Source organism: Pseudarthrobacter sulfonivorans (genome assembly GCF_031454915.1).
Classification (GTDB): Bacteria; Actinomycetota; Actinomycetes; order Actinomycetales; family Micrococcaceae; genus Arthrobacter; species Arthrobacter sulfonivorans_C.
The window spans coordinates 621,939-852,624 of the sequence record NZ_JAVDRS010000002.1; the positions used below are offsets into that span (position 1 = coordinate 621,939).

Consider the following 230,686-nt stretch of genomic DNA (forward strand, 5'->3'; position numbering starts at 1 on the left):
GGGGGCACCCTGGGTTCGGTTGAGGAACTATGGTTTCCAGCATGGCAGTGAGTGCCTGTTGCCCCTTGTCCTGCAGCGATCAGTTGTTGTGCTTGAGCGCAGGGCGTGCTTTCAGAACGGATGCTGATCAGGGCTGATCCATGAGCAGGGACACGGCCTCGCGTTCAGACCGGCGCCCGGACTGCACGGAGACCCGGGACAAGTCTTTGCCTCACCCCGGGTTGGCCCCCCAAAAAAGGAACTGCCGGCCCGGGCCGCATGCCCAGGCCGGCAGTTACCGGTTTTTGTAGTCCGCGCTACGCGAACGTTGCCTCCGCCTACGGGACGCTGGGCGCTTTCTCGGAAGTGCCGGCCCCCAAGGGAACGCCCCTCGTCTCCTTCACGAGGCTGGTCCCAATGAACGAGATGACGCAGAGAGCCATGATGTAAATTCCGATCGAGCCCGACCATCCCGTTTCCTTGAACAGTGCCTCGGCGAACAGGGGTGCGAAAGCTCCGCCGAGGATGGAGCCCAGGGCATAGCCGATGCCGATGCCCGAGTAGCGCACACTCGCTGGGAACATTTCGGCGTACATGGCGGACATGGGCCCGTAGGAGAGGCCCAGCCCGATGGTCAGGACGAAAATCCCGACTCCGTACGCCCAGATATTCCGGGTGTCGATGAGGAGGAACATGGGAATCATCCAGGCGAAAATGAGGATATAGCCAATTTGGAACGTCCGGACGCGGCCGATCCTGTCGGACAGGGCCCCACCGAAGAGTGTGAAGATAAGCCATCCGAAGGAGGCCAGGAGGGTGGCCAGCAACACCGGGGAAGCGTCCATTTTGAGCGTCTTCTGGGCATAGGACGACAGGAACGCAATCACGAGATATCCGGCAGCGTTGTTGCCGATGAAGATGACGGCCGCCAGAAGAACCTGCTTTTTGTTGGTCCGGAGCAGCTGCGTCAGCGGGGTGGCTGATTCCTGTTTGCGCTCCACCATTTCCTTGAACACGGGGCTCTCGGCGACAGCTGCCCGGATGAAGTAGCCCACCACGATCAGGGCTACTGAGAGCAGGAATGGAACCCGCCAGCCCCATTCGAGGAACTGCTCCGGAGACATCGAGAGCCGGAGCAGGAAGAGCACCAGCGTTGCGATGATCATGCCCACCGGCACGCCGATCTGGGGGTAGGCTCCCCAAAATCCCCGCTTATCGCGCGGGGCGTGCTCCACTGCCATCAGGGCCGCGCCTCCCCATTCCCCGCCCGCGGAAAAGCCCTGGAGGATGCGCAGGACCATCAGCAGGATCGGTGCCCAGACGCCGATCTGGGCGTAGGTGGGGAGCAGCCCGATCAGGGCGGTGGATGCCCCCATCATCACCAGGGTGAAAACCAGCATGGCCTTACGGCCCACCCGGTCACCCAGGCGTCCAGCGATCACTGCGCCCAACGGCCGGAAGAAGAAACTCACACCGATGGTGGCCCAGGAGACCAGCTGAGCGAGCCCCGGACTGTCCGTATCCAGCGGCTTAAAGTAGAGGCTGGCGAAAACGACGCCGGCAGCTTGGGCGAAGATGAAGAAGTCATACCATTCGATGGTGGTGCCCACCATGGTGCCGGCAACAACTCGGCGGTCCGCCTTGCTCATCTGCTGGCGACGTGGAGGCGCAGAGGTGGTCTGGGATGTTGACATTAAAACTCCATTGTTTTAGTTGCCGACCAGGGCTGGTGGCGTGATGACTGACTGCGGGGCGGCTGCTGCGCCGGACAGGGCATCGGCGGGCTTGCGGTTTGGCAGCAGGGGCGCAAAGAACTCCCCCAGCTCGGCGGTTGCCGTCAGCGGGAGGACGTTGGCCACGTACTGGTCCGGGCGCACCACAACGACGACGCCGCCGCGGTCCACGCCGCGCAGGTCGAAAATGTCCGCGGCAGGGTCAGTAGCGTAAACCTTCTCGTAATCGGTGAGCTTGAAGGGGCCAACCTGCGGCTTGAAAACTCCGGGGACAGCGCCGAAATCGATGCTTGGGTGGTCCTGCTGGTAGATCACCTTGACGTCGAACCACGCGTCAGGATCAGCGCCCGACGGCATTGCGGCCAGCGGTGATTCCGGCGAGTTCGCGAGCCACCCGGCGAAGTGTTCCGTGGGCGACGCCGTCGCCTGCTTCCCTCCTGACGGAAGTGCCGCGTCCGCGAAGACGTAGATGCGCCAGCGGCCATCGGCCGTGGCATGGTGGCCAAGCTGTACGGGGTTGGTGTCCCCGACCCGGACCACGGGCGCCGACTTGAACCTCTTGCCCACCGGGAATCCGGTAGCCAGTTCCTGATGATCCGCGTCAGCAACAAGCACCGACGGCGCGTACTGGGTCATGAATCCGGCGGGGAACTCGGCTGTGCTGACGTAGAAGTCTTCGAGCTCCGAGGGGTCCTCGAACTCCTCAGGCCTCTTGGCCATCAGGGTGGACCACTCCTTGTCGAAGTCAATCAGGTTCTTGGCCACCACCTGCCGCTCTGCCGAGTAGGTGGACAGCAGACTTTCCGGGCTGCGGCCTTCGAGCACGTGTCCGAGCTTCCAGGCCAGGTTGAAGCCGTCCTGCATGGAGACGTTCATGCCTTGGCCCGCCTTGGCGCTGTGCGTATGGCATGCGTCGCCGGTGATGAACACGCGCGGCGTTCGTGTGCCGCGCTGCTCGGGCAGGACATCGTCAAACCGGTCGGTTAGCCGGTGGCCCACCTCGTAGACGCTGTGCCACGCGATGTTGCGGACGTCGAGTGTGTACGGGTGGAGGATCTCGTTCGCCTTGCGGATGATTTCCTCGATGGAGGTGTTGCGCACCGCGCCGTTGTCGTTCGGGTCCACCTCGCCGAGGTCCACGTACATACGGAAGAGGTGGCCACCTTCGCGTGGAATCAGCAGGATGCTGCCGCCAGTACCGGACTGGATGGCGCATTTGGTGCGGATGTCGGGGAAGTCGGTAACGGCGAGGGCATCCATGACACCCCAGGCGTGGTTTGCCTGGTCGCCGGCGAGGGTACAGCCAATGGATTCCCGCACCTTACTGCGCGCACCGTCGGCGCCAACAACGTATTTGGCGCGGACAACACGCTCCTGCCCTTCGTTGGGGCCGGAGGTGTGGAGAAGGGTCACGGTGACGGGGTGCTCCCCCTCGTCCGCGACGTTGAGGGATCGGAATTCGAAGCCATAGTCGGGCGACATGCGGGTGGGTGAGTTGGCCATGAACTCGGCGAAGTAGTCCAGCACGCGGGCCTGATTGACGATGAGGTGCGGGAACTCGCTGATGCCCGCCGGGTCATCCGGCGTACGGGCGGTCCGGATGATGCGCGACGGATCCGCGACGTCCGGCTTCCAGAACGCCATCTCGGTGATCGCGTAGGCCTCGGCGATGATCCGTTCGGCGAAGCCAAAGGCCTGGAAGGTCTCCACGCTCCGTGCCTGGATGCCGTCCGCCTGGCCGATTGCGAGCCTTCCCCCGCGGCGTTCGACGATCCGCGTGGTGATGTTCGGGAACTGGGAGAGCTGTGCGGCGGCAAGCATGCCGGCAGGTCCGGTACCCACGATGAGCACGTCCACCTCGTCGGGAAGCTCTGCGGGCCGGTTGATGCCAACGCCGGCGGCGGGCTGTACCCGCGGGTCTCCGGATACGTATCCGTGGTGGTGGAACTGCACGGGCTTTCCTCACTTCACTGTGGGTATCGATCACTCGGAATGGTGTTCTATATGCGAATACAGGGTTCTTTATTAGAACGCTTGGGGTTGGTCCAAGACTGTACGGCAATGTGATCCGAACAACAAGAGATGCAAAATGGCGTCGAAAGTGGGGGCTTGACGAAGCCGTCCGGCTGGGCCATAGTGATCGTATACGATTTCGTACTTGATGAGGAGACAGCTTTGGAGCAGGTCAACGAGGACACCCTGGCGGCGGCACGCAAGGTCATCGCGGTGCACATCAACTACCCCAGCCGCGCTGCGCAGCGGGGGCGCACCCCCGCGCAGCCTTCCTACTTCCTGAAGCCGTCGTCCTCGCTGGCTCTTGGCTCCGCAGACGCACCCTCCACAGTGGAGCGCCCCGCAGGTTGCGAACTGCTGGGATACGAGGGCGAGATCGCCTTGGTCATCGGCAAGCCCGCCCGCCGGGTGGGGCTCGAGGATGCCTGGAGCCACGTTGAGTGGATCACGGCGAGCAACGATCTCGGCGTGTACGACCTGCGTTATGCGGATAAAGGCTCCAACCTGCGGTCCAAGGGCGGCGACGGTTTCACCCCGATCGGCCCGGGCCTGATCGCCGCGGACGCCGTGGACCCCGCCGCCCTGCGCATCCGCACCTGGCACAACGGCGACCTGGTTCAGGATGACACCACCGAAGATCTGCTATTTCCGTTTGCCCGGCTCGTCGCGGACCTGTCCCAGTTGCTCACCCTCGAAGAGGGCGACATCATCCTCACCGGCACCCCGGCCGGCGCCTCCGTGGCCAAGCCGGGCGACGTGGTCGAGGTTGAGGTCAGCGCTGGTGGGCTGACCACCGGCCGCCTGGCCACCCGGGTGGAGGAAGGCACGACGGCGTTCGCCGAGTTTGGTGCCGTGCCCCAGGCTGACGATGTGCAGCGGGAGGAGGCGTACGGTTCGCGGGAAGCAGCGGGTTTGGCTCCCGTGGCGGGCGCCGCCGTCGGGCATGTTTTGACGGCGGCGCTGAAGGCGAAGCTTGAGAGCGTCTGCACCGCCACCCTGTCCTCCCAGCTGCGCAAGCGCGGCCTGAACAACGTCAGCATCGACGGCCTGACCTCCACCCGGCCGGAAAGGCGGATCGTGGGCCTGGCCCGGACGCTGCGCTACGTCCCCAACCGCGAGGACCTGTTCAAGACCCACGGCGGCGGGTTCAACGCCCAGAAGAAGGCCATCGATTCGGTCAACGAGGGCGAGATCCTGGTGATGGAGGCCCGCGGCGAGAAGGGCACGGGCACCATCGGCGACATCCTGGCGCTGCGCGCCCAGGTGCGTGGTGCCGCAGCCATCATTACCGACGGCGGGGTCCGTGACTTCTCCGCAGTGGCCGCGATGGAGATGCCCACCTACTATGCCAATCCGCACCCGGCCGTGCTGGGCCGCCGGCACATCCCGTGGGACACGGACATCACCATCGCCTGCGGCGGCACCACCGTGCAGCCGGGCGACATCATCGTGGCCGACGCCGACGGCATCCTGGTTATCCCGCCGGCTTTGGCCGACGAGTTGGCCGATGACTCGATCGCGCAGGAACGCGAGGAAGTCTTTATCGCCGAGATGGTGGAACAGGGTCACAGCGTGGATGGCCTTTACCCGCTGAACGCCACGTGGCGGGCAAAGTACGAACAATGGGAAGCGGGCAAATCCGATGACTGAGGCATTGATGGCCACGGGCAGCAAATCGGAGCAGGCCTACGGCGCTGTGAAGGCGCGGATCGTCGAAGGGACCTACACCCCCGGCTACCGCCTGGTCCTGGCGGTCATCGCCAAGGACCTTGGGTTCAGCGTGGTGCCCGTCCGGGAAGCGATCCGCCGGCTCGAGGCCGAGGGTCTGGTGAAGTTCGAACGCAACGTCGGCGCGACGGTGGCCGGCATCGATCCGACCGAATACCTGTACACGATGCAGACCCTGAGCATCGTGGAGGGCGCCGCCACCGCGTTGTCCGCGCCGCTGATCGGCGGGGCGGACATCGCCCGGGCCCGGGCGGTGAACGAGGAAATGCGCGAATGCCTGCAGCACTTCGACCCTGTTCGCTTCACCGAGCTGAACCAGGACTTCCACAGCGTCCTGTTTGAACATTGCCCCAACCCGCACATCCTGGACCTGGTGCACCGGGGCTGGAACCGGCTCGCCTCGCTGCGGTCTTCAACTTTCCGGTTCGTCCCGGGCCGCGCCCACGAATCCGTGGACGAACACGAAGCGCTGCTTCAGCTCATCGAATCCGGTTCCGGCGCCGACGAGATCGAAAAGGCCGCCCGCCTGCACCGCTCCGCCACCCTGGACGCCTACCTAGCCCAGGCTCAGCCCCTCCCATAAAGCAACGCGGGGTCACTAAACGCCCGATAAACGGCCCCGATTCGGCGAGAAGTGACCCCGCGTTGCACTAACACGAAGGAAACAACAATGACGTTCACTGCAGAACAGACCAAGAACCAGTACGTGCCGCAGGACCTGCCCAAGCACATCCAGCACTACATCAACGGCCAGTTCGTTGATTCCGTGGGCGGCAAGACGTTCGATGTCCTGGATCCGGTGTCCAACACCAATTACGCCACCGCCGCCGCCGGCCAGAAAGAGGACATTGACCTTGCCGTCGCCGCCGCCCGCGAAGCCTTCACCAACGGCCCGTGGCCGAAGATGAAACCCCGCGAACGTGCCCGGATCCTGAACAAAATCGCCGACGCCGTCGAGGCCCAGGAAGCCCGGCTCGCCGAGCTGGAAACGTTCGACACCGGCCTGCCGATCACCCAGGCGAAGGGTCAGGCCCTGCGTGCGGCGGAGAACTTCCGCTTCTTCGCAGACCTGATCGTGGCACAGTTCGATGACGCCATGAAGGTCCCCGGCTCGCAGATCAACTACGTGAACCGCAAGCCGATCGGCGTCGCCGGGCTCATCACCCCGTGGAACACGCCGTTTATGCTCGAGTCCTGGAAGCTCGCCCCGGCCCTGGCCACCGGCAACACCGTGGTCCTCAAGCCGGCGGAATTCACTCCGCTCTCCGCCTCCCTGTGGGCCCAGATCTTCAAGGACGCAGGCCTGCCGGATGGCGTCTTCAACCTCGTCAACGGCCTGGGCGAGGAAGCGGGCGACGCCCTGGTCAAGCACCCGGACGTGCCGCTGATCTCCTTCACCGGCGAGACCACCACCGGCCAGACGATCTTCCGGAACGCCGCAGCCAACCTCAAGGGCCTCTCGATGGAGCTCGGCGGCAAGTCACCGTGCGTGGTGTTTGCCGACGCCGACCTGGATGCAGCGATCGATTCAGCCCTGTTCGGGGTCTTCTCCCTCAACGGTGAACGCTGCACCGCCGGCTCCCGCATCCTCGTCGAACGTGCCATCTACGACGAATTCTGCGAAAAGTACGCCGCCCGGGCGAAGAACATCGTGGTGGGCGATCCCCACGATCCCAAGACGCAGGTGGGCGCCCTTGTCCATCCGGAGCACTACGAAAAGGTCGCCTCATACGTGGAAATCGGCAAATCCGAAGGCCGGCTGCTCGCCGGCGGCGGCCGCCCCGAGCACCTCCCGGAGGGCAACTACATCGCACCCACGGTGTTTGCCGACGTCGCCCCCGACGCACGGATCTTCCAGGAGGAAATCTTCGGCCCCGTCGTCGCCATCACCCCGTTCGAGAACGATGCCGAGGCGCTGGCCCTCGCCAACAACACCAAGTACGGCCTGGCAGCCTACATCTGGACCCAGGACTTGACCCGCGCCCACAACTTCTCCCAGAACGTCGAGGCCGGCATGGTGTGGCTCAACAGCCACAACGTCCGCGACCTCCGCACCCCGTTCGGCGGCGTCAAAGCATCCGGCCTCGGCCACGAAGGCGGCTACCGTTCCATCGATTTCTACACCGACCAGCAGGCAGTCCACATCACCCTCGGCACTGTCCACACCCCGAAATTCGGCGCCTGAGCGATCCTGCCCAGGTCCCAACCATCCCCTTTCAAAGAAGAGAGAACACCATGACGAACTTCGTTCCCACCCCCACCGTCCCCGCCCCGGACATCGTCCGCTGCGCCTACATGGAGATCGTGGTCACCGACCTCGCCAAGTCCCGCGCGTTCTACGTGGACCTCCTGGGCCTGCACGTCACCGAGGAAGACGAGAACAACATCTACCTGCGCTCCCTCGAGGAGTTCATCCACCACAACCTGGTGCTCCGCAAGGGACCCATCGCCGCCGTCGCCGCATTCGCTTACCGGGTGAAGTCTCCTGCCGAAGTGGATGCCGCCGAGGCGTACTACAAGGAACTGGGCTGCCGCACCGAACGCCGTAAAGAGGGCTTCACCAAGGGCATCGGCGACTCCGTCCGCGTTGAGGACCCGCTGGGCTTCCCCTACGAGTTCTTCTACGACGTGGAGCACGTCGAACGCCTCACCCAGCGTTACGACCTCTACTCCGCCGGCGAACTGGTGCGCCTGGACCACTTCAACCAAGTCACCCCGGATGTCCCCCGCGGCCGCAAATACCTCGAGGACCTCGGCTTCCGCGTCTCCGAGGACATCCAGGATTCCGACGGCGTCACCTACGCCGCGTGGATGCACCGCAAGCAGACCGTCCACGACACCGCCCTGACCGGCGGCAACGGCCCGCGCATGCACCACGTTGCATTCGCCACCCACGAAAAGCACAACATCATCCAGATCTGCGACAAGATGGGCGCCCTGCGCATCAGCGACCGGATCGAACGGGGCCCCGGCCGGCACGGCGTCTCCAACGCCTTCTACCTCTACATCCTCGACCCGGACGGCCACCGCATCGAGATCTACACCCAGGACTACTACACCGGCGATCCGGACAACCCCACCATCACCTGGGATGTCCACGACAACCAGCGCCGCGACTGGTGGGGCAACCCCGTCGTCCCGTCCTGGTACACCGAGGCTTCCCTGGTCCTGGACCTCGACGGCAACCCGCAGCCGGTCATCATCCGCGAGGAAAAGAGCGAAATGGCCGTGACCGTGGGCGCCGACGGCTTCTCCTACACCCGCAAGGACGGCTCCCCCGACGGGGACCGGACAGGCTTCAAGCTGGGAGCGCAGCTCTAGCATGCTTGACCCGACGACGATTGAGACGATCGCGGACGAACTGGTGGAGGCCGGCCGCAACCGCAAGCCCGTCCCCCGGCTGACGGCCCGTTACCCGGACATGACCGTGGAGGACTCCTACGCCGTCCAGCAGCTGTGGCGCCGCAGGAACGAGGAAGCCGGGCGGACTTTGGTGGGGCGCAAGATCGGTCTCACGTCCCGGGCGATGCAGGCCGCCACCGGCATCACAGAACCTGACTACGGCGCGATCTTCGATGACATGGTGCTGGAGACTGGCTGCTCGGTGGAATGGGACAAGTACACCCATCCGCGGGTGGAGGTGGAGCTGGCGTTTGTCCTCAAGGACGCGCTCAAAGGCCCCGGCTGCACCATCTTCGATGTCCTGAACGCCACCGACTACGTGGTTCCGGCCCTTGAGATCCTGGACTCCAGGATCGAAATGGAGGGCCGGACCATCGTGGACACCATCGCGGACAACGCCGCAATGGGCGCCATGGTGATCGGCGGCAACCCGGTCAAGCCCGGCGCCGTGGACCTCCGCTGGGTCTCCGCGATCCTCTACAAAAACCAGACAGTCGAGGAGACCGGTGTGGCCGCGGGCGTCCTGGACCACCCCGCCAACGGCGTCCACTGGCTGGCCAACAAGATCGCAGCCCACGGCGACGGGATGAAGGCAGGGGACATCATCCTCGCTGGCTCCTTCACCCGGCCGATGTGGGTCTACAAGGGTGACACCGTGCACGCAGACTACGGACCCCTGGGGAGCATCACATGCCGCTTCGAGTAGAACCGGACGCCACCTTTCGCGACGCCCTCATCGCGGCAGACCGGCCTTTGGCCGGGATGTGGGTGTGCTCCGGCAGCCCGCTGATCGCGGAGCTGTGCGCGGGAGCGGGGCTGGACTGGCTGCTGATCGACGCCGAGCACAGCCCCAACGGGCTCGAATCGATCCTCGCCCAGCTGCAGGCCGTCAACGGCTATCCGGTTCACACCCTCGTCCGGCCGCCGGTGAACGACACCGTGGTGATCAAGCAGTACCTGGACCTGGGCGTGCAGAACCTGCTGGTTCCAATGGTCAATTCCGTGGCGGAGGCGGAAGCCGCCGTGGCCGCCACCCGGTATCCGCCCCAGGGCGTGCGCGGCGTGGGCTCTGCCCTGGCCCGCGCCGCCCGCTGGAACCGGGTCCCGGATTACCTCGCCCGGGCGTCGGAAACCATCAGCGTTACCGTCCAGATCGAATCGACCACTGCAGTGGAGGCCGTGGAAGACATCCTGAAGGTGGACGGCGTGGACGCCATCTTCCTGGGTCCCTCGGACCTCGCCGCTTCCATGGGCCTGCTGGGCCAGCAGGAACACGCGGAGGTTCGCGCCGCCGTCGAGCACTGCCTTAAAGCTGCCACAGCGGCCGGGAAACCGGCCGGCGTGAACGCCTTCGACCCCGGCACCGCCCGCCACTACCTGGACGGCGGCGCCGACTTCATCCTGGTGGGAGCCGACGTCGCCCTGCTGGCCCGCGGCTCAGAAGCCCTCGCCGCGCGGTATATCCCCCAGGGCGCGGTGGTTGAGCCTGCCGAAACCCCAGCCAGCTACTGACCACCTTCCTAAGGACTTTTGATGACACTTTCTGCGATCTCCCCTGCCATTTTGCCGGAGCGTGAAGCCACCCTGCTCGCCTCCGTTCCGACCGGTTTGCTGATTGGCGGGCAGTGGCGGGACGCGTCCGACGGCGGCACGTTCGACGTCCATGACCCCGCCACCGGGGAGGTGCTCGCGACCCTCGCCTCCGCCACCAGCGAGGATGCCGTGGCCGCGCTGGACGCCGCAGATAACGTGCAGGCGTCCTGGGCCCGGACCCCGCCGCGGGTGCGGGCCGAGATCCTGCGCCGGGCCTTTGACCTGGTCACCGAACGCGCCGAGGACTTCGCGCTGCTAATGACCCTGGAAATGGGCAAACCCCTGCCCGAAGCCCGCGGCGAGGTCACCTACGGGGCCGAGTTCCTGCGCTGGTTCTCCGAAGAAACCGTCCGCGACTACGGCCGCTACCTCGCCACCCCCGAGGGCAAAAACAAGATCCTCGTCCAGCACAAACCCGTCGGCCCCTGCCTGCTCATCACCCCCTGGAACTTCCCGTTGGCGATGGCCACCCGCAAGGTCGCCCCCGCCGTCGCCGCCGGCTGCACCATGGTCCTCAAACCCGCCAAACTCACCCCGCTCACCGCCCAGTACTTCGCCCAGACCATGCTCGACGCCGGCCTGCCCGCCGGCGTCCTGAACGTGGTCTCCTCCGCTTCGGCGTCCGGAATCTCCGGCCCGCTGCTCGCCGATCCGCGCCTGCGGAAGGTCTCCTTCACCGGTTCCACCCCGGTGGGCAAACGCCTCATGGCCGACGCCGCCCAGAACGTCCTGCGGACCTCCATGGAACTGGGCGGGAACGCCCCCTTCATCGTGTTCGAAGACGCCGACCTCGATGCCGCCGTCGAAGGGGCCATGGCCGCCAAAATGCGGAACATGGGCGAGGCCTGCACCGCCGCCAACCGGTTCCTCGTCCACGAATCCGTCGCCGCAGAGTTCACCGCGAAGTTCGCCGCCGCCATGGGCGCCCTCACCACCGGCCGCGGCACCGACCCCACCACCCAGGTCGGACCCCTGATCGACGCCGGAGCCCGCGACGACGTCCACGCCCTCGTGACCGCCGCGGTCGACGCCGGCGCCACCGCCATCACCGGCGGCACACCCGTGGACGGCCCCGGCTACTTCTACCCGCCCACCGTCCTCGGCGGCGTCCCCAACGACGCCGAGATCCTCCGCCAGGAAATCTTCGGCCCCGTCGCCCCCGTCACCACCTTCACCACCGAGGAGGACGCCATCCGGCTTGCCAACGCCACCGAATACGGCCTCGCCTCCTACCTCTACAGCCGCGACTTCAACCGCCTCCTGCGCGTAGCCGAACAGATCGAATTCGGCATGGTCGGCTTCAACGCCGGCGTCATCTCCAACGCCGCCGCACCCTTCGGCGGCGTCAAACAATCCGGCCTCGGCCGCGAAGGCGGCACCGAAGGCATCGCCGAATACACCACCACCCAATACATCGGCATCAACGACCCCTACGCCCGCTGACAACACCCACTTCACACGTCAGGGCCCTTGCCGTTCTCCGTACGACAAGGGTCCTGCACGAATAGACAAGATAGCCGTCAGGCAATAACCCAGACTTGGGAGTACCCCGTCTGGTCCCCCTGGCCGCACGCACCGTCTACTCGAAGTGGAGTACTCCATGGAATCTTATGATGCGCTTCTCGCGTCAATTTCTGACACGTCCGGCCCCACCCGGACCATTTTTGATCCGGCAACGGGCGAAACGGTCGGCGAAGCCCCTATCCACGATCTGGCATACCTGGAGCAGGCAGTCGATGCTGCCCAGTCGGCCCAATCGGCCTGGGCTGCGCTCGGCCACGAGGGACGGTCAGCTGCGCTCCTGAAGGCAGCCGCCGCCGTCGAACGCTCCGCTGAGGAACTCGCCCAGCTGCTTTCCCGCGAACAGGGCAAGCCTCTCAACGGCCCCAACGCCCGCTTCGAAGTCGGCGCCTGTGCTGCCTGGCTGCGCGCCGCCGCAACGATCCCCCTGGAACCGGAAACCATTGTTGATGACGGCGAGACCCGCGCCGAACTGCACTACAAGCCCATCGGCGTAGTGGGTGCCATCGGGCCGTGGAACTGGCCCATGATGATCACCATCTGGCAGATCGCCCCCGCCCTGCGGATGGGCAACGCCGCGGTGGTCAAACCCTCAGGAAACACCCCGCTGAGTGTCCTCGCCCTGATCAAAGTCATCAACGAAGAACTGCCCGAAGGCATTCTCTCCGCCGTATCCTGCGGCCGCGAGGTGGGCGCCCGCCTGACCAACCACCCTGCCATCGGCAAGATCATGTTCACCGGCTCCACCGCCGCCGGCAAAGCCATCATTAAGTCCTCCGCGGACACGGTCAAGCGGCTCACCCTGGAACTGGGCGGCAACGACGCCGGCATTGTCCTGCCCGACGCCGATCCCAAGGCCATCGCCCAGGACCTCTTCTGGGGCGCCTTCATCAACACCGGCCAGACCTGCGCGGCCCTCAAACGCCTCTACGTCCACGAAGACATCTACGATGCCGTCTGCGACGAACTCACCAAAGTCGCCGCCGCAATGCCCATGGGCAACGGGCTCGACGAACACAACGTCCTCGGCCCGCTGCAGAATCAGGCCCAGTACGACGTCGTGGCCAACCTCGTGGAGGCGGCCCGCGATGGCGGGGCCCGAATCCTGCTCGGCGGAAACCCCGACACCAACCAGCCCGGCTACTTCTACCCCACCACCTTGGTGGCTGACATCGACAACGACAACCCCCTCGTGGCCGAGGAACAGTTCGGACCAGCCCTGCCGATCATCAAGTACAGCACCGTGGACGAGGCCGTGGAAAAGGCCAACGGACTCGACGTCGGGCTCGGCGCGTCCGTCTGGTCCTCCAACCTCCCCGCCGCACGCGAGGTCGCCGCACGCATCCAGGCCGGCACAGTGTGGATCAACAAGCACGGCGTGGTGGACCCGCGCATCCCATTCGGCGGTGCCAAGCAGTCCGGATACGGCCTTGAGTTCGGCGTCGAAGGCCTCAAAGCCCTGGGTGTACCCCAGGTCATCAACGGCTGAGGCCTTCCACGAATTGGGGGCACTGCGCGCTGCGGCGGGCAGTGCCCCCTTACCTTGACGAAGAATTTGTTGACGGCCCATGTGATGCAGGCTACAGTTATGGAAGTTATACGAATAACCCACCACTCACACTGGCCCAAGGAGGTGCCCATGGCTGGATCACGGCCAAAATCGGGACCAACAATGCATGACGTCGCCGCTGCCGCAGGCGTCTCGCAGGCCACTGTATCCCTGGTGTTGAATTCGGCCTCAGGGTCACGCTTCTCTGAGGAAACGCGCAAGCGCGTGCGGGACGCCGTGAACCGGCTGGGTTACCGCACCAACGCCCATGCCAAAGTCCTCCGCGAGGGTGTGGCCGGCATGATCGGGTTCATCGGCGATTCCGTCGCCACCACTCCTTTTGCAGGCGCCATCATTGAAGGCGCCCAGCAGCGGGCCTGGGAAGACGGGCTCCTCCTGCTCTCAATAAACACCGGTGGCGACAGGGAGCTTGAGGCCGCGTCTTTGGACGCCATGCTCTCTTACAAGGTTGCCGGCGTGGTCTACGCCGCCATGTATCACCGGCGGCTGGAAGTGCCAGAGGCCCTGGCTGGCGTCAGGTCCGTCGTGCTGAATTCGCAGGACCGGGCCGGCAGGGTCCCGAGCGTCGCCCCGGACGAGGTCAAAGGAGGGTACACGGCCACCTCCCGGCTGCTCGAGGCGGGCCACACCAAGGTGGGAATGATCAACATCGAAACCCTTGAGAGTGACCTTCCAGCCGCCGTCGGCCGCTACGAGGGCTACTGCGCGGCACTTGAAGAGGCGGGGCTGGACGTTGACCCGTCACTGGTTCGCTTCGGCTCGGGCGGTGAGGAAGATGGCTACAAGTACACGATGGAGCTTCTGACCTCCAGCAACCCGCCCACCGCAATTTTCTGCGCCAATGACCGCGGCGCCTGGGGCGCCTACCAGGCGGTCTCGGACCTGCGCCTCGCAATCCCCGGCGACGTCTCGATCGTGGGGTTCGATAATCAGGCGACCCTGGCGCCATTTCTTCGCCCGGGACTGACCACTTTTGAATTGCCGTTCGTCGCCATGGGCCGGCGCGCGGTTGACCTGATCCTCCAGGATGCGGAACCCGACGGCCGGGTCGAGCTGATGGACTGCCCTCTCGTTGAACGGAATTCAGTAACTCATCCTAAGGAGATGCCATGAGCCGCACCATCCCGGCCAAACGCGGGCGTCCTGCCGCGGCGCCGTTGCCGCAGCGCAAAAATTCTCTTTCGCTCCGCCTGAAGAGGATTTCCCGTGCCTGGCAGTTATACGTATTACTAGCTCCAGCAATCGTCTACATTCTGGTTTTCAAGTACTGGCCCATGTACGGCGTCCAGATCGCTTTCAAAAACTACAACCCGGTGGACGGGTTTACGGACAGCCCCTGGGTGGGCCTGACCCACTTCATCAGGTTTGTGAGCTCTTACCAGTTCGGCCAGGTCGTGGGGAACACTTTATGGATCGCCGTCCTCGGCCTGCTGATAGCCTTCCCGATCCCTATCATTTTGGCGTTGCTGGTCAACCAGCTCCAGAGCGAGCGGTTCAAGAAGTTCACCCAGACGGTGCTTTATTCGCCGGCGTTCATCTCCACGGTGGTGGTGGTGGGCATCATGTTCGTAGTTCTTTCCCCCAGGTCGGGGCTGGTGAACAACGCCATTCAACTCGGCGGCGGTGAGCCGATCTTCTTTATGGGTTCGGCGGAGTGGTTCCGCCCGATTTACGTGATCTCGGATGTCTGGCAGAACGCCGGCTTCTCGATGATCGTGTATCTGGCAGCCCTGGCGGCCATCGATCCGGCTCTGCATGATGCGGCCAAGGTTGATGGCGCCTCCAAGCTGCAGCGAATCCGGCATATCGACCTGCCGGGCATCATGCCGGTGGTAACCATCCTTTTCATCCTGGCCATCGGCAACCTGCTCAACGTCGGCTTCGAGAAGGCACTGCTGATGCAGACGCCCCTGAATATCTCGACCTCGGAGATCATCCAGACCTACGTCTACCATGCGGGTCTGCAGCAGGCGCAGTTCAGCTACTCGGCCGCCATTGGCCTGTTCAACTCCCTCCTCAACCTGGCGCTGCTGCTGTTCTTCAACACCGTGGCGCGCCGGGCCAACCAAGCGACCCTGTGGTGATGCCGAAATGTCTCTGACAACCAACCCCCGCCCAACCGAGAACCGAAGCCGGCCCGTCCGCCAGGTCCGCCCCAAGCCGTCGCTGCGCGACAAATACGGTGATCGTGCCTTCAGCATCGCCGCCACAGCAGTCCTGCTGCTGTCCATCCTGGCGGTGGTGTACCCGCTGTACTTCATTGTCATCGCCTCCATCAGCGACCCGAATGCCGTGTACGAAGGAAAAGTCTGGCTCCTCCCCTCGGGGGTCACCACCGAAGGCTATGAACGGATCTTCGCCGACAGCCGCATCTGGAACGGCCTGGGCAACACCGTCATCTATACCGTGCTCGGCACCGCCGTCAGCGTCAGCACCATCCTGTGCGGCGCCTACGCACTGTCCCGCAAGGACATGCCCGGCAGGAAGATCCTGATGCTCCTGTTCGTCATCACCATGTTCTTCGACGGCGGACTCATCACCAAGTACCTGGTGGTCCGCGACCTGGGCATGCTGGACACCGTCTGGGCCGTGGTCCTGCCGGGAGCGGTGGGCGTATGGAACCTGATCATCGCCAGATCGTTCTTCGAGCACACCATTCCGAACGAGCTACGCGAAGCCGCCCAGATGGACGGAGCCACCGACTTTAAGTTTTTCTTCAAAATGGTGCTCCCATTGTCCAAACCGCTGATCATGCTCATGATCATGATCCACGTCGTGGCCCAGTGGAACTCCTTCTTTGACGCGCTGATCTTCCTCAACGACGACTCCAAGTACCCGCTGCAGCTCGTTCTGCGCAACATCCTCATCCAGTCAGACGTCTCATCCACGGGCACCACCGGCGGAGACATCGAATCCTATGCCGCGGCGCAACGCATAGCAGAGCTCACCAAGTACGCCATGATCGTCGTCTCCAGCCTGCCACTCATGATTGCCCTGCCATTTATGCAGAAGCACTTCACCAAGGGCGCCATGCTCGGCGCCGTCAAATAGCTCCTCCCCCGTATCGACCGCCCGGCAACCGCTGTCGGACGGCAGCATCCCAACTCAGAATAGGAAACGACCATGGCATTCAGCCGTAAATTCACCGCCCTCGGCGCCGTGTTGGCCGGAACATTGATGTTCACCGCCTGCTCCGGCGGCTCCGGCGCCACGGAGATCAACGACGCGTCCGCGGACTTCGGTTTCCAGGAAACAGGCTTCCCCATTGTCAGCAAGCAACTGGACCTGACCTTCTCCGGCACCAAAGCCGCCCTGGCACCGGACTACAACACCATGACCGTGGTGAAGGAATGGGAAAAAGCCACCAATGTCCACATCAACTGGGAGAACCTGCCCGAGACGGTCTTCCAGGAGAAGAAGAACCTGATCCTGGCCAGCGGTGATCTTCCGGATGCCTTCTTCAACACAGGCCTGACCGACGCCGAGATCGCCACCTACTCCGCCAGCGGCACGCTCATCCCGCTCGAGGGGCTCATCGAGAAGAATGCACCCAACCTCGCCAAGCTGCTCTCTGACCGGCCCGACATCAAGGCCGCCATCACCTCCTCGGACGGGCACATCTACTCCCTGCCGTCCATCGAAGAACTCGGCCTGGTCCAGTTCCCGAACGAACTTGCCATCAACACGTCCTGGCTGAAAAAACTCAACATCCCGATGCCAAAGACCGTCAAGGAATTCCACGACGCACTGCTGGCCTTCAAGACCCAGGACGCCTCCGGGACCGGCAAGACCATCCCGCTGAGCTTCATGCCCGGTTCCTGGTGCGGAGACATCGTTGACCTGATCGCCGCCCTCGGCGGAGTGCCGGACAACATGGACCACCGCATCGTCCAGGACGACAAAGTCATCTTCACCCCAACCCAGGACGGCTACAAAAAGGCCATCCAGACCCTGCACGAGTGGTACCAGGAAGGCCTGATCGACCCCGAATCCTTCTCCCAGGATGACAAGGCCTACTTGGCCAAGGGCAAGGCCGCCAAGGAAAACCTCGGCTCGTTCGTGTGGTGGGAAGTCCCCGAAATGGTCGGCGCTGACCGCGCCAACAACTACGCGCTGGTCCCCGTCCTGGAAGGAGTGGACGGCAAGCGGATCGCCAGCCAGTCCAACAACCAGGAAATCGCCCGCGGAGCCTTCGCCATCACCCGGGCCAACAAGTACCCGGCAGCGACCATGCGCTGGGCCGACAACCTCTACGACCCCATCCAGTCCGCCCAGGCTAACTGGGGACCCATCGGCGAAACCCTGCAGAAGGACGCCAGCGGCCTGCTGACCCAGATCCCCGCCCCGGCCGGAACCAGCGAAGGCGAACGCCGCCAGAAGGTCGCCCCGGGCGGCCCGAAGGCAAACACCGCCGAGAACTTCACCACGGTCGTCGCTCCCGAACCCCGCGCCGCCGAACGCCAGAAAACCGTCAACGAACACTACAAGCCCTTCGCCGGCAATGACGGCTACCCCCCGGTCGCCCTCTCCAACGAAGAACTGCAGCAGATCAGCACCATCCAGACCGACACCAGCTCACTGGTGAAGCAGAACATGGCCAAGTGGATCGTCTCCGGGGGCATCGAACAGGAATGGGACGGCTACCTCTCCCAGCTCAAGAACGTCGGCGTCGACAAAATGATCGAGGTCTACCAGCAGGCCTACGACCGCTACAAGAAGAACTCCTAGCTTCCGAAGCACGGGTGGGCCGGTGCTTCCGCATCGGCCCACCAGATCCACTTGCTGGTTTTCGGCCAAACCTGCAAAAGTCCAGACCTGCAACGAAATGAGAATGACCTTCATGACTGCCGCGACCGCCACGACAGCCGACACTTTCCGCCCGGCACTGCATTACTCAGCCCGGAACACCTGGCTCAATGACCCCAACGGCCTGATCCATCATGAAGGCGTTTACCACCTCTTCTACCAGAGCAACCCGCTGGGCAACGTGTGGGGGAACATGTCCTGGGGACACGCCACGTCCACAGACCTGCTCACCTGGATCGAACACCCCGTTGCCATTGCCTGCGACGACAACGAAGACATCTTCTCGGGCAGCATCGTCTTTGACCGTCACAACACCAGCGGGTTCGGCGCCGGGTCCGTTGCCCCGCTCGTCGCCATCTACACCAGCGCCTTCAAACCCGGCTCTGCGCATGAGGGCATCCAGGCACAGTCGCTGGCCTACAGCCTCGACGGGGGCTACACCTGGACCAAACACGCTGCCAACCCCGTACTGAACCGCGGATCGGCCGAGTTCCGCGACCCCAAAGTCATAAGGTACGACGGCGACGCCGGCAGCTACTGGGTCATGGTCGCCGTGGAAGCCGCCGACTTCCAGGTAGTGCTCTACAAGTCCGAAGACCTGAAGAACTGGGACCTGCTCAGCAGCTTCGGCCCGGCAAACGCCACCGGCGGTGTCTGGGAATGCCCCGATCTGTTCCCCCTGCCCGTCGACGGCGACCCCGATAACCTCAAGTGGGTCCTCACCGTCAACCTCAACCCCGGCGGCCCCAACAACGGCTCGGCCGGGCAGTACTTCGTGGGTGACTTCGACGGGAAAACCTTTACCTCTGCCACTACCGTCACCCAAGGGCTGCAGGATCCTGCGCGATTGGCCGAGTACCAGTGGCTGGACTGGGGCCGGGACTACTACGCCGCTGTCTCCTTCAGCGACGCCCCCGACAACCGCCGCCTCATGATCGCCTGGATGAACAACTGGGAATACGCCAACCAGATCCCCACCTCACCCTGGCGCAGCCCCATGTCCCTCGCCCGCGAAATTTCACTCCACACCAGCGACGGCAACCTCCGTCTGATGCAGCAGCCCGCAGGCGACTGGGCGGCCCAGGCTGACCCAGCCAAGTCCTTCAGCCTTCCCGAGACGACCATATCCAGCGCCACCCAGCTCCTGGACGGGGCAGCCGGCACGGTCCAGCGCATCGACGTCACGTTCACGCCGGGAAGCGCCGAGGAATTCGGCCTCATTCTGCGCGGAGACGGACTGCATGGAACCCGCGTAAGCATCCGGCCCGCCGAAGGCTCCCTCATTGTGGACCGCCGCGAGTCCGGACAGACCGACTTCCACGAATCTTTTTCATCCATCGACACCGCCCCCATCCAGGCAATGGAAGGCTCCTACCAACTCACCGTCTACGTGGACAGCTGCTCCGTCGAAGTCTTCGCCCAGGGCGGGCAGGCCACCATGACCCAACTGATCTTTCCGGCAGACACCAGCACGAACTTCGCCGTCTACGCCACAGGCGGCACAGCAACCGTTAACCACCTTCACATCGCACAGTTCGCATAGCGCTTCGGCCCAGCCAGGAAAGGCAGACATGCACCGAGTCGGTAACGCAGGCCCAGCGCTGCAGGTGATGGACGTCGTCGTTATGGGGGAATCCCTCATCGACATCGTCACTACACCCGACGGCATCACAGAACACCCCGGCGGGTCGCCAGCCAACGTCGCCTACGGCCTTGCCCGGCTGGGAGTCAGAACCGGGCTGCTTACCGCCATCGGCAACGACCGCCGCGGCGCGGCGATCGATAAGCACCTTGCCGGCGCCGGGGTGACGCTCCTGCCTGGCTCGCGCTCACTGGACAGGACCTCGACGGCGGCCGCAACCATCGCCGCGGATGGCTCCGCCAGCTACGCCTTCGACATCATGTGCGATCTGAAACCGCTTGAACCCGCCTACGCTCCGCCCAAGGTGCTTCACACCGGTTCGATTGCCAGCTTTCTCGCGCCCAGCGCCGCAACGGTCCAGACAGTTCTCCAGCAGATCCGCGATGAATGCACCATCACCTACGACCCCAACATCAGGCCGGCACTTCTCGGCAGCCATGCCGACGCAAGGTCCACTTTCGAAGAACTTGTGCAGCTTGCCGACGTCGTCAAACTCAGTGACGAAGACGCCCAATGGCTCTACCCACGGAAGACGCTGGAGGACACTGCCACGCACATCCTGGGGTTGGGAGCCGAGCTCGCCGTCATCACCAAAGGCTCATCCGGTTCACTGCTGGCAACAGCCGGCGCACGCCTCAGCATCCCGGCTGTGGATTCCCGTGTCGTGGATACCATCGGCGCCGGTGACTCGTACATGTCGGCACTGATCTTGCGACTCCTTGCCCGCGGAACCGACGGCTTTGCACCCTCGGTCCTGGAGCAGCTGGGACGCACAGCTGCGATGGCGTCGGCAATCACGGTGCGCCGGGCCGGGGCCAATCCTCCCACCCGGGACGAACTCCTCTCACACCTTTGAAGGCAACGGCTTCGGTGAAGCCGTGAAAGCGACGGACCTCGCCATAGCCCAGCTCAGCGCGCCGAGCCGGCCCGCTGTTCCTGCGCCCAGCTCCACGCCCGCCGCGCCCAATCCAGGGGCTTGCCCTCAATCAGCAGCTTCCGCGTGTGGATGTCCAGGACCAGCAGGTAGAACGTGAACAGCAGCGCCGTCACGAATGCCAGCGAGGATGCATTGATCGGCAGCTCCACGAAGGACCAGACCGAGAGCTGGTCCTGCGCGCCAAACACCACAAAGAACGTCACGCCCACGTAGAGGCACCGGATCTGCCAGTCATTCCGGATGCCCGTCACAGCCAGGAACGGCAGGAACCAGAGGATGTACCAGGGCTGGATGATGGGCGAAAGCATCACCACGGCGGTAAACGCCAGTGCCAGCCGGCGCACCGCCCGTGAGTAGTCGCCGCGGAACATCAGCAGCAGGACCAGCCCGACGGCCGCCCACTTCATGCCGGTGCGCAGCAGGTCCGCGAACGTGCCGCCGGGCAGGCCCAGCACATTGCCGAGGAACTCGACCTGCTGCCCCAGGAACCCTGACGGCGAATAGCCGGTGTACCCCGGCGTCGGGTCCATAATCGCCCAGACCCAGCCCAGGCCAAGGTTGTAGGGGATGCCGCTGAGCGCCAGCACACCAAAGCTGATCCCCGCCGTCGCGCCCCAGATCAGGAACTTCCGCGTCCACGACGCGGCCGGCCCGGCCCACATGACCCCGATGAACGGGAGCAGCAGGACGGTGATCGGCTTGATTCCGATCGATGCGGTGACCAGTAATATGCCCGTGAGGTAATGCTTCGTCGCGGCGAAGTAGACACCGGCGACGGCGAGGCCCACCATGAGTGCGTCGTTGTGGGCGCTGGCCACGAAGCTGATCAGGAACAGCGGGTTGGCCACCGCGATCCAGAGTGCCCGCGCACCGTTGATGCCGTGCAGTTCGGCCAGCTTGGGTATGTAGATGACGCAGAGGACCACCCCGACGCCGGCGAGGAGCCGGAAGAGCAGGACCGAAACGTCAGGCTGGGCCCCGGTCAGGCCCACCACCCCGCGTGCGAGCCACAGGAAGTAGGGCCCGTAGGGTGTCCTGTTCTCAGCCCAGGCCGGGTCCGCGCCGAGGGCAAACCAGTTGTTGAGCGTCGAGATGCCCACGTCGTACGGGTTTTGGCCCTCCATGACCAGCCGGCCCTGCCCGGTGTAGGCATAGACGTCGCGGGAGAAGATAGGGACGGCCAGCAAGAGGGGGAAGGACCACGCGGAGATGGCGATCACCACCGACCGCAGGGATTGTTCACCCCAGTCCCCCAGCCGTTGGCCGAGCCGCAGCCAGGAGCGCATCAACAGCATCGCCCCCACCGTGAGGAGCACGGTGGACAGCGTGACGCCCCAGCCTTCGGTCCGCAGCGCGATGACCACCGGCTGGCGGATCATGGGCGAGCCGTTGGCGATCCAGCCGGTGCCGATGGAACCCACAAACATCATCAACGCGCCGAGGAACCCCTGCCAGGTGGCGATATAGGCCCGGCGCTTGACTGGTGCGGTGGTTGCGGGCGCAGCAGATTCCGGGTTCCCGGTCCCGGCCGGCGTCTTTTTAGACGGGCCCGGAAAAGTCTCCGAGGTGCTGAGGTGCGAACCGCCTGCCGTCATGTTTTGTGTGGTCCCCTACTTACGTTACGGCGCTGGCTGAACCAGCTATAGGCCGGTCTACAACCACGCCATTTTAGCAGTTGGGATGCGGCGTGCCCCAGACTGGTAGCGGCGGACGCGCCCCCTCCTTTCCCGATGAAGCGCCGCGCGGCCCGCCATTGCAGAAGTCAAAAACCGCCAAAAGCGCACTTCACCAGCACGATTGGACCCAGCAATGGCCGTACGAAGCGTCAAGGACGCCCCGACCAACACGCCTCAACAGCTTCAGTCGGTCCGCGCAACATTACGTTCCCCGCGCCGCCTTAAGACCGAGGCCCTGGCCGGTCTGGTGGTGGCGCTGGCCCTGATCCCGGAGGCGATCGCCTTCTCGGTGATCGCGGGCGTGGATCCAAGGATCGGCCTGTTTGCGTCCTTCATCATGGCTGTCACCATCTCGTTCGTTGGCGGCAGGCCGGCCATGATTTCTGCTGCCACCGGCGCCGTGGCCCTGGTCATCGCGCCGCTGATGCGCAGCCACGGCCTCGACCACCTCATCGCGGCCGTGATCCTGGCGGGCGTCTTCCAGATCCTGCTCGCCGTACTGGGTGTCACCAGGCTGATGCGGTTCATCCCGCGCTCGGTGATGGTGGGCTTTGTGAACGCGCTGGCCATCCTGGTGTTTATGGCCCAGGTGCCCGAACTGATCGGCGTCCCGTGGCTGGTTTATCCGCTCGTGGCGGTGGGCCTGGTCATCGTGGTGGGACTGCCCAGAATTACGACGGCGGTGCCCTCACCTTTGGTGGCCATCGTGGTGCTCACCCTGTTCGCCGTCCTCGCCGGGGTGGACGTCCCCACCGTCCAGGACAAGGGCCAGCTGCCGGAGAGCCTGCCGTCCCTGTTTATCCCCAACGTTCCCCTCACGTGGGAGACGTTCCAGGTCCTTGCCCCGTTCTCGCTTTCGATGGCGCTGGTGGGGCTGCTGGAATCGCTGATGACCGCAAAGCTGGTGGACGACATTACGGACACCCGCTCCAACAAGACCCGCGAGTCCTGGGGCCAGGGCGTGGCGAACATCGTCACCGGCTTCTTCGGCGGCATGGGCGGCTGCGCCGTGATCGGCCAGACCATGATCAACGTCAAGGGCTCCGGCGCGCGGAGCCGGGTGTCCACCTTCCTGGCCGGCGTCTTCCTGCTGGTCCTCGTGGTGACGCTCGGCGACGTTGTCGGCATGATCCCGATGGCCGCCCTCGTGGCCGTGATGATCTTCGTTTCGGCCATCACGTTTGACTGGCACTCCATCGCCCCGCGGACCCTGCGCCGGCTGCCCAAGTCCGAGACCGCCGTCATGCTGATCACCGTGGCGGTCGTCTCAGCCACGCACAACCTGGCCATCGGCGTGGGTGCGGGCGTCCTGGCTGCCATGGCCCTGTTCGCCCGGCGGGTGGCGCACTTCGCCACGGTGGAGAGGACCGTCGTCGAACTTAACGGCGAAAACGTGGCCACGTACACGGTGGACGGCGAGCTGTTTTTCGCTTCCTCCAACGACCTCTACACCCAGTTCGAGTACGCCTTGGACGCCGAGGCGGACCTAGCCCGGGTGATCGTGGATCTGCACGCCTCGCACCTGTGGGACGCGTCCACCATCGCGGTGCTGGACGCGGTCACGGAAAAGTACCGCCGGCACGGCCTGGAAGTTGAGCTGATCGGACTGAACCAGGCGAGCATCCAGATGCGGGAGCGGCTGGCGGGGAAGCTGAACTGACGCAGGCCGCTCAGGCACGCACCTGCAGGTAGTTCTCCACGAGATGGTCGGCGATGGCCATGCAGGATGTGGCCGCCGGCGACGGCGCGTTCCGCAGCAACGTCACCGGGCCCACCTGCTCCACAGCAAAGTCGTCCAGCAGCGCACCGTCCCGGCCCCACGCCTGCGCCCGCACGCCTGACGCCGTCTTGGCCGTCAGGTCGGACATCTCCAGCGCGGGAATGAAGCGCCGCGCCTTGCGGAAGTAGATCGACTTGACCAGCGATCCGCTGATCTCGTCCACCCCCATCCGCCAGTGCTTTTTCGCCAACGGGCCGGCTCCGGGCCAGCGCAACGATTCCCACGTGTCCTTCGCCGAAACCGACAACCACCCGTAGCCTTCGCGCGCAAGCGCCGGGACAGCGTTCGGGCCCACATGGACGTCGTCGTAGACGCCCCGGGTGAAGTGCACTCCGAGGAAGGGGAAACGGGGGTCAGGCACGGGGTAGATCATGCCGTTCACCAGGTCGGTCCGCGAGGGCTTCAGCGACCAGTACTCCCCCCTGAAGGGCAGGATTTTCGGTGACGGATCGGCACCCACGAGGCGCGCAACGACGTCGGACTGCAAACCGGCGCAGGCGATCAGCCGGTCGAAGACGTGCTCGGAAACGGCTGTCCGGACACGCACCTTGCCGCCGTCCACCACTATCCCCACTACTTCCTGCCCCAGCAGAACGGCACCCCCGGCTGTCCGCACGTCCTGCGCCATCGCCTCGGTAATCGCCGAAAAATCCACGACGGCGGTATGCGGCGAGTGGACGGCCGCCACCCCCGCAGCGTGGGGCTCAATGTCCCGCAGCCGGGCAGCGTCATCAATGCGGTCCAGATCGGGTACACCGTTTGCCCTGGCCCGTTTTTCGATGTCGGCCAACGCCGGAAGTTCCGAGTCATCCACGGCCACTACCAGTTTGCCGACTTCGCGGAACGGCAGATTCTTCTCCTGGCAATATTCCCGGAGCGCGTCGCGTCCCGATACGCACAGCTTTGCCTTCAGTGATCCGGCCGCGTAGTAGAGGCCGGCGTGCACCACACCCGAGTTGTGGCCGGTCTGATGCGCGGCCAGCCGCCGCTCCTTCTCGAAGACCGTGACCTCCCCGAGTCCACGCGTCAGGAGGGACCGCGCCAGGGCGATGCCCACAATGCCCCCACCGATGATGCCGATGCGTTCACCCACGTCGTTGTGTCCTTCTCCTCGCGCCTTGACCCGAGTATAGAAGCTCAGCGCCTCAGCTGCGGCGGTCGCTGTGGACGGTGCGGTTCCGGCCCAGGGACTTGGCGGTGTACAGGGCCCCGTCCGCGGCGGCGATGAGGTCTTCGAGGTCTGTTGTATCGGCGTCGTACAGAGCCACGCCGTAACTGACGGTGGGCATCAGGAGTCCGTTGGCCGTGGGGACCTGCGCGAGGCGCCGGCTGATTTCCTCCGCTATGTGTTCAGCCCGCGCGGAGGAGGCGCCCGGAATCAGGAGGACAAACTCTTCCCCGCCGTACCGGCCCACGAGGTCCGTTGACCGGACGGTGTCCTGGCACGCCCCGGCGAAAGCCTGCAGGGCAACGTCGCCGGCGGCATGGCCGTGGGTGTCGTTGACTGCCTTGAAATTGTCCAGGTCGGCAAGGATCAGGGCACCCACTCCCTGGGTGACGGCCCTGTCGCCCAACAGTTCCCCGGCCATGTCCAGGAATGCCTTGCGGTTGAGCAGCCCTGTCAGGTCGTCACGGGTGGCCACCATGCGCAGGGCCCGGGTCTGCTGTTCGCTGCTGAGCGCGGCCATGCTGAAGGACACCACCACCAGCAGCACCATGGTCACCAAGGTGGTCCCCGCGGAACCAAAGTACGTGGCGAAGGTACGCCCGTCCGGGCCCTCCAGCAGAAAGTACACCAGCCGGCCGAAGTAGAACACGGCCATTATTGCTGCGGCGGCAGCCATCGGCGCCCGCACGCGCGAATAGCCAGGTTCCAGCTGCCAGAGTTCGCGGGATGCCAGCCCCATCGTCAGGCACATAGCGGCGAGGAACACCGCACCGCCCGCCCAGACGTTGGTGCCTGGGTGCTCGACGGCGGTGGCAACCAGGGTGACCAACGGCAGGCCAGTGAACAGCCAACGACCGGGGCGAAGATCACGGAGTGAGCGGGCACCGGCCCACACGGCTACGCCGCCGTGGACCAGCAGGACGTTGCCCAGAATGTTGGCCCACCACTGGTGAGCGGTTCCGTTGAGCAGGAAGGCGGCGGATCCGCCGAGGAAAAACACCAGTGCCAGGCACCACCAGCCGCTGTACGGCGAGCGCGTGTAACGGTAGGCCGAAAAGTAGAACAGCAGGCCGAGCACCAGGGCCATCACAGCGAAGGCGACCCGGAGGGTTGCTGTATCAAGGACCATTTCCGAAGTTCCCCCAACGTCGATGTGATGCACCCTTAGTATCGCACCGCCGTCGGCTTGGCGAGGGGCAGCGAACGGGGCCCCAAAGGGCCGTGTCCCGTGACTAACGCCACTCGAAAATAGTATTTACACAAATAGTTTCTAAGGATAAAGTTGAATCTTGAAGCGTTACGGGGAAATTACCCGCGCTAAGCCACATCAGAGGAGTAGTCCATGACTAAGATCGCCATCGTCACCGGCAGCACCCGTCCCGGCCGCAACAACGCCGGCGTAGCCGAGTGGGTTCTCGCCCAGGCACAGTTGCGCACCGACGCTGAGTTCGAGATCATCGACATCGCCGACTACAACCTGCCGATGCTGGATGAGGCCTACCCGGCCGCCTACCAGAACTACCAGAACGCCCACACCATCGACTGGGCCGCCAAGATCGCCGAGTTCGACGGCTACGTCTTCATCACCCCCGAGTACAACCACTCCGTGGCCCCGGCCCTGGCCAACGCCCTGTCCTACCTGAACGCAGAGTTCGCAAACAAGGCAGCCGGCATTGTCTCCTACGGCTCCGCCTTCGGCGTGCGCGCCGTTGAGCACCTGCGTGGCATTCTGTCTGAACTGCAGATCGCCCACGTCCAGAAGACCGGCATGTTCTCCCTGTTCACCGACTTCGAGAACTTCTCCGTCTTCAAGCCCACCGAGTTGCAGGCCCAGACGCTCGCACCGGTGCTCGACCAGCTTGTTCCGTGGACCAAGGCCCTCGAAGCCGTCCGCGCCGAGGCGTCCGTCGCAGCCTAACTCCCCAACGACACCAAAGCCGGTGCTTTCGGCGGGCCATGTGCCCGCAGAAAGCACCGGTTTCGGGTTTAAGGGAAGGGCCTAAGAACCGTCCCGACATTGAACAATCTCACGAGAAAGACTGCTACTTGGAGCGTATTATTGCCGTGGAAAGGGATTTCATGCCAGCCACGCAGAAGAACACCCCGACCACCGGGGACCTGGATGTGATCTCGCAGTGGGGTCTGGTGATCGAGGGCTTCCACAACACCAACAAGAAGGTGCACGCAGAAGTCTCCTCGGCCTTCTCGCTTGAACCGGCTGAGGCGGAGACACTTTTGCGGCTGGTCCGCACTCCCGGCGCGCGGATGCCGATGGCGAAACTGGCCCGGGAAGTTGCGTTCAGCAACGGCGGGTTCACCAAGATCGCCGACAGGCTGGCAAAACGGTCGCTGGTCCAGCGCAGCCCCTGCGCCGAGGACCGCCGGGTTGTCTACCTTGAACTCAGCACCCAGGGCACGGAAACCGCCAATGAGTTGGCCTGCTTCGTCGCCCGGCTGGTCCATTCCAACTTCGTGGACATTCTCGGCGGGGACCGGGCCCGGATAGTCGCAGAGGCCATGGCCGAACTGCGGGACGCCAACAACGCCTGATATCTCGGGTGAGCGGGCGGCGCGAGCGGACCGTGCACCCACAGAGCGCTATTGCCCCGGCGTGCGGATGATCCGGCGCTGCGCGGCCACGGCGATGGCGGTGGTGCGGTTGTCGACGCCGAGCTTGCCGAAGATGTGCACCAGATGGGTCTTGACGGTGGCTTCGGAAATAAAGAGCTGCCGTGCGATGGCCCTGTTCGTCAGCCCGGTCGCCAGCAGTTCCAGCAGTTGCACCTCGCGCGGGGTCAGGGCTGTTTCCGGGCGGCTGATCCGCGACATCAGCAGCGCCGCGACCTTGGGCGCCAGCGCCGTCTGGCCAGCCGCCGCGGACAGCACGGCTTGGCGGATCTGTTCCGGCGGTGCGTCCTTGAGCATGTAGCCGCTGGCTCCTGCCTCCACCGCGGCCAGGATGTCCGCTTCGGTGTCGTATGTGGTGAGGATCAGGACCGGCGGCGCCGAATCCAGCTGCCGGATCGCCGCCGTGGCAGTGACCCCGTCCATCCCGTCACCCATCTGCAGGTCCATCAGCACCACATCCACGCGCTCCCCCAGCGTCCGGAGCCGTGTGAGTTCGCGGAGTGCGGCGTCCCCGTCGGCAGCCTCGGCAGCCACGCTGAAGTCCTCAAATTCGGTGAGCATGGCGCGCAGGCCGGCGCGGACCACGGGGTGGTCGTCCACCAGCAGAATGCGCAAGGTCCCCATCAGCGCCGCTCCCCCGCCGGGCCGGGCGTTTCCGCAGACGGCGCCTCCCAGGCGAGCGTCTGCCCGGCGGACGTACCGCCGGCGAGCGCTTCTCCAGTGAGTGGCAGCCGGACCGCGACGACGGTCCCCTCCCCCGGTGCCGATTCCACCTCCAGTGAGCCGTTCAGTTCGGCGACCCGGGCGGCCAGCGAGCGCAGGCCGAAGCCGCTCCCGTCCGCCCGGCCAGCCACCCCGGGGCCCTGCGCTTTGGGCTCAAAGCCCGTGCCGTCGTCGTACACGTCCAGGGTGACTTCGTCCCCGAGGAACGCCAAAGTGACGACGGCGGTGTTTGCCTTCGCATGGAGCCGAACGTTGGCGAGGCTGGCCTGGGCGGCGCGGAGCAGCGTGACGCTGTACTGCGGCGGCAGCTCCGCGGCGTCACCCACCAGTTCGAACCGGCAGCGGAGCCCCTCGCCGCGTGCGGCGGCCAGGGTTTCGGTCTCGGCACAGAGCCGCTGCAGGCTTTCCGGCAGCGAGGACTCCTGGAGCCGGGGCGCGGTGAGGCCGTGGACAAAGCTCCGGGCCTCGGACAGGTTTTCCGACGCCGTCTGCTGGACCAGTGCGAACCGTTCGGCCGCAATGGCAAGGTCCCCGCTGGCCAGGGACTTCTCGGCAGCCCGGGCCACCAGGACAATGCTGGACAAGCCCTGAGCCAGGGTGTCGTGGATTTCACGGGCCAGGCGTTCGCGCTCCGCCGCGACGCCGGCTTCGTGCTGGGTCTTGGCCAGCTCGGCCCGGGTCCGCCTGAGCTCGTCGACGGCCAGGCGCTGCGCCTCCCCTTCCAGGTAAAGCGCGCGGTAGCCCAGCGCGGTGACCACAGCGAACCCGGCACCCAGGACCGGTCCCAGAACCATCGGCGCAGTGGGTGACGGCAGCCCGCTGGCCACCCACTGGGACGCCACGACTGCCGCCGTCATGACGGCGATGGTGAGCAGCGCGGCTCGGCGGGCCTGCACCTGCAGGTGCAGGAAGAACAGCGGGAAGGCCACCCAGGAAAATTCGGCACTGCCGGCGAGGAGGATGCCCCACAGCGCCGTGACCACGCCCAGCCACAGAATGGCGTACGGGTGTGGATTGAACGTTGAGCGGCCGGCGTCGTACCGCTTCTCCAGCAGCGTGCCGGCGAGGTAGGCCGCGGCGAGGGCGACGGCGAGCGCGGACCAGACGTTGCGGAGCGTGCCCTCCGGGTTTCCTCCGGGGCCGGCCACGAAATGCATCCGCAGGATGGCAACAAGCAGCAGCACCGCGAACCCCACATGCAGCGTCACCCGCAGGAACCGCAGGATGGTGGCCCCGGACGGGATGGTCTGTGGGTCCGCGGCAGGCATTCCCCCAGCTTAGGCGCCTCAGTCCACGGGCGGATCAATCAAAAGGTTGACCGCCGCTTCCACATTTTGACCCGTCGGGATCAATCACGTGCCCGATGCGGGCCGCTGCGGTGCGCAGGAGAGTGGATTCAGAAGGAATCCACCCCCCCATTTGAAGGAAGTGCAACGTGTTTCTCGCTATTCGTGACATCCGGTTCGCCAAAGGCCGGTTCGCCCTGATGGGCGGTGTGGTGGCTTTGGTGACGCTGCTGCTGGTGCTGCTGTCCGGGCTCACCGCGGGCCTGGGCGACCAGTCCACCTCGGCTATCGGGAAGCTGGGTGCTGCGCCTGATGGCGGGTCCGGGAGCGGCTCCCGGCCGGTGGACAGCATTGTGTTCGGCGCTCCCGGCACCAACCAGCCCACCGCGTCCTTCACCGAGAGCGAGGTGACCTTTGCGCAGGCAGAAGTGTGGGCCCAGGCGCCTGGGGTCGCTTCTGCCGAGCCGCTCGGCATCAGCCAGTCCCGCCTGCAGGCGGGCGACGGCGGCACCACCAACGTGGCGGTGTTCGGCGTTGCGGCGGACGGTGAGCTGGCACCGTCGCCGGTGCGGACGGGGACGGTGGTGATCGGTTCGACCGTTGCATCGGACCTGTCGCTCGACGTCGGGGATACGGCCACGGTGGGTGGTACTGACCTGACCGTCACCGCGGTCGTGGATGACCAGTGGTACTCCCACACCGGAGTGGTGTGGACGGCGCTGCCGTCCTGGGCTGAGGTGGTCCACCTGTCGCCGGCGGCCGAGGGCAGCCAGGCCGGGACCGTCGTCGCGGTCACTTACCAGGACGGGGCGGTGGTGGATGAGGATGCCGCAAATGCGGCCGCGCGCACGGTCAGCGCGAGCCGGACGGGTTCGTTCCAGGCGCTGGGGTCCTTCAAGAGCGAGAACGGTTCGCTGATGCTGATGCAGGCGTTCCTGTACGGGATCTCGGCGCTGGTGATCGTGGCGTTCCTGACCGTGTGGACCGTCCAGCGCACCCGGGACATCGCCGTCCTCAAGGCAATGGGTGCGTCCGGCAGTTATGTGCTGCGGGACGCCATTACCCAGGCCGCGCTTGTGTTGCTGGCCGGCGCGGGGCTCGGCGGGACAGTCGGCGTCCTGGGCGGATTCGCGGCAGCACAGGCCGCACCGTTCCTCGTCACTCCCGCCACCACACTGCTGCCCGTGCTGGGGATCGTTGCCCTCGGCCTGGCCAGCGCCGCGCTGGCCGTCCGGCGGGTCACCACAGTGGACCCGCTGATCGCCCTCGGCGGCAACTGAAAACCCCTCCTCTTACCGAAAGGTCCGTCCTTATGTCTGCCTCCTCATTGTCTGTGCCGCACCTCGCCACTTCGTCGGCCGGAGCCGCGCTCCCCATTGCGCTCACTAACGTCACCCTCGAATACCCGGACGGAGGCGGAACCATTAAGGCCCTGGACAGTGTCAGCCTGGACGTGGCGGCCGGCCGGATGATCTCGCTCGTGGGGACGTCGGGCTCGGGCAAGTCCAGTCTCCTCGCGGTGGCCGCCACCCTGGTCCGCCCTACTAATGGGCAGGTGGCGATCGATGGGATCACGACGGCGGATCTGAAGGACGCGGACCTGACCGCGCTGCGCCGGGAGAAGGTGGGCATCATCTTCCAGCAGCCGAACCTCCTGGCGTCGCTCACCGCCGTCGAGCAGCTGATGATCGGCCACCACCTGCGCGGCAAGCCGCTAAGGGCCGCGCGTGGCAGGGCTCATGAGCTGCTGGGCCTCGTGGGGCTGGGCGCATCGGCGGACAAGCGGCCGCACCAGCTCTCGGGCGGGCAGCGGCAGCGGGTGAACATTGCGCGGGCGCTGATGGGTGACCCCAGGGTGCTGCTGGTGGATGAGCCGACGGCGGCGCTGGACCATGAGCGCAGCGCGTCGATCGTCGGGCTGCTGCGCCGGGTCACGGACGAGTTCCAGGTGGCCACCGTGATGGTCACACACGACACCGAATTCGTTCCGCTGACGGACGCTGTGGCCGTAATGCGCGACGGCGGCCTGTCCAACCCGGAGTTGCCGGGCGGGGCCATTCACCCAGCGACCTACTCAAAGGGGTTGTTTTAACCATCCCGAAATAGCGTTTCCCCTACCCGCAAATGAAAGGACGATGGATGCTAGGCCCACCCCTGAAGGAGCAGTGAAGGTATGAGGGAGTTTTTTTGGACATCCGGTCAGGATCTCATCGGGCCAGAACAGCAAGGCGGCACCTGAGCAAGGAGCCGTCACATCCCTGCAGCACCTGGAGCATCCCGGGAGCTGAAACTCAAACAGACCCGACGCTTTTGGAAAGGCAGTCCGATGCTACAAACCTCAGATTCCAGTCTTGACACGTGGATGGTCAGGGAGGCTCTCGCGGAGGCCATGATTCCGGTGATCGGCCGGCTGTACCGCGAGAACAACGTGGTGGCCAGCATTCATGGCCGGAGCCTGGTCAACAAGTCCACCATGAACATCCTCAAGGCACACCGTTTCGCGCGCCGGGTTGATAAGGACGAATTGCTCCTGGAGGAGACTGCCCCGCTGCTGAACATGTTGGCGCAGCTTGAGCTCGGCCCGGCCACTATCGACATCGCCCTCCTGAACCAAAAATTCAAGGAAAAGGGGAACGGTGCCGCCCTTGAGGAATTCCTTCGGAAGGAACTTGCCGGGCTCGTGGGCAGGCGCGGCGCTGACGACCGCGCCAGCACCGACGTCGTGCTCTACGGCTTTGGCCGGATCGGCCGGCTCCTGGCCCGCCTGCTGATCGAAAAGGCCGGCGGCGGCCAAGGCCTTCGCCTGCGCGCCATCGTGGTGCGCAAAGGTTCGGACAACGACCTCACCAAGCGCGCCAGCCTCCTGCGCCGCGACTCGGTCCACGGCCCCTTCCAGGGCACCATCCGGGTCAACGAGGCTGCCAACACCATCACCGCCAACGGCGTCCAGATCCAGGTCATCTACTCGGACAACCCCGCCACGATCGACTACACCGCCTACGGCATCAAGGATGCCCTGCTGGTGGACAACACGGGACGCTGGCGCGACGCCGAGGGCCTGTCGCAGCACCTGCAGAGCAAGGGCATTGGCCGTGTACTGCTGACCGCGCCGGGCAAGGGCGACCTGAAGAACATCGTGCATGGCATCAACCACGGCACCATCGAGGACACGGACCGGATCGTGTCCGCGGCGTCCTGCACCACCAACGCCATCACGCCGGTCCTGAAAGCCATTAATTACAAGTTCGGCGTGGTTCACGGCCACGTGGAGACGGTCCACTCCTTCACCAACGACCAGAACCTGATTGACAACTTCCACAACGGCGACCGCCGCGGCCGCTCCGCCGCACTGAACATGGTGATCACCGAAACCGGCGCCGCCCAGGCAGTAGCCAAGGCCCTGCCCGAACTGCTCGGAAAGCTTTCCGGCAGCTCCATCCGCGTTCCCACGCCGGACGTTTCGCTGGCCATCCTGAACCTGAGCCTGGAAAACGGCACCACCAAGGACGAGATCAACAACTACCTCCGTGAGATGTCGCTGCACTCGGACCTGCGCAGGCAGATCGATTACATCGATTCACCCGAAGTGGTTTCCACGGACTTCGTCGGATCCCGCCGCGCGGGCATCGTCGACGGACTCGCAACCATCTCCAACGGCAAGAACCTGGTCCTCTACGTCTGGTACGACAACGAGTTCGGCTACAGCTGCCAGGTTGTCCGTGTCATGGAGGAGATGGCCGGCGTGAACCGGCCTGCCTTCCCCGCCACGAATGTCGTTGAGGAGGCCATGTCGGTACTTGCCGCCGTGGGATAGATCAACCGCTGCTCAAGAGAGCCGCGGCCATCACCACCAGCCCGCCGGAGATGTTACGGGCGGGTGGAAGAAGAAAGGAAGATCCAGATGAGCATTACTTTCCAGCCCAGCGAACTTTTCGAAGAGGACCTGGAGAAGTCCTGGCTTGGCCCGCCCTTTGCCGACGTGCTGAGCGACGACATTGCAGTGCGGATGTCCGTTCCCTTCACCAGCGATGACTCGCGCATCGTCTCCGGCGTCTGGGAAGCCGCACCAGGCCTCTCCCGTTGGGAGTTCCTGGAGCGCGGCGAGGTGATCAACGTCCTTGAAGGCCGGATGGTGGTCACGGAGGACGGCCGTGATCCCATCACGCTGGAGGCCGGGACCGCTGCCGTCTTCCCCATTGGGTGGCGTGGGACGTGGGAGATCCAGGAGCGGATCCGAAAGTTCTTTGTCATCTTCGCGGCCTGACCGCGGGAAATCTGCCAATTCAGACCCGGGGGCCCTCCCCCGGGTCTGAACCATTCTTATGATTTGAGCCGAAACATGAAAATTGGAATTCTCACCAGCGGCGGCGACTGCCCGGGATTAAACGCCGTTATCCGCGGCGCCGTGTTGAAGGGCATTGCCGTCCACGGTCACGAATTCGTGGGTTTCCTGGACGGCTGGCGCGGTGTGGTTGAGGGCGACATCATCGATATTCCACGCATGCTGGTCCGTGGTATCGCCAAGCAGGGCGGCACCATCCTGGGCACCTCCCGCACCAACCCCTTCGAAAACGGCGGCGGCCCCGAGGTCATCAAGGCCCATATGGACCGCCTCGGCATCGACGCGATCATCGCGATCGGCGGTGAGGGTACCTTGGCTGCGGCCAAGCGCCTGACGGATGCCGGCCTCAAGATCGTGGGCGTCCCCAAGACCGTGGACAACGACCTCGACGCCACCGACTACACCTTCGGCTTTGATACCGCCGTGCAGATCGCCACCGAAGCGATCGACCGGCTGCGGACCACCGGGGAATCGCACCACCGGTGCATGATCGTTGAGGTGATGGGCCGCCACGTGGGCTGGATCGCCCTGCACGCCGGCATGGCTGCCGGCGCCCACGCCATCCTCATTCCGGAGCAGCGTGTCAGCATCGAGCAGATTACCCAGTGGGTGAAGGAAGCCCACGCGCGTGGGCGCGCACCGCTGGTAGTGGTAGCCGAAGGGTTTGTTCCGGAGCACATGGAATCCCCCCATTCCGAGCGCGGGCTGGATACCTTTGGCCGTCCCCGGCTCGGTGGGATCGCGGACCAGCTGACCCCGGAACTGGAAGCCCGGACCGGCCTCGAAACCCGGGCCACCATCCTGGGCCACATCCAGCGCGGCGGCGTTCCGTCCGCGTTCGACCGCGTCCTGGCAACGCGCCTGGGAATGGCGGCAATCGACTCCGTGGTGGAAGGCTATTGGGGCACCATGGTTGCCCTGAAGGGCACGGAGATCGGACAGGTGGGCTTCGAGCAAGCCCTGGGCAAGTTGAAGACAGTTCCACAGAACCGCTACGACGAGGCAGCTGTCCTGTTCGGCTGAGGTGCCCGCCCCAATCCGCCCTTGCGGCACCCAGTGCACCCATTCGCCAACACCTTCGCCACAGACAGGCGGGACACAAATGAGCGGCTCCCGAAACTGATATCAGGAGCCGCCCATTCATCTCTCTTGGCAACCAGGCCGATGCGTCAGAACGTCTTCCCTGCGGAGCCGAGCTGCTTGGTTGCCTCGGCAACGCGGGCGGACAGGCCGGCCTCGGCGGAGGCGCCCCAGACGCGCGGATCGTAGAGCTTCTTGTTGCCCACCTCGCCGTCGACCTTCAGCACGCCGGAGTAGTTCTTGAACATGTGGTCCACCACCGGACGGGTGTAGGCATACTGGGTGTCGGTGTCGATGTTCATCTTGATCACACCGTAGGAGACGGCGTCGGCGATCTCCTGGTCCGAGGAGCCGGAGCCGCCGTGGAACACGAGGTCGAACGGGCTGTCCTTGCCGAGCCTGGCTCCCACCTGTGCCTGGATGTCCTTGAGGATCTCCGGGCGCAGCTTCACGCCACCGGGCTTGTACACCCCGTGCACGTTCCCGAAGGTCAGGGCCGTGATGTAACGGCCGTTCTCACCGGCGCCGAGGGCCTCGATGGTGGCCAGGGCATCCTCCACCGTGGTGTACAGCTTGTCGTTGATGGCGTTCTCCACGCCGTCTTCCTCGCCGCCGACAATGCCGATTTCAACTTCGAGGATCATCTTCGCGGCAGCGGTGCGCTCCAGCAGTTCGCGTGCGGTGCTCAGGTTCTCGTTCAGCGGCTCGTGCGAACCGTCCCACATGTGCGAGTTGAAAATCGGGTTGCGGCCAGCCTTGACCTCGGCCTCCGACGCCGCCAGCAGCGGCAGGACAAAGCCGTCCAGCTTGTCCTTGGGGCAGTGGTCCGTATGGAGGGCGATGTTCACGCCGTAGTTCTTCGCCACTTCGCGGGCAAACGCGGCGAAGCCGAGCGAACCGGCCACCATGTCCTTGGTGGCAGCGCCGGACCAGTACGCGGCACCGCCGGTGGATACCTGGACAATGCCATCGGACTCCGCCTCGGCGAAGCCGCGCAGCGCGGCGTTCAGCGTCTGCGAGGAGGTGACGTTGACGGCCGGGAATGCATAGCCGCCGGCCTTGGCACGGTCAATCATCTCGGAGTAAATCTCTGGGGTTGCAGTGGGCATGCTGACTCCTATGCTGTTGGATTTTGGTCTTAAAAAGAAAGCGGCCGCGTCATAGCCCCGCCGCATGGGACGGGGCTATGACGCAGCCGGGCTTTTACTCGGCCACCTCGCCGGTGGTTTCGTAAGTGGCGATCTTGCCGATGCGGCGCTCGTGGCGCTCGGCCTTGCTGAATGGTTCTGCCAGGAACGCCTCGATCAGTTCGGTGGCCTCCTGAACGGTGTGCTGCCGCCCGCCCACTGCCACCACGTTGGCGTTGTTGTGTTCGCGGGCCAGCTTGGCCGTGTCCAGGTTCCATGCCAAGGCCGCACGGACGCCCTTGACCTTGTTCGCGGCGATCTGCTCGCCGTTGCCGGACCCGCCCAGCACTATCCCGAGGGCGTCCACGCCAGCGGCCTGGTCGGCAACAACGGCAGATGCTGCGTTAATACAGAACGACGGGTAGTCGTCCTCGGCGTCATAGGCGGCCGGCCCGTGGTCTATCATCTCGTAGCCGCTGGCAGACAGCGCAGTAATGAGGTAGGAGCTTAGCTCCATCCCGGCGTGGTCGGTTGCGATGTGAACGCGCATGTGTGGCCCTTCAGACTGGTTGGTGTGCGGTGTTGTTGCGGTGAAGAGGCCGGCCGAAGGCGAGCTGCCCGTTCGTGCGCAGTGACTCGATGGCATCCGCCGGAGAGGGCTTGCCGTACACAGCGGACCCGGCCACAAAGACGTTGGCACCGGCCTCCGCGGCACGGGTGATGGTTTCCTCCGTGATGCCGCCGTCCACCTGGATGGCCACGTTCACCCCCGACCCCTCAACCGCAGCCCGGGCGCGGCGGATCTTCGGCAGCATAACGTCCAGGAACGCTTGGCCGCCAAAGCCCGGCTCCACAGTCATGATCAACAGCATGTCCAGTTCGGGGAGCATGTCCAGGTACGGTTCCACCGGGGTGGCCGGGCGAAGTGCCATGCCCGCCTTGGCCCCGCGGGCACGGAGTTCCCGGGCGAGTTTAATGGGGGCATCTGATGCCTCCACGTGGAAGGTCACTGAGCTCAGGCCGGCGTCGGCGTACAGCGGAGCCCAGCGGTCCACGTTGGCAATCATCAGGTGGGCGTCCAACGGGACCGGGCTGACCTTCTGCAGCCGTTCCACAACAGGCAGCCCGATGGTCAGATTTGGCACAAAGTGGTTGTCCATGACATCCACGTGCACGGCATCGGCATTGCTGATGCGGGCGAGCTCGGCCTCGAGATTGACGAAGTCGGCCGAGAGGATGCTGGGGTTGATGCAGCAGTTCAGAGGTGATGCGGACATGATGTCTGCCTTTCGGTAGCGGTCAGAACTCGGGTCAGGATGCCTTCCGTGCTGTGGCGAGGGCGCCTTCGACGTCGGCCAGCAGTTCCTTCCAGCTGGCCACGAACTTGTCCAGGCCCTCGGATTCGAGGAGGGCAACCACCTCGTTGTAGGAGATGCCCAGGGCGTCCAGTGCGTACAGCACGGCCTTGGACTCGGCATAGGTGCCGGTGATGGTGTCCCCGGTGACCACGCCGTGGTCGAACGTCGCGTCCAGCGTCTTCTCCGGCATGGTGTTGACGACGTCGGCAGCAGCCAGTCCGGTCACGTACAGGGTGTCGGGGTAGGCCGGGTCCTTGACACCGGTGGAGGCCCACAGTGGACGCTGCGGGCGGGCGCCGGCTTCGGCCAGGACCTCCCAGCGATCGGTCGAGAAGAGCTGTTCGTAGACCTGGTAGGCCAGGCGGGCGTTGGCCACACCGGCCTTGCCCTTCAGGGCCTTGGCGTCGGTGGTGCCGAGGGCATCCAGGCGCTTGTCGATTTCGGAGTCCACGCGGGAGACGAAGAACGAGGCCACCGAGTGGATCCTGGACAGGTCGTGGCCGTTTTCCTTGGCCTGCTCCAGGCCGGACTGGAAAGCATTGATGACGGCCCGGTAGCGCTCGAGCGAGAAGATCAGGGTCACGTTGACGCTGATGCCCTCGGCGAGGGTAGCGGTGATCGCTTCCAGGCCTTCAAGGGTCGCCGGGATCTTGATGAGGACGTTGTCCTTGTCCACCTTCTTGTAGAGGTTCTTGGCCTCAACAATGGTGCCTTCGGTGTCCCAGGCCAGGCGGGGATCGACCTCGATGGAGACACGGCCGTCCACGCCGTTGGTGGCGGCGGCAATCGGCGCGAACAGGTCGCAGGCGTCGGCGACGTCGGTGGTGGTGATTTCGAAGATGGTCTCCTCGACGCCGGCGCCCTGCGCGGCAAGTTCGGCGATCTTTGCGTCGTAGTCCGAGCCGGAGGTGATCGCGGCCTGGAAGATGGACGGGTTGGTGGTCACACCAACCACATTCTTCTCGTCGATGAGCTTCTGCAGGCTGCCGCTGGAGAGACGCTCACGCGAGAGGTCATCGAGCCAGATGGACACGCCGGCGTCGGAGAGCTGGGCGGTGGGGGTTGCGTTGGTCATGGCTTCTGCTTCTTCCTTCAAAAATTGTGGACTGGTGACAGTTCGCGGCCGCGCCGCGGGACGTCCCCCATGAGGCCGTCCCGCGGCGCCGGCCGCAGTACAGGTAAAAAGGTCAGCTGCGGGCAGCGGCCAGGGAGTCCTTGGCGGCGGCGGCGACTGCCTCCGCGGTGATGCCGAACTCCTGGAACAGGCGCTTGTAGTCTGCCGAAGCACCGTAGTGCTCGAGCGAGATGGAGCGGCCAGCGTCGCCAACGAATTCCTTCCAGCCCAGTGCCAGGCCGGCCTCGACGGAGACGCGGGCCTTGACGGCGGCGGGAAGCACGGACTCGCGGTAGGCGGCGTCCTGCTTGTTGAACCACTCAACACACGGCATCGAGACGACGCGGGCAGCGATGCCTTCAGCCTGGAGAGCTTCGCGGGCCTGGACGGCCAGCTGGACCTCGGAGCCGGTAGCGATCAGCAGCACATCGGCCGGAACGGTTGCGCCGTCCCTGGATGCTTCGGCCAGCACGTAGCCGCCCTTGGCCACACCCGCCGGGGAAGCAAAGGTGTCACCCTGTGCTGCACCATTACCGCGGGCGAAGGTGGGGACGTTCTGACGGGTCAGGACGATGCCGGCCGGGTTGTCGTGGTTCTCCAGCATGGTCTTCCACGCTATGCCCACCTCGTTCGCGTCGCCGGGGCGGACCACGTCCAGGCCCACGATGGCCCGGAGGGTGGAGAGCTGCTCCACCGGCTGGTGGGTGGGGCCGTCCTCGCCCAGGCCAATGGAGTCGTGGGACCACACGTAGATGGACGGGACACCCATCAGGGCGGAGAGGCGGATGGCCGGGCGCTGGTAGTCGCTGAAGATCAGGAACGTACCGGAGAACGCGCGGGTCCGGCCGTGCAGCGAGATGCCGTTCACGATCGAGGCCGCGGCGTGCTCACGGATGCCGAAGTGCAGGACGCGGCCGTAGGGATTACCCTTCCACGCATCGGTGGAGCGGGAGACCGGGATGAACGACGCCGATCCTTCGATGGTGGTGTTGTTGGATTCGGCGAGGTCAGCCGAACCGCCCCACAGCTCTGGCATGACCGGGCCCAGCGCGTTGAGCACCTTGCCCGACGCTGCACGGGTGGAGACATCCTTGCCGGCTTCGAACACCGGCAGGGCCGCGTCGATTCCGGCGGGTAGCTTCTTGGCTTCGATCCGCTCCAGCAGGGCAGCGCCCTCCGGGTTGGCCTGCTGCCATGCCTCGAACGAGGAATCCCATTCGCTGCGGGCCGCGGCACCGCGGTCAACCACGGCACGGGCGTGGGCCAGGACGTCCTGGTCCACCTCGAAGGACTTCTCCGGGTCGAAGCCGAGCACAGACTTCAGGCCAGCCACCTCGTCGGCGCCGAGGGCTGAGCCGTGGATCTTGCCGGTGTTCTGCTTCTTCGGTGCCGGGTACCCGATGATGGTGCGCAGCGAAATGATGGACGGCTTGGACGTCTCTGCCTTCGCGGCGAGCAGGGCCGAGTAGAGCTCCTGGACGTCTTCGACGTATTCGCCCGTCTCGGTCCAGTCCACGCGCTGGGTGTGCCAGCCGTAGGCCTCGTAGCGCTTGAGGACATCCTCGGTGAAGGAGATGTCGGTGTCGTCCTCGATGGAGATGTGGTTCTCGTCGTAGACCACCACGAGGTTGCCCAGTTCCTGGTGCCCGGCCAGCGAGGAAGCCTCGGAGGTCACGCCTTCCTGGATATCGCCGTCGGAGGCAATGACCCAGATGGTGTGGTCAAACGGGGACGTGCCCTCGGCAGCATCGGCGTCGAACAGGCCGCGCATCCGGCGCTGGGAGTAAGCAAAGCCCACCGAGGAGGCCAGGCCCTGGCCCAGCGGACCGGTGGTGATCTCCACACCGGCGGTGTGCTTGTACTCGGGGTGGCCCGGGGTCAGCGAATCCCAGGTGCGGAGCGCCTTGAGGTCGTCCAGTTCCAGGCCGTAGCCGGAGAGGAACAGCTGGATGTAAAGCGTCAGCGAGGAGTGGCCCGGTGACAGGATGAACCGGTCACGTCCCAGCCAGTCCGGGTCACGGGGATCGTGGCGCATCAGCTTCTGGAAAAGAAGGTACGCGGCCGGGGCCAGGCTCATGGCCGTGCCGGGGTGGCCGTTGCCAACCTTTTCCACAGCGTCCGCAGCCAGAACACGGGCGGTGTCCACTGCGCGGTCGTCTGCGGGCGTCCAGTTGAGTGTTGCTGCAGTGCCTGCGCCGGGGAGCGTCACATTTGTTGTCGGGTTCACGGTTTGTCCTTTTGGATCTGGTCGGCCTGGAGCGGCCGGACGGATGCTTTCTGGTTGATATCCATGATTGCGAACCAAATGGGCAGGGGTAACACTGTTTTCTGACGGTTCTTACTACCCTTTTGGGTTGGACGGTCGCTTCCGCACGGGTAGGCTGTCCGGATGAGCAACGTCGCCCATCAGCCCGTGAAGGAATCCACCATGCCTCTTCCAGACCTGCCGTGGCCGCTGTTACAGAGCGTGGCAGCCTTGGCCGATGCCCCCCTCGCCCAGATAGCAGAACGCCTGCGTGATGCCACGCTGCCCTACATGGGAAGCAGCGCCTTGGTGATCTTCACGGAAGACTGCACAGGCCGGCCGCAGAAGAAGGCCGGCGATGAGGACATCATTTCCCGGGTCTCCATCACCGAGCTGGACACGCTTCGCGCTACCCTTTCGGATGAGACACCCTGGTTCGGGGAAGCCGAAGTCGCCGGCCGGCCCCGCCCCGTGCTCGCCCTGAAGCATGCCTCCAGCAACGCCCTCCTCATCCTCACCGATCCCCCTGCCGATCCGGGGCGCAGCGCCGGGCTGGAACTGGTGACCTATCTGTGGCGCCTTACTGCGCGGCGGATCCGGGAGAAAGTGGCCGATGCGCCGCCGTCGTACCTGCTCGAATCGCGGGCGGCATCCGCTGAACGCCTCCGCGTGACGGCGGAACTGACCGATCTGCACTCCACCACCTTGGAGACTCTCCTGGCAGCCCTGCGGTCATCCTCCTTGGAGGATGCAGCAGCCCGCACCACCGTCACCGACCTCACCGCCAAGGCTTTGATCGGGCTCCGGACACACAGCGACCGCACAACAGACCTGGTGAAGGAGCCCGTCGCCAAGGCCTTCGAACGCCTGCGGGAGGACCTGCGGCCGCTCACACGCTACAGCGGCATCGAGATCGAATTCATCGAACCGCCGCTCAACGGAAGGGCCCTGCCAGGCGAAGTAGCCCACGCGGCCCGGGCGATCGTCCGCGGACTTGTGCTGGCCATGACGGAACAACCGGATGTCAGCAGGGTGCGGACGCAGTGGGACTGCGACGGCGAAAACCTGCTGATCAACGTCCGCGACGACGGCCGGGGTGCACTCAAAGCCGACGCGCCGAGCATCGCCCGCCTGGATCGCCGGGTCCAGGCGCTCACCGGAACACTGCGGATCGATGTTATGCCGGGCTGGGGTGCGGACGTTTTTGTTACCCTCCCCCTGGACCTGCAGAAGACGAGCCCGGCTGGCGATGTCGCCGGCTGGGATCTCGCCGCCCGGGAGCTCGAGGTGCTGGAGCACCTTGTTGCCGGGCACCGCAACAGGACCATCGCCTCAACACTGGGCATCAGCGAGAACACGGTCAAGTTCCACGTGCGAAACCTGTTCAGGAAGCTTGAGGTCGGGTCACGCACCGAGGCCATCGCACTGGCACACAGCCACGGACTCCGGTGACCGAGCAGGCCAGCGCCGACCGCCCAACGGTGGTTGAGCCTGTCGAAACCAAGGTCAACCAGCGACCGGGTTTCGACAGGCTCAACCACCGGGTATGCCCTAAGCAGTGGCAGCCGCAAGCGAAGCGGATTCTTCGGCTGATCCCGGCTCCGCCGGGTGCGGCACAAACCGGACGAACATTGCCTTGAAGCCGGGGGTGTTGGATTCCCTGGCGACATTTTCCTTGTGGACCAGGGCGTTGGCTTCGGGGAAGTACGCGGCTGCGCAGCCCTTCGCCGTCGGGTAGGCAACGAGGCGGAACTTGTCCGCCTGCCGGTCGTGGCCGCGGAAGGTGCTGACCACGTCCACGAGGTCCCGGTCCTTGAAGCCAAGCTCTGCCAGGTCTTCAGGGTGCACCAGAATCACGCGCCGGCCGCCCGAGATGCCGCGGTACCGGTCGTCCAGGCCGTAGAAGGTGGTGTTGTACTGGTCATGGCTGCGGATGGTCTGCAGCACCAGGTGCCCATCCGGCGGGGTCAGGTATTCCAGCGGGCTGACCGTGAAGCGGCCGCGGCCGATGTCCGTCTTGAAGGACCGGGTGTCGCGCGGCGGGTTGGGCAGCACGAAGCCGTTTTTGGTCCGGACCCTGGTGTTGAAGTCCTCGAAGCCGGGCAGGACACGGGAGATGTGGTCTCGGACCACGTCGTAGTCCTCGGCCATGGCTTTCCAGTCCACGGAGTGGTCCGGCCCGAACGTCGCCTCGGCCATCCGCGCGACGATGACCGGTTCGGCGAGCAGGTGCTCGGACACCGGCGCCAGCCTGCCCTGGGTGGAGTGGACCACGGACATGGAGTCCTCCACGGACAGGAACTGCGCGCCCTTGGGGTGTTTGTCGTCCTTGTCCGTCCGGCCCAGCGTGGGCAGGATCAGCGAGGTGCGCCCGTGCACAATGTGGGACCGGTTGGGCTTGGTGGAGATGTGCACCGTCAGGCCGATCCGCTGCATGCCCGCTTCCAGGGTTTCGGTGTCGGAACAGGCCAGTGAGAAGTTGCCGCCCATGGACACGAAGACGTCCACTTCGTTGCGTTCGAACGCCTCCATCGCTTCCACGGCGTCATACCCGTGGTGCCGGGGCGAGGTGATCGCGAACTCGGTGTCCAGCGCCTCCAGCAGCCATTCCTTGGGTTTTTCCCAGATGCCCATGGTCCTGTCGCCCTGGACGTTGGAGTGTCCGCGGACCGGGCAGGCCCCGGCACCTGGCTTGCCGAAGTTGCCCTGCAGCAGCAGGACGTTGACCATTTCCTTGATGGTGTCCACCGAGTGCGGCTGCTGCGTGACGCCGAGGGCCCAGCAGAAGATGGTGGCCTTGGACCTGATGAGCATCCCGGCCACGGTCTCGATCTGTTCGCGGGACAGACCGGTGGCCTTCTCGGTTTCCTCCCAGTCCAGCTCCCGGCGGGCGTCGCTGTAGGCATCGAACCCGTCGGTCTGCGCGTCGACAAAGGAACGGTCGACGACGGTGCCCGGGTTGCGTTCTTCTTCCGCCAGGAGCAGGTGGCCCAGTGCCTGGAACAGTGCCAGGTCACCGCCTACCTTGATCTGGAGGTACTCATCGGCCAGCGGCGTTCCGCCGCCCACCACGCCCGAGACGGTTTGCGGATCCTTGAAGTTGAACAGTCCGGCCTCCGGCAGCGGGTTGACGGCCACCACCTTGCCGCCCTTGTCCTTACATTCCTTCAGGGCGGAGAGCATCCGGGGGTGGTTGGTGCCGGGGTTCTGGCCCACCACGAAGATGAGCTCGGAGTCGTGGATGTCCTCCAGGGACACGGTGCCCTTGCCGATGCCGATGGTCGGGTTCAGCGCCGAGCCGGAGGACTCGTGGCACATGTTGGAACAGTCCGGCAGGTTGTTGGTGCCCAGGGCGCGGGCGAACAGCTGGTACATAAACGCCGTCTCGTTCGCGGTCCGCCCGGAGGTGTAGAAGACGCAGCGGTCCGGAGTGGAGGCGCGGACGTGTTCCCCAATGAGTCCGAATGCCTCGGCCCAGGAGATCGGGGAATAGTGGGACTCCCCCTCACGGATCACTACCGGTTCGCTCAACCGGCCCTGGTTGCCCAGCCAATACTCCGTCTTCCCGGAGAGATCGGCAATGGAGTGCTTGGCCCAGAACTCGGCCCCGACGGTGCGGAGGGTGTTCTCCTCGGCCACCGCCTTGGCCCCGTTCTCACAGAACTCGGCCGCTTTGCGCTTCGTGGCCGATTCCGGCCAGGCGCAGCCGGGGCAGTCGAAGCCACCCTGCTGGTTCAGCCGCAGCAGGGACTGCGCCGTCCGGGTCACCCCCGCCTGGGCCACGGCGCGTTCGAGGGCCACCATCACGGCCTTGACTCCGGCCGCTTCCGTTTTGGGCTTGTGGACTTCGAGGTTGTCCTCGTTGATGTCCGCGACGGGGGCGGGCTGCTTGCCGAACTTCATTGTTCCAACTTCCTTTGCGGCTCACGCCGTTCCTGTTCAAAACACCCTTTGAGGCGCGCCAGCTGTGCTGGCGCGCCTCAAAGGGTTCCTGCTGTTCAAGACCCTTCTTTATTGGGAAACCTTAGCCAGAGTTTCCCGTTCGGCACCAATGGTGGTGTTGTCGCCGTGGCCGGTGCGGACCACAGTCTCCGGCGGGAGGGTGAGAAGCCGTGCCCTGATGGACGTCAGGATGGTGGGATAGTCGCTGTAGGAGCGTCCAGTCGCTCCCGGTCCACCGTTAAAGAGGGTGTCGCCCGTGAAGACCGTTCCCTCGCTTTCGAGGTAGAAGCAGGTGGAGCCCGGGGAATGGCCCGGGGTGTGGATGGCCAACAGCGCGGTGCCGCCCACCTCGAACACGTCGCCGTCACCGTGGTACCGGTCCGGGTCCGAATCCGGGTATACCTGCTTCCAGAGAACCAGGTCGTCCGGGTTCAGGACGATCGGGGCGCCCACAGCGGCCGCGACTTCCCGCGCCGCGCCAATGTGGTCGTTGTGCGCGTGGGTCAGCAGGATGGCCAAGACTTTCCTGCCGCGGACCTGGTTGATGATCGCTGCCGCGTCGTGTGGGGAATCGATGATCACGCACTCATCGTCGTTGCCCACGATCCAGACGTTGTTGTCCACGTCCCAGGTGCCGCCGTCGAGCGAGAACGTGCCTGAGGTGACCAGGTTGTCAATGGTGACTGTCATGAGAGCTCCTTCTGGGACTGTATTTCGACGACCGATCGGAGGACCTTGCCGTCATGCATCTTGGCGAAGGCTTCCTCCACCTCGTCAATGGTGATGCGCTCGGTGACGAAGGCGTCCAGGTCCAGGTTGCCCTGCTTGTAGTGCGCCACGAGCATGGGGAAATCACGGGAGGGCAGGCAGTCGCCGTACCAGGAGGACTTCAGCGACCCGCCCCGGCCAAAGACGTCCAGCAGGGGCAGCTCAAGCAACATGCCCGGCGTCGGGACACCCACCAGCACCACGCGGCCGGCGAGGTCGCGGGCGTAGAACGCCTGTTTATAGGTTTCGGGCCGTCCGACGGCGTCAATCACTACGTCCGCTCCGTTGCCGTCCGTGAGGGCCCGGATGGCCTCGATGGGGTCTTCCTTGCTGGAATCCACGCCGTGCGTTGCGCCCAGGGACTTGGCGAGGTCCACCTTGTTCGCGTCGATGTCCACCGCAATGATGGTGGCGGCGCCCGCCAGCTTGGCCCCGGCGATCGCGGCGATGCCCACGCCGCCGCAGCCGATCACTGCCACCGATTCGCCGCGCTTGACCTCGCCGGTGTTGATGGCGGCACCAATGCCGGCCATCACGCCGCAGCCAAGCAGCCCGACGGCGGCAGCATCGGCGTCGTCATCAACCTTGGTGCACTGCCCGGCCGCCACCAGGGTCTTCTCCGCAAAGGCGCCGATGCCCAGCGCGGGCGAGAGTTCCGTACCGTCCTCGAGGGTCATCTTCTGCGTCGCGTTATGGGTGTTAAAGCAGTACTGCGGCTGGCCCTTGGCGCAGGCGCGGCACTCCCCACAGACGGCACGCCAGTTCAGGATCACCCGGTCGCCCGGCGCTACCTGCGTGACGCCCGGACCCACGGCGCTGACCACACCCGTGGCCTCATGGCCCAGCAGGTAGGGGAACTCGTCTCCGATCCCGCCCTGCTTGTAGTGCAGGTCCGTGTGGCAGACCCCGCAGGTGAGAATGTCCACCAGAGCCTCCCCCGGTCCCGGATCCGGGACCAGAATAGTCTCCAGCGAAACCGGGGCATTCTTCTCCCTGGCGATGACGGCCTGTACTTTGTGGACCATTATTCTTGTGTTCCTTTCCTGGATCCGGCCGGATCCGGTGAATCGGCACGAAGTGCCAATCTAACTGACGCGTTGGGGTTCCTGGTCCTCGGTTGCCCGGTCCCGTTATACGGCGATCAGTGACTGACGGTCCTGGTTACGTCCGGGCTCCCCGCTGCACGTGAAGGTCATGGTGGTTTCCTGCTGCATCGTGGAGGTATTAAGGCTGGTGATTGTTTCGCCGAAGACTTCGTCGGGGTCGAGGCGGCGGAGTTCTTCGGCGAGGCAGTCTTTGAGGCTGCGGCGTGGGAGGGAGATGCGTTGGGCTGGCTGGCCGGGTTGGGTGAGTTCGGCGATGGAGAGTCCGGGCCGGAAGAGCTGGACGTCGCCGCCGGGCCGGGTGAGCCGGACCCGGCGGATGCCGGTCCCGGCGGGGTCCGCGACGATGGTCACGGGGGCGTCCAGGGCCAGGGTCAGCCAAGCCGCAAGCAGGATGGTCGAGGGTGAGTCGGAGGCGCCTTCGACGGCGACGGCGGTGACGGGGGAGCCGTCTACCTGGTCCAGGACGGCCGCGAGCTGGATCCGCCAGTTCGTCAGCCGGGTCCAGGCGAGGTCGGTGTCGCCGGCCTTGTAGGTTTTGCGGATGTTCTCCAGGGCCCGCTGGGGGTCCGGTTCGTTCGCGGAGTCGGTGATCCGGCGGTGCGCGATCCTGCCGACGGAGGTTTCGCAGGCGTTTTCCGGTGCCCCGTGCGGCCACCAGGCCACGATCGGGGCGTCCGGGAGCAGCAGGGCCGCGACCAGGGACTCGGACTCGTGGGCGAGTTCGCCGTAGCCGCGCAGCACGATGACTTCGGAGGCGCCGGCGTCCCCGCCGACCCGGATCTGCGCGTCGAGCCGGTCCGGGGCCTGGGCGCCGGCGTCGGCGAGGACGATGATCCGGCAGGGGTGTTCCCGGCTGGCCTCGTTCGCGGCCTCGATCGCTTCCTCCTCGAGCCCGGACCGGGTCACGACCACCAGGGTCAGGACCCGGCCCAGGGCGATCACGCCGCCCTGCTCGCGCAGGGACATGATCTTCTTGGAGATCTTCGAGGTGGTGGTGTCCGGCAAGTCAACAATCATGGCCTTCTCCAGGTTCGTCCGTCACGGGCCAGCAGCTCATCAGCTGACGCCGGGCCCCAGGACCCCGGGGCGTAGGGTTCGGGCTGCCCGTCCAGGGACGCCCAGTAGTCTTCGAACGGGTCCAGGATCTTCCAGGACAGTTCCACTTCCTCATGCCTCGGGAACAGCGGCGGCTCCCCCAGGAGCACGTCCAGGATCAGCCGCTCATACGCCTCCGGGGAGGACTCGGTGAAGGAATGCCCGTACCCGAAGTCCATGGTCACGTCCCGGACTTCCATCTGCGTGCCCGGGACCTTGGACCCGAACCGGATCGTCGCCCCCTCATCGGGCTGGACCCGGATCACCACCGCGTTCTGGCCAAAGTCATCCTCGCCATGGTCACGGAACAACAGGTTCGGGGCGCGTTTGAACACCACCGCGATCTCCGTCACCCGCCGGCCCAGGCGCTTACCGGCCCGCAGGTAAAACGGCACCCCGGCCCAGCGGCGGGTATGGATATCCACCCGGATCGCGGCGAACGTTTCGGTCTTCGAATCCGCCGGGATCCCGTCCTCGTCCAGGTAGCCCTGGACCTGTTCCCCGCCCTGCCAGCCGCCGGCGAACTGCCCCCGGGCCGAATGCGTCGACAAATCCTCCGGGAGCTTCACCGCGGCCAGGACCTTTTCCTTCTCCGCCCGCAAATCGTCCGCGTTGAAGGAGATCGGCTCCTCCATCGCCGTCAACGCCAGCAACTGCAACAGGTGGTTCTGGATCACATCCCGCGCCGCGCCCACACCGTCGTAATACCCGGCCCGGCCGCCGGTGCCGATGTCCTCGGCCATCGTGATCTGCACATGGTCCACGTAATTCGCGTTCCACAACGGCTCAAACAACTGGTTCGCGAACCGCAGCGCCAGGATGTTCTGCACCGTCTCCTTCCCCAGGTAATGATCGATCCGGAACACCGCATCCGGCGGGAACACCGACTCGACAATGTCGTTGAGCTGCCGGGCCGAGTCCAGGTCATGACCGAACGGCTTCTCGATCACCACCCGCCGCCACTTATCCCCCTCAGCCTGCGCCAGGCCATGCTTGGACAGCTGCCGGCAGACCTGCTCGAACGCCTTCGGCGGGATCGAAAGATAAAACGCGTGGTTCCCCCGCGTGCCGCGGACCTCATCAAGCTCATCGATGACCCCGCCGAGCCGCTCGAACGCGTCATCGTCATCGAACTCGCCCCGGACAAAACGGATACCCTCCGCGAGCTGGTTCCACACCGCCTCATCAAACGGGGTCCGCGCAGAGGCCTGCACCGACGCCTTCACCTCCGCGGCGAAATCCGCGTCCGACCACGCACGGCGGCCGAACCCCACCAACGCGAAACTCGGCGGCAACAACCCCCGGTTCGCCAGGTCATACACCGCCGGCATCAGCTTCTTCCGGGCAAGATCCCCCGTGACACCAAAGAGCACCAACGACGACGGCCCGGCAATCCGGTTCAGACGGCGGTCCCGCGGATCCCTGAGCGGATTGACTCCAGACTTGTGCCCGGGCCTCGCATTTGAATCAACGTAGGTAAGTGACATGGTGGCTTCTAACTTTCGACGGGTAGTGCGGCCGCAGACCGGCGGCTAGGAAAGGATCTGCTCGCGGGTCTCCCCGTAGGGAACGGTGTCACTGAGGGCGAGGGTGTACCGGCTGGGATTATGGCGGGTGACCAGAATGCCGGAATAGCAGTGGGGCCTGGCTACCTGCCGGAGCGCGGCCTCGGCATCGTCGAGCAACTCGTAGAGACGGCTTGGCTCGGTAACAACTACTTCTAAATTGTGTGTGGCCTGACTACGCATGATGAACAGTTCCTTCCCATGGGTCTAAGTGCGCCCATGTGCCAACCCCACATCATTGGGGTGCTGTGTTCTTGGAATCGGATTCAGCACTGAACCGTACTGCCCGCGGTGACGTATCTCCGCGGGCAGTACAGGAAAGACATTCCGGGCTGCAGGCCCCAATCGCAGGGTCCTGCAGCCCGGAGGTGGCGTCCCGCGGCTGTTGGGAGTGCAGGACGCCTCCGTCAACCGGCTGGTTAGTTGATGGCGGCGCGGAGCTGCTTGGCTGCCAGTGCCGGGTCGGCTGCACCGTAGATGGCGCCGCCGGCGACGGCGACATCGGCGCCGGCCTTCTGGACGTCTCCGATGGTGGCGAGCTTCACGCCGCCTGCCACGGAGAAGGGAACGCGGGCTTCTGCGCCGGCGCGGAGCAGACCGTTCAGGTCGAAGCCGGGCTTTGCCTGCTCGTCCAGGCCGGCGTGCATCTCAACGAACTTCGCACCCAGGGCGCGGACTTCCTTGGCACGGGTTACCTTGTCCTCGATGCCGATGAGGTCAACGACAACACCCTTGTTGTGGGCCTTGGCGGCCTTGACGGCACCGGCGATGGTGGAGTCATCGGCAGCACCGAGCACGGTGACCAGGTCAGCGCCGGCCTTGAACGCGATGTCGGCTTCGAGCTCGCCGGCATCCATGGTCTTGAGGTCAGCGAAGACAACCTTGTCCGGGTGGGCGTTCTTGATCGCCGTGATGACTGAGAGGCCTTCGGCCTTGATCAGCGGGGTGCCCAGCTCGATGATGTCAACGAATTCGGCAACCTGGCCGGCGAGTTCGAGAGCGGCTTCGGTGGTCAGCAGGTCGATAGCAACTTGGAGCTTCATGATGATGTTTCCTTCTGTTGGGAAATGCGGTTGGTGTTGAAACTTGCAGGTACTGCGGTTGGTGAAATCTGTGTCTCGATTACTCGAGGTTTGCGTGCCTAAGCCAGAGCTCCTCGGCAGGTACATCCGTGTTGTCCCACAGCGACTGGAAGAGGGCTTCCGTGGCGAGGAACAGGACCTGCTCAAAGAGGGACCCTGAGTACTGGCGGGAAACGCTGGAGCCGTGGTCGGTCTTCTGGGCGGCGGGGATGATGACCAGCGCGTCGGCGAGGCCGGCAAGCGGTGAACTCGCGTTGGTGGTGAACGCGGCAATCCGTGCTCCCGCCTTGGCGGCTGTTTCGGCCGACTTGACTACTCCCGAGGTGGTTCCCGATCCGGAGGCCACCAGAAGCAGGTCGCCGGAAGCGATTGCGGGGGTGGTGGTGTCACCGGCGATGTGGACATTCAGGCCCAGGTGCATCAGCCTCATGGCGGCCATGCGAAGGACCAGGCCGCTCCGGCCCGCTCCGGCGACGAACACGCGGCCAGGGTGGCTGAGGTGGCGGGCCAGGTCGGCGATCTGCTGTTCGTCGATCTTGGCTGCCGTGTCCGAGATCTCGTCCCTGACAAGAGAGAGATTCCGGACAATGTCATCTGTGCTGCTGTACCCGGTACGAACTGCACTTGCTGTCGTAGTCACGATGTTTTCCCCTTCTGTTCGGTCGTTGGCCTGTTGCAGCCGAACGACGCTTTCTGGTTGATATCCATACTCCCGAAGGGAACGGGCAGGGGTAACACTGTTTTCTGACGGTTCTAACTACACTTAAGGATTGGTGCTCCCAGAGAGGTCGGGTGGGAAGTCCCGGAAAGCCGCAGTTTTGAAGGATTTATTGCATAGAATCTGGGAAACGAGTTAAGTCCTCCCGATGTTGTCCGGACTCCTTGTCATCGAACCACCCCATATCTCATTCCCCGGAGCGCAGACTTTTGGCCTCGCCGTCCTCATTCCAGTCCCAGATCTACCGGTCCCTGCCGGAAATCGAGAGGGCCGACGCGATTGTGGACAGAATTACCAAGGCCATCGGCCTGGGACTGCTCAAAGTAGGTGAACGCCTGCCGCCCGAAGCGGCGCTCTCGGAAATGTTTGGCGTTGGCGGGGCCACGCTCCGCGAAGCATTGGGGGAACTGCGTGAGAGCGGCGTTGTCGAGACCCGCAGGGGCCGCAGCGGTGGAACTTTTGTTGTCAGCCAGCCGCGTACGCAGACCGATGCGATACGCGATTGGTTCCTCTCGACGTCGATCTCCGAAATCCGTGACATCGGTGACGAACATTCCGCCATCGCCGCCACCACCGTCCGCCTCGCATGTGAGCGTGCCGAAGCACATGACTGCGAACGTCTGCAGGAACTTGCCCGGGCATTGGTCCTGGCCGATACCCCTGAACTGCGCGCACCTGCGGATAGCCGCTTCCACATCGAAATGGCCATCGCCGCACAGTCACCACGGCTTGCCAATGCCGAGATCCGGCTTCAGGAAGAAACAGTGCAGCAGCTTTGGACTCCCCTCACCGTGGCATTTGACCCTGAGCAGGCAACCGCTGAACACTTGGAACTGGTCCGGGCAGTTGCCCAGGACCAGCCGGAGAAAGCCCAGAACCTTGTCCTTGAGCACATCCGGCGGAACATTTTCCACCTCATCGACAAGAAGCTCACCCTCGGCTACGCCCAATCAACCCAGGATGGTCAATGATGCCCGCCGCTGAAGTCGCACACGCTGCCGCTACCCTTTCTTCCTGGCTGAGCGGCGTCTGCGCGGAGGTGAATCAACTCGCCAGCGACATATCCTCGCTCCTGGAGGGAAATCTGGCCGGCAAGCCCGGCATCGACGTGGCTGCACTGGCAGGGTTGGACGAATATCCCCGCGACTTCCTGACACGGAATACCTTTGCGGCCGGAGCCGGAACGTTCTTTGCGGTGGACACCCTCGCGCCGGGGCTTCCGGCGTTGGACTGGTGGGCCCGCAAGGAATACGGCACCGTCGGGAGGCTCGACCTGGACGTGACTCCCGGCAGCAGCCGCTACTACGACTATGAAAAGCTGCCGTTTTTCTCCACCGCCGCGTCCACAGGTGAACAGAGCCTCTGGGGGCCGTATGTGGACTTCCTTGGCTTCGAGGAATACATCCTGACATTTGCGGCTCCGCTGTCTGTCCAGGGACGGTTCACCGGTGTAGCTGCCTGCGACATCAGGATCAAGGACCTGGAACCCCTCATCATGCCGACCCTGCGCGCTATCTCGGCCGACGCCGCCCTCGTCAACGCCAGCAACCGCGTCATTCTCGGCAACTCCGGTTTATACCTTGTCGGTGAGCGGATAAAGTCCGACTACCCCAATCAGCATCGGACCGCCCTGGACGTCCCTCACCTCGGGCTTTCCTTGATTTATATCGCCTAGCGTCGGGACCTGCGCTGCCAACGGAGCAGACCGGCAAGACGCTGGCCAGACTTATTGTGTACAAAAGCTATCGCAATAGAGGTTTTAAGCTGTAACCTCTGGGAGTGATCTGCTTCACATCGCGTTAGTGCAGAACAGTCATGAGTCCTTCGGCATAGCCCGTTGGGTCCACTCCTGAGCACCGCAGCCTCCTCGTCCTGCACGCCGGCGCGCGCCGTCCGGAAATTTCACGCGGCAGCATGTCGCCGCGGCACTACATGCCTGACTGGACAGAGCTGATCATTCACCGCCAACGGGGGATCCAAAACCGAGTTCCATAACGAAGAAGTCAGAGACGACTTCAGTAGTTTTAGGGAGATTCAATGAGTGAAAATCGTTTAGAGGGCACCGATCACCTGGAAAGGTCGATCGACTGGAAGCAGGGTTTGGCAATTGCGCTGGGCGTTCCCTTGCTGATTCTGCCCTCCTTGGGCTACCTGCCGATGTACGTGTCTGCCGCTGCAATCCTCATCTGGGGAATATCGGTCCTGCAGGGTTTTATGCAGAGCACCGCCTATGCCGAGATGGCCACCACCTTCCCCAAAGCATCCGGCCTGCCGGGCTTTGCACAGCACGTCTTCCGGACGGAGAACTACAAGGGCAAGTACGACAAGGGCAAGCTGATCGGCGGCTTCTCCGCCTGGAGCTACTGGTTTGCCTGGAACCCTGTACTGGCCATCTTTTCCATCCTGGTGGGCGGTTACCTGCATGGGCTGTTTCCCGTGCTGGCCGAGACCTTCACCGAGTACCAGCTGGCGCTAATCTCCGGCTTGGTGATTTTCACCGGGTTGTTCGTCGTGAACTGGTTCGGCCTCAAGGATGGCGCCAAGCTGGGTTACGTCCTGGCTGCGTTCTCTCTTATACCCCTGGTTGTCCTGACCGTAGCGCCCTTCGCCACCGGGAAGGTCGAGCTCTCAAATATCACCGGCAGCTGGATGCCGGCCGATTGGGCCTGGGACATGCACCACATCCTGATCCTCTTTGGCATCTTTGCGATCGCCCAGTGGAGTGCATGCGCCTGGGAAACGGCAGCCATCTACGGTCCCGAGTATAAAAACCCGTCGAGAGACGTTCCCAAAGCACTCTATGCCTGCGGCATTATCTGTTTCTTCTCGTTTGTTTTGGTGCAATCTGCAGTGATCGGCGTGCTGGGAGTTGAGGGCGTACTGGCCGAGCCCTTGTCGCCGCTGATTCCAGTGGCCCAGGCTGTCTTCGGCCAAGCAGGCACCATGGTCACCATCATCATGCTGATCGCCGCCATGATCCTCATCATCCAGACGGCCTACCTGGGCTCCTCCCGCGCCATGCACTCCATGTCGAGTGAAGGCAACCTGCCCAGGGTGTTCGGCAAAACAAACCGCCAGGGTACACCGTTTGTTGCCATGCTGGTCATCGGCGCCTTCAACCTCGTGCTGATTTCCATGGGAACGCCGGCGGCAATCCTTGCGGCGTCCGCGATCGGCTACACCTGCGCCAACGGCATCAGCCTGTTTGCCTATGTCAGGGCCAAAAATCACCCTTCCTTCAAAAACCTGGAACGGCCCTTCAAAGCGCCCAAGGGCTGGAAAAAGGTTGCCCTGATCTTCGGCCTCTTCAACCTGCCCCTGTGCCTGGTGGGCGTGGTGTACCTGAACAGCCTGGAGGTCGGCTGGACTTCAACCTGGGTGGGCTTCCTCGTACTGTCGCTTTACATACCCATCTGGTTGTATACCCAGCGCGAATCCCGCCGATTAAACGGCAAGGCAGCTACCGCTCCCTCCTCGGACGAGGACGCCGGAGATCTTGAAAGGGTTCCAGGTCCCTGACAAGGACAACACCCGGGCTTTCCAACGCATATTTCACGGCGGATGCCGGGCCTTTCCAGGGCCCGGCATCCGCCGCGAGTGCGCTCGGGGGACCCCTGCCCCTCAACCGCGCCAAGAAGAAATAAAACAGAATTTTGGCCTTAACTTTTAAAAAGTCTGGACTAGATGAATTAAGTCCCGTAGGTTTGCTTGTGGGGTAGGAAGCGTGACTCACATCACATTTCACGCAGGTCCGCCAGGCCGGTCCTCCGGAAGACGTCCCTTCCCGATCCCATCTTTCACACCACCAGTCATAGGAGACAGCACCATGGAAACTGCACTCGTAGGATCACTGACCAAGGCCGGATCCATCCACAAGGTCGAAAACGGCTTCATCGGCCTGCCGTCGATGAACGAGCCGGGCACGATCTCCGCGATCGGCGACTCGCTGCACAACCCGGAGGGCTCGGTCATGTGCGCCGGCTTCTTCGAGCTGAAGGCGTCCGAGCCGCTGGTCTACACCTACACCTACGACGAGATGAAGGTTGTCATCAAGGGCGAATTCATCCTCACGGACCAGAGCACCGGCGAAGTCACACACGCGAAGGAACGCGACGTGCTGTTCTTCCCCAAGGGCACCACAGTGAAGTTCGAAACCCCCGAGTACGGCCTGGGGTTCTTCGCCGGCGACCGCACCTTCAACCCGTAAGGACCGACCATGCGTTCCGCGTCCACGCCGCCAGCAGCCGGCAACGGCCTGGAACCTGGTTTCCGCGGTGTCATCTGTGTATCTTTCGGATCCACAGGTGACACCGCAGTTCCAGACACCGATGGCCAGCCCCGCTACGATCTCCATTTCGAAGCAGCAACAGCCGACACCCTCTTGGAACTCAAGTCCGTCTTCACCAGTTCCCGTGTTGGCGTCCGCCTTGTCCTTGCAGGACCCCCGGCAGATATCCGGGCAGCCGCCGCAGTCGCCGCGGACTGCGGACTTCTGGGCGAGGAAGTAACGCTCCTGTCCCAGGAAACCGGACCCCGGTTTGTTTATTGTCCGCATTGCCTCTCCACCACCGCTGACCGGACAGGCGGCACCGAGGTGACGTGTCACGGGTGCTCCACCGTCCTGGCCGTCACTGATCACTTTTCCCGACGAAGAGGCGCATACCTGGGCTACTCAGCCCATGCCGAGGAGGCAGCATGACCGCCATAGCGCTCCAGCCCCAGGTCCACCCGGCGGTGGAGGGAGGCCTCCACCTGGAGGTGACAGACATCAGCCGCCAGACGGAATCGATTGTCAGCATTACCTTCACTGCTCCGGAGGGTGGACGGTTGCCCTCCTATGTCCCGGGGAGCCACCTGGTGGTCCAATATGGGAGCGGCGTCAATGCATACTCACTGACAGGTTCAGGCAACGCACCGTCCGACTACACCATCTCTGTCCTGAGGGTCGATGAAGGCGCCGGCGGCTCGGTAGCCATGCACCGGCTCTCCGTCGGCGACCGTGTGAACGTTTCGCGCCCCCGGAGCGCGTTTGCTCCCGCATCAACCGCGTCGCATCATCTGCTGGTTGCTGCAGGAATCGGGATCACGCCGATTCTTTCGCATGCCAGGGCCGCGGTGGAGCGGGGCAACACAGCATCAATGATCTACGTGCACCGGCCGGACGCCGGGGCCCACGTGAAAGAAGCACGGGAACTGCTGGGGCCGGGGTTGACCGCTCTGGTGGAGTGCACCAGCCGGGGCAGTTTCCAAAGCGTTCTGGCCGAAGCGCTCATAACGCAGCCCCTCGGCACCCACCTCTACGTGTGCGGTCCCGTTGTCTTCATGGATGCGGTCCTGGAAGAGGCCCGGAGCCAGGGCTGGTCAGCCGCCCGGCTTCACTCAGAAGCCTTTGGCGCAACCGAACTGGACGCAGGTGAACCCTTTACGGTGCATCTGGCACGCAGCGGCGTTCGTTTGGAAGTTCCGGCCGGCGTTTCGCTGCTGGAGACACTCGAAACAGCAGGGAAGACCATCCCCAACATGTGCCGCAAAGGCATCTGCGGGGAATGCGTCCTGCCGGTACTTCGTGGCGCACCGCAGCACCGCGACCTATACCTGTCCGACCAGGAAAAAGCCGAGAACACCACAATGATGTGCTGTGTTTCGCGCAGCAACGACCCAGAATTGGAGTTGGACCTTTGAGTAGCACGATCATCGAAACCGATCCGGACGCAGCCCTCCTCCCCGAACGGATCAGGCGCTTCCCTTTTCCTTTTGCCAACGACACGTACCGGTACAGCGCTAACGTCGAACCGGCCACCAAGACCGCACCGACAGAAGCCGGCTCCTGGGGAGCCCACCTGGTGGACATCGACGAACACTACCTGGACGAACTGTCCGAGCGCGCCAAGGTGCTGGAACGCGACGCTTCCCGCGTGAATGTCCTCCCCCATATGCGACCGGCAGTGTGGGACGCCCTGACCACCCTACTGTCCTCCATGGCGGATGATTACCCGGACACGATGTCTTTCCACCGGGAAGGCAACATCTGCCGCTGGCATAACGGCCTGCAGAATCTCGACGTCGAATTTACCGTCGGCGACGACAGCTCACTGCCTGAAGGTCCACTGCGGTTCCTCGGCAGCCAGGTCCAGGACGACATCATTCTTCTCGACGTCCGGGACGATACCCTGTGGCTCGATGCCGGCCTCGTGACCTTCGCCGCTGACTGGTCATTCGGCTTCGATGTCGGCATGAACTTCATGGAAATCCATCATCCCGTCCCGCGGGTGAAGGAAGAACGCATCATCAGCCGGGCTGAGCAGTTCCTGCTGCGCCTGCAGCCCGGCGAACAGTTCCGGCGGACCAACTGGACCATGACCATCGGCCGGCGCATGGACACCTCCACGGAAACGTACCCGGAATGGGGTCCGGGCCGAAGCACCATTGCCGACGACCCTGCCATGCCGGAGAAGCTCCACCTTCGCGTGGAAGTTCAGCACCTGGTCCGCCTTCCACACTCCGGCGCCTTGCTGTTCCTGGTCAGGACCCACCTCCTGCCCCTTTCCGACATCGCCCGGGTACCGGCGTGGCGGGAAAAGATGGGCCATGTGCTGGCGGAACTGCCGGACGACATGGCCGAATACAAGGGCATCATCCGCTACCGCAAAGCCGCTTCTGACTGGCTGCTGGGCCGCTAGCTCCCGCTAGCGCGCCATAAACAGAGCAATAAGAGAATATCCCTAAAAAAAGCTAGACTAAATGATTTATTTCACGTAGCTTGGCTGCAAGAGGAATACGTGACCGGCATCACTCCGGCGGAGTTCAGTGTAGAACTCCGCCGGCAAAGCCCGGGTCCGGTCTCCTCCAGGCAGGTTTCAAGCACATGAGCGGTCTGCCAGGTATTTGCCAAACGCCACTCATGTCACGGGGCAACTCGCCTAACAGGCCATAGGGATCTTCATCCTCACGAAAGAACCAAGGAGAAAACCATGACTCTCAACACTGAAATTCACACCGGGGTAGGGGTTTCCCACCCGCTTGATCCGCTCTCCCGCGAGGAAATTTCCCGGGCCGCCGCGATCCTGAAGGACGGCCCGGCCGCCGCGGAATCGTTCCGCTTCATCAGCGTTGAACTGCGCGAACCGGACAAGGAACTGCTCCGCACCGGCGCCGCGACCCTCCGTGAAGCCGACGCGGTCCTGGTCAACCGGGCCGAGGCACGCTCCTACGAAGCGATCGTGGACCTGGACTCGGGCATCGTCTCGAAATGGACGAAGCTGGCCGAGAACGTCCACCCGCCCTTCATGCTCGACGAATTCGCCGAAGGCGAAGAAGCCTGCCGGAAGAACCCCGAGGTCCAGGCCGCCCTGGCCAAGCGCGGCATCACCAACATGGACCTGGTTTGCTTCGAACCCTGGTCCGTGGGCTACTTCGGCGAAGACAACGAAGGCCGCCGCCTGATGCGCGCCCTGGTCTTCGTCCGCGACGAGGAAAACGACAGCCCCTACGCCCACCCGATCGAGAACTTCATCGTGATCGTGGACCTGAACACCGGCGAGGTCGTCAAACTCGAAGACGACCAGGCCATCCCGGTCCCGTCCGCGAGCGGGAACTACCTGCCCAAGTACGTCGGCGAAGCCCGCACCGACCTCAAGCCGATCTCCATCACCCAGCCCGAAGGCGCGTCCTTCACCGTCACCGGAAACCACGTCCAGTGGGCCGACTGGTCCTTCCGCGTCGGCTTCACCCCCCGCGAAGGCCTGGTCCTGCACCAGCTCAAATTCCGCAACAAAGGCGTCGAACGGCCCGTCATCAACCGCGCCTCACTCTCGGAAATGGTCGTCCCCTACGGAGACACCGCCCCCGTCCAGGCCAAGAAAAACGCCTTCGACTCCGGCGAATACAACATCGGCAACATGGCCAACTCCCTCAAACTCGGCTGCGACTGCCTCGGCGAAATCAAATACTTCGACGGCATCACCGCCGACAGCCACGGCAACCCGCTGACCATCGAGAACGCCATCTGCATGCACGAAGAAGACGACTCCATCCTCTGGAAGCACTTCGACTTCCGCGAAGGCACCGCCGAAACCCGCCGCTCCCGCAAACTCGTCATCTCCTTCATCGCCACCGTCGCGAACTACGAATACGCCTTCTACTGGCACCTCTTCCTCGACGGGTCCATCGAATTCCTCGTCAAGGCCACCGGCATCCTCTCCACCGCCGGCCAGAAACCCGGCGAAAAGAGCCCCTACGGCCAGACCCTGAACAACGACGGACTCTACGCCCCCATCCACCAGCACATGTTCAACGTCCGCATGGACTTCGAAATCGACGGACCCACCAACGCCGTCTACGAAGTCGACATGGAAATCCCCGACCACAACCCCACCCACACCGCGTTCATGGCCGTGGACCGGCTCCTGGAAACCGAACAGGCCGCCATCCGCAAAACCAACTCCGCCAAACACCGCTTCTGGAAAATCGCCAACCGCGACAGCAAAAACCTCGTCAACGAACCCGTCGCCTACCGCCTGATCCCCACCAACGGCATCCAACTCGCCGCCGGCGACGAATCCTACGTCAGCAAACGCGCCCAGTTCGCCCGCAACAACCTCTGGGTCACCGCCTACGACCGCACCGAACGCTTCGCCGCCGGCGAATTCCCCAACCAAGCCACCGGCGCCGACGACGGCCTGCACATCTGGACCCAAAAAAACCGGAACATCGTCGACCAGGACCTCGTCGTCTGGTACACCTTCGGCATGCACCACGTCGTCCGCCTCGAAGACTGGCCCATCATGCCCCGCCAAAACATCGGCTTCATGCTCGAACCCCACGGCTTCTTCGACCAAAACCCAACCCTCAACCTCCCCAGCAACGACAACCGAACCGAAACCACCAACACCGCAACCTGCTGCACCACCGATAAATAATCCGGGCCCAGCTTCAGGGAAGCCAGGAACCACGAACATGAACTGAAGCTGGAAACGACAACCCTCAAACAGGCGGTCCCCGGTGCTGTAACAAAAGCACCGGGGACCGCCTGCACCTAACCAAAGCCTGTAGCGAGAGCGTGATCCGCGTGTTCAATATCCCCGCAATTACCTGGACCCTCACAGTCGTCCTGCTGCTCAGTGGAAGCTACCACCTCCTGCAGGCCGCCAAGCCACACCAACTGGCCGACCGGGTCAATAACACCCTCCACGCCCTCATGAACATCCTGATGGCCGCCATGCTCTGGAACCTCGCGCCCTCCACGGTGCTGGCCCAGATTGCTGTCCTCGCCGGCGCGGCACTGTGGTTTGTCATTCAGGCGGTCGCCCGGCCGGAGTTCAAAATGCTCTGCGCGGGCAGCCAAGGCAGGCTAAAGTGCGTCTACCACAGCCTAACCATGGCCGGCGCTGCTCTTATGGCCGTCATGATGACGGGTCACGTGACGACAGCCAGCCATGGAATCGTCCCGGCAGGCGGAATGCCACTCTCGAACGCCCACCACGCGGTGGCAGCAGCCCCAAGCACGGCTGCAGCGACCCTTGATCAGTTGCCGGATCTGGCCATCCCACTGACAGTATTCTTCGGAGCTGCGGCGGTAGTTTTCATTGTTCTTCTCCTGCGTTTGCAGGTAATGAAATCCACCTTCCGCAGCAAGGCGGCTTCAAAGTTCTCCATCCGTGCAGAACACGGGCTCGAAGCTCTCGGCGCGGCCGTCATGGCCCTCATGTTCGCCACGATGTCGTAGCAGGTGTCCATCTCATGAGCGCCGCCGCCGTCGCAAAAACCCAGGCTCCAACCACCGCAGTGCGAGCCACATTCATAGAAAAGACTTGCGACTCAAGTCTCGAGGCCGGGGAGTGCTTCTTCTGCACCGGACCGGAAACCGACTGAGCGCAGCAGACCCCGGGGCCTTCCGTTTCGCAACGCGGGAGGCCCCGGTACCAACACCCTCCGCAGCCGACGAACTAAGACCCTCCCGGCATGGCCAGAATCTGCTCGTAGTGCTCCACCGTTGGAAACGGCGAATAGAAATGGTGCAACAGCGCGCGCCATTCCTCGTACTGCACTGACCCCCGGAAGCCTTCCGTATGGTCTTCCAGGCGGGTCCACTCCACCAGCAGCAGGTACGTGGCTGCGCTCTCTATGCATCGTGAAAGCGTGAGCCCCTGGAACCCGGGCATAGAGGAAATAATCGACCTTGCTTTACTGAAGGCCGTCTCAAAATCGTCTTCCATGCCAGGCCGGACTGAGAGCAACGCATGTTCGGTGATCATTCTTAAACGCCGGCCTTTATCAACAGTGCATCAATCATCATGAAGAACTGTCCGCGGTGATCGGTAGCCTTTGGGTCGGTCATGTATTGAATGGCCGCTCCGTCATAAATCATGAGAAAGATCCTCACCAGAGTGGGGAAGCCAATGAGGCACTGATCATCGCTGCCTTGGGCGGCGGACGAGAAGATGTTTCCCAGTTCCACTTCATAGGCAGGGTATATTTTCGCGGCCAGCGGGCTGACAGCGGCATTCCGTGTTGCCCACAGAATCAGTTCGATCTCAGAAAGTATGCTTGCGGGCTCTTCCTCCAGCGCGCGCCAATAGCCTTCGGCTACCTCTTCCACAGCCTTACGGAGTCCCAAATGGACCGGGACGCCACTGGAAAAACGGCTGAGGTTCTTAAACCAGGCCTCGGCGGCCGCCTCCATGAGCTCTTCCTTATTGCTGAAGCAATAATGAGCCGTTGCCAGCGGGGCATTGGCCTCTTTGGCAATAGCCCGAATGGTCACCGACTGAACGCCCTCACGACGCATAAGTTCAACGGTCGCAGAAATCAGCTGTTCTTTTCGTTCTTCAGCGGGTACCCGCATCGCTCACTCTCCAGTCTCCCGGTTTCGGCCCGGCAGGGACACTCCCTTAAGACTATTGCTTGAGTTGAGGAAAACGGTTCAATATCCTCGTCTGGAACGATTGACTTGAACATTCGTCGTGACACTCATCCTGAAACCGGGCGATTCGGCGCGCGTAAATCCCGAACGATTTGGCCGCTACGCCCCCTTACACGCGCGCATGGTCACCATTTACGGACCAAACCCCGAAGGCAAGGAATCCCATTCCTTCCGAGGCTCCGGAATCTGAGCCCTCGCATTCAGATACAGTCCCCGCTAAGGGCAGAATCCAGTTAGCAGGACTTCCGGTACGGGCTTTCGCCAGCCCGTAAATGTCCTCGCCAGCAGTCAAGTGCCTCCGCCTGAGCACGGGGATCGTCCTTTCCACACTGTTCAGGACCCTGGGCAGGCAGCGCTGAACGGGATGAACACGGCATAGCCGCAAAAACGAACATGGTGGGCGACAAAGTCGCCCACCATGTTCGCTGTGATCTCTTTATGTCATTCCGGTCTCCGGCGACCGTCCTGCCGCCTCAGGCGCTGCATCCGCAGGCCCTGCCTATGCGAGGGAGCCAGTGCTCGGCGGTACCGGAGGCGTGATGAGGGAAGGGTGGTCGTACTCGTTCGAGAAGGCCAGGAAGCCCAGGTGGGCCTCGTAACGGACCAAGACGTCTTCCATGATCTGCTGCTGTGTCACGCCCATCAGGTCGTAGCCTTCGGAGCCAGTTTGCGCGAAGACCTCCACGCGGTAGTAGACCTCGGATTCACGGTGCATGTGCCGGCCGAATTTCGGCACTGAGGCCTCCACCGCCTGGACTTGATAGTGGAAGTCGCGGTTGTCCGGGATGGTGACCACGAGCACCTGGCTGGGCACGCCCGTATGTTCATTCGGGATGATGTCCAGGGTCGCGTCATGGCCCTGCTTGGTGAACTCCTCGAGCGCTTCAGCCAGCGCCGGCTGCGCTGTGAGTTCAATGAACCGGGCGGCCTCGTCCCCGGACGGATAGGAGCGTATCCGTGCCAGCCGCTGGCCCCAGGTGCGGTCTGCCGCATGGCCGGCGTGCACCGCCATCGACTGCCTGCGCAGGACCCGGCCTTCACGTTCAATCCGCTCCATCCGCAGCGCCTTGGTGAAGGAGGCCATCACCAGCCAGGCGATGATGGTCACCGGGAGGGCGAAGATCAGCGTGGCGTACTCCATGGTGGTCACACCGCCGGCCACCAGCATCGCGATGGTCAGCAGGGCGGTGACCAGCGCCCAGAAGATTCGCAGCCACTTGGCGCCGTCTTGGGTCGCATTGGTGATGTTGGACGAGAAGTTGGACATCATCATGGCGCCGGAGTTGGCGCTGGTGAGGTAGAACAGCATGCCGGACAACGTGCCCAGCCCGATCAGGAGCGGCGCTCCAGGGAACATCCCAAGCAGCGCGTACCAGCCCTCTTGCGGGCTGGTAATGGCCAGCTGCGCGAACGCCTCGTTCCCGTTCAGTACCTCGTGCAGGGCACTGTTGCCGAAGATACTCACCACCAGGAAGTCGCACAGCACCGGGAAGGTGATGGCGGCGATGACGAATTCCCGCAGCGTACGTCCACGCGAAATGCGGGCCAGGAACAGGCCAACGAAGGGACCCCAAGCCAGCCAAAAGGCCCAGAAGAACAGGGTCCAGCCGCCCATCCACTCCGAACCGCCTTCCTGGTACGCGAACGTCTGCAGAGTTCGTTCAGGCAGGGTGAAGACAAAGCGGCCGATGTTCTCCACCAATGAGTTAAGCAGGAAGGACGTCTGGCCGGTCACCAGCATGTACAGCAGCAGGGCCGCGGCACTCCAGATGTTCAGCTCCGCGACCCAGCGGATCGCTTTGTCAACGCCGGACGTGCACGCCGCGATGGTAAGTACGACGGCGACAATCACCAGGGCAATCTGCAGGGCGAGGCCCTGTTCCAGGCCGAACATGATGGAGAAGCCGACGTTCAGCAGGACCACGCCGATCCCCATGGCCGTAGCCACACCAAAGACGGTGCCCACCAGGGTGATGATGTCGATCGTGTCGCCGAGCCCGCCCCGGACGCGTTTGCCCAGCAGTGGATACAAGGCCGCCCGGATGGACAGCGGCATGCCCCACCGGTAGGCGAAATAGCCCATGGCCATGCCGAGGAGCGCATACATGGCCCAGCCCGCCACGCCGTAGTGGAACATGGTCCACACCACGGCTTCGTGGGCCGCCTCGGCTGTCTGGCCTGCGCCCTCCGGCGGTTTCATGTACTGCGTAATCGGTTCTGTCACAGAGTAGAACAGCATGTCGATTCCCACACCGGCGGCGAACAGGTAGGCCACCCAGGTGAAAAGCTTGTACTGCGGACGGGAGTGATCCGGGCCCATCCGGACCGAGCCAACATTGGACAGCGCCACCCACAGCACAAACCCAATCACGACAGTGACAGTGAGCACGTAGAACCAGCCAAGGTTCTCCGCGATCCAACCCACCACCGTCTTCATGGTGGACTGGGCGCTGGCAGGCACCAGCATTGCCCAGACAGAGAAAGCAATAATAATGACTGACGCGATGATGAAGACCCGCCAGTTGACCTTGGGCGCGCGGTCCTTGATGGGTTCGGCGGGGGCCGTGTCAGGTTCTTTGTCGATGATGGTCATGCTCAAAGGTCCAACTCCAATTCTTGGTCTCTGCTGCGTGAAACGCAGCACATCATGATGGTGTTCGCGGCCTTTGCTGGTCGGTCAGGTTGAGATCCCGGTGCTGAGGTGCCGCTCGAAGAACTGGGAGGGAGCAGCCGCCCGCAGATGCCTTCAAGGCACAGGCTGGGGCCGCCTTTTCCTGCATTTCGAGGGTCTCCAGCACCGAAACGCCGGCCGGAACTTCCAATCTGATGCCGCTACGAGCCAGGTTCACAGCGAACCGTTGGCCCTCGTCAATTTCGGCCACGCCGAAGGTTTATGAATTGCGGCGAGCCATTCGGCCAAGCCAAAATCCCGGATCTGCCGGCGGGCTGAGCCAGGCCGCCGGTCCGCAGACATCGAGGTGATTCCGGGCGGGGAGTGCCGCGGCCATGCATTCAGCCAGTGCCCGGGTCCGCGGTCAGACGAATGACGCGTCGCGGTTGCTGCCCGGGTGAAGGCCCTGCAGGACGCCGCACTCAAACCGGGCGCCGAGGGCGAGCCGATGCATTGCCAGGGCGCCGCAGGAGCGCCTAAGCCCCGGAGGGCCGAGACGGCATCGGGAGGGGCGCCGCCTGAACGGTGAGCGAACAGGCGAGCGCCCCTCCCGTGCCGAACTTCAAGGTGGGGCCCCGGGACTCACGAAGTCAGCGGATCCCCCGGCCGGGTCCGCAGCCCGCGCCCGCTGCCGTCGGGCATGGACGCGGAACGCATGGCCGGTCCTTAGGGTGCGAAGGTGCGGTCGCCGGCGAAGAACCCCAGGCCGTACTCGGGGGTCTCGAACTTGACGGTGGTGCCCTTGGGGAAGAACAGCACATCGCGTTCCTTGGCGTGCGTTACCTCACCCGTGCTCTGGTCCGTGAGGATGAACTCGCCCTTGATGACAACCTTCATTTCGTCGTAGGTGTAGGTGTACACCAGCGGCTCGGAAGCCTTCAGCTCGAAGAATCCGGCGCACATGACGGAGCCCTCGGGGTTGTGGAGGGAGTCGCCGATCGCGGAGATCGTCCCCGGCTCGTTCATCGACGGCAGGCCGATGAAGCCGTTTTCTACTTTGTGGATGGATCCGGCCTTGGTCAGTGTTCCTACGAGGGTGGTTTCCATGGTCTCTCCTATGAATAGTGTGGTGAAAGATTTGTCAGAACTGTTCATCTTTGTCAGGGCTGTTCAATCTTTGGTGCGTGGAAGACTGCGCTGACGATCAGGTCAGAATCCTCGGGGCGAGGGATCGCCTCCAGACCCGAAATAACCTGGTTTCCGGCGGACCAGCCGAAGCCTCCTTTGAGGCCCTGCTGTGTGATGCCAGTCACTTTGTTCGTCCCACAAACTTTGACATGAACGCGTGTTCAAGTCAATGGTTCAAGACGAAGATTTTAAACGTCCTAATGGCCGATGCAGTGGACCCGAAGACAGGCTCTCGAATCTGGCGACAAACAGGCCTTCCCTACCCGCCGAACGTACTGCGGAGTAGGGTTCCGTCATGGACATCATCCTTGTACCCGGATTTTGGTTGGACGCCTCATCGTGGGAGGAGGTGACGCCTGCACTGGAAGATGCGGGGCACACAGCCCATCCCCTGACCCTTCCCGGCCTTGAATCCGCGGATGCACGGCGGGCCGGCATCACCCTGAAAGACCACATCGCCGCCGTCGTGGACGTAGTGGACGGGCTCGACGGAAAGGTGGTTCTGGTGGGGCACTCCGGTGGTGGCGCGGTCATCCACGGAGTGGCGGACGCCCGGCCGGACCGTGTGGCCCGGAACATCTACGTGGACAGCGGACCGCTCGGCGAGGGCGGCGTGATCAACAATGAGCTGCCGGCCGAGGGCGACGACGTGCCGCTGCCGCCGTGGGACGGCTTCGAGGACGCGGACCTGGTGGACCTCACCGACGAGCTGCGCACCAAGTTCCGGGCACGGGCCATCCCCGAGCCCAAGGGCGTCGCCTACGGCAAGCAGCGCCTGCACGACGTCCGCCGCTACGAGGTCCCGGCGACTGTGATCGCGTGCGAATTCCCGTCGTCGCTCCTCACCGAATGGATCGATGCCGGCCACCCCTTCACCGCGGAACTGGCCCGCATCCGCGACGTTGAGTACGTGGACCTCCCCACCGGCCACTGGCCCCAGTTCACCAAACCGGCCGAGCTGAGCCAGGCGATCCTGAAGGCGGTGGAGCGGGCGGGGTGAGTCCGGGGCCGCACCTAGCCTGCCGAGCCGGCCTGCGCCGCGCGGCGGCGCTGCGGGAGGCTGGCCGCGCCCCATACGGCCAGCAACAGGGCGATCAACAGCAGCCCGGCGTCGCCGAGGCCTATGGCACCGAGCCAGGTTGTGAGCGGATCCTGCAGCCGGAACGCGGTGTTGACGAAGCCGGCGAGGGTGATCGCAGCGACGAACAGGGCGGAGACCGCGGAGATCCCGGTCACCGCTGCGTTGAAGCCGAGCTTGCGCCGGGGATCGTCGAGGGCCGAGCGGTACATCCGCATCATGGCCACGCCATTGAGCGAATCGCACAGCGTCATCGCGGCGGTGAAGGCGAGGGGCAGCGCGATCAGGGCGAGCGGCGAAACGCCAGCCAGCGATGCCGCCGTCGTCATCACCAGCAGGCCAATGGTGGTGGCGGTGTCAAAACCGAGCCCGAACAGGAACCCGATGACGTAGATGTTCCGCGGACGGCGCACCCGGGACAGGGGTTTGGCGAGCAGCCGCGCCACAAATCCTGTTGCTTCGAGGTGGGCGACGTCGATGCTGCCGCCGGCCCTTGCGCCACGGTAGGCCTGCGCGGCCCGGACGAACGCAGAGCCGTTGAAGATCCCCATTGCCAGCAGGAACAGTCCCGAGACTCCGCTGCCGATCAGGCCGAGCACCAGGTTTCCGGCCGAACCGTCCTCCATGAACCGCCCCACCATCGTGGCACCTGCGACCACCAGGACGCCGGCCAGGATCACCACCGAGCTGTGTCCCAGGCTGAACGCGAAGCCGACGCTGACCGGGTCCTGGCGCTGGGCCACGAACTTGCGGGTGGAGTTATCGATCGCGGCCAGGTGGTCCCAGTCGTAGCTGTGCTTCACGCCCGCCAAGTAGGCCGTCAGCACCAGGCCAAGCGCCAGCGGCTGGCCTCCCCCTGCCGTTCCACTGAGCAGAAGAACGACGGCGGCGAGATGCAATGCGGCCACCGCGCCGAAGGTGAAGAGCAGCCGGGTCCGGACCGGCAGTGAGTCCCGCTCGCGGTACATCACTGCGAACCGGGTCAGCGCAGTCATTCAGTACTTCCTCAGGTTCAGGGGCGCCTGCCCATGCCAGCGGTCCCGCAGCAGCGCGGTGCACGCGCGCAGCAGGCTGTTCAGTTCCTCGGTGCTGCTGGACAGTGCCCGCAGCACCAGCCCGGTGGTTCCGGCCACGGTGCGCGTGAGGGAGACTCCCGTGTGGGAATCACGTCCGGCGGTCAGGGCGTGGAGTTCGTCGGCGAGCGCCTGGTTCACGCGGGTATCCACCACCACAAGCGACCCCAGGTGGCTGAAGCCCTCCATGAAGCCCAGGCCGGTGACATCGTTCAGCGGTGGCCGGATCAGCAGATTGTCCAGGGCGAGCAACTCCGAGCCGCCGTCGGTTTCGACGTGGATCTCGGTGCGCAGCCGCAGCTCCTCGTACTTGAACGACGCCCCGTCCGGCGACCAGCCGGGCGTGATCACCTCAGCCATCACAAGGCTCGACGACGGCCGCACCTTGATGTGCGTGTTCTGCCGGTAGCTGGCCTCCCGGTAAGCAATGAGCTGGTCAGGAATGAGCTCCAGCCGGGCCCCCTCCCCCAGCCGCAAAGCCATCCGCTGCTCAGCAAAAGACCCCGGAGTCCGATAGACCTTCGTCGCCGACTGCGTAGTTAGGAGCAGGGCAGCCTCCGCCTCGACTTCAACATCAAGCAAAAAGAGATCAGCCCCAAGATACGCCCCACCAGGATTCACGAGCACATAACAAACCTGCCCGGACTCATCGAGGTAGTGCGGCCGCAAAACCCGAAGAGCGCCCTCATGAAACTGGGTGGAAGCGATGGACTTACCGTCCCGCACCTGGATGCCCAGTTCCAACCGCCCTCTAACTGGGCGATCAGCGGTCGCGGATGAAGGGGGCCGCGGCGTGGTGGGCACCGCGAAGCGGGCACGGCCCCCTTCATCCGCGGGCGCCGCCCAAGGTGAGATGACAGCGGAACTGTTTTGGCTCATGTGGCGAGATCGAGCATCAGGACGTCCCGCCGCACCCATTCGATGACGGCGTCGAGCCCTTCGTCGGTTTTGAGGTTGGTAAAACAGAACGGTTTGTATCCGCGGAACTCGCGGGAGTCCCGTTCCATGACGGACAGGTCGGCGCCGACGTGGGGCGCGAGGTCGGTTTTGTTGATGATGAAGAGGTCGGACTTGATCATGCCCTGGCCGGCTTTGCGCGGAATCTTTTCCCCTTGGGCCACGTCGATGATGTAGATGGAGAAGTCCACGAGCTCGGGGCTGAAGGTGGCGGAGAGGTTGTCGCCGCCGGATTCGACGAAGATGACCTGCAGGTCCGGGTGGCGGGCTTTGAGTTCCTCAATGGCGGCGGTGTTCATGGAGGTGTCTTCGCGGATGGCGGTGTGCGGGCAGCCGCCGGTTTCGACGCCGATGATCCGGTCTTCCGGCAGGATCCCGTTGGCGGCCAGGATCTTGGCGTCCTCGATGGTGTAGATGTCGTTGGTGATGGCGGCCATGGAAATCTCGCGGCTCATGTGCCGGGTGAGCCGCTCCACGAGCTGGGTCTTTCCGGCGCCCACCGGGCCGCCGATACCGATTTTGATGGGTTCAGTCATTGTGTCCTCCTGCTAGCTCATGAACATTCGGGCGCGTTGCCGCTCGTGCCGCATCTGCGAAATTTCCAGCCCGGGGCTAAGGGCCCCGAAGTCGTCCGGCGTAAGGTGCGCGATCCGCTCAACGGCGGCACCGACGTCGTCGGCCGCTTTCCGCAGCAGCCGCTGCCCGGCGTTCTGCCCCAATGGAATCGCGCGCACCGCGTTCTGCGTCAGAGAGGTAACCGTGGCGAAAAGATAAGCCGCGAGCGCTTCGGGAAGCGGCACGCCCAGGGAACGGGCGACGACGGCGAACGCCAAGGGTTGATGCCCGGCAGCCCGGCCCCTGGTCACCAAGTCCCGGTACAGCCCCAGCTCGGCCGACGGAAAAACCTCGGTCCCAATCTCCAGCAACCGCCCACCCATCTTCAAACTGGCCTCCCGAACCTGCCGAGGCAACAGCTGAGCCGACAACAGCTCATCCAACTCCCCCACATCTGCACCCTCATACAAGAACCGAATAGCCAACCCATCAGAGTAAGAAAGCTGCTGCCCGATGAACGCACCGAGCCACACGCCAAACGACCCCTCATCAGAGACCACCCCGGCATCGACATAGCTCTCAAAACCAAGAGAGTGCGCAAACGCCCCCGTAGGAAGCGCAGAATCGGTGAGCTGCTGCAGCGCAAGCTGATAGTTGGTCACTGAACGAGCACCAAAGGGGAGGAACGCAAGCGACGCGAGGGATATGGGGCTGCGGCGTGGTGGGCACCGCGAAGCGGGCACAGCCCCATATCCCTCGCGGCGTCCCAAGCCGCAGGAATGGGGACTGACTTAGTGACTGTGCTCAGCATGGCGAAAAGGCACGGGCATGATGCGTTCCTGGCGGGTATAGGCCACACCCACATGCTGAAGGTAGTCCTCGACGGTGTGGTCGTAGGCGCACACCATGACCTCGGCCCCGTACTCCGAGGACTCATCAAAGAACTGGGCCTGGAGGTGCCGGTTACCCAAGGAATGAGCCACGACCCCCATTTCGTGGACGGACCGGGGCGCGATGACCAGGACGTCGGTGGGCAGCACGGACACCACGATCATGTTGGTTTCGGCCACGTGCAGGATGTCGCCGTCGCGGAGGTCGCCGGAGCCGGAGGGAAGCCGGATGCCGATTTCCTTGCCGTGGTCGGTGGTGACGCGCTGGATGCGTTTGACCAGCTGGGCGCTGGGCAGGACCACCTTTTCGCGGTGCAGGCCGGTGTAGGCGGCCAGGTCTGTGGTAGGCAGCTCGTGCAGGTTGCCGAGGACTTTTTCGATGATCACATCAGGCTCCGGGTGGTCAGTTGTCTCTGGGAAGGGGATCAGAACAGGAAGTAGCGCTGGGCCATGGGCAGGACGTCGGACGGCTCGCAGGTGACGTCCTCGCCGTCGACCGTCACCTGGTAGGTTTCCGGGTCCACCTGGATGTCCGGGGTGGCGCCGTTGTATTTGAGGTCGGCCTTGGTCAGGGACCGGATGCCCGAGACGGGACGGATGTTCTTCTGCAGGCCCAGCTCCTCGGGCACACCGGCGTCGATTGCCGCCTGCGAGAGGAACGTGATGGAGGATTGCTGCACTGCCTTGCCGAACGCGGCGAACATGGGCCGCATGGTGCGCGGCTGCGGGGTGGGGATGGAGGCGTTGGCGTCGCCCATCAGCGCGTAGGCGATCTGGCCGCCTTTAAGCACCAGTTCGGGCTTGACGCCGAAAAACGCCGGGTCCCAGAGCACCAGGTCCGCGAACTTGCCCTCCTCAATGGAGCCGATGGAGTCAGCCATGCCCTGCGCGATGGCCGGGTTGATGGTGTACTTCGCCACGTAGCGCTTGAGGCGGAAGTTGTCGCTCTCGGAACCCAGGCCGACGGGGGAACCGTGCGCACCGCCGTCGGGATCCTTCAGCACGCCGCGCTGCTTTTTCATCTTGTCCGCTACCTGCCACGTGCGGGTGATCACCTCGCCCACGCGGCCCATGGCCTGGGAGTCGGAGGAGGTGATGGAGAAGATGCCCATGTCCTGCAGGACGTCCTCGGCGGCGATGGTCTCGGCGCGGATGCGGGAATCGGCGAACGCCACGTCCTCGGGGATGTCCGGATTGAGGTGGTGGCAGACCATCAGCATGTCCAGGTGCTCTTCGATGGTGTTGCGCGTGTACGGCAGCGTGGGGTTGGTGGACGCCGGCAGGACGTTGGGCAGCCCGGCGATCCGGATGATGTCCGGGGCGTGGCCGCCGCCGGCGCCCTCGGTGTGGAAGGTGTGGATGACGCGGCCGTCGATGGCCCGGATGGTGTCCTCCACAAACCCGCACTCGTTGAGGGTGTCGGTGTGGATGGCCACCTGGACGTCGTACTCGTCGGCCACCTTCAGCGACGTGTCGATGGACGAGGTGGTGGAGCCCCAGTCCTCGTGCACCTTGAGTCCGATCGCTCCTGCGCGGATCTGCTCGGCCAAAGGTTCGACGGCGGAAGCGTGGCCTTTGCCGAACAGGCCGATGTTGATGGGCATGCCCTCGGTGGCCTGCAGCATGCGCTGGATGTGCCATTTGCCCGGGGTGACGGTGGTGGCCTTGGTGCCTTCGGCCGGTCCGGTGCCGCCGCCCACCATGGTGGTCACGCCGCTGGTGAGGGCCGTGGGAACCTGGTCCGGGGAGATGAAGTGGATGTGGGAGTCCACCCCGCCTGCGGTGAGGATCTTCCGCTCGCCGGCAATGATTTCGGTGCTGGCACCGATGACGATGTCCACGCCGTCGGTGATCTGCGGGTTGCCGGCTTTGCCGATCTTGAAGATGTGGCCGTCCCTGAGCGCCACGTCGGCTTTGTAGATGCCGGAGTAGTCCAGGATGACGGCGTTGGTGATGACGGTGTCCGGGACGCTGCCGTCCGGGCCGCCGTCGCGGGTGGCCTGGCCGTTCTGGCCCATGCCGTCGCGGATCACCTTGCCGCCGCCGAACACCACTTCCTCGCCGTAGACGGTGAGGTCGTTCTCGATTTCGAGGAACAGGTCGGTGTCCGCGAGGCGGATGGCGTCGCCTGTCGTCGGGCCGTAGAGGTCCGCGTACTGCTTGCGGGGAAGGTCGAAGCTCACTGGACGGCCTCCTTGTCTGCGCCGGAACCGCGGGCGGGATTGCCGCCGGCGGGACCACCGCCGTCGAGCGGACCGTTGACGGCGTTGCTGAGGCCGAAGACCTCGCGGCGGCCGGCGAGTTCAATCAGCCGGACCGTCCTGCTGTCCCCCGGCTCGAAGCGCGCCGCGGTCCCGGCCGGGATGTCCAGCCGGCGGCCATAAGCGGCCTGCCGGTCGAACGTGAGGGCGGCGTTCGCCTCGGCGAAGTGGAAGTGCGACCCCACCTGGACGGGACGGTCACCGGTGTTGGTGACGACGACGGCGGCTGCCTCCCGTCCGGCGTTCAACGTCACCGGTTCGGGCCGAAGGATGTACTCGCCTGGGATCATGGCCTGCCCTATCGGATCGGATCGTGGACGGTGACGAGCTTGGTGCCGTCGGGGAACGTGGCCTCGATCTGGACATCGTGGATCATTTCCGGCACACCCTCCATGACGTCCTCGCGGCTGAGGACGGTGGTGCCGTAACTCATGAGGTCCGCCACGGTGCGGCCCTCCCGTGCGCCCTCGATCAGTTCATAGCTGATGATCGCCACGGCCTCGGGGAAGTTCAGTTTCAGGCCGCGGGCCTGCCGGCGCCTGGCCAGATCGGCCGCCACCACAATCATGAGCTTCTCTTGCTCACGGGGCATCAGATGCATCAGGTTCCCTTCGGCGGCGGGGCACAGTCCTACGTTTATAGACCCGGAGGATGATGCATCCCCAGCATTTCCGGTGCATCGCCCGCCGTGGCGGCTTTTCGTGATCAGCGTAGGCCGGTCAGGTTTCCGTCAGATTTCCGGCGGCCGTCGGGGCAAACGTCCGGCCCACGGGCCAGGCAGATCCTCGACATAATGGCGTACAGGAATACTGCCCCCTCTGAAAGGTGACACCGATGTCTGATGCCAGCGACCTAATTGACTTTGCTTCCCTGCTCACCGCGGACGAGCTGGCCCTGCGGGATACCGTGCGGTCCTTCGTGGACAGTGAGATCAAACCCAATATCGCGGACTGGTACGAAAAAGCCGTCTTTCCGCTCGAGATCGTTCCGGAACTGGCCAAGCTGGGCCTGTTGGGCATGCACCTGAAGGGCTACGGCTGCGCGGGCCGGTCGGCCGTCGACTACGGCCTGGCCGGTGCTGAACTCGAAGCCGGTGACTCCGGGCTGCGAACGTTTGTTTCGGTGCAGGGCTCCCTGGCCATGAGCGCCATCCACAAACACGGCTCCGAAGAACAGAAACAGGAGTGGCTGCCGGCGATGGCAGCGGGTGAGGCCATCGGCTGCTTCGGCCTGACTGAACCCGGTTCGGGTTCGAACCCGGGCAGCATGACCACCTTCGCCCGCCGGGACGGCAGCGACTGGGTCCTCAACGGCGCCAAACGCTGGATCGGCCTGGCTTCCATAGCCCAGGTCGCCGTCATATGGGCCCAGACCGACGACGGGATCCACGGCTTCGTGGTGCCCACCTCGACCCCGGGATTCACCGCCACCCCGATCGAACCGAAACTGTCTATGCGTGCCTCCATCCAGTGCGACATCGAGTTGACCGACGTGCGCCTGCCCGAAGGCGCGGTGCTGCCGAACGTCGTCGGGCTTAAGGGCCCCTTCTCCTGCCTGAACGAGGCCCGCTACGGGATTATTTGGGGTGCAATGGGCGCGGCCCGCGACTCCTTCGAGGCAGCCCTGGACTACTCCAAGGGGCGCATGCAGTTCGACAAGCCGTTGGCCGCCTACCAGCTGACCCAGCAGAAGCTGGTGGACATGGCCCTGGAGATCAACAAGGGCTTCCTGCTCGCCCTGCACCTGGGCCGGCTCAAGGATGCCGGCCGCCTGCAGCCGCACCAGATCTCGGTGGGCAAGCTCAACAACTGCCGCGAGGCGATCGAAATCTGCCGCGAAGCCCGGACCATCCTTGGCGGCAACGGCATCACCCTGGACTACTCACCGCTGCGGCACGCGAACAACCTCGAATCCGTGCGCACCTACGAGGGCACCGACGAAGTCCACACCCTCATCCTCGGCAACAAACTTACCGGGGTTCCGGCCTTCCGCTAACCGCGCCGCACGCCGGACCGTCAGCGGGGATCCAGACGCCTGCGCAGGAGGCAGAACTCGTTGCCTTCGGGGTCTACCAGGACGTGCCACTGCTCGTCGCCGGTCTGGCCGACGTCGGCGGGACGGGCGCCGAGGGCGAGCAACCGTTCCAGCTCGGCCTCCTGGTCCCGGTCAACAGGGTTAATGTCGATGTGCAGGCGGAACTTTCCCGTTCGCGGTTCACTGCTGGGGCTCAGGATGAGGGTGGGCTGCAGGCCGCCGAATCCGGCGTCGGCCGGGCCGATCTCGATCGCACCGTCTTCCCGGTCGAGCTCGACGTAGCCGAGAACGTCACTCCAGAACCGCGCGAGCAGTTCGGGATCGGCGCAGTTGAGGACCAGTTCGCTGATGCGGGATGCCATAAAACCCAGTGTACGGAGACGCCCGGATCGTCCTCGTCTACGCTTGGAGCCATTTGGGTATTACTGTGCTGACGAAGATTGACTAGTGGGGCACACGCAGGGGCTAGCGTGAAATTCGTGAGCGTGGCCGGCTCCGCTCGTTCCGGGGAGCCGATTCAGGACGCCGGAGAATGGCTCGGTACTTGGTTCGCCCTGATGCCACGGAGGATGTGCCGTCCCGCCTGGACATAGGGCGCGGCGACGAGCAGGACGCCTGCCAGCGCCGCCGTCAGGGCAGCGAGACTGAGCGCGAACTGCGCCTGCCCGGTGTACGCCTGGAAGACGCTGACAGCGAGAACCAGCGCATATCCTGCCGCCGCGCTCCAGACTGCCCTCCGCCGCCGCGTGCCTGACCAGGAGATGCGCTGGACGAGCCACCCGAGCAGAGGAACGATCTGGATGGCGTGCAGGGCAATGCCGTGCGGTGACTTGAGGACGCCTGCGGCGCCGACCACAACGCCCTCCGGGCCGAAGACTGCTGCCTCGTTGCCGGCCAGTGCCGCCGGTTCACCGACGGCGATGATGGCCACACCGAGAACCTGTCCCGCTACCAGTAGCACCATGCCGGCGCGGATCGCCAGCGTAAGGGCGGGGGCGCCCGTTTTTGCCGAAGTGAAACTCAGTATGGCCAGGCTGACAATCACCACCACGATGACCGTCACCGTCGCGCCCATGGCGGAAAAGACCATGGCGTCGAAGGGTGTGGCGGTATTAAAGTGCGACGGGACTCCACGCCAGGCCTGCAGGGTCACGAGGAAGTCTTCGAGCACAAAGGCCGCGCTGAGGGCGCCGAGCAGGAGCCACGACACCACCGGACGCAGGCGGAGGCGGGATTCGACCAAGGCGAGCGTGAAGGCTGTGAGCGCCAGGGACAGGCCGAACGTTATGGGTTTGCTCCACGAGACGGGGCCTTCCCAGGCAGTGCCGGACTGAAGGAACACCACGGTATGGAAGGCGGCGGAGGCAGCCATCAGGAGGCCGACGGCGGTGAGGAGTTTGGCTGGCGCCGACAGTTCCTGCCAGCGGCGGGAGAGGTGCGCAAGGGGGGAACGCTGGGTCACGGTTGCTGAGAGCATGAAGGTCAGATTAGGACTGCAGCCGTGCCGCCCGGATCGGGGCTCCCCTGAGCCGAACCCTGGCCAAACCCCCGTTTAACCCCCAGGCATGGCCCCGGGCACCCCGTGCGCCCTTAGGCCGCCCGGTCCACCCGCGAACGCCACAGCAGGTACACGAAGTACGGAGCGCCCACCAGCGCGGTCATGATGCCGGCCGGGATCTGGGCGGGAGCAATAACCGTCCGGCCGATCATGTCTGCGAACACCACCGTGCAGGCGCCGATCAGGGCCGCCGCCGGCAGCACGCGCGTATGCCGCGCCCCCACCAGGGTGCGGGCCGCATGCGGTGCCACCAAACCAACGAACGCGATCACGCCAACCGATGACACGGCACCGGCGGTCAGCAGCACCGCCACGGAGAGCAACAGCAGCCGGGAACCGGACAGCCCGATGCCGAGCACGCGGGGGGAATCGTCGTCGACCGCTATCAGGTCAAGGTCGCGGCGCAGGCCGGCCAGCACCGGCAGTGCAATAACCAGCGCCGCCAGCGGCGGCAGCACGGAAGCGAAGGTCCGGCCGTACGTGGAGCCGGACAGCCAGGTCAGGGCCTTGGTCTGGTTGTAGGGATCGGTGGTTACCAGGAGGACGGTGATCAGCGCGGCCAGGCCGGCCGACACCCCGATGCCGATCAGGACCAGCCGGTTCTGCTGCAGACCACCGCGGAACGCCAGCCCGAACACCAGCAGCGCGGCAAGCGCCGCCCCCACCAGTGCGGAGCCGGTAACGAACCAGGCACTGGCCAGCGGGACGGTGGTGATAACGATGATCGCCGCGAGGCCACCACCGCCGGAAACTCCGATGATGCCGGGTTCGGCGAGCGAGTTCCGGGACACCGCCTGGATCAGGGCGCCGGCGAGCGCAAGCGCCGCGCCGGCCAGCACTGCCGCCACAACACGCGGCATCCGGGTGCCCAGCACGGCGCTGACACGGTTCCCGGACTGCCCTGTGAGCCAGTTGATGAGGTCGCCGAGGAGGAGCTTGGCGTCGCCGAGCAGGGCACCGGCCACCAGCAGCCCCGCGAGCAAAAAGAGCAGGCCGATCAGCACGGTCAGGAAGAATTTGCGGGAGCGCAACCGGGCCAGCGCATCGCCGGCAACGCTCAGGCCGGCGTCGGACATGCGCAGCGCCAGGACCACCAGGAAGACCGCACCAAATACGGTGGTGACCGCTCCGGTGGGCACTTCCACACCGGCCTGTGCGCCGAAGACCACGCGGACCAGCACGTCGGCGCCGATCACCACCACCGCACCGGCCAGGCCGGAAATGGGCAGCAGCGCCCGGTGCCGGCCCAGGCCGCGGACGCGGGACGCGAGGAGGCGCACGATGGCCGGCGCGCACAGGCCCACGAAACCGATGGGCCCGGCGACGGTCACCGCCGCGGCGGACAGCAGGACGGCGAGGACGACGGCGGCAACCCGGGCAAGGCGCGGATCCGCCCCGGCGAGCCGGGAGGCGTCGTCGCCCAGACCGAGCAGATCCAAGCGCCGCCCAAGGACCAGCAGCCCCGCGACAGCCACCAGGACCACCGGCGTGAACTGCAGCAGTTCGTCGGGCCGGGACTGGGCCAGGCTGCCCTGGCCCCAGGCGTAAAGGCCCGTGGTCTCCTGGCTGAACAGCAGCAGCAGCGCGCTCGTGGCCGAATGCAGGCCCAGAGCAAGGGCGGTGCCGGCCAGGACCAGCCGGATGGGTCCGCCGTTGCCGTTGCCACCGCCGCCGGAAAGGGCCAGCACCAGCAGCGCCGCGGCGAGGCCGCCCACAAAGGCGAGCCCGCCGGACAGCAGCGCGGGAAGGGTGACGCCGAACGCCGCGACGGCCACAATCGCCAGATGCGCACCGGCGTTGACCGCCAGCGTATCCGGCGAGGCCAGGACGTTGCGGGTGGCCGACTGCAGTGCCGCGCCGGCCACCCCCAACGCCACACCCACCAGCAGCCCGGCCATCAGCCGGGGCACTCGTGAGGCGACCAGTACTGCGGTCTCCTGGTCAGAGCCGCTCCCGGTGAGCAGGCCCAGCAACTCGGCAGGGCCGACGTCGGCGGTTCCCTGCGTGAGGTGGACCAGTGCGAAGAGGGCCAGGACGATCAGTCCGCAGCCGGCGGCCAGCGCTGCCGATGGGCGCCCGCGGGCACCCTTGGGCGCCGGGGCGGGCGCCCCCGCCACGGCTGTCGGCTCGACCAGGGCGGCCGGCCCAGCCAGCGCGGGCGGAGCAGCCGGGGCGGCCCTCTTCACAGTTTCGGTCATGACGCGGTGGGGCTACTTGGTGAGGGCCGCGACGACGGCGTCGACGTACTGGGTCATCGAGGCCGGGCCGCCGAACATCCAGATGCCGTCAGAGAGCCGGTGTACCTTGCCGGATTCGACGAACGGGAGTGATTTCCACACAGCGTTGCCGGCCAGTTCCTCGGTGAAGTCCCCGTCGGCGCTGTTGGTGATGTAGACAAAGCTGTCAGCGTCGATGGCGGTCAGGCCCTCAACGTCGGTGGAGGCCAACCCGTAGGCGGGGTCGCCTTCCATGGTCCACGGTGTGACCAGGCCCAGCTCCGTGTTGATGTCGGTGAGCAGCGAGCCCTTGACGAAGGGTCGGACCGAGACCTTTCCGTCGGCCACCCAGCCGTCGGCGAAGGCCACGCGGGAGCCGGCCAGACCGGCCTTGTCGAGGGCTTCCTTGCCCTTGGCAACGGCGGCGTCAAACGCGGCCACGGCCTCATCGGCCTTGGCTTCCGTGCCGGTTGCCTTGGCCACAAGCTTCAAGTTGTCCTTGGCCTGGTCGATCTGGCGGCTGGCGTCGGCGGACTTCACCACGACGACGGGCGCCAGGTCTTCGAGCTGCTTGACGACGGCTTCGGGCAGGTCAGCCGTTGCCACGATCAGGTCCGCGTCCAGGGAGGCGATGGCGTCGAGGCTGGGCTCGCCGCGGGTGCCGATGTCGGTGGCGGTGCTGTCCAGCTTGCCGGCGCTGACCCAGGCGTTGTACCCCTTGATGTCGGCGACGCCGACAGGCTGGACGCCGAGGGTGGCCAGGTTCTCGACGACGTTCCATTCGGTGCCGACGACGCGCTTGGCCGGGCCGTCGAGCTTGACGTCGACGCCGCGGGAGTCCGTCACGGTAACGGGTCCGGCACTCGCGCTGTTCGTTGCGGAACTTGCGGGGCCTTCGGTGGTGCCGCAGCCGGTCAGCAGCAGCGCCAGGGCAGCGGTGGCGGCCAGGGCGGCCTTGGGGATCTTCATGGACGCGTTGTCCTTTCGGGTTGGTGGGTTTGACTGTCGCTGTGCCGTCCGACGGCGCGGGTGCGCAGCCGGCCGGTGAGCGGGTCCGTATGGGTGACGATGGGAATGGAATAAACGGTGGTGAGCAGCCCGGCGTCGAGCGCCTCATGGGCCGGGCCGGCCGCCGCGATGCGGCCTTCGGAGAGGACCACCACGTGGTCGGCCAGCGCGGCAGCCTCGTCGAGGTCATGCAGCACCACGCCGATCGCGACGCCGTGCACGCGCGCGAGGTCGTACATCAGGTCGAAGATCTCCACCTTGTAGCGGAGGTCCAGGTGGTTGGTCGGCTCGTCGAGCAGCAGCACGGACGTGTCCTGCGCCAAGCAGCTCGCCAGCCAGACGCGCTGCAGCTGGCCGCCGGAAAGTTCGTGCACGCCGCGGTGGGCCAGGTCGGTGATGCCGGTGAGGCCCATGGCGCGGTCGACGGCGGCAGGCCCTTGAGGATCGGCAGCCCGCCAGCGGCCGCGGTACGGATGGCGGCCGAACTCGACGACGTCACGGACGCTGAGCCCGTGCGGCACCGGGCGGCTCTGCGACAGCAGGGTCACGTGCCGGGCGAAGTCGCTGCGCTTCATCATCAGCGCATCGGCGGCCTCGCCGTCGTCGGGCCGGACGGTAATCGTTCCGGAGGAAGCCTCATGCAGCCGGGCGAGGGCGCGCAGCAGGGTGGACTTGCCGCTGCCATTGGGCCCAACGAGGGCAACGATCCGGCCGGGCTCAAGCTGCAGCCCTGCACCGTGGACCACGTCCTTGTCCCCGTAACGGAGCACCAGGTCGCTGGCCTCGAGCCCGAAGAGTTCGCTTTGCTGAATCACAAACTGAAGATTAGCTTAGGCTTACCTAATACTTCTAATTCGTGGCGTCACGTTGAAGGCGCCTGCGCGAGAGGGTGGTTAGAGATGGAAGCCGGCGAAATCCGTCAACTGTTCCCGGGGCTCAAGAACACCATCTACCTCAACACGGCCAGCATGAATGTCGGCTGCGCCCCGGCGCGGGCAGCCTACGAATCGGCGCTTGAGCGCTGGTCCACTGGCCGGTTCGACTGGACCGAGGCGGAACGGGCCGGGGAGGATGCCCGTACCATGTTCGCCGAGATCATCGGCGCCACGGCTGGTGAGATCGCCATCGTTCCGGCGGTGAGTGCAGCTGCCGGACTGGTGGCTGCCAACCTGCCGCCGGCAACATCCGGCGAGAACGTCATTGTGGCCGAGAACGAGTTCGCCTCGAACTATTTCCCCTGGCTCCTGCTGCGGGAGCGGGGCTACGAGGTGCGGACGCTGCAGCCGCAAGGCGCCGGTGTTTCCGTCGAGGCGTTTGGCAACGCGGCCGACGGCGGCACCCGTCTGATCGCGGTGAGCGCCGTTCAGTCAGCCAACGGCTACCGGCCCGACCTGGCCGCCATCGGCCGGGTGGCCGCGAGCTCTGGAGCCTTGTTCTTCGTTGATGCCTGCCAGGCGGCGGGAGCCGTGCCGGTGGACGTGGTGCGCGACGGCGTGGATTTCCTCGCCACGTCAAGCCACAAGTTCCTGCTCGGATCCAGGGGCATGGGCTATCTCTATGTCCGCCGGGAGTTGCTGGACGCCATCCATCCCGTCGGGCCCGGGTGGAAGGCAGCCCGAAAACCCGCAGAAAGCTTCTACGGGCCCGCCATGGACCTCTCGCCCACAGCGTCGAAGCTCGACACCTCGCTGGCATGGTTTCCGGCCATGGCGGATCAGGCAGCGTTGAGCATCTTCCGCCGGTTCGGAACAAGCGCGCTCCTCGATCGCAACGCGAGGCTGGCGAGGTATCTGCAGGACGCCCTGGCCGCGAGCGTACCGAATTTCCTCCCGCTCGCTGAGGCGGAAAGCTCGACGATTATCTCCGTCCCGGTCAGCGACGCGGACGCAGTGCTCGAACGCTTCCGCCAGGCCAACGTGGTGGCCTCCGTTCGCGCCGGCAGGATCCGGCTGTCGGTGCATTTCTACAACGTGGAGGACGAACTCGATCGCGTGGCCGAACTGGTCGGACGCCCCTAAAGCGGACAGTCCCAGCGATGGGGTCCACGCCCTGTCCTGCCTGTTCGCCTGCATGCCTGCTTGAACTATCAGTTCCATGGATAGCTGCTATCCCAAACTGCCGCTTCTCCAAATATATGAAGTCCCTCACAGTAGATACAGGACCTGCACTAACCGACCGCAGCCAGTAACCAGAAGGACCTCAACGTGGAAACTCCTCTCTCCCATCTTGCCCATCTCGAGATCACCGCACCGGACGTCGAAGCCTCGGCGCGGTTCTACGAGGAAAAGTTCGGCATGCGCATCATTGACCGCCTGGACGGCAACGTCTACCTGCGCTGCTGGGGCGACTACTACCGCTACAGCCTGGTCATCACCGAAGGACCGGAAGCATCCCTCGGCCGGATGGCCTGGCGCACCAACTCCCAGGCGGCCCTCGAAGCGGCAGCAGAGCGCGTCGAAGCAACGGGTGTGCAGGGCAGCTGGACCGCAGGCGGCCACGGCTATGGCAAGGCCTACGAATTCACCGGCCCCTTCGGACACCACATGCGCCTCTTCTACGAGGTGGAAAAGTTCGTCGCCGAAGCCGGCTTCGAGTCCACGTACCCGGACCGGCCCGAACGCCGCAGCAGCCACGCCGCCGCCCCGCGCTTCCTCGACCACGTCACCGTCGCCACCTCCGATGTCCGCGGCTTCGCCAAGTGGTACAACGAGGCCCTCGGATTCCGCGTCATGGCCTTCGTGGACCTGGACGAAGCACCCATCACCGTCTTCTCCGTCCTCACCACCAACGAAAAGTCGCACGACCTGGGCGTGGTCCTGGATACGTCCAACCGCCCCGGCCGCGTCAACCACATCGCCTTCTGGGTGGACGCCACCGAGGACCTGCTCCGCACCGCCGACGTCATGATGGAAAACGGCACCCCGATGGAATACGGCCCCTCCATCCACGGTGTGGGCGAGCAGAACTTCCTCTACTTCCGCGATCCGTCAGGCCTCCGTGTGGAGCTCAACTCCGGTGGCTACCGCAACTACGTTCCGGACTGGAAAGCCAACACCTGGAAGCCGTCCGAAGGTTCAAACAACTTCTACAAGAACGGTGCCATGCCGCACTCCATGACCGAATCGTTCCCGCCGGCCGAAGGCTTCACCGCCACCGAGGAAGGTGCTTCACCGGAGATGAAGGAAGCCCTGCTGAACCCCTACGCCAAGCAGGGACGGGGCTGAGAAGTATGCCCGAAGCGACATATGTCCTGATCCGATTCCAGGAAACCGGTGACAGCAAGGTCCGCGCGGGCCTGCTGGCCGGCGGCCGGGTCCTGCCTCTGGACGGGGACATCAACTCCCTGATCGAGCACTGGGACACCATCGAGGGCCAGCTGGACGCGCTGGCCGCCTCGGCGGGCGGGGACACCGGCCTGGCTCTGGCCGACGTCGAGGTCCTTGCCCCGGTGGAGCCGGTCCAGGTCCTGCAGACCGGCGCCAACTACCGCAAGCACGTGATCGACCTTGCCGCCGCGCACCGCGAACCGGGCCAGGACGAAGACGAAGTGCGCACCAAAACAGCCGCCATGATGGACAAGCGCGCGGGCCAGGGCACGCCGTACTTCTTCATCGGGCTCCCCACGGCGATCGCCTCCGCCACGGACGACCTCACCCTGCCTGCGTACTCCGCGTCCCACGACTGGGAGCTGGAGCTGGCCGCGGTGATCGGCAGGCAGGCGTTCCGGGTCACCCCCGAGGAGGCCCTGGAGTACGTTTTTGGCTACACCATGGTCAACGACATCACCACGCGTGAGTACGTTTTCCGCAAGGACATGCCCGCCATCGGCTCGGACTGGTATCGGGCCAAAAACGCCCCCGGCTTCCTGCCCACCGGGCCGCTGCTGGTTCCCGCCAAGTTCTTCGGCGATCCGCAGGACGTCCAGGTGACGCTGAAGCTCAACGGCAAGGCGATGCAGGACGAATCCACGCAGGACATGATCTTCGGCGTGGCCAAGCTGGTCAGCGAAGCCTCCCAGATCATGCCGCTGCGTCCGGGCGACCTGGTCCTCACCGGGAGCCCGGCCGGCAACGGCCAGCACTGGGGCAGGCTGCTCCAGGACGGCGACGTGATGGAAGGCACCATCACTGGACTCGGCACGCAACTCATTCACTGCAAGGACGAAGTCCAGACTGAAAGCAGCCAACGGTGACCACCCAGGACACAGCATCCATCACTACCGGCACGAACACCGGCACCGGGGAATCAGCCACTGATTCGCCGGTGATCCGGCGTGAGGACCCGCTGGGCAGCATCCGGGCCATGGCGGCAGAGCACAACAACTGGGGCCGCTGGGGCCAGGATGACGTCCTCGGGACCCTGAACTTCATCGACGCCAACAAGCGCATCGAGGCAGCAGCCCTGGTGAAGACGGGCGAGGCTTTCTCGCTGTCCCAGCCCTTTGACACCAACGGCCCGCAGAAGGGCTGGCGCCGGCGCACCAACCCCGTCCACACCATGACCGATACAGGCGTGGACGCCGAACGCGGCAACCAGGGCTTCCCGCACGGCTTCGGCGGCGCAGACGACGTGATTGCCATGCCACTGCAGTGCTCCACGCAGTGGGACGGCCTGGGCCACATCTTCGACCAGGGCAAAGCCTGGAACGGACGCGCCGCCGGTGACGTGGTCACCTCCGAGGGCGACCTTGTGACCGGCATCGAAACCGCTGCGGCCAAGATCGTCACCCGCGGCGTCCTGCTGGACGTCGGCCGCGCCCTCGGTCCCGAGCTGGGCAGGACCGACGGCGAGCTGCCGGACGGTTTCGCCATCACCCCGGAACACCTCCGGCGGACCATCGACCTGCAGGGTCCGAGCTCAAAAGTGGGCCGCGGCGACATCGTGGTGATCCGCACCGGACAGTACACCCGGGTCCGCCGCGACGGCTGGGGCGACTATGCCGGCGGCTCAGCCCCCGGGCTGTCCTTCAGCTCCGCACCCTGGCTGCACGCCTCGGAGATCGCCGGGATCGCCACCGACACGTGGGGTTTCGAGGTCCGGCCCAACGAGTTCGACGGCGCTTTCCAACCGCTCCACCAGATCGCCATCCCCAACCTTGGGCTGTTCATCGGTGAGATGTGGGACCCGGACGGCCTGGCGGAAGCGTGCGCGGCGGACAGCAGGTACGACTTCCTGCTCACCGCAGCTCCGCTTCCCATCACCGGGGCCGTCGGATCGCCCGTGAACCCGATAGCTGTGCGGTAATCGCCGTCCGGTAGCTTTTCGTAGAACAACCACCAGCAGTAACGCCGTCAACACAAAGGAGTCAACGATGGCAGCAGTACAGAACGTCGGAATCGTCGGGGCGGGAGCCGCGGGACTGACCGCAGCCATCCTCTTGGCCGACGCCGGAATCCAGGTGGAAATCCTGGAGAAGGCAGACGCACCGCAGACCCTTGGCTCCGGAATCACGCTGCAGGGGAACGCCCTGCGGGTCCTTCGCCAGCTCGGCGTCTGGGATCAGATCGAGGCGAAGGGCTACGCGTTCAGCACCCTCGGCCTGCGCGCCCCGAACCCCGACGGCACGGTCATCGCCGTGCTGGATGACATGCGGACGGGCGGTGATGACCTGCCCGCCACCCTTGGAATGTACCGCCCAGACCTCACCGCCATCCTCCGCGAGCGTGCAGCGCAGGCAGGCGCCCTGATCAGCTACGGCAAGGCGGTCACCGGAATAACGGACGACGGCGGGTCCGTCACCGTGAGCACCGCCGACGGCGGCACCGCCACCTACGACCTGCTGATCGGCGCCGACGGCCTGCACTCAGCCGTCCGCAAGGCGATCGGCATCGACGCCGAACCCCAGTCCACGGGCATGGGCATCTGGCGTGCCTTCGTGGAGCGGCCAGAAGAGGTGGTCCGCACCGACCTCACTTACGGCGGCCCCTGCTTCATCGCCGGCTACTGCCCCACCGGCCCGAACACCATCTACGCCTATCTGGTGGAGAAGGCCCAGGAGCGCAAGCACGAGGACGGCCCGCGCATCATGGCCGAGCTCGCCGCAGCCTACGGCGGCCCCTGGAAGCAGATCCGCGCCAGCCTGGACCAGAGCGCCCGCATCAACTACACATGGTTCACCACCCACCTGGTGGACGGACCGTGGAACCGCGGCCGCTCCGTCATCATCGGCGACGCCGCCCACAGCTGCCCGCCAACCATTGCCCAAGGCGCCGCCATGGCAATGGAAGATGCGGCCGTGCTGGCCGAACTTCTGATCAGCGCCGACGACGTCACCGAGACCCTGTGGAAGGAATTCACCGACCGTCGCCTGGACCGGGCAAAAGCAGTGGTCGACGCCTCCGTCCAGCTGGGCCAGTGGATGCTCGACGGCGTCCGCGACGCCAACGTGCCTGGCCTGATGCATTCAGTCTCCAGCTTGGTCCGGGAACCCGCATGAGCAGCCGACCTGCAGAAAGACCCACCGTGGACGTCCACGCCCACATCCTCCTCCCTGCCCTGCAGCAACTGGTGGCCGAAGCCGACCCCAAGGGCTTCGGTGCCCAGCAGGCCCTGGAAGTCCGGCGGAACGGGCCTGAGTCGATGGCCGCGTCGGGCAAGATGATCAAGGAGCGGTGGCCGCAGCTGACCGACCTGGACCGCCGGCTCGCGGACATGGATGCCCAGGGTGTGGACGTGCAGCTGGTCTCGCCGTCGCCGTCGCACTTCTACTACTTCGCCGGAGAGGAACTGGCGCTGCAGCTGGCCAGGGCCGCCAACCAGGCAGTACGTGATTTCGTGGACCTCGCACCCGAGCGGCTCAACGGCCTGGGACTGGTCCCGCTGCAGCACCCCGCCCTCATGGTGGAAGCCCTGGAACACGCGGTGCTGGAATGCGGACTGCTCGGCGTCGAGATCGGCTCGTTCGCCGCCACTCCGGGCGACCCGGAGCGCAGCACCGTCGAGCTGTCTGACGCCAGGCTGGAACCGTTCTGGCACCGGGCCGAGGAACTCGGGGTGCTGGTGTTCCTGCACCCCTTCGGCTGTTCACTGGATGAGCGGCTGGACCGCTTTTACCTCGCCAACACCGTCTCCCAGCCCGCGGAAAACGCGGTGGCGCTGTCACACCTGATCTTCGGCGGGGTCCTCGACCGGCACCCGGCCCTGAAGGTTCTTGCCGCACACGGCGGCGGCTACCTTCCCACCACCCTCGGCCGCTCCGACCGCGCCTGGCGGGTCCGGCCGGAGGCACACGGCTGCGCCCAGCCGCCGTCCTCGTACTTGAAGAAGCTGTATTTCGACTCGCTCGTCCACAGCCCGGCTGAACTGCGGGCCCTGGTGGCCGCCGCCGGGCCGGAGCAGGTGCTGCTCGGCTCGGACTATCCGTTCGACATGGGCTCCGAGGATCCCGTGGGCGAGGTCCGTGCCGCGGCTCTAGCGGCGGAAAGCGCAGACAGGGTGCTGGCTGGCAACGCGGCTGCCCTTGGCATCACGCCCGCTTCAGTCCTCACCGCCCACCGCACAGCTTAAGGAACATCATGGTCAAGATCGCACGCTGGAATCACGACGGCGGGACGCAGTCCGGCTTCGTCGACAACGGAAACTGCTACGCGCTGCCCGCAGGCCAGGGCGTCCAGTCGCTGCTCGACGCCGGACTGGACGAAACGCTGGACCTTGCCCGGAAGGTTACCGGTTCCGCCACGCCAGTTCCGCTGGCGGACGTACATCTGCTCGCCCCGCTGGTTCCCGCCACCATCCGGGACTTTGTGGCGTTCGAAGAACACGTCGAGGGCGTGCGGAAAAGCATCGACGGCGTGGCCGGTGTGGTGCCCGAGTGGTACGAGGCACCCACGTTCTACTTCACCAATCCCCATACGGTAACCGGCACCGGCGAGGTGATTGGGATTCCCGCAGGGTGCGAGGACCTGGACTTCGAGACTGAAGTCGCCGCCGTCGTCGGACGCGTTCCCGGAAGCGACGGCCGGAACCTGACCGCGGACGAGGCGCACCGGCACATCTTCGGCTACACAGTGCTCAACGACTGGTCCGCTCGCGACCTGCAGCGCCGCGAGATGAAGGTCAGCCTGGGCCCGTGCAAAGGCAAGGACTTCGCCAACACGCTGGGGCCCTGGATTGTCACCGCGGATGAGTTCGAGGCTCTGCACGACGCCGAGGGGTTCCTGCCGATTTCCATGTCCGTCGAAGTGAACGGGGAAGCCATCGGCCAGGACCTGCTGTCCAACATGGGGTGGCCGTTCGCCGAACTGGTGGCCTACGCCTCGCAGGATTCCGTGGTGCGGCCCGGGGATGTGTTGGGTTCCGGCACGTGCGGAAGCGGCTGCCTCGCCGAGCTTTGGGGGCGGAACGGCTCGAAGACTCCCCCGCCGCTGAAGACCGGCGATGTTATCCGGATGACCGTTGAGGGCATTGGGACCATCGAGAATTCGGTGGGTGAACGGCGTGAGGCCGTGACCCGTGTGCCGGCCCGTTCCCGTCCGCGTAACCGGGTTGCCCCCGTGGTTACGGCCGGGACGTAGGGTGGTCTCCCTTCAGCTCGACGGCCGGACGGCGGTGGTCACCGGCGCGGGCCAGGGCCAGGGCGCAGCCGAGACGCGGCTGCTGGTGGAGGCCGGGGCACGGGTCATCGCCACCGATCTGGCACCGGACCTGCCGGCTGAGCTGGCCGCCATGCCTTCGCCTTCAGTTTCGAACGGTGCGCTGGTGTACCGGCAGCTGGACGTCTCCGACGCCTCCGGCTGGGCCGCCCTTGCTGCTTGGATCCAATCCCACGGCTGGCAGGTTGACGGGCTGGTCAACAACGCAGGCATCACCCAGCGCAGCCGTTTGCTCGATGCCTCCGTGGCCGACCTACAGCGCGTTTATGAGGTCAACGTTGCCGGATCCCTGCTGGGAATCCAGGCACTCGCGCCGCTGATGGCCATCGGCTCCGCGATCGTGAACGTGGGCTCCGTCGCGGGCCTGACGGCGCACTATCCGGTGGCGTACACCGCCAGCAAGTGGGCCCTGCGGGGGCTGTCCCAGGTGGCCGCCATGGAACTTGGCCCGCGCGGGATCCGCGTGAACACTGTCCACCCGGGCTTCATCGAGACCCCTATGACGGCGAGCGCCAGGCCCGAGTTTCGGAAGGCCACGCTGGCCGAGACTCCGCTGGGCCGGACCGGCAGTGTGGAGGAGGTGGCCAGTGTGGTGCTGTTCCTTCTCAGCCCGCTCTCGTCCTTCGTGACGGGTGCAGAGATCCCGGTGGACGGCGGCCAATCCGGCCACGGCGGAGCCAAGCCGGTCTCCGACGCGATGCGCTAGCCAGGCAGCACCGCCGACCAGCCGCCGTCGACCATCAGGTTGGCGCCCGTCACGTAGGACGCCTCATCGGAGGCTAGGAACAGCGCGCACTTGGCCACCTCCTCCGGCGCGCCGATCCGGCCGAGCGGGATGCTGCCGGCGATGGTGCGCATGGGGTGGTCGGGGGCCAGGAGGTTGCCCTCGGTGGCTGCGGTGCGGATCATTCCGGGGCTGACAGTATTTACCCGCAGTCCGTGAGGAGCCCCTTCGGCCGCGAGCTGCTTGGTCATGGCTACCACGGCGCCCTTCGTGGCTGTGTGGGCCAGCCGGCCGTTGGTCATGGATCCGGTGACTCCCGCCGTCGATCCCACCAGCACGATGGCGGCGTTCTGCGCCTGGACCAGTTGGGGCCAAAAGTACTTGACCGGCAGGAACACCACATCCATCTCGTGCTCCACATTCCATTTCCAGTCCGCAAAGCTCAGCTGCTCCACCGGGGCGAAACGAGTGACAGCCGCGTTGGCGTACAGGATGTGCACCTGGCCATGGTCCGCTGCCACGTGATGGGCCCAGACGGCCACGGCGGCCTCGTCAGTCAGATCGACCCGGCTGCTGCTCATCCGGCCGCCGGCTGCGGTGACCGCCGCGACAGTGTCCGCGGCGCCGTCGTCGTCCATGTCGCAGCCCACCACGAAGGCACCTGCCTCCGTGAAGGCGAGGGCGGCCGCCCTGCCCTGGCCGCTGCCCGTTCCGGTGATGACAGCGGTCTTGCCGGCGAGGCGGTGGCTGGAGACAGGCATGGAGGGTCCCTTCGAGAAGTGCGTTTCTTCGACTTTCGCAGGGATGGGCCGGGCGGGGAACGGCGCTTTGACTCTAGGTGGTATCTGCCGCACGAATAGTGACCGAGTGGGCACTGACGGGGAAGAGCTCGTGCAGCCGGGCACAGGCTCGCTGGACCACCGAGCGCAGCCAGACGCTGGCCGGGTCCTCCGCCTGCGACGGGTGCCAGTACATGGCCTCCACCAGGGACGCCGCGGCGCTTTCGGAGAATTCCAGCACCACAATGTGGGCGCCCCGCTGGGCGCGTGCGGCCAGCATCCCCGGAACCAGCGCCACAAGGTCCGTTCCCTCGACCAGTAGGGGCAGGGACAGGAACCCGGCCACCACGGCGGCCACCCGGCGCTGGATGCCCCGCGACTCGAACAGCTTGTCCGCCGGGGTGCTGATGCCCTCGCCGAAATAGCCGACGGCGTGGGGCACTGAGCTGAGGTCGGCCAGGGTGAGCTGCGGCTGCTTGAGCAGGGGGTTTCCGGCGTCGGCCACCGCCACGAAGCTGTCCCGGAAGAGCTGCTTGCTGGCGCCCTGCATGTGATATCCCGTGGGCCCCACGAGCAGGTCGATTTTCGAATAGTCGGCCATCTGGCCCTGGATCCCGGACTTGGCGGTGGGCACGAAGTCCACTGAGACACCGGGTGCCTCCTGGCGCAGGATCCCCCGCAGCGGCCCCACAATCAGCGCCGCGGCGTAGTCCGAGGCTGCGATGATGAATTCCCGCTCGCTCGTGGCCGCGTCGAAACCGGACCGCACACGCGTGGCCCGCTGGATGTGAAGCATGGCTTCATCAACCAGCGGGACCAGGGACTGCGCGAAGGGCGTCAGGTCATACGTGCGGCCGTTGCGGACCAGGAGTTCGTCGTCGAAATGGCGCCTGAGCCTGGCCATGGCCGCGCTGGTGGCCGGCTGACTGAGCTGCAGCCGCTCGGCCGCCCGGGAGACGTTCCGCAGTTCCAGCAGAACCTGAAGCTGGGGCAGCAGGTTAAGGTCCAGGTTCTTCATACCCACAGGTTATCCGCGCGTCGAACCAAGCTCCTCAGCAATCTTCCGGGCGCCGCGGACGGCGATGGCCACGCTCATCAGCGTAGGGTTCATGGCCGTGGCCGTCGGAATCAAAGCATTGCCGCCCACCAGCAGGTTCTCGTAGCCCCACACCCGCGACCACTGGTCCGCCACCGAGGTTCCGTTGTCCGTCTCGCCCATCCGCAAGGTGCCCTGGTAGTGCAGGCTCGAGCCGTTCGGCATCAGACGGGGTTCGGCAACGAAGACGCCGAGGGCCTTCCCTGCACGGCGGAGCCGCTCCGTGGCCCGGGCGATCTCCGACTCTTCCCGCTCGGTGAGCGCGTACTCGATGGTCATGTTCGGGAATCCCCGGTAGTCCGGCTCGTTGTCGTCAAAGGTGACGGCATCCTCGTAGCGCGGGTGCTTGCGCATTCCGTAGCCCATGTTGACGTAGCCCCAGCTGTTCTCGGCGTATGGGGTTCCCGGCTCCATCGGAAATGGCGTGGTCTCGGTGTACATCACCTGGACGGAGAAGGGGTGCTCCGGCTCGGAGAACGGGATGCGGTTCACGGCAGCTACGGGGTCTGCCGGGTTCTGTGCGCGCCGGGCCAGTTCGGCCTTGAGGTCCTCCGCAGTGGCGTACTGTCCCATCTTTTCGGCATCCAGCGCCACTGTGGATATGACCACCGGATGCTCGGTCAGGTAGTGGCCAAGCGCCTTCGGCCGCACACCGGAGGCCCACAGCAGCTGCGGGGAACGGAACGCGTCCGCCGCCACCACAACGATGTCCGCCGCCACAAAAGACGTCTCCCCCGTACGGAGGTCCTCGACGGTGACGCCGGTGACCCGGTGCCCGTCAAGTTCCACGCGACGCACCAGGGTGAGGGCACGAAGTTCGAACTGCCTCGAGAGCGGGCTGTCCGTATCGATCAACGGGCCGAGGACGACGTCGGCCCCCGCCCACCGCACGGACCCGTCAGCCTGCGGGTCGCCGGCAACCGGAAGGGTGCCCACGCCGTAGCCGTCCGGCAGTTCCGCGCCGAACTCTTCATCGAGGAGCGACCTGACGGCCTCGCCGATTTTCGAGTCGGCGAACGCTGCGCTGTGGACGTGCAACAGCTGCTTTGCGTCCTCGATGAGCGCATCCCACTCGTCATCTGCGATGAACGGGATCTTCTCGCTGAAGGCGGGCGACGGCGTCGCGCACGTCCAGTGCGCACCCTGGCCGCCGACGTTGGTGGCCGCAGCGGCTGCGGGAAAGGATGTGGCGTGGGCAGACCCCGCCCCGCCGAAGTCGAGCAGGTGCGTGCCCTGGCGCGCGGTGAACATGCCTTCGGTGACGGTGCCGGCAGGGATGCCGAGCGACTCGCGGTAGGCGCCGGCCTGCGGTCCCTGCGACATCTCCCGCGCACGGGCCTTTTCGCCGGCGTCGGGAATGTTCCGGACGCTCTCACCGGGCACTTCCGTCAGCTGCGGACCGGCTTCGAACATCACCACCCGGGCATTCGGCACCTGCTCGAGGAGTACCCGTGCGTAGGCGGAGCCGATGGGCCCGCTGCCGACGATGGCGATAGTGGGGTTGGACATGATGTCTCCTTTGAAATCAGGCCGAAAGGGATTCGGAAGTTGTTTGTGGGGCGGGAACGGGTTCGTCGGAGAGCCGGCCGTGCGGAAGCAGGACCGCCGCGACAATTCCCACGGCATAGGTAACGGCCAAGGCGAAGAAGATGGGAGTGAAGACGGAGGCGTAGGCCTGCGCGACGCTGGCCTGGACGGCCGGGTCCGCCGCGTGGACCAGCTGCGGGGTCAGGGTGGAAGCGTCAAGGCCTGCGGGCAGGAGGGCTGCCACGCCGTAGCCGATCACCCCGCCGATGACCGCCGTCGCTACGGTTGACCCCACCTGACGCACCAGATTGATGGTTGCCGTGATGGTCCCGGTCTGGCTGGCTGGCACCGCGCCCTGCACAACGGCGACAATCAGGCTCATAAACGCTCCGGTGCCCATGCCAACAAACCCCATAACAATCATGGGAACCCACAGCGGAAGCCCGGCAGGCAGTACCGCCATCATCAGAAGTCCGGCCGCTCCCAGCGACGTTCCCAGGATCGGGAAGATCCTGTACCGTCCGGTCCGGCTGGCCAGCCATCCGGTGAGCAGGTTGCTGATCAGCATGCCGAACACTGTGGCGATGGGGACCAGCCCGGATACGGTGGCGGTGGTTTGGTAGGCCATTTGGAAGTATGTGGGCAAATAGGCAGTGATGGAGAAGAGCCCGACGCCGATGATCGCGGACAGCGCGGTACCTGCGGCAATGGTCCGGTTGGCGAAGAGGCGGAGCGGCACGATGGGCTCGGGAGCCCGCCGCTCGACACAAAAGAAGACAACAAAGCCCGCGATACTGACCGTGAGCGCCGCAGCGGTGGCAAGGCCGGCGCTCCGTTCCGCAGCCCAGGTCACGGCAAGCACGAGTGCCACCAGCGCCGTGGTGAAGACAGCTGCCCCGGCAACATCGAAATGGCGTGGCATGGGGCCAGGCTCCAGGTGCGGCACAGCCACCAACGCGAGGCCCAGGGCTGCAGCGCCCACCGGGATGTTGATCCAGAAGACCCACTGCCAGCCCCAATAGTCGGTAATGGCGCCGCCCAGTACGGGGCCAACCAGGATCGCGATGGGGAAAGCCGCACCGATAAGGGCCATGTAGCCGGGCCGTTCCCGTTGCGTGGTGACCCTGGCAATGATGGTCTGGGACATCAGCTGCAGGCCTGCGGAACTCATGCCCTGCAGGACGCGTGCGGCGACGAGCCATGCCATGTCCTGGGCGAAGCCGCAGGCCAGGGAGGCGGCCAGGAACACAACCAATGAACCGAGGAAGATCCGGCGGGCCCCCAGCACATCGCCCATCTTGCCGAGCACGGGCAGCAGCACTGTGCTGGCGAGGGTGTAGCCCACAACAACCCAGCTCATTAGCTGCAGGGCGCCCAGCTCACCGGCGATGGTGGCCAGGGAAGTGGACACCACCGTGTGGTCCAGGGCCCCGAGGAAGGAGACCGAGAGCAGGGAAATAACAAGGAGACGGAGTCTCAAAGGTGAAAGAGGCATAGTGATCTACCCGAACGATCGGGCCGTCGACGCGACGTGTTGTGCCTCCGCCGCACCATCACGGCGGAGAACGGGTCCGAAAGAAACCCCGGCGCCACTACCCATCATACCTCACTTTAGTCTGAAAACAACAAAAGATTGCCCGAATAAACCTTAAGCCAGAACCGCGATTAGGTGCCGAGCAGGGCGGCCGTGAGGCTGACGTCCTCAAGCAGCTCATCCAGGTCCGCCACAGGCGCACCCGCCAAACAGGCTTGGAGCGCACGGCGCAACGCAAGGCGGGCCGACGCTTCAAAGCGTTCCGGTGCCCTCAATATGCCCTCTTCGGTGGTCGTCTCCAGCCGCGTCAACCCGGCAGGCTGATCCACAGTCACCTCCGTCCTCACTTCGCCGAGGGCGAGCACCTGGAGCAGGCCGCCGGCCGCGCACAGACCCGCGGCCGCCGTCGTCGTCGCCGCAAGGGTGGTGGGAATTGATGCGCCGGCAGTCCCTGCTGAGTCCAGCAGTGCGATCCTGCCCCGCGCCGTGGCAGCGCTGGAGCGAAGCGTCAGCGCCCCTTGTCCCAGGGATCGCGCCCAGCCAAAGCCATCGCGGATCACTGCATCGAAGCCCGCGCCGGGCGAAGCGCACTCAACGGTGACAATCCGGGCCGGGCTGCCGCCCCTTGCCCGAACCGCGTCAGCAACAACATCGGGGCGGAGGCGGGGGCGCTCCACGATGACCGGGATACCGCCTGGCCACTGCTCGGATTCAAGCGCCTCCCGCGGGAGTGCCCGCGGGTCCGCGATCACCACCGCCGATGCCCCGCCGGCCCGGGCCGCGAGCATGCCTTGCCACCAATTGCCGGATCCAGGCACCACCACCACAGCGCCGTCGACTTCCCCGGTCAGCGCGGCACTGAGAGGCAGTTCGGCAACAGCAGCCACATACGAAGGCAGAGCAGTTAGGACACGGCACCCACGGCCCACCGCGCTCATTGCAGCACTCCTTCAAGTACTTTCGCTGCGGCAGCATCTGCGAGGTCAAGTGCATAGTGCGAATCCGCCAGCAGTTCGTCGTACTCCACCGGAGCCGCACCCTCAAGGAGCGACGCAAGCAGGCGCCATTCCGCCACATAGCCGTCTTCCGGATCCCGTCCATACTCCGTCCATTGCCCATCCGCGCTTCGTACGCGGGTGCCGGCGCTTCCGGCATGGACAAAGGCGGGAGGGAAGTTCACCTCAATGCGGTCGTGGGCCGTGGCAATGCTCATCCGCCAGAGGGCATCGGGTCCTTCCGGAAGCATAGTCAGCGCCAGTTGGACCAGGACGCCGCCTGACCGGTAGCCCACCAGGTAGCCGATGGGCGGAGCGACCCGCGCGTAAACCACCTCGTCAATGCCCGGCGCGATGTCCCTGACAGCGGGAAGATCATGAATTGCGAGGCCCGTCAGCAGCTGCCGCAGGACCTCAGCCTCCACTGCACGATCATCCAGGTCCGGACGTCCCCGGCGCGCTGCCTGGAAAGGACCGCCCTCGGCGACCAGGCGGTGGTACCTGTCATTCGGGGGGAGGGCCAGCGTCACGGAGATTGCCTGCACCCGACCTTCGAGGGCAACCAGGTGATGCTTGGCACGCCCCCATGCCGCGTCAAACAAATGGTTTGTGCCCACCAGGAGGACGGTGCCCGTGGCCCGGCACGCAGCAATGACCTCTTCAGCTTCTTCCTTGCTCGCGGCCAGCGGTTTCTCGCAGAAGACGGCCCGCTTGCCCGCGGCCACCGCAGCGAGGATTTGGCGCCCATGCTCCCCTGGCGGACTGCAAACCGCCACCACATCCACGATCGCGTCCGCGAGCAGGCCCGCCTCCCCCTCCGACCAACGGGCACCAAGCTGCCCGGCCAGAACCCGGGCGCGCCCACTTCCGGCATCGGCAACGTGCACCACCCTGAACAGCTCCGCCAGCCGCCCCAGCACCGGAAGGTGAAGAGCCGCAACCCCCGGCCCCGCTCCAAGAACCCCTACGTTCCAAGGCATCATTGCCCTCCTTCTTATGTCTTTATTATTCATAAGTTGGGTCGGTTCTGGCTATAGTCGCGCCCCACGGCACCTTAGTAGGCCCCAATGTGTGAGAATTGTGAGCATGACGACAGACTCCACACTCCGCTTTGGAGCCCAAACGGATGAAGTGACGAGCCTTTTGCGGATCGTCAACCTGGTGCGAACTGGCGAAGCAACCACGCGCCCGGAAATCGGCAAGGTCACCGGCCTGGGCAGGGGCGTCGTCAGTCAACGTGTGGATCAGGCCATCCAGATTGGTTTCCTCGGGGACGGCGAGTTCGGCGCCTCGTCCGGCGGCCGCGCGCCACGGACCCTGCGGTTTCGTGCGGAGCAGGGGCTGATCGTTATTTGCGCCCTCGGAGCGGCTCACATGAGGGTCGGCATAACGGCGCTCGACGGCGACATCCTGGAACACACGCACCGACCCTGGGATATCGCGCAGGGTCCGGAGAAGACCATTGATGCGGTCATGTCCCTGATCGACGATTTGCTGAAGAAGGACCCCAAGGTGCCCGTGTGGGGCGTGGTGGTGGGGCTTCCCGGCCCGGTCGACTTCGCTACGGGACAGCCGGTGGCGCCACCGATCATGCCGGGATGGAACGGTTACGATGTCCGCACCCCCTTTGGAGAACGCTTCAATGCACCGGTATGGGTGGACAACGATTCCAACCTCCTTGCCCTCGGGGAACGCGCCCGACGGCGCGACTCACTGGTGGACCTGATTTACTGCAAAATCGGCTCGGGCATCGGAGCCGGCCTCCTGTCCAAGGGCAGGATCCACCGCGGTGCAAACGGGGCCGCCGGCGACATCGGCCATGTCCGAGTCTCCGACTCGGATGCACAGTGCCGTTGCGGCAAGATCGGCTGCCTCGAATCGGTGGCCGGCGGCTGGGCGCTGGTCCGGGACGCAGAGGAGGCCATCAAGGACGGGGCCAGCACCTCCCTGGCCGCGCCGGCGAAGAAGGGGGCACTGACCCTTGAGGAGATCACCCTCGCAGCCCAGGCCGGGGATTCGCTGGCCATCACCCTCGTCCAAAAGTCGGCCCGCGTAGCAGGCGAAACCATTTCAGCACTCGTGAACATGTTCAACCCCGGAGTCATTGTCATCGGCGGTGCGATGGGCTCCGCCGGCGAGGTGTTCCTGGCCGAGGTGCGCCAGCGGGTCTACGAACTGTCGCTGCCGCTCGCCACCCGGGACCTCACCATCACACTCTCGGTCAACGATGAGCGCGAACCGCTGCGCGGCGGGGCCGAACTTGCCCGCGAGCAGCTGTTCGACGTCACCTTCCCCCGCTGGTTCGCGGAGGGCCGGCCGTCACCGGAGCGGGCAACCGTTCCGGCATAGTGTTCACCGCGGACGCAGGCGTTACCTGCGCCCGCTCAGACCGCATCGCCTTTGTCAGGCCACGTCGCGGGACACGCTCGGCACCGGCTCCCGGTCGGGATCCAACCGGGCCTCCAGGCGAAACGGCAGGACCAGCGGAGAGCCGGGACCCGCCTGCAGGTAGGGCACCAGCAGTTGGAAGTCGACGGCCACGGCGCGCATACCGGCCCCCAGCGTGCACCGGCCAGCCAGGACCAGCCTGTCCTGCACGAACCACCAGCCGGACACTTCGCCGAGCGCATCGGCCGGCACGCGCCGCCTCCCCAGCACCACACTCAGCTCCCCCGGCGCCAGCGGAACGCCGTCGAGCTCTACTGCCAGGCCAGCCAGGCTGGAAAGGGGCATCGAGCGGATCCAGGGAAGGCCCACCCGAAGCTCGAAACCCCCGGGTGTGGCCGTCAGCGCATCTTCGCGCAAAGCTGTTTGCAACATGGCTTCGATCCTTTATCCTAAAAGTGACATAAGTTTGTCAGTATCAAGCATAAATGAAAAGGCACCCGAATGGCCCCCGAAATTCCCAACGGCTGGACTCTCTGCGCCAGCTCGTTCAACTGGACTCCGGAAATCACCGCCGCTGCCCGCACGGCCCAGGACATCGTCACCGGCATAGCGGACGCCGTCACGAAAACAATCGAGATCGAACCCGGGCTGCTGTGGCGGTCCTTCCCCGCTCCGGAGGACGCCGAAGTGGAGGCACTGCGCGACGGGCTGGCCGCCAAAGGGGGACGTGTCAGCATCGTGGGCGCCAGCCTGGACGATTTCACCTCTCCGACCGAACGCCGCACGCTTCAGGAGCGCCTGGACTTCCTGGTCCCCCAGCTGCATGCCGCCCGCCGCGTGGGCGCCGGCGGGGTCCGGCTGCCGATCGGCCAGGCGGGCACCGAACTGCTCACCCTGCTGCAGCCGCTGCTGCACGAGCTCGACCTGGTGCTGTACGAAGAGATCCAGGGCCAGCAGACTCCCGGGAACCCCGCGGTTGCGCCGGCCCTTGAGGCGATAGCCGGGCTTGCTGATGATCGCGTGCGGGCACTCGTGGATATCAGCATGCTGATGCCGGCCCTTCCTGTCAGCTACCTTGAGGAACTGCGGCGGGGAGGCGTTTCCACAGACCTTCTGGAGCGCCTGGAGAATGACTGGCGGGATCCCGCTACCCACAACGCCGTCACGGCCCTGCTCCGGGCAGGGAAGGTGCCGCCGCGCATCCACACCCTCTTTATGAACCTCCTCATCCGCTTTGGCCGCAGCGACGCCACAGACCTGCAGGGCATCCTCCCCCTGGTGGGCGCTTTCCACCTGAAGTTCTGGGACCTGGACGACGACGGCCGCCGGGTTTCGCAGCCGCTTCGTGATCTTGGCAGCCTCCTCGGGAGGAGCGGTTTCACCGGCACGCTGACCAGCGAATGGGGCGGCCACGAGTGGCTTCAGGATGACCCCACAGACATGACGCGGCGGCATCTTGCGCTGGCAGAGACAGCTTTGACAGCCCAAACGGTCGGTGGTTGAGCGATCCCCGGCGCCGGTGGTCGAGCCCGTCGAAACCCGATTTCGGCAGGCTCAAACAACAAAAGAGGCCGGCCCCGCGGGGCCGGCCCTTCTGTTGGTTGCTACTCTGTGCGGTGCTACTTCGTGCTGAAAGCGGCGTCGAAGGCCGCTGCGGAGGGCTCATAGCTGGAGAGCCGGCGCACGAAGGCAAGCGCCTCGGGGGCGCCGTCCAGCCGGTCCATGCCCGCGTCCTCCCACTCCACGGACAGCGGCCCGCGGTAATCGATGGCATTGAGCATGCGGAACGCATCCTCCCAGGGCACATCGCCGTGCCCGGTGGAGATGAAGTCCCAGCCGCGGCGCGGGTCAGCCCAGGGCAGGTGGGACGACAGCCGGCCGTTCCGGCCGTTGCCGAGCCGCTTCTTCGTGTCCTTGCAGTGCACGTGGTAAATCCGGTCCTTGAAGTCCCACAGGAACCCCACAGGATCGATGTCCTGCCACACCATGTGGCTTGGGTCCCAGTTCAGCCCGAAGGCCTCGCGGCGCCCGATCGCCTCGAGGGTGCGCTGTGTTGTCCAGTAGTCGTAGGCGATCTCGGACGGGTGCACCTCATGGGCGAACCGGACACCGACCTCGTCGAAGACGTCCAGGATGGGATTCCAGCGGTCCGCAAAGTCCTGGTAACCGGCGTCGACCATCTTTTCGGACGCGGGCGGGAACATCGCCACGTACTTCCAGATGGACGATCCGGTAAACCCGGTGACCGTTGCGACGCCCAGCCTGGCGGCGAGCCGGGCGGTGTTCTTCAACTCCTCTGCTGCGCGACAGCGGACCCCTTCAGGATCGCCGTCGCCCCACACGACGTCCGGCAGGATGCCGCGGTGCCGTTCGTCGATGGGGTCGTCACAGACGGCCTGGCCTTTGAGGTGGTTGGCGATGGCCCACACCTTGAGGCCGTGGCGTTCAAGGATGTCCAGCTTGCCCTGCACAAAGGCGTCGTCATCCCATCGCCAGGGGTCCAGGTGGTCACCCCAGCAGGCGATCTCCAGCCCGTCGTAGCCCCACTCCCCGGCGAGCCGGGCCACCTCCTCAAACGGCAGGTCGGCCCATTGGCCGGTAAACAAGGTAATTGGTCGTGCCACGTACTTTCCCCTCTCTACAAGGCCCGCACAGGAACGTCGACGGCGACGCGCGTCCAGGCGGAATCATTCTCGGAACTGCGCTCGACGGCGTCGAGCACCCGCTGCACCCTTAGCCCGTCAGCGAAGGTCGGATGCGGATCAGTGCCGGCCACGATGCCCTCCACGAGGTCCTTGACCTGATGGGAGAACCCGTGTTCGTAGCCGAGCATGTGACCGGCCGGCCACCACGCCGAAACGTAGGGATGCTCTGCTTCGGTGACCAGGATCTTCCGGAAGCCCTGGCGGTCCGAGGATGCCCTCCGGTCGTAGAACTGGACGCTGTTCAGATCCTCAAGATCGAAGGCCAAGGCACCCTTGTCCCCGGAGATTTCGATCTCCAGCGCGTTCTTCCGGCCGGTGGCAAAGCGGGAGGCCTCGAACGACGCCAACGCCCCGGACTCGAAGCGGCCGGTGAAGATGGCGATGTCGTCCACCGTCACCGGGCCTTTGCCAATACCGGCAGTGCCGGACAGCCCCGTCTTGGAAAGCCCGGAACCGGTGTCGAGCAGCGGCCGCTCCTTCACAATGGTGTCAACGACGCCGGACACCTTCTCCAGGTTCAGTCCGGTGACGAACTGGGCCAGGTCGATGGCATGGGCGCCGATGTCCCCCAGCGCACCGGAGCCAGCGTGCTCCTTCTGCAGCCGCCAGGCCAGCGGCATCTCCGGGTCAACCAGCCAGTCCTGCCGGTAGGCGGCGCGCACGTGATTGATCCTGCCCACGGCCCCCGCCGCGATGAGGTTACGGAGGAACGTGACGGCGGGAACGCGGCGGTACGTGAATCCCACCATCGCCCGGACGCCCCGTGCCGCCGCGCGCTCGGCAGCTGCGGCCATCGCTTCGGCCTCCGCCACAGTGTTGGCCAACGGCTTTTCGCACAAAACGTGCTTCCCCGCCTCCAATGCGGCGATCGCAATCTCGGCGTGGGAGTCACCGGGGGTGACAATGTCGACGACGTCGATATCGTCCCGGACGATTACTTCGCGCCAGTCCGTGGCTGACTCCGCCCAGCCCCACTTCTTCGCCGCCGCTGCGGCAGCAGACGCGTTGCGCCCCACAACAACCGCCATTTCCGGCTCGGCCGGCAGGCCGAACACACGGGGGGCCGTCCGCCAGCCCTGGGAGTGGGCGGACCCCATAAACCCGTGGCCGATCATGGCCACGCGCAGGGTTGTCATGCGAGCACTACCTTGCGCTCCACCGCCACGCGGTTGCCCACGTAACGCTGGGGCGCGATCTGCATGTAGAGCAGGCGGAGCGTGAGGATGACCTCGACGTCGATCTCTTCGCCGGCGTCGGGGACGCGGTCCAGCGGGATAATGATCTCCGGCTTATCAGCCACGAACCACAGGGTTTCCCACTGCTCGGGAAGTTCGGCAATGGAGTAGGACTTTCCCTGCAGTTCAAAACGGAGGGACTCCTTGGGGACCTCATCGCCGTTGACCGATGCAACGACGTCGTCAACAGCGGACAGCCAAAGGCTGCGGTACCAGGGCAGTTGCACTGACACGGCAATGCCTTCGGGGTGCCTGCGGACGTCGGCGTCCTGGAACAGGGAATTATGAGTTGCCATGGCTTTCCTTACTGAGCAGTCTCGACCAAGGTCGGGTGGGGAACGTTTGCTTCTGAATCGACGGCGTCTTCGATGGCACGCCGCATGAGCGTGTGCTGCTTCTTGACGAGGTCGATCGGATCGGATTCGCCGAGGTCGGCGAAGGCGTGGCCCTCCCATTCGCTGGACAGGTAGCCCTGGTAACCGCCCTTGACGAACTGCCGCACAATGCGGGGAATGTCCATCGCCGGCTCGTTGCCGTTTTCGTCGATGTCGTAGAACTTCGCGTGGACATGGAAGATCTGCGGCATGATGTCCAGCCATTCCTCCGGCGGAACCAGCCCATGCATGTTGAAGGCCAGCCGCGTGAACGGGCCCAGGCGCGCCGGGTCGAAGTTGTTCGCGCTGAGGTAGTCCTCGAATTCCTGGTTGCGTTCCTGCATCGGCAGCGGCTTGCGCCAGATGTCCTGCATAACGGCGAAGTGCTCCTCGGGCAGCCCCATCTGCGTCAGCGTGCGGAACAGCGTCGGGGAAAGGCTGTGCATGGTGGAGCTGAAGTCTGCCGTGAAACCAAGCCGGTCGCTACCCAGTTCCGCGTACATTTCGCGGATCTGCAGGATCTTGGGATCGTTCGGGCCCTGCGGTGCATGGATCTCGTAGCCGAGCTTCTGATCGTACTTCTCGGCCAGGGGAAGCAGCCGGCGGAGCAGTTCTTTACCGGCGGAGCGAATCACCACGCGGTGGAAACCGAGCTTGTTGGCGGTGCGCAGCTGCGCGGCGAAGAAGTCGTACTCCTCATCCGGCGTCATGTCCCGGTCCTTGCGGCGGCCCATGTCCAGGTTGGTGCCCACCGCGCTGGGGGTGAGTCCGTAACGGTCCATGCTGTCGCGCCACAGGCGGATGAAATCGTCATCGACGTCGGGGTAGGTTCGCAGCATTTGGGCGATGTTGAACTCGACGCCGGGACCGAGGCCTTCATCGGCAACGGCCTTGATCAGGGTCTCCGGGGTGTAGAGTCCGGCGGCGAACTCGGAGGTGAGCGAATAGAGCGTGATGCCGAGCTCGATGCCCGAGCCTGCGATGCCTTCTGACATGTCTTGTTCCTTACTGTTTCAGCCGCGGACGGGCTGGGCGAGGTGGCTGTTGAGGATGCGGCGCGCTTCGGCGGCGTCAGTGATCATGGCCGAACCTGCGTTGGTTGCAGCGGAACGCTGGACGGCCTGCTCACCGCGGATGATGCCGAACGGGTCCTGCCAGTTGTTCCAGTGCCAGCCTTCGTATTCGCTGGAGATGGCACCGGAGTAGCCGTTCTCGACGAGCTGGCGAACCAGACCACGCACGGGAACCGAGGGCTCTTCGCCGTTCTCATCGATGCCGAAGAACTTGCCGTGCACGTGGCGTACCCACGGCATGATCTCCAGCCAGGTGTCTATGGGGGCAGGACCGAAAAGCCCGGTTCCGTTAATGGCGAAGTCAATGCCCAGGTCCGGCCTGCCGTTGCGGGCAGCCAGGCCAATGAAGGCACCGAAGCGCTCACCGTGGACCTTTTGCGTGTTCGGCGGTCCCTCGGCGTAGAAACCGTTCCACAGGTCAACCACCTGGCGGAGCAGTTCCTCCGAAGCGCCGCGCCGGCGGTAGGCCTCCAGCAGGGAGGGTGCGAAGCCGGTGACGGTGGCGCCCCAGTCGGCGGTGAAGCCAAGAAGGGGGGAATCCAGTTTCTCGTAGCGGTCACGCAGCGCGAGGACACGCTCGTGCGCGCCGTGTTGGTCGGCGTGGACTTCGAGGGCCAGGGTCACACCGTACTTCTCAGCCACGGGCAGCAGGCTTTCCATGGCGTCCGGAGTCAGCGAAATCTGCACCCGGGCGATGGGGAAGCCGAGCCTGGCAGCTACCTCGATCTGCTTGCGCATGTATTCCACCAGCTCGTCATGGTTCATGAGCCGGTCACGGCGGATGCCCGTGTCAACGTTGACGGCCAGCGACGTGGGAACCAGGTCCACTTCGGAGACGAGATCGCGGAACTGGCCAACGAACGTGTCATCAATGCGGTCAGGGAAGCCGCGCAGGCTGGAGAACCCGATGACTTCAAGCCCCGGGCCGAAGCCTTCGGCCGCCACTTTGCGGATCAGGCCATCGAGGTCGTACTGCCGGGCGTGGGAGGCCCGGGTGAAGCTGTAAAGGGTGACGCCCTGGATCGGCGTGCCGAGGCTGGTCATCGCTGTGCCACCTTCATGGTCTTGGTGTCGTGCTCTTCGATATGCAGCACGCCGTGGTCGGTGATGATGTACGGAATGTAGAGCTTCAGGTCCACCCGGACCTCGTGCTCGGCATCGCGGTCCGGGACGGGAAGTTCGCCGGAAAGGACTGCTGAGTCCAGGGGGAACCACCATTGGCCGGCCTCGTCCACGAGTTCCTCAAAGCTGAATGTGCGGTTGTTCATGGTCCAGCGCAGTGAGCCCTCCGGGGCGGCAACGCCGTCCACTGTCAGCCGGGCTCCTGCAATGCACGAGCCCGGCAGGGCCCGGTACCAGGGGATGCGGACTTCGACGGCGGTACGGCCGTCCTGGGTGGTAAGTGTTCCCTGCTCGATTATGCGGTCGGCGATCATCGAGACCTCCTTGTCTGCGGCATGCCTTGCCTGTGGTTGAACAGATGCCTGTGCTTGGGTGAAAGGGCGGGCAATTGCCGCTTCTTCATTATTTAGACAGTCTATTGTCTGATTTCGACATAAGTAAAGAGCTGGTGAGTTCTTTACTGATTCTGCGTGCCCCGCGCACCGCGAGCGCCACAGCCGTCAGCGTGGGGTTGCACGCGGTGGCGGTGGGGATAACACCGTTGCCGGCCACGAAGAGGCCGGGGACCTGCCAGACCTGGCTGTCCGGCGAACAGACGCTCTCGCCGTCGTCCGCCGTGCCCATGCGCGTGGTGCCCTGGTAGTGCAGCGATGCCCCCGGCGGCAGGACGAACGGCCGCTCATCGAGCGGTTCACCCACGGCCTTGCCCAGCCGGACAATCTCCTGCTTGGCGCGGTCCAACACGTCGTGGTCCCGCTGCGTGAGGCGGTAATGGATGCGCATGGCAGGCATCCCGTACGAGTCACGGGCAGCGTCGTCGAACGCCACCCTGTCATCGCGCTGGAGGTCCTTGGCACAGAACAGGCCCAGGCCAACGATCGACCCCGGCACAATAGGGTCATCCTCGGCCAGCGGAACCGGGGACGCGTCCAGCTGCATGATCTGGCCATGGAAGGGCGCATCGTCGGTGTAGGGAACCCAGCCCACTCCGCTTTGCTCGCTGAGCGTACCGTTGCCGCCTGCCGGGGCATGCTCGACGGTGACGTCGCGCAGCCTGCTCGCGAACACCACCTGCGCCTGGTCGTTGAGGTATCGGCCCAGGGCAGCGGGCCTGATGCCGGAGGCCCACAGTAACTGCGGTGTGCGCAGGGCATCCGCGCCCACCACGACATAGCGGGCGGCTACCTGGTGGGTCTCACCGCTGCGGCGGTCCTGGATTTCGATGCCGGCGGCAATGCCGTCCTCCACCAGCACGAGTGTCACCAGCGACTCATCAAAGAGTTCGAACTTCGGGTTCTCCCGGGTCGCGTCCCCCATGACGACGTCGGAGCCTGACCAGACGAGGCCGCCGTCCTGGCGCCGGTGGACAGCAAGCGGCATGGGCTGGGCGCGGTAGGCCGGGCTGCGCCCCGCATCCACCGCAGCCGCGAGGCGTCCGCGGACGACTTCGGAGAAAGGGGCACCGTCAAAGGCGTGGGTGGTGACACCCAGGAGCCTTTCGGCGTCGTCGAGCAGCTGGTCCAGATCGGGCAGGAACGCCATGCGTTCCTTGCCGCCCGGCCGCGGGCAGGCTGCAGTCCAGTGGGCGGCCATGCCGCCCACGTTGCTGGACATGGCTGCTACGGGCATCCCGTCTTCGCCGGGGAACGCGTAGCCGTCCTGCAGCAAGTAGGTTCCGGGCCTGGCCCTTCGCTCCCCGCTCTTGACGGCGCCGGGTGAGTTAACCGTCTCGGCGCCCGCCCCGGGTCCTTCCGATGCGCGCTGGGCAAGGCTGCGGCGCTCGGGATCCTCGATGTTCTTGACGTGGGCACCCGGCGGATTGCTCACGGTGGGGCCCACTTCGAACATGGCGATGGTGGCGCCGGGTGCTTCCTCGCTGAGGATCCGTGCGTACGCCGAGGCCGTGGGCCCGCTGCCGACGATGGCGACGTCGACGCGGGCGGGGTACCTGTTTGGGCTCACCGGGCCACCAGTTCCTGGATCCACTGGACAGACTTGGCCGAGTCGATGGTGGGGTAATACTCGAGGCCGATCGGGCCGGCGTAGCCGCTGTTCCGCAGGTCTGCGAGCCGGGCCTGCCAGTCGATGGACCCCGAGCCGGGCTCGCCACGTCCCGGCGCATCAGCGATCTGAACGTACTTGATGAGGTCGCCGGCGCTGGCGAGCTCGGCGGCAACGTCCTCGCCCTCCACCGTGGAGTGGTAAAGGTCGTAGAGGACGCCGAAGTTGGGCGAGTTGACGCCCTTGGCAACGTAAACGGCCTCCGAGGTCCGGTCGAGGAGCGCCCCGGGGTGGTCCACCCTGATATTTACCGGCTCCAGGACGAGCGTGATGCCGGAACCCTCGATGTGTGCCACGCCGCGGGTGAAGATCTCGATCAGTTCGTCCAGTTGGTCCTGCCGCTTGCGTCCGCCGAAGCCGGTGCCGCTGCCCACCACGATCCGGGGACAGCCGAGCTGCTGCGCTACGGCCACGCCGGCGTCAAGGCCTTCGTAGAAGGGTTCGTGGTTCCTGGGTGGGATCATGAACTGCATGCGCGGTTCCGCGAGCTGGGACGTGAGCTGGACTCCTGTTTCCTCGAGTGCGTCCTTGAGGGCGGGGATGTCCTTGCCGGTAGGGCCCCACATTTCGACGGCGTCGAAGCCAGCCGCTGCTGCAGCACGTACCCGGTCAGCGGCGCTTTCGCCTGCTTCTGAGAACAAAAGATCGATGTTGGGAGCAAGTTGATACATGGGTATCTCCTGGAAAATTGAGGGTTATGAGCTGAAAAAATGGGTTGCCACCGCGCAGGTGCTCCCCTTCTGGGCATGGAGAACCGCCAGGGGGCGCCGAGGCGGTGTGCGGTATTGCGCGGTGCGAGAGGACGCTGCGCGGGTGTCGACTTGGCGGGTCAGCCCTTCAGGCCGCCGGAGAAGCCCTGGATGAAGCGCTTCTGTGCGAAGAGGAACAGCGCCAGGATGGGAATCATGGACACGATCACGATGGCGAAGATCGAATTCCACTCCGAAACCAGGGAGCCGATGTAGTAGTACATGGCCACCGGCAGCGTCTGGTTGGCCGAGCCGCCAAGGAAGATCAGGGAGGTGAAGAAGTCGTTCCACACGATGAGGCCGGCGAAGATGGTGACCGTTCCGGTGGCGGGAGCCATCATGGGCAGCACCACCTTGGCAAAAATCTGGGACCTGCTCGCACCGTCAATGGTTGCCGCTTCCTCGTAATCCGTGCCGAGTCCGCGGAAGAAGTTGGAGTAGAGGAAGATCGACAACGGCAGGAGCATGCCCGTGTAGAGGATGATCAGGCCCCACGCCGATCCTGTGAGGCCCATGGCCCGTGCACCCATGTAGAGGGGCACGGCACCGAGCTGGCCGGGGAGGATGATGGCAACCAGGAAGAGGTAGTACGCACCCTTGCTCCAGCGGCGGGTGCTGCGCGAGATGACGTATCCGGTGATTGAACCGAGCGCGATCAGTCCGACGATGCTTCCCGCGGTAATGATGATGCTGTTCACCAGTCCCAGGACAACGTTGGAGTTGCCGGTGGCCGTCAGGACGGCGACGAAATTGCTGAAGTCCGGGTTCTTGGGCGGGGCCAAGGGCGAGGTGGTGTACATCTCGCTGTCCGGCTTCAGGGCGGTGGTCACCAGGAAGTAGAACGGGGCGAGGAAGATCAGGGCCAGGACCCAGAGGCCAATTTCGCGGAGCAGGGTGAGTTTTGTGTAGCGGAACATAGTCAGTCCTCGGGGTTCGAACGCGTCAGCCGCTGCTGGATTACGGCGAAGAACAGGATGATGGCGGCGAGCACCAGGGCCAAGGCTGCACCGCCGCCGAAGTTGCCGAGTGCAAACGCCTGCTTGTAGACCTGGGTGGCCAGGGTTTCTGTGGCGCCGGCGGGTCCGCCGTTCGTCAGGGCCATAATGGGATCGAAGACCCGGAGCCCCTGGACGATTCCCAGCGTGGTGGCAATGGCGATTGCCGGGCGGATGGCCGGCAACGTGACGTTCCGGAAACGCTGCCACAGGTTCGCACCGTCAATGGCGGCCGCCTCCTCGACTTCCACCGGGACGCCTGCAAGGCCGGCCATGAAGATCACCATGGCAAAACCGGTGGACCCCCAGACCAGAACCACCAGGACTGTCCAGACGGCCCACTGCGGGTCGGCGAGCCATGGCTTGGCGAGGTCACCGGCGCCGATGGAGGTCAGAAAAACGTTGATGGGGCCGTCGAAGTCGAAGATGTACTTCCAGACGTAGGCCGTGGCCAGCGGGCTGAGTACCACGGGCATAAAAAAGAGGGTGCGGAGGACGTACCGCGTCTTCAGCATCCGGTTGAGGCCGAGGGCGATGATGAGCCCGCCGACGTTGCCGAGCAAGACCGAACCAAAGGCCAGGAACAGCGTGTTGGTCAGGGCGCCGAGTTTCGTGGGGTCCTTGAAGATGGCTTCGAAGTTCTGCCAGCCAACAATTTTGAAGGAGCCGATGCCGGTCCAGTTGGTAAAGGCGAAGAAGCCGCCAATACCTGTTGCCACGTAGTGGATGGCGATGACCAGGACAATCCCGGGCAGCGCCCACCACCAATGTCCCAACTGCAGGCCCGTGCTGCGGGGACGGGTTTCTTCGCCCGCCCCCGGAGCACGCCTGCCTCGCAGGGGTGCTTTTGCTGCTTCGCTTTTCGGTTGCATCGTCGCAGTCATGGTAATCCTTGCTTGTCCCTTTGAGTTGTTGGAACTGTGGTGATCTGAAGTTGCTACTGTCCCCAGGCCGTGTCCATGGCCTGGAGTACCTGATCGGCAGTTTTCTGCCCGGTGATCAGGCCCTGGACGCCGGTGGCGAGGGCGTCGTACACGGCGGAGTTGGGCCACTGGCTGTTCGGCAGCGGGCCGTACTTTCCGTCCTTGATGAGATCGCCGACGTTCTTGTATGCACTGGCGTTGAAGTCGTAGCTGTCCAGGCCGGTGACCGGCAAGGCGCCATCGATTTCTGCGAAGGCCTTTGTCTGCTCAGGCTGGGCCGCCCAGTCGAGGAACGCCTTGGCGGCATCCTTGTTCTTGGACGCTGCGTTGATGGAAAATGCGTAGTTGGCACTGGCGTAGACGAAACTTTCGGAGCTCGCCTCTGCCGGGAGCGCCCGCACATTGAAGTCCGAGTCTGCAGCTGCAGTCTTCAGCTGCTTCCAGCTGGGGCCGGGGATAAAGCCCGCAACCGAGGTTCCGCTGGCAAGGCCCTTTGTGATGGCGTCGAACCCGGCGCCTGCTGCGCCCTTCTGGAAGCAGCCCGCATCCTTGAGTTTGGTGACTGCTTCCAGTGATGCTTTCCAGCCGTCCGAGCCGGCGAAGGTGGTCTCCTTGGCGGCCCGCTTTTCGTTCCACTTCGGGTCCTCCGCGTAGACGCGGGACGCTGCGAGGGACATCGCCATGAGGCCGGTGTTCGGAGCTGCGGAGCCGGCCAGGGCGAGAAACGACTTCCCGGACGATGCCAGCGTCCGGCACTGGTCCTCGAGGGAGGCGAAGTCCGCCGGGAAATCAGACATGCCGGCTGCTTTGGCAGCTGATTCATTGGCAACCAGGCCAACCACGGTAATCTCCGGCGCTTGGCCGTAAACTTTTCCGTCAGTTCCGAAGAGGGCTTCGCTGCCCTCGGGGACCAGTTCCTTGGCGGCGTCATCCAATGGCTCAAGGAAGCCTGCCTGAACGAGCGGCAGGATGCTGCGGCCAGTGCCCGAACCCGGTGAGGTCACTACGACGTCGGACGCGTTTCCAGCCTGGAGCTGGGTACGGAGGGTCTGGTCGTAGGAGTCATTGGGCTGCGGGTTGAACGTGATCTTCACATTTGAGTTAGCCGCCATGTACTTCTCAGCCAGAACCTGGAAGGGGCTCTCAATGGTGTTCGAGGTGGCGAACGACAGGGAAAATTCCTGGGCGCCTCCTGCGGGGGAGCTGCTGCCGGCGGGGGCCGAGCAACCCGTGAGGACGAGGGCTGCGATCGTCGGGACGGCGAGGGCGCCGACCTTTAGAGCCGAATAGCGACGGTGCTGTGTCATGTCCAGCCTTTCTGACTTCATTGTCGAAGAGTTCCGGGAGCCGTGACCCCGGTCACTCATCAGTATGCAGGAGATGTGTAGAAAAAGCACATAAGTCTTGCCGATGACAGACATAAGTTTCACGGGGGTTGTAGAGACCCGTTGGCATAGAAGAGCATGATGTTCATCACCGAACGTATCGATGCCGCTGATACACTGGGGGCTTAGCTCACCGCGCTCACCATTGAAGGAAGGGCCCGCCGTGACGAACCACGTCCTGCTTTCCCGGCTTGACCTGAACCTGCTGATATCCCTTGATGCCCTCATCACGGAGCGGAGCGTCACGAGGGCGGCAGAGCGGCTTCATCTGAGCCAGCCGGCGCTCAGCGCCTCCCTTGCGCGGCTCCGGTCCCACTTCGGGGACCCCATCCTGGCCCGCCGCGGAAATGCGTACGAGCTGACGCCCTTCGCCCTGCGGCTGGCGGAGCACACCACCACGGCACTTGAGGCCGCGCGGCGCGTCTTTGAGAGCCAGGCAACGTGGGAGCCCGCCGAGTCCGAACGGGAGTTTTCCATCTACGGCTCCGATTACGGCTTTACGACCATTGGCCGGGTTGCCTCCGAGCTTGCTGCCGAACGCGCACCGGGAGTCCGGTTCCGGTTTATGCTCCACAATCCGATGGTGGTGGAGGATGCCGCCAACCGCCTTCGCTCCGTTGACGGCATGGTCATTCCGCATGGCTTCCTGAGCGGGCTCCCCTACCTGGACCTGTGGAGGGACGGGTGGGTGGCGGTCGTCTCCTCGTCCAACGACGCCGTCGGCGAGCACATCACCATGGAGAACATCGCCGAACTGCCCTGGGTGATGACCTACCAGACACGCTCAGCCTCAACGTCGGCGGAACGTCAGATCATGCAGCTGGGTGTTGAGCCGCGCGTGGATGTGGTGGTTGAAAGTTTCCAATCCCTGCCGCACTTTGTGGTGGGAACCAACCGGATCGCCCTCATCCAGGCGGCCTTGGTCCCGTTCGCGCTGCGCGTCGGCGGTGTGCGGGTCCTGCCACTGCCCTTCGATGCCACACCGCTGGTTAATGCCCTCTGGTGGCACCCGGTGCACAACCGCGACTCCGAGCACGAGTGGATGCGGGGCCTCTTCAAGGAGGCCGGGGACATCGTGGCAGCGGCCGCGGCTAAGGAAACCAGTTAAACGCCTCGATGCCCGCCGCATGGATGGACGGGCATCGACGCTATTCGGTTGTGCAGGTCAGGCCGAAGTCAACGCCGCCCGCATGCTCTTGCGGATGAGGTCGTGCTGCTTCCGGACCAGCAGCAGCGGGTCCACCTCGCCCAGCTCGGCGAAGGCATGCCCCTCCCACTCGCTGGACCAGTAGCCGCGGTAGCCGCCTTCAACGAAAACGCGGACCAGCTCCGGATAGTCAATGGCCGGCTCGTCGCCCTGCTCGTCGATGTCGTAGAACTTTGCGTGCACATGCATGATCTGCGGCATGATGTCGGCCCATTCCTCCGGGCCGACATGGCCGTGCATGTTGAAGGCCAGATGCGCGAAGGAACCGAGGCGCGCAGGATCAAAGTCACGTCCCCTCAGGTAGCCGATGAACTCCTCCTGCCGCGCCCGCATCGGGGCGTCGGTAGCCCAGATGACCTGCAGCCTCTGGACGGCTTCGTCGTCTAGGCCGGCACGGCGGACCGCGCGCAGGAGCGTCGGGGACATGCTGTGCATGGTTGAGGAGAAGTCGGCCACGAACCCCAGCAGTGGTGAATCAAGCTCCGCGTAAAGGTCGCGGACCTTCATGATCTCTGGAGAGTTGGGCCCCAGCGGCGCATGGATCTCATACGCAAGCTTGAGCTCCAGGTTCTCGGCCAGCGGCAGGAGCCGGCGCAGCAGTTCGGGTTTGGCGCTCTGGATGCGGACCAGCGGGAACCCGAGCTTCTTTGCGCCGTGGAACAGCGTCTCGGTGAACTCGTACTCCTCGTCGGGAGTCATGTCGCGGTCCCGGCGGCGGCCCATGTCAAGGTTCGCGCCAAACGAGCTGGCGGTGAAGCCGTGTTTGTCGAAGGCCGCGTGCCAGGAGCGCGCGAAGTCATCCGTCACGTTCGGATAGCTGGGCAGGACCTGGGAGGCCACGATTTCAATGCCGGGACCGATGCCCAGTTCGGCGACACGGTTCAGCAGGCCATCGAAGTCATACCAGCCTGCCCGGAACTCGGCACTCGCTGAGTAGAGGGTGAGCCCCAGGGAGAAGGGGTCCTCCTCGGCCTTCGGCGGGGCCGGCGTGACCGCCATGGTCAGCTCCGGTGCTGCTGCGGCCCTGTCCGTGGCGGCCAGGTCCAGTGTCTGGTTCACGAAGTTGGGCACATACATGCCGGGACGGCCGTCCTGACCGGGGGCAATCTGCATGTAGGGCAGGCGCAGCTCCCCCACGAGCTGGATCCGGAGCTTTTCACCCAAGGAGACAGGGTTGTCTCGCCTGGCAATGAGCAGCGGGTGCTCCTGGAGGTACCAGAGGGTTTCGCTTTGGGCCGGAAGGTCCGCGAGCGCATAGCGGACGCCGCCCAGCTCCAGGGACAGGTCCCCGGCGGGGATGTCCTGGCCGTCGACGCTGAGTCGGAGGCTGCTGACCGAGGAGAGCCACAGGCTCCGGTACCACGGAAGTGTCAGGGCCAGGGCGATGCCTTCTGGGTGGGTGCGGAGGCTTGAATCGTCAAGGAGTCCGTTTGGCATGGTTATTCCCTTCGCTGGGAGGTGGGATGGGTCAGGTGAGTTCGGAGGTGACGCGGCGGATCAGGGCATGTTGGCGGCGCACCTGCTCGATGGCGCGCCAGGGATCGCGTTCGCCTTCGTATTCGCTGGAGAGGTAGCCGGTGTAGCCGGAGTCCTTGAGCGCCCTGAGTACGGGCGCCCAGGGAATCTGCTGGTCCTCCAACTGCTCGTTGATGTCGTGGAATTTCGCCTGGATGAACACCACGTACTGGGCGATGTCCGCAAAGTCGGCAGGATCGACGCCGATGCCATCCAGGAAGGCGGGCCGCGTCTCGCGGGTTTCCCCTGCACGCAGCGGGATGGGCCGGTCCTGGAAGATCCCGGTATCGATCAGGAGACCGAAGTTTTTGGTGCCGGTCCGTTCAATGAGGTTGATGTAATCCTCCACCACCGGATGCTTGATGGGGGTGGGCGAGTGGATCTCGGGGCAGATAATGACGCCGAGCTCGTGGGCCAGGTCCAGGGAGCGTTCCACTGACTCAGTCCAGATGGGGTCCGGAACCAGGTCGCTGGACACCACGCCGATCTTGGGGCGCACAAACCCGAAACCCAGTTGGTTGGCAAGCCGCAGGTCGCGCCGCAGCGCCGCCGCCCCCTCGGCAGCCGTCATGGACCGGCCCGGGTGCAGCCGGGTGTCGATCCAGGAGCCGTAGTTGGTGGGCTCCAGCGAATACTTCTCCAGCAGGCCGAACCAGGTGTCCAGCCAGGCCGGAGAGGGTTCCGGATAGTTCGGGACGTGGCCCTCGCCGAGGATTTCGACGCCCGTGGCGCCCACGTCCGCGACGGCGGCCAGCGCTGTCTCCAGGTCCATCACGGTGCCGTAGTCACCCATGAAACTGTAGAGGGAAACGCCGTAGCGGAAAGTGCCGTCGCCGCCTTCGGGCCCGAGCGTCACGTTGCGGCTGACCCGGTGGATGGTGGGCTGGTGCTCCACAGGAATGTAGGACATGCGCAGCCGCAGCTCAATGGTGAGCTCGTGCACGCCCTGCGGCAGGCCGCCGTCGAACGGAACGGTGACGAGCGCCGCTTCCTCAAGGGGCCAGCGCACGCCGTCGCTGTCCCAAAGCTGCTGCAGCGTGTAGGTCCGCGCCCCGAAGGTCCACAGCGGAACGTCGGGGCCGACGTCGACGATGTTGCCTACCCGGACGGCGATGCCGTCGATGAGGGAGGCGGCCATGCCCCGGTAGGAAGGCATCCGGACGCGGAATTGGAAGCCGGTCACGCGCCCGCCCTGGGTGACGTTGCGGAAGCCGACGGACTGGATGAGGTCTCTTTCGAGAAGCATCATTGCTCACTATCTGTAGGTGCACATTAATCGTAACACCTTATGTCTATTTCATACTAAAGTATGTAGAGTTTCCTCCTAACTCCACAATGTCAAATGAGAAAGAGGCATCGATCCCATGGCCGACGTGCTGAACGCTCTTATCCTCTCCGGGCATATGACCTGCGAGCACGACAACGAGTTCCGTAGCTTCCGGGCCCACCACCAGTGGCTCACAACCCTGCTTGAGCACACGGGCCGGTTCCGCGTCCGCGTCATCGAGGACCCGCGGGGGCTCGGAGCGAACGTTATCGACAAGTACGACGTCGTCATTATCGTGTTCGAGGGCCGCGACGGATACCACGAAAAAGCCGTTGGTTTCGGCGCTGAAACCGACGCCGCCCTGCTGAAGTTCGTTCACGAGGACGGGAAAGGCATTGTCTGGTTTCACGGCTCGGCCGTGCAGGAGGACGACTGGGGCTACCCCGCGGAATACAACATCATGCGGGGTGCGAAGCTCAGCGTTTCCACCGGGCTGCGGCCGCGTCCATGGGGTGAGGCCCTGCTGCAGACGGCACAGCCGCGCCACCCCATCACGGAGGGCATCAGCGACACGTGGACAGTGACGGGCGACGACATCCTGACGGGGGTACAGCTGTACGAAGGTGCGGAGGTGCTTCTCTCAATGTTTGACGACCTGGAGGCCTACCAGAATGCGCCTGCGTGGCCCATGTCCCACTATCCGGTGGCGATTCCCGCGGAGGGCATCGAGGGCCTTCCGGGCGTGAATACGCTGCAGCCCCTGGCGTGGATCAATAACTACGGCGAAGGCCGCAGCTTCACGATTACGATCGGGCACGATATTGACACCTTCCGCCGGATCGAGTTCATCCGGATGTTCCCCCGCGGCGTTGAGTGGGCCGCCAAGGGCAAAGTCACCCTGGAAGGACCCGACCGCCGCGGTGAGCGTCGTTTCCTGCCGTGGCCCTACTACAACCACGAGGGGTAGCGAATTCTGCGTGGCCCGGCTCAGCGCCCGCGTGGCGAGGCCCCTAGATTTCCCGACCTGCGACCGCGCGATAGCGTTCCAGTACTTCGGGGGCAGGGACCCCGGTGATTGTGGTGGCGGTGGCTGACTTCCAGGCCGGGAAGTCGCCGAGCAGGACGCCCGCGGCCTGCCGGGCGGCGCCGTCTGCCACGTACTCCCCCGGCTCCGGCACCTCGACCGGAAGGCCAAAGATCGAAGCCGCCACCTCCTGCGCTGCGGCGGACCGGGCACCGCCCCCGACGAGGATGATGCGCCCGGCCTCCACGCCGAGGTCAGTCAGTGCCCTGAGCCCGTCCGCCAGCGAGCACACAACACCTTCGACGGCGGCCCGGGCCAGGTTCTCCGGGGTGAAGTTTTGCAGAGTCATCCCGTGCAGGGAGCCTGTCGCATCCGGGAGGTTGGGCGTCCGCTCACCTTCGAAGTACGGGACAAATGTCAGGCCGCCGGCGCCGGGAGCGGCAGAAAGCGCCAGCTCGGAGAGCCGGGGCAGGCTCACCGAGAGCAAAGCCGCAGTGGCATCCAGGACACGTGAGGCGTTGAGCGTGCAGGCCAGCGGCAGGTAATGCCCCGTGGCGTCGGCGAAACCGGCAACCAGGCCGGAGGAATCCGAGGTGGCCTCCCCTGCTACCGCGAACACGGTGCCGGATGTTCCGATCGAAACAACCAAGTCGCCAACACCGGCCGCCACACCGAGGGCCGCGGCCGCGTTATCGCCCGCCCCGGGTCCGATCAGGGCGCCGCCGGGTGTGCTGAAGTCGCTGGCCAGCGTGCCAAGCACCTGGGGCAGGACGGGAACGTGTCCGAGCGTGGACGCGAGCACGTCGTCGAGATAGGTGCCGGTGCGCGGGGACCAGTAGCCCGTCCCTGAGGCATCGGAGCGGTCCGTCCGCAGCGCAGCCAATCCCTCGGCGCCGCTGCCGGGCCCGAATCCGGCCAGCCGCCAGCTCAGCCAGTCGTGCGGAAGGCAGACTGCGGCGGTGCGGGCGGCATGCTCCGGCTCGTTTTCGGCCAGCCAGCGCAGCTTGGTGGCCGTAATCGAGGCAACGGGAACTGTGCCGGTGGCTGCAGCCCAATGCTGCCTGCCCGCCGAGTCGCTGCCGCCGCCGGCGTCCCGGATGAGGGCCGCCGCGGACGCCGCCGAGCGCGTGTCATTCCACAGCAGAGCGGGACGGACCACCGCGCCGGACGCATCCAGGCAGACCATTCCGTGCTGCTGGCCGCCTACGGAGATGGCGGCAACGTCGTCCAGTCCGCCGGCCGCGGCAACCGCGGACTGCAGCGCATCCCACCACGCGTCGGGATGCACCTCGGTGCCCGCCGGGTGAGGCGCGGAACCGTGGCGCAGCAGGGCGCCGGTTTCAGCGTCACGGATGACAACTTTGCAGGACTGAGTGGAGCTGTCGACTCCCGCGACCAAGGGCATGGGGCTGCTTTCAGAGGTGGGTGAAAAGAGGGCGCTGCTGCCGCCCCTGCGTGCGGGTGCGGCAGCAGCGGAAAAAGTCAGCGTGCGCCGAGGAGGTGCTCAATGGCCAGCTGGTTGAGCCGGACGAACGCGAACGAGCGCTCGGCGGCAGCATCGGCATCGAACGTTTCGAAAGCGCTGGCATCAGCCAGCAGGTCCGCGGCAGTCTCGCCGGCAGCGAGCGTGGTTTCGCCGAGTTCGAACACACCGGAGATTTTCAGGGCTTCCTGTACTTCGGCGTCGGCACGGAAGGCCAGGGCACGTTCCTTGAGCAGCGCGTACATGGCCATGTTCGCCTTGGCGGATTCCCAGACGCCGTCGTAGCCGTCGGTGCGGGAGGGCTTGTAGTCGAAGTGGCGCGGCCCGTCGTATTTGGGGCCGCCGTTGGGGAAGCCGTTTTCGAGCAGGTCCACGGTGAAGAAGGCACTGGTGAGGTCGCCGTGGCCGAAGACCAGGTCCTGGTCGTACTTGATGCCGCGCTGGCCGTTGAGGTCGATGTGGAAGAGCTTGCCGGCCCAGAGTGCCTGGGCGATGCCGTGGGTGAAGTTCAGGCCGGCCATCTGCTCGTGGCCGGTCTCGGGGTTGAGGCCCACGATGTCGCCGTGTTCGAGCTGGGCAATGAAGGCCAGTCCGTGGCCCACCGTGGGCAGGAAGATGTCGCCGCGGGGTTCGTTGGGCTTGGGCTCCAGGGCAATGCGGAGGTTGTAGCCCTTGTCCTTGATGTAGGCGGCGGCGGTGTCCACACCTTCCTTCATGCGGTCCAGGGCTGCGGACAGGTCCTTGGAGCCGTCATACTCGCTGCCTTCCCGTCCGCCCCACATCACGAAGGTTTCGGCACCGAATTCCGCGGCGGAGTCGATGTTTTGGAGGACCTTGCTGAGGGCGAAACGCCGGACGGAGCGGTCGTTGGAGGTGAAGCCACCGTCCTTGAAGACCGGGTGGCTGAAGAGGTTGGTGGTGATCATGGGCACCTTCAGGCCTGTCTCGGCGAGGGCGGCTTTGAAGTTCTTGAGGATCAGGTCCTTTTCGGACGCCGTTGCGTCGAATGGAACCAGGTCGTTGTCGTGGAACGTGATGCCATAGGCGCCCAGTTCGCTGAGCTTGTGGACTGCTTCCACAGGGTCCAGCGCTGCCCGGGTGGCCACGCCGAAGGGGTCATTGCCGGTCCAGCCGACGGTCCAGAGGCCAAAGGTGAAGCGGTCTTCGGGGGTGGGCGAATCAGCCATGTTGAGTACCTCGTTGTAGTCGGTTCTGCGGAAAAGATGAATTAGTATGGGATCTGAACTATATTGCCTGTGATGAACTGGGGTCAACAGATTTCCGGAAATCTCCGGTCAAAACATGGGAGGGCGTGAGGATGCGCGGAAAAGTGCCCGCCGACGGTGGACCCGGCCGCGTACAGGATGTCCGGCGGCAGAACCTGGCCGTAGTGCTGGACTCAATCCAGCGGACGCCACGCACCACGCGGGCAGAGATCGCCGCAAGCACGGGCCTGACAAAGGCCTCAGTCTCCAGCCTGGTGACAGTCCTGCTGGACACCGGCCTCGTCGAGGAGGCGGGGGTAGCCCGCGACGGCGAGCGGGGGCGCCCGGGCAGCGGCCTGGTGCTCAACCGCCAACGGGGAGCCCTTGGCGCCGAGATCAACGTGGACTACCTGGCCGTCGGCGTTGTCGACGCCCTGGGTGAGTTGCGCGGCCACAAGGTGCTTGAGCGTCGTCCGGGCGGGCTCGACGTCGTCTTCGGCGACCTTCAGGAACTGGCGCGGGCCGTGGCAGGTGAAGCCAAGGCGGCCGGCATCGAGCTGCTGGGCGGCGGACTCGCGGTGCCGGGACTTGTTGATCCGACGCGCAAGCTCGTCCTGACCGCGCCGAACCTCGGGTGGCAGGATGCCGCACTGGAGCGGCACCTGGAAGCCCTGCTCCCGGACTCGCCACTCGGCGTCGTGCTTTCCAACGAGGCCAACAGCGCCGCCTTGGCAGAACTCTGGTACGGCCACGGCTCCTCCTTCGGCGACTACCTTTATGTGTCCGGCGAAGTGGGCGTGGGCGGCGGCCTCATTTTCGAGTCCCAGCTCTTCGCCGGACCGCGCGGCCACGCCGGCGAGATCGGCCATGTGGTGGTCCAGCCCGACGGACTGAAGTGCGGCTGCGGTGGGCGCGGCTGCCTGGAGACGGTTGCGGGACAGGACGCGGTATTCTCCGCGGCGGGCATCCAGGGTGCCACCACCGCGGACCGCATGGCAGCGCTGATGCATGCCCTCCGCACCGGAGCGCCGGACGCAGTCCGGGCCGTGGAAAGGGCCGGCCATTTCCTGGGCATCGCCCTCGTGTCCGCCGCCCGCATGGTCAACGTGTCAGCCGTCATCCTGGGCGGGCACTTCGCCGGCCTGCAGAACTGGATCAGGCCAAGCCTGCGGCAGAGCCTGGAAACGTACGCCCCAGGCCTGGTGCCGCCGGACGGAGTGGCTTTCTCCGAACTGGGGCAGACCGCGGCGCTGCGCGGAGCGGCGGGAAGCAGGCTCCGCGAAGCCTTTGCCAGCCCCGCTGACCTGCTGAACTGAAAGTCTGCGCCGGACGGGCCCGAAACCCGGCAACCCATCGCTGAACAAGCGCCCCCCGCGCGCCCAAAATCATTACAAATCTGGTTGTGTAAATAACTGATCTGGAAATTCTTATTTACAACTTTGTCATAACGATATAGGTTCATCCCCAGCGAACCACACCCAGGTCCGCTTCACCTGAACCTACAGAGGACAGCTATGACATCAACCAGGACTCTGGCCACAAGCCTCATGAGCCTCACAACAGCAGCACTGTTCGCCCTTTGCTCGGCAGGGCAAGCCACGGCGGCGCCCACAGCGTCGGACCACAATGACGTGTCCGGCGTCAGCAGCTCAACGGTCACCGATTCCGCCGGCGCCGACTACTGGACGCCCGAACGCATGCGCGGAGCAATACCGGGCGATGTGCTGGCGAAGAGGGCCCTGGACCGGCAGAAGGCCAAGAAGCCGGTCCTGCCGGCGCAGGCCAAGGCGGCCGAGAGTAAGATCGAAGGCTCCGCGCCGCAGATCCAGCAGAAGGCCAACGGCAGCGAAAATCCGGTGTCGCACATCGGCAAGGTCTTCTTCACTCTGGGCGGAGCGAACTACGTCTGCTCGGCAAACTCGGTGGCCTCCACCAACAGGAACACCGTCTCCACCGCCGGCCACTGCCTCAACGAAGGCCCCGGAGCCTTCGCCACAAAATTCACGTTTGTTCCTGCCTACCTCAACGGTGCGGCACCCTATGGGAAGTGGACGGCAAAGGCGCTCTACGCCCCCACCCAGTGGAGCTCGTCTGGCAGCATGCAGTATGACACCGGCTTCGCCGTGATGAGCCAGCTCAACGGCAGCAACCTCTCCGACGTCGTCGGGGCCTCCGGCGTCAGCTTCAACGCCGCACGCGGACTGGCCTACAAAGCATTCGGTTACCCTGCAGCCTCACCGTTCAATGGGGAATCCCTGAAGAGCTGCTCCGGCACCGCCACCAACGATCCCTACAACCCGCAGTTCAACACCCAGGGAATTCCCTGCAACATGACCGGCGGCTCCTCAGGCGGTCCGTGGTTCATCGGCACCAGCTCCAGCGGCTACCAGAACTCGGTCAACAGCTACGGCTACGGCAGCAAGTCCACCACAATGTACGGCCCGTACTGGGGCTCAGTGATCCAGCAGACGTACAACACCGCGTCCTCAGCCCCCTAAGCGGCGAGCGGCTCGGTAGAGAACGACGGCGGTCGTTTGGCGGCCGCCGTCCTTCTCGCCCTTGTGAAATCCTTGGAAAGCCTTTCCGGGTAACGCGCTCCCCGTTACCCCCGCAGCCCCACCCACCTACACCTTCCGGTGAATCGACTTGTAGCTCAGGTAGGCGTTCAGGCCCTCAATCCCGTACTCCGTTCCCAGCCCGGAATCGTGCCGCCCGCCAAACGGCGCGGCGTGGTTGGAGGCAAAGAAGTTCAGGCCCACGGAGCCGGTGTCCATCCGGTCAGCTACCGCGAGGGCAGCCTCGGAGTCTGCGCCAAAGACCAGCCCGCCCAGACCGAACTCGGTGTTGTTGGCGAGGGTCACTGCCTCCTCAACGCTGCCGCCGGCGTCGTTGTATTTGAGGATGGTGATCACCGGCCCGAAGATCTCCTCTCGCGAAATCCGCATGTCCGGCGTGACATCGGCGAACACGGTGGGTTCCACGAAATAGCCGTTCTCCAGTCCCCCACCCAAGGATGCAGCCCGCCCGCCGGTGGTGGCGCGGGCACCCTCGGCCAGCCCGGATTCCACGTATTCCAGCACGGTCCGGTACTGAGATTCCGTGGCGCAGGGACCGAAAACGGTGTCCGGTTCCAGCGGGTCGCCCTGCTTCCCGGCGGCGATGGTGGCCGTGACCATGTCCACCACCGCGTCGTAGCGGCTGGCGGGGGCAAGGATCCTGGTGGAGATGTAGCAGGTCTGCCCGGTGTTGCGCATGGAGGACTTGATGAGGACCTTGGACATGGCGTCCAGGTCAGCGTCGGGCAGCACAATGGCGCTGGACTTTCCGCCCAGCTCCAGCGTGACCGGGCGCAGCAGCTCACCGCAGGCCGCGGCAATTTTCCGGCCCACCGGCGTCGAACCCGTAAACGCCACCTTGGCCACGCCGGGGTGCTTGACCAGCACGTCGCCGAGCCGGCCGGAGCCGGTCACGAGGTTGACGACGCCGGCAGGGACGCCTGCCGCGGCGATCGCGTCGATGATCACCCGGATGGACAGCGGCGTGGGCGATGCCGGTTTGATCACCACGGTGCAGCCGGCCAGCAGTGCCGGTGCCAGCTTGATGATCACCAGGTTGATGGGGAAGTTCCACGGTGCGATCAGTGCGCACACTCCGAGCGGTTCGCGCCGGACCACGGACTCGCCGCCGCCGCGCGGAAACGGGCGGACGTCCTCCCGCTCGAGGTACCCGGCGAGGGTGGCGAAGTAGCGGAAGATGCCCGCCGCGTTGGCCGCCGCGCCGGCGGATTCGGCCACGGGCGAGCCGTTTTCTCGGGAGTTGGTCAGCGACAACTCCTCAGCCCGCTTCTCCACTTCGTCGGCGATCCGGAGCAGGTAGGCGGCCCGCTCGGACGGGGTCAGCCGGGGCCACGCGCCGTCGTCGGCACTGGAGAAAGCGCGCTGGGCGGAGCCGACGGCGGCGTCCACATCTTCCGGGGTTCCGTCCGGTACCGAGCCCCAGACTTCACCGGTGGCGGGGTCGGTCACCGGGTTCCGTCCGGTCCCCCGCGATGGTTGCCAGGCACCGTCGACGAAAATCGTGTCAACGTGCGTGTGCGGCAGGGACAGTTCCGCCCGGGCGGCCTGCGACGAAGCGTGGGTGGCGGAGGTCATCGGATCACTCCCGTCTTGAGCAGGGCGTTGGAGCGGTTGAGGTCGGCCGTCGCCATGTCCACGGCGGCCTGGGTGATGAGTTCGGGCACGATTTCGGTGGCCAGCCTGTCCGTGTAGGTGGCCGGGTCCATGGCGAACCATGAGGAAGCCAGCGAGATCCCGGCGCGGTCGAAACGCCACAGCCTGTCGGCGTCGCGCATCAACGCGTCCTCCAGGGACCGGGCCACCTGCCGGGTGTCATGGCCGTCGATGATGTCACAGACGCGTTCCACGAACTCAGCGGCGTAGCCCAGTTCCGGGAGCACCCGGCGTGCCACGTTGCAGCCCTGCTGCTCGTGTTCGTAGCGGATGGCGGCCTTGCGCCAGTCACCGGTGAAGCCCTCGGAAATGATGCGGGATTCGTCCACATGGGCCCAGCCGGTGTCGTGCAGCAGGGTGGCCACGCGCACCAGTTCGGCGTCGGCGTCGGGGTAGGCCCGGCACAGCCGCTCGGCGTAAGCCAGGGAGATGGGCAGATGGATGTCGTTGCCGCGCGTCCGGGTTTCGTGGACAACGGCCTTCCAGAGCGCGTCGAGCTCCTCAAGCGCAGCGGGCGTGTTGCAGATGGCGGTGGTGTCCACCGGACCGGCAGGGGGAACGGGCCGGATGCTGTACTCCGCGGCGAACGCCTCGGCCGGCACGTCCGGCCCGGCGGTGGGGCCGGCGTCCGTGCTGCCGGCTGCTACCGGAGTCTTAGGGGTGCTCATAATGCTCCTTCGGGTGGGCCAACCTACTGTTTGAGTGCAGCTAGCTGTCCGTGGTGATGGTCTTGAGTTGCGTGGCGGGGTCCGCCGCGGCGTCGGCCGGGATGTTCTGGCCCTTGGCCAGGGCGTTCTTTACGGCCATGAAGTCCAGCGGGGCATTGACGCAGTCGGCCGCGATGACCTGCCCCTGGCGGTAGTACAGGACGCTGAACTTTCCGCGTTCCTCGTCGCGCCGGAGCACCGTCTGGTCGTAGCCGTTGCACAGGCCCGCGATCTGCAGTTTGAGGTCGGCCTGGTTGGACCAGAACCACGGGATGCCCGCGTATTCCTCGCGCCTGCCCGTGAGCGAGTAGGCTGCCACTTTGGCATGTTCGATGGCGTTGTTGACGCTTTCCAGCCGGATCCGCTCCCCCGGCTCGGAACCGGGGACGGGGTTGGGCATGTTGGCGACGTCGCCCACGGCAACGGTGGTGCCGTCCGAGGCCAGGGCGAAGCGGTCCACCACCACGCCGTTGTCCACGGCCAGGCCGAGCTGCTCGGCCAGCTGGGTGTTGGGGACGACGCCTATGCCGATCAGCACGATCTGCGCCGGCAGCACCGTGCCGTCCTGAAGTTCGACGGCGGCGACCCGGGTCCCGCCGTCGGCCGCACCTGCGGTAAACCGCGCGGCGCTTGTGTTGAGCCGGATGTCCAAACCGCGGGAGCGGTGCGCCAGCAGGAAGTACTCGGCAGTCTCCTCCCCCACCGCCCGGCCCACCAGCCGCGGCCCGAATTCGAGCACTGTGACGTTTTTGCCCATCTTCTGCAGGCTGGACGCGGCCTCAAGGCCAATGAACCCGCCGCCGATCACCACCACATCGGTGGCGTCCCCCACCCGGGCCTTAAGCGCCAGGGCGTCGTCGGCGTTGCGCAGGTAGAGCACGCCGTCGAGGTCGCCGCCCTCGATCTCCAGCTTCCGGGCGCGGGCACCCACTGTCAGGGCCAGCCGTTTGAAGGGGTACTCCCGGCCGGAGGACGCGTGCGCCACCCCGGAACCGTCCGCCTCCTTGTCGATCCGGACGATGTACTCGCCCTTGACCAGGTCCACGTTGTGCTCGGCCCAGTACTCGTTGGAGCGGAAGATCAGCGATTCACTTTCCACCGTCCCCTGCAGGAACTCCTTGGACAGCGCCGGCCGCTGGTACGGCCGGTGGTCCTCGTCCCCGAGGAGCGTGATGTGCTCATCGAAGCCCAGGGCCCGGAGCGACACCGCGAGCTGGACGCCGGACTGGCTCGCCCCGATGATCAGGAGCCCGGTCCGGGTGGGAACAGTGGTGGCCGAGGTGCCGGTTGTGGCGCTGGCCGGCTGCGCCGCTGCGTGCGTGCCCACGGCTACACCTGGGTTTCCGGGGTGGTGACGAACAGTTCGGTTCCGTCCGTCAGGCGCAGCTGGCAGGACAGCCGGGAGTTATCCTCGCGGTCCACTGCGGTGCCGTAGAGCATCTCGTCCTCCATGTCCTCCATGGGCGGGAGCTGCGAAACGCAGTCATCCCGGACAAAGACGTGGCAGGTGGCACAGGACAGCGAGCCGCCGCACTCGGCCACGATGCCGGGAACGCCGTTGCGCACCGCGGTTTCCATGACCGAGTCGCCCACATTGCCCTCGACGTCGCGGATGGCGCCTTCAGCGTCGGTGAAGTGAACCGTTGGCATTGGTCCTCCTTGGGGTTGAAGTTGGTTGCTGGTGAAGGGACGGGCCATCAGATGAACTGCCGGCCGCCGTCCACCACCATGGTCTGTCCGGTGTAGTACGAGCTGTCCGGTCCGGCGAGGAAGAGCGCGGCCCCCACGATGTCCTCAGGCTGGCTGGCCCGCTTGATGGCACCGCGGTCCACGCCGTAATTCTCGGCGTTTTCCATCAGCCCGTAGCTGGCCTCTGTGAGGGTGAAGCCGGGGGCGATCGCGTTGACCGTGATCCCCCGCCGGCCCAGTTCCTTGGCCATGACCCGGGTCAGGGCCACCACTCCGCCCTTGGAGGCGACGTAGTGCAGCCACTGCTCCGAGCCGCTGAAGATGGTGGCGCTGGAGAGGTTGATGACCCGCCCGCCCTCCGGCAGGTAGGGACTCGCGGCGCGGGTGACCAGCCAGGGGCCTTTGAGGTTCACATTCATCACCAGGTCCCATTCGGCCGGGTCGATGTCCTCAAACGGCGTGCGGGTGACCGTCGCGTATACGGCGGCGTTGTTAAGGACGACGTCGATGCTTCCGTTTCCGAAGTCTGCGCACTTTTTCGCGAGGTCTTCCGTGGAGTCCACGCTGGTGACGTCGGCCGCGAAGGCCGCCGCCTCCGCACCGGCCTCGCGCACCAGTTTGGCGGTCTGCTCGGCTCCCTCGAGGTTGATGTCGGCCACCGCCACGCGGTAGCCGCGGCCGGCGAAGCCGAGCGCGAACGCCCGGCCCAGCCCGCCTGCGGCACCGGTGATGAGGACGGTCCGGGTGCGCTGAAGGTCCATGCCACCGAGGGTATATTCCGCGGTAGGCATCTTCGGCTCAGACATGGCTGTGGGTGTGCGCGCCGGGGCCAGCTACAACTAGCTCATCCTCGGCATCCAAGATCTGGACCGTGCCCTTGGTCCCGTCAACGCGCAGCCGCTGGCCGGTCTTGATGGTGGTGGACGCGGAGCCTGTCCCGGTGACGGCGGGCAGTCCGTATTCCCGGCACACGATCGCAGCATGGCTCATCATGCCGCCGATGTCTGTGACGGTGGCCTTGATCTTGCCGAAGATCGGGCCCCAGGACGGTGCCGTCACGGTGGCAACCAGGATTTCTCCCTGCTGGATCTCGGAGAGCTGGTCGGCGTCGGTGATCACCCGGGCCAGGCCTTCCACCACGCCGGGGGACGCGGCCATGCCGCGCAATCCGCCGCCCTCCACTTCCTCGCCGGCGCCCAGCCACTGCTGGACCTGCTCGGTGGTGATGCCCCAGAGCATCCGGGTGAAGGGTTCGGTGATGGACTCCGGCGGGGTGTTCAGGGCCGGGGCCGGACGTGCGGTCTTCAGCGCGTCCACGATGCCGCGGCGGCGTTCGATTTCCTCCGGCCAGTAGTCGGGGCCGATGGGCCTGGCTCCCACGCCCCAGCCGGTGACCAGGTCAAAGAGGGCGTCGCGGACTTCGTTGCGGCCCAGGTAAAGCAGGTCGTCAGGTTCGGTCCAGAAGCCCTCGGCGGCCATCATGCGGGACAGCTCGCGGACCTTGCGCCAGAAGACGCCCATGGTCCAGTGCTCGATGTAGAAGTTGTGGTTTTCCACGTACGGGTAGGCGGTGGCGGCGAGGCCGCGCTTGGCGTCGAAGATGGCCTGGTTGTCGCCTTCGAGCAGGTCGCGGTATTCCTCGATGATGCGGTCGCGTTCGGCGATGAGGGCTTCGACGGGCCGCATGATTTCCTGGCCCTCGTCCACGCGGCGGATGTAGTCCGCGATGTAGCCCAGCGGGATCTCCTGGTGCTCGTTCCAGTACTTGTCGTGGCCGTAGAAGCCGTTGCCCACGGTGAAGTTGAACCACGGGTCCTTGGCACCCTCGTACTGTGCCATCCACTGCTCCCCGCCGGGAGCCGCGGCGATGGCACCCAGGGTGGCACCGACGTCGTCCGTGTTCCCGAAGTGGGGCTGGAGCCCCAGCTCCACGGCGAGCTTGGCGAGCTGCTTGAGCTCGTCGTCCGGGCGGAAGAGTTCCATGTCCACGCCCTGCACCATGGTGGCGATGGACTGGTCAGGAACGTTGGGGAAGACCTGCTTGCAGAAGTTGAAGAAGTCCAGGTAGGCGATGTAGCCAAGGTTCAGGAATTCGAAGTGGTACTGCCAGTTCTGGTAGGCCAGTTGGATGAGGCGGTCGTAGCTTTCCAGCAGCTTTTCGGAGCCGTCCTTGCCCTTGCCGGAAATGATGTCCTCCATGGGGACCATGTCCGGGAGCTTCGGGAAGGAGATGGTTTCCATCTCGGCGATGGTGCTCTTGACCTTGACGTGCCAGTCCTTGAGGAGCTGCTCCCAGTTCTGGAAGTAGTGGCCCACCCGCTGTTCGAACAGGGGCACGCGCGCTGCGATCTGGTCCTCCGGCACCGGAATGGGTGACATGTAGAGGTAGCCCAGGTGGACGCGGAATTCGATGCCGTTGGCGTTCGGGATCATCAGGTGCCGGGCGTTGTACTGGCCCAGGCACTTGACTGCGAATTCGCCGCCGATGGTTTCGAAAGGCTTGTACACGGTGGGCCAGTGCTGGCTGTCGCAGAACCAGAACTTGGCGTCTTCCTGCTCCTTGAGCTTGTCCTGGAAGACCAGATAGTAGGGATAGATCTTTTCCCAGCCCTCGGCGCCGGCGGGGACCGCGAGCTCGGAGGGTTTGGGGAAGGACTTCAGGGACATGGCGGTCCTTTCAATGGGGCTCAGCGTCGAGCCTTGGTGGGTGGAGCCTTTTATGGAGCCTTAGGCGGAGGGGTTCAGTGTTGGCGTGCTGAATCCGCTGAAATAGCCGCCGGGGACGACAGGCTGCTGGGCTGTCTGCGGAGCCGGCTTGGAGGAATGGACGGTTTCGGGGCGGGACTGCAGCAGCAGGAGATTTTCGCCGTCCGGCAGGTCCGCGTCGAGGGCCCACTCGATGTCCTGCGGGCACTTGTAGTGCTTCTCGGCGCGCTTAGCCATCTGCGCGACGGCGGTGAGTTCCGTATCGGTGAGGCTGCGGCGGCCGCGGCGTTCGGCGTCGACGTCGCGTTCCACGAGGCGTTTGGCATCCGCGTCCGGGACCAGTTCGGCATGCTTGTCGCCGAGGTGGTCGGTGACGACGGCGAGCGTGACCTTATCCAGGACGATGTTGTCCGGAGTGACCTGGCCCGAGACCACCATTTCGCCCACCCCGTAGGAGGAATCGATGGTGATTTTTGAACGGTCACCGTTGGTGGGATCCATGGTGATGGCGACGCCGGAGACACGGGAGTTGACCATCTTCTGCACCACCACGGCCATCGACAGTCCCTCATCGGGGATGTTGTTCTTGAGCCGGTAAATGATGGCGCGGGAGGTGTAAAGCGAGGCCCAGCACTGGCGGATGTGCTCGGTGACTGCCTTGACGCCGTCGAGCCACAGGTAGGTGTCCTGCTGGCCGGCGAAGGAGGCGTCCGGCAGGTCCTCCGCGGTGGCGCTGGAACGGACGGCCACCGGGACCGGGGCGTCAAAGCGGTTCATAAGGGATTCATAGGCCCCTACGGTGAGTTCACGCATGGCCTGGGGCACCGGGCGGGAGCAGATGTCCTCTCGGATGTCGGCGGAGACCTTGTCTACCTGCTTCATGTCCTCGGGATCGAGTTCCGCGAGCAGCTGGTTGATCTTGGCGGTGATGCCGGCTTCGTGCATAAACGCGTCGAACTGCGCGGTGGTAACCACAAAACCGGGCGGGACAGGCATGCCGGCAGAGGTCATGGTGACCAGGGATGCACCCTTGCCGCCAAGGTTTTCAAGCTTCGGCTCAATTCCGCCGTCGAAGAACTGGATGTATACGTTGCTTTGCATGGTGCTTAGGCCTCCCAGCTGACAGGAACGGTCTCGGGGACACGGAAGGAGAGGTTTTCGCGGAAGGCGATGCCGTCCGGGTCCTCGAGCTGCAGCTCCGGGGCGAGCCGGGCCACTTCCTCGAGCGCGATTTTGGCCTGGAGCTTGGCGAGCATGTTGCCCAGGCAGTAATGGATTCCGAACCCGAAGGAGAGGTGCTCGCGGGCGTTGGGGCGGGAGATGTCGAAGTCCTCGCCTGCCTCGAACTTGCCTTCGTCGCGGTTGGCCGAGCCCATCAGGAGCAGCAGTTGAGAGCCTTCCTCGATGGGCACGCCGCCCACTTCGGTGTCTTTCAGGGCCTTGCGGCGCCAGCCGACGATGGAGCCGGCGTAGCGCAGGACTTCGTCGATTGCGGCGGGGATCTTCTTGGGATCCTCCACCAGCTGCTGCCACTGTTCGGGGCGGGCCAGAAGCTCGCGCAGGGCGTTGGAGATCAGGGTGGTGGTGGTCTCGTGGCCGGCGAAGAGCAGACTGTAGAGGACTGAGGCGATCTCGTGGTCCGAGATTTCGGCGCCTTCCTGCTGGGCTTTGACGAGGTCGCCGGTGAGGTTGTCACCGCCCTGTTCGTGGGCCACGCGGACCAAGCGGAGGCATTCCTGCCAGTACTCCACCAGGTTGTGGGCGTGCGGGATCTGTTCCTCATCGGTCAGGTCGCCCCAGGTCATCGCGGCGCGGGAATCGGACCAGCGCTTGAAGGTATCCACCTGGGAGACGTCCGCACCGATCAGCGTCAGGATGGTGATGGTGGGGACGTCGTAAGCGAGGTCTTTGACCAGGTCGCCGCGGCGTTCGGGGCGGGCCAGCATTTTTTCGATCAGGGCCACGACGTTCCGCCGGATGAAGGGCTCGAGCGCCTTGTAGCGGCGTGGGGTGAAGGCCTTCTGGACCACGGCGCGGATGCGGGTGTGTTCCGGCGGACGCCTTGCGGAAAGGCCGGAGTAGGCGGTGAAGCCGCCCTCTTCCATGATCTTCTTGGCGGCGGGGCCGCGTTCGCGGACCGGGGCCTGCGCGTTTTCGCTGGAGAAGGTTTCCCAGTCCTCGAAAACTGCTTTGATGTCGTCGTAGCGGGAGACGACGTAGAGGCCCACGCGGTCATCGAACATCACGGGCTGTTCGGTCCGCAGCTCGGCGTAGGCGGCGAAGGGATCCTTCATCTGGAAGGGCTCGTAGCCGTGATGCCCTTCGGGGGCTTCGGCGCCGTAGCCGAAGGGACAGCGGCCGGCCGTTTCTGTCGACGATGACATCTGGACTCCTGGTGTCTTGGTGGCGCCCGGCACCCGTTAGGGTGGTGGGGTTTCTTAGGCACCAGTGTGGTCCACATCACCGGCCCATGGATATGGGTGGCTTCCACTGGGCGGAAGTGAACTGCGGAGGCTGACGCACGTTTCCTAGAAAAACACAAGGTGCCGGCAGCAAGCTCATCGCGGGGGCACAACTACATCACCAGCACCACGTCGCCCCCTCGGACAGGACAGTTTGCCAATAGGGGGGCGCATCGTGCGTGTAGACCAGCAAGACCAAGAAGTGCGGCTGAAAGGCCGCCTGGCTCGGCGCCGGCGGGTGGTGGGGATGGCGGCTCTGGGCGCTGTCCTTGCGTCAGGGCTGAGCGCTCTGCCGCCGGCCGTTGCGGCGCTGCCTGCAGGCGGTGCCGGACTGTCGCAGTCCGCTATGGCGGGGATGCTGCCGGCAGCCCTGCCTGCCGGCACTGCGGGCGTGGGCCCGATCGACCCGACCAACGGTTACCCGTACTGGTATGCGGACGGAGGAGATGCGGATAAAGGTCTGGAGCCCGTCCGGCTCGAGCTGTGCCTGGACACGCAGGGCTGCCCGGTCATCGGTATCGAGTACGATCCGTCGCAGCCGCTAGCCATCCCCGGAAACTTTCCCGAAGAGTCGTTCTGGTGGTCGGGCGAAACCTCGCTGACCTTGCCCGGCGGGGCCGAGGCACGTCTAATCATGGCCCAGGAGGCGGCCTTCACGGGTGAAGCGGCGGCCCAGGGGCAGCAGAACGGATTCGCCCGGCTTCGGATCCGTCTCGAGGACGGTGTGCCGGGCCAGCAGTACACCTTTACCCACCCGTACGGTGTCGACGTCCTCACGGCCGATGACCAGGGACGGATCCGCTACACGGAAGACATCGGCTGCATGCAGCAGCCTTGCAGCTGGGATGAGCCTTCCAAGGGACGCGTCGGCCCATTCCTGCGCTGGGACCCCGCGGTCCAGCCCTTGGCACCTGTTGGTTTCATCGGTGACCCCAACGTCGAACACGAGGTGGTGGGCAGCCCTTACGGCACGGACTACTTCCAGGTCTCCGGTCCCGGGACGGCAGGGAGCGAAACGGCTCGGACGGATGTGTTCGCCATTCAGGGCAAGATCGCCACCCTGAAGGCCGGTGTGGACAAGCCTGGCGGCGTCTACAATTCTGCGCAGGCGATCAAAATCCAAGCGTCATTGCCCGACAAGGCGAGGATCATCTACACCACGGACGGCACGGATCCGCGCATCAACGAGGACGGGACCGTCAACGGTACCGAATTCGTTCCGGAGAAGGGTGACCTCGCCGCGGCAGCTACCGTCGAACTGGCCACGCCCGGTCCAACAACCCTGAAGTACATGGCGGTCGACCTCGAGTCGAAGGATAAGGCCACGGCGATTTACACCGAAGATTACGAGCTCGACGCCAGCCGGCCCTGGTTGGAGGCAACACCGAATGCGGCCGCCGGTCCCTTGGCCGGGCCGCAGAGCGTCACCCTGACCGGGTCCACCAACGATCCTGCCACGGCACCGAATATCTATTACACGATGGATGGCGCGGCCCCGGAGTTCACAGGGGAAGGGGAACCGGCCGGCTCCACCCGGGAATACACCGGTCCGATCCCCCTCGGCATGTCCGCCACCATCCGGGCCGTTGCCGTCGACCCGGCAACCGGAACTTCGGGCGAGGTCCGTTCCTTCCCGTTCGAGGTCCACAACCTTTCTGCCATCGGTCCGGTGGGTGACCATGGGTTCCCCCTCTGGCTCAAGGACCATGGCTGGGAAGGCCAGGAACCTGTCCAGCTGGACCTGTGCCTGGATGACCCGCTGTGTCCGGTCGTCGATGACCGGCCCGATCCCACTCAGCCGACCTCCTGGCCAGATAACTTCCCGGGCGAGGCGTTCTGGTTCTCCTCCGACACAGTGGTTACGGTGGGCGGCGAAGAGGTCCGGCTGACGCTGGGCTCGGAGGCCGCCTTCGGTGCGGACTTCGTACAGGCGAACGCGCAGATCGGCTTCGGCCGGGTCCGGATCCGCGGCGATGAGGTCTTCGAACCGGGGGCAACGTACCGGTTTACGCATCCTTACGGAACGCTGGATCTGACCGCGGACATTGACGGCAACATCAACTACACGGAAGATCTGGGCGCCATGAACGCCACGGGCGACTTCTCCGGGATGTTGGCGGGACGGATCGGTCCGTTCCTGCGCTGGACCGAAGGCGCACCCGAGGGCTACCTCGGCGACGGCGCGACGCCGCACGCCGTGGTTGGCAGCCCGTATGACACAAACTTCTTCAGGATCGAGCAGATAGCCTACGCCAGCGGCGACGCGCTCGAGAACCCGGAGGTTCTCGCCGAGACCGACGAGTTCGTGGTTCAGGGCCGGACCACCGGCGCGACCCCGCCGACGCCGGAGCCGACACCGACAGCCACGGCGGGCACAGCCGGAGGGCTGTTCGCCGCGGACCAGCTGGTGGCGCTGACCGCAGCACCGGATACCGCACAGATCTTCTTCACGACAGACGGCACGGACCCGACGACGGGCAGCACACTGTACACGGAACCGATCGCGATCACGGCCGAGGGCGTGACGACGATTAAGTTCATCGCGGTGAACAACGGCGTCGCCTCCGGGATCGTGACAGAAACGTTCACCTTGGACAAGACGGCGCCCGCCCTGACTGCAAATGTCGACGGGAGCGAGGTGCCCGCGGACACCGCACTGACCCTGTCGGCCGAGGAGAACGCGTCCATCTTCTTCACCCTGGACGGCACCGTGCCGACTGCTGACAGCACCTTGTACGCCGCACCGGTGCAGCTCGCCGGAGGCCAGACCCTGCGGGCCATCGCCATCGACGGCGCCGGTAACGCCAGCGGCATCGGCAGCTGGACCGCTGCCGCGGCAACAGGCGGAGAGGCTCCGGGTGGTGGCGGCAACCCCGGTGGTGAGAGTCCGGTCGATCCGCCGGCCGAGGAACCTGTGACGCAGGAGTCCTCCGGCCGCGACTTCACCGGTGATTCGAAGGCCGATGTCATCACGACGGACACCTCCGGCAAGCTGTGGCTGTACGTTGGCAACGGCAAGGGAGGCTTTGCGGCCAGGAAGCAGATCGGCCGGGGCTGGGACAGCATGACCAGCGTTGTCAGCGCCGGCGACACCAACACCGACGGCAAGGCGGACCTGGTGGCCCGCGACAAGGCCGGCAAGCTATGGCAATACGCCGGCACCGGCACCGGCTTGTTCGCGCCGAGGAAACAGATCGGGTGGGGCTGGAACGGCATGACCAGCATCGTTGCCCCCGGTGACTTCAGCGGCGACGGTAAAGCTGACCTGGCAGCCCGCGACAAGGCCGGCAACCTCTGGCTCTACGCCGGCGACGGCAAGGGCAGCTACGCCCCGAAGAAGATCGGCTGGGGCTGGAACAGCATGACCATGATTGTCGGTGTTGGCGACACCACCAGTGACGGCAAGAACGACCTGATTGCCCGCGACACGGCCGGGAACCTGTGGCTCTACGGGGGCAAGGGTGACGGAAACCTGGCGCCGAAAAAGAAGATCGGCTGGGGCTGGAACAACATGACACTGCTGATGGGGCCCGGCGACTTCAGCGGTGACGGCAAGAACGACCTGATTGCCCGCGACACGGCCGGGAACCTGTGGCTCTATGGGGGCAAGGGTGACGGAAACCTGGCGCCGAAAAAGAAGATCGGCTGGGGCTGGAACATCATGAAGAAGATCTTCTGATCCGTTCCAGACCACACTGAACCAGCTCCACAGTAGGCACGCACAGTGGCCCCCACCGGTTTTCCGGCGGGGGCCACTGCTGTACACCCGGCATGGGCATTTGTTTTTTGGTGCTTCTTCAGGCGCCGGCGTACTGGGATTCGACGGCGGCGTTCAGTTCTTCGAGGGTCGGCGGGTTCGCTCCCGGGCGCCGTATGGTGATGCCCGGGGAGGTGAATTGTGAGCCTTCAGCGCCCTTGGTGATGACTGTTAACCTGACGCCCAGTCCGAGAATGTGAGCCGCGGCTACGTCCAGGCTTTCCGGGGCGATGGCCGTGAGGTAATCCATGGGCTATTGCGTGACCTTAAGTTCGTGAACCGTCAGGTTCCGGAATGTGGCTGTTCCTTCGTGGGCGTAGAGCCGGATGCAGTTGTCGCCCTCAAGCGGGAAGACTCGATGTGAGTGCACGACGCGCCCGTCTCCGACGAACATCTCGACGCTCGTGCGGTCCACGAGGATGCGGATCGTGAGGCGTCCTGTCGAGGGGTCGATCGGGGTTTGGGTTTCGCCGGCCGTTGGGTTGATCGTGGGGCGGCGGTTGAGGTACGCGAAGGGGCCGCGGAGGAATGCCCCTGCAGCGACATGCCTTCCGCCGCCGGGTGCGCGGCATACCTCTAAACCAACGTTGGCGGGCGCGGCGGCGGGGTCCCACACCAGCTCGCAGGACAGGTCGTAGGCGAGTGCCCGGACGTTGAGGTCGCGCGTGCCCGCTACCTGCACGTCGCCCAGGCGATGCGTGCGCTGCACGTGGTTCACAAGCGCGGCCGTGGGTGCGGAGGCGAGGTAGTAGCCACCGTTTCCCTGCTTCAGGCGGACGTCGCGCACAATCATGTCGTCGCCGTTGTAGGCGTCGGTCGCGAGGGTGGGCGTGTTGTGGGGATAGTCCCAGAAGTTCGCCCATCCGATCGCCCGGCGGAGGGTGTCGTCCTCGGCCCCGGTCGCGTCGTGATGCGGGTAGGTCACTGCCCCGTAGAAGTCGAAGCCATAGTCGAGCCATTCCGGCTCGGGATGGTCGGGGGTGAAGGAACTGCCGTCGAAGTCGCCGGTCCAGTACGCGTAGGTCGCGGGCAGGCCGCGGCCTTTGCCGTTCGCGCTCGTGCCGAGGATCCAGTGTGACGTACCGTCGTCAGCGGCCATGCGGAAGATGTCGGGGCACTCGAGCACCCCCAGGTCGGTGCGGACGAATTCGCCGACGCGCTGCCAGGACCGCAGGTCCGGGGAGGTATAAAAGCCGAGCTTTTGCCCCTCGGCGTTGGCCATGAACCACCGCTCACGGTCGGCGTCCCAGATCACCTTGGGATCGCGGAAGTCGGGCACTCCGGGGTTGGGCAGCACCGGGGCCGTTCCACCGGGCTGGAACGAGCGCCCGCGGTCGGTCGAGTACCAAAGGTACTGGGCCTGGCGACCAACAGGCGCCTGCGTCACGAGGGCGATCACCGCGCCGTCGCCGTATCCCGCGGTGTTTCGCTCGTCAACCACAAGGCATCCTGACCAGCAGTCACCGTTGCCGTTGCTGAACTTCGGGATCGCGACGCCGCGGTCACGGAAGGCGACGTGATCGCTTGTCGTCGCGCGGCGCCACGACGTACCCCCGCCGCCATCCAGGTAGTCGGCGTTGTATAGGTAGTAGTAGTGGTACTGCCCGTCAACATAGATGGGGCGCTGCGGGTCGTTTTTCCAAGCGTCGGGCACGCTGAAGTGATACATCGGCCGCATCCGGGATGATCCTTTCGAGAGGGAGCCGCCCGGCGCCGTGTCGGAAGTGACCGACGGGGCCGCCGCGGCGGCAGACCCGGCAAGCGGTCCGGACAACGCGAGCGATCCGCCGAGCGCAACCGCACCGGCGCCGGTAAAGAGTGCACGGCGGGAAACCGCGGGTGAATCTTCCATGAGTTCGCTTTCGTTCTGAGGAACGGGACGGAAAGGTACCGGGTTGGCCTGTGTTAGGGCAACAGGGTCCTGCTACCTTCAAAGATTTCAGCCATGGTCCATGCGTCGAGGGAGAGCAGCCGCACGGTACCTTCGGAGGCCGCGAGGCTCACGTGTTCACCGCCCAGGGTGGGGTAAACGCGGGCAGTGAGGGGCATTCCGTTGGCAAAAATTTCGAGGGCGGATCGGTCCAGGAGGACACGCAGGTGGACCCGGCCTTCGGGCATCGGGAGCGGTCCGGACTTGTCCTCCACATCAACAGTCGGATCCAGGCTGCTCCGGGTGCGGTCGAGGCGGAGTGTGCCGTGGTCGCCGCCTTCGGCGGCCCGGCACAGCTCGATCACTGTTTCCTCCTTCGGTGTTCCGTTGGCACCACCGTCAGCCGATCCCAGCAGGCCCAGCCGCAGCACAGCACCCGGCGCGAGCTGGATGTCCAGTTCAAGGTCCAGTTGGCTGCCGGACACCCCCGTATCCGCAGGGGTCCCGGCGCCCGTCAGCACCTGTCCCGGGAGGCTTACGGTGTCCCGGCGCAGCTTCTTGATTTCGGGCACGGGTGCGAAACGGAGGGTTCCGTCGTCCGCCAACGTGGCGACCCGCGGCAAGCTCATGACGCCCGACCAGCCGGCCTCCACCATCGCGGCGTCGCTGCGGCCCTCCTGGAGCCAGCCAAACATGATGCGCCGGCCGGACTCGTCCAGGAACGACTGCGGCGCGTAGAAGAACCGCCCGCCATAGTCGAGCCGATGCAGCCCGGCAGGTTCGAAGGAGTCCCCCGAGTAGCGGCCGGTCCAGTACAGCGGGTGCAGGGTCTCGCCGTCGTTCCATGCGGAAAAGACCAGCACATCGGATGCGTTATCAGCAGAAGAGGGTGTGCCTAACGGGCGCCCGTCGACCCTGAACAGGTCCACGCATTCCCACATGGTGCCGGTCCAACCGGTATCACCGGAAGCTCCTTGCGAGGCATCGCCAATGAACAGCGGCCCGATGTAATCCCACGCCCGCAGATCGGCCGACTCGTAAAGGAACGCTGTGCCGCCGCGCCCGCGGATGCCCGAGCCCACCAGTTGCCGCCATTTTGTGCCCTCGCGCCACACGCAATGGTCGCGGTAGGCGGTGATGTCGACGCCGGCCGGCGGGGCTGCAATGACTGGATTCTCGGGCACTTTGGTCCAGCTCGAAAAATCAGCAGACCCCACGGCGACGCATGCCAACTCCCGTTCTCCGGCCCGTCCCGAGTAGACCAGGGTGGGCGTGCCGTCGTCGTTGACCAAAACCCCGGACCAGCAGCCCTCGGCGTCCGGACCCTCGGACGGTGCCAGCGCGACTGGATGGTCGGACCAGGTGACGAGGTCGGTGCTGGTGGCGTGGCCCCACTGGATGTGGTGGTGGAAAGCGCCCTCCGGATTGTATTGGTAGAAGAGGTGGTAGGTGCCGTTCCACTGGCTTACGCCGTTGGGATCGTTGAGCCAGCCGGCCGGTGAAACGAAGTGGAAGCGGGGGCGGAGCGGGTCAGCCTCGGCGCGGGCAACAAGCTCGTCTTGGGGAACGGTGGCGAGCGGGTGGGTCAGTTCGGTCATGCGGAGGCCTTCTTGTCTGTAGGTCCCGTTGCCGGCGCGGGTTCAGTCGCCAGCGCATGGCCGCCGGCGCCGGCGAGCGGCCGGTAGAGGTGGCAGCGGACCCAGTGGCGGTTGTGGGGGTCGCCCACGTGGTGGCGTACGGGTTCCTCGACGGAGCAGGGCTGGTCCGGATCGCCGTCAAAAGCGCAGTTCGTCGAGGCCATGACCGCTTGGCGCAGTTCGGCACGGCGGACGGGATCGTAGGAGCCGGCCCGGGCCGGGTCCGGGACGGCTGAGACCAGCAGCTGCGTGTAGGGGTGGGCCGGGTTGGCCAGCAGGTCCAGGGACTCGCCTTCTTCAACGATCTCTCCGGCGAACATCACCGCGGTCCGGTCCGCGAGGTAACGGGCTGAGGCGAGGTCGTGCGTGATGTAGAGCATGGAGATCCCCTGCTCATCGCGGAGCTTCCGCATCAGGTTCAGCACGCCGATCCGGACCGAAACGTCCAGCATGGACGTGGGTTCGTCAGCGAGGATGACCTGGGGTTTTACGGCCAAAGCCCGGGCGATCGCGACCCGTTGACGCTGTCCGCCGGAGAGCTCGTGGGGGTAGGAGTTCAGCATGTCGGCCTGCAGGCCCACGGTGGTCATGAGCTCCTCGAGGAGGCGTTGGGTCTCCAGTTCGGCTCCGCGGCCGCCTGCGCCGCCCTTCCCGTGGATCGCCAAAGAACGACGCAGGAAGTGCTCCACCCTGTGTGCCGGGTTCAGCGAGCCGAAGGGGTCCTGGAAAACCATCTGCAGTTGGGAGCGGAACGCCCGCGATGCCTGGAAACGGTCGCGCGTGAGTACATCGACGCCGTCGAGCAGGATGGCACCGGAGCTCGGCTTCTCGAGCCGGGCAACGCAGCGGGCCAAGGTGCTCTTGCCCGATCCGGATTCCCCCACCAGTGCGACGATTTCGCCGCGGCCAATGGCCAGGTCAACGCCGTGCAGAGCCCGGACCTCGTCCCGGGAGAACAGGCCGCCGATGGGGAACGACTTACCCAGCCCGCGGACCTCGAGGGCAGGGGTTTGGGTGGAAACATCCGGCCGTGATGAAGACTGCAGAAGGTGGCTCATCGTGCGGCTCCTTCCAGGACGGCTGCTTCGGCGTCGGCACCAAACGGGGCCACAAGATGGCCGGGCGCCGCTTCGGCGAGGTCCGGGATGCTCCGGAACTTCACGCCGTCGGGCAGTCCGGTGAGCGGAACCCGCGGGCCGGTGAGCGGCGGGAACGCGCCCATAAGGGCCTGAGTGTAGGGGTGTCGGGGGTTGGTATAGACGTCCTGGGCTTTTGCGGTCTCCACGATCCGACCGCCGTACATCACGGCCATGCGGTGCGAGAGCTCCACCATGAGGGACATGTCGTGGGTGATGAAGAGGACGGAGAACCCCAGTTCGCGTTGGAGTTCCTTGATTTGGGCCATGATTTCCTGCTGCACCACCACGTCCAGCGCGGTGGTGGGTTCGTCGAGGATCAACAGGGACGGCTTAAGCGCCACGGCCATGGCGATCACGGCGCGCTGGCGCATGCCGCCCGAGAGCTGGTGCGGGTAGGACTTGAGGCGTGCGGGGTCGATCCTCACCAATTCGAGCAACTCACCGGCACGCCGCAGCGATTCCTTGCGCGAGTAGCCGGCATGAGTGGTGAAAATATCCACGATCTGCTCGCCGATGGTCAGCACCGGGTTGAGGGAGTTCATGGCCGACTGGAACACCATGGCCACGTCCTGCCAGCGGAAGCGCCGCAGCTCCTCCGGGCTCATGGCCAGGACGTCCTTGCCGCCGAAGGAGATGCTGCCGCCGGCGATCTTCGCGGGATCCTTCAGGAGCCGCATGATCGAGTTGGCGATGGTGGACTTCCCACAGCCGGACTCGCCCGCCAGCCCGAACACCTCACCGGTGCCGATGCTGAAGGAAACACGGTCGACGGCGGTGGTAGAGCGGGTGTCGCCGATGTACTTGACGATGAGGTTCTTGACGTCCAGGACGGGCTCGTGGGAGCCGAAGGAAACTTGGGAAACTGTCACTTGGCGGCGCTCCTTTCGGTAATTTTGGGGGTTTTGATCTTCCGCAGCCGCGGGTTGGTGACTTCGTCCACGGCGTAGTTGATGAGTGCCAGGGCGAACGCGACCAGCGCGATGCAGACGCCCGAGGGAACAAAAACCCACCAGCTGCCGGTGAGCAAGGCGCCCTCGTTGCCGGCCCAGAAGAGGTTGTTGCCCCAGGAGACGGTGCTGACGTCGCCCAGGCCAAGGAACTCCAGGCCTGCCTGGGCGCCGATGCCGTAGATCACGCAGGCCAGCAGGGTACCCATGACGATCGAGGCCATGTTCGGCAGGATCTCGCGGAACATGATCCGGCCCGCCCGCTCGCCGGACACCACGGCCGCGGCCACAAAGTCCTTTGAGCGGATGGACAGCGCCTGGGAGCGCAGTACACGTGCCGACCCAGCCCAGCCGGTCACAACGAGGACCAGGATCACGGTTCCCAAACCCGGCGGCAGGAACGCGGCCAGGATGACAAGGAGCGGAAGTCCGGGCAGGAGCAGGAAGACGTTGGTCACCAGGGACAGTGCTTCGTCAATGAACTTGCCAAAGTACGCCGAGGCCAGGCCCACCAGAATGCCGATGAACGTGGATGCGAAGCCGACAGTCAACCCGACGAACAGGGAACTGCGGGAGCCGTGGACAGTCAGGGCAAGCACGTCCTGACCTTTAGCCGTGGTGCCGAGCCAGTGCTCGGGAGACGGTTCCAGCGAGGCCATCGCGGTGATCCGGGACGGGTCGCCGGGGAACAGCACGGGGGCCAGCAACGCAAGCACGATGAACGCGAGCATCACGATCATGCCCGCCAGGGCCTTCTTGTTGGTGATAAGTCCGTGGACAAAACTGCGGTTGGGCTTGCGGGCAGCTGCGGGCTCAGTGGACTCAGTGGGCTGCTTCAGAATTGCGGTTGTCATGATCGGTCCCTCAGTTGCTGCGCACGCGCGGGTCGAGGCGGACGTAGAGGATGTCCACCAGGAAGTTCGCCAGCAGCACGGCGGCGGTGATGGTCAGGAACAGGCCCTGCATAAGCGGGTAATCGAGGCCTTGGACGGCGTTAAGGAGCTGATAGCCGACGCCTGGATACGCGAACACCACCTCGGTGAGCAGCGCACCACCCACCACAAAGCCCAGGCCCATGCCGAAGCTCGTGACCGACGGGAGCATGGCGTTCCGTGCTGCATAGCGGAGCATGATGCGGCCCGGCCGGAGACCCTTCGCCTCGGCCATGGTGATGTAGTCCTCGGAGTTCGTGGCGATCATGGTGTTCCGCATGCCTAACATCCAGCCGCCAATGGATACCAGCACGATCGTCAGCGCCGGGAGTACAAGGTGCGCACCGACGTCGCCGATGAACTCCCAGGTAAACGCAGGCTCCAAACCGGCCGTGAACGCGTGGCGGATCGGGAACCAGCCCAGCACCACGCCAAACAGGTACAGCGCACCCATCGCGAGCCAGAAGTAGGGGAAGGAACCGATGAACACCAGCACCGGCGGCAGCGCCGAATCGATGGCACCGCCGCGCCGCCAGGCTGCGAGGATCCCAAGCAGGTTGCCCACGACGGCGGCAATCACCAGCGCGGTCCCGCCGAGCAGGAGGGTCCAGCCGATCTGGGACGAGATGACTTCGGTGACCGGGGTGGGGAAACGGGAGATCGAGACGCCCATCTGGCCTGTGAACACATTGTGCAGGTAGCCGATGTATTGCTCCCAGAGGGGCCGGTCATCCACGCCGAGCAGCTTGCGCAGCGCCTCGATCTGTTCAGGCTGCATTCTGTCCTGGGTGCGGGCGAACATACGGGATACGGGGTCGCCGGGCATGAAGCGCGGGAGCAGGAAATTCAGGGTGATGGATGCCCAGAAGGCGATCAGGTAGAAACCCAGACGGCGAAGGATGAAGTGCACGGTTTCCCTCCATTTCGGGAATTGTGGAAAGTTTGGGGGCACGCCCGGCGGGGTTTATCGCCCGCCGGGCGTACAGAATGAGCTGGTGGATGGGCCCACGCCGCCCGGGTTCCCTGGCCGAAGCGAAGCGAGGCCAGGGAGGCGGTGGGACTACTTGCGCGGTTCCAGCGTGGTCAGCACCAGGACAGTGGTGGGTGCACGGACCGAGAGGGTTGCGTACGGGTTGTCCTCAGTAGGCCAGCCGGTGAAGCGGGTGTCCGTGAAGGCACCCCATTCCGGGCCGGAGAAGAGCGGTACCAGCGGAGCGGCGTCGTTGTACTCTTCCTGCAGCTTGTTGGCGATGTCCTGCTGCTTGGACTCGTCGGACTCGGCCGCGAACTCGGCCAGCAGGGCATCAGCCGTGGTGTCTCCGAAGCGGTGGTAGTTGTCGAACGTCTTGGTGCCCACCGGCTTCACAGTTGATGTGCCCATCACGGCTGCGAAGTACTTGTACGGGCTGGGGTCGTTGGCACTCCACACAATGCCGGAGTCAAAGTCGCCGGTCTCGTAGCCAGCCACCACGGCAGCCCAGTCCGGCGAGTCCACCTTGGCCGTCACGCCAACCTCAGCAAGGTTCTGTGAGATCACGTTGGCCACGGACAACCAGTCAGAGGACGTCGCACCCACGGAGATCTTGAACTCAAACGGCTTGCCGTCCTTGAGCGTGCGCTTGCCATCAGCACCCTTGGGGTAGCCGGCCTTGTCCAGGAGGTCGTTGGCCGCCTGCACATCAAGCTTGGTCCAGGTGCAGTTGTCCTTGACCTCGTTGTTCTTCCAGGTTTCGTAGTTGCCGGAGAGTCCCGTGCAGTCGGCGGGCTCGGCGTAGCCGCTCATGCCGATCTTGGTCACCTGATCACGGTCCACAGCCATGCTGAGCGCCTTGCGGACGTCAACGTCGTTGAACGGCGCCTTGGTGGTGTTGAGCTGCCAGTTGATCATGGCACCCGTGGGAGGGAACCAGTACTGGCGGTGTTCCTTGTCCTTGGAGACGAACGTCTTTTCAATGTTCGGAATGTACTGCGGAGCCCAGTCGACGTCGCCGTTGGCAGCGGCGAGGTTGGCGCCATCGTTCCCCGCAAAGGCCAGCATCTTGATTCCGGCGATCTTCTGCTTTTCCGGCTGCCAGTAGTTGGTGTTCTTCTTCAGCACGAAGGACTGCGCCTGGAAGCTGTCCACTTCGGTGTACGGGCCGGTGCCGACCGGCGTGGCGTTGGCGTCCTTCTCCGGGTCAGCCAGCGCCGACCAAATGTGCTTCGGCAGGATGCTGAGCTGTCCGACCTCGTAAAGGGCCGGCGACCATGGCTTGTTGAAGTTAAACGTGACCGTGTTTCCTTCTGCGGTCACCGTCTCCAGGTACTCGAGGCCGCCCTTAATCTTCTTCTGGAGTTCGAAGGTGTAGGCGACGTCGTCGGCCACCAGGGGCTGACCGTCGGACCACTTCACGCCGTCGCGCAGGGTGAAGGTGACGGACTTGCCGTCTTCGGCGGCCTTCCACTCCGTGGCGAGCCACGGCACGGTGTCTCCCTTGGCCGGGTTGAAGATCAGGAGGGATTCGTAGATGGACTGCTGGACCATCGGGTTCACGGCGGGCGCGAACGGGTTGAAGTTCTGCACGAACGTACCCATGTCCTCACGCGGAATAGTCAGGAAGGCGTTCGCATTCGCTGCCGCGTCGGTGCCTCCGGAGTTGTTCACAGTGGCCGTACAGCCGGTCAGCAGCATTGCGCCCACAGCCAGTCCGGCCGCTGCAATGCGGGCAGACCTCAAGTATCGGGGTTGTGTCATGATGGTTATCTCTTTCCTATCTTCATCAGCAAGGTGAAGGGGTGGGTAAGGGTTAGCTCTTCGACATTGATTTCGCGGTCAGACCGAAGAGCGTTCTAGCAGCGGACAGTCGACCAATTGCTGGTCGGCAGTGATCGGCTGTCCTGCTGTCAGAGCGGCGAGCGTCTGGACTCCCAGAGCGCCCATTTTTTCGAATGGCAACGCAACCGTGGTCAGCTTTGGCCTGAGGTAGGCCGCAATCAGTTCCTGGTTGTCGAAGCCGATCACGGCGATGTCTCCGGGGATGGTCAGTCCCCGTTCCTTGATGGCGTCGTAAGCGCCCATCGCCATGCGGTCATTGAGGCAGAACAGCGCGGTTGGCCTTTGATCTTTGGGATAGCGGTCCAGGATTTGGCAGGCTGCCTCGTAGCCCCCATCAGCCGTCGCATACCCGGACACCACCAGTTCCGGATCCAGCTCCAGCCCGGCGCCCGCGAGTGCTTCGCGTGCACCCTCCAAACGCCCGACGGCTGCGGGGATGCGCGGGTCCAGATTGATGACTCCGATCCTGCTGTGGCCGGCCTGGAGCAAGCGTTCGACGGCCACCCGGCCGCCGGCGCGCTCGTCCGGGACGATCGAGGGCAGCTTCCCGTCCGCGTCAAAACAATTGATCAGGACAGTGGGAACCTCGTGGACGCTTTCCGGAACATGCACGCCGCGGTGGAATGTTGCCGCGTACAAAAGTCCCTCCACTCGTTGTTCCAGCAGCTTTTCAACGGCTGCATCTTCCAGGCCTTGGTTGGGTCCTACGGCATCGGCCTGGTCGGAAGGCGCGATGAGCAGGAACCGGTGGTCAAGCCAGGCTTGGTCCTGGGCGCCCTTGATGATGTCAACTGCAAACGGGGCCGTCACGATCTCGGTGACGAGTCCATACCAATCGCTGCGCTGGGAAGCCAGTGCGCGTGCTCCGGCGTTCGGGCGGTAACCCAATGCCTGCACGGCGTCGTTGATGCGGGTGCGCGTTTCCTCAGAAATACTGGCGTTTTCGCGGTTGCTCAGCACGAACGAGACCGCCGTCCGGGAGACACCGGCGTGCTTGGCGACATCATTCATGGTGACCCCGCGCTGCCGCACGGCCGCGGCCTTGTTCGGGGTAGTGGACTTCGCCATTGAATGCTCCGGTGATCTTAATGCTGGCGTTGGGCCAGCCGGTCGGTTCTGGTGCGCTCAGCGATTACTTACTTAGTAACGCGCGTTACCCGCCGAACATGTGACTCAGGTTACCCGCGTTACTTTGTCGCTGTCAAGGACTTCAGCGGCAGGGAACGGAGACGGGTTCTGGCAGGATCTCCCACCCCTTCCCGCATTCCCCGTAACGTGATCCGTATGGATAACCGAGCAGAGGTACGGCAGTTCCTGTCCTCCCGGCGCGCGCGCATTACCCCGGAACAGGCAGGCCTCGAACCGTACGGCGGGCGGCGCCGGGTGCCCGGACTGCGGCGGGAGGAAGTCTCCCGCCTGGCGGGCGTGAGCGTCGAGTACTACACGCGCCTGGAACGGGGAAACCTTGCCGGCGTCTCGGACAGCGTCCTTGATGCGATCGCGGGCGCTCTCGAACTGGACCGCGCGGAGCATGATCACCTGTACGACCTGGCGCGCGCGGCCACCACCTCAGGCCGCACCAGGCGTCCCGCCGGCTCCGCGTCGAAGGGTGTCCGCCCCGTGCTGCAGCACCTGCTGGACGCGATCACCGGCGCTCCGGCGTTCATCGGCAACAACCGGCTGGACATCGTGGCCGCCAACACCCTGGGCTACGCCCTGTACTCCGACATGTACCGCGGAACTGCGCGGCCAGCCAACCACTCACGGTTCATCTTCCTCGACCCTCGCTCGCAAAACTTCTATACGGACTGGAACAGCGCGGCCAGCGCCAACGTGGCCATCCTCCGCCGTGAGGCGGGCCGCAACCCGCACGACAAAGGCATCGCCGAGCTGGTGGGAGAACTCTCCATGCGCAGCGACGACTTCCGCACCCGCTGGGCAGCGCACAACGTCCGGCGCCACTATTCCGGCACCAAGTTGTTCCAGCATCCTGTGGTGGGGCTGCTCGAATTGGACTACCAGGTCCTGGAACTGGACGAGGAACCCGGCCACACCCTGACGGTCTATCCCGCTGTACCGGGCAGCCATTCCGAGGAAGCCCTCAAGCTGCTCGCCTCCTGGGCCGCCACGGAAGACATCGCGCGAACCGCGCAGGCGCACTCTCGGACCCGATAAAGACCCACCCAGGGCACCCTTCTCGAGGCTCTTCAAGGGGTCCCTGCCAGTACCCCTCAAGGCAGAGCCTCCCTCAGATCCCTGCGATGCGCTTTGATGGAATAGTGCCCGCGTGGTGCCAACCATCCCGCCCGGTCAACAACCTGACTCCGCAGCTCCATCCGCAAGCTGCCTGTCCCCTCTCAAACAGGAGAAAATATTGCTTACCGTTAACGCTTATGCCGCGCCGTCCGCTGACGGAGACCTCATCCCCACCACCATCGAACGCCGCGACGTAGGGCCCCACGATGTGCTGATCGAGATCAAGTACGCCGGTATCTGCCACTCGGACATCCACACCGTCCGCGGCGACTGGGGACCCCAGCAGTACCCGCTGGCTCCGGGACACGAAATCGCCGGAATCGTCGCCGAGGTCGGCACCGCCGTCACCAAGCACTCCGTCGGCGACCGCGTCGGGGTTGGCTGCATGGTCAACTCCTGCGGCGAATGTGCCAACTGCCAGGCAGGCGAGGAACAGTACTGCCTCAAGGGCAACACCGGCACGTACGGCGCCGTGGACCGCGACGGCACCATCACCCAGGGCGGCTACTCCACCCACGTCGTTGTCACCGAAGACTTCGTGGTCACCATCCCCGAAGGCATAGCGCTCGACGTCGCCGCTCCCCTCTTGTGCGCAGGCATCACCACGTACTCCCCCTTGCGGCACTGGGGCGCCGGTCCCGGGAAGAAGGTCGCCGTCGTCGGACTCGGCGGACTCGGCCACATGGCAGTCAAGCTCGCGCACGCCATGGGCGCCGAGGTCAGCGTGCTCTCGCAGTCGCTGAAAAAGCAGGAGGACGGCCTGAAGCTGGGCGCGGACTACTACTACGCCACCAGCGACGAGACCACCTTCACGGACCTCGCCGGCAGTTTCGACCTCATCATCAACACGGTCAGCGCATCAATCGACATCAGCTCCTACCTGCAGCTGCTGTCCCTCGACGGCGCCCTGGTGAACGTCGGAGCCCCCGCCGAACCGCTTCCCGTGAACGCGTTCGCACTGATCATGGGCCGCCGGTCCTTCGCGGGCTCGGCGATCGGCGGCATCCGCGAGACCCAGGAAATGCTCGACTTCTGCGCAGAGCACAACCTCGGCGCCGAGATCGAGGTCATCCCGGCAAGCAAGATCAACGACGCCTACGAGCGCGTCCTGGCTTCGGACGTCCGCTACCGCTTTGTGATCGACACGTCGACGCTCTAGAACAACGCGGGACTGACACCCCTGTCAGTCCCGCGCCCCGCGGTGCACGCCGATCAGCGTCTCCAGCGGAATCCGGGCCGTGGCCCGCTCGATCTGGGCCGAGATTCCTTTGAGTACTGGGAGGTGCCTGGTCATGGTCGAAGCGTGGGACGTCGGCAGCACCAGCCCGAGGCCAGCGCCGATCCTGCCCGTGTGAAAGACCGGGACCGCGATGGAACATGACCCCAGCCGCACCTCCTCCAGGGTGGTGGCGTACCCCTGCTCCCGGATCTGGCCCAGCTCTTCGGCGAACCGCCGCGGATCAATGTGAGTATGGGCGGTAGGCCGTTCCAGGTCGCGGTTCAGGTAGGCGTCGCGGACCCAGTCGTCCTCGAACGCGAGAATGACCTTCCCGACGGCGGTGGCGTGCATCGGGAGGCGGCCTCCCACGCGGGAGGCCCGAGGGACGCGTTTGGAGCCGTAGACCCGGTCGATGTAGAGCACTTCGTGTCCCGCCCGGACGGCGAGGTGCGCGGTCTCGCCGGTCAGGGAGAACAGGTCCTGGACATAGGGGCGGGCAGCGTCGCGGAGCTGGCGGCCGGTATTCTGCGCGAGCTCCCACAGCCGGATGCCCAGCTGGTAGCGGCCGTTCGGTTCCCGCGAAAGAAAGCCCCAATCGGTCAGTTCGTTGACCAAACGGTGCGTCGTACTCAGCGGTAATCCGGACTTTGACGCGATGTCCGTCAGGCTCAGGGCGCCGCGGGACGTCTCAAAGGCCTCGAGGATGGCCAGCACCTTGGACGTCACGGTCCGTCCGGGTTCGCGGCTGCCGCCGGCCATCACGACCTCCTCTTTCCGGGCGCCTGTCAGCGCCCGGATTCGAGTCTAGACGTGAAGCATCAGCCGATCAGCGCCAGCACGGCGCCAACGTTCACCACGCCGCCGGCCTCCGCCCGGATCCCGCTCAGCGTCCCGCCCCGGTGGGCGGCAACCTGGGTTTCCATCTTCATTGCCTCGAGCACAACCACCGGATCCCCCGCCGCCACTTCGGCGCCGGGCTCCACGAGCCACTTCACCACGGTCCCGGCCATGTCGGCCCGCAGCTCGCCGGAGTCCGCGGCACCTGCCGCAGCACCGCCGTCGTACTCCCCTGCCAGGGAAACCCCGGCCGGAACGCCCGCACCGGAACGCGCCCAGCCGTCCAACAAATCGGCGGGAAGGCCGACGGCCAGTCGCCGGCCATCGACGTCAACGGTAATCGTGCGCCGCGAACCATCCGGGACGGACGTGCCGAACTCCGGATCCGCCGCGATGGAATCCGCGAAGTCCGTCTCGATCCAGCGTGTGTGGATCCCCAACGCGGTTTCGGACGTAAAGTCCGGCGCCTCAACCACGGCGCGGTGGAACGGCAGGACGGTGGCCACGCCGGTGATCTCCATTTCGGCGAGGGCACGGCGGGCCCGGCGGAGCGCCTGCTGCCGGTCCGCGCCGGTAACAATCAGCTTGGCCAGCAGGGAATCGAACTGCGGGGCCACAATGGACCCGGAGCGGACGCCGGAGTCCAGCCGGATGCCCGGACCTGTGGGACCGCTGAACGCAGCGACGGTTCCGGGCGATGGCAGGAAGCCCCGGCCCACGTCCTCGGCATTGAGCCGGAATTCGAACGAGTGTCCGCGGGGTTCGGGATCAGACGTCAGCCGCAGCGACTCGCCTGCGGCAATGCGGAACTGCTCCTGGACCAGGTCCACGCCGGTGGTTTCCTCGGTGATGGGGTGCTCCACCTGCAGGCGGGTGTTCACCTCGAGGAACGCGACGGTGCCGTCGGCGGCCACGAGGAACTCCACCGTCCCGGCTCCCGAATAGGAGGCCTCGCGGCAGACTGCCTTGGCGGCGTCGTAAATCTGGCGGGTCTGCACTTCGGTCAGGAAGGGCGCGGGGGCCTCCTCCACCAGCTTCTGGTGCCGGCGCTGCAGCGAGCAGTCGCGCGTTCCCACCACCACCACGTTGCCGTGCTGGTCCGCCAGGACCTGCGCCTCCACGTGCCGGGGCCGGTCCAGGTACCGCTCCACAAAGCATTCGCCGCGGCCAAAGGCCACCACCGCTTCGCGGACCGCAGAATCGAACAATTCCTCGATCTGGTCCATCTCGCGGACCACTTTCAGCCCGCGCCCTCCCCCGCCGAAGGCCGCCTTGATGGCAATCGGCAGGCCGTGCTCTTCCGCGAAGGCGCGGGCCTCGGCGGCCGAGGCCACAGGACCGTCGCTGCCGGCCACCAGCGGCGCACCGGCGCGGACGGCAATCTCGCGTGCCGTGATCTTGTTGCCCAGCTGCCGGATGGCCTCCGGCGTGGGGCCGATCCAGGTCAGGCCGGCGTCCAGGACTGCCTCGGCGAAGCCGGCGTTCTCAGACAGGAATCCGTACCCCGGGTGCACCGCATCCGCCCCGGATTCAGCGGCCACTCGCAGCAGGTTGGGGATATTGAGGTAGGTTTCCGACGGCGCGTTGCCGCCGAGGCTGTACGCCTCGGTAGCGGCGCCAACGTGCATGGCGTCGGCGTCCACGTCCGCGTACACCGCCACGGATTCGAGCCCGGCGTCCTCACAGGCGCGGGCGATGCGGACGGCGATTTCTCCGCGGTTGGCGATCAGGACCTTGCGCATCAGTTGCTCACTTCGTCTGGGAATCTTGTATCTGGGAAACATCGGGGGAAGCATTGGCGGGCAGCCCATACCCGGGCGCCCAGCGGAACCGGATGGAACCGCCAATGGGTATCTGCGCGGCGAGGTCCAGCTGGTGGTCCACCACCACGCCGATCACGGGATAGCCGCCGGTGATGGGGTGGTCGGCCAGGAACAGCACCGGCTGGCCCTCCGGCGGAATCTGGAGCGCGCCCGCCATGGTTCCTTCACTGGCCAGTTCGCCGTCACGGCTCCGTGTGAGCGGTTCGCCGGCCAGGCGCATGCCCACCCGGTTGGAGCGGGGCGTCACCGCCCAGTCCTGGCCACAGAGCGATTCGAGGGCGGCGGCGTCGAACCAGTCATCGCGGGGTCCGGGAACAATGTCCAGGACTGTCACGCCGGTGTCCGGGAAGTCGGGCTGCAGCTCGGGGTTGCCCACCACGTTGGAGGACGTGGCGGCGCCGGCGCCCAGCATCTGCCCGGCGGCCAGCGGTGCAGGCCCGATCCCGGACATGGTGTCCGTGGACCGGCTCCCCAGCACAGCGTCAACTGCTGCCCCGCCGCGGATGGCCAGGTAGCTGCGGAAGCCGCGCTGCGGCGCTCCGATGGTCAGGATCTCGCCGTCGAGCAGGGCGAACGCGGTGGCCATGGGCACCTCGCGGACCTGCTCCAGCTGGTCGCCTACGTCTTCAGTCTCCAGATCGGGGGCGTCCGACGGCGTCACTACAGTCAGTGCCGACGGCGCGCCGGCCACAGCCAGCACCTGGTCGCCCACAGCCTGCACGCGCAGCCCGCCGGCAACGGATTCGACGACGGCGGCCGACGGGTCGTTGCCCACGATCCGGTTGGCGCGGCGCAGGGAGGAGCGGTCGAGTGCGCCGGCTGAGGACACTCCGAGCCCGGCGTGACCGGGGCGGCCGAGGTCCTGGATCAGGCTCTGCAGTCCGGGCGACAGGATCCGGAGGCCGGACTGACTGTCCGGTTCCCGGGCTGCCAAGGCTTCGGAATCCGAGGCAGCAACACGCGGTGCCGCAACTTCAATGAGCTCCCGCACGGCCCGGAACTGCACCCGGTCGCCGGGCGCGGCCAGGGCAGGCTGCTCCCGGCTGAGGTCCCACATGTGGGCGGCGGTGCGGCCGATCAGCTGCCAGCCGCCCGGCGACTTCCGCGGGTACACGGCCGAATAGTTGCCGGCCAGGGCCACGGATCCCGCGGGGACGGCGGTCCGGGGCGAACTCCGGCGCGGTACTTCCAGCGCCTGGTTCTCCCCCACCATGTAGCCAAATCCCGGGGCGAAGCCGCCGAAGGCCACGGTCCAGACCTGCCCGGTATGGGCCGCCACCACTCCCTCGGCCCCCAGGCCGGTGAGCCGACCCACTTCGGCGAGATCCTCGCCATCGTACACGGCCTCGATGGTGACCAGCTTGCCCTCGGCGTGGGACTGGACCGTCAGGTCCATCTCCAGCAGCCGGGCCGCCATCCGGCGGGCGGCAGCGGGCGAGTCGGCCTTAACCATCACGGTTTCGGCGGCGGCCAGGACGTCCACCTGGCCGGGCAGCGGCTGCTCCAGCAGGAGGGCCTGCAGAGCCAGGACGTCGTGGAGCCCGGAGAGTTCGGCGAGCACCGCCGTCGTTCCGACCGGACGGACGGCGAGCACCCGTGCGGCTGTGGCCGGATTACTGACTGTTTCCATGGGGATCAGGCCCGCCGCTCAGGCGTGGCTGCCCTGGGCGTTGTCGTCGTGGAGCAGGCGGAGGTCCTCTTCGGGCTGCGGGTCGCGGCCGAGGCGCATGCCCACGATGGTGATGATGGCCGTCAGGAGGATGTACCCGGCGATCAGGTACCAGCCGCCGGATGCCGCACCGTAGAGGGCGGTGAAGATCAGCGGGGCCACGGCGCCGCCGATGACGCCGGCCAGCGTGTAGGCCAGGGAGCTGCCGGCGTAGCGGAGGCGGGCCGGGAACTGCTCGGTGATGAAGGCTGCCTGCGGGCCATACATAAAGGCATGCAGGGCCAGTCCGATCACCACGCCGATGATCAGCATCACCACGGACTTGCCCGCGATCATCAGGAAGAACAGGGGAATGTAGACGGCGGTGGCGGCAGCGGCAATGCCGTAGACCCAGCGGCGGTTGAACCGGTCAGTGAGTGCGCCGGCGAGCGGGATGAGGAAGAGCTGGAACGCGGAGCCGATCAGGATGGCGGCCAGCACGTTGCCGGTGGTCATGCCCAGTTCCTTGGTGGCGTAAACGGCCACAAAAACGGTGAACAGTGCGTAGAGGACGTCCGGGCAGACGCGGGACAGGGCGGCGGAGATCAGCGCACGGGGCTGGGTGGTGAAGACTTCCTTGATGGGCGCCTTCGGCTGGTCGCCGTGGGCTGCGATGGCCTTGAAGACCGGGGTTTCCTCGAGCTTGAGGCGGATGATCAGGCCGAAGACCACCAGCAGGGCGGAGGCCAGGAAGGCTACGCGCCAGCCCCAGGAGAGGAAGGCTTCAGTGCTCAGGGAGGCCGCGAGAATGGCCAGGACACCGTTGGCCATGAGGTTGCCGGCGGGCGGGCCGATCTGGGCTGCGGAGGACCAGAAGCCACGCTTGTTGGGGTCGCCGAATTCGCTGGACAGCAGCACAGCGCCGCCCCATTCGCCACCGACGCCGATGCCCTGGGCCAGGCGCAGGAGCACGAGGATGATGGGGGCCCAGATGCCAATTGCGGAGTAGTCAGGCAGCGCACCGATGAGGACGGTGGCGACGCCGATCAGCACCAGGGTGAAGACGAGGACGTACTTGCGGCCCACCTTGTCGCCGAGGCGGCCGAACACGATGCCGCCGATGGGGCGGGCGAGGTAGCCCACCGCGAAGGCGGAGAAGGACAGCAGGAGCCCCACGAACTCATCGTTGGACGGGAAGAAGATCTTGGGGAAGACGAGGGCCGAGGCCACCGAGTAGATGGCGAAGTCGTAGTACTCAAGCGAGGTGCCGGTGAGGCTGGCGACGTACGCCTTAAGGGCGCCGGCGGGCGGCTTCCTTGCCGCCGTTTTGGCTGCCTTGTTAGTGCTGGTCATGGTTTCCTCCGAAGGGTGAGGGATGGTGCGGGGGCCTGGATGCGGCCGTGGAATGGGCTGGGCAAACTGGCTAGACGAACGAGCCGATGCTGACACCGGCGTCGCCGAGAGCGGACTTCACTGCAGTGGCCATGGCTACGGCCCCCGGTGAGTCACCATGCACGCAGATGCTCTCTGCGCGGATCTTCAGGACGGAACCATCAATGGTGCGGACGGCGGATTCGGTGGCCATCCGTAGGACATGTTCCGCCACTTGTTCCGGATCCTCAAGGACTGCTCCCGGGATTGATCGGGAGACGAGCGTTCCGTCCGGGTTGTAGGCGCGGTCCGCAAAGGCTTCGGACACGCCGCGCAGGCCGGCTCGCCCTGCGAGCCGCAGGACTTCCGAGCCCGGCAGGCCCATGATGGGCAGGCTGGGGTCAACCGACTTCACGGCGTCTACGACGGCCTGCGCCTGGGCGGTGTGCGCCACGATCGCGTTGTAGAGGCCGCCGTGCGGCTTCACGTAGCGGACTGTGGTTCCCTCAGCCGCGGCGAGTGCCTGCAGGGCACCGATCTGGTACACCACGTCATCGGCAAGTTCGCTGGGGCTGATGTCCAGGAAGCGGCGGCCGAAGCCGGCGAGGTCGCGGTAGCCCACGTGGGCACCGATGACGACTCCGGCGGCAGCTGCCTCGCGGCAGGTCCTGCGGATCACGCTGGGATCGCCGGCGTGGAAACCGCAGGCCACATTGGCGCTGGAGACAGAGGCGAACATCGCCGTGTCATCGCCCAGGGTCCAGCGTCCGAAGGACTCGCCTACGTCGCTGTTCAGGTCGATGGTTGTCATTTGTGATCCCCGTCTCATTGAGTGGTCCTACTAGGATGCACTAAATCTACGGATTGTTCAACAATCCTTCGATTCAACGATGTGACGATCGTGTAAATTCTCGAGTATGGCCTCTTCAGATCCGACAGTCCGCTCCCCCCGCACGTTGACCAATGACATGCCGGGCCGGGCCACCCGCACCGCAACTGGCCGTCTTCGGGTGGCCGTTCCGTCAGTGGCGGAGCGGGTGGCGGATGAACTTCGCCTGCAATTGGCTGAGGGGGCCCTGCTTCCGGGCGCGCGCCTGACCGAATCCACCATCGCCGAGGACCTGGGCGTCTCCCGCAACACGGTGCGTGAGGCCTTTGCCGAACTCGCGAGCGAACGGCTGGTGGTCCGCCATCCGAACCGCGGCGTCTTCGTCGCAAGCCTGGAGGCAGGGGACGTCCATGACGTCTATACAGTGCGCCGCGCCATCGAGGTCAGCGCACTGCGAGCCGGAGGCAGCCCGGAGGACGTGGCCGCAGTCCGGGCCGCCGTCGAGGAAGGAAAACGGGCCGCGGCTGCACGTGACGAGGAAGCGGCGGGCACCGCCAACCAGCATTTTCACGGCGCCATTGTTGCCCTGGCCAGGAGCCCGCGGCTGAACACCATCATGGCCCAGGTGCTGGCCGAGATGCGCCTGTTCTTCCACAAGGCCACGGTGGATGCGCAGTTCTACCAGCACTACGTGCCGGATAACGAGGAGATCTGCCTGGCTCTGGAGTCCGGGGAACTGGACCGTGCCGCTGACCTTCTACTCGCGTACCTGGACCGCTCCGAGGACAACCTTGGCGAAGTGCATGGGGACGCGGCCGACGCTGAATAAGCCGTCGGCCGCGTCCCAAGCGTCTTACTTGGCGGCGGTCACCGCTGCGCGCTACTTCGCGGCGGGCACCGGAACGGGAACCTCGCCTGTGGGCTGGCCGGCGTCCGCTGCGGCACCGGGGTTCGGTTTGACCTTAAGGCGCTTTCCGATGGCCGCACCCCCGCCCTTGCCGCTGCGGTTCTTGTTGAAGATGTCGAAGCCGACGGCCAGGAGCAGCACCAGGCCCTTGATGAGCTGCTGGTAGTCAGTTCCGAGGCCAAGGATGGACATGCCATTGTTCAGCACACCCATGATCAGGCCGCCGATCAGGGCCCCGGCCACAGTGCCAATGCCACCCTGGACCGCGGCGCCGCCGATGAAAGCCGCCGCGATGGCGTCCAGTTCAAACCCGGTGCCGCCAGCCGGCTGGGCGGAGTTGAGCCGGGCCGTGAACACGAGGCCGGCCAGTGCGGCCAGGACGCCCATGTTCACAAAAAGCCGGAACGTGACCGCCTTTGTCTTAATGCCGGACAGCTCTGCCGCGTGCAGGTTCCCGCCGATGGCGTACGTGTGCCGGCCGAAGACGCTGTTGTTCATCAGGGCCGTGTAACCGATCACCAGGACAGCAAGCACAATCAGGACGATGGGCGTGCCGCGGTAACTGGCGAGGAGGAAGGTAATGGTCAGCATCAGCAGGGCGATGAACGCGGTCTTGGTGGCGAACCAGGCCATCGGCTCATTCTCGAGTTCGAACTTCTTGCGGATCCGGCGTTCCTTGACCGCCTGGATGACCAGCGCCAGGGTGGCGCCGACCCCCAGCAGGACCGTCAGCCACTCCAGTACCGAGGTTCCGCCGGAAATGTCGGGCAGGAAGCCGCCGCCCAGCGCACGCAGCTCCCCCGGGAAGGGCGTGATCTGCTGGTTCTTGAGGGTGATCAGGGTCAGGCCGCGGAAAATCAGCATGCCGGCGAGGGTGACGATGAACGCGGGGATTCCGACGTACGCGATCCAGTAGCCCTGCCAGGCACCCACGAGTGCGCCCACCAGCAGGCAGGCGGGGATGGCGAGCCACCAGGCCCATCCCCAGTGCACGATCATGACGCCGGCAACGGCACCGATGAAACCGGCCACCGATCCGACGGAGAGGTCGATGTGGCCGGCGATGATCACCATCACCATGCCGATGGCCAGGATCAGGATGTAGCTGTTCTGGACCACCAGGTTGGTGACGTTTTGCGGCTGCAGCAGGATCCCGTCGGTCAGGACCTGGAACAGCAGCACGATCAGGATCAGGGCGACAAAGATGCCAACCTGGCGGAGGCGGCTTGTCAGGAAGCCCAGGGATTCTCGGAGGGCGGACATGTTCGCTATTCCTTCTCTTTGGTCATGAAATGCATGAGGGTTTCCTGCGATGCTTCGGCGATGGGAACTTCGCCGGTGATGTGCCCGGCGGACAGGGTGTAGATCCTGTCGCAGATGCCCAGCAGTTCGGGCAGTTCGGAGGAAATCACCACGACTGCCTTTCCTTCGGCGGCCAGCTTCGCGATGATCGTGTAGATCTCAAACTTCGCCCCGACGTCGATCCCGCGCGTGGGTTCGTCGAGGATCAGCACGTCCGGGTCGGAGAACATCCACTTGCTCAGCACCACTTTCTGCTGGTTGCCGCCGGACAGTTTGCCCGTGATGGCGGCGACCGACGGCGCCTTGATGTTCATGCTCTTCCGGTACTCGTTGGCCACCACGGTTTCCTGGTTTTTATCAACCCAGCCGCGCTTGACCAGCTTGGGGAGCGCGGCCATGGACACGTTCCGCTTGATGTCCTCGATGAGGTTCAGGCCATAGTGTTTGCGGTCTTCGGTGGCGTAGGCGATCCCGTGCTTGATGGCGGCGGAAACAGTGCCGGTGTTGATTTCGACGCCGTGCTTGAAGACTTTGCCGGACGTTGCGGTGCCGTAGCTGCGGCCGAACACGCTCATGGCCAGTTCGGTCCTGCCGGCGCCCATCAGCCCGGCCAGGCCCACCACTTCGCCCTTGCGGACGTTGAGGCTGGCGTTGGTGACCACCATCCGGCTGTGGTCCTGCGGGTGCCGGACGGACCAGTCCTCGATCCGCAGGACTTCCTCGCCGATCCGGGGGGTCCGGTCCGGGTACAGGCTCTCAAGGTCCCGGCCAACCATCCCGCGGATGATGCGTTCCTGCGTGATCCCGCCCTCGTCCATGCGGAGGGTTTCGATGGTCTTGCCGTCACGGATGATGGTGACGGCGTCGGCCACCTTGCGGATCTCGTTGAGTTTGTGGCTGATGATGATGGACGTGACGCCCTGGCCTTTGAGGTGCAGGATCAGGTCCAGCAGGTGGCCCGAGTCTTCGTCGTTGAGGGCCGCCGTCGGTTCGTCGAGGATCAGGAGCTTGACCTCCTTCGAGAGCGCCTTGGCGATCTCCACGAGCTGCTGCTTTCCCACGCTGATCTGTTGCACGGGGGTGACCGGGTTTTCGCTCAGGCCCACCCGGGCCAGGAGTTTGGCGGCCTCCAGGTTGGTTTTCCGCCAGTCCACCCAGCCGCGCGTGGCCTGTTCGTTGCCAAGGTAGATGTTCTCGGCGATCGACAGGTAGGGGCTCAGCGCCAGTTCCTGGTGGATGATCACGATTCCGCGCTTCTCGCTGTCGCTGATGCTGGCGAAGTTGCAGGGTTCGTTTTCGAACAGGATGTCGCCGTCGAAGGAGCTGTGCGGGTAGACGCCGGACAGCACTTTCATCAGCGTGGATTTTCCGGCGCCGTTCTCGCCGCAGATGGCATGGACCTCGCCGCGGTTCACCTGCAGGGTAACGTCCTGGAGTGCCTTCACGCCCGGGAAGGTCTTGGTGATTCCTCGCATTTGAAGAATGGGTGTGTTCATCGCCAATTCTCACTGACTGGTAGTACCTGGGACCGCCTGCGGCTGCAGGGGTCTACGGGAGGGGAGGCGGCCAGGACCCGACGGCGGGCCGCCTCCCTTCGACGTGGCTACTTGACGTCGGCCTCGGTGTAGTAGCCGGAGTCGATGAGCTCTTTTTTGTAGTTCTCTTCCGTGATGATCACGGATTTGAGCAGGAAGGCCGGGACCACCTTGACCTTGTTGTTGTAGGTTTTGGTGTCGTTGACCTCGGGCTCCTGGCCCTTCAGGAGCGCGTCCACCATCTTGACGGCCTGGGCGCCCAGCTGGCGGGTGTCCTTGAAGATGGTGGAGTACTGCTCGCCGGCGGTGATGGACTTGACCGAGCCCTTTTCGGCGTCCTGGCCGGTGACGATCGGCAGGCTTCCCTTGGCGTAGCCGCCGGTGCTGGTCAGGGCGGAGATGATGCCGATGGAGAGGCCGTCATACGGTGAGAGGACGCCGTGGAGCTTGGTGCCGGAGCTGTAGGCGGCGGTGAGGATGTCTTCCATGCGCTTCTGGGCCACGGGGGCCTGCCAGCGCAGGATGGCTGCCTGCTCGAACTTGGTCTGTCCGCTGGGCACCTTCAGGGTGCCGGCGTCCAGGTACGGCTGGAGGGTGTCCATGGCGCCGGTCCAGAAGAAGTTGGCGTTGTTGTCATCCGGGCTGCCGGCGAAGAGCTCCACGTTGAAGGGTCCCTTGCCGTCCACCTTCTTGCCGGCTGCATCGACCAGGCCCAGGCCGGTCAGCAGCGACGTGGCCTGCTGCACACCCACGGTGTAGTTGTCGAAGGTGGTGTAGAAGTCCACGTTCGGTGTGCCGTTGATAAGCCGGTCGTACGCGATGACCTTGACGTTTTGTTCCTTCGCCTTGGCGAGGACGTCGGTCAGGGTGGTGCCGTCAATGGCCGCCACGATCAGGGCCTTGGCGCCCTTGGTGAGCATGTTCTCGATCTGCGCCACCTGGGTGGGGATGTCATCGTTGGCATACTGCAGGTCGGCCTTGTAACCGAGCTTCGTCACGGAGTCGGAGACGTTCTTGCCGTCCGCGATCCACCGCTCCGACGTCTGCGTCGGCATCGAGATCCCTACAAGGGAGCCGGCAGCATCGCCGGAGGCGGCGGGCTCGGCGGCCGCGCCACCGCGGCTGCCGCAGCCGGTGGCCCCGACGGTCACGGCGAGGACAACCGCAACGGTGCCCAGGAGTTTCCTGATCTTCACAATTTTCTCCTTCCGCGGCCCTGTGGTCCGCGAAGTTGCTGATCGCAGCCCTGCACGTCGTTGTGCCCCCTGCGGGGCGGGTAACAGCGGGAGGAATGCGTAGGTCTGGATGGAACGGAGGTCAGCCGGCGAAGGATCGCCGGCAAATTGTTATCGCTAACAACTGGGTACAACATAGCTTCTCAAGGCATGTGAGTCAACGCACATTCGGCGTTTATCTTAGACCGGCCAACGGTGGATCCGCCTAACCCAAGGACACGTCAGGTGGCAAAAATGCGCCAGGCAGCGTGGTGTGAGGCCCCAGGTTCAAGCCGCACCAGGTCCGTTCCGGTGTTGAACGCGTCCGGCGGGCAGCTCATCGGTTCGACGGCGAGCCCCAGCCGGTTGGGCAGCGGCGGTTCCGTGTCCCCGGTGTATAGCTGGACCCAGCCGCTGCTGCGGTCCCAGGCCATCCCGACGCCGGTTCCGCCCGGGTCCCGGACCAGCACGCACGCCTGCCCTTCGCCGTCGAACGCAACATCGGTGAAGGCGTGGTCGATCGCCGTGGCGCCGATGACGCGGGCGGCGCGGAAGTCATATTCGTGCCCCGCCACCGGGCGGGTTGCGAGCGGCAGCAGCCTGTCGGCCGTCACCTCCAGGAACGTATCCGCGGGAACTTCCAAGCTCCATGCGTCCAGCGGTGCCGGACCCGCCAGCAGGTAGGGATGCGGGCACACGCCGTAGGGCGACGCCCGATCCCCCACGTTGGCGGCGGTCACGGCCGTATGCAGGCCGTCGCCGTCCAGCCGGTACCGGGCGGTGACGGTCAACGCGAAGGGGTACCCCGGCGTCGGCCCGATGCTGCTGGACAGCGTGAGCGCGGACTCTGTCCGGGCCTCCAGGGTCCAGTCGAGCCCGGGGGTGAAGCCGTGCAGGGCGCACTGCCGGGCCGGTTCGTTCACCGGCACCTGGTAGTCCACGCCGCCGAAGGTGTACGTCCCGTCGGGGATCCGGTTCGGCCAGGGTGCAACAACAACGCCGCGGAAGTGCGGGTTGGGCCCGCCGGCCGGGAACGGAACCACAAGGTCCCGCCCCCGGTGCTGCAGCACCCGCACGGCCGCTCCCCTTGCGGTGATCAGCGCGGTGTAGTCACCGTGCCGAAGCCCGTATTCGGCTCCGGTCACAGGCCGCCGGCCAGCTTGTAGTAGGCGGCGTTCCAGGCGAGTTCCTTCTTGAAGCCCCGGATGGTGGTGTCCTCGTCGATGGTCAGCAGCTCTGTCTGGGCGATCTCGGCGAAGTCCTCAAACACGTCCATGCCGACGGCGGTGCTCAGGACGGTGTGGTGCGCCGCGCCGGCGGTGAGCCAGGCCGCGGCGGAGGTGGCGAAGTCGGGCTTCGGGGACCATAGCGCACGGGCTACCGGCAGGTTGGGCAGCGGCTGGTCCAGGTCAACCACGTCGACGGCGTTCGCCACCAGGCGGAACCGGTCCCGCATGTCGGACAGGGCAACCACGACGCCGGGTCCGGCGTCCGTGTCGAAGACCATCCGCACCGGGTCTTCCTTGCCGCCGATGCCCAGCGGGTGGATTTCGACGCGCGGTTTGGTGGCAGTCAGGGAGGGGCAGACCTCAAGCATGTGGGCGCCCAGGATCTTCTCCTGCCCGGGGACGAGGTGGTACGTGTAGTCCTCCATCAGCGAGGCGCCGCCGGCCAGCCCTGCACCCATGACCTTCGCGGCCCGGACCAGGATGGCGGTTTTCCAGTCGCCCTCGGCACCGAAGCCGTAGCCATCGGCCATGAGCCGCTGGACGGCCATGCCCGGCAGCTGCCGCAGCGCGCCGAGGTCCTCGAAGGAGGTGGTGAACGCGGCGGAGCCGTTGGCTTCCAGGAATCTGCGCAGGCCCAGCTCAATCCTGGCGCTGTAGCGCAGCGACTCGTGGCGGGCTCCACCGGCGCGGAGCTCGGGAACCACCTCGTAGAGGCGCTCGTACTCTGCAACCAGGGCGTCGACGTCGGACTCCGCGGCGCCGTGCACCGCCTCGGCGAGTTCGTTGACGGACCAGGTGTTGACGGAGACGCCGAAGCGCAGCTCGGCTTCGGTCTTGTCACCTTCGGTGACGGCGACGTTGCGCATGTTGTCGCCGAAGCGGGTGAGCTTCAGGGTGCGGACGGCCGCCCAGCCGGCCGAGGCGCGCTGCCAGGAACCCACCTGGCGGGACACCTCGGGGTTGGACACGTGGCCCACCACGGTCTTGCGCGGAATGCCGAGGCGCGACTGGATGTAGCCAAACTCGCGGTCGCCGTGCGCGGCCTGGTTCAGGTTCATGAAGTCGAAGTCGATGTCCGCCCAGGGCAGTTCCACGTTCGCCTGGGTGTGCAGGTGCAGGAGCGGCTTGCGGAGCAGGTCCAGGCCCTGGATCCACATCTTGGCCGGGGAAAAGGTGTGCATCCAGGCGGTCACACCGATGACGGAATCATCCGAGTTTGCCTCCAGGGCGGTGCGGCGGATGGCATCCGAATCGGTCAGGACCGGCTTCCAGACAATCTTGACCGGGACGGCGGAGGCTTCGTTGAGGACGGCGGCAATCTCCTGGGACTGGGCGGCCACCTGCTTCAGGACATCCTCGCCGTAGAGGTGCTGGCTGCCGGTGAGGAACCAGACCTCGTACTGGTCGAGGGAGGTGTTGTTGGCGTTGGGCATGGTTTCTCCTGCTGAAAAGTAGTGGGCGACGGCGGTGCGTGGCCTGGCGGCCTGGTTGTTGGGCCTGGCGGCCTGGTTACTGGGCCTAGCGGCCGTAGACGTTCTGGTAGCGGTCGAACAGGGAGTCAATCTGGGCCGGGTCGATCGGCACGGGCTCGCCGAGCTGGCGGGAAATATGGACAGTCCGGGCCACTTCCTCGCACATGACCGCGGCTTTCACGGCTGAGCGGGCGTCCTTGCCGATGGTGAACGGGCCATGGTTCTGCATCAGGACGGCCGGCGAGGTGGAGTTCATAAGCGTCTCCACGATGCCCTGGCCAATGGAGTCGTCCCCGATCAGCGCGAAGGGACCCACCGGGATGGGGCCGCCGAACTCGTCGCCCATCATGGTGAGGACGCACGGGATCGCCTCGCCGCGCGCCGCCCAGGCCGTGGCGTAGGTGGAATGCGTGTGGACCACGCCGCCGACGTCGGGCATGTTGCGGTAGACGTAGCCGTGCGCCGCGGTATCCGACGACGGCGACAACGGCGGGTTGCCCCAGTCCACAGTGCCGCCGCTGCCGATGTTGGCACCACTGACAGGCGTGCCGTACAGGTCGGTGACCACCATGTGCCCGGGCGTCAGGTCGCCATAGGAAACCCCCGACGGCTTGATGACCATCAGGTCGTGGCCGGGCACCCGTGCGGAAACGTTGCCCGCAGTCCACACCACCAGCCCGTACCGGGTCAGTTCGGCGTGCAGGGCGCACACCTCCGCCCGGAGTTGGGCGATGGTTTCCAGCAGCGCGCTCATGCGGACACCCCGGCCGTTACGAGGGGGCGGACGGACCGGCGCTGGATGGCCTTGAGTCGGTGCATCACATCGTTGGCGCCCCTGCCGAAGTGGTCATGGAGCGTCCGGTACTCCTGGAGCAACTCCTCGTAGGCGGCAACGTTTTCGGGGACGGGCGTGAAGACGGCGCCGGGTTCGGAGCCCATGGCAGCGGCTGCCGCGCGGATGTCCGGGTAGCGGCCTGCCGCTACCGCCGCGTGGATGGCCGAGCCGAGGGCAGGGCCCTGGCTGGAACCGATGGTGGAGAGCTGGAGGCCCGTGACGTCGGCGTAGATCTGCATCAGGAGTCCGTTCTTCACCAGCCCGCCGGCCACGATGAATTCCTTCACCGGGACGCCGGAATCACGGAAGGCGTCCACGATGGTCCGGGTGCCGAAGGCCGTGGCTTCCAGCAGGGCGCGGTAGGTGTCTTCCGGCCGGGTGGCGAGGGTCTGGCCCAGCACCAGGCCGGAGAGTTCATGGTCCACCAGCACCGAACGGTTGCCGGAGTGCCAGTCCAGGGCAATGAGGCCGTGTTCGCCGATCGCCTGGCTGGCGGCGAGTTCGGTGAGGTATTCGTGGATGCCGAGCCCTGCAGCTTCGGCTGCGTGGTGGTACTCCGGCGGGACGCCGTTCTTGGTGAACCAGCCGAAGATGTCGCCGACGCCTGACTGTCCGGCTTCGTAGCCCCACAGACCGTCCACGATGCCGCCGTCCACCACGCCGCACATGCCCGGGACTTCGTGCAGTTCGGTGCCGTTCATGACATGGCAGGTGGAGGTGCCCATGATGGCCACGAGCTGTCCGGGCTCCACGGCCCGGGCAGCCGGGGCCGTGACGTGGGCGTCCACGTTGCCCACCGCCACCGCGATGCCCTCGGGCAGGCCGGTCCAGGCGGCGGCTTCGGCCGTAAGGTAGCCCGCGGCGTCGCCCAGCCGGCCGATGGTGTGCTCGAGCTTGGTGCTGACGAAGTCCTTGAACTGCGGGTTCAGGGCGGCCAGGAAGTCCTCGGAGGGATAGCGGCCGTCCTGGTAGATGCCCTTGTAGCCGGCGGTGCAGGCGTTGCGGACGTAGTTGCCGCAGAGCTGCCAGACGATCCAGTCGGCGGCCTCCACCCAGTGGTCCATTGCCGCGTAGGTTTCCGGGTCTTCTTCGAGGAGCTGCAGCCCCTTGGCGAATTCCCATTCGGACGAGATGAGCCCGCCATAGCGCGGCAGCCAGCTTTCGCCACGTTCAGCTGCCAGGGCGTTGATCCGGTCCGCCTGCGGCTGCGCGGCGTGGTGGCGCCAGAGTTTCACATAGGCGTGCGGCCGGCTGGCGAAGCCGGCCAGTTCGTTCAGCGGTGTGCCGTCCGCCTTGACGGGCACCATGGTGCAGGCCGTGAAGTCGGTGGCAATGCCCACGACGGCGGCGGGGTCGATCCCGGCGTCGGCGATCGCCGCGGGGACCGCGTGGCGGAGGACGTCGCGGTAGTCGTTGGGCACCTGCAGTGCCCAGTCCCCGGGAAGCCGGGCGGCGCCGTCGTCCACTACATCCGCGGCAACCGCCGGCAGGGATTCCGTCACCACGCCATGCGGGTAGTCGAAGACGCCGCTGCCCAGTTCCTTGCCGTCACGGACCCGCACCACCACGGCCCGCCCGGAGAGCGTGCCGAAGTCCACGCCAATGACAAAGTTTTCGGTTCCGTCCACTGAGACGTCCATCAGATCCTCCAAGTTGATTTCGCAGCATTGCGAACTCCACTATTGTTAGCGCTAACAAAGAGCGTGTCAAGGAATTTCTGGCTTCGCGTTTATTTGGAGCGGGCTCCGGCCTCAGGTAGGGAGCGGCCGGGCGGCAGTGCTGGCGCGCACCACCAACTCGGGGCCAACCACCAGGGTGCCGCCCGCGGCGCCGTCCTCGATCTGGGCGCGCATCAGGTCCATGCAGCGTTTGCCGAGTTCTTCGAAATCCTGGCGGACAGTGGTCAGCGGGGGCATGAAGTAGGCGGATTCGGGCTGGTCGTCGAAGCCGATCACGGACACATCCTCGGGTACGCGGACACCCTTCTCGCCGAACGCCCGCAGCAGCCCCAAGGCCATCTGGTCGTTGCTCACGAACACTGCGGTGGCATCTTGCTGCTCTGCCAGCTGCTGCCCGATCCGGTACCCGCTGCCGGCGCTCCAGTCGCCCTCGATTAGGAGGTCGTCGCTCAGCCCGGCTTCCGCCAGTTCCTCGCGCCACCCGTCAACACGGGCCTGGCCATCGATCCAGTCCAGCGGGCCGGAGATGTGGCCGATCCGCTGGTGGCCGAGACTGATCAGGTGTGCCACGGCCAGGCGCGCTCCGAGCTTCTGGTCCAGCATCACCCCGCACAAGTTCCCGTGGCCGGCTACGCCCACCACGATCACCGGCACATTCAGTCTCATGCCCTCCAACACCTCCAGTGTCCCGTCGTGCGGGGCGATGACAATCAAGCCATCCGTACCCTGGTCCGTCAGGTGCCGCACAGCATCGGAAATCGCCTCGGACCCGGCCCCCTTGATCGCGGCAATGCTCACGAAATAGCCCGCCTCCCGGGCGGCCTGCTGGACGCCCAGGAGCGTATTCGCCGGTCCATATTGCCCCAGTTCTGAGGCGAGGACGCCGATGGTCTGCGTGCGCCGGGTGACCAGGCTCCGCGCGGCCGTGTTGCGCCGGTAGCCAAGCTCGGCAATCGCCGCTTCCACCCGCCCCCGGGTGGCCGCGCTGACATTCGGGTGGTTGTTGATCACCCGCGACACCGTCTGGTGGGAAACATTGGCCCGCGCTGCCACGTCTTCAAGCCGCGGCTGCCGCCGGTCGTGGTTGTTCCCCATACGAGTTGCCTTCCTCCGTTTGCGGCCCGTCCGCGTGACATCAAGTTACCCCAGGGCGGCGCCGTCCATGGGGCCGCCCGGCGGACCGTGACACCAGCGGTCGGCTAGGCTGGACGGATGAAACGCCGCCTCGCCGCCCTGTCCGCCGTTCCCCTGCTGCTTCTGTTGTCCGCCTGCGGGTCGGTGCAGGAAGTTGCCGAAAACGCCGCGAACGACGCCGCTACGAAAGTGGCCACTGCCGCTGCCGACGAGGTCCGCAAGCAGGTCTGCACCGTGGTGGAGGACGGGCTGGTCAGCGCCTCGGACAAGGCCGTGCTGGGCGGACTGGTCTCCGCCGCGGACGCCGCCGGGGTCCCCGCGGAAATCACGACGCCGCTGGGCGAGATTGCGAAAGCTGGCGATCAGGTGCCCGCCGGCTCAGTCACCGCGCTGAAGAATGCCTGCGCGGCTTAGTACCGGCAGTTTCTGATAAGCAACGCGGGGTCACTTTCGGCCCAATAAACCAGGGACTATTGGGCGCGGAGTGACCCCGCGTTGCTCAAACGCTAGCGCTTGCCTTTTTTGCGTGAGCCCTTGCCACGGCCCTTGTCCGGGTTGGGCGCATACCGCTGCGCCACTTTGGGTTTCTTGACCGCGGGGCCGCGCCGGTCCGGCTTCGGTTCCTTTTTGGGCTTTTCCTGCTGGGCTGAGGGCTGCCGGGAGCTGGCCGCGGTCCGGCCGCGGACAATGCCGATGAACTCCTCGATGATCTCGTCCGTGGAATCGCTCGGCCAGGCCAGCGCGATCTCGGTGACCGGCGCGCCCGTGAGGCGCCTGGCCACCGTGTCCTTGACGTTGAAGTGCCGGGCTACAGACATCGGCAGGATCACCAGGCCTGCACCCGAAGCCACCACCTGCATGGCCATCTCCGGACCGCCCAGTTCCGCGACGTCCAGGAAAGTCTCCTGCGCCAGGTCCTCCAGGGCCACTTCCTCAAACACGGAAATCTCGTGCCCCTTGGGCGCCACCACCACGGGCTGCTCCTCGTACAACGGGATCACGTTGAGGCCCTCGCGCTCCACCGGAAGCCGGACGAAGCTGAGATCCGCGGAACCGTCGCTTAGTACGGACAGCTGCGCGCCGTCGTCGGACATGAACGACTCCAGCGGGATGTCCAGCACGCGCTCTTCCCAGCGTCGGATCCACTTCCCCGGCGTCACACCCGCCACGTAGGCGAAACGGAGCACCCGGGGCGCCTCCTGCTCCGTATCGTCGGAGGGGCTGGGGTTCTGCGGGGATTCATTGTCGGCGGGCACGTCTTCACAGTACCGCCCGCCCGGATACCCTTGAAGCATGACCTCTGCAAACTCCCAGTCCATGAAGCCGGCCACCGTTGCCAAGAAACTCGGCATCTACCTGCCCGCAACACCGCAGGAGTTCCAGGATTCAACCATCACCCGCGCCGATTTCGCCGAACTCCAGGCCAACCCGCCGGAGTGGCTCGCGGAACTCCGCCGCAACGGCCCGCACCCCCGCCCGGTGGTTGCCCAGAAGCTGAACGTCTCCATCAGCGGCCTGGCCCGCGGCGGCGTTGAAGATGCGCTGACGACGGCGGAAATCACCGCGCTGCTGCAGGCTCCCCCCGCGTGGCTGGTCACCGAGCGCTCCACCCACGCTGCCGTCCGCGCCGAAGCCCAGCGCGTCAAGGACGAGGCTGCCAAGAAGGACGCGAAGAAAGCCCGCGCCCAGGCCGAGTAGCGGCAGCTGGTTTCGCGGCGCACGCTTCGCCGCACATCCGGCCACCGGAATTCCTAAGCTTGTCCGCGGATCCGAACCTTGAAGGTCAGGATCCGCGAACAAGCTTCTTTTTTCCTGTGGACTTTGTGGGGGCCACTCGTGCCGAGCCACACAAAATCCCGCCCTGGGCTGCTGTAGAACAAGGGCTACATTGGGCGTAGAATAGAGCCATGGACAAGGTCGGTGTTCGGGAGCTTAAGCAAAATCCGCGGGCTGTCATTGAGCGCGTTGAGCACGGGGCGACTCTGGAGATAACCCTGCAGGGCCGTTCAGTTGCAACGATCTCCCCCATAACGCACCGCAGAAAATGGGTTTCAGCTGCTGAAGTTACAATAGCCCTGAAGCTGGCCCAACTCGGTTCAGACCAGACCGGATGGCTCGAGGAACACAAAGAATCCAGGGACTCGGATCCGCTTGTTGATCCCTGGCCAGCACCGTGATCATCCTTGACACGAACGTTTTGATTGCTCCACCGCCCGCATGGCCGGCCGGTGCCGTCCTTGGCTCAAGCATCATCTCGCTCGCAGAGCTCCAATTCGGCATCAGGTCGTCAGCAACTGAGGAGATCCGCCGCAACAGAGTCCATCGCCTTGCCGTTTGGCGGGAGCTAATGGATTGGATTCTCTTTGACGAGCATGCCGCCGAGAGCTACGGCGAACTAGCGGCCCGGGTCAAGCGCCTGAGGCCGCAGCATGCCAGGAGTAAGGACATCATGATCGCCGCGCAGGCCCATTCGCTTGGCATCCCGCTGATGACCCGCAACCCTAAGGACTTCGAGTTGATCCAAGACGTGGTGGAGATCCTGTCAGTGGCTGGCTGAGTCAGCCACGACATTCAGCCCGCTACAGATCGCAGCTTCTCCGCGGATCCGAACCATCAAGGTCATCCGCAGACAAGCTTCTGTTTTATCGGGAGAAACCTAGTCCTGGTGCAGCTGCACCAGGTTGCCGCAGCCATCCTCGAACACGGCACTGGTTCCGTACGGATCCTCCGTCGGCTCGCCCTTGAACTGGACGCCGGCAGCCACCAGCCGCTCGTACTCGGCCCGCACATCCGGTACGCCGAAGACGATGGCCGGCATCCCGGCGTCGTGCACTGCGTTCATGTAGTCCGCGCCGATCGGGTTGTCGCTCGGCTCCAGCAGCAGCCCCGCAGATTTATCGTCCGCGCCGGGGTCCTTGATGATGAAGAGATTGTGTTCGGGCATCGCCATCAGCGTCTCAAACCCGAGGGTCTCGGTGTAAAACGTGTGGGCGGCGGCGGGATCCTTGACGTGGATGCTGCACATTTTCAGTCTCATGGTCCCAAGCTACCCGGCCCGCAGCAGGCGTGCGAACCTCCGCTGCGGAATCCCCGCCGCCCCGGCTGGGCAGCCCATTGACCCCGAGCGGCCGCAGGGGATGCAATGGAAGAAGCAACCCGGAATCCTGGGCCGGGCCTGATACGGGGAGGTGCCGCGGTGCCGGCATTTGCAGAATCCGTCCTTGTGGGAGCGTTCCAGCTGGTGTTCTGGGGTGCCGTGCTGATGTGCGCGGTGGCTGCCACCGTCCTGGCTGTCCGCCACCATTCGACGCCGGACCCGGCCGTCCGCGCTCCGGACCCCGTGTTCTGGGACGTCTTTATGGGATCCACGGTGGCCATTCCCGCGATCCTCATCCCCACGCTCGCTGCGCCGTGGTCCGGCGCGGTCCTCGCAGTTCTCGGCGCCGGTGCGGGGGTGGCGGCCTACCGCGGCAGCCCGCGGATCATGGCCTGGCACTCACGTCTTCGCCAGCGCCGCCAGGACCAGCCCGTGTACACCGCGGCCCAGGCTGAGCATGACACGCTGCTGGCCCGGTGGAGCCGCTACGAACTGGATCCGGCCTGCTGCATCGACTATCCGGCCATGACGGATGTCCGTTCGCCTGAGACGTCGGCCCTGATTAAAGCAATGCGGGAGGCCGAGCAGCTGCGGGCCGAGCGGCACCAAGGATACGCTCCCGCCGTCGAACGTTTTGGCCGTGCTCTGACCGCTGCCGAGAGGGCCGCCGGTATCCCGGCCGCCGCGGATTGAACCCCGGTCCTGCGCCACGGCAGAGTCAGACGTGGTCACCTGACGCACCGGCGTAGAGGCCGATGAGGAGTTCGATGACCTCTTGGCGTGCCGCAGGCGGGTCCGTTTTGGACCAGGCCACGTACACCGGAACCGGAGGCGCATCACGGACAGGGCGGTAGACAAGGCCGCGCCGGCGGTACTGGTGGGCAGTTGACTCGGCGGTTATCCCGCGGGCCTTGCCGCTGCTGATGAGTGTCAGCCAGTCGTCCACGTCATTGATGGGAACCGTGTGCTCGGGCCTTCCCCCTTCGGGCCAGAGATCCAGCCGCGTGCTTCCTGTCCGCAGGTCGATGGCCAGAGTTGAGCTTCCGGCCTGAGCCAGGGTGACGCTGCGCTTGGCCGCGAGCGGGTCATCCGCAGCCATTGCACAATAGCGTTTCTCGACGCCGATGAGGACGAGTTCCACGGCGGCAGGGTCTGGTACACGGCGCAGGATGGCGAAGTCGCTGGTCCCCTCGGCCAGGCCGGCAGTGGGGGTATGTGTCCTGGTGAGCCGCAGATCGGTGCCCGGGAACGCAGCAGTCCATCGGCGCTGGAATTCCGGAGTATGCCTGCCCAGCGCAGACCACGCATAGCCGATCCGGGCTGTGCCGCCGCCGGACGCCGCCTCCTGCCGGAGGTCTTCAAGCAGGGCAAGGGCGCGGCGGGCCAGGCGGACCGCCCGTTCTCCGGCAGGCGTCAGTTCCACCGTCCGGGTGGTGCGCCGCATCAGCCGGACGCCCAAGGCGTGCTCGAGCGCAGCGATGTTCCGGGATACAGCAGCCTGCGAAATTCCCAGCTCAATGCCGGCATCCGTGAAGGTCCCCGCTTCGACAACCCCGATCAGGGAACGCAGGTGACGCAAGGAAACCGGCCCACTGGGCGGCGGAATGGCCACGCTCATGGCCAGCGCGCTATCAAACCAGTTGGGCGCTGCCAGCGGCTCCCTTGCGTTTCCGGTCTTGGGCCCGGTGGGTGTGGTCGCCGTCCGGCAACTCATCGCCGCCGCAGTGCTGCTGCCGCTTGTCCGGCCCCGGATCCGGGCCCTGACGCGCGATCAGTGGTGGCCGGTTGTCCTGCTCGCAGTGGTGTTCGGAACCATGAACCTGGGCCTCTACGCGGCGATCGACCGGATTGGGCTCGGCCTGGCTGTGACGTTGGAATTCCTGGGGCCCCTGGCCATCGCCCTGCTGACCTCCAGGAGAAAGAGCAGCGCTGTCTGCGCGGTGATCGCAGGTGCCGGCGTGCTTGCCATTACCCGGCCGGAGGCGTCCACAGACTACCTGGGCATCGGCCTGGCCCTGGTTGCCGCCTCGTCCTGGGCTGCCTACATCCTGCTCAACCAGACGGTGGGCACCCGGTTGCCAGGGATCCAGGGCACGGCCGCTGCCACGGGGATCTCGGCGGCGCTCTTCCTGCCCGTGGCGCTGACGGTCTTCCTCATGCAAAAGCCTGATGCGTTCACTGTTCTTTGTGCAGTGGGCGCCGGGATCCTGGCCTCGGTTGTCCCATATGTAGCGGACCTGCTCGCCCTGCGGAAGGTCCCGGCGAACCTCTTCGGCATACTCATGAGCATCAATCCGGTCTTCGCGGCTGTTATCGGATCGGTGGCGCTCCATGAGGCACTCGGCCTCATCGAATGGGCGGGAATAGCCCTCATCGTCGCCGCAAATGCATTCTCGCTGCTGCTCCGCGGCCGAAACGGCGCCGCTAGGCCTTCAGCCGAACGCTAGGCGTACATTCGCGCCCACGACCGTACCGCCGTCGGACGTTAACTGCTGTGTCGCCGGCGCTGGAGTCCGGCGACGGGGCGCCGTAGCATCCGAGGATGGAACCCACAGAAGCGGACATCCGTGACCAGTTCGGCAGGCGCCTGGAGGACAAGGGGGCCTGGCGGCAGGCCACCACCCTGGAGGCTGCCGGGGAACTGACAGCCCGGTGGCTGGAGGGCCATAGCGAATACCAGGCTGCCACGTTCACTGTCCGCTACGACGACGAAACTGAACCGATCGCCGCCGAACTGGCAGCCCTCAACCGGAACGGGCTGTTCACCAAGGAATCCCAGCCCGGGCTGCGTTCCGATGCCACCGCGCAGCGCGCCTACGTCACCGGATTCTGCAACGCTGACGTGGCCGCGGAACTGCTGGCCCTCTCCACACGCACCGAGCTGGTAACCGTGGCGCATGCCCCCGGCGAGGCCAGCAACGCCGCCATTCCGGTAACGCTCGACGGCGATGAGGTAGTGACCGTCCTCGGCTCCAGCGAGAACCCGGTGGACGAGGAGCAGATCCAGGACTGGGCGGACGAAACCAACGAAACGCTGGCGCTGCTGCTCGCGGACTCCTGGTACGTGGAGATCCTGGACCCTGCCTGGGGCCGGAATGACGTGCTGCTGCCAGCCGTCCTCGCCACACTGACTGCCCGGCAGTAGCTGGCGGCCCTGCTGGCCTAGTTAACTGGGAAACGGGCCGACCGCTCACGCGGCCAGCCCGTCCCCTGAAGCTCCCCTACAGCTCTACCGTGCCGCTTTCGCCCACACTCATCCGGCTGTGGGTCACCTTGGACTTCACCCACTGAAAGACCGTGGCCGCGGTCCCGCCGGGGCTGGTCCAGTATTCGGCGGAGTCCGAGTCGACGCGGAGCAGGCAAACTTCGGGGGTGTCCGGTCCGTCCGGGTACCAGGCTTCGACGGTCTGGTTCCACATTTCGTGGATCTTCGCGCGGTCAGTGACCACCTCGGCGGTGCCGGCCACCGACACCCATTCGGTGCGTTTGCCGAAGGACACATTGACCCGCGGGTTGGCCTGAACGTGGGCTACCTGCGAGGTGCTGCGGCCAGTGAAGAACCACAGGTCACCGTCCTCCTCCACGTCCTGGACGGCGAGGGGGCGGCTGACCAGGGCGCCTTCTTCGTTGATGGTGGTCAACATCCCGATGTGGGAATCGTTGATGATGTCCGTAACTTTGCTGATGTTCTCAGTGTCCGTCATGCTCTCACCTCGTTCTGATCGAATGGGAAGTTCCCCCGGCCAGCCTATTGGTAAGCATGCTTCTTTTCTACCCGGAGCGGCCCGGCCGGCGGTAAACGGTGAGGCCGTCATTCGCGTGAACCATGTGGCGGCCCATTCCACCGCTCTGGATCAGCCAAAAGACAGAGCCGTCCATGGCCCGCATGTCCACGCGGCCGGCCCCAATTTTCTCGCCGGCGCGAAACAGCAGGACCTCGTCCTCCTTGCACAGCTTGTTCCAGTGCGGCACGGGCTCCAGCATGACGGGAGCTTTTGCTGGGTTGGGCATGATTTTCCTTCAGTTTTAGAAGTGGGAGTTGCCGGCCTTGACGGCGAGCACCGGCCGGTCGGCCTGCATCAGGATCCGCTGGGCATGGCTGCCTAGAATGAACTTGCCCACCTGCGAACGGTGGCGCAGCCCGATGACAATGAGGGACGCGTCCACCTGGCGCGCCACCTCCAGGAACTCATCGGCGAGGTCGTTCAGGTAGGGCGGCTGCATCACGGTTGCCTTGACTCCCGCGTCCGCCGCCCGGCGTGCCGCGTCAGCCAGCAGGTCCGACGGCGCCACGGACTTGTCCACCAGCGCACCTTCGCGGGCCGAATTGACGATCACGAGGTCCTCCTTCCGGAGGGTGGCTTCGGCGATGCCCGCCGCCAGGGCGGCCTCACCGGCAGGGGTGGGGACGAATCCAACAATGATGCTCATACCTTCTCCTTGATTTCTGTGGTTGCCGGGCCGGCCAGGGTGGACGCCTTGCGCTTTGCCATGGCACTACGGATGAACGGCAGCACCGCTACCAGGACAAACACCAGCAGCAGGGTGGCCGAGATGGGGCGGCCGAAGAAGCCGGTGGGGTCTCCGCCGAACACCAGCAGGGACCGGCGCATCGAGCTTTCCAGCAGTTCGCCCAGCACGAAGGCCAGCACCAGCGGGCCCGGTTCAAAGCCGAACTTCTTCATGAGGTAACCGATGATGCCGAAGACGACGACGAGCGTGACATCGAACATGCTGTTGTTGATGGTGTACGCGCCCAGCAGCGTGATCAGCGCGGTGACGGGTGCCAGGATGGCGGCCCGGACGCGGAGGATCTTAACGAAGATGCCCACGAGCGGCAGGCTCATGATCAGCAGCAGGATGTTGCCGATGTACATGGAGTTCACCACGCCCCAGAAAAGCTCGGGGTTCTGCTCCACCAGCTGCGGTCCGGGCGTGACGCCCTGGATGAGCAGCGCACCGAACATCAGGGCCATGGTGGCATTAGCGGGGATACCAAGGGTCAGCAGCGGGATGAAGGAGGACGTTGCCGCGGCGTTGTTCGCGGTTTCGGGTCCGGCCACACCCTCGGGGGCGCCCTTGCCGAAGCGTTCCGGCTGCTTGGCGCGCTTTTTCTCCATGGCATAGGAAGCCATCGAGGCGATGGTTGCGCCCCCGCCCGGGAGGATACCGAGGAAGAAGCCCAGGACAGAGCCGCGGCCGATCGCACCGGAGGCCTGCTTCAGGTCCTTCCGGGAAGGCCACACGTTGGTGACCTTCGACGGCGCCTTCGCGGCCCGGTGCCGTTCCTCCAGGTTGTAGAGGATCTCGCCGAGGCCGAAGATGCCCATGGCGATCGGTACAAAGTCGAGGCCATCAGCAAGGGGCAGGCTGCCGAACGTAAAGCGGCTTTCGCCCGTGAAAATGTCCCTGCCGACAGTGGCCAGCAGTAGGCCCAGGGCGGCGGCGATAAGCGCTTTGGCCTTCGATCCGCTGCTGATGGTGGCCACGAGGAGGATGCCGAGCAGTGCCAGGGCGGTGTACTCGGGAGGCCCGAAGTCCAGGGCGAAGCTGGCAACGATTGGGGCCAGGAACGTCAGGCCGATGATTGCAGCGGTGCCACCAACGAAGGAGCCGATCGATGCCAGGCCCAGCGCGGTCCCGGCCCTGCCCTGCTTGGCCATCTGATAGCCGTCGAACACGGTGACCACGGAAGACGCCTCACCGGGAAGCCGGAGGAGCACGGAGGTGATGGTGCCGCCGTACTGGGCGCCGTAGAAGATGCCGGCCAGCATGATGATGGCCGTCACGGGCTCCACGTTGTACGTGAGCGGAAGAAGGATGGCGATGGTTGCCGCGGGCCCCAAGCCGGGCAGCACACCGATCAGCATGCCGATCACGACGCCGATCAGGCAGTAGAGGAGGTTGGTCGGCTCCAGGACAACCGCAAATCCGTTGATAACGGGATTTAGAAAATCCACGGGGTCTCCTAGAAGAGGTGGGGAACGGAGGTGTGGAGCGCGAGGACGAAGATGCCGTAAAAGGCGACGACGACACTTGCGCTGACAACGAGGGTGGAGCGCCAGGTTTCGCCGCCGAGGAAGCGCATCCAGATGATGCACAGGACCAGAGCGGGCAGTTCAAAACCTATGAGCGGCATCAGTGCCACCATGGCGGCGAGGGTCACCAGCCCGGTGAGCGGCGCGGTGGACATGCGGGTGAATTTCTCCGCATCCCGGTTGTGCCGGCCGGCGATCAGCTGGAAGAGACCGAGGGCCACCATGACGCAGCTGATGATGAACGGCCAGAGGCCAGGCTGCGGGGTGGCCGGCGTGCCCAGGCCCATCGTGATGGACAGGATGGCCGCGCCGGTCCCCACGCCGAGGACCACCAGGGAGGAGGCCGCGTTGGCCAGGGCGCCCGCTGCCGGGGGCTTTTCCTCTTCCCACTGGGCCGCAAGCTGTTCGGGCGTCAGGTCATCCAGGACGTCTTCGGGAAACGAGCGGGGGGCGTCCCCGCCGGAGGCAGCCGTCTCGCTGCTGCCTCCGGCGGGTACTGCGGGTGTTCCCTTCACAGGAGTCACTTATTTCCGCTGAGGCTGATGTCGTACTTCTCCACCAGCTCCTTGTACTTCGCTGCGTATGCCTTCCACTCGGTGACTACCTCCGCACCGGAGATCTCCTTGGGCGTCAGCATGTTCTTCTTGTTGAACTCCTTGTAGGCGTCCGACTTGAAGGCTTCCTGGAATGCGGCAAACAGCTTGTCCTTGACCTCCTGCGGAGTTCCCTTGGGAGCGGCTACTGCCCGGTACTGGGCTACCGGAACGTCATAGCCGGCTTCCTTTGCCGTAGGGGTGTCCGGCAGGAACGCGTTGCGCTCTTCGGAGAAGATCAGGAGCGGCGCCACCTTTCCGGCCTCGATCTGCGGCATCGCTTCACCGAGCTGGATGGTGGCGAGCTCCACCTGGTTGCCCAGCGCGGCAGTCAGGGCGGGCTTGCCGCTGTCGAAGGGGATGTCGGTGCCTGTGACCTTGGCCTGCTTGAACAGCACGGTCTGGGCGAGCTGGCTGCCGGTGCCGACGCCAGTGGTACCGAAGGTCACGTTGCGGCCGGCGTCGGTAACATCCTTGAAGGTCTTGAATCCGGACCCGGGGCTTGCCACGAGGACGTAGTCGTCCTGGGACAGGCCGGCGATGATGTCCAGGTCGTCAATGTTCACGGCTTCGTCAGCTGTCACTGCCAGTGGCGTGATGGTAATAAGGGACGCGTTCAGCAGGACCAGCTCCTGCCCATCGGCGGGCTTGCCGGCAACTTCCTTGGTTGCCAGGGCGCCGTTTGCGCCGGGCTTGTTGACCACGGGCATCGGCTGGCCAAGGGACTTGGAGGCGCCCTCGGCGAGGGCCCGGGCGATCAGGTCGGTGCTGCCGCCGGCAGCCTGCCCTACAGAAAGGTTGACCGGGCCGGACGGGTATTTGGATGAATCTGCGCCGCCACTGCCAGCGACGTTGCCACAGGCAGTCATCGCCAGCAGCGTGAGGGCAGACGCAGCTCCGAGGATGGTACGGCGGGTGGGGAAGTGCTTCATTGGATCTCCTCATAGGCTCCGGGGTCATCCCGGACAGTTGTGAACCGAATCACGTTGGGCTCGCTTCAACGAGTGTAAAGAGCCGCTATGATGCATGTCTAAGCCCATATGAGCATCAAGTGATACCCGGAAGGCATCATGTTTACGTTTGACCAACTGGCCGGATTCATTGCCGTCGCCGAGGAACTGCACTTTGGCAGGGCTGCCGAACGGCTGAATATGACGCAGCCGCCCTTGAGCAGGCAGATTCAAAAGCTGGAAAAAACCATCGGCACGGAACTGCTGGAGCGTGACAACCGGAAGGTGCAGCTCACCCCTGCCGGCGAAGCCTTCCTCGAGGAAGCCAGAAGGCTGATGGTCCTGGCCACCCGGGCACCGGTCACTGCCCGGCGGATCGCCACCGGACGCTCGGGCATGCTGCGCGTGGGCTTCACCGCGGCCAGTGGATTCAGCATCCTCGGCCCGCTGCTGGAGGAGATTGCCGAAATCATTCCGGACGTCGACATCGACCTGCAGGAGCTCGTAACCGGCGAGCAGATCCAGGGCCTGCTCACCGGGGGGCTGGATCTGGGCCTGGCACGGCCACCGTTCGATCGGGAGATTTTCGATTCGCACCTGCTGTACAAGGAGTCGATGATGCTGGCGGTGCCCAGTGGCCATAAGCTCGCGGATCTTTCCCGCCCCATCGAGGACGCGGACATCAGCGACGAGCCACTGATCATGCACTCGCCCACCAAGGCGACATACTTCTACGACCTGGTGGTCAGGATGTTTCCCATCCAGCACGCCAACGTGATCCACACGGTGAGCCAGATCCTCACGATGGTTTCCCTGGTTGCGGCCCGCCGCGGGGTTGCCTTCGTTCCGCATTCGGCAACCTTGCTGGCCATCAAGGGCGTCGAGTTCCTTCCCCTTGCCGGCATGGAAAGCGAGCAGCCCGTGGAGCTCCACGCGATCTGGAACCGGAAGGTGGTCAATCCAGCCCTGCGCCGCCTGCTGCAGGACCTGGAGTTCCGCACCGAGTAGGGAGACCGCCATCGGCGGTCAATACCCTTCTGGCATCAATGCATACACAAATACACTTAGACAGGCATCACGTCCTCTGCCTAACCTGATCAGGAACCAACACCATCCCGCCCGCGACACTCAGCACGCGGCGTTCACACGGAGGACAACATCGTGGCAAAGTACACCCCTCAGGAACTGGCAGACACCCTCAAGGAAGGCCTGCTGTCCTTCCCGGTGACCTCGTTCGACGCCAACCTGCAGTTCGACGAGGAAAGCTACCGCAAGCACCTCGCCTGGCAGGCCAGCTTCCCGGTCGCCGGCCTCTTCGCAGCCGGCGGCACCGGCGAAGGCTTCTCCCTCACTCCCGCTGAATCCGAGCGCGTGGTCCGCGCCGCCGTCGACGAAGTCGGCAGCATCGTCCCCGTCCTGGCCTCTGCCGGCGGTTCCACTGCCCAGGCCATCGAGAACGCCCAAGCCGCCGAAGCCGCCGGCGCTGATGGCATCCTGCTCCTCCCGCCGTACCTGACCGAAGCAGACCAGGCCGGCCTCATTGACCACGTCAGCGCCATCTGCCGCTCCACCTCGCTGGGCGTCATCATCTACAACCGCGCCAACGCCATCTATAAGGACACCACGGTGGCCACGCTGGCCGACCGCCACGAAAACCTCATCGGCTTCAAGGACGGCGTGGGCGACCTCGAACACGATGCCCGTGTCTACGCCAAGCTCGGTGACCGCCTGTTCTACCTCGGCGGCCTGCCCACGGCCGAAACGTTCGCCCTCCCGCTGCTGCAGCTGGGCATGAGCACTTACTCCAGCGCCATGTACAACTTCGTCCCGCAGTTCGCGCTGGACTTCTACCAGGACGTCCGCAACAACGACCGCGTTGCCGTCAACAAGAAGCTCAACGACTTCGTGATCCCGTACCTGGACATCCGCGACCGCGTGAAGGGCTACTCTGTGTCCATCGTCAAGGGTGGCCTGGACGCGATCGGCCGCTCGGTCGGCGGAGTCCGCCCGCCGCTGCAGAACCTGGCGCCGCAGGACCTCGCGGACCTTAAAGCCCTCATCGCCAGCATCTCCTGATCCACCTCTCCAAGGAGTAACCACAGTGACACTCACCGGACATTCCCTGATCGCCGGCCAGCCCGTCGTCGGGGGCGGGAAGACAGCCTTCGGCTTCAACCCCGCCACCAACGGGCAGCTCGACCCCGCGTATTCGCTGATCACCGGGGAGCAGCTGACGACGGCGACCTCCGCCGCCGCGGCTGCCTACCCGTCCTTCAGCACGCTGGCCCCCGCAGCCCACGCAGCGTTCCTGGACGCCATCGCGGACAACATCGAGGCCATCGGCGATGAACTCATCACCCGCGCCGGCCAGGAAACCGGCCTGCCCGCTGCCCGCCTGACCGGCGAACGCGCCCGCACCACCGGCCAGCTGCGCCTCTTCGCGAACGTTGTCCGCCAAGGCGACTTCCGCGGCGTCCGCATCGACCCCGCCCTGCCCGAGCGCACTCCGATGCCGCGGGCCGACATCCGCCAGCGCCAGATCCCGCTGGGCCCCGTCGCCGTGTTCGGCGCGAGCAACTTCCCGCTGGCCTTCTCGACGGCGGGCGGCGACACAGCTTCCGCCCTCGCCGCCGGCTGCCCGGTCGTGTTCAAGGCGCACAACGCCCACCCCGGCACCAGCGAACTCGTAGGCCAGGCGATCGCCAAGGCCGTCAAGGACCACGGCCTGCACCCCGGCGTGTTCTCCCTCATCTACGGTCCCGGCGCCAGCATCGGCCAGGCGCTCGTGGCCGACCCCGCCATCAAGGCCGTCGGCTTCACCGGCTCCCAGGCCGCAGGCATCGCGCTGATGCGCACCGCGGCCGCCCGGCCAGAGCCCATCCCTGTCTACGCCGAAATGTCCTCCCTGAACCCGGTGTTCGTGTTCGACGGCGCCCTCAGCGGTTCCGCCGAACAGATCGACGCCCTCGCGCAGCAGTACGTCACCGCGGTCACCGGCAGCTCAGGACAGCTCTGCACCTCCCCCGGACTCCTGTTCGCCCCCGCTGGTGAGCTGGGTGACAAACTTGCTGCCGCCGTCGGCCGCGCCATCTCAGCCTGCGCCGGGCAGACGATGCTCACCGAAGGCATCGCCGGTTCCTGGAACGCCGGCGCCGAGGCGCTGGGCTCCGCGGACGGCGTCACCGTCGTCGGCCAGGGCACCCAGGGCCCCACCGAAAACGCCCCCGCCCCCACCATCTTCGGCACCCAGGTCAGGGACTTCGTCACCAACCATGTGCTGCACCAGGAAATCTTCGGCGCCGCGTCCCTGGTGATCCGCTACTCCTCCACCGCGGAACTCCTCGAAGCCATCGGCCGGCTCGAGGGCCAGCTCACGGCCTCACTGCAGCTCACCGAAGCGGACTACCCGACGGCGGCGCCACTGATCCCCGCGCTCGAACAGAAAGTGGGCCGCATCATCGTCAACGGCTGGCCCACCGGCGTCGAGGTCGGCCACGCCATGGTTCACGGCGGCCCGTTCCCCGCCACCTCGGACACCCGCACCACCTCCGTGGGCACCCTGGCCATCAACAGGTTCCTGCGGCCCGTCGCCTACCAGAACCTCCCCCAGGAGCTGCTCCCGGCGGCCCTGCAGGACACCAACCCGTGGCAGCTCAACCGCCGGATCGACGGCAGCGTTGTTGCTGCAGATGCAGAGGTAAGCGCATGAGCACCCAGCCCACCATTGCCCGCGTTGAAGTGGTGCCGGTAGCCGGCCACGACAGCATGCTGATGAACCTCAGCGGCGCGCACGGCCCGTTCTTTACCCGCAACGTGGCCATCATTACCGACTCCGAGGGCCGCACCGGCCTCGGCGAGGTGCCCGGCGGCGAGAAGATCAAAGCCACCATCGAGGAAGCCGGCGCACTGATCAACGGCAAGCCCGTGGCACGCTACAGGTCCCTCCTGCGCGAAGTTGCCGCGGAATTCGCAGACCGCGACGCCGGCGGCCGCGGCCTGCAGACCTTCGACCTGCGCACCACGGTCCACGCCGTCACCGCCGTCGAGTCCGCCCTGCTTGACCTGCACGGCCAGTTCCTCGGCGTCCCCGTCGCGGAACTGCTCGGTGACGGGCAGCAGCGCGCCTCGGTGCCCATGCTGGGATACCTCTTCTTTATTGGTGACCACGCCCGGACTGACCTTCCCTACCTGGTGGAGGACGCGCCGTCGGACCGGTGGGAGAAGCTGCGGCGGCAGGAGGCCATGACCCCGGAGGCAGTGGTTGCCCTGGCCGAAGCCGCGCAGGAGCGTTATGGCTTCAGCGATTTCAAGCTCAAGGGCGGCGTGCTGTCCGGGGACGACGAAGTGGATGTGGTCACCGCGCTGCACAAGCGTTTCCCCGAGGCACGGGTGACGCTTGACCCGAACGGCGGCTGGCTCCTGGAGGAAGCCATCCGCCTGGGCAAGCGAATGCAGGGCGTCGTGGCCTATGCCGAGGATCCCTGCGGCGCCGAAGGCCGGTTCTCCGGCCGCGAGGTGATGGCTGAGTTCCGCCGTGCCACCGGCCTGAAGACCGCCACCAACATGATCGCCACGGACTGGCGGGAGATGTCCCACGCCATCCGCAGCAACGCCGTGGACATTCCCCTGGCCGATCCGCACTTCTGGACCATGTCCGGCTCGGTCCGGGTGGCCCAGCTGTGCAACGAATTCGGGCTGACCTGGGGGTCGCACTCGAACAACCACTTCGACATCTCCCTGGCCATGTTCACGCACACCGGCGCGGCAGCCCCGGGCGAGATCACCGCACTGGACACGCACTGGATCTGGCAGGACGGACAGGGCCTCACCAAGAACCCGCTGCAGATCAAGGACGGGGCTATCTCGGTGCCCGACGCGCCGGGTCTTGGCATCGAACTGGACCGCGACGCCCTGGACAAGGCCCACGAGCTGTACCTGCAGCACGGCCTGGATGCCCGGGACGACAGCATCGGCATGCAGTACTACATCGACGGCTGGTCCTTCGACCCGAAGCGGCCCTGCCTGGTGCGCTAGCCGCCACTTCTTCGTCTGACCCGTACCGAACACTTCCGCACGGCCGGACCTCCTTCGCAACAGGAGACGGCCGTGCGGACTTCCATGCCCGATAGTTAAACAACCAGACAGCTAAATAGAAGGGCGCATGTGTGGGCGGCGTAGTTTCCGGAATCCTGATCGTCTCCGCCGTCATTTTTGTGGGCTACCTGGCCGCCCGGCTGCGGATCCTGGGACCCGAAGTCCAGGGCGCCCTGACCCGCACCGCCTACTACGTCACCAACCCCGCCCTGCTGTTCACCGTGGTAGCCGGCAGTGATATCCGTGCCGCGCTCGGAACCGACGCCCCGCTGGCGCTGCTCTCGGCAGCGATCGTGGGGCTTCTCTATTGCCTCGCGAGTTTCCTTTTCTTCCGGCGCCCGGTGGCGGAGACCGCCGTCGGGGCCATGGCCAGCAGTTACGCCAATGCCAACAACATCGGCATCCCGGTCTCGCTGTACGCGGTGGGCACTGCGCAGCATGTGGCCCCGGTGCTGCTGGTCCAGCTCCTGGTGATGGCGCCGTTCTACCTCACGGTGATGGGGTTGGCCTCCGGGTCCCGGCTTTCATGGAAAAAGACGCTCGTCACACCGTTCGCGAATCCCATGATCATTGCCTCAGCACTGGGAGTGGTGGTGGCACTGACCGGCTGGGATGCACCTGATTTGCTGCAGAAACCCATCGACATGCTTGCCGCGGGGGCCGTGCCCATGGTCCTGCTGGCCTTCGGCCTGTCCCTTGCCGGCCGGGCTCCCCTGCAGAAGGGCGATGGCCGCACCGAAACCTTCGTGGCCACCTTCCTCAAGATTGCCGGCATGCCACTCATCGTCTGGGTGCTGGGCCGGTTTGTCTTTGGGCTGGAAGGGCAGCACCTGCTGGCCAGCGTGATCATGGCGGCGCTCCCTACCGCCCAGAACGTCTTCCTCTTCGCCTCCCCCTACGGCCGCGGCATGACCGTGGCCCGCGACGTCATCCTGTGCACCACGGTGCTCAGTGTGGGCGCACTGGTGGTTGTTGCCTGGCTGGTGGGATAAGCCGCCGGCGGCCCCGCCGCCCGTGTCGTTAGGAGCGGTTCTGTCGGGGTGGTGCCACCCATTCCCCGCCCCGCAGCACGCCAGCGAGGTTCAGGTCCGGATCAACCACGACGACGTCGGCACGCATCCCTGCACGGAGGTCGCCCGCCTGCGATGAACGTCCAAGGACTGCTGCCGGCACGGCACTCGCGGAGGTGACGGCGTTGCGCAGGGAAACACCTGCAGCGACGGCGGCACGGACAACCTCCAGCAATGTGGCTGTTCCACCGGCGATGGCCCCGGTGTCGTCCACACGGGCTACGCCTCCATCCACGGTCACCGCCAGTGCGCCCAGCCGGTATTGGCCATCCCGCAGGCCGGTCGCAGCCATGGAATCCGTGACAAGCGCGATGTTTTCCGCTCCCACCAGTTCGAAAACTGTTTTGACCGTTTCGGGGGCGAGATGGACCCCGTCAGCAATCAGCTCCACTACGGCGTCCCCGGCGCGTGCTGCGCTGAGGCAGGCGGAGACGGGGCCGGGAGAGCGGTGGTGCAGTCCGGGCATTGCGTTGAACAGATGGGTCACCGTTGGGCGCCGCCCCATCAGGGCGTTCGGGGCTTTGGCGAGTCCCGCAGCGGCACGTTCCAAAAATGCGGCGGCGGCTGGGTGATCCGCTGCCGTATGTCCCAATGAGGGAAGTGCCCCGTGGGCGGTGAGCAGGTCCACGAGGCTTGGCGCGCCAGGGAGTTCTGCGGCCAGGGTCATGGAGGCCAGGGAGGGGCCGGCCGCTTCGAACAGTTCGCCCATCAGACCGGTGTCCGGTGCCAGCAACAACGCGGGGTCGTGCGCGCCGCACTGTCCGGCCGAGAGAAAGGGGCCTTCCAAGTGTGAGCCTGCAATCAGCCCTTCCTCCTCCACCTGCCGCAGCGCCTTGAGGTTCCGCAGCAGATCTGCCGGCGCTGCAGTGACCAGGCTGGCGAGAAGCGTGGTGGTTCCGCGGCTGTGAAGGTAGCGGGCAGCAGAACGGGCGCCCTCCACCGAACCCTCGGAGAAATCCGAGCCGTTGGCACCGTGGCAGTGCAGGTCCACAAGGCCCGGAAGCAGGATACGGCCGGCTGGACCAGATTCAACGCCAGCACTTGAGGTTTCCCCCGCATCTGGGTCCCCGCGGAACCCTGATGCCGGTCCGGCGTACGTGATGTGGCCGCCGTCCACGGCGATGAGCCCGTCATCGATGTCCATGGTGTTGGACACGATGCGGCCTCGTAGTATCTGTGCCTTGCCCATCATTCGTAGCCTCCTGCTGCCAGTGCCGCGGCCAGGCTGGCAGCGAGCAGGGGATCGGCCGCATTTGCCCTGGTCCCAGTCGCAGGGTCTTGCGTCCGGGCTGAGGAATGGACAGCGTGGACCCCACTTTTCAGCAGCGCGGGCACGAGTCCAAGCCTTACACCGCCTCCCGCCATGATCTGTACCGAAGGAGCGTGGGTCCGTCCCATTTCCACCAACCGGATCAGCATCTGCAGGCCGGCGGTGCAGTGGGGCTTGCCTCCGCTGGTCAGCACCCGGTCAACCCCTGTGTGTTCGAGTCTGGCCAGGGCCTCAGCGGGATCCACGCCCGCAGCCAGAGCAGCATCGAAGGCCCGGTGGAACGTCACCTCCGCAGAGGGATGTTGTTCGCGGGCCAGCCCGGAAATCCGGCGCAGCGCTGCAACGTCGGGGCCGCCGTCGGCCGCCAGTATGCCCACCACGACGCCGGCGGCCCCGGCATCCAAGGCCGCAGCGACGTCGTGCTCCAGCACCTCAATCTCCTCACCCGTGTAGGTGAAGTTTCCCGGGCGGGGCCGGATCAGGACGTGGACCGGCAGGCCCACCTGGCAGGCCTGCTTAATGGTTCCGATGCTTGGCGTGATGCCATCCGTTTCGGCCAGGGCCGCGCAGAGTTCCACCCTTGCAGCGCCCACGGATGCTGCGAGGCGCACGCCGCTGGCATCTTCAACCGCCAGCTCGAGCTGCGGCGATATGGAGGTGGAGGTCCGCTGGAGACCTTGCCCCACACTGTGCCTGCCGGCCACGAGCCGCTTCCCCGCCACGCTTAGAGTCCCTGCCACTGAGGTTTCCGCCCGAACGTGTCCTGATAGTAGTCCCGGTGGGCGAGTTTGGAGGCAGCCGCTTCGTCCACCAAAACCGTGACATGGGGGTGGAGCTGGAGGGCTGATGCAGGGCACATCGCCGCCACGGGACCCTCCACGGCTGCCGCAATGGCCTCAGCTTTGGACTCCCCCATGGCCAGCAGCAGGATGTGCCGTGCTTCGCCGATGGTGCCCAGCCCCTGCGTCAGCACATGGTCCGGAACGTCCGCAGGATTCTCGAAGAAGCGCGCGTTGTCCTGCCGGGTCTGCCGGGTCAGCGTCTTGATCCGGGTCCGGGAGGCCAGGGAGGACATCGGCTCGTTGAAACCGATATGGCCGTCGGTTCCAATCCCCAGGATCTGGACATCCACGCCTCCCGCTGCCTCGATGCTGGCCTCATAGCGCAGGGCCTCACTGGCAGGATCTTTTGCCGTCCCGTCCAGGCCGTGCACCGCATCCGCCCCGAAGTCCACACTGTCCGTGAACTCCCCACGTATCACCGAATGGTAGGACTGCGGGTGGGTGCTGGCCAGGCCCAGGTACTCATCGAGCAGGAAGGCCTGTGATGTGGCGAAGCTCAGCCCGCCGCTGCGGTGGCGCTCTATGAGTTCCTGGTAGGTGCCCAGGGGGGTGGACCCGGTGGCCAGGCCAAGGACCGAGGGACCGCTGCGGACTTGCTGCTCAATGGCGTCTGCTGCCGTGCGCGCCACGTCGGCTGCCGTGGGAAGGATAACGATTTCCATGGGGAAGGAATGCTTTCAGTTGCTGTTGTGGGAAGGGGTGCAGTTAGTCGGGTGTTATTTTGCTGCCTCGGTGTCGACAGTGACTTCGTCGCCCTCGCGGCCCGGGGTGCGCAGGTTCCAGCGCTTGATCACGAAGGAGAAGAGGAAGTAGTAGATCACCGCATAGCCCAGTCCGATGGGAATAAGCAGCCAGGCGTTCTGGGCTTTGCCGAAGTTCAGGATGAAGTCGATCAGCCCGGCAGAGAAGGTGAAGCCGTGGTGGATGTCCAGCGCATTCACCAGCGCCATGGAGGTTCCGGTCAGTGCAGCGTGGACGATGTAGAGCGGGAAGGCAACGAACATGAAGGAGTACTCGAGCGGTTCGGTGATGCCAGTGAAAAATGCGGTGAGGGCTGTGGAGAGCATGATGCCTCCCACCACCTTTTTCTGGGACGGCTTGGCGTGGCGCCAGATGGCCAGGGCGGCGGCGGGAAGTCCGAACATCATGATGGGGAAGAAGCCGGTCATGAACACGCCTGCCGTGGGATCGCCGGCGAAGAACCGGTTGAGGTCGCCGCGGACCAACTGCCCCGAAGCGTCGGTGTAGTCGCCGATCAGGAACCAGACACCGGAGTTCAGGATGTGGTGCAGGCCTGCTGGAATGAGCATGCGGTTGGCGAAACCGTAAATGCCGCCGCCGGCCACGGCGTTACCGGCTACTGCCTCGCCTACGGCGGAGAGTCCCGCGTTGAAGAAGGGGTAAACGAGGGCAAGGATGACGCCGGCCACGAGGCTGGAAACGGACGTCAGGATGGGCACCAGGCGCCGGCCGCTGAAGAATCCCAGGAAGTCCGGCAACTTCGTGCGGTAAAACCGCTGCCACAGGTTTGCGGAGAGCAGGCCGACCACTATGCCGGCCAGGACGCCGTAGTTGATCAGCGCGGGTTTTCCGGCAGGGTCAACCTGGCCTGCCAGTACCAGCGGGGACATGGCTTTGAAGACGCCGTCAATCACCATGTATCCCACCACGGCTGCCAGTGCCGTGGATCCGTCTGCCTTCTTTGCCCAGCCGATGGCAATGCCCACCGCGAAGATCAGCGGAAGCCAGGTGAAGACGGCGTTGCCGGCGGCGGAGATCACGGCAGCGCCTCCTTCGAATCCGGGAATGGCGCCCAGCAGGTCAGCCTGGCCGATGCGCAGGAGGAGGCCCGCTGCGGGAAGTACTGCGATGGGAAGCATCAGGCAGCGGCCAAGGCGCTGCAGGTTGGCAAAGGCCCTGTTCGGCTTCTTCTCTGGAGCCAGGGCGGCGGTCTCGGATGATGACATGTTTGCACCTCTGCGGATTGAGTGGGGCTTGTGGAGTGACGGCTTCAACCGGTACTGTCTGGTTATGACCAGTTCAGTGTGATTCATCCCACGGCCGCCTGTCAAGGTAGGAATCCGCCGGCCAGGCGGTGAAAGTGCCGACGATAACGCGCAGAATTAGTCCCACCGTGGTCGCCGACCGGGGTGTTCAGGAACGTGCCTCTGGAGGCACCGTCAGAAGGGCAGTGTTATGTCCAAAGCAGAAAAGATCGTAGAAGGGCTTGGCGGAGCCGGGAACATCGTCGAGGTGGAAGCGTGCATTACCCGCCTCCGCACGGAAGTGAAGGATTCCTCGCTCGTGAACGAAGCCTCGCTGAAGGCCGCCGGAGCGCACGGAGTGTTCTCGTCAGGCACTGCCGTCCAGGTGGTCGTCGGTCCTGAAGCTGATACTCTCGCCGAGGATATCGAGGACCTCCTCTAGTGGCGGGGCAGTTGATCGTCCACGCGCCACTGAGCGGATCTGTCATTCCCCTCAATCAAGTGCCGGACCCCGTTTTTGCCGGTCAGATGGTGGGATCGGGGGCAGCAGTGGAGCCGTCTGCAGGCGAAGCTTTCGACGTTGTCTCGCCCGTGGCCGGGAAGTTGGTCAAGCTCCTGCCGCACGCCTTCGTGGTGGTGGAGGATTCCGGCCGTGGCGTCCTGACGCACGTAGGCATCGACACTGTGAAGCTCAAGGGCGAAGGCTTCACGCTGTTGGTTGCCCAAGGTGACACGGTCAGTGCCGGTGCCCCGATCATGCACGTGGACCCTACAGCTGCCCTTGCAGCCGGTTACTCAATGGTGAGCCCCGTCGTCGTGTTGGACACTAAGCCGGACACAGCCACACTCATGGCCTTCGGAGCAGTAGCTGCCGGCGTCGGCCTGTTCTCCATGGACTAATGCCCGGTTATGGAAGTGCGGCCCTAAAGCCGCACTTCCATGGTCAGTGAGTACCGGTCGGACCGGTACCAGGAGCGGGAATGCTCGATCGCCAGGTTTCCCGAGAATGAAACGCGGTCAAACACCAGCACCGGCGCCCCGGTGCCTGTACCTAGAAGCGCCCCCACATCCGCCGGCGCCCCCTCCGAGCGGACGCTTTGCCGGGCCCGGTCGATCTGGTAGCCGAACTGTGCGGCAAGGGCCCTGTAGACAGAACCGGTCAAGTCAATGTCCAGCAGGCCACCCGCATAGTCAGGGTTATACCAAGCGTCATCAACGCTCACCGGCCGACCGTCCGCCAGGCGAAGGCGACGCAGATGGATAGCTTCGGACCCCTGCCCCAGACCCAATGCCTCAACGATGGCATCGGGAGCATCAGCGGCCTCAGCCACCAGCACCACCGTGCTGGGAACATGCCCCATGGCCTCCATCTCCTGCGTGAAGGAGGCTAAATGCAGGGTGGATTGAACGGGGGAATCCGCCACGAAGGTACCCTTGGCCGGAACCCGCACCAAATGTCCTTCATTGACAAGACGGCCAATGGCCGCTCGGACCGTAATCCGGCTGACGCCATAAGAATCCATGAGCGTCCGCTCACTGGGAAGCCGCGCCCCCGGCTCCAGTTCCTCCTTGACCAGCTTGAGGATAATCACCCGCAGCTGCTCGTGCTTGGGAACCTGAGAATTGCTGATGGCGCCCATAGCCCGCTGAGCGCTTCCGGCTGTTGCTGTCGCTCGCACTGCGGCCCCTCTAATCGTGGAGCGGTCCGGTAATGACCACTCTACGGATTATCCCACAGGGCGTACGCGAGCGGCGGCGCGACGCCACGCAGGGATTTTGCTCTGAAGGGAGACGGGGTGAGGTGTCCGGCCCTTAGAGGCACGTCCGTCTTCGCGTCATCGCCTGCCGATCGGAGGAAGGGACCTACCCTGAGCGGCTAGGCCAGGATCCGGTATCCCGTCGGCTTATCGAAGAGCCTTCGCGTGCTGGTTCCGGCGGCCGCAATCCAAAGGACGGAGTCGTCATCAGCGGCTTGTTCCACGACGCCGGTCATGATGTGCTCCCCCAAGAGCCACACCTCTACCGTGTGACCCGTCAGCCGGGCCCAGTCGCTACGCGGCCCACGTCCGGCTGAGGTCTTGCTCGGGCTCATACCCAACATGATTTGCTTTACCAGCCGCGCTCGGAGAGGCGGTGCGGCTGCGGGATGTCGTCCACATTGATGCCCACCATGGCTTCGCCGAGGCCGCGGGAGGCCTTGGCGATGGCGTCGGGGTCATCGAAATAGGCTGTGGCCCTGACGACGGCGGCGGCGCGCTGGGCCGGGTTGCCCGACTTGAAGATGCCCGAACCGACGAACACGCCGTCGGCGCCGAGCTGCATCATCATGGCGGCGTCGGCCGGGGTGGCGATGCCGCCCGCGGTGAACAGCACCACGGGGAGCTTGCCGGCGGCGGCAACTTCCTTGACCAGTTCGTACGGAGCCTGCAGTTCCTTGGCCGCGACGTAGAGCTCATCTTCGGGCAGGGCCGCGAGCTTGGCAATCTCGGCGCGGATCTGGCGCATGTGCCCGGTCGCGTTGGAGACATCGCCCGTGCCGGCCTCGCCCTTGGAACGGATCATGGCCGCGCCCTCGTTGATGCGGCGCAGCGCCTCACCCAGGTTGGTGGCGCCACAGACGAAGGGAACCGTGAAGTTCCACTTGTCGATGTGGTGGACGTAGTCGGCCGGGGTCAGGACCTCGGACTCGTCAATGTAGTCCACGCCCAAGGACTGCAGGACCTGGGCCTCGACGAAGTGGCCGATCCGGGCCTTGGCCATGACCGGCACGGACACGGCGTCGATGATCGCCTCGATCATGTCCGGATCGGACATCCGGGACACGCCGCCCTGGGCACGGATATCGGCCGGAACGCGTTCCAGCGCCATCACTGCAACGGCACCGGCGTCTTCGGCGATGCGGGCCTGTTCGACGTTGACGACGTCCATGATGACGCCGCCCTTGAGCATCTCAGCCATGCCCCGCTTGACGCGGCTGCTGCCGGCGACGGTGAGGTGTTCGTACGGGAGTGGTCTAAGGGACACTTCTTGCTCCAAAGGGGCGGGATGCCTGTGAAACCAGGCATTTTGGTAATGGGACTTGCTCCGGGTGTCTCTTCCCACCCGGGGGCTACCGGTACTTCACGGGCTCAGCACTCGATGACGTTTACGGCGAGGCCTCCGCGGGAGGTCTCTTTGTATTTGGTTTTCATGTCGGCGCCGGTTTCTTTCATGGTTTTGATGGCTTTGTCGAGGGATACTTTGTGGCTGCCGTCGCCGTGCAGGGCAAGGCGGGCGGCGTTGATGGCTTTGACGCTGGCGATGGCGTTCCGTTCGATGCACGGGATCTGCACCAGGCCGCCCACGGGGTCGCAGGTCAGGCCGAGGTTGTGTTCGATGCCCACTTCGGCGGCGTTTTCCACCTGTTCGGGAGTGCCGCCGAGGACCTCGCAGAGGCCCGCGGCCGCCATGGAGCAGGCCGAGCCCACCTCGCCCTGGCACCCCACTTCCGCACCGGAGATGGAGGCGTTGATCTTGAACAGGATTCCGACGGCGGCCGCAGCCAGCAGGAAGCGCACCACACCGTCGTCGTTGGCTCCCGGAACAAACTTGACGTAGTAGTGCAGGACAGCGGGGACGATGCCCGCCGCGCCGTTGGTCGGGGCCGTGACGATGCGCCCGCCCGCGGCGTTTTCCTCGTTGACCGCCAGGGCGAACAGGTTCACCCACTCCATGGCCCGCAGGGGATCGGTCACGCCCGTGTCTGCGGTCAGGGTCTGGAATAACGACGGCGCGCGCCGCCTGACGTTCAGCCCGCCGGGAAGGATGCCTTCCGCGGCGCAGCCGTTGTCCACACATTCACGCATGACCGCCCAGAGGGCCAGCAGCTTTTCGCGGAGTTCCGCTTCGCTGCGCCAGGTGAGTTCGTTGGCGAGCATGACGTCGGAGATGGACATGCCTTCGCGCTTGCAGATCGCCAGGAGTTCGTCGGCGGTGGTGAACGGGTACGGCAGGGGGGTGTCGTCGGCCACCACACGGTCGGCGGCGTCGGCGTCGCCGTCCACCACAAAGCCGCCGCCGATGGAGTAGAAGCTCCGTTCGCTCAGGACGGCTCCGGCGTGGTCGAGGGCGCGGAAGGTCATGCCGTTGGGGTGGGCCGGGAGGGACTTGCGCCGGTGCAGCACCACGTCCTCGTCCCAGTTGAAGTCCACCCGGTGGTCTCCGCCGAGCATGAGCTCGGCGTCGAGGGCTGCGGCGGCCACCTGGTCGTCGGCCGTGGTGGTGTCCACGGTTTCCGGGTCCAGTCCTTTGAAGCCCAGGACCACGGCCTTGTCCGAGCCGTGGCCTCGCCCGGTGGCACCGAGCGAACCGAACAGCTCAGCCTGGACGCGCCTGGTGGCGCTCAGGTGGCCGTCGCCCTTGAGTCCGTCGGCGAACAGTTTCGCCGCCCGCATCGGGCCGACCGTGTGCGAGGACGACGGCCCGATGCCAACGGAGAACAGGTCCAGGACGCTAAGCGCCATCAGGGGACCTCTGGCGAGGCGTACTCGCGCATTGCGTCGAGCAGCCACCGGCCCAGGAAGTCCGCGAACGAGGCGCGGGGGAAGAGCCGGAAGCTTTCCTCCCCGGTCTTGTGCAGGACCACCGGGATGTTGCCCACCTCGGTGTTCAGGGCGGTTCCCGTGGTGAAGCTGCGGGGGTGCAGGTCCAGGGCGCAGCCCTTTTCCAGGACGGCCCGGGCGCGGGGGCCGGACAGTTCGAACGTGGTGCGGTTGGCGGACAGGTCCACCACCTGGCCCGGGGCGTCGGCCAGCGCCTCCGTGAGGGCACCGATGAGGCTGCCGCCCAGGGAATCGTGGGCCTGTTCCGGGGCAACCACCAGGAACTCGGATGGTCCCAGCCAGAGGACGCTGACGCCGTCGGCGCCTGCCACGTCGCCGCAGCGTGCCGGCAGGCCGCCAGTGGCGGCAGCGATCCGCGAGCCTTCCTCGGAGCGGGGGTCTACGCGGACTCCCGCCATGGTTTGGAAGGGGCCTTCGGCGAGGACAACCTTGCCCTGGACGGAGCCCGCTTCCAGCGCTGCGGCCAGGTGCGAGGCGGGGCTGCGGCGGATGTCCCGGAGTCCATTGATGCCTTCGAGTGCTGCTGAATTAGCCATCTTTGCGGGTCCCTTCGGGGTCAAAAAGTACGGTTTCTGCCACAACAACATCAACCAGCTGGTCGCCGGCTGCGGCCACCAGGGTCTCGCCAATGCGGTTGCGGCCATTCTTGATCAGTGCCAGCCCAAACGAGCGGCCCAGCGCGGCGCTGTGGTAGCTCGAGGTGACGAAGCCCTGCATGGGGACCGGGCCGTAGGCGGGGCTGGTGCTGATGCCCTTTTCCACGAGCTGGGTGCCTTCCGGCAACCGGATGGAGCCGTCCACGGGCAGGACGCTGACCAGGTGCTTGCGGTCCTCGCGCTGGGCATCGGCCCGGGCGTAAGAGCGCTTGCCGATGAATTCCTTGGCCTTGGAGACCACCCATTCCATGCCCGCATCCTGCGGGGTGACGGTACCGTCGGTGTCCTGCCCGACGATCGGGTAGCCCTTTTCGGCGCGGAGTACGTGCATGGTTTCGGTGCCGTACGGGGTGATGTTGAATTCGGCCCCGGCGGCGGCCACGGCTTCCCAGGTGTTGAGTCCGTACCAGGACGGCACGTTGATCTCGTAGGCCAGTTCGCCGGAGAACGAGATCCGGCAGACCCGGGCCTGCACGCCGGAGGCGAGGGTGGTTTCGCGGAAGGTCATGAACGGGAAGGCTTCGGCTTCCAGTCCACCGTCTGCGGCGAGTTCGGGAGCCATCTTGGCGAGGACGGCGCGGGACTTAGGCCCGACGACGGCAATCGTGCTCCACTGTTCGGTCACCGAAGTGCAGTGCACGTCGAGTTCCGGCCATTCAGTCTGGAGCCATTCCTCCAGCCAGTCCAGCACCTTGGCGGCGCCGCCGGTGGTGGTGGTCATGAAGAACCGGTCGTCGTCGAGACGGAGGGTCACGCCGTCGTCGAAGATCATGCCGTCCGCCATGCACATCACGCCGTAGCGGGCGGAACCCGGGGCCAACTTCTTGAAGGCGTTGGTGTAGATCCGGTTGAGGAACTCACCGGCATCCTTGCCGCGGATTTCGATCTTGCCGAGCGTGGTGGCGTCCATGAAGCCCACGGATTCGCGGACGGCGGCGCACTCGCGCAGCACGGCCTCATCCATGTCCTCGCCGTCCTGCGGGTAGTACCAGGGCCGCTTCCACTGCCCCACGTCTTCGAACAGGGCACCCTTGGCCTCGTGCCACGGGTGGATGGACGTCTTGCGGGCGGGGTCGAACAGTTCGCCGCGCTGGCGTCCGGCGAGTGCCGCGAACGCAACCGGCGTGAACGGAGCCCGGTAGGTGGTGGTGCCGATGTCGCCGATGCCGCGGGACGCTTCGCCGGCGGTGCGGAGTGCAGCGGCGATGACGCCGATCGCGTTGACGCCGGAGGTCTTGCCCTGGTCATTGGCGGTGCTGATGGAGGTGTACCGCTTGATGTGCTCCACGGACCGCATGCCAGCGCCGGTGGACCGCAGCACATCTGCCACGGACTGGTCGCGCTGGAAGTCCACGAAGTGGTGGTGCCAGACATCCGGCGTGCCGGCCTGGCCCGGGACCAGCCACAGCTGGCGGGTCGGAGCGGAAGCCTTCGGCTCACCGATGGCGGACGGCCGCGTCGCGGACTCGAACCCGGCGGCGATGGCGGCCGATGCTCCGGCCGAGATGCCCTCGGCAAGGACGTCCGCGAGTTCAAAGCTGCCGCGGCCGGACCCGATGGTCTGCTGGTTGGGAACCACGGTGCTCGGCACAAAAGCGGCCAGCTCATCGTCCCAGCGCAGCTTGCCCTGCCGCTGGGAGTGGAGGTGCACCAGCGGGCTCCAGCCACCGGAAACTGCCAGCAGGTCGCAGGCGATCTCTTCGACGCCGGAGGTGAGTTCGCCGTCGTCGTTGATGCTGCGGACGGTGACGGCGTTCAGGCGGCCGGTGCTGTCCGCGGCGGTGTTGGCCACCGCGCTGCCGATCAGCACCCGGGTGCCGGCTTCAATGGCGGCACCCGCCACGTCGGTGAGCTGGGGGCGGGCATCGACGACGGCCGCCACCTTGACGCCGGCGGCGCGCAGGTCAGCGGCCAGGGCGTAGGCGCTGTCGTTGGTGGTGCTGATGACCACGCGCTGCCCGGCGGCTACGGCGAATCGGTTGAGGTAGCTGCGCACGGCGGAGGCCAGCATGATTCCGGGGCGGTCGTTGTTCTCGAAGACCAGAGGGCGTTCGTGGGCGCCGGGGGCAAGCACCACCTGATTAGCACGCACGTGCCAAATCCGCTGGCGGGAGACGCCGGGTGCTGCCGGGGTGGACAGGTGGTCGGTGCGGTTCTGGACCGCGATGACGTAGTTCGCGTCATACGCGCCGAAGGCGGATGTCCTGTTCAGGACGGTGCATTCGGCTCCGGATACCAGTTCGGCTTCCACGTCCGCCACCCATTCCAGGGCCGGCTTGCCTTCGATGGTCTCGGCCAGCCCGGGGGCGGTGGAACCGGAGAGGATGGATCCGCCGAGCTCCGGCTGGTCGTCCATCAGGATCACGCGGGCGCCGGTCCGGACTGCCTCGCGGGCCGCGGCGAGGCCGGCCGGGCCGCCGCCGATGACCAGGACATCAGTGTGGACGTACTTCTTGTCGTACTCCGCACGGTCTTCCTCCGGGTCCAGCTTGCCCAGGCCGTTAAGCAGTTCAGCCTTCAGGCCGTCCACCAGGGTGACGGTGGTGGCAGGCAGCATGGACTCGGCAACGTCGCCGGGAAAGCGCGGGGAGATCTTGACCATCGCGTTGGATTCCTCAACGCCGGCGGACATGATGCCGCGGGCGCGGTTCTCGTACAGCGAGTTGCCGGCGGAGATCCGCCCGTTGGCAATCAGGGCCGAGGCGAGGGTGTCGCCGGGGTGGCCCGTGAATTCCTCGCCGTCCACGGTGAAACGCCAGGAGATGGTGCGGTCGATGCGTCCGCCGTCGGCGAGGCGGGCGTTCTGGGAAGTCACTTGGTTGCTCCTTCCGGGGCGGTGGTGCTGGCTGTTGAAGCGGCCGGTGCGATGCTGGTGCCGGAAATGCTGGGCGCGGCGGTGCCGGTGGTGGTGCTGTCCGCGGCGAGGCTGGCAGTGCCGGATTCCGGGGCTGCCTTTGCCGCCAGGTCAGGTCGGGGCGTGCCCATCGCGTACACGGCCTTGATGTCATAGGTGACGGTGTCGCGGAGCATGTTGAACCACTGGCGGCAGCCGGTGCTGTGCAGCCAGCGTTCGGCGAAAATACCCTTGGTGTTTTCCCGGTAGAACAGGAAATGGGCCCATTCCTTGTCGGTCAGTTCGTTCGGGTTTTCCGGGTAGGCCACGTGGGCCTGGCCGCCGTAATGGAATTCGGTCTCGTCGCGCGAGCCGCAGTTGGGGCATGAAATGAGGAGCATGTCCGGACTCTCTTCTAGTGGGCCACGGCGGCTGCGCCGTGTTCATCGATCAGGGCGCCGGTTTCGAAGCGTTCCAGCGCAAACGGCTTGTTCAGTTCGTGCGGCGTGCCCGTGGCGATGTTATGGGCGAACGTCAGGCCCGCGGCCGGGGTGCCCTTGAAACCGCCAGTGCCCCAACCACAGTTCACGAACATGTTCTCCACCGGAGTGTTGCCCACGATGGGCGAGGCGTCCAGCGTGGTGTCCACGATGCCGCCCCAGGTCCGGAGCACGTGCGCCCGGGCAAAGATGGGGAACAGCTCGACGGCGGCCGCCATCTGGTGCTCGATCACGTGGAAGGAGCCGCGCTGGCCGTAGCCGTTGTAGGAGTCCACGCCGGCGCCCATGACCAGTTCGCCCTTGTGGGCCTGGGAAACGTACACGTGCACGTGGTTGGACATGACCACCGTGGGGTGGACCGGTTCGTGCAGTTCTGAGACCAATGCCTGGAGCGGGTGGGACTGGATGGGAAGCTCGAAGCCCGCCATTTCGGCCAGCACGGAGCTGTGGCCGGCGGCGCAGAGGCCCACCTTTTCGGTGTTGATGGTGCCACGGTTGGTCTTGACGCCGGTGACCCGGTTGCCGTCCTTGACGAAGCCGGTCACTTCGCAGTTCTGGATGATATCCACGCCGAGCTCGTCGCACTTGCGGGCGAAAGCCCAGGCCACATGGTCGTGCTTGGCGATGCCGGCACGCGGCTGGTAAGTCGCGCCCATAACGGGGTAGCGGATGTTGTCATTGATGTTCAGGATGGGGCAGAGTTCCTTGACCTGCTTCGGGTCCAGCCACTCGGCGTCCACACCGTTGAGTTTGTTCGCTCCCACGCGACGCATGCTCTCGCGGACATCGCCCAGGGTGTGGGCGAGGTTCATGACGCCGCGCTGGCTGAACAGGAAGTCGTACTCGAGCTCCTCCGGCAGGATCTCCCAGAGCTTGAGCGCATGCTCGTAGATGGCCGCACTCTCGTCCCAGAGGTAGTTGGAACGGATGATGGTGGTGTTCCGGGCCATGTTGCCGCCGGCCAGCCAGCCCTTTTCCAGGACGGCGATGTTGGTCATCCCGTGGTTCTTGGCCAGGAAGTACGCGGTGGCCAGGCCGTGCCCGCCGCCGCCCACAATCACGGCGTCGTAGCTTTTCTTGGGGTCCGGGTTGTGCCAGAGGAAATCCGGGTGCTCGGGAAGGAGATCGGCCATCATGCTACCTCGTTCGTGTCAATGGAGAGGTTGGGGTAGAGGGGGAACTTTTCGGCCAGGTTTTCAACCCGCTGCCGGAGTTCCGCTGCCGTCTCCTCGCTGAACTCGCGCTTGAGGGCTGCGGCAATAATGTCGGCTACTTCGGTGAACTCCACTTTGCCGAAGCCACGCGTGGCCAGTGCCGGCGTGCCGATTCGCAGACCGGATGACACCATCGGCGGCCGCGGGTCAAACGGCACGGCATTGCGGTTGACGGTAATGCCGATGCGGTGCAGGCGGTCTTCGCCCTGCTGCCCGTCCAGCTCCGAGTTTCGCAGGTCCACCAGGACCAGGTGCACATCGGTGCCGCCACTGACTACAGTCGCCCCGGACTCGGCAACATCTGCGGCCAGGAGGCGTTCGGCGATGATGCTGGCGCCTTCCAGAGTGCGTTCCTGGCGCTCCCGGAACTCCGGCTCCGCCGCGAGCTTGAAAGCAACAGCCTTGGCCGCGATCACGTGCTCCAAGGGTCCGCCTTGCTGGCCCGGGAAAACCGCGGAATTAACCTTCTTGGCGATGTCGGCGTCATTCGTCAGGATCACTCCACCGCGGGGGCCACCCAATGTCTTATGCGTGGTGCTCGTGACAATGTGGGCGTGCGGCACCGGGTTCGGGTGCAGCCCGGCTGCCACCAGGCCGGCGAAGTGCGCCATGTCCACCATCAGGTACGCGCCCACCAGGTCTGCAATGCGGCGGAACTCCGCGAAGTCCAGCTGACGGGAGTAGGCGGACCAGCCAGCGACGATCAGACGCGGCTTGTTTTCAACGGCGAGGCGCTCCACCTCGGCCATGTCGATCGTCATGGTGTCCTCGCGCACGCCGTATGGGACCACCTTGTACAGCTTCCCGGAGAAGTTGATCTTCATGCCATGGGTCAGGTGGCCACCGTGGGCAAGGTTCAGGCCAAGGATGGTGTCACCGGGCTGGATGAGGGCGAACATCGCCGATGCATTGGCCTGCGCGCCGGAGTGCGGCTGGACGTTCGCGAATTCAGATCCGAACAGTGACTTCAGCCGGTCAATGGCCAACTGCTCCACCACGTCAACGTGCTCGCAGCCGCCGTAGTAGCGCTTGCCCGGGTAGCCCTCGGCATACTTGTTGGTCAGGACCGAGCCCTGCGCCTCCATAACGGCCGTCGGGGCGAAGTTTTCAGAGGCGATCATTTCGAGGGTGCCTTGCTGGCGCAGGAGCTCCTGCTCCACAGCGGCGTGGATCGCAGGATCGGTCTCTGCGAGCGAGCGGGTCAGAACGTCGACCATCATGTCTCCTAATGTTAAACCTAATATCCGGTTGATATATTAGTTGCTGGGCTCAAGTATGCTATCGACGCCGGAGGGTGTCAATGGTTTTTCAGCTGATTTCGCCGGGGAGCCAAGGTCGCGGCGGGCAGGAGCCGGAAACGGCTGAAGCGCAGCCCTTCGGGGCTGCGCTTCAGTTTTAAGTCCGGGGTTTGGCCTAGGCGGCGAAAAGAGCTTCGCGTACAGCGCGCTCGAAGCCACTGACGTGGATCCGCGCCAGCTCCGCGGCCTGGGCCTCATCTCCGTCGATAACCGCACGGAGCAGGTCCACATGCTCGTGCACGTGACGGGACAGGTCGGGAAGGCGATCCAGGACCATGCACCAGATTCGTATCGCGAGATTGTCGTAGCGAATCAGGACATCTTCGAGGTGGGGATTGGCGGCGGCCGCGTATATGCCTTGGTGCACACGGGCATCGAGACGCAGAGTTTCAACGACGGAGGCCGCAGCTGTGTCGAAAGACTCGACAGCACGCATAACAGCCCGCAATTGCTCCCTCATCGACTCCGTGGCCACCCGCGCAGCCCGGGAGGCGGCAAGAGGCTCAAGCTGGGTGCGGATTTCGGAAATGAACGCTAGATCAGTGACCTCTACCCGCGTCGCGAAGGTACCCCTCCGCGGGTAGGAAACTACCAGGCGATCAAGCTCCAGCCGCTTCAGAGCTTCACGCACCGGAGTCCGCCCGACGCCAAGGTCCTTGGCGAGGTCGTCGTCATTGAGGAGGTCGCCAGGCTTGATATCAAGCATCAGTAGCCGGTCACGGATGCGCTCGTAGGCAACGTCGGCCAACGACCTCTTTGCCGCATCAGCAATTGCCAGAACTTCAAAAGCCATCGCATGGACCCCTTTTCAATCAAACCAAGAAGGCTATTGACCTCCACCACTGACCAGTATACGCTAATTGCCAGTTCTAATATATCAGTTCTAAAACTTGAAATATATCTAAAGGAGGAGACATGACCCTTGTGGCAACAGACTCATCAACCAGCACGCTGACTCAGGACGGCCCCCGCGTGAAGGACAATGCCCAGAAGTTCGTACTCACACTGTCGTGCGTCGAACGTGCCGGTATTGTCCAGGCGGTCACCACTTTCCTCTTCGAACGTGGCTTCAACATCGAGGAGCACCAGCAGTTCGACGACGGGCTCCGCGAGACGCTGCACCTGCGCACCGCCTTCTCGGGTTCTCCCGAGTACACGCCGGAGCGGCTCCAGGAGGAGTTCAGCGCCATTGCGGACCGCTTTGAGATGAAGTTCAGCTTTTATGACCAGACCAAGCAGCGCATCCTGGTCATGGTGTCCAAGTTCGGCCACTGCCTGAACGACCTGCTCTTCCGCTGGCGCGGCGGAAGCCTCGGCGGCGACATTGCCCTTATCGTTTCCAACCATGAAACCCACCGGGCCATGGCCGAGGCCGCCGGCCTCCCCTTCATCTACCTTCCGGTAACCCCGGAGACAAAATCAGACGCCGAGCGGCGCCTGCTGGAACTGGTGGACGAGCACAATATCGACCTCGTCGTTCTCGCCCGGTACATGCAGGTACTGTCCGACGACCTCTGCCGCTCCCTGGAAGGCCGTGCTATTAACATCCACCACTCCTTCCTCCCGGGATTCAAGGGTGCACGCCCTTACCACCAGGCCTACGACCGTGGAGTCAAGCTGGTGGGCGCAACGGCCCACTATGTGACCGCCGAACTGGATGAGGGGCCAATCATCGAACAGGAAGTCATCCGCGTCGACCACAGCTACGGACCGAACGCCCTTTCTACAGTCGGAGCGGACGCCGAAGCACTGGCACTCTCCCGCGCCGTGCGGTGGCACTGCGAACACCGGGTGCTGCTGGACCAAACCAGCACCGTAGTGTTCCGCTAAGCACCGCCACCCGCCCAGCAAAGACAACACACGTAAATCAGCAGGAGAAACCACATGGCATCGACGCCAAGCATTGTCATTATCGGAGCTGGAATCGTCGGCACAAACCTGGCCGATGAACTGGTCACCCGGGGTTGGAACAACATCACCGTCCTGGACCAGGGACCGCTGAACATGCCCGGAGGATCGACATCCCACGCACCCGGACTTGTCTTCCAGACCAACGCCTCAAAGTCCATGGCGCTCTTCGCCAAGTACACGGTTGAGAAGCTTTTGTCCCTGACCGAGGACGGCGTCAGCTGCTTCAACCAGGTCGGCGGCCTCGAGATCGCGACCACCGAGACACGCCTCGCCGATCTGAAACGGAAGCTCGGATACGCAGCGTCGTGGGGAATCGACGGCAAGATCCTTACCCGCGCCGAGTGCAAGGAGCTCTACCCGCTCCTGAACGAGGAAGACATCCTGGGCGGTCTCCATGTCCCCAGCGACGGCCTGGCCCGTGCTGCCCGTGCAGTCCAGCTGCTGATCAAGCGCACCGAAGCCGCAGGCGTCAAGTACCGCGGCAACACCACTGTCACCGGTATTGAGCAGTCCGGGCGCCGCGTCACCGGTGTCGAGACCTCCGAGGGCACCATCCCGGCCGATATCGTGGTTTCCTGCGCCGGCTTCTGGGGCGCCAAGATCGGCGAGATGATTGGGATGTCAGTCCCGCTCCTCCCGTTGGCCCACCAGTACGTCAAAACCACTCCAGTGCCCGCACAGAAGGGCAAGAACGAACTGTCCAACGACGCTTCCCTGCCCATACTGCGGCACCAGGACCAGGACCTCTACTACCGCGAGCACGGTGACCGTTACGGCATCGGTTCCTACGCGCACCGCCCCATGCCCGTGGACCTTGACGAGCTCGGCACGTTCGCACCCGAGACCATCAGCGACCACAACATGCCCTCCCGCCTCGACTTCACCCTGGAGGACTTCCTCCCGGCATGGGAAGCCACCAAGCAGATACTGCCGGCCCTGCGCGAAAGCGAAATCGAGGACGGCTTCAACGGCATCTTCTCCTTCACCCCCGACGGCGGATCCCTGGTGGGTGAGTCCAAGGAGCTGGACGGCTTCTTCGTCGCCGAAGCCGTGTGGGTCACCCACTCGGCCGGCATCGCCCGCGCTGTTGCTGAATTGCTGACCACCGGGAAGTCGGAGATCGACCTGGGTGATTGCGATATTCACCGCTTCGAAGAGGTCCAGTTGACCCCCGAATATGTCAGCGAAACGTCCCAGCAGAACTTCGTGGAAATCTACGACGTCCTGCACCCGCTCCAGCCCAAGCTTTCCCCCCGCAACCTGCGCGTCAGCCCGTTCCACGCACGCCACAAGCAGCTCGGCGGCTTCTTCCTGGAGGGCGGCGGATGGGAGCGTCCCTACTGGTTCGAAGCCAACGCCGAACTGCTCAAGGAGATGCCTGATGAATGGCAGCCGCCGGCACGTGACGCCTGGTCCGGGATGTTCAGCTCGCCCATCGCCGCCGCCGAAGCCTGGAAGACCCGCACCGCGGTGGCTATGTACGACATGACGCCGCTCAAGCGCCTTGAGGTCTCCGGCCCCGGAGCCATGAAGCTGCTGCAGGAGCTGACTACCGCGGACATGACCAAGAAGCCGGGCGCCGTTACCTACACCCTCGTGCTGGACCACGAGGGCGGGATCCGAAGCGATATCACCGTGGCCCGCCTGAGCGAAGACACCTTCCAGCTCGGAGCCAATGGAAACATCGACACGGCCTACTTTGAGCGGGCTGCACGCCACCAGACGGAAAACGGAACCGCCAGCGACTGGGTCCAGGTGCGCGACACTACCGGCGGGACATGCTGCATCGGCTTGTGGGGACCCCTCGCCCGGGACCTGATCAGCACGGTCAGCAGCGACGACTTCTCCAACGACGGTCTGCGCTACTTCCGGGCAAAGAAGGTTGTCATCGGCGGCGTCACCGTCACAGCAATGCGGCTGTCCTACGTCGGCGAGCTGGGCTGGGAACTGTACACCAGCGCCGACAACGGCCAGCGCCTGTGGGACGCACTGTGGAAGGCAGGGCAGCCGTTCGGCGTGATCGCTGCCGGCCGCGCCGCGTTCAGCTCGCTGCGCCTGGAAAAGGGCTACCGTTCGTGGGGCACCGACATGACCACCGAGCACGACCCCCTGGAAGCGGGGCTCGGTTTCGCCGTGAAGATGACCAAGGAAAACTTCGTCGGCAAGGCAGCACTGGAAGGCCGGACCGAGGAAAACTCCGCCCGCCGCCTGCGCTGCCTGACGGTCGACGACGGGCGGAGCATTGTCCTGGGCAAGGAACCGGTCTTCTACAAGGACCAGGCAGTCGGCTACGTCACCAGTGCCGCCTACGGTTACACGGTCGCCAAACCGATCGCCTACGCGTACCTCCCGGCCGCCGTGTCCATTGGTGACTCGGTCGAGATCGAGTACTTCGGACGGCGCATCCAGGCCACCGTCACCGCAGATCCGCTGTACGACCCGACGATGACCAGGCTCCGCGGCTAACCACCCGTCAGACCGTTCAAGGGCACGTGGCCCGGACTCTTCACCTCGCAACCAGAGTCCGGGCCGCTGCTCTTTCATCACGTCTCAACCCTGCCAGTCGGCTCAAGCCTTAGCCCAGGAAGACACATGATCAGCTCAGAAACAATCAACGAATACCTCGCCAGGCTTGCCTCGCGGGAACCCACTCCAGGCGGCGGCGCGGCCGCCGCGCTCCACGCCGCCCAGGGGGCAGCGCTCGTCGCCATGGTGGGCAGATACACCACCGGCTTGAAATACGAGCAGCACGCCGAACTCGTCCAAAGGATCATCAGCGCCGCCGACGGACTGGTCGTCGAGGCCCTGCGCCTGGCGGACGCGGACGAACATGCGTTCCAAGGCGTCATCGACTCGTACAAACTTCCGTCCGGGACCGAAGACCTCAAAGCCGCACGGACGGTGTCCATCCAGGATGCGCTCATCCTGGCCGCACAAACCCCCGCACAGCTCATCAAGCTCGCCGGCGTGATTCTGGATCTTGCCACGGAACTTTTCGAGGTCGCGAACGCCAATGTGATCAGCGACATCGCGGCTGCCGCTGACGCTGCCCGCGCAGCCGCAAGCACTGCCCGGGTGAACATCGACATTAACGTGGTGGCCATCAAAGACGCCGCGGCCCGTTCGCGGTTGGCGGATCAAACCGACGGCCTCGAGGAAAAGGTCATCCTGGCAGCAGACTCCCTCGTGGGACGCGTGCGTGGAAGGATTCTCGGTTGAGCGCCGTACTCCTCTCCGGAAAAGCGCTGGCAAAGACCATTCAGCAGCGGGCGCACCGTGAGGCCCGGGAGCTCGAAGCCGACGGGCTACGCCCCACGCTCGCAGTGGTTGTGGCCACCGATGACGGCTCCACCCACTGGTATGTCCGGTCCATCGAACGGGCCGCAGAAAGCGCCGCCATCAGTTGCCGGATCGTGGACCTTGGCCCCGATGCCACCGCACAGGTCCTGGCCTCAGTCCTGAAGGACCTCAGCGAGGATCCATCCGTTCATGGCATCATCCTCCAGACGCCCCTGCCTCCAGGCGTTGGAACGGATGAGCTGGTGGGGCATATTGCCCCGGAGAAGGACGTCGATGGCGCGAACCCTTTGAGCCTTGGCCGCATGGCCGTTGGCCAGCCCTCGTTCGCACCTGCCACGGCTCGCGCCGTAATCGAGATCCTGAACCACTTCGACATCCCGCTGGCAGGCCGGAATGTGGTCGTCATTGGCCGTTCCGCCGTAGTGGGAAAGCCGCTGTCCCTGCTGCTGCTGGAGCGCGACGCCGCGGTCACCGTCTGCCACTCCCGGTCAGGTCCGTTGGAGAAATACACCAAGGCCGCCGACGTCGTGGTCGTGGCAGCCGGGCGTACCGGTCTGCTGAACGGCGGCCATGTCTCGTCAGAGGCCGTGGTGATTGACGTCGGCACCAACGTCCTTCCTGACGGATCCCTCGTGGGGGATGTCGACGAGGCCAGCGTGCGGGGCATCGCCGCGGCGCTGACTCCGGTCCCGGGCGGCGTGGGCTCCGTCACCACATCACTGCTTCTTCTGCACACAACCGAGGCCGCGCGGGAACAGTCGCGTGCTTTGGTCCCAGGAACCGCCGGATGATCCACCGCGGGCACAACTGACACCCCGCGGGAACCCGTTGTGGTATCCATCGAAGGCGTGGACGCGCCTGAAGGGCAGGCCTGTGTGTCCGCGAGTCTTGGACCCCTCACACCCGGAGGCGCCGCTGCAAGCTGCCGAGGCCCTCGCGCAGCTTCCCGCTTTCGCCACAGTTCAAGGTTTGCGGCAACTGTCCGCTTCCCCGGCCCTCCACTGTGTTTCGCTTGCGGACTATCCGGGATCCGGAAGCAGCCTTCCGCGAGTTCTACGGGCTGTCCAGCCACCGCGTCTGGCTGGACAGCTCGAACGCGGCAACGGATCCCGTGGCGGGACGCAACCGCTACAGCATCATGGCCGACGATTCCGGCAGCCGCGGAATGAGGGCACAGCATGTGATAGGTGTGTGACCACCGTGGAATCAAGGCTGGTATCCGCCCGAATTCCAGGCCCCTTCTTCAGCTGGCTGGACAGGAATTGGTGCAGCGGTCAGGCAACGGATCAGGCTCTTCCGCCCGGGCTGAATTTCGCCCTCGGCTGGCTGGGCTACCTGGGCTACGAGCTCAAGCGTGGGCGTGGTGGGAGTGCATTGGAATCACCGCTGCCGGATGCCTCATTGATCCGCTGCAGTCCAGGACCAAATCACGCAGGGGAACTTCTACGAGGTCTGTCTCACGACGCAGATCTTCAGCAACCTCCACGAGGGCGTAGATCCGTGGGAGTTTTACCGGCGGCTCCGCCGGGCCAACCTGGCGCCCTTTGCAAGCCTCGTCCAGCTCGGTGCGGTAACCATCCCGAGTTCTTCGCCGGAGCGGTTTCTTAGTATCACCGCAGACGGTCGCGTCCGCGCCGAACCTATTAAGGGAACGCGACGACGGGATGGACATCCTGGACGAATTGGAATCCGGACCGCGGGGCCTATTCAGGTGTGGTCGGCTACTTTTCCCCCAACGGCGCCGCGGACCTGTCAGTCACCATTCGCAGCGCCGCCTTCCAGAATTCACCCGCGGGCGGGCAGCGGCTGTCCGGGGGGATCGGCGGGGCCATCACAGCCGACTCCGACCCCGACGATGAGCTGGCAGAGGTCCACACCAAGGCCACCGCCATCCTTGGAGTTTTTGGGGCTACTTTCCCCACGTGAGCCTATTCCGGGTGGGTCCGGGGCCGGTCTACAGAACAGCCCTGATGAGCTTCTCAAAGTCGGTGACGTGCTGTGTGGTCAACCGCGCAGCAGCTTCGGAGTCCCCAGCCGCGATGCATTCGAGAAGCTCAATATGTTGGGCAATATGCTGGGACACCGGCGGGAGCTTTTCCAGCACCAGGCTCCAGATCCGTGTTGCCAGATTGTCGTAACGAATCAGGACATCTTGAAGGTGCCGGCTTCCTGTGGCGCGATAGATCGTCCGGTGTACCCGCATGTCCAGGCGCATGAGGTCCTGCTGCGACTGCATCCCTGGCAGCAGCTGCCCTACTTCCCGTGCAAAGTCCCTAAGTTCCTGCCGAAGCTGCGGCGACGCAATCCGCGCAGCCCGCGCAGCTGCCGCAGGCTCCAGAAGGTGGCGGATCTCGGAGATTTCAGCCAGATCTTTAATGTCCACGCCCGCGGCGAACGTTCCACGCCGCGGATAGGCCACCACCAAATGGTCGCTCTCAAGCCGTTTCATCGCTTCGCGGATTGGCGTCCGGCCGACACCGAGACGCCTGGAGATTACTTCATCGTTGAGGGGCTCACCCGGCTTGATGTCCAGAACGATTAATTCATCGCACAAGATCCTGTAGGCGAAGTCGGCAAAGGATTCGTCGTCCTGCCTCTGCGGTACCAACGAAACACCCGCCTCGGCCGGTAATCCGCCAGCGTTTGCCATTTTCAAGTCTCCTCCGATGTGCGCCCGAGCCTTGACGCCCCGGGTCCCAGTACATAGTATTCCTCTAACTGATATATCAATACGTAAACATAAGAATGTCAAGAGCGCCAGTGCCTTCCGCAATGAATGAGGGCTCCGCAAGGCACCGGAACCGCAACGCATAAGCCACGAATGGAGAGCAACGAGCAATGAAGCTGTTGCACGGTCCGTTCAGTCAAAAAGCTTGTATTTGGGAGCACGCCTCGGTGTCGGCCATTCGCTCACGCTGGCCCGCAGTTCAGGCATGGCAGGGTGATCGCTCTTTGCCGGTTTCCACGTCTACACCTTCAACGACCTAGGCCGCTTGCCGGCCTCCTGGACAGCCTGCCCCAGCTGCATGAGGCCACCATCAAGCCACCAAGCAAACCCAACCCGCCGTTTCCTGCCCAGATCTGAAGGGAAGATCACATGGCTTCAAAAGCCCCCCTACATAACATCGACGAGTCAAAGCTGACCGTCACCAAACCCAAGACCAAGGCCGTTGGAATCCCCGCGGTGGTGAACTCGCTGAAGATCTCCCTCGAGCAGATGGGTCCGCTGCGCAGCGTCCAAACGCTGCTGGCAGTCAACCAGGTCGACGGGTTCGACTGCATGGGCTGCGCTTGGCCCGAGCACGAAAAGCGCAACGCAGCCGAGTTCTGCGAAAATGGCGCGAAGGCAGTGGCCGAGGAGGGCACCCGCCGCCGCGTCACCCCCGAGTTCTTCGCCAAACATTCCATCGAGGACCTGAAAACGCGGGACGACTACTGGCTGGGTCAGCAGGGCCGGCTGACCCAGCCGATGCTTTTGGCCGAGGGAGCCACACACTACACACCCATTGAATGGGACGCAGCCTATGAGCTGATCGCCCAGGAGATGAAAGAAATGGACCATCCCGACCAGGCAGTTTTTTACACTTCCGGGCGGACCTCGAATGAAGCCGCTTTCCTCTACCAGCTCCTCGTGCGGGGACTGGGCACCAATAATCTCCCCGATTGCTCCAACATGTGCCACGAGTCCACGGGTTCAGCCCTCGTTGAAACCATCGGCATCGGCAAGGGCTCGGTCAGCCTCGTCGACCTGGAGACAGCCTCGCTGATCTTCGTTGCCGGGCAGAATCCAGGTACTAACCACCCGCGCATGCTCAGCGCCCTGGAAAAAGCGAAGAAGAACGGCGCCGTCATCATCTCCGTCAACCCGCTTCCCGAGGCCGGGCTCCTCCGGTTCGAGAATCCGCAGACGATCTCCGGCACGCTCGTGGGCACGCAACTGACCGACGACTTCCTGCAGATCCGGGCCGGCGGGGATCAGGCCCTCTTCCAGGGGCTTGGCAAATACCTCCTCGAGGCGGAGGTGCAGGGGAGGAAGACCCCGGGACTGGCTACGGTCCTGGACCACGAATTTATCAATAACCACACCGTGGGCATCGACGAATACCTGCGGCACCTCGAAAAGGTCGAGTGGAGTGAAATAGTAGAAGCCACGGGCCTGAGCTTGGAGCAGATCAAGGCCACGGGCGAACGCCTGCTTGCCTCCAATGCCACCATCGTCTGCTGGGCCATGGGCCTAACCCAGCACAAACACTCAGTTCCCACACTCCGGGACGTCGTCAACGTGCTGCTTCTCCAAGGCAACATCGGTAAGCCCGGAGCAGGAGTATGCCCCGTCCGCGGCCACTCGAACGTCCAGGGCGACCGCACCATGGGCATCTTCGAAAAGATGCCAGAGGCGTTCCACGACAGGCTGGACCAGGAGTTCAAGTTCATTTCCCCTCGCAAGCACGGCTACGACACCGTTGCGGCGATTCGTGCCATGCGGGATGGCAAAGTCCGCGTCTTCATTGGAATGGGTGGAAACTTCGTCCGGGCGGCCCCGGATTCCGAGGTCACGGAGCGGGCATTGGCCAACACAGACCTGACGGTACAGATCTCCACGAAGCTGAACCATTCCCACGTGTCCACAGGCCGGCGCGCGCTGATCCTCCCGACGCTGGGTCGGACTGAAAAGGACGCACAGCGCACCGGGGACCAGAGGGTGACGGTGGAAGACTCCATGAGCGCCGTCCATGCGTCCCGCGGACGCATTAAGCCGGCCAGCGAGCACCTCCACTCAGAAGTGGCCATAGTGTGCAACCTCGCCCATAAGCTCTTCACCGACAGTGACAACCTCCCACTGCCTAACTCGCCTAAAGCTGCCTGGCTCTCGATGAGAGACGACTACTCCCTGGTCCGGAAACACATCGAGGCGGTCATCGACGGCTTCGAAAGTTTCGAGGAGCGGATCCAGCATCCTGGCGGCTTTGTCCTCCCCCACCCTCCGCGGGACACCAGACAGTTCGGGACCGCGTCTGGAAAGGCCCACTTTACCGGCAATGAGCTGGAATTCATCAAGGTACCCGAGGGGCGGCTGGTCCTTCAGACCCTGCGCTCACATGACCAGTACAACACCACCATCTATGGCAAGGACGACCGATACCGCGGTATCCACGGCGGGCGTCGGGTGGTTCTTGTCAACGAGGCTGACATCGCTGAGCTGGGCTTTAGGGACGGTGACATGGTTCATTTGATTTCCGAGTTCCGCGGGACAGAGCGGCGGGCCGACAATTTCCGGATCGTTTCGTACTCGACACCGAAAGGCTGTGCGGCAGCGTACTACCCGGAGACCAACGTGCTCGTGCCGCTCGATTCGGTAGCTGACACCAGCGGTACACCGACATCCAAGTCCGTCATCGTGCGGCTGGAACGGGCCGAAGCGTGAGCGCCGACATGACGACGGCAACCGCGTCCAAAGGTGTGGACGGGCCGCGGGTTGAGCAGGCCGTCCGCGAATATCTGCTTGCGATCGGAGAGGACCCGGACAGGCCAGGGCTCGCGGATACGCCCGCCCGGGTAGCCCGGGCGGCAGCGGAGATATTTGGCGGGCTTCATGAGGACCCCCTGGCCGTGCTGGATAAGACCTTTGACCTTGGGCACGGGGAAATGGTCATCGTAAAGGACATCCCCTTCTACTCCACCTGCGAGCACCACCTGGTGCCGTTCCACGGCGTAGCCCACGTTGGCTACATCCCATCGGGTGAGGGTCTCGTCACGGGACTGAGCAAGCTGGCCCGGCTCGTCGATGTCTTTGCACGCAGGCCCCAGGTCCAGGAACGGCTGACAACCCAGGTCGTAGATGCGCTGGTCAGTTCGCTGCGGCCCCTGGGGGCCATTGTGGTAGTTGAGTGCGAGCACCTCTGCATGTCGATGCGCGGTGTCCGCAAGCCCGGGGCCAAGACCATCACGTCCGCCGTCCGCGGGGAGCTCCGTCTGCCGGCGGCCCGGGCTGAGGCGCTCAGCCTGATACACGGGCGCTAAGAAATCTCTGGACACACATCCAGTCCTGCAATCACCTCAAGACAGTCAGAAAGGGGGGCCCACGATGCTCGCTCGTGGAATTGCCACCGGCAGTAGCGGTACGACGTTGTGTCCTACGTGGCACGGTGCCGGGCAACGGGGAACCGCATGGTCCGAAGCCCGCCAGCTTGCCTTCGACTTCCCTGTCCCGCTCCCGCCCGTAAGTGTCCCCCTGGCATTGGCATCAGGCCGCACACTGGCCCGCGACGTCGCAGCACAACAGAACCTCCCCCATTACTCTTCCTCCGCAATGGACGGCTGGGCCGTCAATGGCAGCGGACCTTGGACCCTTTCCGAAGAGCGACGTACCTTGTCACCGGACCATGCCAGCACGATTGCCACCGGCGGACTGGTACCTACAGGCGCAACCTCGATACTCCGCAAGGAAAGCGGCCAGATCACACAGGACGCGGATGGCAAGCTCCTGCTGGCCCTCAATGACCGCGCACAGGCCGGGGAACCACAACTGGGTCAGCACATACGCCATGCCGGTGAAGAAGCGGCGGCGGGCGAAGTACTGATCCCGGCCGGCACCGTTCTAAACCCCGCTCACATTGCCCTCGCCGCCGTGGCTGGCCACGACGAACTCCAGGTCGATGCCAAGCCGTTAGTCGCCATCGTACTGACCGGCGCGGAAGTGGTGTCGGCCGGCATTCCTGCCCCCGGGCAGGTTCGAGACACGTTCGGTCCCCAACTGGGCACCGTCATTTCACTGCTGGGGGGCATCCCTGAAAATCCCCACCGAATCGGGGATTCTTACGACGAGTGGCTATCGGCCCTGGGAAGTTCCGAGGCACCCCCCGGGGAGCAACCGGACGTCATTATTACGACAGGCGGAACCGGCCCGTCCGGCACCGACCACCTCCGTCGCGCCGTGGCCGCGCTCGGTGGGCGAGTGCTGCTGGACGGCATCGCCATGCGCCCAGGCCATCCTGCTGTTCTGGCCGAACTCCCGGACGGTCGGTTCGTCGTCGGACTTCCTGGAAATCCCCTGGCTGCCATGATGGCTCTGACCACGCTGGCAGAACCGTTACTGGCTGCCCTCGGAAACAGGTCCCTGAGAGCCGTTGGACAGGCGATTTCGGGTGCGGACATTGACCCGGACCGGGACCGTACGCGCCTCATTCCCTGCAGAATAATCCATGGTCTGGCGTTCCCCATCTCGCATACAGGCCCCGGCATGATGCGCGGCCTCGCCTGGGCTGACGGCATCATTGCCGTCCCCCCTGGAGGCGCCCAGGCCGGCGAGCCGGTTCCTGTGCTCCACCTCCCCTGGACGACCTCAAAAGAGACCACCGTTGCCGCAAACACCCGAGCACGAGGCACACCATGGCACGCATGACACAGCGCCGGAAGATCCATCGCTTCCATCTGGACGGTTCCGGAACCGAATACCCGGTGCGGTTCAAAGAAGACGTACTGGCCGCTGAGGAGCCCCTGGAAATCCGTGTCGGCGGCCGCTCCTTCGCGGTCACCATGAGGACACCTGGGGACGATTTTGACCTAGTGGCCGGGTTCCTGGTCTCTGAAGGCATCATCCGTTCACAATCCGAGCTGGTCTCCCTGCGCTTCTGCGCCGGCGATGCCGGTGGAGAACAGACGTTTAACGTGATTGAGGCCCAACTGAGGCCGGATGTGGCCATGCCCGACACCATGCGGCATGTCTACACCTCAAGCTCATGCGGCATCTGCGGGACCGACTCAATCGACGCCGTCCGCAAGACCCTCCATTTTGATCCTTCCCAGGACGCACTGCGGGTCCCTGTGGATCTCATCGCAAAACTGCCGGAGCGGCTTCGCGAGGCCCAAGCCTTATTCGACAAGACCGGCGGCGTCCATGCGGCTGGCCTATTCAAGATGGATGGCGCAAACCCGGAGTTGCTTTGTCTTCGGGAAGACGTCGGCCGCCACAATGCTGTGGACAAAGTGGTGGGTTGGGCCCTGCGCCAAGACCTGTTGCCTTTGATCGGCACCGTACTCCAGGTATCGGGGAGGGCTTCCTTCGAGCTTGTCCAGAAGGCGGCCCTGGCCGGCATCCCAGTGTTGTCGGCCGTGAGCGCACCTTCAAGCCTGGCCGCGGACCTCGCTGCCGAAACCGGAGTGACGTTGATTGGGTTCAGCAGGGGGCACAGCTTGAATGTCTACGCTGGCCGAGAGAGGCTAATCCATCCGTAACCGTGGGCTTTAGCGGAGTAGACGGGTCCACTGATTGAGCTTGCTCGACCGTGTGAAGGCTGAGGTGCCGGTTAACGAGCCAGCGCCTGAGCCGGTCTAGGATGAAACATGACGAGGTGGCTAGTTCGGCTGGGACTTCCAGGCCTGGGTACTCCGCATGGACAAGGACACGAGGCGACATGGCCGCACGCAACGACCCGGATCGGGGCGTAGACGCACAGGGCGGAGGCGTCCAATCGGTGGACCGTGCCCTCCAGATTCTGGATATCCTCGCCCGTGAGGGTGATGCCGGCGTCAGTGAGATCGCTGAGGAGATGGGTGTCCACAAATCCACAGTATCCCGCCTGGTGGGGTCCTTGGTGGGTCGTGAACTGGTCCGCCAGAACAGCGAACGCGGCAAGTACCAGCTGGGCTTTGGAATCCTGCGATTGGCATCTTCCATCCCAGGCCGATTGAGCGTGGTGCGAGAGGCCGGAGACGTTTTGGAGAGCCTCGCTGCGCGCTACAAGGAAACAGTGAACCTGGCTGTCCTGCGATCGAATTACGCCGTCAACGTGGACCAGGCCATGGGCCCCTCCACGCTCGCAACCTACGACTGGGTCGGCAGTCTGACGCCCCTGCATGCCACGTCGAGCGGGAAGGTTCTGCTTGCTGCCCTTCCGGCCGACGAAAGGGACACCATCCTCAAGACCGTCGGCCTGCCAGCCCGCACTCCGCGGACCGTGACAAATCGTGCGCAACTGGAGAGGCAGCTGCTCGAAGTTTCCCGGCAAGGCTATGCGGTCGTCCGCGAGGAGTTCGAAATCGGCCTGTCAGCGGTCGCAGTTCCCATTTGTAACCATCTTGGCAATGTAATCGCCGCCGTGAGTATCTCCGGCCCCGCGTTCCGGTTCGCTCCGGAAGAGGATCCCGAACTCATCGAAGGGCTCCGCGCGGCTGGACTGTCCATTAGCGCGAAAATGGGCTACAGACGCCGATAAGCCCGATTAACTGGTCGGAATGATGTCCCCTACAACTTCCTGAAGCAAGTGCCAGAAATAGGTTTCGGCGGCTGCTGAGGTGCGCCGTGGTCGAGCAGTGCCCGGATAGCGAGGGCACCGCGCTCCTGGGCGCCGGTCCAGCACCGATGTTGATTATGCGGCCTTAGGCACCCGTTTTAATGCCAGCCGTTGTGCGGCCGAGTTGGTCCCGCAGGTTTAAGGACATTGCCGGGCCGTTCAAGGGGGGATCTGCCGGCAACGGGCGCCCGTGGCAATGACGATCCGGTCAGCCGTGACTGATTGTCCATCTGCCAGATGGATCGTCCGGTCTCCGCGCCCAAACCGACAGCACCGACGTCCGGAATCCACTCTGCCTAAAGGCCGTCATCCTCTGTTTCCAAAAAGGGTCCTCAGTCGTAATTGAGCCGGGAGGAAGTCCGTTGATGAGGATCAGCCGTCCGACGAAACCCTGGGCACGGGCAGCCCGAGTGCCGGGAGACCGGCGAGGGATGTTCCAGCCACAGCAAGCGTCTCCATACCTCACCTTCAAGTGCTTCTTACGCAACGGTAGTCGCGATATGCAACAGCGTGACGTATCCCACGTTGTGTGTCAAGGTTCACTTCAAATCAGCGAAAACTCTTGACATCCGTTTTTATCAGGGGCAATCTGTTGCTTAGTGCGATTAGCGTTGAGTCATGCGGAACGATTCCGTCCTACACCCACTTGGCGCGTACTTAATCCCTGAACATAAAGAGGTGCCCCATGCACAAGGCCTGCCCGCTCATCGGATTTGCTCCCGGGGAGACGCCACGGCTCGATACTGCTCCGCCAAACGCCGTCTTCCGCACTTAAGCCGGCGAGGTCTTCGCCATCGACGACACGTGCACACACCACGATTCCTCATTGGCTGACGGCTACGCAGAGGACTGCTGGGTCGAGTGGCTAACTTCACGCATCCAACGTCAACCTCCGCACCGGAGCCTTCGATGCACCCCGGCCAAACTGCCGGTACGCACCCACGTTGTGCAAAATTGTCGACGGCAACATCATGATCATCGAATCGGACGAGGCCCCCAACCTTCCGCCCGGTCTGACTCCCGAGGGCCGTGTCTAACCGCAGCCCCATGCCTCACCGAGCAAAGGACCCGCTCATGACCTTTAATAGTGACCTAAAATCCCATACACCCGAGGAGCTGCCTGCTGACAACGGGGGGGCACAGGCTCCGCGTAACGAAGAATCTGGAACTGGGGAGAAGAGTAAAGCAGTCTCCACTGTCACCGAGGATGTAGACACCAACCCCGCTGTCCTGGATCCGGAAGACGGAGGCACAGCCATCTTGCCAGATGTCGAAGAGTACGAGCAGATCCTCGAAGAGCTGCGTCATGCCAAGACCGAGCAAGCGGTTGCGGATCGCCGGAACCATAAGCTCATTCTCGACAAAGTCACGTTCGGGATCACAGGCGTCATCGCCATTGCCTTTGTTATCTGGGGCTTCGTGGGACGCGACAGTCTGTCCGACACTTCCACGGGTGCCCTGAACTGGGTCATGGAGTACACCGGATGGCTCTTCATGCTCATGGCCTCGCTCTTTGTGATCTTCGTCCTGTGGCTGGCCCTGGGCAAGTTCGGCAACATCCCGCTGGGCAAGGACGGCGAAAAGCCCGAATTCCGTACTGTCTCCTGGGTCGCGATGATGTTCGCCGCCGGCATGGGCATCGGGCTGATGTTCTATGGCGTGGCCGAACCGCTCTACCACTACATCTCTCCCCCGCCCGGCACGGTGGACGGACGGACCCCCGAAGCCATCCAGACTGCCATGGCCACCTCGATCTTCCACTGGACCCTGCACCCCTGGGCCATGTATGCAGTTGTCGGCATCGCAATGGCCTACGGGACCTACCGCCTGGGTCGCAGGCAACTGATCTCTGTCGCCTTCACGTCGCTCTTCGGCGTCAGGAGGGTCGAAGGGCCAATCGGGAAGTTCATCAACATCCTTGCCATTTTCGCCACCCTGTTTGGTACCGCTGCATCGTTGGGCCTGGGCGCCCTGCAGATTGGCAGCGGGATGACCTCCAACGGCTGGTTCGGCGAAATCGGCACCCCCGTGCTCGTGGTGATCGTCGCCATCTTGACCTTATGCTTCGTCGCTTCGGCCGTCTCCGGCATCAGCCGCGGCATCCAGTGGCTGTCCAACATCAACATGGTCCTGGCCGTCGTCCTTGCACTGATCGTCTTCATCGCCGGCCCCACCCTGTTCATCCTTAACTTGATCCCCTCCGCGGTCGGCGACTACGCCCGCGACCTGGCCGAGATGTCGTCCCGGACTGAAGCGGTCGGCGATGAGTCACTGCGTAGCTGGATGACCAGCTGGACTATCTTCTACTGGGCATGGTGGATCTCCTGGACGCCGTTCGTAGGACTTTTCATCGCCCGCATCAGCCGTGGACGCACCATCCGCCAGTTCGTCACCGGTGTGCTGCTGGTGCCCAGCGTCGTCAGCGTGATCTGGTTTGCCGTATTCGGCGGCGCCGCCTTCCAAATCCAGCAGGCAGCCGACAAGGCCAATACCCCCGGCCTGGTCACCATGGTCAACGGGACGCCGTCCGTCAACTTCGACGGAGCACTCTTCGACCTCATCAAGAACCTGGGCATGCCTGGCTGGGCTACCGCTGCCGTTATCGTCCTGGCCATGGTTTTGGTCGCTATCTTCTTTATCACTGGCGCCGACGCGGCCTCCATCGTGATGGGATCGCTCAGTTCCAATGGCGCCGAGCACCCCCGCCGCGGAGTGGTCATCTTCTGGGGCTCCCTCACCGGCGCCGTGGCGGCGGTCATGTTGCTGGCCGGCGGCAATGAACCATCGGAAGCCTTGGCTGGCCTGCAACGAATCACCATCGTGGCAGCGCTACCGTTCGTCATCGTCATGATGTTGCTCTGCTTTGCCCTCACCAAGGACCTGCGTCGCGATCCCCTCTCCTTGCGGCGTCGCTTGGCCACGTCCGTAGTGGAGCGGGCCATACGCACTGGCGTGGAACAACACGGCGGAGTGCAGTTCGACCTCGTAACAAAGCACGACTGCGCCGAAAAGTGCCCCGACTCGGACTGTCTGGGAGGGACTCCCACGGGGAGCATCCCAACCGTCGAGCCCCGGCGTGCGGACCCGGACAGTAAATAGCTGCGCACCTGAAGTAGCAACCCAGCTAGGCGGCACGCGGCTTGTTTCGGCCCGTGCCGCCTAGTCACACCCACCTCCAACGCATAGCAAAGGTTATCTACATGTCCCAGCACCACGACCAAGAACAGATTCTCCGGGTTAGCAGCGAAGGGAAGGAGTTCGTGAATATCCAGTTGGACTCCTCAAGTCCAGTGACTGTTCGACTGCAGCTGGATGGCGGCTGCAATTGCCGACACGACAACGGAAACCGCCCCGGCTCCTATGTTGACAGTGACCTCGGTTCCCGCTGACTGCGGCGGCGTCCCGCGCCCTGAATAGGAACCCTTCGTGCCATGGCCGTAGTTGCGACAACCTGTGCGTCTTTTGGGTATTCCGGATGGAGTCCCTGTTCGCCCGACTAACCGTTTGGCCACGGTGATTATCCCGAGGTAAGGAACCATATGCCGACCAGCGACGAAGAATTACAAATATTGAATAAATGGAGCCAGGATCTGGCTCAAGCGCTCCAGATCCCTGACTTGCCCATCGACCATGAAATACTGCTCGATCTGGCCCGGAAGTCAGCGGACGCAATTACCCACGCCGCTGCGCCGGTCACAGCCTTCCTGGTCGGATACGCAGCTGGCTCGCGGGGATTGGATGCCTCCGACTCTCTCGCCAGCACCGCCGGCGTCGCGTCCACCCTGTGCGACAGCCACAATAGACGACATCACACAGGGGAATAACACGGCGTCGCCCTTGGGTGGGTGCTGCGCATCGTCTCTGCTTGTAGAAGTCACCCACCGCGAAGTCTCTCCGAGCTAAAAGGGGGTGGATAAGATCCACCCCCTGGGACCTGGACTGCAGGATCGCCATGATAATCAGGCCCCTGGAGCCGTAATGGCGCTCGGCACATTCCTCCTTGGCCGGTCCACTACCGGCACTAATGGATTGACCGGGGGCCGCTCCAAGGAGCCAATCCTGGGCGCCATCGGGTGGCGTACTGTCAACACGAAGGTTCTCGGGGCGTTGGCAACTGGACGCTTTCTTGCCGATGGGGCTCTCCCCCGCTCACCTGCTCCTGGTCAAATAGGAGAGTTGCACCGGCTGTCCGAGTCCGACCGCGGCCTCGGCCATAAGAAAGGAAGCACATGACCGATCCACAGGAAAATCCCCCGGTCCCCACCCCCGGAAGTGCCCAAGGTCTGGATAGCAAGGTTGAGGGCGGATGCCCCGTAGCCCATGGCAGCGTTACCTCGCATGGCAGCGAGAGCGAGAACCCGGCCATCGACTCGCCGCAGCCCAAGGCGCACCGGCCACGGACCGTCGCGGACTGGTGGCCGAACCAGCTCGACCTTTCCGTCCTTCATGCACACAACCAAGCGGGCAACCCGTTGGGTCCCGGGTTTAGCTACCGGGAGGAGTTCCAGAAGCTGGACGTCGAGGCCCTCAAGCAGGACATCGTCGACGTTCTCACCACTTCCCAGGACTGGTGGCCTGCGGACTTCGGCCACTACGGGGGCCTGATGATCCGGCTGAGCTGGCACGCCGCCGGCACGTATCGGGTCCATGATGGCCGCGGCGGTGCGGGGGACGGCAGCCAGCGGTTCGCGCCGCTCAACAGCTGGCCGGACAACGCCAACCTGGACAAAGCCCGGCGGCTGCTGTGGCCGGTGAAGCAGAAGTACGGCCAAAAGCTTTCGTGGGCGGACCTGCTGGTCCTCGCCGGCAATGTCGCCCTTGAGTCGATGGGCTTCAAAACGTTTGGCTTCGCCTTCGGCCGCGAGGACGTGTGGGAGCCCGAGGAGATCTTCTGGGGGCCCGAGGACACCTGGCTCGGCGACGAACGCTATATCGGCGAAGGCCAGATGTCTTCCGAGGTTGGCTCCACGGAGATGGGCCTGATCTACGTCAACCCCGAGGGGCCGATGGGCAATCCGGACCCTCTCGCGGCCGCGGCGTTCATCCGCGAAACCTTCAAGCGCATGGCGATGAACGACGAGGAGACTGTGGCGCTGATCGCCGGCGGCCACACCTTCGGCAAGACCCACGGCGCCGGTGACGCCGACGCACACGTGGGCCCCGAACCGGAGGGCGCCAACCTCGAGGACCAGGGCCTCGGCTGGCTCAGCACGTACGGGTCCGGCAAGGGGGCGGACACGATCACCTCCGGCCTTGACGTCACCTGGACGGACCGGCCCACTCAGTGGAGCAACCGCTTCTTCGAGATCCTGTTTGAGCACGAGTGGGAACTCGTCAAGAGCCCCGCCGGCGCGCACCAGTGGGTGGCCAAGGACGCCGAGGCGATCATCCCGGACGCCCACGATGCCGGGAAGAAGCACCGGCCCACGATGCTCACCACGGACCTGTCGCTGCGCGTCGACCCCGCCTACGGGGAGATCTCGCGGCGTTTTCTGGAGAACCCGGACGAGTTCGCGGTCGCGTTCGCCAAGGCCTGGTACAAGCTGCTGCACCGCGACATGGGCCCCGTCGGTCCCCACCTACTCGGACCCTGGGTTCCGGAGGCCCAGCTGTGGCAAGATCCTGTTCCGGCTCTGGACCACGAACTGATCGACGAGCAGGACATCGCCTCGCTCAAGGCCAAGCTCCTGGACTCCGGCCTGACCGTTGCGCAGCTCGCCGGCACGGCATGGGCATCTGCTGCCACGTACCGCAAGACCGACAAGCGGGGCGGCGCCAACGGGGCCCGGATCCGGCTGGAGCCGCAGCGCAGCTGGGAGGGTAACGAACCCGAGCAGCTTTCGACGGCGGTGCAGGCGATTGAGCGAGTGCAGGAAGGGTTCAACTCCGGCCAGACCGGGGGCAAGAAGGTTTCGCTCGCCGACCTGATCGTCCTGGGTGGCGCTGCCGCGGTGGAGAAGGCAGCGGCCGACGCCGGGGTCCCCGTCACAGTGCCGTTCCGCCCCGGCCGCACCGACGCCGCCCAGGAACAGACCGACGTCGAGTCCTTCCAGTACCTGCAGCCGCGCGCGGACGGGTTCCGGAACTACGTGCGCCCAGGCGGGAAGCTCGCCCCGGAGACCCTTCTGCTGGATAAGGCCTACCTGCTGGACCTCTCCGCACCGGAGATGACAGCGCTTGTAGGCGGCATGCGTGCCCTCGGCACCAACGTCGGCGGATCCGCGCACGGTGTCCTCACCGACAGGCCGCAGGTCCTGACGAACGATTTCTTCGTCAACCTGCTCTCCCCCGGCACCAAATGGAAAGCCTCGGAGGCGGAGGAGAACGTCTACCAGATCACCGACGTCGCCACCGGGGAGCTGAAGTGGACGGCCACCCCGGTGGACCTGGTCTTCGGTTCCAACTCCCAGCTCCGGGCGCTGGCGGAGGTCTACGCAAGTGATGACGCCAAGGAGAAGTTCGTCAGCGATTTCGTCGCCGCCTGGGTGAAGGTCATGGAGCTCGACCGCTTCGACCTGAGCTGAGCGAGGCGTCCGTCTAAGCACGAAACGCACTGCAGTCCTCACGACCGACCATCAATGCCCCGCCCTCCTTCTACGGAGGACGGGGCATTTCGTCGTTGCTGTTTGCGATTTGGCGCCGCAGGAGCCTAGTACCGCATCCGACTCGGGCAGCGGCCTCATCCAGGCCGTAGGCAATCTTTGGGCCCCGTCGGCAACGAATCGCGGCCATGCGATTTCAGAGATCGTCTTCGGGGCGGGCGGTGAGGATCCGATTAGCGTTGACCTGCAGGATGCCGAGCGACTCCTGGATCAGCGGCGATGCGATGCTGCCCCTGCGCACCGCAGCGACAATGCGGCGCGCGGGCTTCCCCTTGCCGGTGATGCGCAGTCGAACCACATTTTCGGCACTACGCAGGGGCGCCAGTCGCGGCAGCAGGCCCACGCCCAGCCCCGCACCAACGAAGGCGATCTGGGTTTCCCATTCAACAGCCTCATGGGCAATCCGCGGTGTCACCCCCACTGCCGTGAACGCCGCGGTGAACAGGGAATGGTACGTGGACCCGGCGGCCTCCGTGATCCAGGGTTCCGACGCCAGCTCTTCGAGCGTCACCGTTTCCCGCGATGCCAACCGATGGTCGGAGGGGATGATCACGTCCAGCGGATCGTCGAGCAGGACGGTCTGCTCGAAGCGCGAATCGTCCTCAACATGGGTATCGGACTGCATGGCGACGATGACGGCGAGGTCGATTCGCTCGGCAACCAACAAGTCAAAGCAGCGGGCCGGATTGGCCTCGAGTACCTGCACCTCCAGCAGGGGGCGTGTTGAGCGCAGTGTGGCGGCCAGCGGCGCGAGCAACTGAGCTGCCGCCGTGGAGAATCCGCCGAGGCCAAAACGGGACGGCACCTGGTCGCCGGCCTCCAGGGCCGCGGCGCGCAGGCTCTCCCATTCCGCAATGAGGGTATCCGAGCCCGACACGAGAAAGCGGCCAGTGGCCGTCAGGCGCACACCCCGGCCGTCCTTCGTCAGCAGCTGCATTCCAAGCACGCGCTGGAGCTCCCGCAATTGCGCGGAGACAGCCGAGGGAGAATAACCCGTGAGCTCTGCGGTTGCGCCAACGGTGCCGCACCGTGCAAACACCCTGAGTGTTATTAGACGCGGATCGATCATGCACCCATTGTGCACTGTTATGTCCTAAATGTTGCGCTTTTGCTGCAGGTCGATCGGCCCTAATCTCATGAATACAAGGTTTTTGACCGCGCAGCTCGCCCGACGCAGCCGTGGTCGCCACGAATCGCACACTTACCCACGCCTCCCGGGAGGAACCACATGTCTGCTCCAGTCTTGCCCCTCAAATCACGCGGAAAACTCGCTTCATCATTGCCTGCTGAGCAGCTGGCGGAAATCGCCGGGTTGTTCGAATTCCGGCGCACGGGCTACTCCCTCGATGCCCCTTTCTACACAGACCCGACGATTTTCAAGATCGACATGGAAGCCATTTTTGGCCAGCACTGGATCTTTGCCGGCAGCGTCGCCGAGCTGCCGGAGCCGGGAGACTACGTCACTGTCGATTACGGGCCCTACTCCTTGATCGTGCTGCGCAACGACGATGGCGGCGTTAACGTCCTGCACAATGTGTGCCGCCACCGCGGCGCCCGCGTCCTCACCGAAGCCGCAGGGTCAACAGGAAACCTGGTCTGCGGCTACCACTCCTGGACATACTCTCCCGAAGGTAATCTGATCCATGCTTCCGCGCCGGGGGAAACCAAGTTCGACAAGGGCTGCTTCGGCCTCAAGCGCGCCCACAGCCGCATGGTCGCTGGACTCATCTTCGTCTGCATAGCCGACGAACCGCCGACCGACTTCGATGAAACCTCAAAGATCTTCGAGCCATACCTCGCGCCCCACGATCTGTCGAAGACGAAAGTCGCCTACCAGCAGAACATCATCGAGGAGGGCAACTGGAAGCTCGTCATGGAGAACAACCGTGAGTGCTACCACTGCGACGGGCACCCGGAGCTCGCCTGTTCCCTCTTTCCCACCTGGGGACTGACGGAGGGCCTGATCCCGGCCCATCTCGAAGAAGTGTGGGACCGCAACAAGGAAGCCCAGTCCTCGCTCGAGGAGCGTTGCCGCCGCTATGGCCTTCCCTACGAGGTGGTCGAGGAGCTCGACACGCGCATCGCGGGAATCCGTATCTCACGTGAATCGCTCGACGGAGAGGGCGAATCGTTCTCGCCCGATGGGCGCAGGCTCTCCAAGAAGCTGCTCGGTGACTTGCCGGACTTCCGTCTTGGCCGCTGCTCGATGCACCTGCAGCCCAACAGCTGGTTCCACTTCCAGAGCGACCACGTCATCACGTTCGGCGTCTTCCCCGTCAACGAACACCAGACCCTGGTACGCACCACCTGGCTTGTAGCTGACGACGCTGTGGAAGGCGTCGACTACGATCTGGACAAACTCACCTACACCTGGAAGCAGACCAACCTGCAGGACAAGGCGTTCGTGGAGCTGTGCCAGACGGGCGCCGGCAGCCCCGCCTACGAGCCCGGCCCGTACATGAAGAGCGAGTACCAGGTAGAGGCGTTCATCAACTGGTACGTGCAGCGCGTGCAGGAGCACTTGGCATGATTGAACTCCTCGCTGAGACGGTAGTCCAGGAGCCACAGCGCATTCGCGGTCTTGAGATGCCGTGGAACAGGGTCATGGGCAGCACCGAGGCACCCGCCCGTGCTGCCCGTGCACTGGGCCCCTGGCATCCACAGGAGTTCATGGCCGAATGTGTGGAGACCGTTCCCGAGGCGGGCGGCTTAATGACCTTCGTGTTCCGCCGCTGCGACGGTGCGCCCTTGGCGTTCCGTGCGGGCCAGTATGTGAACGTCGCTTTTCCGGTGAACGGTGAGGACCAGGATCCGGTGGACCGCAGCTATTCGCTGTCCAGTTCCCCGACTGAGCCTTGGACCTTCAACATCAGCGTAAAACGCGACTCCACAGGACTGGTTTCACCGTGGGTGCACGAGAATGTCAAACCCGGCGCTGTGCTCGAGATGCTCGGACCGGTCGGCGCATTCCACTTGCCGGATGCCGACCGGCGGGCGCGGTATCTCTTGCTGGCCGCCGGCGCAGGCATCACCCCCATCATGTCCATGGTGCGGACCATCCACTCCCTGCCCGGACATGCAGATGTTGTGGTGCTCTACCACGGAGCGGAGGCCGGAGGCTTTGCCTTCCACAAGGAGCTGGCCTACATCGCGTCCGTGGACTCGCGCATCAAGGTCTTCTACTCCCTGGGCGACCGCAACAAACCCGAGGGGTGGGAAGGGCTCAGCGGAAGGCTGACGGCAGCCATGCTGGATGAGGTGGCCCCCGATGCCAACGGCCGCCAGGTCTATGCCTGTGGCCCCGAGGGTTACCTGAACACCGCCACCGAGCTCCTGGGGAAGGTCGGCGTCGACGACACCTCCATATACATGGAATTCTTCTCGGGAGATCGTCAGACGCTCCTTGAATACCAGGCGGAGCTCGCGCTCGCAGTGGACATTGCCGAAGAAATCGCCGAGGAAATCGCCGATTCCGCCGAGGACTACTACGAAAGCCAGCCCACAGCGTTCGGGCTCTACGAGCCCGGCTACGACGCCGAAGGTCCCCTCAAGGCCACCGGGTTGCCGCTGGAAACCGTGGACCCGGACGCACCCGATTCCGAAGACGCCGACGGCGGTTCGGCTGCGGGAGCGGAGGCCGCGTCGCCTGATGTTTCCAGCTTCGACACCGTCGGAACGGGAAGCCTCACCCTGTCCTTCATGCGCACTGGCATTAACGTGCGGATCGACCCCACCGAGCACATCCTGGGTCCGGCCCAGCGTGCAGGCGTCAGGATCGGAGCGAACTGCAAGGAAGGCATGTGCGGCTCCTGCAAGGTCGTCAAGCTTTCCGGGGAGGTCGAGATGAACCACCAGGGCGGGATCCGGGCACGGGAAATCGATGCAGGCAAGTTCCTGCCTTGCTGCTCCACAGCGCGGACCGACTTGGTGATCGATGCCTAGCCGCTTCCAGCTGCCCTAGCCGGACAGCATCGGGGATTGATTTCACGGCAAGAAGACAAAAGCGAGAATGCCACGCGTGGCGTATCGCTTGCCCCTTACGTATGCTCGGGCTCCCCCGACCACGTCGTGCCTTCCCGGGACATAGACGCACCAACCGGCTCAAGGGCACGTGCCATCGCCACAGCCGGCCGGCACGCCGTCGTTGCCCCCTAGCGATATGCGCTGCACGTAGCAATTGACCCAACTTGCTTCACGAAAACGGACACAACTACCTCACAGGCAGTCTGACGCGACTCGCCTCACGTGAGGGTTCGATCGCCAACCCATAGGAGCCATTCAATGTCAGGTAACAAAGCCGTTGCATACAAGGCGCCGGGGATCGTGGAAATCATCGATACCCCGTATCCCACCTTTGAACTGCAGGCCGGGCCCGGCGTCAATCCCGTCAATGTCGGCCGTAAGGTCCCGCACGGGGTCATCCTTCGCACCGTGAGCACCAACATCTGCGGCTCGGACCAGCACATGGTCCGTGGCCGCACGACCGCCCCGGCCGGTCTCGTCCTGGGCCACGAGATTACCGGTGAAGTCATCGAGACCGGGCCCGACGTCGAGTTCATCAAGGTCGGGGACATCGTCTCGGTCCCCTTCAACATCTCCTGCGGGCGCTGCCGGAACTGCAAGGAGGGCAAGACCGGGATCTGCCTGAATGTGAACCCGGACCGTCCCGGCTCCGCCTACGGCTATGTCGACATGGGCGGATGGGTCGGCGGGCAGGCGGAATTCGTCCTGGTCCCCTACGCGGACTGGAACCTGTTGCGGTTCCCCGATCGGGAACAGGCCCTGGAAAAGATCATGGACCTGACCATGCTCTCGGACATCCTCCCGACCGGTTTCCACGGGGCCGTCACGGCAGGTGTCGGCGTCGGGTCCACCGTATATGTTGCCGGGGCCGGTCCCGTGGGGCTTGCCGCGGCGGCCAGCGCCCAACTGCTGGGGGCCGCGGTGGTCATCGTGGGGGATCTCAATGAGGATCGCCTGGCCCAGGCCCGATCTTTTGGCTGCGAAACCGTCAATGTGGCCAACGGTGACCCGGCTGACCAGATCGAGCAGCTTCTCGGTGTCCGCGAGGTCGATGCCGGCATCGACGCGGTCGGTTTCGAGGCCCGCGGACACGGAGCCGGTGCCCAGGAGGCGCCGGCCACCGTGCTCAATTCGCTGATGGACCTCACCGCCGCCGGCGGGTCCCTGGGCATTCCAGGCCTATACGTCACCGGGGATCCGGGTGCCGCGGACGAGGCGGCCCAGAAGGGCAGCCTGTCCCTGTCCCTGGGCACCGGCTGGGCCAAGTCCCTCTCCTTCACAACCGGACAGTGCCCGGTGATGAAGTACAACCGGCAGCTGATGATGGCGATCCTGCATGACAGGATCCAGATCGCCGAGGCGGTCAACGCCACGGCCATTTCGCTCCAGGATGCCCCGCGGGGGTACGCGGAATTCGATGCCGGAGCCGCCACGAAGTATGTCCTGAACCCGAACGGCTACCTCAGCAGCAACTAGCTAGAGCGGTCGGGGCACCAACCCGCCTTGGTGGCACGCGGTTTCGCAGCGCGTGCCACCAAGGTATACGGCCCACTCATTAGACAGGTTTTTACATGACCCAGCTCAACGACCAAAACCATGCATTTCGAGTTAGCAGCAACGGGAAGGAATCGGTGGATATCCATTTGGAGTCATCCAGTCCAGTGACCGTTCGGCTGCAGATAGATGGTGGCTGCAATTGCCAGCCCGACACCGAAAACCGCCCCGGTTCGTACATTGACAGTGATCTTGGCATCCGCTGACTGCGGCTGCGACCAGCGCCCTGAATCAGCCTGAACCATGACCGTTCAGCTAGGTATCCCAGCATTGCGCCCCGTCCTCACCGAGAATCAGGAGACCGCTCCGGATCCGCGTCCGCCCGAACTTCCCTCGGCACTACTGGACCGCTTTGGCCGCCAAGCAACGGACATGCGGCTGTCGGTCACGGACAAATGTAACCTTCGCTGCACCTACTGCATGCCGGCAGAGGGCTTGCAATGGCTGCCGAAACAAGCCGTCATGACGGCAGCCGAGATTGAGAGAATCGTCGGCCTGGGCGTCGAGCGTCTGGGTGTGAGGGAACTCCGAATCACCGGCGGAGAACCCCTGGTCCGGACGGACCTCGTGGATATTATCGCCGCCCTGCGGCAGCGCCACCCCCGCCTCCCCATCTCTATGACTACCAACGGCGTCGGGCTTGAGAAGAAGGCGAAGTCGCTCAAGGCGGCGGGGCTAACCAGGGTCAATGTTTCCCTCGACTCCCTGCACGAGGAAATCTTTACACAGTTGACCCGACGCCCATTCCTCGGCCAAGTTCTCGCCGGCGTCGAAGCCGCCCGCGCCGTTGGCCTAGGCCCGGTCAAGATCAACGCAGTGCTGATGCGGGGTATCAATGACCACGGAGCCCCGGGGCTCTTGGCATGGGCTTTGGAGCGAAACTTTGAACTGCGCTTCATCGAACAAATGCCGTTGGACGCCCAACGCGGATGGACCGAACGGGAGATGATTACCGCCCTCGAAATCCGCACACTGCTGTCAGCAGACTTTGTCCTTGACCGGGATCGCCGTCAGCGCGACGGCGCACCAGCCGAACGGTTTGAAGTGCGACGGCGGAACGGGGCTACCGGTGAGGCATCCGGATCTGTTTTGGGGACCGTGGGGATTATCGCGTCCGTCAGCGAACCTTTCTGTGCCGATTGCCGACGAACCCGCATTACCGCTGAGGGAAAGGTCATGAGCTGCCTGTTCTCCCGGGACGAATTCGACCTCTTGGGGCCTTTGCGAGACGGTGCGCATGACGACGAACTGGTGCAGCGCTGGCAGGATGCCATGTGGATGAAACCCCGCGCCCACGGCATGGACCAGACGGGCCTCGGAACAAAAGAGTTTGTGCAGCCAGACCGCAGTATGAGCGCCATCGGAGGCTAAAGAGGCACCACATTTTGAAGGTCTCGTCGCCATATTGGCCGTGGAACGCAGCGTCGGGCGGTCAGGAGGCGCCCATTCCCTGACCGGGGTCATCCCCCGGTGCAGCTTCCTGCGTAACCAGACCGCGCCAGCTCGACGGCCAGGTTCTTGACCGGGTCTTCACGGACAAGGCCTACGGCAGGGACACCGCCAGGCCACAGCTCACGGAAATGCTGCGGTTCGCCCGCGACGGGGACACCGTGGTTGTGCACAGCATGCACCGGCGATGACCTGCGTGCTCTCGTCCAGGGCCTCACGCACAAAGGCGTGCGGGTGGAATTCGTCAAAAAGAGCCTGGTCTTCACCGGAGAGGACTCCCCCATCGCCAACTTCATGCTTGCCGTCATGGGCGCCTTCGCTGAATTCAAACGCTCCCTCATCAGGGAACGCCAACGGGAAGGCATCGCCCTGGCCAAGCAGCGTGGCGCCTACAGAGGGCGGAAAAAGACCCTCACACCGGAACGGGCTGTCGAACTGGTCGAACGCGCCGGCAGCGGTGTTCCTAAAGCCGTCCTGGCCCGCGACTACGGGATCAGCAGGGAGACCGTCTACCAGTACCTGCGCCACGCCAAGCTGGAGTGAATTCCCTTCCCCTAGACACAACCGGCATGCCGTGGCCGAAGCGGAGGTAGCTTGACGGAAGGTCCCTTATCGGCGTTGGAAAATGGGCAGGGGAGTGCCCGCAAAGGGGGCTGTCCGTTCTCATTCCAGATGTCAGTTCTCGCACTGAACGTGGTCAGTGTACGGGTTCTGGACCATTCTCATTTAAGTTGTCAGCGTCCCTTCGCGGCATCGCGTGGCTGGTCGAAGGCTTCCGAACCGCCTGACAACACGAAATGAGAAAGAATCCGGCAGATTTGTCTCATCCAACCTGTCAGTTCCCACGTCGCGACTGACAACTACATCGACAACGGACAGGGGGCTGTGGCGCCCGTATGGGAACGTTGCCTGAACTCAGGACAAAACGTCAAAGCCCTGACCCTCACGGAACGTTAGAAAATGACGCCTTCGGCTGTCCGCCGCAGTTCCTCGGCATCTTCGGACAACAGAAAGCCCTCAGCAAGCATCTGATCAATTACCTGGGCATGGACGCGCCGATATTCATCCGGGGTTCCGTAGATTTCCATCAGAATATCGGAGCTGAGTGGAATCTCGTGGCCGTGGTACCAGGAAGGACGCCCCATTGGTGTGGCTGCTACAAGGGTTGAAAGCGGCGCGTCGGTGTATGTCGTACGCAGGCCTCCAACGGCATTTCCCCATTGATCGCGCACAATCGTGTCCGTCTCGCCCTCCACGGCAAGCAGCTTAGAGGCCGGGGGCATGCTCTGGCCTTCGGACCAGTCCGCGAGCATTTCAAGAAGTGCGTTGGAAACATGCGAGTTGGGAAAGGTTGACCATTTTGCTCCTTCTGGGAGGGGACAGTCACGAAGCCTGTTCTTGTCCCGGTCGCTCATGTGCCGGGTTTCGCGGTGGGCCATTCCGGCGACCTCATAGAGACGGAAGGTGTTGGAGTCCTTGCGGCGATGGCTCAATCCCCGGACTTGGCCGGATACTCCGCATGCCCAGCGAACAGACTGGAACTCGGCCTCTCCCAGGACCTCGATGACAGGCACGTCAATGTCCGGGAGTGCGTCGCCCCCTGACGCCCCTGGAAGGTAGCCGTCGAAAACTGGGCCACCATCTGGTCGTCTGCGTACGTTGTGGTGTCTTTCAATGAAGCGTCGGACCACGCCGCCAGTTTGTGAGATGCCCGCGAAAAGGAGCGTCCTGGCGGCAGCTTCGGGAAGACCTGGCAGTCCGGCACGGAGAGCGGTTGCGACTTGCGCGATAATCTCGAAGGACTGGGGTGTGGCCTGCCACCAGCGCTTCTTGAATTCGTCGTACTGCTGGGCGAGCAGTTCGGGCGTCGGGTTCTCCGTGAAGGGGATGGTGGCGGCGAAATCGCTGGCCAGCTCTCCGTCGATGAATCTCATGTTGGAGTAGCGCTCGGTGTTCGCGCCCTTGATGAGGTCAAGCGCCGACGGTGCCTGGGAGTCAATTTCCACCCACATGTACCCGCCACGCATCAACTGACGGTTGTAGGCGCGCCATACAGATGTCCCGCCCCAGATATGGCTCACTTCAGCAAGGGCGCGCCCGTTGAACTTGCTCATGTCCGCTGGGCGGCGGACGAGAATACGCGTGGCATACTCATGCTCCGCGGCTACGCCTGAGACGAAGTACTCCTCTTGGACGTAGTCGTAGCCGGGCAGCCGGTCCAAGCCGTAGGGCTCAAGGACGACCGCGGCATTATCCGTAGTCTCGGGGATCGGGCCTTGAATCAGGGCGTGTAGGGCCAAGGAAGGTGTGGTCATCTGCTGCATCTCCTGAAAGCTGCTGGTGTGTCTGCGGAACGGATGGGCTGTCTTAGAGGCTGGGTGCGGATTCGAGCAGGATCCGGGTGTAGGGGTTCGACGGCTGAGCGAAGATCCTTCGGGCGGGCCCGGATTCGACGATTTCGCCTTGATAGAGCACTGCCACCTGGTCACTCATGAATTCGACAACCGCCATGTCATGGCTGACGAAGATCATGGACAGGTTCCGTGCTTCCTGGATGTCTTTGAGTAGGTTCAGGACACGGGCCTGGACTGATACGTCCAACGCCGATACCGGTTCATCGGCCACGATCAGTTCTGGTTCGAGGGCGAGGCCGCGGGCGATCGAGATACGCTGTCGCTGACCTCCGGAGAATTCATGTGCAAGCCGGCCAAGCCAGCTTTCCGCGAGTTGAACCTCATCGGCCAGGGCACGAGCGCGTTGGTGGCGGTCTGCCGGGCTGTAGAGGTTCTGGACCCTGAAGGGTTCCTCTAGAAGCTCCTGCAGCGTCATCCTGGGGTTGAGCGAATTGGAGGAGTCCTGGAAAATCATTTGCATTTTGCGGCGGAAGAGCCGAAGTGCCTCCGGCTTTAGCGCGGAGATGTCCTCACCGAGGACGGTGACGGACCCGGAAGTCGGCTTGATGAGTCCGATGGCGATCCTGCCCAGCGTCGACTTACCGGATCCGGATTCGCCAACCAAGCCTAGGACCTGGTTGCGCTCTACTGTCAGCGAGGCATTCTTCACCGCAACGTGCTTGGTCTTCCGGAAGGTTCCGCCGAGCTGGAATTCCTTGGTCACACTGGAGAGTCGCAGGACTTCCCGGGAGGTGTGCTGCTCGGAGTTGTGGTTCATTTCGCCACTGCTTTCGTGAACTCGCTTTTATTGATGACCGGTAGCCGGTCCAGGCGCTGACCAAGGCGTGGTGCCGCCTCAAGGAGGCCTCGGGTGTAGCCTGAGCGCGGACAGGCGATGACGTCAGCGGTTGTCCCTGCCTCCATTTCGTACCCGTCCAGCAGGACGACCACGTCATCGGTGTACTTGGCCACCAAACCGAGGTCATGGCTGATGAGAATCAGGGAAAGACCCAAATCATCGCGAAGTCTCATGAGCAGGTCCAGGATCTGTTTCTGGATGGTGGCATCCAATGCCGTTGTCGGTTCGTCCGCCAGAAGAAGCGCAGGTTCGCAGGAGATGCTCATGGCAATCATGACGCGTTGTCGCATGCCGCCGGAGAGCTGATGGACGTAGGAGCCCATGACGCCCCGCTGGGCCGGGATGCCTACCAGGTCCAGAAGTTCCTGCGCCCGGGACTGGGCTTCGCTTTTGGACAGGCCCAGATGCAGGCGCATGGGGCGGACCATCTGTTCGCCGATGCTCATGGTGGGGTGCAGGGCACTCATTGGTTCCTGAAAGATGAATCCGAGTTCTGGTCCGCTGAGCTTGCGACGCTGAGCTGGTGTGACCTGCAGCAGGTCGTTGCCTTTGTAGAAGACTTCGCCGTCAGCCACAGCAACATCTGGAAGGATGCCCATGATCGCTGACGCTGTCATCGATTTGCCCGACCCCGACTCCCCCACGATGCCCAAGGTGCGGCCGCGTTCCAGGCGGAAGTCCAAGTTGTGTACTACGCGCTGGGGACCGGCCTCGTTGATGATGTCGATGCTGAGTCCGCGGACGTCAAGCAGGACTTGTTCTGTGTTGTTCATGGGTTAGTCCTTGATGTCCAGGCGGATACGGGGATCCAGGAACGCGCAGACGACGTCCACCAGTAGGTTGACGAGCACGAAGATGATTGCGATGAAAAATATGCATCCCTCGATCAGCGGATAATCCCGCCGGTCCACGGCCGTGAGCAGCAGCTTGCCGAGCCCTGGCAGGGAGAACACGTTTTCGGTGACCACGGCTCCTCCCAGGAGGGAGGCCATGGAAAGTCCAACGACGGTCACCACCGGGACCAGGGCTGAGCGGAAGACGTACTGGCCGGTGATGGTGCGCTCGGCCAGGCCTTGGGCACGAGCTGTCGTTACGAATGGCTGGTGCTTGGCGTCAAGAACGCCGTTGCGTGAGTAGCGGAACAGCGTTGCTGCTTCCAGGACGCCAAGCGCCACCGCGGGGAGCGCCATGAACCGCAGGAACTGGCCGAAATCGGTGGTCGGCGGGACGTAGCCGGCAACAGGGAGCCAGCGGAGCATCACGCCGAAGACGAGGACCATAAGTATGGCCAGCCAAAACGTCGGTGTGGCGATTCCCACGGCGGACCCTATCACCATGGCTTTGTCCAGGGAGCGGGACTTTGTGCTGGCGGCGATGGCGCCCAAGAGGGGTCCGATCAACACAGCGACAAGGAGGGCGAGGACTGCGAGTTGGGCGGTAACCCCTGCTGCGGCCAGGACTGAGTCGCTGACCGCCGTGCGCAGGAAAATGGATTCGCCGAAGTCGAAGCGGATCATGCGTCCCAGCCAGGCGATGAACTGCAGCCAAAGCGGGTCGTTCAAGCCCATCTCCTGCCGAAGATTCGCGATGTCGGCCGCGGTTGCTTCCTCCCCGAGGATCACCGCCGCTGGGTCGCCGGGCGTGAGCCTGAGCAGGATGAACAGCATCACCATGGGCACAGCCACTGTTGGGATCAGTGCCAAAAGGCGTTTGAAGATATAGCTGAGCATGAGTCAGTTCCCTGCCTTTGTGGCAACTTTGGCCGGCGACTTGAGCTTGGCGAGCTTGGCGATCCGCCGTGCCCGCGGATCCATCGCGTCTCGAAGACCGTCGCCAAAGAGGATCAGACCGAGCACGGTGACGAGGATGGCCACGCCCGGGAACACGCCTATCCACCAGGCCACGGCAATGTATTTCTGGGCTGCTGAGAGGCTGGCACCCCAGCTCGGTACGTCAGGGGGAAGGCCGATACCTAGAAAGCTCAGCGCGGCGATAGACAGCACAGTTGCGGCAAAACCCATTGTCGCCTGCACAATCAGGACCGACACGGCCTCCGGGGCTACATAGCGGGTCAGGATCCAGCTGTCTTTGGCACCGATGGCCCGGGCGGATTCGACCATCGCTGTTGATTTGACGCTGAGGGCCGCAGAGCGGACAACTCGGGCAATTGGCGGAATGAGCACCACGGTCAGGCCGAAGACCACCGGCCCCAGACCACGGCCCAGAACACCGACCAGGCTCATGACCAGGATGATGTTCGGGAAGGACATCATCCCGTCAATCACCCGCATTACGATAGCGTCAAGCTTGGGAAAATAGCCGCACAGGATGCCGATTACATAGCCGACGACCACGGCCAGGACGGTGCAGAGCCCGGCAATTCCCAGCGCCGTCTGCGCCCCGTAGAGCAAAATGGTCCACATGTCACGGCCGAGGTCGTCGGTTCCCAGGGGGAACTCAGCCCGCGGGGACTTGAGGCGGTTCACCGGGTCAACGAAATTCGGGTCGCCGCCCAAGAGTGGTGCAAGCAGCGCGAGCAGGACGACGACAGTGATGATGCCGGCGCCGATCATTGCCGAAGGGTTCTTCAGCAGCGCTTTGAGGTTGGATTTCATGGTGTCATTTCTTGTGCTCGGGGTGGGTCTAACGAGTTACTTGCCGAGCCAGATGTTGTAGAAGCCGCGGACGGTGCCCTGCGTCGGTTCGAAGCCGCCGACCTGGGCGGCGGTGACTACCAGACGCGGCTCGTGGCCGAGCTTGACGAAGGGCAGGTCATCCCAAATGAGCTGCTGGACCTTGTCCCAGGCTGGCTTACGGGCGGTAAGATCTTCGCCGGCGGTCACGTCGGCCATCAGGGAGGCTTTCTCCTGAGTGTTCCACCAGCCGGGGAAACCATCGTTGAGGAAGACCACCGTGAGGGGATCGGAGTAGGCGGTTCCACCTGCGAGGAAGACGTCCCACTTGGATGAATCGGTGCGTGTGGAGCCAAACGTAGCAGCGTCCAATGCCTGCAGATCAACGGTGAAGCCAACTGATTCCAGTTCTTG

The 230,686-nt window shown here is 64.9% G+C and carries 205 protein-coding genes and 3 pseudogenes (1 of these 208 running past the window's edge); 87 read left to right on the top strand and 121 right to left on the bottom strand.

What is annotated here, in order from left to right:
• Positions 1-317: 317 nt before the first annotated feature.
• Complete coding sequence (locus J2808_RS06880; RefSeq protein WP_309813578.1) at positions 318-1,673, bottom strand: MFS transporter; 1,356 nt, start codon at positions 1,671-1,673, stop codon at positions 318-320.
• A 15-nt stretch (positions 1,674-1,688) separates the two neighbouring features.
• Positions 1,689-3,665: an FAD-binding monooxygenase gene (locus tag J2808_RS06885; protein ID WP_309813581.1), complete on the bottom strand. Its 1,977-nt coding sequence runs from the start codon at positions 3,663-3,665 to the stop codon at positions 1,689-1,691.
• 222 nt (positions 3,666-3,887) lie between these two features.
• Here J2808_RS06885 and J2808_RS06890 point away from each other — a divergent pair, with 222 nt between their 5' ends.
• The 14 genes from J2808_RS06890 (at position 3,888) to J2808_RS06955 (ending at position 20,843) form a co-directional block, all read left to right on the top strand.
• On the top strand, positions 3,888-5,375 hold the full coding sequence (locus J2808_RS06890; RefSeq protein WP_309814231.1) for a fumarylacetoacetate hydrolase family protein: 1,488 nt from the start codon (positions 3,888-3,890) through the stop codon (positions 5,373-5,375).
• Positions 5,368-6,036 carry a GntR family transcriptional regulator gene (locus J2808_RS06895; protein WP_309813584.1) on the top strand — a complete coding sequence of 223 codons (669 nt, stop codon included), beginning with the start codon at positions 5,368-5,370 and terminating at the stop codon, positions 6,034-6,036. Before J2808_RS06890 ends, J2808_RS06895 begins: the two co-directional genes overlap by 8 nt.
• Before the next feature lie 87 nt (positions 6,037-6,123).
• On the top strand, positions 6,124-7,638 hold the full coding sequence (gene hpaE, locus J2808_RS06900; protein WP_309813587.1) for a 5-carboxymethyl-2-hydroxymuconate semialdehyde dehydrogenase: 1,515 nt from the start codon (positions 6,124-6,126) through the stop codon (positions 7,636-7,638).
• Positions 7,639-7,688: 50 nt separating this feature from the next.
• Positions 7,689-8,774, top strand: a complete 1,086-nt coding sequence (hpaD, locus tag J2808_RS06905) for a 3,4-dihydroxyphenylacetate 2,3-dioxygenase (RefSeq protein ID WP_309813590.1) — start codon at positions 7,689-7,691, stop codon at positions 8,772-8,774.
• Position 8,775: 1 nt separating this feature from the next.
• The gene (gene hpaH / locus J2808_RS06910) at positions 8,776-9,561 is read left to right on the top strand and encodes a 2-oxo-hept-4-ene-1,7-dioate hydratase (protein WP_309813593.1); all 786 of its coding nucleotides are present in this window, start codon (positions 8,776-8,778) and stop codon (positions 9,559-9,561) included.
• Entirely contained in the window at positions 9,546-10,367 is an 822-nt protein-coding gene (locus J2808_RS06915; RefSeq protein ID WP_309813595.1) for an HpcH/HpaI aldolase family protein, read from the top strand. The genes hpaH and J2808_RS06915 overlap by 16 nt, the downstream gene beginning before the upstream one ends.
• A gap of 21 nt (positions 10,368-10,388) precedes the next feature.
• The gene (locus J2808_RS06920) at positions 10,389-11,891 is read left to right on the top strand and encodes an NAD-dependent succinate-semialdehyde dehydrogenase (protein ID WP_309813597.1); all 1,503 of its coding nucleotides are present in this window, start codon (positions 10,389-10,391) and stop codon (positions 11,889-11,891) included.
• Positions 11,892-12,048: 157 nt separating this feature from the next.
• On the top strand, positions 12,049-13,458 hold the full coding sequence (locus J2808_RS06925; RefSeq protein ID WP_309813599.1) for an aldehyde dehydrogenase family protein: 1,410 nt from the start codon (positions 12,049-12,051) through the stop codon (positions 13,456-13,458).
• 150 nt (positions 13,459-13,608) lie between these two features.
• A complete protein-coding gene (locus tag J2808_RS06930; RefSeq protein WP_309813602.1) occupies positions 13,609-14,652 on the top strand; it encodes a LacI family DNA-binding transcriptional regulator in 1,044 nt (347 codons plus the stop codon).
• Entirely contained in the window at positions 14,649-15,623 is a 975-nt protein-coding gene (locus tag J2808_RS06935) for an ABC transporter permease (RefSeq protein WP_309813605.1), read from the top strand. The genes J2808_RS06930 and J2808_RS06935 overlap by 4 nt, the downstream gene beginning before the upstream one ends.
• Positions 15,624-15,630: 7 nt before the next feature.
• Positions 15,631-16,590, top strand: a complete 960-nt coding sequence (locus tag J2808_RS06940) for a carbohydrate ABC transporter permease (protein WP_309813608.1) — start codon at positions 15,631-15,633, stop codon at positions 16,588-16,590.
• Between the two features lie 72 nt (positions 16,591-16,662).
• Complete coding sequence (locus J2808_RS06945) at positions 16,663-18,267, top strand: ABC transporter substrate-binding protein (protein ID WP_309813610.1); 1,605 nt, start codon at positions 16,663-16,665, stop codon at positions 18,265-18,267.
• Positions 18,268-18,379: 112 nt separating this feature from the next.
• A complete protein-coding gene (locus J2808_RS06950; protein WP_309813612.1) occupies positions 18,380-19,888 on the top strand; it encodes a glycoside hydrolase family 32 protein in 1,509 nt (502 codons plus the stop codon).
• Between the two features lie 28 nt (positions 19,889-19,916).
• Entirely contained in the window at positions 19,917-20,843 is a 927-nt protein-coding gene (locus J2808_RS06955; RefSeq protein WP_309813617.1) for a carbohydrate kinase family protein, read from the top strand.
• Positions 20,844-20,896: 53 nt separating this feature from the next.
• On the opposite strand, the gene mptB is transcribed toward J2808_RS06955, so the two are convergent.
• A complete protein-coding gene (mptB, locus tag J2808_RS06960; protein ID WP_309813620.1) occupies positions 20,897-22,519 on the bottom strand; it encodes a polyprenol phosphomannose-dependent alpha 1,6 mannosyltransferase MptB in 1,623 nt (540 codons plus the stop codon).
• Positions 22,520-22,733: 214 nt separating this feature from the next.
• On the opposite strand from mptB, the gene J2808_RS06965 reads away from it, so the two are divergent.
• Positions 22,734-24,260, top strand: a complete 1,527-nt coding sequence (locus tag J2808_RS06965) for a SulP family inorganic anion transporter (RefSeq protein WP_309813622.1) — start codon at positions 22,734-22,736, stop codon at positions 24,258-24,260.
• A gap of 10 nt (positions 24,261-24,270) precedes the next feature.
• On the opposite strand, the gene lhgO is transcribed toward J2808_RS06965, so the two are convergent.
• The gene (gene lhgO, locus J2808_RS06970; protein WP_309813626.1) at positions 24,271-25,473 is read right to left on the bottom strand and encodes an L-2-hydroxyglutarate oxidase; all 1,203 of its coding nucleotides are present in this window, start codon (positions 25,471-25,473) and stop codon (positions 24,271-24,273) included.
• A gap of 52 nt (positions 25,474-25,525) precedes the next feature.
• Positions 25,526-26,677 carry a GGDEF domain-containing protein gene (locus J2808_RS06975; RefSeq protein WP_309813629.1) on the bottom strand — a complete coding sequence of 384 codons (1,152 nt, stop codon included), beginning with the start codon at positions 26,675-26,677 and terminating at the stop codon, positions 25,526-25,528.
• Between the two features lie 213 nt (positions 26,678-26,890).
• Here J2808_RS06975 and J2808_RS06980 point away from each other — a divergent pair, with 213 nt between their 5' ends.
• Both J2808_RS06980 and J2808_RS06985 read left to right on the top strand, forming a co-directional pair.
• Positions 26,891-27,466, top strand: a complete 576-nt coding sequence (locus tag J2808_RS06980) for an NADPH-dependent FMN reductase (protein ID WP_309813632.1) — start codon at positions 26,891-26,893, stop codon at positions 27,464-27,466.
• A 161-nt stretch (positions 27,467-27,627) separates the two neighbouring features.
• Positions 27,628-28,098 carry a MarR family winged helix-turn-helix transcriptional regulator gene (locus tag J2808_RS06985; protein ID WP_309813635.1) on the top strand — a complete coding sequence of 157 codons (471 nt, stop codon included), beginning with the start codon at positions 27,628-27,630 and terminating at the stop codon, positions 28,096-28,098.
• 48 nt (positions 28,099-28,146) lie between these two features.
• Here J2808_RS06985 and J2808_RS06990 read toward each other — a convergent pair whose 3' ends face one another.
• Positions 28,147-28,800 carry a response regulator transcription factor gene (locus J2808_RS06990; RefSeq protein ID WP_309813638.1) on the bottom strand — a complete coding sequence of 218 codons (654 nt, stop codon included), beginning with the start codon at positions 28,798-28,800 and terminating at the stop codon, positions 28,147-28,149.
• Positions 28,800-30,167 (bottom strand): sensor histidine kinase, encoded by a 1,368-nt coding sequence (locus J2808_RS06995; RefSeq protein ID WP_309813641.1) that lies wholly within the window; start codon positions 30,165-30,167, stop codon positions 28,800-28,802. The genes J2808_RS06990 and J2808_RS06995 overlap by 1 nt, the downstream gene beginning before the upstream one ends.
• Positions 30,168-30,334: 167 nt before the next feature.
• Here J2808_RS06995 and J2808_RS07000 point away from each other — a divergent pair, with 167 nt between their 5' ends.
• From J2808_RS07000 to J2808_RS07020, 5 genes are all read left to right on the top strand, one after another.
• Positions 30,335-31,465 carry an ABC transporter permease gene (locus J2808_RS07000; RefSeq protein WP_309813643.1) on the top strand — a complete coding sequence of 377 codons (1,131 nt, stop codon included), beginning with the start codon at positions 30,335-30,337 and terminating at the stop codon, positions 31,463-31,465.
• Positions 31,466-31,497: 32 nt separating this feature from the next.
• Complete coding sequence (locus J2808_RS07005; protein ID WP_309813645.1) at positions 31,498-32,277, top strand: ABC transporter ATP-binding protein; 780 nt, start codon at positions 31,498-31,500, stop codon at positions 32,275-32,277.
• A gap of 234 nt (positions 32,278-32,511) precedes the next feature.
• Positions 32,512-33,999, top strand: coding sequence for a glyceraldehyde-3-phosphate dehydrogenase (locus J2808_RS07010; RefSeq protein WP_309813648.1), 1,488 nt, complete (start codon positions 32,512-32,514; stop codon positions 33,997-33,999).
• 87 nt (positions 34,000-34,086) lie between these two features.
• On the top strand, positions 34,087-34,449 hold the full coding sequence (locus J2808_RS07015; RefSeq protein WP_309813650.1) for a cupin domain-containing protein: 363 nt from the start codon (positions 34,087-34,089) through the stop codon (positions 34,447-34,449).
• A 75-nt stretch (positions 34,450-34,524) separates the two neighbouring features.
• On the top strand, positions 34,525-35,550 hold the full coding sequence (locus tag J2808_RS07020; RefSeq protein ID WP_309813656.1) for an ATP-dependent 6-phosphofructokinase: 1,026 nt from the start codon (positions 34,525-34,527) through the stop codon (positions 35,548-35,550).
• Positions 35,551-35,696: 146 nt separating this feature from the next.
• Here J2808_RS07020 and fbaA read toward each other — a convergent pair whose 3' ends face one another.
• From fbaA to tkt, 5 genes are all read right to left on the bottom strand, one after another.
• A complete protein-coding gene (fbaA, locus tag J2808_RS07025) occupies positions 35,697-36,716 on the bottom strand; it encodes a class II fructose-bisphosphate aldolase (protein ID WP_309813659.1) in 1,020 nt (339 codons plus the stop codon).
• 94 nt (positions 36,717-36,810) lie between these two features.
• The gene (locus tag J2808_RS07030; protein ID WP_309813661.1) at positions 36,811-37,284 is read right to left on the bottom strand and encodes a ribose-5-phosphate isomerase; all 474 of its coding nucleotides are present in this window, start codon (positions 37,282-37,284) and stop codon (positions 36,811-36,813) included.
• Between the two features lie 10 nt (positions 37,285-37,294).
• Positions 37,295-38,011, bottom strand: coding sequence for a ribulose-phosphate 3-epimerase (gene rpe, locus J2808_RS07035; protein WP_309813664.1), 717 nt, complete (start codon positions 38,009-38,011; stop codon positions 37,295-37,297).
• Between the two features lie 34 nt (positions 38,012-38,045).
• Entirely contained in the window at positions 38,046-39,167 is a 1,122-nt protein-coding gene (tal, locus tag J2808_RS07040; protein WP_309813666.1) for a transaldolase, read from the bottom strand.
• 112 nt (positions 39,168-39,279) lie between these two features.
• A complete protein-coding gene (gene tkt, locus J2808_RS07045) occupies positions 39,280-41,433 on the bottom strand; it encodes a transketolase (protein ID WP_309813669.1) in 2,154 nt (717 codons plus the stop codon).
• Positions 41,434-41,634: 201 nt separating this feature from the next.
• Between tkt and J2808_RS07050 the strand changes: the two genes are divergently transcribed.
• Complete coding sequence (locus J2808_RS07050) at positions 41,635-42,903, top strand: helix-turn-helix transcriptional regulator (RefSeq protein WP_309814235.1); 1,269 nt, start codon at positions 41,635-41,637, stop codon at positions 42,901-42,903.
• 99 nt (positions 42,904-43,002) lie between these two features.
• On the opposite strand, the gene J2808_RS07055 is transcribed toward J2808_RS07050, so the two are convergent.
• The 8 genes from J2808_RS07055 to hxlB all read right to left on the bottom strand — a co-directional run bounded on the left by J2808_RS07055 (position 43,003) and on the right by hxlB (position 51,649).
• The gene (locus tag J2808_RS07055) at positions 43,003-45,354 is read right to left on the bottom strand and encodes an FdhF/YdeP family oxidoreductase (protein ID WP_309813672.1); all 2,352 of its coding nucleotides are present in this window, start codon (positions 45,352-45,354) and stop codon (positions 43,003-43,005) included.
• Between the two features lie 108 nt (positions 45,355-45,462).
• Positions 45,463-46,083 carry an MBL fold metallo-hydrolase gene (locus J2808_RS07060; RefSeq protein WP_309813676.1) on the bottom strand — a complete coding sequence of 207 codons (621 nt, stop codon included), beginning with the start codon at positions 46,081-46,083 and terminating at the stop codon, positions 45,463-45,465.
• Entirely contained in the window at positions 46,080-47,186 is a 1,107-nt protein-coding gene (locus J2808_RS07065; protein WP_309813680.1) for an S-(hydroxymethyl)mycothiol dehydrogenase, read from the bottom strand. The genes J2808_RS07060 and J2808_RS07065 overlap by 4 nt, the downstream gene beginning before the upstream one ends.
• A gap of 105 nt (positions 47,187-47,291) precedes the next feature.
• The gene (locus J2808_RS07070; protein WP_309813683.1) at positions 47,292-48,284 is read right to left on the bottom strand and encodes a glucose-6-phosphate dehydrogenase assembly protein OpcA; all 993 of its coding nucleotides are present in this window, start codon (positions 48,282-48,284) and stop codon (positions 47,292-47,294) included.
• On the bottom strand, positions 48,281-49,849 hold the full coding sequence (zwf, locus tag J2808_RS07075; RefSeq protein WP_309813685.1) for a glucose-6-phosphate dehydrogenase: 1,569 nt from the start codon (positions 49,847-49,849) through the stop codon (positions 48,281-48,283). The genes J2808_RS07070 and zwf overlap by 4 nt, the downstream gene beginning before the upstream one ends.
• Positions 49,850-49,894: 45 nt before the next feature.
• On the bottom strand, positions 49,895-50,110 hold the full coding sequence (locus J2808_RS07080; RefSeq protein WP_309813688.1) for a hypothetical protein: 216 nt from the start codon (positions 50,108-50,110) through the stop codon (positions 49,895-49,897).
• Between the two features lie 236 nt (positions 50,111-50,346).
• Positions 50,347-50,970, bottom strand: a complete 624-nt coding sequence (hxlA, locus tag J2808_RS07085; RefSeq protein ID WP_164204622.1) for a 3-hexulose-6-phosphate synthase — start codon at positions 50,968-50,970, stop codon at positions 50,347-50,349.
• Between the two features lie 79 nt (positions 50,971-51,049).
• The gene (gene hxlB / locus J2808_RS07090; protein WP_309813694.1) at positions 51,050-51,649 is read right to left on the bottom strand and encodes a 6-phospho-3-hexuloisomerase; all 600 of its coding nucleotides are present in this window, start codon (positions 51,647-51,649) and stop codon (positions 51,050-51,052) included.
• A gap of 287 nt (positions 51,650-51,936) precedes the next feature.
• Between hxlB and J2808_RS07095 the strand changes: the two genes are divergently transcribed.
• From J2808_RS07095 to J2808_RS07135, 9 genes are all read left to right on the top strand, one after another.
• Positions 51,937-52,698 carry a FadR/GntR family transcriptional regulator gene (locus tag J2808_RS07095; RefSeq protein ID WP_309813699.1) on the top strand — a complete coding sequence of 254 codons (762 nt, stop codon included), beginning with the start codon at positions 51,937-51,939 and terminating at the stop codon, positions 52,696-52,698.
• Positions 52,695-53,402, top strand: a complete 708-nt coding sequence (locus J2808_RS07100; protein WP_309813701.1) for a cache domain-containing protein — start codon at positions 52,695-52,697, stop codon at positions 53,400-53,402. Before J2808_RS07095 ends, J2808_RS07100 begins: the two co-directional genes overlap by 4 nt.
• 362 nt (positions 53,403-53,764) lie before the next feature.
• The gene (locus J2808_RS07105) at positions 53,765-55,246 is read left to right on the top strand and encodes an APC family permease (RefSeq protein ID WP_309813705.1); all 1,482 of its coding nucleotides are present in this window, start codon (positions 53,765-53,767) and stop codon (positions 55,244-55,246) included.
• Positions 55,247-55,553: 307 nt separating this feature from the next.
• Complete coding sequence (locus tag J2808_RS07110; RefSeq protein ID WP_164204613.1) at positions 55,554-55,934, top strand: cupin domain-containing protein; 381 nt, start codon at positions 55,554-55,556, stop codon at positions 55,932-55,934.
• 9 nt (positions 55,935-55,943) lie between these two features.
• The gene (locus J2808_RS07115; protein ID WP_309813707.1) at positions 55,944-56,426 is read left to right on the top strand and encodes a dimethylamine monooxygenase subunit DmmA family protein; all 483 of its coding nucleotides are present in this window, start codon (positions 55,944-55,946) and stop codon (positions 56,424-56,426) included.
• Complete coding sequence (locus J2808_RS07120; RefSeq protein WP_309813710.1) at positions 56,423-57,409, top strand: PDR/VanB family oxidoreductase; 987 nt, start codon at positions 56,423-56,425, stop codon at positions 57,407-57,409. The genes J2808_RS07115 and J2808_RS07120 overlap by 4 nt, the downstream gene beginning before the upstream one ends.
• Positions 57,406-58,407, top strand: coding sequence for a heme-dependent oxidative N-demethylase family protein (locus J2808_RS07125; protein WP_244292760.1), 1,002 nt, complete (start codon positions 57,406-57,408; stop codon positions 58,405-58,407). The genes J2808_RS07120 and J2808_RS07125 overlap by 4 nt, the downstream gene beginning before the upstream one ends.
• Before the next feature lie 291 nt (positions 58,408-58,698).
• Positions 58,699-60,645, top strand: a complete 1,947-nt coding sequence (locus tag J2808_RS07130) for a primary-amine oxidase (RefSeq protein WP_309813716.1) — start codon at positions 58,699-58,701, stop codon at positions 60,643-60,645.
• 149 nt (positions 60,646-60,794) lie between these two features.
• Complete coding sequence (locus J2808_RS07135) at positions 60,795-61,451, top strand: DUF5134 domain-containing protein (RefSeq protein ID WP_309813719.1); 657 nt, start codon at positions 60,795-60,797, stop codon at positions 61,449-61,451.
• A gap of 220 nt (positions 61,452-61,671) precedes the next feature.
• Here the strand turns inward: J2808_RS07135 and J2808_RS07140 are convergent, their stop codons facing one another.
• The 5 genes from J2808_RS07140 to J2808_RS07160 all read right to left on the bottom strand — a co-directional run bounded on the left by J2808_RS07140 (position 61,672) and on the right by J2808_RS07160 (position 66,572).
• The gene (locus tag J2808_RS07140) at positions 61,672-61,980 is read right to left on the bottom strand and encodes an antibiotic biosynthesis monooxygenase family protein (RefSeq protein ID WP_309813723.1); all 309 of its coding nucleotides are present in this window, start codon (positions 61,978-61,980) and stop codon (positions 61,672-61,674) included.
• Positions 61,981-61,982: 2 nt separating this feature from the next.
• Positions 61,983-62,570, bottom strand: coding sequence for a TetR/AcrR family transcriptional regulator (locus tag J2808_RS07145; protein WP_309813726.1), 588 nt, complete (start codon positions 62,568-62,570; stop codon positions 61,983-61,985).
• A 577-nt stretch (positions 62,571-63,147) separates the two neighbouring features.
• Complete coding sequence (gene betT, locus J2808_RS07150) at positions 63,148-65,241, bottom strand: choline BCCT transporter BetT (RefSeq protein WP_309813729.1); 2,094 nt, start codon at positions 65,239-65,241, stop codon at positions 63,148-63,150.
• Between the two features lie 744 nt (positions 65,242-65,985).
• Positions 65,986-66,366, bottom strand: a complete 381-nt coding sequence (locus J2808_RS07155) for a cupin domain-containing protein (RefSeq protein ID WP_309813730.1) — start codon at positions 66,364-66,366, stop codon at positions 65,986-65,988.
• Between the two features lie 53 nt (positions 66,367-66,419).
• The gene (locus tag J2808_RS07160; RefSeq protein WP_309813733.1) at positions 66,420-66,572 is read right to left on the bottom strand and encodes a hypothetical protein; all 153 of its coding nucleotides are present in this window, start codon (positions 66,570-66,572) and stop codon (positions 66,420-66,422) included.
• A 170-nt stretch (positions 66,573-66,742) separates the two neighbouring features.
• Here J2808_RS07160 and J2808_RS07165 point away from each other — a divergent pair, with 170 nt between their 5' ends.
• Positions 66,743-67,447, top strand: a complete 705-nt coding sequence (locus J2808_RS07165) for an alpha/beta fold hydrolase (RefSeq protein ID WP_309813735.1) — start codon at positions 66,743-66,745, stop codon at positions 67,445-67,447.
• Positions 67,448-67,461: 14 nt separating this feature from the next.
• Here J2808_RS07165 and J2808_RS07170 read toward each other — a convergent pair whose 3' ends face one another.
• The 8 genes from J2808_RS07170 to J2808_RS07205 form a co-directional block, all read right to left on the bottom strand.
• Positions 67,462-68,520 (bottom strand): HoxN/HupN/NixA family nickel/cobalt transporter, encoded by a 1,059-nt coding sequence (locus J2808_RS07170; RefSeq protein WP_309813737.1) that lies wholly within the window; start codon positions 68,518-68,520, stop codon positions 67,462-67,464.
• The gene (locus tag J2808_RS07175; protein WP_397428004.1) at positions 68,521-69,477 is read right to left on the bottom strand and encodes an urease accessory protein UreD; all 957 of its coding nucleotides are present in this window, start codon (positions 69,475-69,477) and stop codon (positions 68,521-68,523) included.
• On the bottom strand, positions 69,474-70,091 hold the full coding sequence (gene ureG, locus J2808_RS07180) for an urease accessory protein UreG (RefSeq protein WP_309813739.1): 618 nt from the start codon (positions 70,089-70,091) through the stop codon (positions 69,474-69,476). Before ureG ends, J2808_RS07175 begins: the two co-directional genes overlap by 4 nt.
• A gap of 12 nt (positions 70,092-70,103) precedes the next feature.
• On the bottom strand, positions 70,104-70,772 hold the full coding sequence (locus J2808_RS07185) for an urease accessory protein UreF (RefSeq protein WP_309813742.1): 669 nt from the start codon (positions 70,770-70,772) through the stop codon (positions 70,104-70,106).
• Between the two features lie 129 nt (positions 70,773-70,901).
• On the bottom strand, positions 70,902-71,387 hold the full coding sequence (gene ureE, locus J2808_RS07190; RefSeq protein WP_309813745.1) for an urease accessory protein UreE: 486 nt from the start codon (positions 71,385-71,387) through the stop codon (positions 70,902-70,904).
• 38 nt (positions 71,388-71,425) lie between these two features.
• Positions 71,426-73,183: an urease subunit alpha gene (gene ureC, locus J2808_RS07195; protein ID WP_309813748.1), complete on the bottom strand. Its 1,758-nt coding sequence runs from the start codon at positions 73,181-73,183 to the stop codon at positions 71,426-71,428.
• Positions 73,180-73,551 carry an urease subunit beta gene (locus J2808_RS07200; RefSeq protein ID WP_309813752.1) on the bottom strand — a complete coding sequence of 124 codons (372 nt, stop codon included), beginning with the start codon at positions 73,549-73,551 and terminating at the stop codon, positions 73,180-73,182. Before J2808_RS07200 ends, ureC begins: the two co-directional genes overlap by 4 nt.
• An 8-nt stretch (positions 73,552-73,559) precedes the next feature.
• A complete protein-coding gene (locus J2808_RS07205) occupies positions 73,560-73,862 on the bottom strand; it encodes an urease subunit gamma (protein WP_309813755.1) in 303 nt (100 codons plus the stop codon).
• 233 nt (positions 73,863-74,095) lie between these two features.
• Between J2808_RS07205 and J2808_RS07210 the strand changes: the two genes are divergently transcribed.
• Positions 74,096-75,256 (top strand): acyl-CoA dehydrogenase family protein, encoded by a 1,161-nt coding sequence (locus J2808_RS07210; protein ID WP_309813758.1) that lies wholly within the window; start codon positions 74,096-74,098, stop codon positions 75,254-75,256.
• A 20-nt stretch (positions 75,257-75,276) separates the two neighbouring features.
• Here J2808_RS07210 and J2808_RS07215 read toward each other — a convergent pair whose 3' ends face one another.
• The 5 genes from J2808_RS07215 to J2808_RS07235 form a co-directional block, all read right to left on the bottom strand.
• Positions 75,277-75,657, bottom strand: a complete 381-nt coding sequence (locus J2808_RS07215) for a VOC family protein (RefSeq protein ID WP_309813760.1) — start codon at positions 75,655-75,657, stop codon at positions 75,277-75,279.
• 155 nt (positions 75,658-75,812) lie between these two features.
• The gene (locus J2808_RS07220; protein ID WP_309813762.1) at positions 75,813-76,772 is read right to left on the bottom strand and encodes a hypothetical protein; all 960 of its coding nucleotides are present in this window, start codon (positions 76,770-76,772) and stop codon (positions 75,813-75,815) included.
• 113 nt (positions 76,773-76,885) lie between these two features.
• A complete protein-coding gene (locus J2808_RS07225; RefSeq protein WP_309813764.1) occupies positions 76,886-79,051 on the bottom strand; it encodes an iron ABC transporter permease in 2,166 nt (721 codons plus the stop codon).
• Positions 79,052-79,063: 12 nt separating this feature from the next.
• A complete protein-coding gene (locus J2808_RS07230) occupies positions 79,064-80,038 on the bottom strand; it encodes an iron-siderophore ABC transporter substrate-binding protein (protein WP_309813767.1) in 975 nt (324 codons plus the stop codon).
• Positions 80,035-80,892, bottom strand: coding sequence for an ABC transporter ATP-binding protein (locus tag J2808_RS07235; protein ID WP_309813769.1), 858 nt, complete (start codon positions 80,890-80,892; stop codon positions 80,035-80,037). Before J2808_RS07235 ends, J2808_RS07230 begins: the two co-directional genes overlap by 4 nt.
• 84 nt (positions 80,893-80,976) lie before the next feature.
• On the opposite strand from J2808_RS07235, the gene J2808_RS07240 reads away from it, so the two are divergent.
• From J2808_RS07240 to J2808_RS07275, 8 genes are all read left to right on the top strand, one after another.
• A complete protein-coding gene (locus J2808_RS07240) occupies positions 80,977-82,095 on the top strand; it encodes an aminotransferase class V-fold PLP-dependent enzyme (protein WP_309813772.1) in 1,119 nt (372 codons plus the stop codon).
• Between the two features lie 186 nt (positions 82,096-82,281).
• On the top strand, positions 82,282-83,301 hold the full coding sequence (locus tag J2808_RS07245; RefSeq protein WP_309813774.1) for a VOC family protein: 1,020 nt from the start codon (positions 82,282-82,284) through the stop codon (positions 83,299-83,301).
• Positions 83,302-83,306: 5 nt separating this feature from the next.
• A complete protein-coding gene (locus J2808_RS07250; protein ID WP_309813776.1) occupies positions 83,307-84,269 on the top strand; it encodes a fumarylacetoacetate hydrolase family protein in 963 nt (320 codons plus the stop codon).
• Entirely contained in the window at positions 84,266-85,321 is a 1,056-nt protein-coding gene (locus tag J2808_RS07255) for a cyclase family protein (protein ID WP_309813780.1), read from the top strand. The genes J2808_RS07250 and J2808_RS07255 overlap by 4 nt, the downstream gene beginning before the upstream one ends.
• A 67-nt stretch (positions 85,322-85,388) precedes the next feature.
• A complete protein-coding gene (locus tag J2808_RS07260) occupies positions 85,389-86,513 on the top strand; it encodes an FAD-dependent monooxygenase (RefSeq protein ID WP_309813783.1) in 1,125 nt (374 codons plus the stop codon).
• Entirely contained in the window at positions 86,510-87,583 is a 1,074-nt protein-coding gene (locus J2808_RS07265; protein WP_309813785.1) for an amidohydrolase family protein, read from the top strand. Before J2808_RS07260 ends, J2808_RS07265 begins: the two co-directional genes overlap by 4 nt.
• Positions 87,584-87,591: 8 nt before the next feature.
• The gene (locus J2808_RS07270) at positions 87,592-88,590 is read left to right on the top strand and encodes a fumarylacetoacetate hydrolase family protein (RefSeq protein ID WP_309813788.1); all 999 of its coding nucleotides are present in this window, start codon (positions 87,592-87,594) and stop codon (positions 88,588-88,590) included.
• Between the two features lies 1 nt (position 88,591).
• Positions 88,592-89,374 carry an SDR family NAD(P)-dependent oxidoreductase gene (locus J2808_RS07275; protein ID WP_309813791.1) on the top strand — a complete coding sequence of 261 codons (783 nt, stop codon included), beginning with the start codon at positions 88,592-88,594 and terminating at the stop codon, positions 89,372-89,374.
• On the opposite strand, the gene J2808_RS07280 is transcribed toward J2808_RS07275, so the two are convergent.
• The 6 genes from J2808_RS07280 to J2808_RS07305 form a co-directional block, all read right to left on the bottom strand.
• On the bottom strand, positions 89,371-90,153 hold the full coding sequence (locus J2808_RS07280; RefSeq protein ID WP_309813794.1) for an SDR family NAD(P)-dependent oxidoreductase: 783 nt from the start codon (positions 90,151-90,153) through the stop codon (positions 89,371-89,373). The two genes, J2808_RS07275 and J2808_RS07280, sit on opposite strands and share 4 nt — an antisense overlap.
• Positions 90,154-90,226: 73 nt before the next feature.
• A complete protein-coding gene (locus tag J2808_RS07285; protein ID WP_309813795.1) occupies positions 90,227-91,189 on the bottom strand; it encodes a LysR family transcriptional regulator in 963 nt (320 codons plus the stop codon).
• A 9-nt stretch (positions 91,190-91,198) separates the two neighbouring features.
• Complete coding sequence (locus J2808_RS07290; protein WP_309813797.1) at positions 91,199-92,776, bottom strand: GMC oxidoreductase; 1,578 nt, start codon at positions 92,774-92,776, stop codon at positions 91,199-91,201.
• 16 nt (positions 92,777-92,792) lie between these two features.
• Positions 92,793-94,274, bottom strand: a complete 1,482-nt coding sequence (locus J2808_RS07295; RefSeq protein ID WP_309813799.1) for an MFS transporter — start codon at positions 94,272-94,274, stop codon at positions 92,793-92,795.
• Between the two features lie 185 nt (positions 94,275-94,459).
• The gene (locus tag J2808_RS07300; protein ID WP_309813801.1) at positions 94,460-95,215 is read right to left on the bottom strand and encodes a hypothetical protein; all 756 of its coding nucleotides are present in this window, start codon (positions 95,213-95,215) and stop codon (positions 94,460-94,462) included.
• 47 nt (positions 95,216-95,262) lie between these two features.
• Positions 95,263-96,303 carry a Gfo/Idh/MocA family protein gene (locus J2808_RS07305; protein WP_309813804.1) on the bottom strand — a complete coding sequence of 347 codons (1,041 nt, stop codon included), beginning with the start codon at positions 96,301-96,303 and terminating at the stop codon, positions 95,263-95,265.
• Between the two features lie 106 nt (positions 96,304-96,409).
• Here J2808_RS07305 and J2808_RS07310 point away from each other — a divergent pair, with 106 nt between their 5' ends.
• Positions 96,410-97,672, top strand: coding sequence for an ROK family protein (locus J2808_RS07310; RefSeq protein WP_309813806.1), 1,263 nt, complete (start codon positions 96,410-96,412; stop codon positions 97,670-97,672).
• A gap of 54 nt (positions 97,673-97,726) precedes the next feature.
• On the opposite strand, the gene J2808_RS07315 is transcribed toward J2808_RS07310, so the two are convergent.
• Positions 97,727-98,143 (bottom strand): hypothetical protein, encoded by a 417-nt coding sequence (locus J2808_RS07315; RefSeq protein WP_309813809.1) that lies wholly within the window; start codon positions 98,141-98,143, stop codon positions 97,727-97,729.
• Positions 98,144-98,212: 69 nt separating this feature from the next.
• Here J2808_RS07315 and J2808_RS07320 point away from each other — a divergent pair, with 69 nt between their 5' ends.
• Positions 98,213-99,214, top strand: a complete 1,002-nt coding sequence (locus tag J2808_RS07320) for a restriction endonuclease subunit R (protein WP_309813814.1) — start codon at positions 98,213-98,215, stop codon at positions 99,212-99,214.
• Positions 99,215-99,330: 116 nt separating this feature from the next.
• Here the strand turns inward: J2808_RS07320 and J2808_RS07325 are convergent, their stop codons facing one another.
• From J2808_RS07325 to J2808_RS22250, 7 genes are all read right to left on the bottom strand, one after another.
• Complete coding sequence (locus tag J2808_RS07325; protein WP_309813817.1) at positions 99,331-100,335, bottom strand: sugar phosphate isomerase/epimerase family protein; 1,005 nt, start codon at positions 100,333-100,335, stop codon at positions 99,331-99,333.
• A 14-nt stretch (positions 100,336-100,349) separates the two neighbouring features.
• Positions 100,350-101,552 (bottom strand): Gfo/Idh/MocA family protein, encoded by a 1,203-nt coding sequence (locus J2808_RS07330; RefSeq protein WP_309813820.1) that lies wholly within the window; start codon positions 101,550-101,552, stop codon positions 100,350-100,352.
• Positions 101,549-101,947 (bottom strand): C-glycoside deglycosidase beta subunit domain-containing protein, encoded by a 399-nt coding sequence (locus tag J2808_RS07335; protein ID WP_309813824.1) that lies wholly within the window; start codon positions 101,945-101,947, stop codon positions 101,549-101,551. The genes J2808_RS07330 and J2808_RS07335 overlap by 4 nt, the downstream gene beginning before the upstream one ends.
• Positions 101,948-101,955: 8 nt before the next feature.
• Entirely contained in the window at positions 101,956-103,020 is a 1,065-nt protein-coding gene (locus J2808_RS07340; protein ID WP_309813827.1) for a sugar phosphate isomerase/epimerase family protein, read from the bottom strand.
• 18 nt (positions 103,021-103,038) lie between these two features.
• Positions 103,039-104,142 (bottom strand): sugar phosphate isomerase/epimerase family protein, encoded by a 1,104-nt coding sequence (locus J2808_RS07345; RefSeq protein WP_309813830.1) that lies wholly within the window; start codon positions 104,140-104,142, stop codon positions 103,039-103,041.
• On the bottom strand, positions 104,139-104,534 hold the full coding sequence (locus J2808_RS07350) for a C-glycoside deglycosidase beta subunit domain-containing protein (protein ID WP_309813833.1): 396 nt from the start codon (positions 104,532-104,534) through the stop codon (positions 104,139-104,141). The genes J2808_RS07345 and J2808_RS07350 overlap by 4 nt, the downstream gene beginning before the upstream one ends.
• 88 nt (positions 104,535-104,622) lie before the next feature.
• On the bottom strand, positions 104,623-105,537 hold the full coding sequence (locus tag J2808_RS22250; RefSeq protein ID WP_397428005.1) for a GMC oxidoreductase: 915 nt from the start codon (positions 105,535-105,537) through the stop codon (positions 104,623-104,625).
• A gap of 45 nt (positions 105,538-105,582) precedes the next feature.
• Between J2808_RS22250 and J2808_RS22255 the strand changes: the two genes are divergently transcribed.
• A complete protein-coding gene (locus J2808_RS22255; RefSeq protein WP_397428006.1) occupies positions 105,583-105,939 on the top strand; it encodes a hypothetical protein in 357 nt (118 codons plus the stop codon).
• Between the two features lie 239 nt (positions 105,940-106,178).
• On the opposite strand, the gene J2808_RS07360 is transcribed toward J2808_RS22255, so the two are convergent.
• The 4 genes from J2808_RS07360 to J2808_RS07375 form a co-directional block, all read right to left on the bottom strand.
• Positions 106,179-106,952: a TIM barrel protein gene (locus J2808_RS07360; RefSeq protein WP_309813842.1), complete on the bottom strand. Its 774-nt coding sequence runs from the start codon at positions 106,950-106,952 to the stop codon at positions 106,179-106,181.
• Between the two features lie 158 nt (positions 106,953-107,110).
• Complete coding sequence (locus tag J2808_RS07365; protein WP_309813845.1) at positions 107,111-107,947, bottom strand: carbohydrate ABC transporter permease; 837 nt, start codon at positions 107,945-107,947, stop codon at positions 107,111-107,113.
• A gap of 2 nt (positions 107,948-107,949) precedes the next feature.
• Complete coding sequence (locus J2808_RS07370) at positions 107,950-108,909, bottom strand: carbohydrate ABC transporter permease (protein ID WP_309813848.1); 960 nt, start codon at positions 108,907-108,909, stop codon at positions 107,950-107,952.
• 53 nt (positions 108,910-108,962) lie between these two features.
• Positions 108,963-110,255, bottom strand: a complete 1,293-nt coding sequence (locus J2808_RS07375) for an ABC transporter substrate-binding protein (RefSeq protein WP_309813852.1) — start codon at positions 110,253-110,255, stop codon at positions 108,963-108,965.
• Positions 110,256-110,496: 241 nt separating this feature from the next.
• Here J2808_RS07375 and J2808_RS07380 point away from each other — a divergent pair, with 241 nt between their 5' ends.
• The gene (locus J2808_RS07380; RefSeq protein WP_309813855.1) at positions 110,497-111,441 is read left to right on the top strand and encodes a LysR family transcriptional regulator; all 945 of its coding nucleotides are present in this window, start codon (positions 110,497-110,499) and stop codon (positions 111,439-111,441) included.
• A 57-nt stretch (positions 111,442-111,498) separates the two neighbouring features.
• Here the strand turns inward: J2808_RS07380 and J2808_RS07385 are convergent, their stop codons facing one another.
• The gene (locus tag J2808_RS07385) at positions 111,499-112,977 is read right to left on the bottom strand and encodes a sugar phosphate isomerase/epimerase family protein (protein ID WP_309813858.1); all 1,479 of its coding nucleotides are present in this window, start codon (positions 112,975-112,977) and stop codon (positions 111,499-111,501) included.
• 31 nt (positions 112,978-113,008) lie between these two features.
• On the bottom strand, positions 113,009-114,301 hold the full coding sequence (locus J2808_RS07390; RefSeq protein WP_309814240.1) for a C-glycoside deglycosidase beta subunit domain-containing protein: 1,293 nt from the start codon (positions 114,299-114,301) through the stop codon (positions 113,009-113,011).
• 118 nt (positions 114,302-114,419) lie between these two features.
• Here J2808_RS07390 and J2808_RS07395 point away from each other — a divergent pair, with 118 nt between their 5' ends.
• Entirely contained in the window at positions 114,420-115,289 is an 870-nt protein-coding gene (locus tag J2808_RS07395) for a ThuA domain-containing protein (RefSeq protein ID WP_309813862.1), read from the top strand.
• 43 nt (positions 115,290-115,332) lie between these two features.
• Here the strand turns inward: J2808_RS07395 and J2808_RS07400 are convergent, their stop codons facing one another.
• Together J2808_RS07400 and xylA are read right to left on the bottom strand one after the other, a co-directional pair.
• The gene (locus tag J2808_RS07400; protein ID WP_309813867.1) at positions 115,333-116,751 is read right to left on the bottom strand and encodes a xylulokinase; all 1,419 of its coding nucleotides are present in this window, start codon (positions 116,749-116,751) and stop codon (positions 115,333-115,335) included.
• 77 nt (positions 116,752-116,828) lie between these two features.
• Positions 116,829-118,016: a xylose isomerase gene (gene xylA, locus J2808_RS07405; RefSeq protein WP_309813869.1), complete on the bottom strand. Its 1,188-nt coding sequence runs from the start codon at positions 118,014-118,016 to the stop codon at positions 116,829-116,831.
• A 143-nt stretch (positions 118,017-118,159) separates the two neighbouring features.
• Between xylA and J2808_RS07410 the strand changes: the two genes are divergently transcribed.
• Together J2808_RS07410 and J2808_RS07415 are read left to right on the top strand one after the other, a co-directional pair.
• Positions 118,160-119,350: an ROK family transcriptional regulator gene (locus J2808_RS07410; RefSeq protein WP_309813871.1), complete on the top strand. Its 1,191-nt coding sequence runs from the start codon at positions 118,160-118,162 to the stop codon at positions 119,348-119,350.
• A gap of 198 nt (positions 119,351-119,548) precedes the next feature.
• The gene (locus tag J2808_RS07415) at positions 119,549-120,532 is read left to right on the top strand and encodes a trypsin-like serine peptidase (RefSeq protein ID WP_309813874.1); all 984 of its coding nucleotides are present in this window, start codon (positions 119,549-119,551) and stop codon (positions 120,530-120,532) included.
• Between the two features lie 126 nt (positions 120,533-120,658).
• Here J2808_RS07415 and J2808_RS07420 read toward each other — a convergent pair whose 3' ends face one another.
• Genes J2808_RS07420 through J2808_RS07455 form a run of 8 tightly spaced genes read right to left on the bottom strand, consistent with a single transcriptional unit; the run spans position 120,659 to position 129,749 of the window.
• Positions 120,659-122,185 (bottom strand): aldehyde dehydrogenase family protein, encoded by a 1,527-nt coding sequence (locus tag J2808_RS07420; RefSeq protein ID WP_309813877.1) that lies wholly within the window; start codon positions 122,183-122,185, stop codon positions 120,659-120,661.
• Positions 122,182-122,931 (bottom strand): HD domain-containing protein, encoded by a 750-nt coding sequence (locus J2808_RS07425; protein WP_309813879.1) that lies wholly within the window; start codon positions 122,929-122,931, stop codon positions 122,182-122,184. The genes J2808_RS07420 and J2808_RS07425 overlap by 4 nt, the downstream gene beginning before the upstream one ends.
• A gap of 40 nt (positions 122,932-122,971) precedes the next feature.
• Entirely contained in the window at positions 122,972-124,297 is a 1,326-nt protein-coding gene (locus tag J2808_RS07430; protein WP_309813882.1) for an NAD(P)/FAD-dependent oxidoreductase, read from the bottom strand.
• Positions 124,298-124,299: 2 nt separating this feature from the next.
• Positions 124,300-124,620 (bottom strand): 2Fe-2S iron-sulfur cluster-binding protein, encoded by a 321-nt coding sequence (locus J2808_RS07435; RefSeq protein WP_309813885.1) that lies wholly within the window; start codon positions 124,618-124,620, stop codon positions 124,300-124,302.
• 47 nt (positions 124,621-124,667) lie between these two features.
• The gene (locus J2808_RS07440) at positions 124,668-125,465 is read right to left on the bottom strand and encodes an SDR family NAD(P)-dependent oxidoreductase (RefSeq protein WP_309813887.1); all 798 of its coding nucleotides are present in this window, start codon (positions 125,463-125,465) and stop codon (positions 124,668-124,670) included.
• Positions 125,458-127,326, bottom strand: coding sequence for a PEP-utilizing enzyme (locus tag J2808_RS07445; protein WP_309813890.1), 1,869 nt, complete (start codon positions 127,324-127,326; stop codon positions 125,458-125,460). The genes J2808_RS07440 and J2808_RS07445 overlap by 8 nt, the downstream gene beginning before the upstream one ends.
• Positions 127,327-127,386: 60 nt before the next feature.
• A complete protein-coding gene (locus J2808_RS07450) occupies positions 127,387-128,466 on the bottom strand; it encodes a PEP/pyruvate-binding domain-containing protein (RefSeq protein WP_309813893.1) in 1,080 nt (359 codons plus the stop codon).
• A 5-nt stretch (positions 128,467-128,471) separates the two neighbouring features.
• Positions 128,472-129,749 (bottom strand): cytochrome P450, encoded by a 1,278-nt coding sequence (locus tag J2808_RS07455; RefSeq protein WP_309813896.1) that lies wholly within the window; start codon positions 129,747-129,749, stop codon positions 128,472-128,474.
• Between the two features lie 253 nt (positions 129,750-130,002).
• On the opposite strand from J2808_RS07455, the gene J2808_RS07460 reads away from it, so the two are divergent.
• A complete protein-coding gene (locus tag J2808_RS07460; RefSeq protein WP_309813898.1) occupies positions 130,003-133,506 on the top strand; it encodes a chitobiase/beta-hexosaminidase C-terminal domain-containing protein in 3,504 nt (1,167 codons plus the stop codon).
• A 118-nt stretch (positions 133,507-133,624) separates the two neighbouring features.
• Here the strand turns inward: J2808_RS07460 and J2808_RS07465 are convergent, their stop codons facing one another.
• The 9 genes from J2808_RS07465 to J2808_RS07505 all read right to left on the bottom strand — a co-directional run bounded on the left by J2808_RS07465 (position 133,625) and on the right by J2808_RS07505 (position 143,992).
• Complete coding sequence (locus J2808_RS07465) at positions 133,625-133,834, bottom strand: hypothetical protein (protein ID WP_309813901.1); 210 nt, start codon at positions 133,832-133,834, stop codon at positions 133,625-133,627.
• A 3-nt stretch (positions 133,835-133,837) separates the two neighbouring features.
• Complete coding sequence (locus J2808_RS07470) at positions 133,838-135,262, bottom strand: glycoside hydrolase family 32 protein (RefSeq protein ID WP_309814243.1); 1,425 nt, start codon at positions 135,260-135,262, stop codon at positions 133,838-133,840.
• Between the two features lie 227 nt (positions 135,263-135,489).
• Positions 135,490-137,052: a glycoside hydrolase family 32 protein gene (locus J2808_RS07475; protein WP_309813903.1), complete on the bottom strand. Its 1,563-nt coding sequence runs from the start codon at positions 137,050-137,052 to the stop codon at positions 135,490-135,492.
• Positions 137,049-138,149, bottom strand: a complete 1,101-nt coding sequence (locus tag J2808_RS07480; RefSeq protein ID WP_309813906.1) for an ATP-binding cassette domain-containing protein — start codon at positions 138,147-138,149, stop codon at positions 137,049-137,051. The genes J2808_RS07475 and J2808_RS07480 overlap by 4 nt, the downstream gene beginning before the upstream one ends.
• On the bottom strand, positions 138,146-139,099 hold the full coding sequence (locus J2808_RS07485) for an ABC transporter ATP-binding protein (protein ID WP_309813908.1): 954 nt from the start codon (positions 139,097-139,099) through the stop codon (positions 138,146-138,148). Before J2808_RS07485 ends, J2808_RS07480 begins: the two co-directional genes overlap by 4 nt.
• Positions 139,096-140,031 carry an ABC transporter permease gene (locus tag J2808_RS07490; RefSeq protein WP_309813911.1) on the bottom strand — a complete coding sequence of 312 codons (936 nt, stop codon included), beginning with the start codon at positions 140,029-140,031 and terminating at the stop codon, positions 139,096-139,098. The genes J2808_RS07485 and J2808_RS07490 overlap by 4 nt, the downstream gene beginning before the upstream one ends.
• A 10-nt stretch (positions 140,032-140,041) precedes the next feature.
• The gene (locus J2808_RS07495; protein ID WP_309813915.1) at positions 140,042-141,019 is read right to left on the bottom strand and encodes an ABC transporter permease; all 978 of its coding nucleotides are present in this window, start codon (positions 141,017-141,019) and stop codon (positions 140,042-140,044) included.
• Positions 141,020-141,169: 150 nt separating this feature from the next.
• Positions 141,170-142,843, bottom strand: a complete 1,674-nt coding sequence (locus tag J2808_RS07500) for an ABC transporter substrate-binding protein (RefSeq protein WP_309813916.1) — start codon at positions 142,841-142,843, stop codon at positions 141,170-141,172.
• Between the two features lie 78 nt (positions 142,844-142,921).
• Positions 142,922-143,992, bottom strand: a complete 1,071-nt coding sequence (locus tag J2808_RS07505; protein ID WP_309813919.1) for a LacI family DNA-binding transcriptional regulator — start codon at positions 143,990-143,992, stop codon at positions 142,922-142,924.
• A gap of 216 nt (positions 143,993-144,208) precedes the next feature.
• Here J2808_RS07505 and J2808_RS07510 point away from each other — a divergent pair, with 216 nt between their 5' ends.
• Entirely contained in the window at positions 144,209-145,099 is an 891-nt protein-coding gene (locus J2808_RS07510) for a helix-turn-helix transcriptional regulator (RefSeq protein WP_309813921.1), read from the top strand.
• A gap of 199 nt (positions 145,100-145,298) precedes the next feature.
• Positions 145,299-146,339: an NAD(P)-dependent alcohol dehydrogenase gene (locus J2808_RS07515; protein ID WP_309813923.1), complete on the top strand. Its 1,041-nt coding sequence runs from the start codon at positions 145,299-145,301 to the stop codon at positions 146,337-146,339.
• Between the two features lie 24 nt (positions 146,340-146,363).
• On the opposite strand, the gene J2808_RS07520 is transcribed toward J2808_RS07515, so the two are convergent.
• The 5 genes from J2808_RS07520 to J2808_RS07540 all read right to left on the bottom strand — a co-directional run bounded on the left by J2808_RS07520 (position 146,364) and on the right by J2808_RS07540 (position 152,889).
• A complete protein-coding gene (locus J2808_RS07520) occupies positions 146,364-147,158 on the bottom strand; it encodes an IclR family transcriptional regulator (protein ID WP_309813924.1) in 795 nt (264 codons plus the stop codon).
• Positions 147,159-147,217: 59 nt separating this feature from the next.
• Positions 147,218-148,978, bottom strand: a complete 1,761-nt coding sequence (locus J2808_RS07525; protein ID WP_309813927.1) for an acetyl/propionyl/methylcrotonyl-CoA carboxylase subunit alpha — start codon at positions 148,976-148,978, stop codon at positions 147,218-147,220.
• Between the two features lie 7 nt (positions 148,979-148,985).
• Positions 148,986-150,689: a 5-oxoprolinase subunit B/C family protein gene (locus tag J2808_RS07530; RefSeq protein ID WP_309813930.1), complete on the bottom strand. Its 1,704-nt coding sequence runs from the start codon at positions 150,687-150,689 to the stop codon at positions 148,986-148,988.
• A gap of 18 nt (positions 150,690-150,707) precedes the next feature.
• Complete coding sequence (locus J2808_RS07535) at positions 150,708-152,060, bottom strand: MFS transporter (RefSeq protein WP_309813931.1); 1,353 nt, start codon at positions 152,058-152,060, stop codon at positions 150,708-150,710.
• Positions 152,061-152,130: 70 nt separating this feature from the next.
• Positions 152,131-152,889, bottom strand: a complete 759-nt coding sequence (locus J2808_RS07540) for a LamB/YcsF family protein (RefSeq protein WP_309813936.1) — start codon at positions 152,887-152,889, stop codon at positions 152,131-152,133.
• Between the two features lie 157 nt (positions 152,890-153,046).
• Between J2808_RS07540 and J2808_RS07545 the strand changes: the two genes are divergently transcribed.
• The gene (locus tag J2808_RS07545) at positions 153,047-153,736 is read left to right on the top strand and encodes a GntR family transcriptional regulator (protein ID WP_309814245.1); all 690 of its coding nucleotides are present in this window, start codon (positions 153,047-153,049) and stop codon (positions 153,734-153,736) included.
• 51 nt (positions 153,737-153,787) lie between these two features.
• On the opposite strand, the gene mmsB is transcribed toward J2808_RS07545, so the two are convergent.
• The 8 genes from mmsB to J2808_RS07585 form a co-directional block, all read right to left on the bottom strand.
• On the bottom strand, positions 153,788-155,077 hold the full coding sequence (gene mmsB, locus J2808_RS07550; RefSeq protein WP_309813938.1) for a multiple monosaccharide ABC transporter permease: 1,290 nt from the start codon (positions 155,075-155,077) through the stop codon (positions 153,788-153,790).
• A 5-nt stretch (positions 155,078-155,082) separates the two neighbouring features.
• The gene (gene mmsA / locus J2808_RS07555) at positions 155,083-156,612 is read right to left on the bottom strand and encodes a multiple monosaccharide ABC transporter ATP-binding protein (RefSeq protein ID WP_309813940.1); all 1,530 of its coding nucleotides are present in this window, start codon (positions 156,610-156,612) and stop codon (positions 155,083-155,085) included.
• A gap of 107 nt (positions 156,613-156,719) precedes the next feature.
• Positions 156,720-157,847 carry a multiple monosaccharide ABC transporter substrate-binding protein gene (gene chvE, locus J2808_RS07560; protein ID WP_309813943.1) on the bottom strand — a complete coding sequence of 376 codons (1,128 nt, stop codon included), beginning with the start codon at positions 157,845-157,847 and terminating at the stop codon, positions 156,720-156,722.
• A gap of 260 nt (positions 157,848-158,107) precedes the next feature.
• Positions 158,108-159,010 carry an aldose 1-epimerase family protein gene (locus J2808_RS07565; protein WP_309813946.1) on the bottom strand — a complete coding sequence of 301 codons (903 nt, stop codon included), beginning with the start codon at positions 159,008-159,010 and terminating at the stop codon, positions 158,108-158,110.
• A complete protein-coding gene (gene araA / locus J2808_RS07570) occupies positions 159,007-160,527 on the bottom strand; it encodes an L-arabinose isomerase (RefSeq protein ID WP_309813949.1) in 1,521 nt (506 codons plus the stop codon). Before araA ends, J2808_RS07565 begins: the two co-directional genes overlap by 4 nt.
• An 85-nt stretch (positions 160,528-160,612) precedes the next feature.
• The gene (locus tag J2808_RS07575; RefSeq protein WP_309813952.1) at positions 160,613-161,320 is read right to left on the bottom strand and encodes an L-ribulose-5-phosphate 4-epimerase; all 708 of its coding nucleotides are present in this window, start codon (positions 161,318-161,320) and stop codon (positions 160,613-160,615) included.
• Positions 161,317-163,041, bottom strand: coding sequence for a ribulokinase (gene araB / locus J2808_RS07580; protein ID WP_309813955.1), 1,725 nt, complete (start codon positions 163,039-163,041; stop codon positions 161,317-161,319). The genes J2808_RS07575 and araB overlap by 4 nt, the downstream gene beginning before the upstream one ends.
• A 111-nt stretch (positions 163,042-163,152) precedes the next feature.
• Positions 163,153-164,175, bottom strand: a complete 1,023-nt coding sequence (locus J2808_RS07585; RefSeq protein ID WP_309813957.1) for a LacI family DNA-binding transcriptional regulator — start codon at positions 164,173-164,175, stop codon at positions 163,153-163,155.
• Between the two features lie 117 nt (positions 164,176-164,292).
• Between J2808_RS07585 and J2808_RS07590 the strand changes: the two genes are divergently transcribed.
• Complete coding sequence (locus tag J2808_RS07590) at positions 164,293-164,628, top strand: hypothetical protein (RefSeq protein WP_309813960.1); 336 nt, start codon at positions 164,293-164,295, stop codon at positions 164,626-164,628.
• 92 nt (positions 164,629-164,720) lie between these two features.
• On the opposite strand, the gene J2808_RS07595 is transcribed toward J2808_RS07590, so the two are convergent.
• The gene (locus J2808_RS07595) at positions 164,721-165,545 is read right to left on the bottom strand and encodes a LysR family substrate-binding domain-containing protein (RefSeq protein ID WP_397428007.1); all 825 of its coding nucleotides are present in this window, start codon (positions 165,543-165,545) and stop codon (positions 164,721-164,723) included.
• On the opposite strand from J2808_RS07595, the gene J2808_RS07600 reads away from it, so the two are divergent.
• The 3 genes from J2808_RS07600 to J2808_RS07610 all read left to right on the top strand — a co-directional run bounded on the left by J2808_RS07600 (position 165,508) and on the right by J2808_RS07610 (position 166,771).
• Entirely contained in the window at positions 165,508-165,912 is a 405-nt protein-coding gene (locus J2808_RS07600) for a DUF5997 family protein (RefSeq protein WP_309813968.1), read from the top strand. The two genes, J2808_RS07595 and J2808_RS07600, sit on opposite strands and share 38 nt — an antisense overlap.
• Positions 165,913-166,121: 209 nt before the next feature.
• Positions 166,122-166,391, top strand: a complete 270-nt coding sequence (locus tag J2808_RS07605) for a type II toxin-antitoxin system Phd/YefM family antitoxin (RefSeq protein WP_309813971.1) — start codon at positions 166,122-166,124, stop codon at positions 166,389-166,391.
• A complete protein-coding gene (locus J2808_RS07610; protein WP_309813973.1) occupies positions 166,388-166,771 on the top strand; it encodes a PIN domain-containing protein in 384 nt (127 codons plus the stop codon). Before J2808_RS07605 ends, J2808_RS07610 begins: the two co-directional genes overlap by 4 nt.
• 99 nt (positions 166,772-166,870) lie before the next feature.
• Here J2808_RS07610 and J2808_RS07615 read toward each other — a convergent pair whose 3' ends face one another.
• Positions 166,871-167,251, bottom strand: a complete 381-nt coding sequence (locus J2808_RS07615) for a VOC family protein (protein ID WP_309813976.1) — start codon at positions 167,249-167,251, stop codon at positions 166,871-166,873.
• A 159-nt stretch (positions 167,252-167,410) separates the two neighbouring features.
• Between J2808_RS07615 and J2808_RS07620 the strand changes: the two genes are divergently transcribed.
• On the top strand, positions 167,411-168,004 hold the full coding sequence (locus J2808_RS07620; RefSeq protein ID WP_309813980.1) for a hypothetical protein: 594 nt from the start codon (positions 167,411-167,413) through the stop codon (positions 168,002-168,004).
• 25 nt (positions 168,005-168,029) lie between these two features.
• Here the strand turns inward: J2808_RS07620 and J2808_RS07625 are convergent, their stop codons facing one another.
• Positions 168,030-168,929 carry a LysR family transcriptional regulator gene (locus J2808_RS07625; protein WP_309813983.1) on the bottom strand — a complete coding sequence of 300 codons (900 nt, stop codon included), beginning with the start codon at positions 168,927-168,929 and terminating at the stop codon, positions 168,030-168,032.
• Here J2808_RS07625 and J2808_RS07630 point away from each other — a divergent pair.
• Together J2808_RS07630 and J2808_RS07635 are read left to right on the top strand one after the other, a co-directional pair.
• Positions 168,916-169,758, top strand: coding sequence for an EamA family transporter (locus tag J2808_RS07630; protein WP_309813987.1), 843 nt, complete (start codon positions 168,916-168,918; stop codon positions 169,756-169,758). The two genes, J2808_RS07625 and J2808_RS07630, sit on opposite strands and share 14 nt — an antisense overlap.
• 95 nt (positions 169,759-169,853) lie before the next feature.
• A complete protein-coding gene (locus tag J2808_RS07635; RefSeq protein WP_309813989.1) occupies positions 169,854-170,456 on the top strand; it encodes a DUF6919 domain-containing protein in 603 nt (200 codons plus the stop codon).
• Between the two features lie 76 nt (positions 170,457-170,532).
• Here the strand turns inward: J2808_RS07635 and J2808_RS07640 are convergent, their stop codons facing one another.
• The 6 genes from J2808_RS07640 to J2808_RS07665 form a co-directional block, all read right to left on the bottom strand.
• Complete coding sequence (locus tag J2808_RS07640; protein WP_309813991.1) at positions 170,533-171,015, bottom strand: pyridoxamine 5'-phosphate oxidase family protein; 483 nt, start codon at positions 171,013-171,015, stop codon at positions 170,533-170,535.
• 67 nt (positions 171,016-171,082) lie between these two features.
• On the bottom strand, positions 171,083-171,322 hold the full coding sequence (locus J2808_RS07645) for a hypothetical protein (RefSeq protein WP_309813994.1): 240 nt from the start codon (positions 171,320-171,322) through the stop codon (positions 171,083-171,085).
• Between the two features lie 15 nt (positions 171,323-171,337).
• Complete coding sequence (locus tag J2808_RS07650) at positions 171,338-171,742, bottom strand: universal stress protein (protein ID WP_309813997.1); 405 nt, start codon at positions 171,740-171,742, stop codon at positions 171,338-171,340.
• Positions 171,739-173,271 (bottom strand): tripartite tricarboxylate transporter permease, encoded by a 1,533-nt coding sequence (locus J2808_RS07655; RefSeq protein ID WP_309814000.1) that lies wholly within the window; start codon positions 173,269-173,271, stop codon positions 171,739-171,741. The genes J2808_RS07650 and J2808_RS07655 overlap by 4 nt, the downstream gene beginning before the upstream one ends.
• An 8-nt stretch (positions 173,272-173,279) precedes the next feature.
• The gene (locus J2808_RS07660) at positions 173,280-173,864 is read right to left on the bottom strand and encodes a tripartite tricarboxylate transporter TctB family protein (RefSeq protein WP_309814247.1); all 585 of its coding nucleotides are present in this window, start codon (positions 173,862-173,864) and stop codon (positions 173,280-173,282) included.
• A gap of 5 nt (positions 173,865-173,869) precedes the next feature.
• Positions 173,870-174,874: a Bug family tripartite tricarboxylate transporter substrate binding protein gene (locus tag J2808_RS07665; RefSeq protein WP_309814002.1), complete on the bottom strand. Its 1,005-nt coding sequence runs from the start codon at positions 174,872-174,874 to the stop codon at positions 173,870-173,872.
• A 138-nt stretch (positions 174,875-175,012) separates the two neighbouring features.
• Between J2808_RS07665 and J2808_RS07670 the strand changes: the two genes are divergently transcribed.
• From J2808_RS07670 to J2808_RS07690, 5 genes are all read left to right on the top strand, one after another.
• Positions 175,013-175,900 (top strand): LysR family transcriptional regulator, encoded by an 888-nt coding sequence (locus J2808_RS07670; RefSeq protein WP_309814005.1) that lies wholly within the window; start codon positions 175,013-175,015, stop codon positions 175,898-175,900.
• Positions 175,901-176,053: 153 nt separating this feature from the next.
• Positions 176,054-176,968, top strand: coding sequence for a 5-dehydro-4-deoxyglucarate dehydratase (gene kdgD / locus J2808_RS07675; protein WP_309814010.1), 915 nt, complete (start codon positions 176,054-176,056; stop codon positions 176,966-176,968).
• A 25-nt stretch (positions 176,969-176,993) separates the two neighbouring features.
• Positions 176,994-178,601 carry an aldehyde dehydrogenase (NADP(+)) gene (locus tag J2808_RS07680; RefSeq protein WP_309814013.1) on the top strand — a complete coding sequence of 536 codons (1,608 nt, stop codon included), beginning with the start codon at positions 176,994-176,996 and terminating at the stop codon, positions 178,599-178,601.
• Positions 178,598-179,926 (top strand): enolase C-terminal domain-like protein, encoded by a 1,329-nt coding sequence (locus tag J2808_RS07685; RefSeq protein WP_309814016.1) that lies wholly within the window; start codon positions 178,598-178,600, stop codon positions 179,924-179,926. The genes J2808_RS07680 and J2808_RS07685 overlap by 4 nt, the downstream gene beginning before the upstream one ends.
• 131 nt (positions 179,927-180,057) lie before the next feature.
• Positions 180,058-180,978 carry an AEC family transporter gene (locus tag J2808_RS07690; protein ID WP_309814020.1) on the top strand — a complete coding sequence of 307 codons (921 nt, stop codon included), beginning with the start codon at positions 180,058-180,060 and terminating at the stop codon, positions 180,976-180,978.
• A 28-nt stretch (positions 180,979-181,006) separates the two neighbouring features.
• Here J2808_RS07690 and J2808_RS07695 read toward each other — a convergent pair whose 3' ends face one another.
• From J2808_RS07695 to J2808_RS07710, 4 genes are read right to left on the bottom strand one after another with little or no spacing between them, the layout of a single operon-like run.
• The gene (locus J2808_RS07695; RefSeq protein ID WP_309814251.1) at positions 181,007-182,245 is read right to left on the bottom strand and encodes an N-acetylglucosamine-6-phosphate deacetylase; all 1,239 of its coding nucleotides are present in this window, start codon (positions 182,243-182,245) and stop codon (positions 181,007-181,009) included.
• Positions 182,245-183,048 carry a copper homeostasis protein CutC gene (locus J2808_RS07700; RefSeq protein ID WP_309814023.1) on the bottom strand — a complete coding sequence of 268 codons (804 nt, stop codon included), beginning with the start codon at positions 183,046-183,048 and terminating at the stop codon, positions 182,245-182,247. The genes J2808_RS07695 and J2808_RS07700 overlap by 1 nt, the downstream gene beginning before the upstream one ends.
• A gap of 2 nt (positions 183,049-183,050) precedes the next feature.
• Complete coding sequence (nagB, locus tag J2808_RS07705; RefSeq protein ID WP_309814025.1) at positions 183,051-183,830, bottom strand: glucosamine-6-phosphate deaminase; 780 nt, start codon at positions 183,828-183,830, stop codon at positions 183,051-183,053.
• A 54-nt stretch (positions 183,831-183,884) separates the two neighbouring features.
• The gene (locus tag J2808_RS07710) at positions 183,885-185,135 is read right to left on the bottom strand and encodes a PTS transporter subunit EIIC (protein WP_309814027.1); all 1,251 of its coding nucleotides are present in this window, start codon (positions 185,133-185,135) and stop codon (positions 183,885-183,887) included.
• 229 nt (positions 185,136-185,364) lie between these two features.
• Here J2808_RS07710 and J2808_RS07715 point away from each other — a divergent pair, with 229 nt between their 5' ends.
• On the top strand, positions 185,365-185,595 hold the full coding sequence (locus tag J2808_RS07715; protein WP_309814029.1) for a PTS glucose/sucrose transporter subunit IIB: 231 nt from the start codon (positions 185,365-185,367) through the stop codon (positions 185,593-185,595).
• Positions 185,595-186,053, top strand: a complete 459-nt coding sequence (locus tag J2808_RS07720) for a PTS sugar transporter subunit IIA (RefSeq protein WP_309814033.1) — start codon at positions 185,595-185,597, stop codon at positions 186,051-186,053. The genes J2808_RS07715 and J2808_RS07720 overlap by 1 nt, the downstream gene beginning before the upstream one ends.
• 23 nt (positions 186,054-186,076) lie before the next feature.
• On the opposite strand, the gene J2808_RS07725 is transcribed toward J2808_RS07720, so the two are convergent.
• The 10 genes from J2808_RS07725 to J2808_RS07770 all read right to left on the bottom strand — a co-directional run bounded on the left by J2808_RS07725 (position 186,077) and on the right by J2808_RS07770 (position 197,048).
• On the bottom strand, positions 186,077-186,832 hold the full coding sequence (locus tag J2808_RS07725) for a GntR family transcriptional regulator (protein ID WP_309814036.1): 756 nt from the start codon (positions 186,830-186,832) through the stop codon (positions 186,077-186,079).
• Positions 186,833-187,029: 197 nt separating this feature from the next.
• The gene (locus J2808_RS07730; protein ID WP_309814039.1) at positions 187,030-187,245 is read right to left on the bottom strand and encodes a hypothetical protein; all 216 of its coding nucleotides are present in this window, start codon (positions 187,243-187,245) and stop codon (positions 187,030-187,032) included.
• A 17-nt stretch (positions 187,246-187,262) separates the two neighbouring features.
• Positions 187,263-188,177 (bottom strand): pyridoxal 5'-phosphate synthase lyase subunit PdxS, encoded by a 915-nt coding sequence (pdxS, locus tag J2808_RS07735; protein WP_309814041.1) that lies wholly within the window; start codon positions 188,175-188,177, stop codon positions 187,263-187,265.
• 104 nt (positions 188,178-188,281) lie between these two features.
• Positions 188,282-189,655, bottom strand: a complete 1,374-nt coding sequence (locus J2808_RS07740) for an L-serine ammonia-lyase (protein WP_309814044.1) — start codon at positions 189,653-189,655, stop codon at positions 188,282-188,284.
• Positions 189,655-190,290: a sarcosine oxidase subunit gamma gene (locus J2808_RS07745; protein WP_309814047.1), complete on the bottom strand. Its 636-nt coding sequence runs from the start codon at positions 190,288-190,290 to the stop codon at positions 189,655-189,657. The genes J2808_RS07740 and J2808_RS07745 overlap by 1 nt, the downstream gene beginning before the upstream one ends.
• Positions 190,283-193,225, bottom strand: a complete 2,943-nt coding sequence (locus J2808_RS07750; RefSeq protein WP_309814049.1) for a sarcosine oxidase subunit alpha family protein — start codon at positions 193,223-193,225, stop codon at positions 190,283-190,285. The genes J2808_RS07745 and J2808_RS07750 overlap by 8 nt, the downstream gene beginning before the upstream one ends.
• Positions 193,222-193,644 (bottom strand): sarcosine oxidase subunit delta, encoded by a 423-nt coding sequence (locus J2808_RS07755; protein ID WP_309814051.1) that lies wholly within the window; start codon positions 193,642-193,644, stop codon positions 193,222-193,224. Before J2808_RS07755 ends, J2808_RS07750 begins: the two co-directional genes overlap by 4 nt.
• Before the next feature lie 14 nt (positions 193,645-193,658).
• The gene (locus tag J2808_RS07760; protein ID WP_397428008.1) at positions 193,659-194,879 is read right to left on the bottom strand and encodes a sarcosine oxidase subunit beta family protein; all 1,221 of its coding nucleotides are present in this window, start codon (positions 194,877-194,879) and stop codon (positions 193,659-193,661) included.
• Positions 194,876-196,174: a serine hydroxymethyltransferase gene (gene glyA, locus J2808_RS07765; RefSeq protein ID WP_193341067.1), complete on the bottom strand. Its 1,299-nt coding sequence runs from the start codon at positions 196,172-196,174 to the stop codon at positions 194,876-194,878. The genes J2808_RS07760 and glyA overlap by 4 nt, the downstream gene beginning before the upstream one ends.
• A gap of 196 nt (positions 196,175-196,370) precedes the next feature.
• Positions 196,371-197,048 (bottom strand): GntR family transcriptional regulator, encoded by a 678-nt coding sequence (locus J2808_RS07770; protein ID WP_309814054.1) that lies wholly within the window; start codon positions 197,046-197,048, stop codon positions 196,371-196,373.
• A gap of 122 nt (positions 197,049-197,170) precedes the next feature.
• On the opposite strand from J2808_RS07770, the gene purU reads away from it, so the two are divergent.
• From purU to J2808_RS07800, 7 genes and pseudogenes are all read left to right on the top strand, one after another.
• The gene (purU, locus tag J2808_RS07775; protein ID WP_309814056.1) at positions 197,171-198,085 is read left to right on the top strand and encodes a formyltetrahydrofolate deformylase; all 915 of its coding nucleotides are present in this window, start codon (positions 197,171-197,173) and stop codon (positions 198,083-198,085) included.
• Between the two features lie 54 nt (positions 198,086-198,139).
• On the top strand, positions 198,140-200,632 hold the full coding sequence (locus J2808_RS07780) for a GcvT family protein (RefSeq protein ID WP_309814058.1): 2,493 nt from the start codon (positions 198,140-198,142) through the stop codon (positions 200,630-200,632).
• Between the two features lie 126 nt (positions 200,633-200,758).
• Positions 200,759-201,385 carry a cyclodeaminase/cyclohydrolase family protein gene (locus J2808_RS07785; RefSeq protein WP_309814061.1) on the top strand — a complete coding sequence of 209 codons (627 nt, stop codon included), beginning with the start codon at positions 200,759-200,761 and terminating at the stop codon, positions 201,383-201,385.
• A complete protein-coding gene (locus J2808_RS07790) occupies positions 201,382-202,257 on the top strand; it encodes a bifunctional 5,10-methylenetetrahydrofolate dehydrogenase/5,10-methenyltetrahydrofolate cyclohydrolase (RefSeq protein WP_309814064.1) in 876 nt (291 codons plus the stop codon). The genes J2808_RS07785 and J2808_RS07790 overlap by 4 nt, the downstream gene beginning before the upstream one ends.
• Positions 202,258-202,478: 221 nt before the next feature.
• A complete protein-coding gene (locus J2808_RS07795) occupies positions 202,479-202,661 on the top strand; it encodes a hypothetical protein (RefSeq protein ID WP_309814067.1) in 183 nt (60 codons plus the stop codon).
• A gap of 228 nt (positions 202,662-202,889) precedes the next feature.
• Positions 202,890-203,126: pseudogene (locus tag J2808_RS22260) on the top strand (chorismate-binding protein); the annotation flags it as partial.
• Between the two features lie 44 nt (positions 203,127-203,170).
• Positions 203,171-203,392, top strand: a pseudogene (locus J2808_RS07800) (chorismate-binding protein); the annotation flags it as partial.
• A gap of 28 nt (positions 203,393-203,420) precedes the next feature.
• Here J2808_RS07800 and J2808_RS07805 read toward each other — a convergent pair.
• A complete protein-coding gene (locus tag J2808_RS07805; RefSeq protein WP_309814070.1) occupies positions 203,421-204,116 on the bottom strand; it encodes a GntR family transcriptional regulator in 696 nt (231 codons plus the stop codon).
• 447 nt (positions 204,117-204,563) lie between these two features.
• On the opposite strand from J2808_RS07805, the gene J2808_RS07810 reads away from it, so the two are divergent.
• The 8 genes from J2808_RS07810 (at position 204,564) to katG (ending at position 217,283) form a co-directional block, all read left to right on the top strand.
• Complete coding sequence (locus J2808_RS07810) at positions 204,564-206,891, top strand: FdhF/YdeP family oxidoreductase (RefSeq protein ID WP_309814073.1); 2,328 nt, start codon at positions 204,564-204,566, stop codon at positions 206,889-206,891.
• Between the two features lie 8 nt (positions 206,892-206,899).
• Entirely contained in the window at positions 206,900-207,487 is a 588-nt protein-coding gene (gene folE / locus J2808_RS07815) for a GTP cyclohydrolase I FolE (RefSeq protein WP_309814075.1), read from the top strand.
• Between the two features lie 64 nt (positions 207,488-207,551).
• Complete coding sequence (locus tag J2808_RS07820; protein WP_309814077.1) at positions 207,552-208,868, top strand: molybdopterin molybdotransferase MoeA; 1,317 nt, start codon at positions 207,552-207,554, stop codon at positions 208,866-208,868.
• Complete coding sequence (gene fdhD / locus J2808_RS07825) at positions 208,856-209,701, top strand: formate dehydrogenase accessory sulfurtransferase FdhD (RefSeq protein ID WP_309814079.1); 846 nt, start codon at positions 208,856-208,858, stop codon at positions 209,699-209,701. Before J2808_RS07820 ends, fdhD begins: the two co-directional genes overlap by 13 nt.
• Positions 209,702-209,880: 179 nt before the next feature.
• A complete protein-coding gene (locus J2808_RS07830) occupies positions 209,881-210,681 on the top strand; it encodes an IclR family transcriptional regulator (protein WP_309814082.1) in 801 nt (266 codons plus the stop codon).
• 1,152 nt (positions 210,682-211,833) lie between these two features.
• The gene (locus tag J2808_RS07835) at positions 211,834-213,858 is read left to right on the top strand and encodes a BCCT family transporter (protein WP_309814083.1); all 2,025 of its coding nucleotides are present in this window, start codon (positions 211,834-211,836) and stop codon (positions 213,856-213,858) included.
• Positions 213,859-214,298: 440 nt separating this feature from the next.
• Positions 214,299-214,583, top strand: coding sequence for a DUF6457 domain-containing protein (locus tag J2808_RS07840; RefSeq protein ID WP_309814086.1), 285 nt, complete (start codon positions 214,299-214,301; stop codon positions 214,581-214,583).
• A 405-nt stretch (positions 214,584-214,988) separates the two neighbouring features.
• Complete coding sequence (katG, locus tag J2808_RS07845) at positions 214,989-217,283, top strand: catalase/peroxidase HPI (RefSeq protein ID WP_309814089.1); 2,295 nt, start codon at positions 214,989-214,991, stop codon at positions 217,281-217,283.
• Between the two features lie 214 nt (positions 217,284-217,497).
• Here katG and J2808_RS07850 read toward each other — a convergent pair whose 3' ends face one another.
• On the bottom strand, positions 217,498-218,430 hold the full coding sequence (locus J2808_RS07850) for a LysR family transcriptional regulator (RefSeq protein ID WP_309814091.1): 933 nt from the start codon (positions 218,428-218,430) through the stop codon (positions 217,498-217,500).
• 159 nt (positions 218,431-218,589) lie between these two features.
• Here J2808_RS07850 and J2808_RS07855 point away from each other — a divergent pair, with 159 nt between their 5' ends.
• The 5 genes and pseudogenes from J2808_RS07855 to J2808_RS07875 all read left to right on the top strand — a co-directional run.
• A complete protein-coding gene (locus J2808_RS07855; RefSeq protein WP_309814094.1) occupies positions 218,590-219,891 on the top strand; it encodes an aromatic ring-hydroxylating oxygenase subunit alpha in 1,302 nt (433 codons plus the stop codon).
• A complete protein-coding gene (locus J2808_RS07860; protein WP_309814097.1) occupies positions 219,888-221,303 on the top strand; it encodes a ferredoxin reductase in 1,416 nt (471 codons plus the stop codon). Before J2808_RS07855 ends, J2808_RS07860 begins: the two co-directional genes overlap by 4 nt.
• Before the next feature lie 339 nt (positions 221,304-221,642).
• Positions 221,643-222,860 carry a formaldehyde dehydrogenase, glutathione-independent gene (gene fdhA / locus J2808_RS07865; RefSeq protein ID WP_309814101.1) on the top strand — a complete coding sequence of 406 codons (1,218 nt, stop codon included), beginning with the start codon at positions 221,643-221,645 and terminating at the stop codon, positions 222,858-222,860.
• 321 nt (positions 222,861-223,181) lie between these two features.
• Positions 223,182-224,309 carry a GTP 3',8-cyclase MoaA gene (gene moaA, locus J2808_RS07870; protein ID WP_309814105.1) on the top strand — a complete coding sequence of 376 codons (1,128 nt, stop codon included), beginning with the start codon at positions 223,182-223,184 and terminating at the stop codon, positions 224,307-224,309.
• A gap of 125 nt (positions 224,310-224,434) precedes the next feature.
• Positions 224,435-224,930, top strand: a pseudogene (locus J2808_RS07875) (recombinase family protein); the annotation flags it as partial.
• Between the two features lie 410 nt (positions 224,931-225,340).
• Here the strand turns inward: J2808_RS07875 and J2808_RS07880 are convergent.
• The 6 genes in view from J2808_RS07880 to J2808_RS07905 are tightly spaced (at most 52 nt apart) and all read right to left on the bottom strand, a layout consistent with a single transcriptional unit that may run on beyond the window.
• Positions 225,341-226,702 (bottom strand): alpha/beta hydrolase domain-containing protein, encoded by a 1,362-nt coding sequence (locus J2808_RS07880; RefSeq protein WP_309814107.1) that lies wholly within the window; start codon positions 226,700-226,702, stop codon positions 225,341-225,343.
• A gap of 52 nt (positions 226,703-226,754) precedes the next feature.
• The gene (locus J2808_RS07885; RefSeq protein ID WP_309814110.1) at positions 226,755-227,558 is read right to left on the bottom strand and encodes an ABC transporter ATP-binding protein; all 804 of its coding nucleotides are present in this window, start codon (positions 227,556-227,558) and stop codon (positions 226,755-226,757) included.
• On the bottom strand, positions 227,555-228,412 hold the full coding sequence (locus tag J2808_RS07890; protein WP_309814112.1) for an ABC transporter ATP-binding protein: 858 nt from the start codon (positions 228,410-228,412) through the stop codon (positions 227,555-227,557). The genes J2808_RS07885 and J2808_RS07890 overlap by 4 nt, the downstream gene beginning before the upstream one ends.
• A 3-nt stretch (positions 228,413-228,415) precedes the next feature.
• Positions 228,416-229,369 (bottom strand): ABC transporter permease, encoded by a 954-nt coding sequence (locus J2808_RS07895; RefSeq protein WP_309814114.1) that lies wholly within the window; start codon positions 229,367-229,369, stop codon positions 228,416-228,418.
• A gap of 3 nt (positions 229,370-229,372) precedes the next feature.
• A complete protein-coding gene (locus tag J2808_RS07900) occupies positions 229,373-230,254 on the bottom strand; it encodes an ABC transporter permease (protein ID WP_309814117.1) in 882 nt (293 codons plus the stop codon).
• A 36-nt stretch (positions 230,255-230,290) separates the two neighbouring features.
• On the bottom strand, positions 230,291-230,686 hold the 3' portion of the coding sequence (locus J2808_RS07905; RefSeq protein ID WP_309814119.1) for an ABC transporter substrate-binding protein. 1,167 nt of this gene lie beyond the right edge of the window; the window shows 396 of its 1,563 coding nt (coding positions 1,168-1,563); its start codon lies beyond the right edge, outside the window — the gene reads right to left on this strand; its stop codon occupies positions 230,291-230,293.

Coding starts and splice junctions, on each gene's coding strand:
- J2808_RS06880 (WP_309813578.1), bottom strand. CDS start 1,673: ATGTCAACATCCCAGACCACCTCTGCGCCTCCACGTCGCCAGCAGATG.
- J2808_RS06895 (WP_309813584.1), top strand. CDS start 5,368: ATGACTGAGGCATTGATGGCCACGGGCAGCAAATCGGAGCAGGCCTAC.
- hpaE (WP_309813587.1), top strand. CDS start 6,124: ATGACGTTCACTGCAGAACAGACCAAGAACCAGTACGTGCCGCAGGAC.
- hpaD (WP_309813590.1), top strand. CDS start 7,689: ATGACGAACTTCGTTCCCACCCCCACCGTCCCCGCCCCGGACATCGTC.
- hpaH (WP_309813593.1), top strand. CDS start 8,776: ATGCTTGACCCGACGACGATTGAGACGATCGCGGACGAACTGGTGGAG.
- J2808_RS06915 (WP_309813595.1), top strand. CDS start 9,546: ATGCCGCTTCGAGTAGAACCGGACGCCACCTTTCGCGACGCCCTCATC.
- J2808_RS06920 (WP_309813597.1), top strand. CDS start 10,389: ATGACACTTTCTGCGATCTCCCCTGCCATTTTGCCGGAGCGTGAAGCC.
- J2808_RS06925 (WP_309813599.1), top strand. CDS start 12,049: ATGGAATCTTATGATGCGCTTCTCGCGTCAATTTCTGACACGTCCGGC.
- J2808_RS06930 (WP_309813602.1), top strand. CDS start 13,609: ATGGCTGGATCACGGCCAAAATCGGGACCAACAATGCATGACGTCGCC.
- J2808_RS06935 (WP_309813605.1), top strand. CDS start 14,649: ATGAGCCGCACCATCCCGGCCAAACGCGGGCGTCCTGCCGCGGCGCCG.
- J2808_RS06940 (WP_309813608.1), top strand. CDS start 15,631: ATGTCTCTGACAACCAACCCCCGCCCAACCGAGAACCGAAGCCGGCCC.
- J2808_RS06945 (WP_309813610.1), top strand. CDS start 16,663: ATGGCATTCAGCCGTAAATTCACCGCCCTCGGCGCCGTGTTGGCCGGA.
- J2808_RS06950 (WP_309813612.1), top strand. CDS start 18,380: ATGACTGCCGCGACCGCCACGACAGCCGACACTTTCCGCCCGGCACTG.
- J2808_RS06955 (WP_309813617.1), top strand. CDS start 19,917: ATGCACCGAGTCGGTAACGCAGGCCCAGCGCTGCAGGTGATGGACGTC.
- mptB (WP_309813620.1), bottom strand. CDS start 22,519: ATGACGGCAGGCGGTTCGCACCTCAGCACCTCGGAGACTTTTCCGGGC.
- J2808_RS06965 (WP_309813622.1), top strand. CDS start 22,734: ATGGCCGTACGAAGCGTCAAGGACGCCCCGACCAACACGCCTCAACAG.
- J2808_RS06975 (WP_309813629.1), bottom strand. CDS start 26,677: ATGGTCCTTGATACAGCAACCCTCCGGGTCGCCTTCGCTGTGATGGCC.
- J2808_RS06980 (WP_309813632.1), top strand. CDS start 26,891: ATGACTAAGATCGCCATCGTCACCGGCAGCACCCGTCCCGGCCGCAAC.
- J2808_RS06985 (WP_309813635.1), top strand. CDS start 27,628: ATGCCAGCCACGCAGAAGAACACCCCGACCACCGGGGACCTGGATGTG.
- J2808_RS06990 (WP_309813638.1), bottom strand. CDS start 28,800: ATGGGGACCTTGCGCATTCTGCTGGTGGACGACCACCCCGTGGTCCGC.
- J2808_RS06995 (WP_309813641.1), bottom strand. CDS start 30,167: ATGCCTGCCGCGGACCCACAGACCATCCCGTCCGGGGCCACCATCCTG.
- J2808_RS07005 (WP_309813645.1), top strand. CDS start 31,498: ATGTCTGCCTCCTCATTGTCTGTGCCGCACCTCGCCACTTCGTCGGCC.
- J2808_RS07010 (WP_309813648.1), top strand. CDS start 32,512: ATGCTACAAACCTCAGATTCCAGTCTTGACACGTGGATGGTCAGGGAG.
- J2808_RS07015 (WP_309813650.1), top strand. CDS start 34,087: ATGAGCATTACTTTCCAGCCCAGCGAACTTTTCGAAGAGGACCTGGAG.
- J2808_RS07020 (WP_309813656.1), top strand. CDS start 34,525: ATGAAAATTGGAATTCTCACCAGCGGCGGCGACTGCCCGGGATTAAAC.
- fbaA (WP_309813659.1), bottom strand. CDS start 36,716: ATGCCCACTGCAACCCCAGAGATTTACTCCGAGATGATTGACCGTGCC.
- J2808_RS07030 (WP_309813661.1), bottom strand. CDS start 37,284: ATGCGCGTTCACATCGCAACCGACCACGCCGGGATGGAGCTAAGCTCC.
- rpe (WP_309813664.1), bottom strand. CDS start 38,011: ATGTCCGCATCACCTCTGAACTGCTGCATCAACCCCAGCATCCTCTCG.
- tal (WP_309813666.1), bottom strand. CDS start 39,167: ATGACCAACGCAACCCCCACCGCCCAGCTCTCCGACGCCGGCGTGTCC.
- J2808_RS07050 (WP_309814235.1), top strand. CDS start 41,635: ATGCCTCTTCCAGACCTGCCGTGGCCGCTGTTACAGAGCGTGGCAGCC.
- J2808_RS07055 (WP_309813672.1), bottom strand. CDS start 45,354: ATGAAGTTCGGCAAGCAGCCCGCCCCCGTCGCGGACATCAACGAGGAC.
- J2808_RS07060 (WP_309813676.1), bottom strand. CDS start 46,083: ATGACAGTCACCATTGACAACCTGGTCACCTCAGGCACGTTCTCGCTC.
- J2808_RS07065 (WP_309813680.1), bottom strand. CDS start 47,186: ATGGTCCACAAAGTACAGGCCGTCATCGCCAGGGAGAAGAATGCCCCG.
- J2808_RS07070 (WP_309813683.1), bottom strand. CDS start 48,284: ATGATTGTTGACTTGCCGGACACCACCACCTCGAAGATCTCCAAGAAG.
- zwf (WP_309813685.1), bottom strand. CDS start 49,849: ATGTCACTTACCTACGTTGATTCAAATGCGAGGCCCGGGCACAAGTCT.
- J2808_RS07080 (WP_309813688.1), bottom strand. CDS start 50,110: ATGCGTAGTCAGGCCACACACAATTTAGAAGTAGTTGTTACCGAGCCA.
- hxlA (WP_164204622.1), bottom strand. CDS start 50,970: ATGAAGCTCCAAGTTGCTATCGACCTGCTGACCACCGAAGCCGCTCTC.
- J2808_RS07100 (WP_309813701.1), top strand. CDS start 52,695: ATGATGCCCGCCGCTGAAGTCGCACACGCTGCCGCTACCCTTTCTTCC.
- J2808_RS07105 (WP_309813705.1), top strand. CDS start 53,765: ATGAGTGAAAATCGTTTAGAGGGCACCGATCACCTGGAAAGGTCGATC.
- J2808_RS07110 (WP_164204613.1), top strand. CDS start 55,554: ATGGAAACTGCACTCGTAGGATCACTGACCAAGGCCGGATCCATCCAC.
- J2808_RS07115 (WP_309813707.1), top strand. CDS start 55,944: ATGCGTTCCGCGTCCACGCCGCCAGCAGCCGGCAACGGCCTGGAACCT.
- J2808_RS07120 (WP_309813710.1), top strand. CDS start 56,423: ATGACCGCCATAGCGCTCCAGCCCCAGGTCCACCCGGCGGTGGAGGGA.
- J2808_RS07130 (WP_309813716.1), top strand. CDS start 58,699: ATGACTCTCAACACTGAAATTCACACCGGGGTAGGGGTTTCCCACCCG.
- J2808_RS07140 (WP_309813723.1), bottom strand. CDS start 61,980: ATGATCACCGAACATGCGTTGCTCTCAGTCCGGCCTGGCATGGAAGAC.
- J2808_RS07145 (WP_309813726.1), bottom strand. CDS start 62,570: ATGCGGGTACCCGCTGAAGAACGAAAAGAACAGCTGATTTCTGCGACC.
- betT (WP_309813729.1), bottom strand. CDS start 65,241: ATGACCATCATCGACAAAGAACCTGACACGGCCCCCGCCGAACCCATC.
- J2808_RS07155 (WP_309813730.1), bottom strand. CDS start 66,366: ATGGAAACCACCCTCGTAGGAACACTGACCAAGGCCGGATCCATCCAC.
- J2808_RS07165 (WP_309813735.1), top strand. CDS start 66,743: ATGGACATCATCCTTGTACCCGGATTTTGGTTGGACGCCTCATCGTGG.
- J2808_RS07170 (WP_309813737.1), bottom strand. CDS start 68,520: ATGACTGCGCTGACCCGGTTCGCAGTGATGTACCGCGAGCGGGACTCA.
- J2808_RS07175 (WP_397428004.1), bottom strand. CDS start 69,477: ATGAGCCAAAACAGTTCCGCTGTCATCTCACCTTGGGCGGCGCCCGCG.
- ureG (WP_309813739.1), bottom strand. CDS start 70,091: ATGACTGAACCCATCAAAATCGGTATCGGCGGCCCGGTGGGCGCCGGA.
- J2808_RS07200 (WP_309813752.1), bottom strand. CDS start 73,551: ATGATCCCAGGCGAGTACATCCTTCGGCCCGAACCGGTGACGTTGAAC.
- J2808_RS07205 (WP_309813755.1), bottom strand. CDS start 73,862: ATGCATCTGATGCCCCGTGAGCAAGAGAAGCTCATGATTGTGGTGGCG.
- J2808_RS07210 (WP_309813758.1), top strand. CDS start 74,096: ATGTCTGATGCCAGCGACCTAATTGACTTTGCTTCCCTGCTCACCGCG.
- J2808_RS07215 (WP_309813760.1), bottom strand. CDS start 75,657: ATGGCATCCCGCATCAGCGAACTGGTCCTCAACTGCGCCGATCCCGAA.
- J2808_RS07220 (WP_309813762.1), bottom strand. CDS start 76,772: ATGCTCTCAGCAACCGTGACCCAGCGTTCCCCCCTTGCGCACCTCTCC.
- J2808_RS07225 (WP_309813764.1), bottom strand. CDS start 79,051: ATGACCGAAACTGTGAAGAGGGCCGCCCCGGCTGCTCCGCCCGCGCTG.
- J2808_RS07230 (WP_309813767.1), bottom strand. CDS start 80,038: ATGAAGATCCCCAAGGCCGCCCTGGCCGCCACCGCTGCCCTGGCGCTG.
- J2808_RS07240 (WP_309813772.1), top strand. CDS start 80,977: ATGGAAGCCGGCGAAATCCGTCAACTGTTCCCGGGGCTCAAGAACACC.
- J2808_RS07250 (WP_309813776.1), top strand. CDS start 83,307: ATGCCCGAAGCGACATATGTCCTGATCCGATTCCAGGAAACCGGTGAC.
- J2808_RS07260 (WP_309813783.1), top strand. CDS start 85,389: ATGGCAGCAGTACAGAACGTCGGAATCGTCGGGGCGGGAGCCGCGGGA.
- J2808_RS07265 (WP_309813785.1), top strand. CDS start 86,510: ATGAGCAGCCGACCTGCAGAAAGACCCACCGTGGACGTCCACGCCCAC.
- J2808_RS07270 (WP_309813788.1), top strand. CDS start 87,592: ATGGTCAAGATCGCACGCTGGAATCACGACGGCGGGACGCAGTCCGGC.
- J2808_RS07280 (WP_309813794.1), bottom strand. CDS start 90,153: ATGCCTGTCTCCAGCCACCGCCTCGCCGGCAAGACCGCTGTCATCACC.
- J2808_RS07285 (WP_309813795.1), bottom strand. CDS start 91,189: ATGAAGAACCTGGACCTTAACCTGCTGCCCCAGCTTCAGGTTCTGCTG.
- J2808_RS07290 (WP_309813797.1), bottom strand. CDS start 92,776: ATGTCCAACCCCACTATCGCCATCGTCGGCAGCGGGCCCATCGGCTCC.
- J2808_RS07305 (WP_309813804.1), bottom strand. CDS start 96,303: ATGCCTTGGAACGTAGGGGTTCTTGGAGCGGGGCCGGGGGTTGCGGCT.
- J2808_RS07310 (WP_309813806.1), top strand. CDS start 96,410: ATGACGACAGACTCCACACTCCGCTTTGGAGCCCAAACGGATGAAGTG.
- J2808_RS07315 (WP_309813809.1), bottom strand. CDS start 98,143: ATGTTGCAAACAGCTTTGCGCGAAGATGCGCTGACGGCCACACCCGGG.
- J2808_RS07320 (WP_309813814.1), top strand. CDS start 98,213: ATGGCCCCCGAAATTCCCAACGGCTGGACTCTCTGCGCCAGCTCGTTC.
- J2808_RS07330 (WP_309813820.1), bottom strand. CDS start 101,552: ATGACAACCCTGCGCGTGGCCATGATCGGCCACGGGTTTATGGGGTCC.
- J2808_RS07335 (WP_309813824.1), bottom strand. CDS start 101,947: ATGGCAACTCATAATTCCCTGTTCCAGGACGCCGACGTCCGCAGGCAC.
- J2808_RS07340 (WP_309813827.1), bottom strand. CDS start 103,020: ATGTCAGAAGGCATCGCAGGCTCGGGCATCGAGCTCGGCATCACGCTC.
- J2808_RS07345 (WP_309813830.1), bottom strand. CDS start 104,142: ATGACCAGCCTCGGCACGCCGATCCAGGGCGTCACCCTTTACAGCTTC.
- J2808_RS07350 (WP_309813833.1), bottom strand. CDS start 104,534: ATGATCGCCGACCGCATAATCGAGCAGGGAACACTTACCACCCAGGAC.
- J2808_RS22250 (WP_397428005.1), bottom strand. CDS start 105,537: ATGGGGGACGCGACCCGGGAGAACCCGAAGTTCGAACTCTTTGATGAG.
- J2808_RS07360 (WP_309813842.1), bottom strand. CDS start 106,952: ATGTATCAACTTGCTCCCAACATCGATCTTTTGTTCTCAGAAGCAGGC.
- J2808_RS07365 (WP_309813845.1), bottom strand. CDS start 107,947: ATGTTCCGCTACACAAAACTCACCCTGCTCCGCGAAATTGGCCTCTGG.
- J2808_RS07370 (WP_309813848.1), bottom strand. CDS start 108,909: ATGACTGCGACGATGCAACCGAAAAGCGAAGCAGCAAAAGCACCCCTG.
- J2808_RS07375 (WP_309813852.1), bottom strand. CDS start 110,255: ATGACACAGCACCGTCGCTATTCGGCTCTAAAGGTCGGCGCCCTCGCC.
- J2808_RS07385 (WP_309813858.1), bottom strand. CDS start 112,977: ATGCCAAACGGACTCCTTGACGATTCAAGCCTCCGCACCCACCCAGAA.
- J2808_RS07390 (WP_309814240.1), bottom strand. CDS start 114,301: ATGCTTCTCGAAAGAGACCTCATCCAGTCCGTCGGCTTCCGCAACGTC.
- J2808_RS07395 (WP_309813862.1), top strand. CDS start 114,420: ATGGCCGACGTGCTGAACGCTCTTATCCTCTCCGGGCATATGACCTGC.
- J2808_RS07400 (WP_309813867.1), bottom strand. CDS start 116,751: ATGCCCTTGGTCGCGGGAGTCGACAGCTCCACTCAGTCCTGCAAAGTT.
- xylA (WP_309813869.1), bottom strand. CDS start 118,016: ATGGCTGATTCGCCCACCCCCGAAGACCGCTTCACCTTTGGCCTCTGG.
- J2808_RS07415 (WP_309813874.1), top strand. CDS start 119,549: ATGACATCAACCAGGACTCTGGCCACAAGCCTCATGAGCCTCACAACA.
- J2808_RS07420 (WP_309813877.1), bottom strand. CDS start 122,185: ATGACCTCCGCCACCCACGCTTCGTCGCAGGCCGCCCGGGCGGAACTG.
- J2808_RS07425 (WP_309813879.1), bottom strand. CDS start 122,931: ATGAGCACCCCTAAGACTCCGGTAGCAGCCGGCAGCACGGACGCCGGC.
- J2808_RS07435 (WP_309813885.1), bottom strand. CDS start 124,620: ATGCCAACGGTTCACTTCACCGACGCTGAAGGCGCCATCCGCGACGTC.
- J2808_RS07440 (WP_309813887.1), bottom strand. CDS start 125,465: ATGTCTGAGCCGAAGATGCCTACCGCGGAATATACCCTCGGTGGCATG.
- J2808_RS07445 (WP_309813890.1), bottom strand. CDS start 127,326: ATGTCCCTGAAGTCCTTCCCCAAACCCTCCGAGCTCGCGGTCCCCGCC.
- J2808_RS07450 (WP_309813893.1), bottom strand. CDS start 128,466: ATGCAAAGCAACGTATACATCCAGTTCTTCGACGGCGGAATTGAGCCG.
- J2808_RS07455 (WP_309813896.1), bottom strand. CDS start 129,749: ATGTCATCGTCGACAGAAACGGCCGGCCGCTGTCCCTTCGGCTACGGC.
- J2808_RS07465 (WP_309813901.1), bottom strand. CDS start 133,834: ATGGATTACCTCACGGCCATCGCCCCGGAAAGCCTGGACGTAGCCGCG.
- J2808_RS07470 (WP_309814243.1), bottom strand. CDS start 135,262: ATGCGGCCGATGTATCACTTCAGCGTGCCCGACGCTTGGAAAAACGAC.
- J2808_RS07475 (WP_309813903.1), bottom strand. CDS start 137,052: ATGACCGAACTGACCCACCCGCTCGCCACCGTTCCCCAAGACGAGCTT.
- J2808_RS07480 (WP_309813906.1), bottom strand. CDS start 138,149: ATGAGCCACCTTCTGCAGTCTTCATCACGGCCGGATGTTTCCACCCAA.
- J2808_RS07490 (WP_309813911.1), bottom strand. CDS start 140,031: ATGACAACCGCAATTCTGAAGCAGCCCACTGAGTCCACTGAGCCCGCA.
- J2808_RS07500 (WP_309813916.1), bottom strand. CDS start 142,843: ATGACACAACCCCGATACTTGAGGTCTGCCCGCATTGCAGCGGCCGGA.
- J2808_RS07505 (WP_309813919.1), bottom strand. CDS start 143,992: ATGGCGAAGTCCACTACCCCGAACAAGGCCGCGGCCGTGCGGCAGCGC.
- J2808_RS07510 (WP_309813921.1), top strand. CDS start 144,209: ATGGATAACCGAGCAGAGGTACGGCAGTTCCTGTCCTCCCGGCGCGCG.
- J2808_RS07520 (WP_309813924.1), bottom strand. CDS start 147,158: ATGGCCGGCGGCAGCCGCGAACCCGGACGGACCGTGACGTCCAAGGTG.
- J2808_RS07525 (WP_309813927.1), bottom strand. CDS start 148,978: ATGCGCAAGGTCCTGATCGCCAACCGCGGAGAAATCGCCGTCCGCATC.
- J2808_RS07530 (WP_309813930.1), bottom strand. CDS start 150,689: ATGGAAACAGTCAGTAATCCGGCCACAGCCGCACGGGTGCTCGCCGTC.
- J2808_RS07535 (WP_309813931.1), bottom strand. CDS start 152,060: ATGACCAGCACTAACAAGGCAGCCAAAACGGCGGCAAGGAAGCCGCCC.
- J2808_RS07540 (WP_309813936.1), bottom strand. CDS start 152,889: ATGACAACCATCGACCTGAACAGCGACGTAGGCGAGTCCTTCGGACGC.
- J2808_RS07545 (WP_309814245.1), top strand. CDS start 153,047: ATGCCGGGCCGGGCCACCCGCACCGCAACTGGCCGTCTTCGGGTGGCC.
- mmsB (WP_309813938.1), bottom strand. CDS start 155,077: ATGTCCGCCCTCCGAGAATCCCTGGGCTTCCTGACAAGCCGCCTCCGC.
- mmsA (WP_309813940.1), bottom strand. CDS start 156,612: ATGAACACACCCATTCTTCAAATGCGAGGAATCACCAAGACCTTCCCG.
- araA (WP_309813949.1), bottom strand. CDS start 160,527: ATGCCCAACGCCAACAACACCTCCCTCGACCAGTACGAGGTCTGGTTC.
- J2808_RS07575 (WP_309813952.1), bottom strand. CDS start 161,320: ATGAGCGCGCTGCTGGAAACCATCGCCCAACTCCGGGCGGAGGTGTGC.
- araB (WP_309813955.1), bottom strand. CDS start 163,041: ATGGACGTCTCAGTGGACGGAACCGAAAACTTTGTCATTGGCGTGGAC.
- J2808_RS07585 (WP_309813957.1), bottom strand. CDS start 164,175: ATGGGGAACAACCACGACCGGCGGCAGCCGCGGCTTGAAGACGTGGCA.
- J2808_RS07590 (WP_309813960.1), top strand. CDS start 164,293: ATGAAACGCCGCCTCGCCGCCCTGTCCGCCGTTCCCCTGCTGCTTCTG.
- J2808_RS07600 (WP_309813968.1), top strand. CDS start 165,508: ATGACCTCTGCAAACTCCCAGTCCATGAAGCCGGCCACCGTTGCCAAG.
- J2808_RS07605 (WP_309813971.1), top strand. CDS start 166,122: ATGGACAAGGTCGGTGTTCGGGAGCTTAAGCAAAATCCGCGGGCTGTC.
- J2808_RS07615 (WP_309813976.1), bottom strand. CDS start 167,251: ATGAGACTGAAAATGTGCAGCATCCACGTCAAGGATCCCGCCGCCGCC.
- J2808_RS07630 (WP_309813987.1), top strand. CDS start 168,916: ATGGCCACGCTCATGGCCAGCGCGCTATCAAACCAGTTGGGCGCTGCC.
- J2808_RS07625 (WP_309813983.1), bottom strand. CDS start 168,929: ATGAGCGTGGCCATTCCGCCGCCCAGTGGGCCGGTTTCCTTGCGTCAC.
- J2808_RS07635 (WP_309813989.1), top strand. CDS start 169,854: ATGGAACCCACAGAAGCGGACATCCGTGACCAGTTCGGCAGGCGCCTG.
- J2808_RS07640 (WP_309813991.1), bottom strand. CDS start 171,015: ATGACGGACACTGAGAACATCAGCAAAGTTACGGACATCATCAACGAT.
- J2808_RS07645 (WP_309813994.1), bottom strand. CDS start 171,322: ATGCCCAACCCAGCAAAAGCTCCCGTCATGCTGGAGCCCGTGCCGCAC.
- J2808_RS07650 (WP_309813997.1), bottom strand. CDS start 171,742: ATGAGCATCATTGTTGGATTCGTCCCCACCCCTGCCGGTGAGGCCGCC.
- J2808_RS07665 (WP_309814002.1), bottom strand. CDS start 174,874: ATGAAGCACTTCCCCACCCGCCGTACCATCCTCGGAGCTGCGTCTGCC.
- J2808_RS07670 (WP_309814005.1), top strand. CDS start 175,013: ATGTTTACGTTTGACCAACTGGCCGGATTCATTGCCGTCGCCGAGGAA.
- J2808_RS07685 (WP_309814016.1), top strand. CDS start 178,598: ATGAGCACCCAGCCCACCATTGCCCGCGTTGAAGTGGTGCCGGTAGCC.
- J2808_RS07695 (WP_309814251.1), bottom strand. CDS start 182,245: ATGGGCAAGGCACAGATACTACGAGGCCGCATCGTGTCCAACACCATG.
- nagB (WP_309814025.1), bottom strand. CDS start 183,830: ATGGAAATCGTTATCCTTCCCACGGCAGCCGACGTGGCGCGCACGGCA.
- J2808_RS07710 (WP_309814027.1), bottom strand. CDS start 185,135: ATGTCATCATCCGAGACCGCCGCCCTGGCTCCAGAGAAGAAGCCGAAC.
- J2808_RS07715 (WP_309814029.1), top strand. CDS start 185,365: ATGTCCAAAGCAGAAAAGATCGTAGAAGGGCTTGGCGGAGCCGGGAAC.
- J2808_RS07730 (WP_309814039.1), bottom strand. CDS start 187,245: ATGAGCCCGAGCAAGACCTCAGCCGGACGTGGGCCGCGTAGCGACTGG.
- J2808_RS07740 (WP_309814044.1), bottom strand. CDS start 189,655: ATGGCGCTTAGCGTCCTGGACCTGTTCTCCGTTGGCATCGGGCCGTCG.
- J2808_RS07745 (WP_309814047.1), bottom strand. CDS start 190,290: ATGGCTAATTCAGCAGCACTCGAAGGCATCAATGGACTCCGGGACATC.
- J2808_RS07755 (WP_309814051.1), bottom strand. CDS start 193,644: ATGCTCCTCATTTCATGCCCCAACTGCGGCTCGCGCGACGAGACCGAA.
- J2808_RS07760 (WP_397428008.1), bottom strand. CDS start 194,879: ATGATGGCCGATCTCCTTCCCGAGCACCCGGATTTCCTCTGGCACAAC.
- glyA (WP_193341067.1), bottom strand. CDS start 196,174: ATGGTCGACGTTCTGACCCGCTCGCTCGCAGAGACCGATCCTGCGATC.
- J2808_RS07770 (WP_309814054.1), bottom strand. CDS start 197,048: ATGGCTTTTGAAGTTCTGGCAATTGCTGATGCGGCAAAGAGGTCGTTG.
- purU (WP_309814056.1), top strand. CDS start 197,171: ATGACCCTTGTGGCAACAGACTCATCAACCAGCACGCTGACTCAGGAC.
- J2808_RS07780 (WP_309814058.1), top strand. CDS start 198,140: ATGGCATCGACGCCAAGCATTGTCATTATCGGAGCTGGAATCGTCGGC.
- J2808_RS07785 (WP_309814061.1), top strand. CDS start 200,759: ATGATCAGCTCAGAAACAATCAACGAATACCTCGCCAGGCTTGCCTCG.
- J2808_RS07805 (WP_309814070.1), bottom strand. CDS start 204,116: ATGGCAAACGCTGGCGGATTACCGGCCGAGGCGGGTGTTTCGTTGGTA.
- J2808_RS07810 (WP_309814073.1), top strand. CDS start 204,564: ATGGCTTCAAAAGCCCCCCTACATAACATCGACGAGTCAAAGCTGACC.
- folE (WP_309814075.1), top strand. CDS start 206,900: ATGACGACGGCAACCGCGTCCAAAGGTGTGGACGGGCCGCGGGTTGAG.
- J2808_RS07820 (WP_309814077.1), top strand. CDS start 207,552: ATGCTCGCTCGTGGAATTGCCACCGGCAGTAGCGGTACGACGTTGTGT.
- fdhD (WP_309814079.1), top strand. CDS start 208,856: ATGGCACGCATGACACAGCGCCGGAAGATCCATCGCTTCCATCTGGAC.
- J2808_RS07830 (WP_309814082.1), top strand. CDS start 209,881: ATGGCCGCACGCAACGACCCGGATCGGGGCGTAGACGCACAGGGCGGA.
- J2808_RS07835 (WP_309814083.1), top strand. CDS start 211,834: ATGACCTTTAATAGTGACCTAAAATCCCATACACCCGAGGAGCTGCCT.
- J2808_RS07840 (WP_309814086.1), top strand. CDS start 214,299: ATGCCGACCAGCGACGAAGAATTACAAATATTGAATAAATGGAGCCAG.
- katG (WP_309814089.1), top strand. CDS start 214,989: ATGACCGATCCACAGGAAAATCCCCCGGTCCCCACCCCCGGAAGTGCC.
- J2808_RS07850 (WP_309814091.1), bottom strand. CDS start 218,430: ATGATCGATCCGCGTCTAATAACACTCAGGGTGTTTGCACGGTGCGGC.
- J2808_RS07855 (WP_309814094.1), top strand. CDS start 218,590: ATGTCTGCTCCAGTCTTGCCCCTCAAATCACGCGGAAAACTCGCTTCA.
- J2808_RS07860 (WP_309814097.1), top strand. CDS start 219,888: ATGATTGAACTCCTCGCTGAGACGGTAGTCCAGGAGCCACAGCGCATT.
- fdhA (WP_309814101.1), top strand. CDS start 221,643: ATGTCAGGTAACAAAGCCGTTGCATACAAGGCGCCGGGGATCGTGGAA.
- moaA (WP_309814105.1), top strand. CDS start 223,182: ATGACCGTTCAGCTAGGTATCCCAGCATTGCGCCCCGTCCTCACCGAG.
- J2808_RS07880 (WP_309814107.1), bottom strand. CDS start 226,702: ATGACCACACCTTCCTTGGCCCTACACGCCCTGATTCAAGGCCCGATC.
- J2808_RS07885 (WP_309814110.1), bottom strand. CDS start 227,558: ATGAACCACAACTCCGAGCAGCACACCTCCCGGGAAGTCCTGCGACTC.
- J2808_RS07890 (WP_309814112.1), bottom strand. CDS start 228,412: ATGAACAACACAGAACAAGTCCTGCTTGACGTCCGCGGACTCAGCATC.
- J2808_RS07895 (WP_309814114.1), bottom strand. CDS start 229,369: ATGCTCAGCTATATCTTCAAACGCCTTTTGGCACTGATCCCAACAGTG.
- J2808_RS07900 (WP_309814117.1), bottom strand. CDS start 230,254: ATGAAATCCAACCTCAAAGCGCTGCTGAAGAACCCTTCGGCAATGATC.